Here is a 174,917-nt window from a genome sequence, read left to right as displayed (position 1 = left end):
CTTTAACCGTCGATTTGACTTGGCGGCTATGCTGCCGCGTTTGCTGCGCGCCGCCTGTCTCACCCAGCCGCAGCCTTTGAAGTTTCTTCGTTGGTCTGAGGCAGGTAGCTAATCAGGCAAAACTGATTAAATTTATAGTGGTGAATTTTTAATAATAAACACTATTGTCACTTTGACGATTGTGTGTGAAACTGCGGTTCCAGCCACACACAAAGAGACAAAAAATGGACACCGCAACCCTTGATCCCCAGCCTCAGACTGCCACCGACCCGGTCGCCTTGGCCCGCCATCTGGCCCCGCTGTTGGCGGCCCACGCCGAGCAGGCCGAGCGCGACAACCGGGCCAGCGAAGCGGCGATGGCGGCCATCCGCGAAGCAGGTTTGTTCCAGATGATGTTTCCCCGGCGGGCGGGCGGGGTAGGGCGCAAGCTCATCACCCACGTAGAAACCGTGGCGGCTTTGGCCCAGGGCTGCGCGGGCACGGCCTGGGCGTTTGGCCTGTTGTCGGGTGTGACGGCATCGGTGGCGTCCATGCAGCCGCAGGTGATCGAGCAGGTCTTCCGCACCGGCAACGAACTGTTTTGCAGTGTGGCGGGCCCCACCGGCACGGCGCAGGAAACCGAGGCCGGCTACCGGGTGAGCGGCAGCTGGGGCTATGCCTCGGGCTGCCTGCATGCCGATTGGGCCCTGAACGGCGTGCGGATTCTGGACGCCGACGGCCAAGTGGTGGATGCCGGTTTTGCCATCCTGCCCCTGCGTGGCGATGCGGTGAGCATCCGCGACACCTGGAACATGGCGGGCCTGTCGGCCTCTGGCAGCAACACCGTGGTGGCCGACCAGGCGCTGGTGCCTAAGGAACTGGTACTGCGTTTCTCGCAAATGCGCCGGGGCAGCGCCAGTGCGTCGTCGGCAAACCTGGAGCCGCGCGACCGCTGGCCGATGGAGCCCTTGTTTCCCCTGGGTGTGCTGTCGCCCATGCTGGGCGCGGCCACGGCCCTGCTGGATGCCGTGCGTGCGGGTTTGTCGGCCCGCCCGGTGATCGGCTGGAAATACCCGGTGCAGGCGGATTCGCAGGCTTTTGTGGGCCAACTGGGCGAGGCGGCGCTGGAGATCGATTCGGCCTGGCTGCATGTACGCCGTGCGGTGGCGCAGATCGACGAAACCGCCCAAACCCGTTTGCTGACCGGCTTTGAGAAGGCCCGCATCCAGGCCGATTGCGGCTATGCCATGCGCCAGTTACGGCGTGCGGGCGAACGCCTGATGGATGTCGCCGGGCCGGGCGCTTTTGCCGCCAGCAGCCCCTTGCAGCGGCATTGGCGCGACCTGAGCCTGGGTTCGCGGCACACGGCGCTGAACACCATTTTGTCCAACGAACTCTATGGCCGCGCCCTGGTGGGGCAGGACTCCAACCTGAACCTGTTGGCGCGCATAGACGCCGCCTGATTGCCATGTCCACATCACTCTCAACTTCTACCGATGCAGCAGCGCAGCCGCCTGTGGATGCCTCCGCCGACTTCCGCTCCCGCGTGGGTGCCGAAAAGCGGGGCCGCATGCGCGAGCGCCTGCTGGCCGCCACCTTCGATGCCTACGCCGGTAGCGCCCCCGGCACCCGCCCGGTGATCGACGACGTGGTCCGCGTGGCCGGTGTGTCGCGTGGCACCTTCTACAAATACTTCGAGTCGCTGGATGAAATCCTGCCCGAACTGGGCCAGCGTATGGCCGAGGAAATGGTCGCCACTTACAGCCAATTGTTCGGCAGTGTGGCCGATGTAGCGGTCCGTGCCGCCGGTGGCCCTTTGCTCACGCTGAGCCGGGCCGCGATGGAACCAGCCCGGGTGGCGTTTACCTCCAAGGTGGATTTTGTGGCGTACTTTGACCGTGACGACCTGCACGGCATGGCCGTAACCGCCTGCCTGCAGGAGGCCCGTGCAGCGGGGCTGATGACTTTTGACTCGCTGGATGCCGCGCTGGACTTCACCATCGGCGCCACCCAGGCCGGTGCGCAGCGCATCGTGCATGCGCCCAGGCTAGACCCGGCGTATGCGCAGCAACTCACGGCCATGGTGCTACACGGCCTGGGCATGCCCCTAGCCGACGCGCAGCAGGCGGTCGCGACAGCCTGGCAGGTGCTGATGGCGCACAGTGCAGAGCTACCCTGGTGGAAGCCCGCCAAGCTGCTGGCCGCCCAGGAGGCAGTATGAGCGCGGTCGATCCCCGGTTGCTGCGGCGTGCCTTTGGCAGCTTTGCCACGGGCGTGACCATCGTCACCACCACCGATGCCGACGGCCAGCCGGTAGGGCTGACGGCCAACTCGTTTACCTCGGTTTCGCTGGACCCGCCGCTGGTGCTGTTTTGCCTGGACAAACGCTCGTCCAACCTGGAGAACTTCCAAAGCGCAGCCGTCTTCGGCATCAACGTACTGGGCTGCGACCAGCAGGATGTGTCCACCCGCTTTGTGCAGCACGGTGAAGACCGTTTCAAGGGCCTGGACTGGGCGCTGCGCGAGCCCGGCGTGCCGGTGATCGACGGTGCCACCGCCACCTTTGAATGCGAAACCTACACCACGCTGGACGCGGGCGACCACCTGGTGTTTGTGGGGCGGGTCAAGCGCTTCGATTTTGAGCCGCAGCGCGATCCGCTGTTGTACTTCCAGGGCCGCTACCGGCATATCGCGCAAGCGCCAGTGTGAACGCTTCATCTATGTACAAAGGTGCTTTGGCGATAGTGGCCGCAGCCTGTTTTTCCACCCCCAAACCTATGATGGAAATTGACAAAACAACCTACGAGAACGGGCGTGGATATGAAGAATGCAGCCGATTACGGTGAAGCGGGCGAGGCCAAATTGCGGGCTTTTGTGGAGCAAGCCACCGGTGGCGAAATCAAGAGCATGGTGCGCCAGGTGCGCTGGCGGCCCGCCTGGTTTGTGGATGTGGAGCGCGACGGCGTGCTGCAGCACCTGCACCTGCGCGGCGACCGCGAGGGCGATGTGGCTATCTTCCCCGAGCTGAGCCGCGAGTCGGATGTGATCAGTGTGCTGGAAGAACACGGCATTGCCGTGCCGCGCATCTATGGTTTCTGCGAAGACCCGCCGTGCATTCTGATGGATGCGATTCCGGGCAGCCGCAATATGGCCGAGGCCGCCAGCGACGCCGAGCGCAGCGCCATCGCCCGCCAGTACATGGCCGAGGTGGCCAAGATGCACAAGGTGCCGGTGGCACCGTTTGTGGCCAAGGGCCTGCATTTGCCGCAAGGGGCCGAGGCGATTGCCCTGGTGGGGCTGGATGCCTACATGCCGCTGTACCTGCGCACCAAGAGCCGACCCGAGCCGATGCTGGAGTTTGTGATTGGCTGGATCCGGCGCAACGTGCCCAAGCACCGCAACCAGGCGGCCTTCATCCAGTTCGATTCAGGGCAGTTCCATTTCAAGGATGGCCAGCTCACCGCCCTGTACGACTTTGAGTTCAGCATGATTGGCGACCCCATGGTCGACATTGCCACCATGCGCATGCGTAACTCCATCGAGCCGCTGGGCGACGACCTGCGCGTACTGTGCCGCCACTACGAAGAGTTTTCGGGCGAGAAGATCGACCACAAGGTAGTCGATTTCCACACCCTGCTGTTCGCCACGCTGGGAGCCATGCAGTTCACCGGCACTGTGGGCGTGCCGCAGCCGGGCGACGCGCATTCGGTGTACATGGAGTTTGACCTGGCCCTGCGCCAGGTGATCTTGCTCTCCCAAGCGTCTCTGATGGGCGAAACCATCACGCCGGAGCCTGCGCCCACACCGCGCCTCGGCGATAACGCGGCTACCCTGGCCAAGCTGGCCGACACGGTAGCCCGCATCGACACCACGGTGCCGCTGGAGGTGTCGCGCAGGGACTCGGCCGCGCAGATCATCGAGTGGCTGGTGCGGGGCGATGCCATGGGCGAGGAAATGAAGCAGCGCGATCTGGCTGACGTGTCCGCGCTGCTGGGGCAAAAGTTTACCGAATGGCCGCTGGCCGAAGCCGCGCTGGAAGCCTATGTGCTGCGCGCCGGGCCCGAGGACGATGCTCAACTGTTCAAGCTGTTTGCCGCCATCGAAGGGCGCAAGCTGCTGCTGTACGGCCCCACCCGTATCGGGCATTCGGCCACCCACGTGGTGCTCACCCCGACGCATTGATTTTTGTAAGTGACCAAGGAAAAAGATGAAAGCAGCCATTATTTTTGAACGTGGAGCCCCGCCGGTGGTGGGCCAGTTCCGCGAACCCGAGCCGCGTGAAGGCGCTGTGCTGATCGACGTGGACACCGCAGGACTGGGCGGCTGGGACGTGCTGGGTGCGTACCGCCTGGGCGTGGAATACCCCTGCGTGATCCGTGGCGAGGGCGTAGGCCGCAACCCGGACGGGCAGCGGGTGTACTTTGGCGAGCGCTCGGTGCTGCCCTTTGGCGCCTGGGCCGAACGCACTTTGGTGCCTGCCGAAGAAGTCTGGGCCGTGCCCGACAACGTGGACGACAAAACCGCCATCAGCATGGGCATTGCAGCTACCGGGGCCATCGTGCCGCTGGAGCAGGCCAAGATCCAGAAGGGCGAAAACGTGTTGGTGCTGGGTGCCACCGGCACGCTGGGCCAGATCGCCCTGCAACTGGCCCGCCACCTGGGTGCCGGGTGCGTGGTGGCCGCCGCCCGCTCTGAAGAAGCCTTGCAGTCGCTGAAAGCGCGGGGCATTGCCGACGAGGTGGTGCGCATGGGCGGCAGCGACGACGTGGCCGCGCTCAAGGACGCATCGAATGGCGGCTTTGACGTGGTGCTGGACCTGGTGTGCGGCCAGCCGCTGCTGACCTCGCTGAAAGCCACGCGTTGGGGTGCCCGCATCATGACCATCGGCACCGGTGCCGGTCGGCAGATCCAGCTGGACATGGGCGACCTGCTGTTTCGCACGCTGTCCACCATCGGCACCGGCCAGCGCCCGCCTGCCGACCGCCGTGCCATCTGGGAGCGCCTGCTGGTGATTGCCCGCGAGCAGAAGATCATCGTCGACTATGTGGACTTTGCCTTCGACCAGGCTGCCGAGGCCTGGGCTGCCCAGGTGAGCGGCCCGCACGCCAAGGTTACGGCGCGCATCCGCTAAACCGATAAACCGTTGGCTCCAGGAGCCAACGGTTCAACTCTTGGCCGGATAGCGCCCCAGGGTCAGCAGCAGCAGCGGCCCGACCACGCAGCACGCGGCGCACACCACCAGCATCGCCGCATATCCGCCCGTACTGCGCAGCAAGCCTGCAAACACAAACGGAGCCACGGTGGAGCCCAGCGTCACCACACACAGGTGCAGGCCAAACAGCCGACCGTAGTCGCGCAGGCCAAAGTAGCGCGACACCAGGTAGGCGGCAATATCGAATTCCGCCCCCGAACCCACACCCACCAGCGCCGTGGCCACCAACAACAGGGCCACGGGGGTGCTGGCATCGGCTGCGAGGAACAGCAGGCAGCCCACCGCTGGCAAGGCCAGCGCAATCGCGGCCACACCCGGAGCCCACAGGCGGTCGATCAACGTGCCCACCCCGATGCGGCCCACGATCAACGCCACGCCAAAGACACCGAACACGCCACCGGCTTCGGCTGCCGTTAGCCCGATGTCGCGCAGCAGCGGCACGGTATTGGTGGCCATGCCGTAGATGGCAGACACCACCAGCCCCAGGCCGATATTGCAGACCCAGAAGCGGCGGTCCCGCAGGGCTTGCGCAAACGGCATGCCGGTGCTGGCAGCCGCAGCCAAAGGCGTGGGCAGACCCGTAGCCACCGTGCGCGCAGGCAAGCGCCGCCAGGCCATCGACAACCACAGCAGCAAGGGCAGGGCCGCCAGCGTGAGGTAGCCCGCCTGCCAGCCCCAGCGCGCCATGGCCCAGGCCATGGCGGACGGCAGCAAGGCGGCAGTAAAGCCGGTGCCGCACAGCACGATGGACAGAGCCAATCCCCGGTGTTTTTGGAAGTGCAGGGCGACGATGTGCGTCCAGGTCACCGGCGTGGTGCCCAGGCCGATGAAGGGCAACACAAAGTAGCCCAGGTACATCCAGCCAATGGAGCCCTGCATTTGCGTCAGCGAGGCAAACGCCAGAACCACGGCCAGCATGGACACGCCGGAGACGAAGCGCATGCCAAAGCGCTGGTTCAGCCAGCCGACCAGGTTCACCGAAATCGCCCCGCCTGCGGCCAGAAAGCTCACCGCAATCTGCAGGTCGGCACGGCTCCAGTGCAGGGCCTGCTCCAGCGGCACCACCAGGGTGCCCAGGCTGTAGATCAGCAGTGCGCTGACGCTGGTGGCCACACCCACCATGGCCAGCAGCAGAGTGGGCCAGCCGGTGCGGAATTCACCCGCCGGGGCAGCCGTCATTTGGCGAGGAAGCGTTTGACCCGGTTGGCCGCGATACGCCCGGGCAGGCCGTTCACACCACCGCCGGGGTGGATGCCCGCGCCGCCCAGGTAAAAGCCTGCCACCGGCAACGTCTCTACGCCTGCGCCGTAGGCCGGGCGCATCAGGCCCGAGCGCAGGGTGGAGGTGTCCACATGCACTACGCAGCCGTTGTGCACGTTCAGGCGCTTGGCCAGGTCGGGCGAGGCTTCGACGCGGCGGCCAATTTCAAATTCTTTCAGTCCATGCATGTAGTCGCTGGCCTGGTCGATCACCTGCTGGCCCACGCTGTCGCGGATGGCATCCCAGCCTTCGCGCGGGTTCACCGGCATGGCCACGGGATACAGGTAGGCGACATCCTGGCCGGGAGGCGCCTGGGTGGGATCGACCCCGCTGGGCGCGGTGATCCACATATAGGGCAGTTTGGGTACTTCGCCATGGGCGGAGGTGCTGAAGTTCTCCAGCACCGCCTCGACCGTGCCGATCAGCATCACGCATTTGCGCAGGTCCAGGCCGTCGGTGCGCATGGCGGCGTGGCGCGGGAAGGACACCTGGCCGTTCAGCGCCATGTCCACCTTCAGGGGCGAGGCCCCGTGGGCATTGGCCGGGGCCAGGGCCACACGGGTCATCAGACGGTGTTCGATGGCACCGGCGGTGACCATTTCGAACGCCATCTTGGGGTGGATGGTGGCCACTACGGCCTTGGCTTCGACCATGCGGCCATCGCGCAGCTTCACGCCCTGGGCCTTGCCGTTTTTTGCCACGATCTCGTCCACCGGGGCCGACAGCAGAATCTCGCCGCCCAGCTCTTTCAGGCGCGCGGCCATGGCGTTGGTGAGTTGCTGCATGCCGCCCACCACCCGGCCTACGCCGAAGCGGTGCAAAAAGCCCAGCAGAATGAAGTAGATGCCGGTGCCGTCGCTGGTGATGGGGCCGGCGGCACCCACCAGGCAGCACATGGCCGAGATGGTCACCGGGTGCTCGAAGCGCTCCATGGTGGCCTGGTAGACCGAGCCGGTCATCAGCGCCATGATCTCGGGCTTGAGCTTCTTGTTGCGCAGCACGGCCCGCAAGGCCTCGAACTTAGCACCGAAGTTGAAGTGCGCGGGATCCACCCGCATCATGGGAATCGCCATGTCCATGAAAGCGTCCAGCACCTTCATCAGGTCCAGAAAGGCCTCGGCATCCTTGGCCGAGAAGCGGCGGATTTCGGCAGCGGTTTTTTGCCGGTCGCGCCAGAACACCAGCGAGTTGCCATCGGGGTGCAGATACACATAGCCCGGGGTCATTTCCACCTGGCGGAAGCCATGCGCCTCCAGGCCCAGCTCCAGCGGCATCATGGGGTGCACGCGCAGCGACATCAGATCGAGTGCGCAGGTGTGCACCACGTGCTGGGGCGCAGCCGGGATCACATGGCCCGAGGTGGCCATGCCGCCGACTTTGTCCAGCGCTTCGATCACCACGACTTTTTTGCCCGCCAGGGCCAGGTAGCAGGCTGCAGAAAGGCCGTTGTGGCCGCCACCGACGATGGCTACGTCGTATTCAGAATGTGTCATGTGTGTCCTTGTTATCTCTTTCGTGTCCATCGGGTTCGGCAGCCGTTCCCGCAACCGAATAGTTGAACATATGTTGCTTATGTGTGTAATTTAACTTGTTGTACCCCTGGTGAAACGAAGCTGCCCGCAAACCGCGGGAAAACACCGATGGATGGAGCGTGCCGGCCCGGGGGTTTGCGTTTGGGCGATAGCAAAGCGCCGTTCGGCAAGGTCTGCCAGGCTTGCCCAGGGGCCTGGGCGCACAGAAGATGCAGCATCTTTTCAACACCGAGCATTTACACACTATGTCTACCCCCACTGCATCTGACTCCGCATTCCTCGAACGCTATGGCCCCTGGGCGCTGGTGGCGGGAGCCTCGGAGGGCACCGGTGCCGAGTTTTCGCTGCAATTGGCCGCCAAGGGGCTGAACGTGATTTTGGTGGCCCGCCGCCCGGACAAGCTGGAGGAACTGGCTGCCCAGATCCGCAGCACCCATGGCGTGGAGGTGGTGACCTGCCCGCTGGATTTGTCGGCAACGGACGCGGCCAGCACGCTGCAGACGCTGGCGGCGGGCCGCGACCTGGGGCTGGTGGTGTTCAACGCAGGCGGCGACAGCGTGGGCGGCAAGTTCCTGGACAGCAGCTACCAGGCCTGGCGCACCCTGACCCAGCGCAATATCGACTTTCTGACCGAGGCCTGCCACGGCTTTGCCACCCGGTTTGTGCAGCGGGGCCGGGGCGGGCTGGTGCTGGTGGGTTCGGAGGCGGCTTTGGGCGGCTGCGGGCGGCTGGCGTTGTACACGGCCACCAAGGCCTTTGCCATGAACTTTGGCGAAAGCCTGTGGAAAGAGCTGAAGCCCCATGGCGTGGACGTGGTCAACCTGCTGATCGGTGCCACCGACACCCCCAAGCTGCGCACCGTGTTTGCCAAGTTCAAGCTCTCGCCCGATGCCGTGGCGCTGACCTCGTCGCAGGAGGTCGCCCGCATCGGCCTGGCCAGCGTGGGCCAGGGCCCGACCCTGGTGCTCAGCGCCGCCGAAGATTCAGACAACCCGATGGTTTCTGCCACGCTGCGGCGTGAGCGGGTGGAGACACAGAGCAGCTTTTTGAACAACTTTTACGGTCCTGCCTGACCCGCAGGGGCACGGGGCAAAGGTACGAGGGATAACCAGTATTTGAACAGAACTGTATTTAGTGTCTCATATGGGGCTGCTGTGCACCCCAAGGAGACACTACTATGCAAACGGCCGAACTCAAGCCGCTGATGAACACATTGGCACCCATCAAGGTGATTGGCGCGCACCTCAAGGAAGCCTCTTACGAGGTGTCGGTGCAAGAAATTTACTGGGCCGAGCCCGGCGCGATCAACGTGCTGTCGGGCAAGCACTGCCTGATCGAATTGGCCGAAGCCCCCGCACTGGGCCGGGCCCGCTACACCGTGCAAACCGCCTGCGGGCAAGAGCGCCCGGTGGGCATGCTCAACTTCATGCCGCCCGAGTCCGAGCGCGCTATCCGCTGGAACGAAGGCCGCCGCCACGCGGTGGTCTGCGTGCTGGACCCCAAGCAACTGGGGTTGCTGGGCTCGGTGGACTGGCACTGGGGCAATGTCGATCAAATCAGCACCCTGGACGTGCAAAACGACAAGCTACGCACCGCCATGCAGTGGCTGGCCGAAGAAACCGCATCGCCTTCGTTTGCCAGCGGGCTGCACATCAGCTGCATCCTGACCATGATGGCCATCGAGCTGCACCGCCACTGCGCGGGCGGCAAGGAAGCCGAATCTGCCGCCCCGCATGGCCACCTGAGCACCCGCCAACTGGGCCTTCTCAAGGAACTGGTGGAAAGCTCGAACGACCCCAGCGGCCTGTCGCTGGCCGACATGTCTGCCGCCTGCCACCTGCCCGCGCGCGAGCTGTCCACCATGTTCAAACGCACCACCGGCCAGACCCTGCGCAGCTACGTGGCCGCCACCCACATCGCCCGCGCCAAGCTGCTGCTGGACGATGGCGACCTGCTGATCAAGCAAGTGGCCTACGGCAGCGGTTTTCGCAGTGCGGCGGCGTTTGGCGATGCGTTTCGACGCGCCACCGGTTTGACCCCATTGCAGTACCGGCAGAGTCTGGGTGTGTTGGGTATGGATGCGTCGCCCACCCGGCACTGAGCGACTGCTGTGCATAAATTGCACTTATAAACTGCAGTCTGCATAGAATTTGATAGCTTGTTGCGCTTATTCAATAAGCGCTAGCTGCCAATAATCTTTGCAAAAGAGTTGGTCTATATATTCTATAAATGCACAATGGTTTAGCTGTGTGCCGACTCCAGCGGCGGCTGGCGGCCCAGGGTGAGCAGCAGCAGGGGGCCTACCACGCAGCAGCCCACGCAGTAGGCCAGCATCGCGCCGTAGCCGCCGGTCATTTTGTACATGGCGGCAAACATCAGCGGGGCCAGCATGCTGCCACCAGTGATCAGGCCCAGGTGGATGCCAAACAGGCGGCCATAGTCCTTCAGCCCAAAGTAGCGCGCAATCAGGTAGGCCGACAGGTCGAACTCGGCCCCCGCGCCAATGCCCACCAGGGCCACGGCGGCGGTCAGCACGATGGCCGAGGAGTTGGCATCCGCCGTCCACAGCAGCAGGCAGCCGATGCTGGGCATCAGCAGCGCCACGGCGGCCACACCGGGGGCCCACAGACGGTCGATCAGCCAACCCGCCAGCAAGCGGCCCGAAATCAGGGCAATACCAAAGCTGCCAAACACGCTGCTGGCCTGGGTGGCGGTGAGGCCGATGTCGCGCAGCAGCGGCACGGTGTTGGTGACCATGCCGACCACGGCCGACACCACCAGCGTCAGCGACACGTTCAGCACCCAGAACTTGCGTGAGCGCACGGTGAGCTTGAAGCTGGCGTTGTCCACGACCGGCTTGGCGGTCCCGGCTGCCGGTGTCGCCTTGGCAGCGTTCGGGCTGGGCACCAGAAAGCGCCAGGCCAGCGGCAGTGCCAACAAGGTGGGCAGCAGGCCCATCAGCCAGAAGCCCGCGCGCCAGTCCCAGCGGGCCATGGCCCAGGTCAGCGCGGTGGGCAAAATGGCCGCGGTGATGCCCGAGCCGCACAAGACCACGGCCAGGGCCAGCCCGCGCTTGCGGTCAAACCAGGCGCTGACCAGCTGGGTCCAGGTCACAAAAGTGATCCCGGCCCCCACTATCGGTACCAAAAAGTAGCCCAGGTACAGCCAGCCAATGGAGCCGTTGACCAGGGTCAGTCCGAAAAAGGAAAACGGCAGCGCCACCAGCGACACCAGCGTCACGCGCCGTATGCCCCAGCGCAGGTTCAGCCAGCCCGCCAACTGGCTGGCCACCACCACGCCGCCCGACATGCAGCTGATGGCAATTTGCAGATCGCCCCGGTTCCAGCCAAAAGCCTGCTGCAGCGGCAGCACCAGGGTGCCAAAGCTGTACAGCAGAGTTACGCTGACAGTGGTGGCGGCACCGGCCAGGGCCAGCAGCACGATGCGCCAGCCGCGTTGGAATTCACCCAGCGGGGTGGAGGCACTTGCCGCGATGGACGCGGAGGGGGCGGTAGATAGCATGGGTTCAGGCGCCTTGGTCTGCAAGGTCGATCAGGTCGGCCATGGCCGGGTTGTGGGCCAGCATGCCGCCATCGGCAATATAGGTTTGCCCGTTGATGTAGCGGGCTTCGCTGGATGCCAGAAAGCACACCAGCGCGGCCAGGTCTTCGGGCTCGCCGATCTCGGGTGTCAGCAGATGGCGCTGCATCACCTTGATCACGTTTGGCACCGCCGCCAGCGAACCGGCGGACAGCACCAGGCCGGGGGCCACCGCGTTGCAGCGTATGCCCTGGCGGCCATGGTGGGTGGCGATCTGGCGGGTCAGGCCAATGATGGCGGCCTTGGACACGGTGTAGGCCATGCGCGTGATGTCGCCCGAGAAAGCGCCAGTGGACGCGGTGTTGATGATGGCACCGCTGCCCTGCGCAACCATGGTGGGCAGTGCGTACTTGCAGCCCGCCAGGTAGCCGCGCAGGTTCACACCCATCACGTTGTCCCAGGTCTCGAAGCTGATGTCGATGGCGTTGGTGTCCTGCGCGTGCAGGGCCGGGGAGGTGAGGGCGGCGTTGTTGTGCAGCACGTCCAGGCGGCCAAAGCGTTTGACCGTGCCCAGCACCAGCCGTTCGATCGAAGTGACATCGGCGGCATCAAACTGCTGCGCGATGGCGTTCGGGCCCAGTGCATCGGCCAGCGAGGCCGCCCGGTCGCCGTTCACATCGGCCACCACCACGGTGGCACCTTCGGCCACCAGCCGTCGGCAGGTGGCTTCGCCAATGCCGGAGGCACCGCCGGTGACGATGGCGACCTGGCCCTTGAAGCGGTCCAGGTGCGGGCCGGGGCGGGCGGGTGGTGTGCCAGAGTTCAGGGGGGCCGCCATATCAGAGCTCGGTACCCAGCACATTGCGCGCGGTGCCGTTGCGACGGTCGGTTTCGCCCCAGGCAAACCAGCGGTCGGGCACGCGGGTGTCACCCACCCGGCGCCAGCGGCCTTCCTGCTGCGAGGTGGGTGGAAATCCACCCAGGAAGTCCACCATTTCACCTTTGGGGTCGGGCAGGAATTCCCATTCCTCGTGGCCTTCGATGGTGATGCGGGCGGTGTCAACAAAGTAGCTGCCCTCCTTGTGCTTCACTTTGGCTTCGATGTCGGTGGTGGTGCGGACTTCGCCTTTTTCGTTGGTCAGAAAAGCGAAACCGAGGTTCTCGTGGCCCACCAGGAAGGTGCCTGCGTCAATGCTGCCATCGGCATAGACATTGGCAAAGGCGCACCACACCACGTGCTTTTTGTTGTTCACGATCAGGCATTTTTTGGAGTGCACCGCACCGCCTTCGGCCATGTAGGACTGTTCCACCGCCATGATGCCCTTGACCTTGCGGCCTTCGCAGGTGCCGCTCACGTCATACAGCTGCGAGATGTAGAAAGTGCCCCAGTCCACGCCGGGCAGCAGCCACTGCATACCGGGGCCGATGATGCGGCCCTGCACATCCAGCAAGCCTTCTTCCACCCAGTGCATGTGCTCGCCAGACGCATCCAGCTTCCAGGCGTTGCCGGGTTCATCGGGCAGGCTGGTCCATTTGGCGGTGTCGCCTTCCAGGGCGCGGGTGGGCATCAGCGTCTGGGCCTGTGCAGCCATGCGGGGCTTGTCCATGCGCAGGGTTTTGCCATCCACGCGGGTGGTCTGGTAGACAAACTTGGTGGCGTTGGGCGTGCCGGTGGGCGAGTTGACCGAGCGCACCATGGAGTACATGGCCCCTTCGTCATCGCGCAGGCAGCCAAACGGCATGGTTTTGCTCAGGTGCAGGCCGTAGAAACCGCGCAGGTCGTACATGGCAGCACCGTTGCTGCGGTAGGGGGCAACCAGCATCTGGAAGGCAAAGTCGCCACGCTCGGGAATGCGGGGGTAGGTTTTCATCGGTGTCTTTCTAGAAACAGGAGAGCAGCGCTGGGGCGCAGTGGTGTTCTGCCGATGATCGTGGCTTCTGCGGGTTTGCGGGCCGTGGGCTATCTCGCCGAAATGGCGCACCGTGTCGATGAGTTACAGCCGGGTTTTTACGGCTTGCCTTCGCCTCAGAATTGAAACACTATTGCGAATATTGTCTAATCATGAATGAAGCTTGCCACTCTGCCAACCCCCGGCTCGCCAGCGACCTGGACGTGACGCACGTGCGCGCTATCTCGGCGCGGCGGGTAGACCCGGCTTTTGAGGTGCGGGTGCAGGATGTGCACTGGGCCGCCAGCGGCCAGTCCACGGTACAGACCGGCGATCGCTGCACCTTTGAGCTGTTGCTGCGCGATGGGTCTGACCACCACGAGACCCAGTACACCGTCAGCGGTGCCCACGGCGCGCGCAACCCGGTGGGACGGCTCAATTTTCTGGCCCCCGAGCACACGCTGGACCTGCATTGGTCGCCCGGGCATTCCCGCTCCATCTTGTGCATGTTCGACCCCATCCGCCTGGGCCTGCTGGACCGGCAATTTGGCGACTGGGACGACGTGGACCCGGTGGCGGCGCTGGATATCCGCAATGACCGGCTGGAGACCACGATGGGCTGGCTGCTGGACGAGCTGCAGAACCCGTCATTTGCCAGCGAGTTGCAGATTACCTCCATGCTCACGCTGCTGGCTTTGGAGGCACAGCGGCATTTTGGTGCCCAACCGCCCGACCGGGCCACCGCTGCCAGCAAGCTCAGCCCGCGCCAGGTGTCTGCCGTGAAAGAGCGGATAGAACTGGCCGTGCCTGAGGGCGTGCCTCTGCAGGCGCTGGCCGCCGCCTGCGGCTTGTCGAGCCGGGAGCTGCCGGTGATGTTCAAGAACACCGTGGGCATCACCCTGCGCAGCTTTGTGGCGGCGTCGCACATTGCCAAAGCCAAGTTGCTGCTGTCGGACCCGCACCTGCTGGTCAAGCAGGTCGCAGGGCGCAGCGGCTTCGAGAGCGCCTCGGCCTTTACCGCAGCCTTTCGCAAGGCCACCGGCATGCGACCGCAGCAGTACCGCGAAGCCTGCGGCGTGCGGTTGCAGAGCGCCTTAGACGCTGAATGAGCCGCGCAGTTCCTCCAGGGTCATGCCATGCTGTGCGGCCACGGCCGACGGGTCCAGGTACTCGCGCCACACGGTAATCTGCCCGGCAGCGTTCAGCTCAAACACCGCCACCAGCGGGATGGACACCCAGCGGCCTTTGCTGAAAGACCAGTCCACCCGCTCGGTAAACACGGTGTTGCCACTGGCGGCAACGGTTTTCATGTCGTGGCGCTGTTCGACCACCCGCTTTTGCATGTGCACCAGTTCGGCCTTGATCGCCGCCCGGCCCTGGATGGGTGCAATCGACGGCACGATGATCTGGTAGGTGGCATCCTCGGCCAGTGGGGCCAGCGCGGCATCCAGGTCGCGCGGCCAGGTCTCGCGAAAGGCGCTGATAAAGTTGCGGACGATGTCTTCATTGGTCATGGTTTTTTTCCGGTTGGGTTGGATGGGGCGGTCCAAATGCCGCGCTGGCGGCCGCGGTATCGAAGTACTCGCGGCCACTGGCGATGTGTCCATCGCGCACGATGAAAAGGTAGTGGTAGGTGTTGGCGTAAACGAGTCCGGGGCGTTCAAAGTGGCCTTCGGCTTCCACCGCCACACGCTCGCCCTCGGCGGTGATGCCGGTGACGGTGATGCGGCGGGTGGAAAAGGCCGCCATGGTGCGGGCCAGGGCGGAGAGCAGCGCCGCACGGCTGCGTTCTCCCCAGCCAGCCACCCACCAATGGAAGTCGGGGGCGAGGAGGGCTTCCAGGGCCGCTCCATCGCCGTCTTCAATGGCCCGCAGGAAGGCGCTAGCCACCTGCTTATGGGCATCTTCCAAGGCGGCCATGCGCTCAGCGCACGCTCTCGCGCACCATGGTCGCGTCGGCACCCATGTCACGCTCTGGCAAAGCCGGTGTCACCACCTTGTAGCCACCCACGCTGACATCGGCTACGGTGAGGTAAATGCTCTTGCTGAAGTCGTAGATGATGCTGGAGCCCGCGTAGACGAAGCCTGCGTCGTAGAAGGGTACGTTCAGGTTGAACATCGCCCGGTACAGGGTGCCTTCATGGTCAAACGCATCGAACATGCCTGCGCCGTAGCCGTCTTCATCGATGTAGTACACCCGCTTGGAGTAGGCGTGGCGCTGGCCGGGCTTGAGCGTGGCCTCGACCACCCAGACGCGGTGCAGTTCCCAGCGCTCGCAGGACGGGTCTACATGCTTGGCCATCAGCTTGGCCTCGTGCTTGCAGCCGAAGTAGTACTTGAAGCTGTTGTAGGGCAGGAGCATTTCCTTTTTGCCCACCAGCTTGAAGTCGAACCGGTCCATCTTGCCGGAGAACATCCACAGTTCGTCAAATAGGGTGGCACCGCCCAGCGAGGCCACCGGGGTGTCGTAGGCGAATTCGGGCGCCAGGCGTACCCGGCGCTGGCCGGGGGTGTAGCTCCAGGCGCGGCGGGGTTTGGTGTCCATGTCCAGATAGTCCACGATACCGCTGCCTACCCCCGCCAGGCGCGAGGGTGCGCGCGTGATCGAATAGGTGCGCATCAGCATTTGCGGGTCACGGTCGGCCTGGTCGAGCTGGTAGTAAGGTTTTTCCTGCATGGCGTACTGCTCGGAGGTCATGGTGACGCGGCCTCCCGAGTCCACCAGCCAAGCACGTTGCGAGGGCGCTACCAGTACGCCTTCACCCTGCCAGCGCAGCAGCATGTTCCACATCACCTCATAGCCCGTTTTGGGAATCGGGTAGGGCAGGCCGCCTCGGCAACTGGCATCCACAGCGAAATAGTCTTTCACCGGTTTGCAGGCGGTGGCGTTGCGCTCGGTGGCCTTGAGCACTTTGTCGGGATACACCTCGGTGCGGTGGGTGGGGAAAACATCGATGTAGTAGGTGGCCGGGTTCTTTTTCAGCAGGAACTTCTGGCCTTCGGTCAGCTTGTCGGCGTACTGGTCCAGGTTTTTGGCAGTGACGCGGTACAGCGGCTTTTCATCGCGCAGCGGGTCGGTGTAGATGCCGCTGCCGGGCTGGTAGTCGGCGGGGGCCTTGATCTGCTGGCCGGTGTACTCGGGAATGCTGCCGTCTTTGTTGCCCGCCTTGATGGCACCAAAGCGCGTCAGGCTGGTGCCCAGTTGCTGGGCTTCTTCTGCGGGAACCGCCGCAAAGGCGGAACTGAGCAGGCCGGTCAGCAGGGCTGCGGCGAAATAGGAATATTGCATTGCATTGTCTCCAGTGGATGGGGTGTTGGACCGGGTTTTAGAAACCGGTTTTGTAGGTAAAGGCCAGCCAGCCACGGTCGGTATTGCCCACGCCGCCGTTGCCGCCCAGCAGCGCTGTACCGGCTGCGTTGTATTTGGGCCGGGCGAAGCTGTCGGCATAGCGCAGGGTGAATTCATGGCGCTGGCCATAGGTCAGCTTGGCACCTATGGCCCAGGTCGCCGCCCCTTGGCTGCCACCGCCTGCGCTGGCGGCATTGCCCTTGATGCCGTAGTTAAGCGACATTGGCAGGTCCAGATCCCAGGAGGGGGCGACTTGCAGCCATTGCGGCGTGAAGTTCACCGCCAGCGCCGCGTAGTGGCGGCTGGAGCAACCGTCGTCCTTGGTGCCGGATCCCACCACACCCGGTGTTTCCACCGCCCGGCAGGCACCGTAGCCCACGCCTTTGAACAGCTCGGGGTGTGCGGTGACCTGCAGCAACTGGCTGTAGGCCACTTCAGCGGCCAGGCTGGCGGTGTCGAAGAGGCTGGTTTTGGGAAACAGCATGACGCCGTTGACGATGGCATGCAGGGTGTCGCCGCGCGGGCCTTCGTTGTCCACGGCGCTGATGCCCGTGGCATTGAGTGCGCCGTTCTTGCGGGTAGACAGCTCGGTGCCTACACTGACCGACCCCATCACGCGTGCCACGCTGACACCGATCAGAGACACATCCTTGGGGTAGGCCAGGCGGAATGCACTTTGCGCGCCCAGGGTCTGCGGGGACAGCCAAGGCTGGTAGTCGTCAAAGCGCCGGTAGTACAGGCCGATGGTGGATTCGATAGCCTCGGCGTTGTACTTGGCGGTAATGCCCCAGTTGCCGGATTGCTTGGGTTTGACCGACGGCTGCCGCGCGAACGCCAGGCCATTGGCGGCGACCGGCAACTTGTCTGGCCCCTCAAACAGCATGTCGGCGGGCGCAAAGTAAGTGCCGCCATAGGGCAGGCGAGTGTTCTTCCATTCGTAGAAATACTGGGCGGCAACGGTCAGGTTGTCGGTCAGCTGGGCGCGGCCGGAGATCTGGCCCAGTGGTAAAAACACCTCCTTGGTCTCGATGCCCGGACTGGTGGAGGCCTTTACGCCGTCTGCCGGTGCCTGGGAATAGGAAATGGCATGCGCGCCGATCAGCAGGCCCTCGCCCCAGTAGTTGGTATGGCGGCCCACTTTGACGTTGATGGGCGTGTCGCCGATACGAAAGTTGCTCCAGACGAACGCGTCCAGTATTTCACCCGACGGCCCACGTACATAGCGCTTGACGCTGTTGTTGTACTGGTTGCCGTTGTAGCTGGAGGAAAAGCCGGGCACGGTGGTGCGCACACTGGTGTCGTGGTAGGCCTGGTCGTTCCAGGCGGCAGCACTGACCCGGGCACCGAATTGCTTCTTATAGGTGAGGTCGAACTCACCCAGCAAATCCAACCGGTTGGTGACGATATCGCCACGACCGAACTTGCCGTCGGACTCGTCGTAGGTGGAATTGTTCAGGATGCGGGAGTCTTGCTTGTCGGTGCGTACACCCAGGTTGTAGCGGACGGTGGTGTCGGCGCGCAGGCTGAGATCGGGATTGCCGGTGTCGATCTCGATGGCAGGGGCACCGCCGGACCAGGCCAGCAGGGCTACAGAGATCGCGGTCAAGGCTGGCGAGCGGCCAGAACAAACGCGAAAAGGGGTATGCATGGAAATGTCTCCTTGTTGTAGTTCTTAAAGAGGCCTGCGCTGCGGTGGCACAGGCTATTTGCCGTGTTGTCTGGCTTAGATGGAGGCCGCGTGGAAGTAGCGGATTTGCACGTCGTCACCGTCAAACTTGTAGAGCTCGATGCTGGGCCGTGGGGGTGTGCCTGCGCCGACGCTGGTGTTGTGGTGGTAGCAGGCCGCCTCATTGCCGGTCACCATGACTTCTTTCACATCGATATGCACCTTGCCTGCAAAGCGCTGCCACATGTCTTCCAGCGCGGCCCAGCCTTCCAGCACGGGAATGCCCACGTATTCAATGCTCATCTTGCCGGGCACCATGGCGTGGTACAGGGCAAACATCTCTTCCTTTTGGCCGGCGTTCCACATCTCCACCTGCTGGTGCAGGAAAGAGCGAATCTCTTGGGGCGTACGTGTCTTCATCATCCATCCTTGTGTAAGTAATGCACCGCAGCGGCGGGTGCTGGATGATTGTTGCGGCGCACAGCCGCGTCTGGCGCACAAGCGCTATCGCTGAAATGCCGAAAGCATTTCCGAGTTAACAAGCCGCACAGGGCTGTACTCCAAAGCTAGTGAACCGCATTTGGGCGATGCCTTGAAACCCACCTCCGAAGGCAGTGCTGCCTAGACTGGTAGCTCTCTTTTTATACCGAGACCGGCATGACCACCACGACCCCAGATTCCACCGTCCACCGCCGTACCTGCCCGCTGTGCGAGGGTATGTGCGGCCTCAAAGTCACCGTGGAGGATGCGAAAGTTATCAGCATCCGACCTGACCACGACAACGCCTTCAGCAAAGGCCACATCTGCCCCAAAGGGACGACCCTGGGGTCTTTGCACCACGATCCGGACCGCGTGCGCCAGCCCATGGTGCGCGATGGCGACACCTGGCGAGAAACCACCTGGGAAGGCGCGTTTGCGCGCATCGAAGAACTGGTAGCCGGTGTGCGTGCGCGCCACGGCCAAGAGGCTTTTGCCTTCTACAGCGGCAATATGAGCAAGGGCGGTTTCGACGGTAGCCGCTACACCGCGTTGCTGGTGCGCCAGGGGCGGTTTGCACAGCGCTATTCGTCTAGCAGCGTGGACCAGTTGCCCAAGAATGTGACCAACTTCCTGATGTACGGCGACATGTGGAAGATGCCGATTCCCGACGTGGACCGCACCGATCTGTTTGTCATCTTTGGTGGCAATCCTGCGGCATCCAAGGGCAGTATTTTTTCGCATCCAGATGCCATGGGCGCCATCAAGGCCCTGCGGGCACGCGGCGGCAGGGTGATTGTGGTGGACCCGGTTCGCACCGGTACCGCGCAGGTGGCCGACCAGTGGGTGTCGATTCGCCCCGGCGGCGATGCGGCCTTGCTGCTGGCCATCGTGCATGTGCTGTTTGCCGAAGGCCGGGTACGGCTGAAGCATCTGGAGGGCCGGGTGAACGGCCTGGAAACCTTGCGCGCGGCAGCACAGGACTATGCACCTGAGCGAGCGTCGGCATTTTGCGGCGTACCTGCAGAGGTGATCGTGCAGCTGGCCCGCGAGATTTCCGATGCGCCCCGCGCTGCCGTGTATGGGCGTATCGGCACCTGTACCCAGGAATTCGGCACGCTGGCCTCGTGGCTGGTGGATGTGGTGGGGGCCTTGACGGGCAATCTGGATGCCGTGGGCGGCACGCTGTGGAGCACGCAGGTCGCACCGCACCTGGCTTTAAACCCTGCTTTGCCTTCCGATACGCCGCTATACGGCAAGCCTATCCGTGTGCGGGGCGTGCCGGGGGTTTTGGGCCAGTACCCGGCCTCTTGCCTGGCCGAGGAAATCGACACCCCCGGGCCGGGGCAGATCCGCAGCCTGGTCACCATGGGTTGCAACCCCGTGTTGTCGGCACCCGGCTCGGCGCGGCTGGATGCCGCCTTGCCCCAACTGGAGTGCATGGTCAGCATCGACCTGTACCGCAACGAGACCACCCGCCATGCGCATGTGATTCTGCCCGCGCTGACACCGCTGGAGCAGCCGCACTGGGACGTATGGGCCTGGCCGTTTTCATTGACCACCGGCGGCCACTATTCGCCCACTCTGTTTGAGCCGGTAGACCGCCCGCCAGAGTGGCGTGTGCTGGCGCGCCTGGGAGCCATCATGGGCGGCAATCCGCAGGCCGATCTGGATGCATTGGATGATGCGTACTTTGCAGGCATGTGCGACCTGAAAGGCATTTCCCACGACTTGGCCTTCAGCACCTTGCCGGAGCGTGGCGGAGCCCGCATTCTGGATTTGTGCATACGCACCGGGCCGTTTGGCGACCGGTTTGGCGAGAACCCCGATGGCATGAACTTGCAGACCTTCATTGATGCGCCCGACGGCATCATGCTGGGTGCTGCCGGGCCGCAGGGCGATGCAGGCGTGACAACCCCATCGGGCCGCATCGAGCTGGCACCATTGCATGTGCTGGCCGATCTACCCCGGCTGGAGCGGGCCATGGCCTTGCCACCCCCTGGTTTGGTGCTGGTGAGCCGCCGCCATCTGCGCTCCATGAATTCGTGGATGCACAACGTGGACACCTTGGTACGCGGAAAAGATCGCTGCACCTTGCACCTGCACACGCAAGACGCGCACACGCTGGGAATTGCTGCGGGGGATACCGTGGAGGTGCGCAGCGAGAGCGGGTCGGTGCAGGTGGCGGTGGAGATCACTGACGACATCCGCCCCGGCGTGGTATCGCTGCCGCACGGCTGGGGCCATGGTGCCCAGGGCACCCAAACGCAGGTGGCGGCCCAGCACGCGGGCATCAACATCAACCTGCTGAGTCCGGGGCCTTTTGTGGATGCTGCCTCGGGTAATGCGGTGCTGAACGGCATTCCGGTGCAGATCCTGCGGATCGGCGATGCTTCCAGCGCTTTATCGACATCGTTGACCGCGCTTGCCTGATATTGCCCCGCTTAGAGTGGGTGGGATGAACGCTAACCCCGCCGACTCTGTTCACGAAGCCAAATCTTTTTGCCGTATGTGCATTGCGGCCTGCGGGGTGGTGCTGACCATTGAGCAAGGCCGCATCACCGGTATCCGGGGGGACCGCGAGCACCCTATCAGCAAGGGCTACGCGTGTTTCAAGGGCCTGCAGGCAGTAGATGCGCACCACGGTGCGGCCCGCCAGTTGCATACTTTGCAGCGCACCGAGGGCGGCAGCTTCCAGCGCGTGGGCACAGAACAGGCCCTGGATGCCATTGCGCAGCGGCTGGCGGCCATCGTGGCGCGCGATGGGCCGAACGCGGTGGCGCTGTTTCGCGGCACGGCGGGATTTCATACGTCCACGGCGTTTCGCATGCACGGGGAGTTTTTGCGTGCGCTGGGTTCCACCTCGTTGTACACCACGCTGACCATCGACCAGTCTGCAAAATACATAGCAGCGGGTCGGCTTGGAACCTGGCACGCAGGCCAAATCCATATCGACGATGTCGAAGTGCTGCTGGTGTTCGGCTGCAATCCCCTGGTGTCCCATTCTGCCGGTGGCATGCTGGTCAGCGACCCGGTCAAACGGCTCAAATTGGCACGCGCCCGGGGCATGAAGCTGATCGTCGTAGACCCGCGCGAGAGCGAAACCGCACGCCATGCCGACATCTTTTTGCAGCCCATTCCCGGCACCGACCCGATTGTGGCTGCCGGTCTGTTGCGTCAGATCCTGGGCAATGGGCTGCACGATGCCAATTTTTGTGCAGAGCATGTGCAGGACCTGGATGCGTTACGCCGCACGGTGGAGCCGTTCACGCCAGAAGTGGTGGCCCAGCGAGCTGGCATTGGCGCAGAGGACTTGCGGGCTGCGGCGGTGCTGTTTGCACAGCCTTCACGGCGCGGCGCGGTAATTACCGGCACGGGCACCAATATGGCACCGCACTCCAATCTGGCGGAGCACCTCATCCAGTGCCTGGACGTGGTGTGCGGGCACTTCAAGCGGGCCGGAGAGCGCATGCCCCATTTCGATCCCTTGCAGCCGCCCGTCCACTGGTATGCCGATGTGGTACCACCCACACGGCCCTGGGATGCTTTGCCTGCCAGCCGTATCCGTGGCGTAGGGCATTTGTATGGCGAGAAACTCACGGCTACGCTGGCCGACGAAATACTCACACCGGGGCCGGGCCAGATCAAGGCGCTGGTGATCGACGGTGCCAACATCGCCAATTCGGTGCCGGACAAAGCCCGCATGCTGCAGGCCTTGCGCTCGCTGGAGCTGTTGGTGGTGATAGACCCGCACATCACCCCCACGGCCGAGCAAGCGCATTACGTTTTCTCGCCCAAGTTGCAGTACGAGCGCGACGACCTGCCGCTGACGCTGGGGCGGCCACTGTATGCCGATGCCTGGACGCAGTACGCGCCCGCCGCCATTGCGCCGCCTCCTGGCAGCGACGTGGTGGACGACTGGTACGTGTTTTTTGCGCTAGCACGGCGGATGGGTTTGCCCCTGCAGTACGGCGGGCAAGCCATGGCGATGGACCGCGTACCGACTTCCGAGGAACTGCTGTCTTTGGGCTTGCACCGGGCTACGGTGACACTGGCCGAGATGCAGCACAGTGCCGATGGCATCTGGGACCGGCGCAGCGAACCCAACCCGGTTTTGCCCGCACGCCCTGGGGCAGGGCGCTTTGCGGTGGCCCCACAGGATGTGGTGGACGAACTCCATGCCATTGCGGCGGAGCCACCGGCTGAAGCGCTGGAGGGCAACGCATTCCATCTGATTTCCCGCCGCATGCGGGATGTGAACGGCTCGCTGGGCATGCACACCGCCAGCATCCGCCAGCGCAACCCCTACAACCCGCTGCACATGCATGGCGATGACCTGGCACGCTTGCAGCTCACCTCTGGGCAGCGGGTGTACATCCGTGCGCAGCATGGCGCCATTGTGGGCATTGTCAAACCCGACAACACCTTGCGCCGCGGCGTGGTCTCCATGAGCCACAACTGGGGCCGCGCCGACAACGACCCCGCCAGCTTTGAGGCGCATGGCGCATCGACCAACCTGTTGATCTCGGCTGACCGCGCGTACGAAGCTATTAACGCCATGCCGCATATGTCGGCGATTCCCGTTTCGATTGAAGCTTATAAAGAGAGGACCTAGAACTATGGACAGACTGAAAGACAAGGTGGCCTGCATTACCGGTGCAGGCAGTGGGATTGGGCGGGCCACCGCCCTGCGCTTTGCCAGCGAAGGCGCGTGCGTACTGGTGAGCGACCTGCGCGGGGAGGCCGCCGACGGCGTGGTGCAAGAAATAGTAGCCGCTGGCGGCCAGGCGCTGGCCATGGCGGTGGACGTTGGGCAAGAAGACCAGTTGGCAGCCATGGTGGAACGCACGGTGTCGCATTTCGGCCGCATCGACATCCTCTACAACAACGCCGTCAATACCTCTGGCAAGGGCAAGGCCGACAAGGACTTTCTGGCCTTTGACAGCGCACGCTTCTTCGATGTGGTGCGCGTCAACGTGCTGGGTGGTGTGCTGGCCAGCCGCATGGCGATTCCCCACATGCTGCGCCAGGGCGGTGGCTCGATTCTGTTCACTTCGTCCACCAGCTCGCTGGGTGGCGATGTGGCGCAGTTCAGCTACGGTGGCTCCAAGGCCATGGTGAACTGGTACGTACAGACGATTGCCGCCACCTTTGGCAAGCAGGGCATACGCTGCAATGCCATTTTGCCGGGCGTGATCCAGACGCCCGCCCAGCAGGCCTGGGCCAACCCGGCCATGGATGCCGCGTTTTTGGAGCTGCACAACGTGCCCCGCCTGGGTACGCCAGACGACATTGCGTCGCTGGCGCTGTTCCTGGCATCCGACGAGTCCGCCTATATCAACGGCACGCTGATGCGTTCGGACGGCGGCATGAGCTGCACCGTGCCGTACGTGCAAGTGGTTCGCAATTTACTCACAACAGGAGCTTGAAAAATGGGACAAAAGCAGGAAGCTATCGTGCGGGAATTTTTGGCGGCATGGGGAGACGGCGAACGCGTGACCGATGTGGACAAGATTACCTCCATGTTCGCCCCCAATGGCCACTGGGCGCTGTATATACCGGGCGGGCCGGTCATTACCGGGCGCGATGCCATCCGTACCGAGATCCACCGGCAACTGGGCTATGTGTCGTTTCCCAGTTGCGGCATCGTCAAGATGCTGTCCACCGATACCTTGGTAGCCACTGAGCGCTTGGACCACTTCATCCGCAATGGCAAAACCGTGGACCACGCCCTGATGGCCATGTTCGAGCTGGATGCCGATGGGCTCATTACGTCCTGGCGCGAATATTTCGATACCTACGACCTGTCGCGCCAAACCGGTGCCGATCCCGCCCGGCTGTCGGGCCTGGAGGGCCAGCCAGGCTCCCACTGAACGATATTTCGGCGGCCATTCGGTCCGCTTTCTGCACCGGCCCCTCTCTGAACATGTTTTTGCAGGGGCCGCCGCTGCCACTTTACAACCCCGTTCTGCCGGTAAATGTTGCTTTTAAAGCAGCCTAAGTAGAAACGAGAGTAACAACTTTTTATTTTTAATACAGAATTCAATTCGCTTTACAGAATTTGTAGGGCAAAAAGAAGCAAGAATTTGATGTCGGACGGCAAGGAGCAAACTCAGCTCCATGCCTGGTAGACCGGTAACCCACCACCAGGACGGAGATAAGACGATGACCAGGAAAAAAGCCAGCGCGCAAGCGCAATTTCGCCAAGGCGCGCTGTTTGCCGCAGTGGCCGCTGTCTGCAGTTCTGGGGCCATGGCCTTCGAGGTGGACTCTGGCAACCCCGATGTCACTATCCGTTGGGATAACACGGTGCGCTACAACCTCGGCACGCGCATGGAAGCCCAGGACTCGCGCATCCTCAACTCGGTTTCCTACGACGAGTCCGATGCCAAGTTCGCAAAGCATGACATCGTGACCAACCGGCTTGACCTGCTGAGCGAAGTGGACGTCAACTACAAGAGCTTGTTTGGTGCCCGCTTGAGCGGATCGGCCTGGTACGACAAAGCCTATGACAACCACAGTGTGACAAGCCCGGCCGCCGGTGGTGTCATTCCTACCAGCTACTTCAACAACCAGTACAACAATACGGTTTCACGCTATGTGAACGGACCATCCGCCGAGTTTCTCGATGCGTTTGTCTGGAGTAATTTCAACCTGGGCGTGGTGCCGGTGAATGTCAAGCTGGGTCGCCACTCCATCGTCTGGGGCGAGGGCTTGCTGCTGGGCGCACATGCGGTTTCTTACTCGCAGGCACCCGTGGATGGCCAAAAAGCCGTTAGCAGCCCTGGCATCGAAACCAAGGAAGTGTTCTTGCCTGTCAACCAGTTGTCGTTCAAGGCGCAGGTCACCAGCGACATCACCATTGCCGGCCAGTACGCACTGGATTGGAAACCTCTGCGTGCGCCCAACGGCGGCACTTACCTGATGGGCGCCGACACCGCACCCAATGTGGACCGTTTGGGCGTGGCTCCTGGCACGGCGTTCAACAAGGCCAGGCCGATGGAGCCGTCCAAGCGTGGCAACTGGGGTCTGAGCGCTCGGATGAATGTGGAGCAGATCAACTCGACCTTTGGCGTGTACTACCGCCAGTTCAACGACTATGCCCCCGAGACCGGCATCCAGTTCAATGCCCCTGGACAGTTTCGCTTTGTATACCCGCAAGATGTCAAGCTGCTGGGCGTGAGCTTTGCCCGCGCCATCGGCCCGGTGAGCTTTGGCTCTGAGCTGTCGTACCGCCAGAACGGACACCTCAACTCCAAAGCCTCATTTTCCAACTACGCCGGCATGAACCAGCAAGACACCGGCGCACGCGGCGACACGCTGCATGCGGTGGTGAACGGTGTTTATCTGCTGCCCAAGACCCCCATGTGGGATACCGGCAGCCTGGTGGCTGAACTGGCTTACAGCAGGCTGCACAAGGTGACGGCCAACGAAGCCCTGTACCGCGGCGAAGGCAACCTGGTTCGTGACCCGAGCGGCGCGCTGGCTTGCACCAAGGTGGGGGCTGCCGCCAATACCCCGGGTGACAAGTCCGACTACTGCTCAACCCGCGATTTCCTGCAGATGGCGGTCAATTTCACGCCACAGTATTTGGGCATCCTCCCATCCTGGGATCTGGACCTGCCCATGACCGTCAACTACGGCATCAAAGGTGTCGCGCCTTCCGGCAGCGGCGGTGCAGAGGGCGTGCTGGGCTGGTCGGTAGGGGCAAAAATGACTTACCAGAGCAAACACGAATTCTCGCTGCGCTACTCGGACAGCCGTGCGCCAAGCAAGTACAACGCAGCTGGAACCCAGCTGGCTGGTGGCGGTGCCGCTGGCAGCGCCATTGGCGCAACAGACCGCGGCTGGCTTGTCTTCACCTACAAGACCTCGTTCTAAAAACCCCACATAACAGAGACTCACCATGACACTGAAAACAACACTCTGTGCAACGGCACTCGTCGCCTTGGCAGCCCCTGCGTTCGCAGCGGTCTCTGCCGAAGAGGCCAAGAAGCTCGGCACCACACTGACGGAGTTCGGCGGCATCAAAGCAGGTAATGCGGACGGATCGATCCCGGCCTATACCGGCGGTGCAACCGCGCCTGCAGACTTCAAGCCCGGTAGCGGCGCGTGGGCCGACCCGTACAAGGCCGACAAGCCCTTGTTCCGTATTGACTCCAAGAACATGCAGCAATACGCCAGCAAGCTCAGCGAAGGGCAGATGCAGGTGATGAAGCTAAACCCCACCTACTATCTGGACATTTATCCCAGCCGCCGCTCTGCGTCGTACCCCGACAAAGTGCTCAAAGCCACCGTACGCAACGCGACCACCTGCAACCTGACCAAGGATGGTCTGGCAGTGGATACGGCCTGCCGTGGCGGTTTGCCATTCCCCATTCCTAAAAATGGCCAGGAAGTGATGTGGAACCAGTCCCTGCGCTACCAGGGTGACACCGCCATCACCACCAGTTCCTCGCGTTCCTGGGTGATCGACTCTGCGGGTAAGCCCACCATGACCGCACAGCAGCAAACCCTGACCGACGGCGTGTGGTACCAGACCGATCTGGACGACCGCGATCCGACCATGGCCTGGCGCGTGTATTCCGTGACCCAGGCTCCCGCCCGCAAGGCCGGTGAAGCCACGGGCCTGGTGGATTACGTGGATCCGGTGGACAAGCCACGCCGTGCCTGGAGCTACACCCCCGGACAGCGCCGCGTGAAGCAGTCGCCTGAGTTCGCCTATGACACACCGGTGGCCAGCATGGGCGGCGTGACCTTGTTCGACGAGTTGTTTGTGTTCTCGGGCAAGATGGACCGCTTCGACTTCAAGCTGACCGGCATGAAGGAGATGTACCTGCCCTACAACTCGTACAAGAACGTGTTCGAGTGCCCGGCCCCCGAAATGGCCTTGCTGCCCAAGTTTGCCAATCCGGCCTGCGAGCGCTGGGAACTGCACCGCGTGTGGGTGATTGAAGCCACCCTGAAAGCCGGTATGCGCCATGCCTACTCCAAGCGCATCTACTACTTTGACGAAGACATGACCGGCGCTGCCAACTACGACGCTTATGACCAGAATGGCGCGCTGTACCGCACCATGTTCAACGGCATGATCAACCTGTATGACAAGAAATTGCCATGGGCTGTGCGCCAGGTCATCTATGACTTCAACAAGGGCCAATACGCCTACACCAATGACGTGACGGTCGGCGGCTACCAGATTCCCGCCAAGGCAAAAACCGAGCGCGAGTTGAATCCTGAAGCAATCGTGGCGCGCGAGACAGCACGGTGACCCGGTCCTCCGTCACCAAGAACCCTGTGGCGATGCGGTCCCGCGCGCTGCTGGCCAGCCTGCTGTTGGCAGGTGTGGCCATCACGTTCGGAGCCGTGTCGGCGGTCCAGCGGCTCGGCCTGCCCGATCTGCTGGATACGCCGACGCAGCCCTCAGCGTTTGCGCTCAAGGGCATCGTCAGCGGTGTTGCCCGCCATGGCGACCACCTGATTGCCGTGGGTCCGCGGGGCTTGATTCTGGTGTCGGTGGATGGTGCCGCCACCTGGAAGCAGGTGGCCACCCCTTCCAGTACCGACCTGGTTTCGGTCAAGTTCACGGACGCGACCAACGCCTGGGCGGTGGGGCACGATGCCGTGGCATTGCGCACCAGCGATGGCGGTGCCACCTGGCAAAAAGTATTGGATGGCCGCTCGGTGCTGGCGCTGTTGCGTGAAACCTATGCCTCCCGCGCCAAGGCGGGCGACGAGACAGCGGTGGCCATGTCTGCCGAGGTAGAGCGTTCGGTCGCCCAGTCCGCCACACCCGACGCGCTGCCTTCGCCGTTTCTGGATGTGTGGTTTGCCAACGCCAACGAAGGCTACCTGGTCGGAGCTTTCGGCCTGATTTTGCGCACCACCGACGGTGGCAAGCAGTGGAAACCCTGGATCGAGCGACTCGACAACGAGCGCCGCTTCCACCTGTATGCGGTCACTGGCGACGAGACACAACGCTATATCGCAGGTGAGCAGGGCCTCCTGCTCCGCCTGGACACCACCGCCAACCGGTTTGTGAAAGTTGAAACCCCTTACACCGGCACCTATTTTGGCCTGGATGTGCAAGGCCAGCGCCTGGTGGCTTTTGGGCTGCGTGGCAATGCCTACGCCCAAACCGAGCCCAGCGCAGCCTGGACCAAGATTGAAACCGGTGTAGATGACAACCTGGTGGCCGCAGTCTCCATGCCCGACAAGCAACTGATGCTGGTGTCGCAGGCAGGGCATGTGCTGGCTGTGTCGGCAGACCTGCGTACCAGTACGGCTGTCAAAACATCGGTCGCTGGTGAAGTGTTGGGCGCGGTGTCGAATGGCGCGCGCGGTATTTTGTTGGCCCAAATGGGAGGTGTGAAGTCGGTAAACATTGAAGCAAATACCCCTCTTGCGCCCATCGCACCTGCAGATGCCACTATGAAAGATATAGCAAAATGAGCGGCCACATCGGTAACCCCGCCATGCCGGTGATCAAGGACCTGCGCGATTTCGATCGCCGGTCCGGAAACCTGCTGGAACGTTTTATTTTCAACAACCGTGTGCCCATGCTGCTGTTGTGCCTGATCGCTACGGTGGTTCTGGGCTACTTTGCCTCGCGCCTGCAAGTCAACGCCAGCTTTGAGCGGATGATTCCATCGTCCAGCCCCTACATCCGCAACTACCTGGACAACAAGGCAGAGCTGCCAGGCCTGGGTAACACCATCCGTATCGTTGTCGAAAACAAGACCGGCGACATCTACGACAAAGACTACCTGGAGACCTTGCGCAAGCTCAACGATGCCTTGTACCTGATCCCCGGTGTAGACCGCTCCTGGATGAAGTCGCTGTGGATGCCCATCGTGCGCTGGCGCCAGGTTACGGAGGAGGGCATCATGGGCGGGCCTGTGATGCCGTCCGACTACAGCGGTACACCCGCGTCCATCGACAAGCTGCGCGGCAACATCTCCAAGGCCGGCATTGTGGGCAGCCTGGTGGCCAACGATCTCAAGTCCACCATGATTGTCACGCCGCTGCTGGAAATCAATCCGCAGACCGGCCAGCCACTCAATTACGGTGAATTCTCCAAAGCCCTGGAGGAAAAGATCCGCTCCTTCGAGAGCGACAAAGTCGGGGTGCATATTGTCGGCTTCGGCAAGATCGTGGGCGACCTGATCGCGGGCATGCACAAGGTCATGCTGTTCTTCGGCGTGTCGGTGGCGGTAGCGGCTGTATTTGTGTACTTCTATACCCGCTGCTTGCGCAGCACCATCCTGTTGGTCACGGTTGCAGTGGCGGGTGTGGTGTGGCTACTGGGGCTGATGCACCTGCTGGGCTACGAGCTCGACCCGTATTCCATCCTGGTTCCGTTCCTGATTTTCGCCATAGGCTTGTCGCACGGTGCGCAGAAGATGAACGGCATCTTGCAAGATGTCGGGCGCGGCACGCACAAGTACATTGCGGCCCGCTATACCTTCCGGCGCTTGTTCATGGCGGGTTTGACGGCGCTGCTGACCAATATTGTGGGTTTTGCCGTGCTGATCATCATCGATATTCCGGTGATACGCGACCTGGCCATCACCACCAGCATCGGTGTCACCGTGTTGATCTTTACCAAGCTGGTGCTCATCCCTGTCACCCTGTCGTACATCGGCGTGGACCCTGCGGCGGCGCGGCGCGCTTTGGTGGAAGACCGCGATACCGAGCAGGGCCACGGCCTGCTGGCACGTATCTGGAACGGCCTGGACCTGCTCACGGAACGCAAGGGCGCGATTGCCGCCATTTCGGTGGCCGCAGTGCTCACGCTGGTCAGCGTGTGGGTGATGCGCGACCTGCGCATTGGCGACCTGGACCCTGGCGCGCCTGAGCTGCGTGCAGAGTCGCGTTACAACCGCGACAACGCCTACATCACGCAGCACTACGGTTTGTCGAGCGACCAGTTCGTGGTCATCATGAAAACCGATGAAGACGGCTGCCGCTACTACGACTCGCTGCAGTTGATGGACCAGTTGGCGCTGGCCTTGCGCCAGACCCCGGGCGTGCAGGCCACCAACTCGATGGCCGACATGACACGCTTCATCACCGCAGGCTTGTCAGAAGGCAGCGGCAAGTGGCTCACCATCAGCCGCGACCAGGCAATTACCAATGCGGCGGTATCGGCAGCGATGATTTCATCGCCCGACATCACCAACCAGAAGTGCTCGGTGTCGCCCCTGATTGCCTACCTCAGCGACCACAAGGCCGACACGCTCTCCAGCGTGCTCAAAGTCAGCGAAGACTTTGCCAACCGCTACAACTCGCCCGAAGGCGCAGAGCGGCCCACACGTTTCTTGCTGGCTGCAGGCAGTGCGGGCATTGAGGCCGCCACCAATATCGAAGTGGAGCGCGGTGTCATCAAGATGTACCTGGCGGTGTATGGCGCAACAGCCTTGCTGTGTTTGCTGACCTTCCGCAGCCTGCGCGCCACCATCGTGGCCATGATTCCCCTCATCATCACCACCATTTTGTGCAAGGCCTTGATGGTGTGGCTGGGCATTGGCCTGAAAGTCGCCACACTGCCGGTGATTGCCGTGGGTGTGGGCGTGGGGGTGGATTACGCGCTGTACCTGCTGAGTGTGCAACTGGCCATGCAGCAGCGCGGCGCATCGCTGACCGAAGCGTATCGGCGCTCACTGGACTTCACCGGCCGCGTGGTGGCATTGGTGGGGCTGACGATGGCTGCGGGTGTGATCACCTGGGCCTGGTCGCCCATCAAGTTCCAGGCCGACATGGGCATTTTGCTGAGCTTCATGTTCCTGTGGAACATGGTCGGTGCCCTGGTACTGATCCCGGCGCTGTCGTACTTTTTGCTGAATCCCAAAGCCAAGCCTGCGGCTGCCGCGCTGTAAGCCGCACCGCAACCAAGCCATAAACCTTATTTGAATGACTGGAGAAATCAATTGTTTGATTTGCTATTAAGTGCCGACATGATGGTGTCCGATCCGGACGGCATGACCGAACTGCTGGTGTCCAAGCTGGGCATCCATAGCCACCCCCGCTGGCGCCAGGCCTTTGAAGACCATCCCTATATTGCGCACTTCTTGCGGGTGCACAAGTCTCTGGCGATTTCACCGACCCGGGTAGAGCCCCAGTGGCACCTCGACAAGCCCAACCACGGCGACCCGATGTTCCACGACTTTTTGGAGAGCCTGAAGACCTACCAGGGCGAGCACCGCCCGATGCTCACGCACTCCATCGTGCTGACCCTGCCCAGTGACCGGTTTTCGGCCCTGGTGGACAAGCTGGTGCGCCGCAAGCTGCGCTTTCGATTGGCCCAGCGCACGCCCGACATGCCTTTTGACCGCCTGTGGCTGGGTGTGACACCGGAAGACCCACGCTACGAGCCCTCTGTAGACGGTGGCCTGTGCATCGAGGTGATGTGCAACGAGCCTTTGCAGCTGCCTGCCGATACCTTCTCGGTTCCCGCCCCCCAGGTACCCAACCCCGAGCCGGGCCAGATGATCCGTGTTTCGGCGCGTGGTTATATCGTGCGGGATCTGGACGAAACCTTGCGCCGCGTGTCTGCCCATCTGGACTGGGAACCCAGTGGCCCGGTGCAGGCCCTGGCGCAAGAAGGCTACCGCAAGGCCACGATGAAGTTTGGCCTGGCCAACAGTGCGTCGCTGGAAGTGATTGAAGCCACCCGCTGGAACAGCGATGCTGGCATCTACCTGCATTCCTGGGGCCCTGGCCCGTACTACATCCGCATCGCGGTGCATGGTTTGGCGGCCAAGGCCGAAGACCTGCGCTCACGCGGCACCCGCTTCACCTGGATCGAGTCCTCCGAAGCCGTTGGTGGCAAGTCCTTGATCCGTATTGACCCCACCGAAGTGCGTGGCCAGTTGTTTGAGTTTCACGAGCTCTAAATTCCATGGAAACCATGACCATGAAAACAGCAGTAGCCTCTTTCGCGGTGGACTGTGCGGAGCCGGCGGTGCGTGTGGAGCGCGAAGGGGCCATCGGTTGGGTCATCCTGAACCGCCCCCGGCAAATCAACGCCATCAACGACGACATCCGCACCGGTGTGCCCAAAGCACTGGCCGAGCTGGATGCCGACCCCGCCATTTGCGTGATCGTGATCCGGGGCGAGGGCGAGCGCGGCTTCTGCGCCGGGGCCGACATCAAGGAACGCCGGGGTGAAGAAACCTCGCTCCAGGTGCGCCGCCGCATGGAAAAAGCGCGCTGGATTGAAGCGCTGGACAGTATCGAGAAGCCGGTGATTGCTGCGCTCCATGGCTTTTGCATGGGTGGCGGTGTAGAGCTGGCACTGGCTTGCGATATCCGTTTCGCATCGCCGGAAGCGGTGTTTTCGCTGCCCGAAACCGGCTTGGGCCTGATTCCTGGTGGCGGTGGCACCCAGCGGCTGCCGCGTTTGATCGGCGCAGGCCGTGCCATGGACATTTTGCTTACCGGTGAACGCATGACTGCCCAGGAGGCGTTGGCTATCGGTCTGCTAAGTCGCATTTCCAGCACCGGTGAGGCTTTGGTGGATGAGGTGCGGGCGCTGGCATTGCGTATTGCCGCCAAGCCACCGATGGCCACCCTATTCGTCAAGCAGGCGGCCCGGGCTGCCAGCAAAGTGGACCTGAAAAGCGGCCTGGACCTGGAGCTGGAGCTGTTTTCGCTGCTGGTGCCCATGCGCGATGTCAAAGAAGCTGCCCTCGCATTTGGCGAGAAGCGGGCTCCCCAGTTTGTGGGGCTCTGAGATGGCCCAAGAAATGAATCCCCACAAGCTGGCAGGCAAGGTCGCCATCGTCACCGGTGCAGGCAACGGCCTGGGTGCCGAATGCGCCAAGGTTTTGGCCGCCCAGGGTGCCAAAGTGGCCGTGACCGACATCCACCTGGCTGCCGCCCAAGCGGTGGTTGCCGCGATTGAGCAGCTAGGTGGCCAGGCCATGGCGGTGAAGACCGATGTGGCCTCGGAAGACGATGTAAAAGCCATGGCCGCGGCAGTGGCCGGGCGCTGGGGCCGCATCGACATTCTGCTCAACAACGCTGCTGCGCTCGACACCAAAACCCGCCACGCCGACCGCGATGTCTGCAACGTCGACATCGAGGCCTGGGACCGGTCGATGAACGTGAATGCACGCGGGGCCATGCTGTGCTGCAAGCACGTCATTCCGCACATGCTCCAAACCGGTGGCGGCTCCATCATCCACAACTCTTCGGGTTTTGGCGTGATGGGCGATGCCTCGCTCACGGCCTATGCATGCTCCAAAGCCGCGCTGCTATCGCTGAGCCGCATGGTGGCTGCGCAGTATGGCAAGCAGGGCATACGGTCCAACGCCATCGTGATCGGCTTTGTGCTGAACGACCATGCGCAAAAAGAAGTGCCCGAAGAGATCAAGCAGATCTTGCTCGACCAGCACCTGACCCCGGCCCTGGGCAGCCCACGCCAGATCGCCGATGTGGTGTCTTTCTTGGCCAGCGACGAATCGTCTTTTGTCACGGGGCACACGATGGTGGCCGACGGCGGCTTCACCAGCCACGCGCCATCTTTGGTCCCCATGCGCCAGTTCTTTGAACGCATGGGCAACAACAAACTCTGAGACCTTTATGAGCATTCCCTTGCATTCCATCGTTGTGCGCGACTACGTGCACATGCTGAAAAACATACAGCTGTGGCTGGACAAAGCCCAGGCATTTGCCACGGCCAAGCCGTTTGACAGCGCCAACTATCTGCCCATGCGCCTGGCACCCGACATGCTGCCCTTCACCACCCAGGTGATGGTGGCTTGTGAAGTAGCCAAGATGGGTGTTTCTCGCCTTACCGGCAGCGAGGCCCCCAAGTTGGAGCAGCAGGATGCCAACTTGCAGGACTTGCGCCAGCGGCTGGAGCACACCATTGGCTATCTGGAGTCTTTTACCCCTGAGCAGGTCGATGCCAACCCGCCCGCGGAGGTCGTGGTGCCCCAGCGCGGCAAACCCGCTCTGACCTTTGACGCGCCTGGGTTTGTGCTGCGTTGGTCGCAGCCCAATTTCTTCTTCCATGCCACCACCATCTACGCCTTGTTGCGCCAGGCGGGTGTGGATGTGGGCAAGGCCGACTTCCTGGGCATCCACTGAAGTTAACAAGCAGACATAGAAAAGGGCCTTTCGGCCCTTTTTTTATGCAACAGCGGGAATGGATGCCTCGTAAGCCTTGAGGTTGAAGTCCGGCTCGGATGCCTGCTCCGGGGTCAACGGCAACTTGCGGGCCAGAATTTTGCGGGCTGCCATATGGTCGGCAGGGCGGTTGCAAGACTCTACCGCCACCAAACGGCCCTGGTTGAAGCACAGCACACTGAGCTGGCGGCTCTCGGGCGTGCCCAGCATCACATTGTGGTCGTGGCCATCCGACAAACCGGCGATTTGCAGCTTTAAATCGCCCTGGTCGGTCCAGAACCAGGGCAGTGCGGCATAGGCCACTGGTTTGCCCATCAGCCGTGCGGCCACGTTGCGGGCCTGGTCCACCGCGTTTTGCACCGATTCCAGGCGGATGGGGCTGGCCGTGTGCGGGCTGGGGAAGCTCACCACATCGCCAATGGCCGAGATCGCCTGGTCGCTGGTCAGCAGGTGCGCATCGACGCGGATGCCGTTGTGCACCGCCAGGCCTGCCTGCGCGGCCAGTTCGGCGTTAGGCACCACGCCAATGCCATAGACCACCAGATCGGTCGCAATGTGCTGGCCGCTGCCGGTTGTTACGCCCGTCACCTTGCCGTCGGTGCCAGTGATCTGCGAGATGGTCTGCCCGTAGTCCATCTTCACGCCCCAGCCCAGGTGGGCTTCGTTGAACAGTTGCGACATGTGGGTGGACAGCGCGCGGGCCATGGGGCGGGTGCCCATTTCCACTACGTGCACCGTCACGCCTTTGGCGGCGGCCACGGCGGCAAATTCCAGGCCGATGAACCCTGCGCCTATCACCACCACATGTTTGGCCGTGCCCACCCGCGGAGCCAGTGCCTCGGCATCGGCCAGGGTGCGGATGCCAAACACGCCGTCCAGATCGGCACCGGGGATGGGCGGCACACGGTTGCGCGCGCCGGTGGCCATCACCAGGTGGTCGTAGGCAAGGTGTTCGCCGTTGGCCAGCGTGATCGTTTGGGCGGCGCGGTCGATCTGCGTCACGCTGCTGTGGATGCGGGTGACGGTTTGCTGGTCAAACCACTCTGGTGGCCGAAAGCGCAGCGCGGGTGCACCTACCTTGCCCAGTAGATAGGCTTTGGACAGTGGCGGGCGCTGGTAGGGCACACCGGCCTCGTCGCCCACCAGGGTGATGCTGCCGGTAAAGCCTTCTTGGCGCAGCGACGCAGCGGTCTGGTAACCCGCTTGGCCCGCCCCGATGATGACGACATGGTTCAGTGGCATGGTTGTTCTTTGGTGAGGTTCAGAAGTGAAAATTGGGGGTAGCGCCCCAGCGGCAGCAGCAACAGCGGCGCAATCAAAAAGATAAAACCGCAGATCGTCAGCATGGCGGTGTAGCTACCGGTGGCCGTGTAGAGCTGGCCAAACATCCACGGCGACAGGGCCGATGCCACCGTGATCAGGCTGGCATGCACACCAAACAAGCGGCCATAGGCGCGCATGCCAAAGTAGCGCGAAATCAGGTAGGCGGCGATGTCGAATTCGGCCCCGGTGCCAATGCCGACCAGCACGGTGCCCAGCATCAGCAAACCGGTCTGCTCCACGCTGCTGCCAGACAGCAGCAGGCAACCCAGCGCAGGCATGGTCAGCGCCACAGCAGCCACACCCGGTGCCCACAGGCGGTCAATCAGATAGCCCACCAGTACCCGGCCACCAATCAAAGACAAGCCAAAGCCCGCAAAAATCTGGCTGGCTTCGGCGGCGCTCAAGCCTTTGTCGCGCAGCAACGGCACGGTATTGCTGACCATGGCCACCATGGCACCGACGAAAACCGCCAGCGCGATATTCAGCGTCCAGAATCGGCCCGAACCCATGGCTTCCTTGAATTCCATGCCCGCGACTTCCGGGACCGGCGTGGCCGCCGCTGCAAGCGTGGCGGCTTTTCTGCTCTGCGGCGTTTCCATCCAGCGCAGCGCCAGGGGTAACACAAACACCAGCGGCAGCAAAGCCAGCAGAACAAAAGCCGCCTGCCAGTTCCAACGCTCCACAGCCCAGGTGACGGCACCGGGGATAAAGGTGGCAGAAAGCCCCGTGCCCGACAGCATCAGCGCCAAGGCCAAGCCCCGGTTGCGCTCGTACCAAAGGTTGACCAAATGCGTCCAGGTGATGTGCATCGTGCCCGCACCGGCAATCGGCAGCAGGGCAAACATGGCGTACAGCCACCAGATCGACTGGCCGAGCTGCGTCATCATGGCAAACACCAGCGCCAGTGACAGCAAGGACACCACCGTCACGCGGCGCATGCCGTAGCGGTGGTTCAGCCAGCCTGCCAGTTGGGCGGCGATTACCGCACCGCCAAACAGAAAGCTCACGGCAGTTTGCAAGTCGCCACGGCTCCAGCCAAACTCGGTTTGCAGCGGGATCACCAGCGCGCCAAATGCGTAGAGCATGGACGCATTGGCCGCCACCCCCAGGCCCAGCATGGCCAGCACGACCACCCGCCAACTGCGGCGAAACTCGGTCAGGTCAATCCCCATGGAGGGCGAGGTGTGGGGTGCAGACATCGGCAACTTCCTTGGTGGAATGTGCGTAGGCAAGCGATGTTGCAGGATGCGATGACCATCCGCTTACCCATGCAAATAATTCCACATGTAGAAAATAATTCTACATACAGATTAATTGCAAGCCATCAGTAGTTGCCCTAGGCTGCGCAGAGGTGACCTACTCCTTCACCATCAGCACGCTGCTCCCCAGAGGCCCGCCGCCGGTGGCGGCAATCGCTACCTGGTGCGGTGCCACTTGGCGCGCGCCACCGCGCCCCCACAGCTGGGTGCAGGCCTCGTGGATGTAGCCCAGGCCGTGGGTGCGCCCGCCAGACAGTTGCCCGCCATTGGTATTGATCGGCAACTGGCCGTCGCGCGCAATGCGCTGGCCACCTTCGACAAAGCGGCCACTTTCGCCGCGAGGGCACAGGCCCAGGCCTTCCATCCACAGCATGGGCAGGATGGAGAACCCGTCGTAGAGCTGGGCGCAGCCCACATCCTTGGGTTTGAGGTCGGTGCGCGACCACATCATGCGGCCCACGTCAAAACAGGCCATCTCCGTCAGCGATATCTGGTCCCACGACCAGGGCTGGTGCAACGCCGAACCAATGGCCTCGATGCGGATGGGCGGGTTGGGGCTGTCACGCGCGGCATCCACCCGCGACAAGATGATGGCGGTGGAGCCGTCGCAGTGCACGTCGCAGTCAAACATGCGCAAGGGGCTGGAGATCATGCGCGAGGCCATGTAGTCGTCCATGGACATGGGCGCGCGCATCACCGCCTTGGGGTTCAGCATGGCGTTGGCGCGGCAGGTCATGGCGATCTGGGCCAGTTGCTCGGGCGTGGTGCCGTAGTCGTGGAAGTGGCGCTGCGCGTACAGCGCCATCAGGTTGATGCCCGACATCACGTTGAACGGCGTGTACCACTGCCAAAAGTAGCTGCTGTCGCGGCCCACGGTTTTGTTGGTCAGGGCGCTGGCCGATTTGTTTTTCAGCCGGCCACTGGCCTCGGTGATGGTGCGAAACACCAGCACGTGCTTGCACATGCCCGACGCAATCGCCATGGCACCGTTGATCAGCCCCGCCAGGGGCCCTGGGCCCTCGTAGCCCGCACCGTACCAGTTCACCTTCAGGCCCAGCACGCTCATCAGCGCGTTCGGGCCGACCGGCGAGAAAGAGTTGCCGTTGTCGTTGTCGCCGGGCCAGCAGGCAATGCCGTCGATGTCGCTGCGCTGCAGGCCCGCATCGGCAATCGCTTCCAGCGCGGCATCCACGCTCAGCCGCATGGCCGACAGCTTGGACGGGCGGCCCACCTCGGACTGGCCGATCCCGGTGATGGCCACATTCTTTTCAAACAGGCGCTCGTTCATGCCACATCCTTTGCGTTGTCGCGTTCAAACAGCGGTATCCACACATCTTCAATCTGCTCAAAAGTCACCCGCACCGGCATGCCGATCGCCACGTCGTCCACCGAGCCGCCCACGATGTTGCTCACAAAGCGCAGCCCGGCCTGTTCGGCCAGCTCCACGATGGCCACCACATAGGGCACGGGCAGGCCGGGAACCCAGGCCTGGTGGTTCACGGTAAAGCTCACCACCGTGCCTTTGCCCGACACGGGCCGGGGCCCCACCTCGAACGACAAACACTGCGGGCACAGCAGGGCAGGGGGGTGGAAGTAGCGCTGGCAGCCGCTGCAAAAGCAGATGTTCAGTTGGCCGTGTTCCCCGCCTTGCCAGAACGGTGCCGTCTCTTGTGTCAGTAGGGGAAGCTTTCGCGTCATGGGCTGCAATCTGTAAAAACTAGGCGTTTATCGGGTGAATGTTGCCGGGTGGTTTAGTTTAATATATGAACAGAATCATTGAAAGTGTATTAAATTAGAAGATTCGCAGAGCTTCTGGCCACCGCCAGGGCAGTTCCCACACGCAATGGAGACCGACCATGTCGCAAAAATCATCCCTTCCCCTCAGAGTCATTGTTACCGGCGGCCTGGGCGTGCTGGGCCGCAGCGTGGGGGCCGAACTGGCTGCGCGCGGTGCCCGTGTAGCCCTGGTGGACCGGGCGGCGCACGCGGAGGTTGCGGGTGCTGAGCTGGTCGTCGGCAGCGTTGACTTGGGCGAACCCGCCAGTGCGGCAGCGGCTTTTGCGCAAGTTGCACAGGCACTGGGCGGTATCGATGCCATTGTCAACGTGGCGGGCGGCTTCCAATGGGAAACCCTGGAAGGCGGCAGCATAGACACCTGGGACCGCATGTACACCATGAACCTGCGCACGGCGGTCATCGCCTGCCGCGAAGTGCTGCCCTATCTGCTACGTCAGCCCAGCGGGCGCATCGTCAACGTGGGTGCGCTGGCCTCCCAGAAAGCCGGTGCGGGCATGGGCGCCTACGCGGCCTCCAAAGCCGGTGTGGCCCGCCTGACCGAGTCGCTGGCCGAAGAGCTTAAAGACCGGGGCATCAACGTCAACGCGGTGCTGCCCAGCATTCTGGACACCCCCGCCAACCGCGCCGACATGCCCGATGCCGATGTGGCCCGCTGGGTGTCGACCCAGTCGCTCAGCGGCGTCATTGCGTTCTTGCTGTCCGAAGATGCCAATGCCGTCACCGGCGCCTGCCTGCCCGTGGCCGGGAGGGTGTGATGGCCCAGAGCACCCCGCCCGTGATGGCCTGGCGCGACAGCTATTTGCTCGGCCTGCCCGCCATGGACAGCACCCACCGTGAATTCGTGGACTGCGTCGCCGCCCTGCAATCCGCCGCCGACGCCGATCTGCTGGCGCGCCTGGCCGACTTCGAGCAGCACGCCGTGCGCCATTTTGATGAAGAGCAGCAGTGGATGGACAGCAGCAACTTTCCTGCCGCCCAGTGCCACGCCGACGAACATGCCGCCGTGCTGGCCTCGGTGCGCGAGGTGGATGCCCTGCTGCGCCAAGGCACGCCCACCCAGGTCGCCCGCGATCTGGCCCAGGCGCTGGCCGACTGGTTTCCAGGCCATGCCGACTACATGGATGCATCCCTGTCGCAGTGGATGAACAAGCGCAGCCACGGCGGCACGCCGGTGGTTCTGCGCCGTGGTGCCACCCAGCCCGACACGCCTTTTTCAATTTCCTCGTCTATTTCCTCGAAAGCCCACCCATGAGACTCGTTACGTTCCAAGGCAGCGACGGCATCCAGCGCGCCGGTGCCCTGTTTGAGGCTGACCAGGCCATTCTGGATTTGCGCCATGCTAGCCAGGTGGTACGCGGCGGCGACGGCCTGGCCTTGTTGGGCAGTGTGCAAACCCTGATCGAAGGCGGCGACGATGCCCTGGCCGAGGCCAAAGCCCTGCTGGCCCGCGCCCCCGCCGAGGCCGTGCGTGCCCGCAGTGCCGTCAAGCTGCTAGCTCCTATTCAGCCACCCATCCAGATGCGTGACTGTTCGTGCTTTGAATTGCACCTGCGCCAAAGCTTTGCCGCTGCCCGCAAGACCCGCGCCCTGCGCTCGCCCGACCCCGAGGCCGCGCTCAAAGCCATGAACACCCGCGCCGACGACCGCGTGGTCGACATCTTCAACCGCCAGCCCATCTACTACAAGTGCAACCGCTTTGCCACCATCGGCGTGGACGACGACGTGGTCTGGCCCAGCTACAGCGAAGCGCTGGACTTTGAGCTGGAATTTGGCTGCTACATCGGCAAGCGCAGCAAAGACGTGTCGCGCGACCAGGCCCGTGCCAGCATTTACGGCTACACCATCTTCAACGACATCAGCGCCCGCGACATGCAGGCCATCGAGATGGGCGGCATGCTCGGCCCCGCCAAGGGCAAAGACTTTGACACCGCCAACGTGATGGGCCCCTGCCTGGTCACTGTGGATGAAATCGAAGACCCCTACAACCTGACCATGATCGCCCGCATCAACGGTGAAGAGTGGGGCCGTGGCAACACCAAAGACATGCGCTGGCAGTTCGAAGACGTGATCGCCCACATATCCCGTTCTGAAACCCTGTACCCCGGCGAATTCCTGGGCTCGGGCACCGTGGGCAACGGTTGCGGCCTGGAGCAGATGCGCTTTCTCAAGCCCAACGACGTGGTGGAGCTGGAAGTCGAAGGCATCGGCATATTGCGCAGCCGCATCGTACGGCCTGATACCTCCACCATTACTATGTAATTTATAGCATCTCGTGCTTATGGAATAAGCGCTATCTGCCAATTTAATGCTTAATATTCTTGCAAGAAGTCTGGTGAAGTTACCAGCGCTGCGGGCAGCGGCCACCGTGTTGGCCGTGGCGTTGGGCTGCGCCGCCAGCGCCCAAACTTATCCCACCAAGGCCATCACCTTCGTCGTGCCGTTCACCGCAGGCGCAGGCCCCGACGTGTTTGTGCGCGCTATCGCCCGTGCCATTGCCCAGGAAACCGGTGTCCCTACCGTGGTGGAGAACAAGCCCGGCGCGGGCTCGGTGCTGGCCGCGCAGACGGTGGCCCGCGCGGCTGCCGACGGCCACACGGTTCTTGTCACGGGCAATGTGGCTTTCACCGGCAACCCCTATGTTTTCAAGAAGTTGCCCTACGACCCGGTGGCCGATTTCACCCCTGTGACCACCTTGGCCAAAGGACCGATGTACCTCTACGTCAACGCCCAAAAGCTGCCCGTCCATACCGTGGACGAGCTGCTGCGGTTGCTGCGCAAAGACCCGAATAAATACACCTTCGGCTACACCAGCATCACCGGCCGCCTGCCCGCCGAGGTGCTGCAACAAACCCAAGGGGTCCGGCTGCTGGCCGTGCCCTACCGCAGTGGTGCGGCGGCCACCCCGGACCTGGTGAGTGGCCAGATCGACATGATGTTCACCGACTATGCCGCCTGGACCCATGTGGCCTCGGGCCGCCTGCGCGCCATCGGGGTTACCGATCTGCAGCGCAGTGCGTTTGCGCCCGCCTTGCCCACTTTTGAAGAGGCCGGTGTCAAGGGCATGGACATCGGGTTCTGGCTGGCCGCCTACCTGCCTGCCCGCGCCCCGGCTGCGGTGGTGGCCCAACTGCACCGCCTGCTGACCCAGGCCGTCAAGGCCCCCGATGTGAAAGCCTCTTACCAGGCCTGGGGCACCTCCGAGTACCTGCTGCCCCTGGGCGGGTTGGCGAAATTCCAGGCCCAGGAAAGCGCCGCCTGGGGCCGCATCATCCACGCGGCTGGTATCCAGCCAGAGTAAGGGAAGCTTCCAGTGCCAACTTCCATCGCTGTACCCGGCATCCTCCACGGCCTGCGGGTGATCGATCTAGCTGCGGGTTTGGCGGGCAGTGCTGCGGCGCTGTACCTGTCTGAAGCGGGTGCCGAAGTGTTGAAAGTGATACGGCCAGGCCATGGCGACAGCGAAGTCCTGCTGCGGGTGCTCAACCGGGGCAAACAGCGCGTGGCCCTGGACCTGCAAATCCCCGCAGATTTGGCCGCCCTGCTGGCTACCGCCGACGTGCTGGTGCACGACCTCACGCCCTCGCAAGCCGCCGCATTGGCGCTGGACGACGCTGCCCTCAAGGTCCGCTACCCGGCGCTCACCATCGCCTCCATCGGCGGCTGGCCGCGCCGCCATGCCCGGGCCGATGCGCCGGTGCACGAAACCCTGGTGCTGGCGCGCCTGGGCCTGCTGGACGAGCAGCCCGGCCACCGGCCCGGCCCGGTGTTTATCCGCATGCCATTTGCCAGTTGGATCGCCAGTTGGCTCTGCGCCGTGGGTGTGATGGCCCGGCTGATCGCCCGCGACCGCGATGGTGGCCGCGGCGGGGTCGCCCATACCAGCCTGGCCCAGGCCGGGCTGGTGGCCATGACCATGCACTGGGCGCGTGCCGAGCGGCCCAGCCCCGCGTTTGCCAAGGGCCTGGACAAAACCACCCCCATTCCGCTGCACCAGTGCGCCGATGGCCGCTGGGTGCATGTGCACTATTCACCGGATGCCGCACCGTGGATGGCGCAGGGCCTGCAGGCCATGGGCACCGCCGAAGTCGCCCGTGCCAACGCGCTCTGGCCGCCCAGCCATGTGGCCCCGAACTTCGGGGCCAACAAGGCCATCATGGCCACCCGCCCCGCACAAGACTGGGTCGAACATTTCTGGGCCCACGATGTGTCGGCGCAGATCGCCGCGCCTTTTGGCGAAATCTACGGTGATGCACAGGCGAAATTGAATGGCTACGTGGTGCCGGTAGAAGACGTACTGCTGGGCCGCACCCTGCAACCCGGCCCCGCCTATGTGGTGGACCCGCCCGCCCGTGTGCGCGGTTCCGTGCCAGACGGCGCGACTTGGGCGGGCACTGCACCGGTTACCCCGACGGTTATCGCAGCGGCTTCGAACTTGGCTCCGTTGCAAGGCCTGAAAGTTTTGGACCTGGGTGCCTACCTGGCCGGGCCGTTTGCCTGCATGGTGCTGGCCGACCTGGGCGCCGATGTCATCAAGGTGGAGCCGCCTGCGGGCGATGCCATGCGCAGGCTGGAACGCGTATTCGCTGGTACCCAGCGCGGCAAGCGCGGCCTGGCCTTGAAGCTGGGCACACCCGCAGCCCAGCCCGTGCTGGAAGCCCTGGTGGCCTGGGCCGACGTGGTGCACCACAACGTGCGCATGCCAGCGGCCCGCAAGCTGGGCATTGCGCCCGAGCAGCTCTGTGCGCTCAAACCATCACTGGTGTGTGCCCATGTCAGCTCCTACGGTGCCACCGGGCCCCGCGCCGACTGGCCGGGCTTCGACCAGTTGATGCAGGCCTCGTGCGGCTGGGAGGGGGAGAGTGGTGGCGCGGGCAACCCGCCCATGTGGCTGCGCTTTGGCGTGGGCGATTACCTGGCCGGGCTGTCGTCGGTATTTGCCTTGCTGCTGGCGGTGTACCAGCGCCACCGCACCGGAAAAGGCCAGGCCGTAGCCTCGTCCCTGCTGGGTGCGATGCTGCTGACCGCAAGCGAAACCGTGGTGCTGCCCGACGGCAGCCTGAGCCCGATGGCGCACCTGGATGCCGACCAGCTCGGCGTGTCGCCTACCCACAGTCTGTACCGCGTGGCGGACGGCTGGATTGCCGTGGCCGCAGTTACCCCGGCAGAAATCACCGCCTTCACCGAATTAACCGGCCCCGACCCCGTGGCCTTCCTCGGCGCTCAGGACATCGCTGCCGCGCTGGCCGCGTTGTCGGCGGCGGGCGTACCCAGCGAACCCGCGTTGCAGAACCAAGCCGAGGCCTTCCTCGACAGTGCCGAACACGCCGCCAGCGGCCTGCACACCCACTACCGGCATGCCCAGTACGGTGCGCTGCAACAGGTGGGCGCGCTGTGGGATTTTGACGATCTGCCGCTGGTGCTGCACCGCGCACCTCCCGCCTTGGGCGAACACAGCCGCGAAGTGCTGGCCATGCTGGGGTTTTCCGCATCGGCGGTGGACGCGCTGGCGGCGCAGGGCATCACCAAACTTTGAACACACACAGGGACACACACGCAATGGATGCATTGGATTTTTCCGGCAAGACGGTTCTGGTGGTGGGCGGCTCCAGCGGCATTGGCAACGGCATCGCCCGCGCTTTTCTGGCCCAGGGCGCGGTGGTGCATGTCTGGGGCACCCGGGCCAGCGCAGCCGACTACGCCGATGAGCCCGGCTCCCAACTGGACGGTCTGCACTACGCGCAAGTCGATGTGTCGGATGCCCGCCAGATCGAGCTATGCGCCTTGCCTTTTGAGCGCCTGGACGTGCTGGTACAGGCCCAGGGCATCGTGCTCTACGACAAACAAGAGTTCAAGGCCGCAGGCTTCAAGAAGGTGCTGGACGTCAACCTGACCAGCCTGATGGTCTGTGCCGATAAGTGCTTCGAGGCCTTGAAGGCAGCGCAGGGCAGCATGGTCATCGTCAGCTCGGCGGCGGCTTTCCATTCCACCCGAGGGAACCCGGCCTACAACGCCTCCAAAACCGGGGCTTTCGGCCTGACCCGCACGCTGGGCGAGGCCTGGGCGCGCGACGGCATCCGGGTCAACGGCATTGCGCCCGGCCTGGTCGATACCAAACTGACCCGTATCACCACCGCCCACCCCAAGCGCCTGGAGGGTGCCCTGCGCAACATCCCGCTGGGGCGGCTGGGCACGCCCGAGGACATGGCCGGTGTGGCGCTGTTCCTGGCGTCACCGTTGTCGGCTTACATGCTGGGCCAGACCTTGCTGGTCGACGGCGGCATGTTGCTGGCTTGAAGAAGGAACAACACCATGTCTTGGGACTTTGAAACCGACCCCGCATTCCAGCTGGAGCTGGACTGGATTGCCCAATTTGTGCAAGAAGAAGTGGAGCCGCTGGAATACGTGCTGGGCAGCCCGTGGAACATCCACGACCCGCTGTTTACCCTGCTGGTCAAGCCTTTGCAGCAGCAGGTCAAGGACCGCAAGCTCTGGGCCTGCCATCTAGGCCCCGAACTGGGCGGGCCGGGCTATGGCCAGGTGAAGCTGGCGCTGATCAACGAGATTTTGGGCCGCGCGCTGTTTGCGCCCATCGTGTTTGGCTGCCAGGCACCCGACTCTGGCAATGCCGAAATTCTGGCGCACTACGGCACCCCGGCGCAGAAGCAGCGCTACCTCACCCCGCTGCTGGCGGGCGACATCGTGTCGTGCTTTGCCATGACCGAACCCCAAGGCGGGGCCGACCCCAAGGTGCTCACCACCAAGGCGGTGCAAGACGGCGGCGACTGGGTCATCAGCGGGCAGAAATGGTTTGCCTCGAACGCGCGCTACGCCGACTTTTTCATTGTCATGGCGATTACCGACCCTGCGGTGTCGGTCTACAAGGGCATGTCGATGTTCATCGTGCCCGCAGGCACGCCGGGGCTGGAGATCATCCGCAACGTCGGCATGGCCGATGAGCCTGCCGCCACCCATGCCTATCTGCAGTTGGACCAGGTGCGCGTGCCCGCCGACCACATGCTGGGCGCGTCGGGCGAAGCCTTTTCCGTGGCGCAGGTGCGGCTGGGCGGTGGCCGTGTGCACCACGCCATGCGCACCCTGGGCTTGGCGCAAAAAGCGTTTGATGCCCTGTGCCAGCGGGCCCTATCGCGCACCACCCAGGGTGGCCTGCTGGCCGACAAGCAAATGGTGCAGGAAAAAATTGCCGACTCCTGGGTCGAGCTGGAGCAGTTCCGCCTGCTGGTCATGCGCACCGCCTGGCGTATCGACAAATACCAGGACTACCAAAAAGTGCGTAAAGACATTGCCGCCGTCAAAGCCGCCATGCCCAAGGTGCTGCACGACATCGCCGCGCGTGCGCTGCACATCCATGGCTCGATCGGTGCCTCGTCTGAAATGCCGTTTGCGGGCATGGTGTCGCGTGCCTTCCAGATGGGGCTGGCCGACGGCCCTACCGAGGTGCACAAGATCACCGTGGCCAAGCAGCACCTGCACGAATACACCGCCTGCGAAGAGCTGTTCCCGGCCTACCACCGGCCTACCGCCGCCGCATTGGCGCAGCAGAAGTACCAAGCCCAGTTGCAGGCGGTGGCCGAATGACCAATCTGGCATGGCAGGTCGCCGTGGATCTGGACCGATTGACCGCATGGATGGACGCGCAGTCTTTGGAGACGGGTGGCCGCATTACCGATGCGGTGCCTCTGGTGGGCGGCACGCAAAACATCTTGCTGCGCTTCCAGCGCGGTGCGCAGGTGTATGTGCTGCGCCGCTCTGCGCTCCATGCCAAGCCGGAAGTGTGGGCCACCATTGCCCGCGAGGCACGGGTGCTAGGTGCGCTGGCGAACACGCCCGTGCCGCACCCCCGGCTGCTGGCCACCTGCCTGGACGAGAAAGTGCTGGGCGCGCCGTTTTACCTGATGTCGCAAGTGGATGGCTTCAACGCCTCTGCCAAGCCGCTGCCCGCACTGCACGCCAACACCCCCGCCGTGCAGCGCCGCATGGGCTTTGCGATGGTCGATGTGCTGCTGCAACTGGGTGCTGTAGACCCGCAGGCGGTGGGCTTGGGCGGTTTCGGCAAGCCCGTGGGATTTTTGGAGCGCCAGGTGGCGCGCTGGCAAAAGCAGTTGCACAGTTATCAGGGGCTGGCGGGCTGGCCGGGGCCGTCGTCCCTGCCCGGCGTGGCCGAGGTGGCCACCTGGCTAGAGGCCAACCGCCCAGAGCCGTCCCCCACCGGCATTCTGCACGGCGACTTTCACCTGGCCAACGTGATGTTTCGCCCCGACGCGGGCGAGATTGCCGCTGTGATCGACTGGGAGCTGGCCACCGTGGGCGACCCGCTGCTGGACCTGGGCTGGCTGCTGGCCACCTGGCCCGATGCCAGCGGGCAGGGCGCGGGCACCATCCGCGTCACCCCCTGGCGCAACTTTCCCATGGCCGACGAACTACTGGCCTATTACGCCGCTCGCAGCAGCCGCGACCTGTCGGCGATGGACTGGTACGTGGTGCTGGCGCGCTTCAAGCTGGGCATCTTGCTGGAAGGCAGCTACGCCCGCTCGTGCGCAGGCCAGTCGCCCCCCGAACTGGGCCGCCAGCACCATGCCTCGGCGCTGCGGCTTTTCAGCCAGGCCAAGACCCTGATTGCCCAGCTTGCCTGAGGGCAGGGCGGCACTTTCCCATGGATTTACAAGGAGATACGGATGGACATCCAAGCTAAGCGGATCATCGTGACCGGTTCGGCCAGCGGCATCGGGGCCAGCGCCGTCAAGGCATTTGTGGCCGCAGGTGCCCAGGTGGTGGGGCTGGATGTGGCCGATGCCGCCGGCCACAGCCTGGCCCAGGCGGCCACCCAGGCCGGGCCGGGCCAGGCGCACTACCTGCACTGCGATGTCAGCGACCGCCAGCAGGTTGAAGCGGTGTTTGCCGCCGCCGTGGACTTGCTGGGTGGGCTGGACGCACTGGTGAACATTGCCGGTGTGGAACGCAAGGCGCCCGCCGAAAGCATCTCCCAGGAGGACTGGGACCTGATGTTCAACGTCAACGCCCGCGGCACACTGAACACCAACCAGGCCGCTTTCACCCACCTGCGGGAGCGCGGAGGCCGCATCATCAATTTCGCCTCGGCCGCCGGGGTGATGGGCGTGCCGGGCCTGGCGCACTACTCGGCCTCCAAGGCGGCGGTACTGGGCTGGACGCGCACCGCCGCCAAGGAATGGGGCAAGTACGGCATTACCGTCAACGCCGTGGCCCCGGCGATGTGGACCCCCATGTACGAGAGCTTTCGCGCCCGCCTGGACGAGGCCCAGCTCAAGGCCCACGACGACATGATGGCCGGGCTGATCCCCCTGGGCGGCTGCCTGGGCGACCCCGACCACGACATGGCCCCGGTGCTGGTCTTTCTGGTCAGCGACGGTGCCCACTTCATCACCGGCCAGACGCTCGCCGTCGATGGCGGTTTGATGATCCCCTGATACCCCCCCCAAAAAAAACTCTGAGGAGACCCCCATGCTGATTGACGTACACGCCCACCTGTTCACCCCCGGCATGATGCGCCGCGACCCGTTCTGGGGGCCTTTCATGAAACCCCAGGGCTTGACTGTCGGCCACTTTTCGCTGGGCACCATGCAGCCCTCCAAGGCCAAAACCGACGAAGAGGCCGAGGCCAACCTGATGGTCCGCATGACCCACAGCGCCCGCCGTGCGCTGATGGCCGAGCGCGGGGTCGACAAGCTGGTGCTGTCCACCCCGTCGCACGCCTTCATGTACTGGGCGGGCGAGTTTGGCGACACCTACGCCCGCATCTGCAACGATGAACTGTCGGCCTTCTGCGCCCAGGACCCGGAGCATTTCGCTTTTTGGGCCCACGCCAACCTGGCCAACCCGGTAGAGGCCGCGCGCGAGATCGAGCGTGCCGTGACCCAGCTGGGGGCCAAGGGTGTGTGCGTAGGCGGGGCCAATTTCAACGGCCTGGAAGCCCACAGCGAAGCGCTGTACCCGGTGTGGGAAAAGATCACCCAGCTCGACGTGCCCATCATGGTGCACGGCTTCAACCAGTCGATTTACTGGGGAGAGAAGCACACCGACGACAAGTTTGAAACCACCTCTATCGTGGGCGACTGTGTGGATGAAACCCTGTTCTTCTGGTATTTGATCAACGGCGGCGTGCTCGACACCTTTCCCACGCTCAAGACCTACATCACCCATGCGGGGGGTATGGCCGTGTTCCAGCTGGGCCGTCTGAACGACCTGAACCGCGTGATGGCCCCCGATTCGCGCAACCAAAAGCCGCTGATCGACTATCTGCCAAATTTCTATTTCGACCTGGATGTGCACGCCCCCGGCCTGCGCCGCGGCGTGGCCGAGGTGGTGGGGGTGGACAACCTGCTCTACGGCACCAACTTTGGCGGTGCCTACGACCATGGCGACCTGAGCGCGGGGCTGGGCCTGTCGGATGCCGACCGCGAGAAGATCCGCAGCACCAATGCCATCAAGCTGTTGCGTCTGGACGTGCACCAGCCGGTAGCGGTATGAGCCCTGGCATCTGGTGGGCCGCCGCGCTCTCCGAATCCGTCAACGGCAGCAAGCCGCTGGCCGTGGTGTGCAATGCTGAAGCTATGGTGCTTTTTCGCAACGCGGCGGGAGTAGTGTGTGCGTTGGAAGACCGTTGCCCACACCGCCGGGTCCCGTTGTCGCTGGGCACCGTAACCCCCCGCGGCCTGCAGTGCGGCTACCACGGCTGGACCTTTGATGGCAGCAGCGGGGCCTGCCACACCATTCCCAACCTGCGAGCCGACGAGCGCGTGCCACCCCGCTACGCGGCCCGCGCCTACCCGGTGGCCGAAGCGCAGGGCTTTGTGCATGTCTGGCTGGGGGAGGGCGTGCCCAGCCCCGTGCTGCCCAGCCCCGCCTACCAGCCGCAGGGCCTGGAATTCACCGGCAGCACCACCGTCAACATGGCCCACCACGAGTACCTGCGCGCCATGCTGGACGGCCCCGACTGCCTGTTGGCGTTTGACAGTGTGCGCATGACCGACTTCTTTCTGGGCGACCCGCGCCAGGAGGGCGACTGGCTGGTGCTGGACCGCGGCGCGGTGTGGCAAAACCGCCGCCTGCCGTCCAACTTCGTGGTCGATTACCCGCTGATCGTGCGCACCGCCGTGGCCCTGCGCGGCGGTGCCATCCGCGTAGATCTGCTGGACCCGGACGAAGCTGCGATTGCCACCGTGTGGATTGGCGCCAGCGCCAACCTGCGCGGCACCACCAGCCTGTGCTGGCGAGGCTGCGCCATTCCACGGTCAATAGCGGGTGCACCCTGGCGCTGGCGCAGCGCGCGAATGCTGCACAAACCCTGTTTCGAGGTGTTCGGCGCGGTAGACGGCGCGGCCATTGCCGCCCTGCTGGTAGCGCCGTCGCGCGATCTGGACCTTGCCCTTGCCAACCTGCAAACCCTGGAGGTGCTCCATGCACACCTTAGCTTCGCCTGAAATGGCCCCGGCTACCAAACCCCGCCGCAGCGACTGGACCCCGGTCAACTACGACCTGCGCGATACCTGGTTTCCGGTGTCACACAGCCGCGACGTGACCGAGCGACCCATCCGCCGCATCATCCACGCCCAAGCCTACTTTTTGTGGCGCGACAACGGGCGGCCGTGTGCGGCAGAATTCCGCCCCGACCAGTTAGCCGCCCGAAAGCATCAGGTCAGCGCCTTCACCGGTGGCTCAGGTCTCTACCCGGTGGTGGAACGCTATGGCTACATCTGGGCCTGGTACGGCAACCCCGACAACGCAGATGTGGCCCTGCTGCCGCATATTCCGTTCTTGCCGCTGGACGGCAGCCTGCCGGGCTATACCCAGCGCACCGTGCGCTTTGACGCAACATCAGCCCTGTCGGTCGAGAACCTGATCGACCTCACCCATGCCGACTTTTTGCACGCCAATACCATTGGCGACGGCATATCGGATAGCGACGAGGTGGCGGTGGAGTGGACCTCCGAGACCATCACCCGTACCCGCACAGTGACGCAGAAGTCGGTGGCCCCCATCATGCGCTGGGTGGGCGGCGTGCGGGCCAGGTTCCAGGACTTCCGCGCCGTGCTGCACGTGCATTTGCGCAGCAATGTCTGCGTGTCGTATCCGCGCTTTCGACCTGGGTACGACGTGCCTAACCTGCAGCCGTTCTTGCCGGTAGGACGGCACCGCTCGCGTGGCGATGTGACCTTCAACACCACGGCCGCCCCCGCACCGTTTCGCTATGTGATGCCGCGCATTGCCTTCATCATCCAGCCGCAAGACAACTCGGTGGTGCGGCCGCAAAACCCCTGCTACTTTGAGCCGGGCGACCGACCCGACCTGCATTCGCGCTTCGACACGCCCGGCACCCGCTACCGTTTTCAAATGGAGCAGCTGGCCGCCCGCCAGCGCAAAAACGACTTCGCTTATGGCGGCGATGCCGACCCGGGCCGGGATATCACTACGCTACTCGGTATGGACGGTTAGCTCCGCAGCGCCGTTAGTTGCGGCGTGGTGGGCAGGTGCGCGAAATAGCCGCCGTCCACCGACCAGGTTTGCCCGGTCACCCAGCTGGCGCGGTCCGAGGCCAGAAAGCTCACCGCTTCGGCAATGTCTTGCGGCAGGCCGAGACGGCCCGACAGCTTGTGCGCGGTGATCACCTCGCGCAGCGGCTCGGGCAGCGCTTTTTGCATGGCGGGCGTAACGACGGAGCCCACCAACAACGCATTGCAGCGCACGCCCTGCGCGCCGTACTGGGTGGCCACGTAGCGGGTGAGGGTGTTGATAGCGCCTTTGGACACCGCGTAGGCGGTTTGCACCATATCGCCCGCCAGCGAGGTGCCAGAGCTGATGTTGACAATCGAGCCGCCGCCGCTGGCGATCAGTGCGGGCAGGGCGTATTTGCACATCAGCATGGTGCCACGCACATTGGTGGCCATCATGCTGTCCCACAGGGCCGATTCCATGCTCAGCACATCGCGGTCTTCGCGCAGGCCTTTCATGGCGGCGTTGTTGTCCAGAATGTCCAGCCGTCCAAAGGTCTGCGCAGTAAAGGCCATCAGCGCCTGGATGCTGGCCTCATCGCCGATATCCACCGTGTGCGCTACCACCTGCAGCCCTTCGCCGCGCAGAGTTTCGGCCACGTGCTCGGCCTGGGCCTTTGGCAGATCGGCAATCACCACCCGCGCGCCGCAACCGGCCAGCTTGCGGGCGGTTGCGGTTCCGATGGCACCGGCACCGCCGCTGATGATGGCGACTTTTCCCTGGAGGTCTTCTGAGGCTTGGGGCATGGTTTTTTCCGTTCAAGGGCAAAAGCGATTTACGAGGAGATGGGAGCCGTCGGCAAAGTCAGGTCGTGGTGCGCCTCGATCTGCACCGTGATGCGGTGCGTGAGCCACAGCACCACCAGACTGGTGGCAGCCGAGGCCAGCAGGGCCGTGGATACCGACGAATGGGTCGCCACCTGGCCCCAAAGTGCCGCCCCGGCGGCGCTGCCGCCCATGATGGCCATTTGGTAGATGGCCATGCCCCGGGCGCGCAGGCTGTTGGGCAAGACCAGTTGGGCCGACATGGTGATGGTGTTGACCACACTCAGCCACACGCCGCCCGACACCGCCAGCGCGATGCCAATCAGCCAGAAAGACGAGGTCAGCGCCACCGTGGCGGTGGCAGCCGCATACAGCACCACGCCGATTGCCACGATGCGGTCCGGCTTGGCGGCGTTGCTGATGTGCGGCATGGTCAGCCCGGTCACAATCGCGCCGATTCCCATGGAGGCCAGCAGCATGGTGTAGGTAGTTGCGTCGGCGTGCAAGGCCTTGGCGACCAGGGGCAGCAGCGCAATCAGGCCAATGGAGTGCACAAAAAACACAAAAATGCGCAATAAGATTTTCTGCATGGGCTTGGATTCGCGTACAAAAATCAGCCCACCGCGCATGGTGGCAAAGAAACCCTGGCCCCGGGTGGCGGCTTCTTCAGTCTGCGGACCGCACTTCAAAATCAACACGCAAGACACCAGCGAGAGTGCGGCATTCAGGGTAAACACCGCGCCCATGCCCATCGACGCGATCACCACCCCGGCCAGCAAAGGCCCGGCGATGCGCGACACATTGATGGCCAAAGCGTTCAGGGTCAGCGCCGAAATCAACTGCTCGCGCGGCACCAGCGTGGGCATGATGGCGGCAAACACCGGAAAGCGTATGGCCAGCCCGATGCCGTTGGCAAAGCACAGAAACAGCAGCCAATGGGCGGTCATCCAGCCGCCCGCGGCCAGTACGGCCAGGGCGATGGACACCAGCGCAATCCAGAACTGGGCAAACGCATACAGCCGCTTGCGGTTCACCAGATCGGCCAGCGCGCCGCTGGGCAGGCCCAGCAAGAACAGCGGCAGGCTGGCCGATGCCTGCACCAGGGCCACCATCATCGGCCCCTCGGTCAGCTCGGCCATCAGCCAGGCCGCGCTCACATCGTTCATCCACATCGTCATATTGCCCGCCAGCCAGGCGAGCCACAGCATGCGGAAGATGGGATTGCGCAGCGGCAGCGCCAGGGGCGACGAGGGCATGTTGGTCATTAAAATATACAAATTCTTAATAAGTGTTTATTTTAAGTGCCAATAGGCTAAGTGTGCTTGGGGTAAGCGCTACACGGTGCGCTGGCAGAAGGGTATGTTTGCTCCTTTTTTTGATACTAAAAATGAGAGCTTGTTGCGCTTGTTAAATAAGCGCTATCCGCTCATTTAATACCTAAAAAATGGCCTGAATTTTCAAAATTGCTGTTGTGAATTCGGGATCGGTTGGCATCGTTTGCAAAATGCCGCTGTCTACATTGCACTTTTACCGTGAAGGGCCTAGGGGCAATACCTGATGTACACAAACTTGAAAAGTGTTTATATTGGCGAACCTACAAAGGAGATCCACATGCTGACACAGACCAGTCCCACTCTGGCCGATGGCACCAAGGTTGCCGACCTGGTGAACGTAAAAACCCGCGAAGTGCAGATGCGAGCGCTGTCGGACCCCGAACTCTACGAGCTGGAGATGGAGCGCATCTTCGGCAAAACCTGGGTTTTGCTGGGCCACGACTCAGAAATCCCCGCCTCGGGCGACTTCATGGTGCGCGACCTGGGCTCAGACTCGGTCATCGTCTCGCGCGACAAGGCGGGCGAAGTCCATGTGCTGCTCAACGTGTGCTCACACCGCGGCATGCGCGTGTCCACGCTGGATGCGGGCAACACCCAGATCCACACCTGCATCTACCACGGCTGGGCTTTCCGCCCGAACGGTGCCTTTCTGGGCGCGCCGGTCGAAAAAGAGTGCATGCACGGCAAGATCATGACCAAGGACGAGCTGGGCTTGAAGAAAGCCCGCGTCACGCTGTACGGCGGCCTGATTTTTGCCACCTGGAACATCGATGGCCCATCGTTCGACGAGTTCCTGGGCGATGCCAAGTGGTATTACGACATCCTTTTCAAGCGCACCGACAAAGGCATGGAGGTGCTTGGCCCACCGCAGCGCTTTACTGTGCGGGCCAACTGGAAGGCTGCGGGCGAGCAATCGGCGGCCGACGGCTACCACACTCTCACGCTGCACCGCTGGCTAGGCGAAGTCGGCAACTACTCGAAGAAGGGCGACGGGGAGGGCGGTGGTGGCGACCTGAGCCCGGAAATGTACGGCGTGGAAATCAGCTCGCCGCACGGCCATGCGCTGCGCTGTATCGACCTGGGCCGCAAGATCCGCCGCATGACGGGCCTGGACCCGGATGTCCTGAGTGTCGATGAAAAGCTCAATGCGCTACCGCCCGCTGGTATGACCAAAGACATGGTTGAGCAGCTCAAGCGCAATCTCAGCCCTGAACAGCTGCAAGTGCAGACCTCGATGCCGCCGCAGGTAGGGGGCATGTTCCCCAACGTGCTGTTCGGTTTTGTCTACATCCCCCAGGCCGACGGCACCGTGGTGGGCTCCATGACCTTGCACGCCTACGTGCCCAAGGGACCAGACCGGCTTGAATTCGTCAACTGGATCTTTGCCGAAAAAGACGCACCGCCCGCGCTGCGCGAAAAGATGCTGAAGCAGACCGTGCAGTTGTTTGGCACCTCCGGCATGGTCGAGCAGGACGACTCTGACACCTGGCCGCATATGACCCTGGCCGCCAAGGGTGCCATGGGCAAGAAATCAACGCTCAAGTACCAGGCGGTATACGAAAAAGGCGCGCCCGCAGGTTGGCCCGGCCCCGGCATCGTCAACGAGGGCTTCACCAAAGACGACACGCAGTGGCACTGGTGGCTGCATTGGCGCGAACTGATGTCCGCCCCTGTCTGACCCCAACGCTACAACTTAGGAGACACCATGAGTGCAGTACAAGAACAGGCTCCAGTGGCCACTGAAGTCCCCACGCAACGCGTACCCATAGGCTCGCCCGTCTACAACCAGATTCTGGAATTCCTGTACGACGAAGCCTGCATGCTCGACGAGATCCGGCTGAAAGACTGGGTGGCCACCCTGGCCGAAGACCTGGTCTACACCGCGCCGCTGCGCCAGACCCGGCCCCTGGCCAACCAGGCCGCCAGCATCATCCGCACGGTACAGCATTACCACGACGATTACCGCTCGATCATGGGCCGCGCCATGCGGCTCACCGGCACCAAGAGTGCCTGGGCCGAAGACCCACCGTCGCGTACGCGCCGCATGGTCACCAACGTGCTGGTGCGCACCGGCGCAGCCCCGGATGAGTACCAAGTGCAAAGCAATCTGCTGATCACCCGCAGCCGCTTCAACTTCGACGAGTTCGACCTGATCAGCGGCGTGCGCCAGGACGTGCTGCGCGTCAGCGGCAATAGCTTCAAGTTGGCCCGCCGCGAAATCCTGCTGGACCAGGCTGTGCTGGGCACGCCGAACCTGGCGATCTTCTTGTAGGTTCAAACTTGGCAGAAATAAAGAGCGCTCCCGATGGGAGCGTTTTTTTGGATGGGACGGGGTGGGACGGGCGCTGGGTACCAGAGCAGTGGTTTTCTGCACCACTCTACTATCTAGGCAAGTTAACATAATATACATCGTATAAAGTAATAATAGCTCTGTAACCGCCAAGTTTCCGGCCTCATTTCCCTTGCCCGCGCAAGGTGTGTCGCGAACAAAATGCTCGTGAATGCTATCTAAAAAATAGCTGCTTGTGCTTTGATCACGAGCACAGGAGGCAGTTTTTATATGTTTTTCGGACGAATGCTGGGTGGTGGTGTCTGTAACTTGGGATTGCACTTGTGTCAGATGTCCCTATATCCCATTGTCTAACGGGATGTCCGCTACGGCCCGTGGGCTGCGCTATAGGCCTTATAGTCGGGCTAAAACTACAAATTGACACACTCAGAGTCGCAATGAGCCTGCCCCCACGATGACGACCCAGTCTTCCCGAAGCCGTCCTGGCGCTGTCCATGCATGGGTGGTGGCGGGCCTGGTTTTTGTGGTCACCGCCTGTGGGGCGGCGCTATTGGTGTGGAACATGGAACAACGCCGTCTGCAAAGCGAGCGTGCCCGAGTGGACAGTATCGTGGCGGACCGGGCCCACGCAATCCAAAGCATGGTGGAGCGGGCGCTGTCCAGCACCTACGCGCTGTCGGCCATGGTGCACCAGGCGGGAGGGCAATTCTCGAATTTCGAAGGTGTTGCCAGCGAAATGCTGCCTCTGTATCCCGGGGTGACTACCTTGGGCCTGTCGCCGGGCGGCATCGTCCGCCAGGTGGTGCCGCTGGCCGGTAACGAGGCCAGCATAGGCTTCAACCAGCTCAAGGACCCGGTCCAGGGCAAGGAGGCCAACCGCGCCGTGGAAACCGGTAAGCTGACGTTGGCGGGGCCGCTGAACCTGGTGCAGGGCGGTCTGGGCGTGGTGGGCCGTTTGCCCGTGTATCTACCGAATTTTCCGCAAGCAGATGCCAGCCCCTTGGCCGCGAATTTCTGGGGCTTTGTGTATGTGGTGATTCGGCTGCCGGAGGCACTGGCGAGCAGCGGTGTGGCGCAACTGACGGACCAGGGAGTCGCTTATGAGCTGTGGCGCCTACAGCCTGACAGCCAGCGGCGGCAAACCATCGCTATGTCGGGCACCCAGCCACTGGACAACACCGTGGACCGGGAGGTACTGGTGCCCAACGGGCGCTGGGTGCTGAGTGCCGCGCCCATCCAGGGCTGGGGCGATCCGGCCGGGTTGGCGTTCAAGGCGGCCTTGGGTCTGCTCTTCAGCACCCTGTTGGGCTGGGCGGCCCATCTGCTGATGCAGCTCAAGCGCCAGGAACAGAATCTGGAAGCCCAGGTTGCCGAGCGCACCTACGAAATCTCATCCACCCAAAACAAGCTGCAGGCTACGCTGGATGCCATACCTGACCTGATGTTCGAGCTTGGCCTGGATGGCACGGTGTACGACTGCCGCAGGCCCCCTGCCCTGCTGCTGGACATTCGGCCCGAACACTACCTGGGGCGCAAAGCCGCAGAGTTGCTGCCCCCGGATGCCGCCCGCACGGTGGAAGCTGCCTTGACAGAGGCGCAACAGACGGGACGATCGGAAGGCGGCCAGGTCGAGCTGCCGTTTGTCCAGGGGCTGCAGTGGTTTGAAATTTCGGTGGCCCGCAAAACCCCTTTGGACCGGCCCGACCAGGATGACCCGCGTTTCATTCTGCTGGCCCGCAACATCACACAGCGGGTGCAGACGGATCTGGACCTGCGCATCGCCGCCACGGCGTTCAACGCTCAGAGCGGCATGGCGGTGACCGACGCGCAGCGCCGCATCCTGCGCTGTAATTCAGCATTTACCCAGATCACGGGTTACGCCGAGGCCGACGTGCAGGGGCAAAGTCTGAACATTCTCAACTCGGGCCGCCATCCACGCGAGTTTTACCAGGCCATGTGGGACAGCGTGGACGGCACCGGCACCTGGCGTGGTGAAGTGTGGAACCGGCGGAAAAACGGCGACATCTACCCCGACTCGCGCAGCACCACCGCCGTCAGGGACCACCACGGCAAGATCACGCACTACGTCAACACATTCAATGACATTACCCAGCGCAAGGCTGCCGAGGAGGAAATCAACCAACTGGCTTTCTACGACCCGTTGACCCATTTGCCGAACCGCCGCCTGCTGGTGGACCGGCTACGCCAAGCCCTGGCACTGGGCGTGCGCAGCCACCACTTTGGCGCGCTGCAGTTCATTGACCTCGACAACTTCAAAGCCCTGAACGACAGTCTGGGCCATGACATGGGGGACTTGCTGCTGCAGCAGGTGGCCACCCGCCTGGCCGAATGCGTGCGCGCCACCGATACCGTGGCACGCCTGGGCGGAGACGAGTTCGTGGTGCTGCTGACGCAGCTCAGCGCCGACCGCGATGAGGCCGCTGCCCAGGCCGAGGTGGTGGGTGAAAAGATGCGCGATGCCATCACCCGACCCTATCTGTTGGAAACCCATGAACACCAGTTGTCGGCCAGCCTGGGCATCGCCCTGTTCCAGGGCACGGGTGCCAGCATTGACGAATTGCTCAAACAGGCCGACCTGGCCATGTACCAGGCCAAGGCGGCCGGGCGTAACACGCTGCGCTTTTACGACCCCCAGATGCAGGCGGTGGTGAACACCCGCGTGGCGCTGGAGGCCGACATACGCCGCGCGCTGCTGCTGCAGCAGTTCCAGCTGTACTACCAGTTGCAGGTGGACGGCCTGGGAATGTCGGTGGGGGCCGAAGCGCTGTTGCGCTGGCCCCACCCGGTGCGCGGCATGGTGCCACCCAACGAATTCATCCCCCTGGCCGAGGACACCGGCCTGATCCTTCCGCTAGGCCACTGGGTACTGCGGCAAGCGTGCAGCCAGCTCCATCTCTGGAGCCTGCAGCCCCACACCCGGCACCTTACGCTGGCGGTGAACGTCAGCGCCCGGCAGTTCCGCCAGCCCGACTTTGTGGCATCGGTGCTGGAGGTGCTGGAATCCACCGGGGCCCCGGCGCGCTTGCTGAAGCTGGAGCTGACCGAGAGCCTGCTGGTCAATGATGTCGAGGAAACCATCGCTAAAATGCGCTCGCTCAAGGCCCAGGGTGTAGGCTTCTCGCTGGACGACTTTGGCACCGGCTACTCGTCCCTGTCCTACCTGAAACGCCTGCCGCTGGAGCAGCTAAAAATCGACCAATCTTTTGTGCGCGACCTTCTGACCGACCCCAACGATGCGGCCATTGCCCGCACCGTCATTGCCCTGGGCCACAGTCTGGGGCTGGCGGTGATCGCCGAAGGCGTGGAAACCGAGGCACAGCGCGGCTTCCTTGCGGCCCAGGGCTGTGATGCCTACCAGGGCTATCTGTTCAGCCGCCCGCTGCCGGTGGCTGCCTTCGAGGAATGGTTTCATCGCCAGGAGCAGGTGCCATCGGCAGAGTTGGCGTACTTTCCCGTCATCTGACCTCCCATGCCCAAGACACTCAAGCTGATCCTGCTGTCCCTGCGCGACCTGGTGGTTTCTGCCGGACCGGTGGTCTTCATCGTGATCGGTGCGCTGGCCGCCGCCTACTGGTACCTGGACCCCCAACCACCCAAAACCGTCACCCTGGCCACCGGCCCGGACGGAAGCGCGTACGCCGAGTTCGGCCAACGTTACGCCAGTGCGCTCAAAGCCAATGGCATTGACGTGATCCTCAAATCCACCGATGGCGCAGCAGACAACCTGCAAATGCTGCGCAGCGGCGAAGCCGACCTGGGCTTTGTGCGCGGCGGCAGCGCCGACCCGGTGGCCGACGACGAAGCGGGCCTGATGTCTTTGGGCAGCCTTTTCTACGAACCTCTCTGGCTGTTCTACCGTGGCGACGCAGCCCGCAAGATCGACCCCGCCACTGGCACGCTGACCGCCCTGCCCCAGTTGAAAACGCTGCGCATCAATATCGACAAGCAAGGCAGCGGCGTACCCGACATCGTGGAAAAGATGTTCAAGGCCAACCACATCGAGGCCCGCACCCTGCGGCTGTCGAACCTGGAGCCGGGGCCCGCCGTGGCGGCGCTGCTGGCGGGAAAATTGGACGTGGTGGTGCTGGCATCGGCCCCCCAGTCGCCGCTGGTGCAGCGCCTGTTGCGTGCCCGCGGTATCCAGCTGATGGACTTCGGCCAAAGCGATGCCTATGCCCGGCGTTTTGCCTTTCTCTCGGCCGTGACGCTGCCGCGCGGCGTGGTCGATCTGGCGGCCGACATGCCACCAAGCGACGTGTCGATGTTGGCCGCCACCACTTCGCTGATCTCCAGTGACCGTACCCACCCGGCCCTGCGCCAGCTCTTCGCCCAGAGTGCGCAAACCGTGCACAGCGGCGCGGGCTGGTTCAACCGCGCGCGCGACTTCCCCAACACCCGCACCAGCGAGCTGCCGGTCAGCCCCGAGGGTGACCGCGCCATCAACGGCACGCCGCCGTTCTGGCAGCGTTACCTGCCCTTCTGGGCCAGCAACCTGATCGAGCGCATGTGGCTGGTGCTGGGTGGCTTGCTGGTGCTGATGTTGCCTTTGAGCAAGATCGTGCCGCCGCTGTACCAGTTCCGGGTGCGCAGCCGGGTGTTTCGCTGGTACGCCCGCCTGCGCGAGATCGAAACCAAGGTTGATGCCCGCAGCGGCGACCGTGATGCTCTGTTGGACGAACTGGACGAACTCGACCGCGTCACCCACCGCATCACCGTGCCCCTGTCGTACACCGACGAGCTCTACGCCCTGCGCAACAACATTGAAGCGGTGCGCAGGCGGCTGCTGGCGAGCTGGCCGAAGGAACCATCCCCTTAAAAAAAACGGCCCGTGGATACGGGCCGTTTTTGATTACTTCAGCGCCTTGTAGCGCATGCGTTTGGGCTTGGCCCCCTCTTCGCCCAGGCGCTTCTTCTTGTCGGCTTCGTACTCTTGGTAGTTGCCGTCGAAGAAGGTCCACTGGCTGTCGCCCTCGGCGGCCAGGATGTGGGTGGCGATACGGTCCAGGAACCAGCGGTCATGGCTGATGACCAGCATGGTGCCCGCGAATTCCAGCAGCGCGTCTTCCAGGGCGCGCAGGGTTTCCACGTCCAAGTCATTCGATGGCTCATCCAGCATCAGCACGTTGCCGCCCGCAATCAGGGTCTTGGCCAGGTGCAAGCGGCCGCGTTCACCACCGGAGAGCATGCCTACCTTCTTTTGCTGGTCGGCACCGTTGAAGTTGAAACGGCCACAGTAGGCGCGGCTGGCCATCTGGAACTTGCCCACGTTCAAAATATCGAGGCCGCCCGACACGTCTTCCCAGACGGTTTTGTCGTTCGCCAGGTCGTCGCGGTGCTGGTCCACAAAGGCCATCTTGACGGTCTGGCCGATCTTCACTTCGCCCGAATCGGCCTTTTCCTTGCCCGCGATCAGCTTGAACAGCGTGGATTTACCCGCACCGTTGGGGCCGATGATGCCGACGATGGCACCGGCAGGGATCTTGAAGCTCAGGTTGTCGATCAGCACGCGGTCGCCAAAGGACTTGGTGACGTTGGTGAACTCGATCACTTCATGGCCCAGGCGGTCGGCCACGGGGATGAAGATTTCGTTGGTTTCGTTGCGCTTCTGGTATTCGAAGTCGCTCAGTTCCTCGAAGCGGGCCAGACGGGCCTTGCTCTTGGCCTGGCGGGCCTTGGGGTTCTGGCGCGACCATTCCAGTTCCTTCTTCAAGGCCTTGGCACGGGCTTCTTCGCCCTTTTGCTCGGCTTCCAGGCGTGCGCCCTTTTGCGTCAGCCAATCCGAGTAATTGCCTTTGTACGGAATGCCGGAGCCCCGGTCCAGTTCCAGAATCCACTCGGCCGCGTTGTCCAGGAAGTAGCGGTCATGGGTGATGGCCACCACGGTGCCGGAATAGCGCTGCAGAAATTGCTCCAGCCAGTCCACCGATTCGGCATCCAAGTGATTGGTTGGCTCATCCAGCAGCAGCATGTCGGGCTTGCTCAGCAGCAGGCGGCACAGCGCCACGCGGCGCTTTTCACCACCGGACAGCACACCCACCACGGCATCCCATGGTGGCAGACGCAGCGCGTCGGCGGCGATTTCCAGCTGGTGCTCGGAGTCGGTACCGGCGGTGGCGATGATGGCTTCCAGCTCGGCCTGTTCGGCGGCCAGGGCATCAAAGTCGGCGTCTTCTTCGCCGTAGGCGGTGTAGACCTCTTCCAGGCGGGCCTTGGCCGAGAACACCTTGCCCATGGCGGCTTCCACGCTTTCGCGCACCGTCTGAGTCGGGTCCAGCTGGGGTTCCTGGGGCAGGTAGCCAATGTTCAGGCCGGCCATGGGCTGGGCTTCGCCTTCGATTTCCTTGTCCAACCCGGCCATGATCTTGAGCAAGGTGGACTTGCCCGAGCCGTTGGTACCCAGCACGCCGATCTTGGCGCCAGGGAAGAAGCTGAGCGAAATGTCTTTGAGAATGTGGCGCTTGGGCGGCACGATCTTGCCGACGCGGTTCATGGTAAATACGTACTGGGCCATCTTTTGGGGTGTGAAGTTGCTGAAAAAATCTGCCGAAACGGGTCGGGCGAACGCCGATTATCCCAGCATGCGACAATCCACAGGTTGCGGCATTCCAATTGGCTGCAACGCCAGCACTTCGCTGGGGGCCAAAACCAAGATAAACCCTCTTGTTTTGCGTCCATTTTTAAAAAAATGTCTGCCTTTGATTGGTGCCCGTTTTCACAACGCGGGCGATAGGCCAGGCTTCCAAGCGCCCAGGACGGGCGCACAAAAATGAACTTTGAAGAACTGAATCTGGCCCCGGCCATTCTGAAGGCCGTGCAAGAGCAAGGCTATACCGAGCCCACCCCCATCCAAGCCCAGGCCATTCCGGTCGTGCTGGCCGGGCACGATCTGCTCGGCGGTGCGCAAACCGGCACCGGCAAAACGGCAGCGTTCACCCTGCCCCTGCTGCAGCGCCTGACCGAGAGCGCTCCGGCAACCAACAAATTTGGTGGCAAGGGCATCCGTGCCCTGGTGCTCACCCCCACCCGCGAACTCGCCGCCCAGGTAGAAGAGTCGGTGCAAACCTACGGTAAATACCTGGAGCTGAGCTCCACCGTGATCTTTGGTGGCGTGGGCATGAACCCGCAAATCACCAAGGTCAAAAAAGGCGTGGACATTCTGGTGGCCACCCCCGGTCGCCTGCTGGACTTGATGCAGCAGGGCGTACTGGACCTGGGCCAGGTGCAGATCCTGGTGCTGGACGAAGCCGACCGCATGCTCGACATGGGCTTCATCCATGACGTGAAAAAAGTGCTGGCCGCCGTGCCCCGCGACAAGCAAAGCCTGCTGTTCTCGGCCACCTTCAGCGATGAAATCCGCGATCTGGCCGCCACCCTGCTGAAGAACCCGCAAAGCGTGCAGGTCACACCCCGCAACACCACCGTGCAGCGCATCACCCAGGTGATCCACCCGGTTGGCCGCGGCAAGAAAAAGGCCTTGCTGGCCCACATCATCCAGGAGCACAACTGGAGCCAGGTGCTGGTGTTCACCCGCACCAAGTTCGGTGCCAACAACGTGGCCGAATTCCTGGAAAAGAACGGCATCACCGCGATGGCGCTGCACGGCAACAAGAGCCAGTCCGCCCGCACCCAGGCCCTGCAAGGCTTCAAGAGCGGCGATGTGCGCGCCCTGGTGGCCACCGACATCGCGGCCCGCGGTATCGACATCGACGACCTGCCGCACGTGGTCAACTACGAAATTCCCAACGTCTGCGAAGACTATGTGCACCGCATTGGCCGTACCGGTCGCGCCGGTGCCGAAGGCGCTGCCGTCAATCTGGTGTGCCTGGACGAAGAAGGCTTCATGCAGGACATCGAACGCTTCACCAAGCAAGAAATTGCCGTTCAAGTCATCGAAGGGTTCATGCCCGAGCCCAATGAGCGTGCCGAACCCATTGCCATGGGTCGCCAGACGATCTGGGGCGGTGCCGGCAAGCCACCAAGCCGCGACGTGATGCAGGCGGCTGCCAAAGCCGCCCGTACCGAAATGCTGCAGCGCGTGCGCGACAGCAAGGGTGCCAACGGCGGCGACGGCGCTGGCCGTGGCAACGGTGGCGGTTCGCGCGGCAATGCGCCACGCAGTGCTCCACGTCCCCCACAGGGCGACGGCATGGCGCCCCGCCCCCAAGGTGCGCGCCCCCCCCAGGGTGGCCGTGGTGGCCGTCCTGGCGGCCCCGGCGGCGCACGCACCGGTGGCGGCGGCTATGGCGGTGGGAATGGTGGCGGATACGGTGGCGGCAACAGCTACGGTGGTAACGGAAATGGCAATGGCGGCGGCTACGGCGGCGGTGCCCAGCCCGACCACACCCGCTCCGCCTCCATGGGCGGCCAGGGCCCTGCGCCCCGCCCGGCCCAAGGCGGCCAGCCTGACCCGATGCGCACCAGCGTAGACAGCATGCTCGACCGCGGTCGCCGTGGCGGCTTCGGCGGCGGCAACCGCAATGGCGGTGGTGGCGGCGGTTACGGTGGTGGCAATGGCGGCGGGAACGGTGGCGGCGGCTTCGGCGGTGGCCGCAGCGGTGGCGGCGGTTCTCGCGGCCCCGGCGGCCCACGCGGTTCGTTCGGCCGTTGATTTAAGCGTTTTAGGCCGCTTGCGCTTATTCCATAAGCGTGAGCAGCTATCAAATCAGGAGTTAGTCAATCTCCTACCCTGGCGCATGGCATTCGGCATGCGCCTTTTTTGTGGGCGTTTATTTTTACAATCCACGCTCTTCCCCACCCCTTGCAAAAGAACACCATGCGACTCCTCCACACCATGCTGCGCGTTGGCAACCTGCAGCGCTCCATCGACTTCTACACCCAGGTTCTGGGCATGCAGCTGTTGCGCATGTCGGAAAACACCGAATATAAATACACCCTGGCCTTCGTCGGCTATGGCAGCAACCCCGACCATGCCGAGCTGGAGCTGACCTACAACCACGGCGTGGACAGCTATGAGCTCGGCACCGCTTACGGCCACATCGCCCTGGCCGTGCCCGATGCCTATGCCGCCTGCGAAAAAATCAAGGCAGCCGGTGGCCAGGTCACCCGCGAAGCCGGTCCGGTCAAGGGCGGCACCACGGTGATTGCCTTTGTGACGGATCCCGACGGCTACAAGATCGAGCTGATCCAGCGCGCCGAACACGCGGGCGGCTCCGGCATCTAAAGCGTCCCCTATTTGGAGGACGAAGCACCCACCCGGTGTCTTGACACTCCCCAAGCGCCGGGCGGACCATGGTTTCTTTTTGAGGAGACACCATGGCTACCAAAAAAGCTGTTCCCATCGCCACCAAATCCAAGGCCTTGTCGCTGCACCTGGGGCTGAACGCCGTCAGCGCAGCGGCCTACTCGGGCTGGACCGGGCCGCTGGCGGCCTGCGAATTCGATGCCAACGACATGGCCGCCCTGGCCAAGGCGCAGAGCATGCGGCCCACGGTGCTGCTCACCAAACAGGCCACCCGCGCCAAGTTTTTAACCGCCTTGCGCAGCGCCGCCAAAGCCCTGGTGGCGGGCGATTTGTTCTTCCTGACCTACTCGGGCCACGGCGGGCAGGTGACCGACATCAATGCCGATGAACCCGACGGCAAGGACGAAACCTGGTGCCTGTTTGACGGCCAGATCATCGACGACGAGCTGTACTTCGAATACAGCAAGTTTGCCGCCGGGGTGCGCATCCTGGTGCTGTCCGACAGCTGCCACAGCGGTACGGCAGTCAAGGCTACGCCCTTTGAGCCCGGCTCGCGGGCCATGCCGCTGGGGGTAGCTTTGCGCGTTGACCGCGACCACCAGGCGTTTTACAAAAAACTGCAGGAAGACGTGGCCAAGGCCGCAGCCGGCCAGATCGCCGACCCCGACGCCGCCCTGTCGCAGGTGACCGTCAGCAACCGCCTGACCGGCGTGGTGAGTCAGTTCAAACCGTCATTGGTGCTGGTGTCGGGCTGCCAGGACAACCAGACCTCGATGGACGGCGCGAACAACGGCGCGTTCACCGAGCAGGTGCTCAGGGTGTGGGCCAACGGCACATTCAAGGGCACCTACCGCCAGTTCCACACCAAGGTGCGCGCAGGCCTGCCGCCCACCCAGTCGCCCAACCTGTTCACTCTGGGCAAGGCGGGTAAGTTCTTGGCGCAGAAACCGTTTACGGTGTGAAAAAAAAGCGCCTCATAAGGCGCTTTTTCTTTTAGGCCTTTTTCTTCAAGGCCGCTGTGTCCAGACAGAGCTGGGTAATCCGCCCCCAGTCGCCTGCCAACATGGCATCGGTGGGCACGATCCACGAGCCGCCGACGCACACCACGTTGGGCAGCGCCAAAAATTCAGGCGCATTTTGCAGCGTCACGCCGCCGGTGGGGCAAAACTTCACGTCGAAGAACGGGCCGCTCCAGGCTTTGAGCATGGCAGGTCCTCCGGCTTGCATGGCGGGGAAGAACTTCAGCTCGGTGAAGCCATCTTCCTGGGCCATCATGATTTCGCTACCGGTGGCCACGCCGGGCAACAGGGCCAGGCCCGCATCGCGGCAGGCCATACCCACGGTGCGGGTGTAGCCGGGGCTCACGCCAAACAGCGCGCCCGCCTTGGCGGCGGCTTGCGCGTCGGCGGCGCTGCGGATGGTGCCTGCGCCGATGACGGCATCGGGCACTTCCTTGGCGATGCGCTCAATGCACTCCAGTGCCTGCGGGGTGCGCAGCGTGACTTCCAGCATGCGGATGCCGCCAGCGACCAGGGCGCGCGCCAAAGGCACGGCGTGGGCCACATCGTTGAGCACGATGACCGGAATCACCGGTGCGTCTTGCATGACTTGCAGGGCCGTCCAACGGCCAGTGTGGTTGCTTAGACCCATGTGAGAGCTCCTTGTTCAGCAGTGAGGGCATTGCGGCGCATGCCGGAGAAAAGTTCGCGGCCCATACCGAAGGCGTTCGAGGCGCGCAGGGCTGCGGGCATGGTGGCCAGCGGGCGGGCGGCCCACTCGGCATCCGGCACCAGGGCCTGCAGCGTACCGGCCACGGCATCCAGGCGCACCACGTCGCCGTCCAGCAGCTTGGCCAGCGGGCCACCGGCCAGGGCTTCGGGGGACACATGGATGGCGGCAGGCACCTTGCCGGATGCTCCGCTCATGCGGCCATCGGTGACCAGGGCCACGCGGTAGCCTTTGCCTTGCAATACGGCCAGCGGTGGGGTGAGTTTGTGCAGCTCGGGCATGCCGTTGGCTTGCGGGCCTTGCCAGCGCACCACGCAGACCACGTCGCGGTTGAGCTCGCCCGCGTTGAAGGCCAGGTGCAGGGCTTCTTGCGAGTCGAACAGGCGGATGGGCGCTTCGATGATGTGGCGGTCGTCCGGCACGGCGGACGCCTTGATCACGCTACGGCCCAGGTTGCCCTGCAGCAGTTTCAGGCCGCCGGTGGGGCTGAACGGGTTGGCTGCGGGGCGCACGATGGTGTCGTCTTTCGACTCGCCTACGGTGGTCCAGGTGAGTGCATCGCCTGCCATCGAGGGCACACCGGTGAATTCGCGCAGGCCGCCTGGGCGCACGGTGAGCACGTCGGCGTGCATGAAGCCTGCGTCCAGCAGCTCGCGGATCACGAAGCCCGGGCCGCCAGCGGCCTGGAATTCGTTCACGTCGGCCTTGCCGTTGGGGTACACGTGCGACAGCGTGGGCACTACGTCCGACAAAGCGCTGAAGTCGTCCCAGTCGATGACGATGCCCGCCGCCGCGGCCACGGCCACCCAGTGGATCAGGTGATTGGTGGAGCCGCCGGTGGCCAGCAAGGCGACCATGGCGTTGACGATACAGCGCTCGTCCACCACCTGGCCGATGGGGGCAAAGCGCCGGGCTTTCACGTCGGCCAGCACGGTGCGGGTGGCTTCGCGGGTGAGTTCGTCGCGCAGCGCGCCGCCGGGGGCCACAAAGGCGGTGCCGGGCACATGCAGGCCCATGGCTTCGAGCAGCATCTGGTTGCTGTTGGCGGTGCCGTAGAAGGTGCAGGTGCCGGGGGCGTGGTAGGCGGCGGATTCGGCCTTGAGCAGCTCGTCACGGCCCACCAGGCCCTGGGCGGCCTGTTCGCGCACTTTGGATTTGGCGCTGTTCGACAGGCCCGACGGCATGGGGCCCGCAGGCACAAACACGGTGGGCAAATGGCCGAACTGCAGCGCGCCGATCAACAGGCCGGGCACGATCTTGTCGCACACGCCCAGCATCAAGGCGGCATCGAACATGTCGTGGCTCAAGGACACGGCGGTGGCCATGGCGATCACGTCGCGGCTGAACAGGCTGAGCTCCATGCCCGGCGTGCCCTGGGTTACGCCGTCGCACATGGCCGGTACGCCACCGGCCACCTGGGCCGTGGCACCGTGCAGGCGGGCTTCGGCCTTGACGATGTCGGGGTAGGTTTGCAGCGGCGCGTGGGCCGACAGCATGTCGTTGTAGGCGGTGACGATGCCGATGTTCAGGGCCTTCTCGGTGACCACCTTGAACTTGTCGTTGTTCGGCATACCGGCAAACGCGTGGGCCACGTTGGCGCATCCCATGCGCTCTGCCCCCGGTTTGCGCTGGGCCGCAGCGTCCAGGCGTTCTAGATAAGCGCTGCGGCTGGGGCCGCTACGCGCACGAATGCGGTCTGTGACCGCCGCTACCGTGGGGTGGAGTGTCATGGTCTTTTGGTAACTAAATTACAGCCGCCATGGTACTCCGTAACCGCGTGGCTGGGCTGCCTGGGAGTTACCAGTAGGGTACGAAAGACCCTCGGGAAAACGCTAGGTTGCTATGTTTTTTGGATATAAAAACCATAGCTTCTCACGCTTATTCAATAAGCGGTAGCCGTGGTTTACAGGCCTGAAAAATGGCCTGAAATTGAGATATCAGTCGCTCCAGCAAAACCGGTTGCGTCCCCGCTGCTTGGCCAGGTACAACTGCTGGTCGCTTTGTTCCAGCAATCCGTCCGGCACCACACCGCTGGCGGGCAATTTCACCGAGGTGCCGCCCAGGCTGATGGACAGATGCGGGCCGACCAGCGATTTCTCATGCGGAATGTGCAGGCTCTCCACCGCCTTGCGGGCCATCTCGGCGCAGACCTGGCCGCCCTTGGCATCGGTATGCGGCAGGAACATCACGAACTCCTCGCCGCCGTAGCGGGCCATCAGGTCGGTTTCGCGCTTCAAGGTCTTGTGCACCGCACCGGCCACCTGGCGCAGCACCCGGTCGCCGCCGCTGTGGCCGTAGTGGTCGTTGTAGAGCTTGAAGTGGTCCACGTCCAGCAGGATCACCGACACATACTGTCCCGGTGGCCAGCGCAGTTGCAGGGCCTGCTCCAGGCGGCGGCGATTCGGCACTTCGGTCAGGCCATCCACCAGGGCCAGGCGCTCCAGCAGGCGGCGGTGCGATACGGCTTCGGCGTGGTTGCGCACCCGCGCCCGCACGATGGGCGCATGGAAGGGCTTGGTGATGTAGTCCACCGCACCCAGCAGCAGGCCTTTTTCCTCGTCGGCCATGCTGTCCAGGGCCGAGATGAAGATCACCGGAATGTGGCGGGTCTCGTCCTGGCTTTTCAGGGTGCGCAGCACCTGGTAGCCGTCCATGCCGGGCATCACCACGTCGAGCAGCACGATGTCGGGCTTGTGGCGGGCGGCCAGCGACAGGGCCATTTCACCGCTTTTGGCCAGCACCACGGTGTAGTCGTCCTTCAGCACCTCGGCCAGCAGGCCCCGGTTGCTGGGCTCGTCGTCCACCACCAGGATTTTGGGGCGCTCGGTGGTCATGGTGCCACGCCTTCGGTCAACAATTTTTGCAGCAGGAACTGCGCCCGCACGATGGCCGGGCCGTATTCCACCTCTTCCACCAGGCGCACCAGTTCTGCCACGGCCACGGCATGCGCGCTGGCCTGGGTGCCCCGCTGCAAGGCGTGCACCTGCTCCAGGCTCAGGGCATCGTCTTGCCGCAGGCTCATCAGCAGGTGCTGGACCGCCTGGATGGTGTCAAAAGGCTGGGTGGGTGGTGCGGGGGCCGGTTCCTCTGTGGCCACGCCATTCAAGGCCGCCAGCACCGCGTCCAGCGCCAGCAGAAAAGGCGTGACTTCGGCCGGGCCGGGCAGATGCACGCGGGCGGCCACCTCCACCGCGCGGGCGGCATCGGCCAAGGCCTGCGCACCAATGCCCAGGGCATTGGCCTTGAGGGTGTGGGCCAGGCGGTAGATGTCTTCGCGCTTGCCTGCGGCCAGCCACTCCTGCACCAGCAGCGCCGCGCCGCCGTATTCGCTGGCGAAGCCGCGCAGCACGCTCAGGTAGAAAGGCTTGCGTCGCATGTGGTGGGCCAGACCCTTGTCGGTGTCGATGCCGCAGGCCTGCAGGCGGGCGAAGAGGTCGTTCACGCTGGGCGGCTCCAGGGGCATGGGTTGGGTCATGGACGGGGCCACGGACGGCACGAAGTCTTCTGCGGCGCTGCCTGGCGGGTGTGGCAGCCAGCGCACCAGCAGGGCAAACAGTTGCTCGGGATCAATCGGCTTGGTCAGGTGGTCGTTCATGCCGGACTGCAGGCTGAGCTCGCGGTCGCCACTCATGGCGTGGGCGGTCATGGCAATGATGGGCAACTGGGCATACCGGGGATCGGCGCGCAGTTGCCGGGTGGCGCTGATGCCGTCGAGTTCGGGCATCTGGATGTCCATTAGCACCAGGTCGTAGGGCTTGGCCTGCACCATGGCCACGGCTTCGACCCCGTTGGCCGCCACATCGGCCCGGATGCCCACCTCGGCCAGAAACTCCAGTGCCACCTGGCGGTTCAGCGGGCTGTCCTCGGCCAGCAGGATGCGGGCAGCGCGCTGGCGTAGCAGCTCCACCGGTTTGACCAGGTCTTTCACCCGCTCCTGCCTGCGCTGGCGCATGGTGTTGCTGCCCATCAGCGATTCGACGATGGCATCGTGCAGTGTGGATTCGCTGACGGGCTTGGTCAGCACCTGGTCGATGCCCACAGCGGCAGCCTCGGAGCCCAGGCTGTCGTGGCTGTAGGCGGTGACCATCAAGATCGCCATCGGGGCATCGGTCTGGGTGTCGCGGCCAATGTGGCGGGCGGTTTCCACCCCGTCCATGTCCGGCATATTGCTGTCCAGCAGCAGCAGCGCGTAGGGATCGACACCGTCCTGGGCGTTGCGGATCATGGCCAGGCCCTGTTCGCCGGAAGCCGCGCTGTCCGGGCGCATACCCATCTGGGCCAGCATGCTGGTGAGCACCTCGCGGGCCAGGGCGTTGTCATCCACCACCAGGGCGCGGGCCTGGTGCAGGCCGTCCACCACCGGGCAGCTTTGGCCATCGCCTTCGATGCGGGTGTCCAGGCCCAGCGGCAGGGTGAAGCTGAAGGTACTGCCCTGCCCCAGCACGCTGTCGACCTGCATGGTGCCGCCCATCAGCTCCACCAGCTCCTTGCAAATCACCAGGCCCAGGCCGGTACCGCCGTATTTGCGCGAGATGGAGTCGTCTTCCTGGGTAAATGGCTCAAACAGCTTGCCCAGGCGCTCGGGGGCGATGCCTACCCCGCTGTCTATCACGCTGAAGCACATGCGTGCCTGGTGCGGGGTGCGGCTTTCGCAGTGCACCCGCAGCACCACCTCGCCGCGCTCGGTGAACTTCACCGCGTTGGTGGCGAGGTTGATGATGACCTGGCCCAGGCGCAGCGCATCGCCCACCAGGTGGCGGGGCACGTCGGGGGCCACCTCGTACAGCAGTTCCAGTCCTTTGGACTGGGCGCGCAGCGACACCACGCTGGAAACACTCTTGAACACGTCGGGCAGGCGGAACGGAATGTGCTCCAGCGCCATGCGGCCGGCTTCGATCTTGGAGAAGTCCAGCACGTCGTTGATGATGTCCAGCAGCGACTCGGCCGAGGTGAGGATCTTCTCCAGGTAGTCGCGCTGCTTGGGGTTGAGATCGGTTTTCAGGGCCAGGCGGCTCATGCCCATGACGGCATTCATGGGGGTGCGGATTTCATGGCTCATGCGGGCCAGAAAGCTCGATTTGGCGGCATGGGCCTTGCGGCTGTCTTCGATGGCCTGCGCCAGTTGCTGGGTGCGGGCTTCGACCTTGCGCTCCAGGGTGTCGCTGTTTTCGTCCACCTGGCGGGCCATGGTGCGAAAGGTGTGTGCCAGCATGCCGATTTCGTCGCGCCGCCCGGTGGGCAGGTCCACCGCACCGCTGGCCACCGCGTGGTAGTCGCCCGCTGCCACCCGGCGCGAGGCCTGCTCAAAGTCCTGCAGGGGTTGCACCACCTTGCGCCGCAGCACCAGGTACAAGGCCAGTAATTCCAGCACCAGCGCCACCACGCTCAAGCCCAGGATGAACACCGCCGTCTCCCGCGCGGTGGTGGTCAGCAGCGACTTGGGGTAGACGGTGACAAACCACCAGTTCGGCCCCTCCAGCCGCTCCACCGCCAGAAACGCGTCGTTGGCGGTATCGTCCAGCAGCGCGCCATTCGGGCCACCGGGGGGCAAAGCGGCCTGCAGCTGCGCGTACATGCTGGACAGCACCGGGTCGCCCAGCTTCTGCACCTCCAGCACACCCTTGGCTGCATCCATTTCCTGGATCTTGTCGGGGTGGGCCACCAGGCGACCGTCCGGGCGGATGATGAAGTTCTTGGCCCCGGTGAGGTGGTCGTCAAACACCCGTTTGAACACCGCGTTGAGCAAGATGTCCTGCCCCAGGGTGGCCAGGTGGCGGCCTTCCAGGTCCACCGGGGCCTCGGCCGATACCATCCACTCGTTGGCCGTGGGGTCAAAGTACATGCCGGTCCACACGGTAGCGCGGCTGGGGTTGCTGGCGGGGGTGGCAATCTGCATCCACTCCTCTTGCGCCATGTCCAGCCCGGCTTCGGCGTTCAGGCCCCAGGGCAGGCCCGGCCAGTAGACGATGTTGAAGTTTTCCGGCGAATGCACATACACATTGGCAAAGCGGTTCACCCAGGCCGGGCCAAACCGGTCCAACAGCCTCCAGGACAGTACCAGCCGTTTGCGCAGGTCGGCATCCAGCAGCTCCACCGGGATGCCCGCAAATCCGCTGATGTTGCGGCTCAGGGTGCCGTCTACCCGCGCCAGGCCCTCGAACGCGGCGCGGCGCAACCGGGTGGAGCCGTCGGGCACGGTCTCGTACAGCTTGTCAAAGTCGGCATCCGACACCGGCCCCATGCTGCGGTAATCCTCCAGAAACTGGTGTTTCAGCACGTCCAGGTTGTCCATGGCCAGCTTGAAGACCGCACCTTCCTTGGCGCCGCGCTCGGCAATGTATTTGCGCAGCTTGTCCTGCGTCTCTTGTGTGAGGGTGTGGACGATATGGAAGTACGACAGCAAGGTGACGGCCACCACCACCGCCGTGATGCGCAGCGACATCTGCAGCAGCGTGCGCATGGTGAGGGAATCGCGCAGACGGATAGGCGCATCCTGCTGGCGGTCCAGGTGTGAATCCTGTGGGGCGGATGCAGGGTTCATGGGTTTCCAGCCATCGGGGCATTCCAGTCGCGGAGTGAATGCAACTGTGTTAATTGCAACAATAGGTTAACGGAGGTTGTCCCGCTTCGTCAATGTGCCGCGGCACCAGTAGGGCTTTGTTCAGCGGCACAATCGCACCATGAGCCTATCCAATACCGCACTTGCCGACCTGCGCAAAAGCTATGAACGCGCCGAACTCAACGAAGAAGCCTCGCACAGCGACCCACTGCAGCAATTCAGCCAGTGGCTGGAAGAAGCCATCAGTGCCCAGGTGCCTGAGCCCAACGCCATGACCCTGGCCACCGTAGGCCACGACCTGCGCCCTTCCACCCGTATCGTGCTGGTCAAGGGTTTTGATGCACGCGGCATCACCTGGTACACCAACTACGACAGCCGCAAAGGCCAGGAGCTGGCGGGCAATCCGTTTGCGGCCCTGCAGTTCCACTGGGTGGAACTGGAGCGCGTGGTGCGCATCGAAGGCCGGGTGAGCAAGCTGAGCGACGAAGAAAGCGATGCCTACTTCCACAGCCGCCCGCTGGATTCGCGCATTGGGGCCTGGGCCTCGCCGCAGTCGCAGGTGATCTCGGGGCGCGGGGTGCTGGTGGCCAACGCGGCCAAGTTCGGAGCCAAATTTATGCTCAACCCGCCGCGCCCGCCGCACTGGGGTGGCTACCGGCTGGAGCCGGACAACTGGCAATTCTGGCAGGGCCGCAAAAGCCGCCTGCACGACCGGCTTCGCTACACATTAAATAGCGGCTCATGCTGGCTGCGTGAGCGCTTGGCTCCATAAACGCACATAAAATCGCAGCATGTCTTCTGTCCGGCCCCTGTCTCCTAAGCCCGTTCCGTGGCTGGTTCCGGGAGAGGCGTTTCCGCCGGTCAGCCAGGCCTGGGGGGCGGCAGACCCGGCCCCGGGCCTGCTGGCCGCGGGCGGCGCGCTGGATGTGGACAGCCTGCTGCTGGCCTACCGGCACGGCATTTTCCCGTGGTTCAGTACCGGCCAGCCGATTCTGTGGTGGAGCACCGACCCGCGCATGGTGCTCAAGGTGGATGCCTTTCGCCTGCACCGGTCTTTACGCAAAACCATAGCTAACTTCGCAAGAGGGACAAGCACAGAGGTGCGATTTGACACGCAATTCTCCGAGGTGATCCGGGCCTGCTCGGGCAGCCCGCGTCCCGGCCAGTCGGGCACCTGGATCGTGGCCGACATGGTGCGGGCCTACGAGGCGCTGCACCAGGCGGGTTATGCGCACAGCGTAGAAACCTGGGTCGACGGGCAACTGGTGGGCGGGCTGTACTGCGTGGCCATAGGCACCGCGGTGTTTGGCGAGTCGATGTTCACCCGGGTGCCCGATGCCTCGAAGATCGCACTGGCAGCGTTGGTGTGTTTTTGCCGCGTCCACGGCATTCCCCAGGTAGATTGCCAGCAAAATACGGCCCACCTGGCATCGCTGGGCGCGCGCGAAATACCCCGGTCGGTGTTTTGCGCGCAGGTCGATATCCAGGCCGCGCTACCAGGCCCGGTATGGCAGTTCGACCCCCGCTACTGGACCGCTCTGCAACCCCAACCGCTGGCTACCCCGTGACCCATCTCACCGACCTGCCCCTGCAAACCCTGCAGTTTTACGCTACAGCGCCCTACCCTTGCAGCTACCTGCCCGAGCGGCAGGCCCGCTCCCAAGTGGCCACGCCCAGCCATTTAATCCAGACCGACACCTATTCCGAGCTGGTGCGCGGCGGTTTCCGGCGCAGCGGCCTGTTTACCTACCGCCCCTACTGCGACGGCTGCCAGGCCTGCATGCCCTTGCGGGTGCAGGCCGCCCGCTTCAAGCCCGACCGCAGCCAGCGGCGCGCCAAGGCACAGCACAGCAGCTTGCAAGCCCGTGTGCTGCACCTGGGATTCATGCCGGAGCACTACCAGCTCTATCTGCGCTACCAGAATGGCCGCCACGCGGGCGGCGGCATGGACCAGGACAGCGTGGACCAGTACACCCAGTTTCTGCTGCAAAGCCGGGTCGATTCGCGGCTGGTGGAGTTTCGCGAAACCCTGGAAGACGGCACGCCCGGCGCGCTCAAGATGGTCTCCATTCTGGATGTGCTGGACGACGGCCTGTCTGCCGTCTACACCTTTTACGAGCCCGATGAGCGTGCCAGCTACGGCACCTACAACGTGCTGTGGCAGATCGAGCAGGCCCAGCATTTGGGTCTGCCTTACGTCTACCTGGGCTACTGGATCGCCCAAAGCCCGAAGATGCTGTACAAGGCCCGCTTCACGCCCCACGAGGTCCTGCGTGATGGCATCTGGACCTCCGCTTGAGCCTGTCGATTTCACATCATGCAATTCGGCATTTCACAAGGTAAGATGCGGCACATCTTTTGAGAAATGCCCATGAAAGCGACCGACCCCAGTATTCCCGCCACACCGACCGTCCAGGTGATTGAGCGCATGTTCGCCCTGATCGACGTGCTGGCCTCGCGCGAAGAGGCCATGTCGCTGAAAGAAATCAGCGAAAAAACCGGTCTGCACCCGTCCACCACCCACCGCATCCTGAACGACCTCGCCACCGGCCGCTTTGTGGACCGGCCCGAGCCCGGCAGCTACCGGTTGGGCATGCGTTTGCTGGAGCTGGGCAACCTGGTCAAAGGCCGACTGAGCGTGCGCGATGCCGCCCTGACACCCATGCGCGAGCTGCACCGCCTGACGCAGCAGCCGGTGAACCTGAGCCTGCGGCAGGGTGACGAAATTGTGTATGTGGAGCGGGCTTTCAGCGAGCGCTCGGGCATGCAGGTGGTGCGGGCCATTGGGGGCCGTGCGCCCTTGCACCTCACGTCGGTGGGCAAACTGTTTTTGGCCCATGACGATCCACAGCGCGTGCGGGCTTACGCCACGCGCACCGGCCTGAGCGGTCAGACTAAGAATAGCCTGACCGACCTGGGCCAGTTGGAACGCGAGTTGTCGCGGGTGCGCCAGTACGGCATCGCCCGGGACAACGAAGAACTGGAATTGGGGGTGCGCTGCATGGCCGTGGGTTTGTACGACGACCAGAACCGGCTGGTGGCCGGGCTGTCCATCTCCGCCCCGGCGGACCGGCTGGACGAAAACTGGTTGCCCAAGCTGCAGACCACGGCCAACGCCATTTCATCGGCCCTGGGCTACAAAGTGGCCCCAGGCAGCCGGTAGCTGCTGGGGAAGCGGGACAGGATCAGCCCGCGATCTTCACCACGGTGCGCGCGGTCATCATGTGGTTGGCCTCCACCCAGTGGCGCACGCGTTCGGCATCGCCAATGCGGCTGAGCTTGCCCGCTGAGTCCAGAAACACCATGATCAGCTTGCGCCCCGCCACCTTGGCTTGCAGCACCAGGCACTGGCCCGCTTCGCTGATGAAACCGGTCTTTTGCAGGCCGATATCCCAGTCGGGATTTTTCACCAGGCGGTTGGTATTGTTGAACTGCATCATGCGGCTGCCGACTTCGACCTGGTAGCCCTGGGACGTGGTGAGTTCCCGCAAAGTGGGCTCGTTGTAGGCCGCGCTCACCAAGGTAGCCAGATCCCGTGCGCTGGACTGGTTGTCGCTGGATAAACCGGTGGGTTCTACATAGCGCGTGTCTTTCATGCCCAGACCTTTGGCCTTGGCGTTCATCATGGCCACAAAGGTGGCCAAGCCGCCAGGATAGGTGCGGCCCAGGGCATGGGCGGCGCGGTTTTCGCTGGACATCAGCGCCAGGTGCAGCAACTCGCCCCGACTCAGGCTGGAGCCCACGGTCAGCCGCGAACGGCTGCGCTTTTCGGTGTCTACATCGTCCTGGGTGATGGTGATTTCTTCGTCCATCGGCAAACGGGCTTCGTTGATCACCACGCCGGTCATCAGCTTGGTGATGGATGCAATCGGCAATACCGCCTGGTCGTTCTTGCTGAACAGCACTTCACGGGTGTCCTGGTCGATCACCAGGGCCACGCTGGACTTGAGCGCGAGCGCGTCGGGCGCGCCATGCAAACCAGCCAGTTCACCAAACGAAGGCCGGGCAGGAATGACGACGGCCACCGGGCGCATGGCGGCACGGGATTTGGCGGTCATTTTTACATTGGATGTCCGCGACACGGCGAGCACCTTGGATGTCTTTGACACCGCAAGAACCTTGGACACCCGGGATGCCTTGGACACCGCCACCACCTTGGATGTCTTCGACACGCGGGCCACCCGCACTGTTTTTGCACCGCTGCGCTTAGATGCCGCCACGCTGCTTTGGGTTTTCTGGATCTCGACCTTCTTGCGTTGCGCCGCTTGCGCAGGTGCCGCCAGCAAAGTCACGGAGCAAGTAAAAATGGCAACAATTTGTAGCAAGCGGTTCAAAACAAGGCTTTCAGAGGAGGACATGGAATGATCTCCGGAGATAAAGGTGTGTGACCAAGTGTATCTAAATCAAAAACTTCACACAAGATCAAAGACTTAGATACGCTTTTTAAAGTGCTATTATTTTAGAGCCCATTCTGCGCGGAAAGTGGGCGCAGTGGGCTGAATCAGCACCAATCCTTGAGCCTTTACATGCGGGAAACCTGTCGGCCTGGCCGCGGGCTGGTTTCGTTGTGCATGGTTCTTGCTTATTTATGGTCAACCACGGATCGGCAGAAGCCGACCCCGTAGAATCTGCGGCGCGGCTTACCCTCGTAAGCCCATGCCAAACAATCCAGGGAAACCCATGAGTTCAATCAATTTCATTGGCGGCGAAAAGGGCGGCGTAGGCAAGTCCGTTACCGCCCGCGTACTGGCTCAGTACTTTTTGGACACCGGCAAGGCTTTTACCGGCTTTGACACCGACCGTTCGCACAACTCCTTCACCCGCTTCTACCCCGACTTTGCGTCCCCGGTGGTGGTAGACAGCTTTGAAGGGCTGGACGTGATTGCCGAGGCCTTCGAGGCCAACCCCGAGCAAAACGTCATCGTGGACCTGGCCGCACAAACCGCCGCGCCGCTGGCCCGCTGGATCCACGACTCCGACCTGTTCGAAGTGCTGGGCGACTTGCATGTGGCAGTGAACTTTTGGCATGTGGTGGACGAAGGCAAGGATTCGGTCAATCTGCTGGCCGACCTGATGGCCAGCGTGGGCAATACGCCCAACTACATCATCGTGCTCAACCATGGCCGGGGCTCCGACTTCTCGTTGCTGCAGTCCTCTGCCGCCATGCAGCAGGCCCTGGCCTATGGCGCACGGGTGATCGAACTGCCGCAGTTGCAGGATGCCGCCATGCGCAAGATCGACCGCCAAAGCGCCAGCTTCTGGAGCGCGGTGCACGAGCGCGCTGAAACCGACGGCTTGGGCATGCTGGAGCGCCAGCGCGTCAAGACCTGGCTGCGCAAGGCTTATGCAGGTTTTGACACCTTACCGCTCTAGCCTGCTCATTAGTTTGCTATAAAAAAAGGGGCAGTACCGGTGTGGTACTGCCCCTTTTTTGTGGGGAGGCAGGTGAGGGTTTAGCCCGCAGTGGCTTCTTCCGACTCGGGCTTGGCCCGGCCTTCGCGCTTGGGCAGTGGCTGGATGTCGAGCTCGACTTCGCCGGTTTCCACGCCTTTTTCGTCGGTGGTGATTTTCATGTCCACCGTCAGGCGGCCACCGTCGATCAGGCGACCGAACAGCAGTTCGTCGGCCAGGGCGCGGCGAATGGTGTCCTGGATCAGGCGCTGCATCGGGCGGGCGCCCATCAACGGGTCGAAGCCCTTCTTGCCCAGGTACTTGCGCAAAACGTCGGTAAACGTGACGTCCACCTTCTTCTCGGCCAGTTGGGTCTCCAGTTGCAGCAGGAACTTGTCCACCACCCGCAGGATGATGGTTTCGTCCAGCGCCTTGAAGCTCACCGTCGCGTCCAGGCGGTTGCGGAACTCGGGGGTGAACAGGCGTTTGATGTCCGCCATCTCATCCCCCGCCTGGCGTGGATTGGTAAAACCAATCGTTGCCTTGTTCATGGTCTCGGCACCCGCATTGGTCGTCATGATGATGATGACGTTGCGGAAGTCGGCCTTGCGCCCGTTGTTGTCGGTCAGCGTGCCGTGGTCCATCACCTGCAGCAGCACATTGAAAATGTCCGGATGGGCTTTTTCAATTTCGTCCAGCAGCAAGACGCAGTGCGGCTTCTTGGTGACGGCCTCGGTCAGCAGGCCGCCCTGGTCAAAGCCCACGTAGCCTGGGGGCGCACCGATCAAACGGCTCACCGCATGGCGCTCCATGTACTCCGACATGTCAAAGCGGATCAACTCGATGCCCATGATGTAGGCCAGCTGCTTGGCGGCTTCGGTCTTGCCAACGCCCGTGGGGCCGCTGAACAGGAAGGAGCCAATCGGCTTGTCGCCCTTGCCCAGGCCCGAGCGCGCCATCTTCACGGCAGAAGCCAGTACGTCCAGCGCTTTATCTTGGCCGAACACCACGCTCTTCAGGTCGCGTTCCAGCGTCTTGAGTTTGCCGCGGTCGTCGTTGGATACGTTGGCGGGCGGGATGCGGGCAATCTTGGCCACGATCTCTTCCACCTCGGTTTTGGTGATGGTTTTCTTGCGCTTGCTGGGCGACAGAATCCGCTGGGCGGCACCGGCTTCGTCGATCACGTCGATGGCCTTGTCGGGCAAATGGCGGTCGTTGATGTACTTGGCGCTGAGTTCGGCGGCGGCCTGCAGCGCGGCTAGGGCGTATTTCACGCCATGGTGCTCTTCGAAGCGCGACTTCAAACCCTTGAGGATTTCCACGGTTTCCGACACGGTGGGCTCGACCACATCCACCTTCTGGAAGCGGCGCGACAGGGCTGCGTCTTTTTCGAAGATGCCGCGGTATTCGGTGAACGTAGTGGCACCGATGCACTTCAACTGGCCGCTGGACAGCGCCGGTTTGAGCAGGTTGGACGCATCCAGGGTGCCGCCCGAGGCCGCGCCCGCACCGATCAAGGTGTGGATTTCGTCGATGAACAAAATCGCGTTGGGCCGGTCTTTCAGCGACTTGAGCACACCTTTGAGGCGCTGCTCGAAGTCGCCACGGTACTTGGTGCCCGCCAGCAGCGCACCCATGTCCAATGAATACACCACGGCTTCGGCCAGGATTTCGGGCACTTCTTTTTGGGTAATGCGCCAGGCCAGGCCCTCGGCGATGGCGGTTTTGCCCACGCCGGCCTCACCCACCAGCAGCGGGTTGTTCTTGCGGCGGCGGCACAAAATCTGGATGGTGCGCTCGACTTCGTACTCGCGGCCGATCAGCGGATCGATCTTGCCTTCCTTGGCCATCTGGTTCAGGTTCTGGGTGAACTGCTCCAGGGGCGAGGCTTTCTCGTTCTTCTCGCCGCCGCCCTCTTCGCCTTCGGCCTGGTTTTCAGCGGCTTTGACGGGCTCGGGCGGATCGCTCTTCTTGATGCCGTGGGCGATGAAATTGACCACGTCCAGGCGCGTCACGCCCTGCTGGTGCAGGTAGTACACGGCGTGCGAGTCTTTTTCGCCAAAAATGGCCACCAGCACATTTGCGCCGGTAACTTCTTTCTTGCCGCTGCCGGTGGACTGCACGTGCATGATGGCGCGCTGGATCACCCGCTGGAAACCCAGCGTGGGTTGGGTATCGACATCGTCGGTACCCGCGACCTGGGGCGTGTTGTCTTTGATGAAATTGCTCAAGGATTTGCGCAAATCGTCAATATTGGCCGAGCAGGCGCGCAGCACTTCGGCGGCGCTGGGGTTGTCCAGCAGCGCCAGCAGCAGGTGCTCGACAGTAATAAATTCGTGGCGTTGCTGGCGCGCTTCCACAAATGCCATGTGCAGACTGACTTCCAATTCTTGGGCAATCATGTGAATTCCTTTTTTGCCTGACTCATTTCGACACCTAACAACTCTATGTGACTCTTTGACTACGCACTCTACATGGGTTGCGCTTTGGCTTATTCAAGCCTGCTTAATCAACCCACTGGTTCGCTGACGCATTGCAGGGGATGGCCGTTTTGTTTGGCGGCTTCCAGCACCTGGTCCACCTTGGTGGCGGCCACGTCTTTGGAGTACACGCCGCACACGGCTTTGCCGTCCAAATGGATCTTGAGCATGATCTGGGTGGCGGTTTCGCGGTCTTTGCTGAAAAACTCCTGGATCACCACCACCACGAATTCCATCGGGGTGTAGTCGTCATTGAGCATCAGCACCTGGTGCATCTGCGGGGGCTTGATCTTTTCGGTGCGCCGCTCCAGCACGACCGAACCGCCGTCATCCGGTATGGATGTCGGGGTTACGGGCTGCGGTGGCTTTTTGGGGGTTTTGGTGGCCATGAGGCCATTTTATAGAGCAGTTTGTGGCCCTGCCGAGGGCCCGTGCATTCCAACTCTTACGCCGGTGTTGCGCTGGCAGCTTCCCGGATGCACAAACCCGCGCCCTGCACCTTGGCATCGTGTTTGGCCAGGGCGGCGGCGTTCGCCACTTCCTCCGCGTGCCCGTACTGGCCCCGCTGGATGCGCACCGCACCAATCGACAGGGTGGTGAAGGGGAAAAATCGCGGCACGCCCTGCCGGTCTTCGGCATGGATGCCGCCTTCGAGCCGCGCAGGCGCATCGAACAGGGCCAGGGCCCGCTCGGCAAACTCCTGCACGATGGCTTCACAGCGCTGCACCCAATCGCTGCTTTGGAACAGAAAAATGAAGTCGTCGCCGCCCACGTGGCCTACAAAGTCCCGCTTGGCATCGCAATGGGCCAGGGCCAGCTTGGCCACCAGGCGGATCATTTCATCCCCCCGCCAGTAGCCGTAATGGTCGTTGAACGGTTTGAAGTGGTTCAGGTCGGCGTAGCAGGCCACAAAGTCGGCCCCGGCATCCATCAGGCGCTCAATATGCTGGCTGATGGGTATGTTGCCCGGCAAAAAGGTCAGTGGATTGGCGTGGCGGGCCGCCTCCAGCCGCACCTCGGTCACCGAGCGCACCAGCTGGTCGCCAGTGCCCAGGCCGATGTAGCGCCCGTTCTCGGTCACGATGAAGCCTTCGGTCAGGTAGCGCTGGTCTTGCGAAGTCAGGATGCCCACCAGCTCGTCGACGTTGTGGTCGCGTTCCACCAGGCGCGGCGCGTGGTTGGCGTTGGCCAGGCAGGGCTTGCGGCCATGCACCTCGCGGTAGTACGGGGTGGCGTAGTGGGTCATGAACTGGTGCCGGTTCACCAACGCCAAGGGGCGGCCGTTGTCCACGATGGCAATGGCGTGCAAGTCCTCGTGCTGCAAAAACAGGGCCGACAACTGGTCGTTGGTGGTGTGCGGGTCGGCGCAGGGTGCTTGCTGCACCGCCAGGCCGCGCAACACACCCGAGCGCGACACCCGCCCCGACGCAGGAAATATCGACACCATGGTGTCGTTCAAAACCTCCATGGCGGCTGCATGCACTTTGACCCGGGGAAGCGGTTCGGGCCGGCCCAGCAAATAGCCTTGCCCATAGGCCAGATCCAGGTCGCGCAGCACCCGCAGGTCGTCCGGAGTTTCAATGCCTTCGGCCACCAGCTGGGTGCCAAAAATGGTGGCAATTTGCTTCAGCGCCTGCAGGGTTTGCAGGTTGTCGGCGTGGTGGGCGATGTCTTTGGTGAAGTATTTGTCGATCTTGACAATCTCGGGCTTCACCTGGGACCACAGCCGCAGGCTGGAGCGGCCATCGCCAAAGTCGTCCAGGGCCAGCGACAGGCCCGCGGCGCGCAACTCGCGGGCCACCTCGATCAACTGGTCCATATTGTTCACGCGCTCGTGCTCGGTCAGCTCCAGCACCAGCATGCGCGGCAAGACTCCGAAGCTGCGCACCCACTGCACCAGCATGGCGCAACCCTGGCACTGCACCACGTCCACCAGGGCATCGGCGCTGATGTTGACAAACAACCGTCCGGGTTCTTTCAGCCGGCCCCAGCCGTCCAGTGCCACGCCCACGCAGTACAGCTCAAATTCAAACACCAGCCGTTCGCTGCGGGCGGCGCTGAACAAGGCATCGGCCCCGAACAAAGCCGTGCCCTCGACACCGCGGATCAAAGCTTCGTGCGCATAGACACCGCCATTGCGCAAATCCACGATGGGTTGGAATACCGAATTCAGTGCGTTCTTGCGCATCAGGTCGGCCAACGGCCCAACCCCGTGGCGTACCTTGCCCGGAAAGTAGTCGCGCGCCAGGCTCGGCATATCCACAGCAAAAGAATCCAAGGCATCACTCCATCTGAACGGCAAAGCCTGGACCCTAAGGGTTGCCGATGACAGCATGGTGAAAGCTGCCGGGATACGCGCTATCTATTTTGATGATTGGCAAAAAACCGTATAAACTATATAAACCGTTTTATTGGAGTTTTATAGATGACCACTGCTGCAAAAGTTGCCGCCACCACCCCCGCCGCTACCTCCGCCCACACCGCTGCCGCGCCTGCTGCCGCACCAGCGCCTACCGCCGCGCCGAACAAGCCCGTGGCGGCGAAAAAAGCCCCAGCGCGCGCCAAAGTGGCCAAAGTAACCAAGCTCGCCAAGCCAGTCGCCGTTAAAACCAAGCCACCCGTGGTCAAGGCCAAGCCGGTCGTCGCAGCCAAACCTGCCAAGGTGAAAAAGCCCAAGCTGGTGCGCGACAGCTTCACCATCCCCAAGGCCGAATACACCGTGCTGGACGACCTGAAGCTGCGCGCCATCGCCCTGGCACAGCCCGCCAAGAAGAGCGAGCTGCTGCGCGCCGGTATCAAGGCCCTGGCCGCCATGTCCGATGCGGCTTTGCAGGCCGCCTTGCAGGCCGTACCGACCATCAAGACCGGCCGCCCGGCAGCCGCCGTTGCGCCCAAGCCCGCCGCTAAAAAAGCCGTCAAGAAGCTGGTGAAAAAAGACTAAAGCAGCTCCGGAGCCTGCACGGACACCAGCACCGTCTGCCCCACGCCATCGCGCTCGCGGTGGCGCAGCCACCACACGGCCCCTTTGCGGACCGAGAACTCGGGCTCGGCCATGCCCAGCAATTGGGCGATGGCCTCCCCCAGCACCGGCTGGTGCCCCACCAGCAGCACATGCGCCTTGCTGTCGGGCCACTGGGCGACAGCCAATAGCTGGGCCGGAGTGCAGCCGGGCGCTAGTTCGGGACGCAACTTGAACTTGCGGCCCAGGGCTTGCACGGTTTGCTCGGTACGCCGCGCCGGGCTGGCCAGCACCCGGGTGCTGTCCGGCAGGTGCCGGTCCAGCCACTGGGCCATGCGCTGGGCCTGTTTGACTCCGCGCGGGGTCAGACTGCGGTCCAGATCGGCCAGGGCATCACTGCCCTCCTCTGCCTCCGCATGGCGCCACAGAATCAAGTCCATATCAGCCCTCTTGCCTGCGGCGGTGCTGGCTGTAGCGGTTCATCAGAGCCGCCTGCGCGCTGTGGCCATCGGTCTGGGTGCGGGTGTAGCGGCCATCCGCGCCCAGGTCCCAGGCATCGCGGCCATCCAGCAGGTAGGGCACCAGGCATTCGTCGATGACGCGCTGGCGCAGCACCGGGTCGGTCACCGGCCAGGCCAGCTCGATGCGGCGCAGCATATTGCGGTTCATCCAGTCGGCACTCGACAGGTACAGCTCTTCCTGCTCGCCGCTGCCAAAGTAGAAGATGCGCGAATGCTCCAGAAACCGCCCCACCACCGAGCGCACCCGGATGTTGTCGGTCCATCCCGGCACCTGGGCGGGCAGCATGCAGGCTCCGCGCACCACCAGGTCGATGCGCACGCCCTGCTGGCCGGCGCGCACCAGGGCTTCGATCAGGGCCTCGTCGGTCAAGGCGTTCATCTTGGCCACGATGCGCCCCGGGGTGCCCTGGGCGGCAGCCTTGCCCACAGCGGTGATCTTGGCAATCATCTTGCGGTGCAAATGGAACGGTGCCAGCAGCAGGCTGCGCAGGCGCGGCAACTTGCTTTGCCCGGCGATGTGCAGGAACACCTGGTCCATGTCGCTGGTCAGCGCCGCGTCGGCGGTGAGGTAGCTGATGTCTGTGTACAGGCGGGCGGTACGTGGGTTGTAGTTGCCGGTGGACAAGTGGCCGTAGCGGCGCAGTTGCTTGCCCTCGCGGCGCGTCACCAGCAGCATCTTGGCGTGGGTTTTCAGGCCCACCACGCCGTAGACCACCTGCGCGCCTATGGATTCCAGCATCTCGGCCCAGTTGATGTTGGCCTCTTCGTCGAAGCGGGCTTTCAACTCCACCACCACGGTCACCTCTTTGCCGCGGCGCACGGCTTCGCGCAGCAAGGCCATGAGCTCGGAGTCGGGCCCGGTGCGGTAAATGGTTTGCTTGATGGCCAGCACCGCCGGGTCGTGCACCGCCTCGCGCAGAAAGGCCAGCACCGCGTCGAAGCTTTCAAACGGTTGGTGCGCCAGCACATCGCCTTGCTTGAGCCGTTCAAAAAACGACTGGCCCTGCGTCAGCTGCTTGGGCCAACTGGCCTGGAAGCTTGGAAACAGCAGCGCCGGGCGGTCCACCAGGTCGATCAGCTGCGTCAGCCGCGCCAGGTTCACCGGGCCTTGTACCCGGTACAGCGCCTGCTCGGGCAGGTTGAACTCCTTGAGCAAAAATTTGGACAAATGCTCGGAGCAGTCGGCAGACACCTCCAGGCGCACCGCCTGGCCGTAGTGGCGCACTTCCAGCCCCTGGCGCAGGGCGGTGCGCAGGTTGCGCACATCGTCTTCATCCACCGCCAGATCAGAGTGGCGGGTGACCCGAAACTGCGAAAACTGCCCCACCTGGCGGCCTGCAAACATTTCTTGCAAATGGGCCCGGACCACGCTGGACAGCGACACAAACAGCATGCGGTCCCCGGCCACGGCAGCGGGCAGGCGGATGAAGCGCGGCAGCACCCGCGGCACCTTGACGATGGTGATGTCGTTCTCGCGGCCAAACGCGTCCTGCCCACTCAGGCGCACGATGAAGTTCAGCGACTTGTTGGCCACCTGGGGAAACGGATGCGACGGGTCCAGGCCTACCGGCACCAACAGAGGCCGTACTTCGCGCTCGAAGTAGCTTTTCACCCAGCGCCGCTGCACTGCATTGCGCTCGCCGTGCGAGATGATCTGAAAGCCCTGCTCGGCAAACGCGGGCTGCAACCGGTCGTTGTATAGCGCGTACTGGCGGGCCACCAGCGCGTGGGCAGCGGTGGCCAGCGCCTTGAAGGAGTCCACGGTGTAGACCCCGCGGTAGTCGTTGGTGTGGGCGGCAATCAGGTGCGGCGCACCGCGCACTTCAAAGAACTCGTCCAGATTGGCCGAGACGATGCACAGGTAGCGCAGCCGCTCCAGCAGCGGCACGTCATCGCGCACTGCCCAGTCCAGCACCCGCTCGTTGAAGGCCAGGATGCTGTGGTCGCGGTCGAGCAGCGCTACGGCGGGGGAGGAAGCAGTGGATGTGCGGTGGGTATCAGAATGGGGCATCAGGTGGGTACAGGCAAACGGGCGCGAAGGGTAACAGCCAGTGTGCGTTGTTTTGATGTCAAATTGGTGACAGCCACGTGACGGTTTGCGGACACGAAAAAGGGGCCTAAAAATATATGCTTTTTAGGCCCCTTGTGCTTATCCTATCGGCGTGAGCAGCTACTTATTTAGTAGCACAGTGCTTCAGGTACGGTGGATCAGCAAGGTCTCGTAGACAAAGTTTTGCAGGATCACCTGGTCGGCCGCATCGATGTCGTGGAAGTTGATGCCGTGCGAATACACCGTGTGGAAAGTGGCCCCGTCGGCCGTGCTGCCCGCCGACTGCTGCACGCTGCGGATGGAGGCCGTGGTGTTGATGGTGACATCCCGGTCCGAGGCCTGGTCGCGCAAGGTGAATTCGATGTCGATCAGGTCACCCGAGGTGCCTAGCGGCCGGGCGGTGGATACCAGCGCACCGCTCAGGCTGATGTCTGACAGCGTGGCCATCTTGAAGTTCTTGGGGTCGGAGCCGCTCTTGATCTTGACCGGCAGATTGGCCTTGACCCGCACCGCCTTGCGCAAACCCACCTTCTGGATGGCGCTGGGGAACTCCAGCAGCAGGAAGGCACGGGGCGCGGTGACCACCGACTCGATCTTGCTACTGAAGGTAAAGACCGAAACACCCGAGAAGACCCGGATGATCACGCCTTCGCCCTCGGCCATGGCGCCGGTTTCCTGCGGTATTTTCAGCAACAGGTACTCGCCCGGCACAAATCCGATCAGTGTGGTGTAGTGCACCGTGGGGTTGGCCGACTGGCTGGACATGATCTGCAGGCGTACACCTACCTGCAGGTTCATGTCTTCAAATTCGATACTGGATTTTTTGGTCATGGCTATGGAAGAGCAAGATTATTCGTTGGATGCGTGGAAACAGACTTGGTTTCTATCGTTGTATGCAAATTCTAGCCCCCTGGCGCGGCCCTGGGGGCCGGCTAGACGGTTGCACCATAAAACGAAGGGGCATGCTGCGAAAAACTGAAGTGCACCGTCGGGCCGCTGATGTCGTTGAACGGCATGCCCAGCGCGATTTCCCCGGTGCCGTGCAACTGGCAGTCGTCGCGGCGCAAGGGCACATCGGTGTCGCTGCCGGTAAACCGCACCCAGGTGCCAAAGCTGCTCAGGTCGGTGATGAAAAATGCGTTGTTGCGCCACTCGATGCGGGCATGCAGGCGCGAAACGCGGGGGTCGTTGATGGAAAACTCGGCCTGGTCGGCACGCCCCAGGTGCACCGGCATCTCATGCGACGAAAAACTGCGGCTGAGGTCCAGGTAGGCCAGATGGATGCGGCCCTCGTGCGGCGCACCCCGCCCCTCGATGTCGGCCAGGTTGGCCTGCATGGTGACGAATTCGGTGCGCGCATCTTCCTGCCATTCAATCTTGTACAGCGGCACGGCCTCCTGGCGGCCCCGCAGATTCACCGGCCCCAGGCGCAAAAACCGCAGGCCCAGGGCATCGTCCACCTGGGCCACCACCGACTCGGTCGCCCAGATCTGGTTGGCACCCGACAGATCGCTCAGGCGCGAGGCCACGTTCACCGCGTCTCCATAGCAGTCGCCATCGACCTCCACCACCTCGCCGCGGGCGATACCGGCCTTGATTTCCATGCGGATGGCATCGGGCCACTTCTGCAGACGCTGCTGGTGGCCGCGCTGGATAGCGATCACCGCGTTGGCGGCATCGCCTGCATCGGCAAACACGGCCAGCACGCCATCGCCCAGCTTTTTCACCACCCGCCCCCGGTGGGCCTCACAGACTTCGCCGATCCACTGGGTGATACGGGTCACCGCCCGGGTGGCTTTTTCATTGCCCAGAGCTACGTAGAAGGCGGTGCTCCCGGTGAGATCGGCAAATACAACGGTGGCCTGTACGCCCATGCTGGAAACTTCGTTAGTGGTCAGAAAAATGGTAGTTGCAGTTTAGTGCAGCAGGCGAAAAGCTATCGGATTGTGTACGCTTTACAAGACAAATTATGGAATGGATCCGCCCCCACTGCTACTGCCACCGTGTACCGGGTATCGATGGGGCCCCTCAATCTGTTTTCTGACCGCGCATCCAGTGCAACGTCTTACATGCCGTTACTAAAAGAGCCTATTCGTACAATTTCGGCAACGAAGCTGTGCTACTGTAATGTGTAATTTGTCACACATTTGTTATTTAATACATTTTTCTCCATAACCCGTACCCCCCTGCAATTTCTTATGGCTTGGGATTCCACTTCCATCAAAAACAGTTTCTACAGCATCCTTGGTGTGGATATGGGGCGGGCGGATGCCGGGCGGGTGCAGCAGCTGGAGCAGGTGCGCACCGCGATGCTGGAGTGTTTGGTCGATGTCGAAGGTTTCGACGGCCCGATTTTGCGGCGGCGTGTGGCCTATGCCAAGGACGTGCAAACCCTGTGGTTTCTGCGCGCCGACCTGATGGGCGTGCTGGCCAGCCGGGCGGGCGAAGGCGCCGCCCGGGCCCAGATGGACAAGATGGCCCCGCTGTTCCAGGGCCTGCTACCCAAGGGCCTGGTGTCGCGCTCCAACCGTTTGCGCTGACTTCAGTGGTGGTGGTGCCCGCTGTGGTCGTGGTGGCCATGGTCGTGGTGCTGGTGCTCCGCACCGCCGTGCCCCACATGGCCCCAGACCACCATGGCCTCGCGGCCCTGTAGCGCCATTTCCACCGCCGCACCTACTGGCAGCAACACCTTGGTCTGCACATGGCCAAACGGCAAGTTGGTCAGCACCGGCACCTTGAGCTGGCTGCGCAGCCAGGCGACCACGGTGGCCAGGCGGAAAGTGCCGTCGTGCGGCACCTTGGTGAACTCCGTGAACTGGCCCAGCACCACGGCCTTTTGCCGCGCCAGCACGCCGCTGTACAGCAACTGGGTCAGCATGCGCTCGATGCGGTAGGGGTGCTCGCCCACGTCTTCCAGAAACAGGATGCCGCCGCTGATCTGCGGAAAGTACGGCGTGCCGATCTGCGATACCAGCACCGACAGGTTGCCGCCCCACAGAACTGCATCTTTCAAGTAAAAATCGCCCTCAGCGCTTATTCCATAAGCACGAGAAGCTACTGAATCCATAGCAAGCTGGGCATCTTCTCGGCCTAGCCGCCAGCCCGTGCCCTCGCCCTGCCCGGCCACCAGGTCGTCAAAGCAGGCTTCCATGATGTCGTCGGGCGTGCCGTCCACGCCAAAACCTTCGCCCAGCGCCGGGCCGGCCCAGGTGATAGCGCCGGTTTGCGCCAACAAGGCGTTTTGCAGGGCGGTGAAGTCGCTGTAGCCGACAAACTGGGTGCCGTGCTCGATCGCCTTGGTCACCGCCCGGTAGTCGATGCTGCCCAGGATGCGCGTCAGGCCGTAGCCGCCGCGCGTGGTGAGGGCAATGTCGGCACCGCTGGCGGCGGCGCGGTGGATGGCGGCCACGCGGGTGGCATCGTCACCGGCAAAGCGCATATGGCTTTTAAGGGCATCGGGGTCGATTTCGACCGCATAGCCCAGGGTTTTGAGCCGGGCCACGCCGCGCTTGAAGGCAGCCTTGTCGCGCACCGCGCCGGAGGGGGAGTAGATGTAGATATGTTTCACGGGGCCAAGTATCCCATCGCCTGGGCCGCTTCTGCGCTGGGTGGGCCGGCCAGGCGCAGCGTGGGGCCAGGGAACGTTTCCAGCGGCTCCCAGCCCTTGGCGGCAAAGGCGCGCAGGGCAGCACGGTGGCCGTTGTCGGGGAAGGGGGCGGTATCCAGAGGCGCGGTGTCTGCCCCCAGCCGCACCAGGGCCTGGATGCGCTCTGCGGGCAGCAGCGGCGCGCCTTCGCCTTGCAGTACCAGCACCACCTGGTGGATGCCCAGCCGGTCCAGCCATGCGCACAGCGCTTGGCGGTGCCAGTCCCAGCGGTGGAAAGCCTCTTTCTTGGGTTTGTCGCTACGGCCAAAGCCCACCAGGTCGGGGGCCAGCACGCGGTAGCCCGCAGCGGCCAAGGCCGTGGCCATGGGTTGGAACACCTGGCCGCTGCCGGTGCGGCTGTGCAGGCAGAGTACGGTGCCAGCGGCAGGGCCGGTGTCGAGGTAGTGCATGCGCAAACCGTCCACATCGGTGTAGTGCTGTGCGGCATAGCCAAAGCAGGACTCGGGCGTGCGCAGGGCATCTTCGCGCAGGGGGATATGGGCTTGCCGCTGCTGGCTGCGCCGCTGCTGGAAAAAATCTTGCAGCAGCCCGGCGCATTCGCGGGCCAGCACACCGCCGTGCAACTGCGTCTGGTGGTTGAGTTGCGGTTGGCCAAACACATTGATCACCGACCCCGCCGCGCCGGTTTTGGCGTCCGGCGCGCCAAACACCACCCGCTGCAGCCGCGCATGCAGCATGGCGCCACTGCACATGGTGCAGGGCTCCAGGGTGACGAACAGCGCGCAGCCGTCCAGCCGGTAATTGCCCAGCACCTGGGCCGCCGCGCGCAGGGCCTGAATCTCGGCATGCGCGGTGGGGTCGTGGCCGTCGATGGGGGCGTTGCGGCCCGTGGCGATGACCACGCCGTCTTTCAGCACCACCGCGCCTACCGGCACTTCCCCCGCTGCGGCGGCCAGGCGGGCCTGGGCCAGGGCGAGTTGCATGGCATCTTCGTCGGTCATCGAATATTTACTACTATTTTGATAGCTTGTTACGCCCATGGAATAAGCGCTGGAGGGCTAAAAGGCTTAAGGTTTGTCTTCGGGCACATCGCGCGGCGTTTGCAGCGCGGCATCCAGCGTTTGTTTGACTTGTTGCTGCACCTGCTGGACTGACGCCGGGCCTTGTGGCGTGGCCACAGTGGGCGCAACTTGCTTTTTGACCAGCAGGCTGATGAGCATCACCACAACGAGTAAACCCACCACACTGAAGACGGCGCGCATCACAAACCCCGGTGAAGAACAAGGGCGGATTTTACGGTCTGCACGGCCCATGGCAGGCTGTCGCTATGGATAGCTACAGACCAACCGGGGGCCATCTCCAATACTTCCGGCATGCACTTTCAAGGAGCCACCATGCTGCACGCCACCACCCAAACTGCCACTTTCTGCGCCACCGCCCTGCTCGGCCTGGCCGCCTGCATGCCCCTGTCTGCCACGGCGGCCGACGACGAGCTGGTGTTCTTCTGCCCGCCCACCATCATGGCGGCGGTGGGTCAGCCGCGCACCGGCATCATGTGCGATGCGGAACACTGCTTCAAGGCCGAAGCACCTGAGCTCAGCGCCAAGCAAAAGGCGTTCTTGACCTCGGCCAGCGGGCAGTGCCGCTACTTCACCGCGCAAGAAGTCACGGACTACTGGCCCAAAGACACCACCCAGCAGGCCAGCAAGTAAATCAGGCCGCCCGCAGCGGCAACCACAGCCGGAACTGCGTGCCGCCGGGCACGGCCTCCCAGGCCACCGTGCCGCCAATGGCATGGGCCCGCCGTGCCATGTTGGACAGGCCGTGGCCGGTATGTTCTTTGGCTTGAAAACCCTGCCCGTTGTCCACCAGCAGCACAAATACGCCGCTATCGGCCTCGCCGGTGGCCACCCGCAGCTCGGTGGCGCTGGCATGCTGCAAGGTGTTGGAGATGCCTTCTTGCAGGATGCGCAGCACATGCAAGGCGCTGCGCGGGTCCAGCCAGGTGAGCGCGGGCACGTCCACCACCTCCCAGCGCAGGCGCAGGCCCGAGCCCTCCAGCCGCGGGGCCAGGCGGTAGCGCAACGTGGCCAGCAGCAGCAGCAGGTCGGCCTCTACCGGCTCCAAAGAATCGACGGTGAGCTTCAGGTCTTCGATGCATTCGCGCAGCACCAGGGCCATCTGCGTCTCGCTCAGGCCGCCGGACTCGGCCACCTTTAGCGCGCTCATCAGCTGGGAGCCCATGCCGTCGTGGATGTCCTGCATCAGCCGCTGGCGTTCCTGGCTCAGCACCTGGCGCTGCTGCACGCTGCGCAGCTGCTCGTAGCTGGCCGCCAGCTCGGCCTCGCGCGCGCGCAGGCGCTCGGCCAGGTGCAGGCTGGCCTGCTCGGCGGTGTCGACCGCGCCCACGTAGCGGCTCAGAATGACGTACAAAAACATGCCCAGCCGCAAGGTGGTGGAGAACGGCCAGGCGTAGATGTGCTCGGGGTCCACCAGGTAGCTTTGCAGCATCCAGTCGTGCACGGCCACCGGCATATGCATCAGGCCGATGCTGGCCCCCACCATGCCCTCGCGCCCACCTTTTTCCACCCTATGCCGCCAGGCAGCCCAGGCCATGAGCAGCAAGGCCGGTATGCCCGCCAGGTTGGTCACCAGGTAGGGCAACCAGGCCAGCGCGTTGAGCCAGGCCGTGTCGGACAGCAGCGGCAGCGTCACCAGGCTGGACAGCAGCAGCAAGCCCAGCAGCACCTTGAGCGGCCAGCGCGGCGCGGTGGGCACCAGGGTGCACATGAAGGCGTACCAGGTGACCAGCAGCGCATTGCCCGCGTTGATGGTCATCCAGCCAAACCAGGCGCTGGGCAGGGCCAGCGGCTCCAGCCCCACGTGGAAGCGCTGGCTGCGCAGCACCCACAGCAGGGTGAACAGCGCAAACAGCAAATAAGTGCGCTCCTCGCGCAGCAGCCATACCGCAAAGGCAAACCCGCCCAGGCCCAGAAACGCCATGCCCATTACCTCGGCCAGGCCGGTTTGCAGCATGCGCCGCAGCCGGTAGCGTGGCAGCAGCACCTCGGCCGGGCCGACCCACAGGCTGGACACAGTGCCGCCCGCGCTGCCCAGGCTGTCGATGCGCAAGCGCAGCAGCCGGGGCGTGGCCACGGTGCCGTTGGCATCCAGCGGCACCCACAGCGGGTGGTTGAAACCGTTCCAGACCACGTCGCCCACCGACCTGAACAGCAGCCTGTCGTCGCCATACACCGCGATGCGGCCTATGGTTTGCCAGCGCGGCAGGTACAGCACCAGGCCGCCGGGGCTGGAGGGCATGGCATCCAAACTCACTTGCAACCAGGTGACGCGCGGGGCGGCATTCCGCTCGCCCTGCAAGGGCTGCGCCCAGGTGTAGGGCAGCGCCACGGTCTGCCAGGGGCCGTCTACCGCAGCGCCCTGGGGTGGCAAGGGTGCAAACGAACCACCGGGCCCGGTCATCCACTGCGCCTGTTCAAACTGGCGCGCGCCGGGACGCTCCAACTGGTGCTCCAGCCAGGCTGCCACACCTGCGGCCAGGGTCAGCACCAGGGCGGCCAGGCTAAGGAGCCAGTAGGCCTTGTACCCGGGCTTCATAAATGGCTTCCAGTTGCGAGCGCACCTTGAGCTTGGCGTAGATGCGCCGCACAAAGCTCAGCACGGTGTTGCGCGAGACGCCCATCAGCACGCCAATTTCCTCGTAGCTAAAGCCCTTGGTGATGTAGTCCAGCACCTGGCGTTCGCGCGGCGACAGGCGGGCCTGCTCCTCCTGGGGCATTTGCGCTATTTGCGGCACCGGGCTGGACAGCAGCGGCACGGGCGCGGATTCGCTGGCCATGGCGTGGCGAAACCGGGTCAGCAATTGGCGCGCAATCAGTGGGCTGATGGGGCTGCCCCCGGCAAAGACGTTGCGAATCTCTTCCACCGTCAGCGCGGGCGTGCTGTCTTTGAGCAAATAGCCGCTGGCCCCGGCCTCCAGGCTCTGGATCACATGGGCTTCGTCGCCAAACACGGTGCTCACCATCACCAGGCAGCGCGGCCACTGCTGCTGGGCCGCGCGGATGATGTCCAGGCCCGTCCCGTCCGGCAGGCCCAGGTCCACCAGCAGCACATCGGCGGCTGGCGTGGTCAGCATCTGGCGGGCCTGTTGGCAGTTGGCCGCCGTGCCCTGCAGGTCCATGCCCGGCGCGGCCTGGATGGCATCGGCCAGCGCCTGCGCAAAAAACGCGTCGTCCTCGACCAGGGCAACCTGGATGGTGGAAGGCAGGGCGGTGTCGGGCATGGTGGCCCATTGTCTGCGCGCATGCTGCAGTCTGTGGGCTTGTCACTACAAATAGCGACAAGCTTTCAGGTGATCTGAGCAAGGCATTTATTCACATATGACCGCCAACTTACCTAGGCTTACATCCGGGGCTGGCAGAGAATGGTGTCCCATGAACACACCAATCTGCCGCTGTACCTGGGCCGACAGCAGCCCCTTGATGGCCACCTACCACGACGAAGAATGGGGCGTGCCCGAGCGCGACAGCCGCAAGCTGTGGGAAAAGCTGGTGCTCGACAGCTTCCAGGCGGGGCTGTCGTGGGCCATCATCCTGCGCAAGCGCGAGGGCTTTCGCGCCGCCTTTGCCCAGTTCGACCCCGAGGCGGTGGCCCGCTTCACCCCCGCCGATGTAGACCGGCTAATGCAAGACCCTGGCATCGTGCGCTCCCGCGCCAAGATCGAGGCCACCATCGGCAACGCCCAGGCCTACCTGGCGATGCAGGCCGAGGGCGTGGATTTTTCCACCTGGCTGTGGGGCATGGTGGGCAGTACGCCGATCAAGGGCAACGGCGTGGTGCTGACCCAGTCGCCACTCTCCGCCGACATCTCCAGGGCCCTCAAAAAACGCGGCTTCAAGTTTGTGGGCGCGTTAACCATCTACGCCTGGATGCAGGCCGTGGGCATGGTGGACGACCACAGCGAGCGCTGCTTCCGCTACCAGCCGGGTTGATGCGTGGCCCAACACCCTCTGCGTCAACCTCCGCTCTTTGCCGAGTCGGCTCCCTCCTCCGCGCCCGTCCGTCCACAGCCGCCCGACCCGGCCTGGGCCGCGCTGGCCGAAACCCTGCCACGCCACCTGAGGCTCGGTACCTCGTCATGGACCTATCCTGGCTGGGCTGGCCTGCTGTGGGATGGCGACTACCCTGACACCACGCTGTCCAAACACGGCCTGGCTGCCTATGCCCAGCACCCGCTCTTTCGCACCGTGAGCGTGGACCGCAACTTCTACCGCGCCCTCAGCGCCAGCCAATATGCAGCGTATGCCGCCCAGGTACCTGACGACTTTCGCTTCGTGGTGAAAGCGCCGAGCCTGGTCACCGACGCCCTGGTGCGCGCCGACAACGGCCGTGGCCAACAGACCAACGCCGCTTTTCTGGATGCCGAGCTGGCCGTGCAGGATTTTGTAGTGCCTGCGCTGCAAGGCCTGGGACACAAGGTCGGCGCGCTGGTGTTCCAGCTCAGCCCGCTGCCACCGCAGTTGTTGGCCCGGATGCCGGACGTGCTGGCGCGGCTAGGCCGGATGTTGGCCGCCCTGCCCGCTTTGAAGCCCACCGCACCGGACGGCGTTGTTGCAGTGGAAGTGCGCGACCCAGCTTTTCTCACGCCCGATTTCATCTCCGTGCTGCGCAGCGCCGGTGCCACCTATTGCCTCGGCCTGCACCCCAAGCTGCCGCCCATCAGCGAACAACTCGGCATGCTGCGCGCCCTCTGGCCCGGCCCGCTGGTCTGCCGCTGGAACCTGAACCGCCTGCACGGAGCCTACGGCTACGAAGATGCGCGTGACTTGTACGCCCCGTTCAATGCCATCGTGGACCCCGACCCAGACACCCGCCTCGCCCTGGCCAAAGCCGTGGCGGGCACTATTGGTCGGGGACAGAATGCTTTCGTCACCATCAGCAACAAGGCCGAAGGCTCGGCACCGCTTACCGTGTGGGCACTGGCGCAAGATGTGCGGGCCGCAATGTCGCTACGGATGGGGACAGACCGGTCCCCGTAAAACCCCAAAAATCGCCGCTTGGCCAGGAGCTTTCGGCCATGCTCACCTTTTTACGCCTTTTAGGGCAATCACGCTTATTCCATCGGCGTAAGCAGCTATTTTTTATATAGCATCCACACATGCGCCTGCTCGAGCGGCCGTACCGTGGTGCATCACCCACACGCTGGGCATAGGACTGCTGGTACCCGCCCTGGCGCTGCTGCGGCCCAGCTGGATAAGTTGCGTGTCAACGTGCATAGGACCGCAGACGCAAAATGTAGTCGCGCGGCAGACCATGCAGTTCGGCGGCCTCTACCAGCCGGGCCAAATAGGCTTGATCAGCTGGTTGGTTGCTGCGACTGGGGGGCACGTAACACATGGCCGGTAGCCAACGGCCATCGGCCAGGGTGATCAGCACGGCCTCGGGCAAAAAGCAGCCAACGCCTTGGCTGCCATACATCCGATCGAGCTCGGCATGGCCGATCTGCACCACGATGCCGTAGACACTATGCATGGGGCTGGCAAACACATTGGCGTGGGGGTCCAGGCAGATGTCGTGGCCGTGCGATTGGGCCACCTGGACCGTGTCGGAGGCGAATCCGGCTTGGGCCATGACCTCCGGGCGCATGAAACTACCGTAAAAAAATACGGCAACACGTTTGGACATGGAGACCTCCTTGGGGTGGATATGCCCCCATGCTATGGTGCAGATCGCCCCCCAAACGCCAAATGATGTCGCCGAACAGCCAACCCGAACCCACCTGGCGCACGCTGGCCAAAACCCATCTGCGTGGCCGTGTATTGCAACGCCACCAGCATGCAGACGCACAGTTGCTGTTCGCCGTATCCGGTGTCATGCAGGTGCAGACCGACCAAGGCCAATGGACTGTGCCGCCGCAACGGGCGTTGTGGATACCACCTGGGGTGGCGCACCAGGTCAGCATGCTGTCGGACACCGAAATGCGCACCGTGTATTTCAGTTCGTCTCTCTGCCCTGGGATACCGGGCGTGCAGGCCATGGTGACCAGTACCCTGTTGCGCGAACTGGTACTGGCGCTGTTTGATACCCAGCTCGGACCGGCCATCCACGAACGCGCGGCGGCCTTGTTGCTCAGCCTTGTTCCCGTCGCCCAGGAGCTGCCCAGCTATCTGGCGATGCCCAGCAGCCCGGCGCTGCTGCACGTCGCCCAAACCGTGCTGGCCCATCGCCAATGGAACAAACCCCTGGCCGATATCGCCCGGGCAGTGCACATGACCGAGCGCAGCTTTACCCGCCATTTCGGCGCCGAGGTGGGCATGAGTTTTCGTGCGTGGCGACAGCGTGCGCGGATCATTGCCAGCCTGGACCGCGTGGGCGCAGGAGACTCCACCAAAACGGTGGCTTCGGTGGCGGGCTTTGGCAGCCCATCGGCTTTTGTGGCTGCGTTCAAACAGGTCATGGGTGACACGCCAGCACAGTTTGCTGGCACGCCTCTCCCTAAAACCCGCAGGCAGTGGGCGTCGGTGGTCGCTGGGGCGGCTTGCGGACGATGCCGCACGCCCCCCGATGTCGCTACAGATGGGGACAGACCTGCCCCGGTAAAGCCACAAAAATGGCCGCTCAGCCAGGAGCTATCGGCCATGTTCACCCCACCCCGTCCGCCAGACCCCGCCCATGACAGCTGGCGCTTGCGCGACGGCAGCTTGCTGACTTTGCGCCCCATGCAGTCCCAGGACGGCCCACTGCTCGATGCCCTGCTGGAGCGCCTGTCGCCGCGCGCCCGGCACAACCGCTTCCATGGCGGTGTCAACAGCCGCCCTGCCCTGCTGGAGCCGCCCGAGCGCAGCGGCCAGGTGGCTTTTGTACTGACGGCCCAGCGCTTTGGGCAGATCCAGATCGTGGCCGAAGCACGCTATGCGCTCGACGACAACGCCGAGGACAGCGCCGAGTTCGCCCTGGTGGTAGACGACCGCTGGCAACGCCGGGGCCTGGGCGAACGGGCCATGCGCGCTTTGAGCAACACCGCCGCCCACGCCGGTCTGCACTGGCTGCACGGCGAGGTGCTGGCCGACAACCGGGCCATGCTGGGCCTGATGCAGCGCTGCCACTTCTGCTGCACGCCCGATGCCGAAGATCCACGCCTGGTACATGCCGAATCGGCCCTGCGCCTGCCCCAGCAAGCGGCACATGGCTGGAGCGCCCGGCTGCACCGCATGTCTGGAGCCCACCGTGCATAGCCCCACAGCCACGCCGCCCGAGCCGAAGTTGGCCCTGGTGTTGGGCAGCGGCGGCGTGCGCAGCATTGCCGCATTAGGCATGGCCGAGGTGCTGGCGCGCGAAGGCATACGGCCCGATGTGGTGGTGGGCTGCAGCGCCGGGGCCTTGTTTGGCACGCCCATCGCCCTGGGCATGCCGATGGCCGACGCACTGCGCATCGCCACCACGCTGTGGACGGCCGAAATCACCCAAACCCAGCGCTGGCGCGCGATTCCGCAGATGGTGTGGCCGCGTTGGGGCCGGTTCGATGCCGACTTCAGCCTGCGCGACGACCGGCTCATCCTGTCCCGCATGCAGGCGGCCTTTGGCGACCTGCGGCTGGAGGACTTGCCCGTGCCGCTGCGGGTGAGTGCCACCGATGCCGCCAGCGGCGCAGCCGTGGTCATCCGCCGGGGCCGGGTGGTCGATGCCCTGCGCGCCAGCATGGCCATGCCCTTCATGTTTGCGCCTCAGCACCTGGACGGGCGGCGGCTGGTGGACGGCTTTGTGTCCGACCCGCTGCCGGTCAGCGCTGCCAGCGATGCGCATGCCGTCATTGCCCTGGGCTTTGAAGCCCTGATGCCGCAGCGCGTGAACAAGCCTTCGCGCATGCTGGCCCAGGTGACCTCGGCCATGACCAACAACCTGATGTACGCCCGCCTGGCCAGCGCCGAGGCCGACGGCATGCGCCTGCTGCGCGTGTTTCCGCAACTGGAGCGCCGCGTCAGCCTGTTCGACACCGCCGCCATGCCCTACCTGGTAGAGGCCGGGCGGCGCGCCACCGAGGCGCTGCTGCCCCACATCATCGCCCTGCTGGAGCGCCGACCGCAGCTGATGGCGGTAGCCTAAAGTTTATGCATTAAATAGGCCTCTAGCGCTTATTCCATAAGCACGAGAAGCTACTCATTTTGTAGCATTTAAGGCCATCGACTCAGAAGCCGGTTTTGTAGGTAAACACCACCCAGCCCCGGTCGGTGTTGCCGATGCCGCCGTTGCCGCCCGCCAGCGCCGTGCCTGCGGCGTTGTACTTGGCGGGGCTGACCAGGGTGTCGGCGTAGCGCAGGGTGAACTCGTGGGTTTGGGCGTAGGTGAACTTCACGCCCACGGCCCAGGAGGCGCTTTTCTGGCTGCCGCCCCCGCTGCTGGCGGCATTGCCGTGGATGCCGTAGGTGAGCGACATCGGCAGCTCCATGTCCCACGATGGCTGCACCTGCAGCCACTGGGGCGTGAAGTTCAGCGCCATGCCCAGGTACTGTTTGCTGGAGCAGCCATCGTCTTTGGAGCCCGATGCCGCCACCCCCGGCGTGGCCACTGCCCGGCAACCGGCGTAGCCCACGCCCTTGTACAGCTCGGGGTGCGAGGTGACCCGCGTCAACTGGCTGTAGGCCAGCTCGGCCACCAGGCTGCCGGTGTCCGACAGCGCCGTCTTGGGCAGCAGATAGATGCCGTTGACAACCGTATGGAAAGTGTCGCCGCGCGGGCCTTCGTTGTCGGTGGCGCTGATGCCTGACGCGTTCAGCGCCCCGTCCATGCGGTACGACAGCTCGGAGCCCACGCTGACCGGGCCGATCACCCGGGCCGCGCTCACGCCGAACAGTTGCACGTGTTTGGGGTAGACCAGCCGGTACTGGCCCAGCGCCGCCAGGGTTTGCGGGGCGAACCAGGGCTGGTAGTCGTTGAAGCGGCGGTAGTAGAGGCCGATGTTGGATTCGATCTCTTCGGCGTTGTACTTGGCGCTGATGCCCCAGTTGCCCCGGTTCTTGGGCGTGACCGAATCCACATGGGTGAAGGAGGCCCCGGTGGGCGATACGGGCAGGCGGTCGGGCCCTTCAAACAGCATGTCGGCCGGGGCAAAGTAGGTGCCGCCATAGGGCAGGCGCGTGGGTTTCCACTCAAAGAAATACTGGCCCTGCACGCTGAGCCGGTTGCTCAGTTGCGCCCGGGCAGAAATGTTGCCCAGCGGCAAAAACACCTCTTTGGTCTCGATGCCCGGGCTGGTGACGGCCTTGGCACCGTCGGTGGGGGCCTGCGAATACGAAATGGCGTGCGCGCCGATCAGCAGGCCCTCGCCCCAGTAGTTGGTGTGGCGGCCTACCTTCAGGCTGACCGGCGTGGCACCGATGTTGAAGTTGCCCCACGCAAACGCATCCAGAAATTCGCCTGAGGGGCCATTGACGTAGCGCTGCACCTTGGGGCTGTAGGTGTTGTTGAAGTAGCTGGAGCTGTAGCCGGGCACCGTGGTTTGCACGCTGTGGTCGCTGTAGGCCTTGTCGTACCAGCCGGAGGCGCTGGCGCGCACGCCGAGCTGGTTCTTCCAGTTCAGGTCCACCTCGCCCAGCAGGTCCAGGCGGTTGGTGACCACATCGCCGCGGTTGAACTTGCCGTCGGATTCGTCATAGGTCGGGTTGGCCAGGATGCGGCTGTCTTGCTTGTCGGCGCGCACGCCCAGGTTGTAGCGGATGGTGGTGTCCAGCCGCAGCGTGAGGTCGGGGTTGCCGGTGGCGACCTCAGACGCATGGGCGCTGGGCGCGGCCAGGGAGCCGATAGCCAGGACGATGGCGGTCAGGCTGCGGTGGGGGGTACGGATAGGCATGGGTTGCTCCTTTATTGGTTGTCTTACAGAACCACAGGCTTGAGCGCGTAGCCCGCCAGCCGGGCGTGCAGGGGCTGGGCCATGGCGATCTGGTCTTCGAGTTGCAGGGCAAAGTGGCGCAGCAATGCTTTGTCGTGCTCGGGCCCGGCCTGCTGCACAAACTGCTCGAAGGCGGCGTCGGCCGCGTCCCACGATGCCGGGACCGGGCCGATGAACCGGGCCAGGCTGTCGCGCTCGCGCTGGGCGGCCTGGGGCCCGGCGGCATCCACCAGCGCGGCCCACTGGGCCAGGGTGGCAGCGCTGTTGCGGTGGTGGCGGTCCATGTCGGTGGCATCCGGCCCGCGCGCTACCGTCTGGGCGAGCACGTTGAACAGCAGCGCCTGGCGGCCCGGCTGGGGCGGGAACGGCGGGCTGGGTGCAATCTGCACGTCCATGCACTCGGCCATGGCCCACACCGTGGCGCGCCGGGTCATCAGGTCCCAGACCAGGTATTCCAGCTCGATGCGGTGCGCGCCGGGTTCGCTGAGCGGCCCGGACAAGGCCATCACCGAGGTGAGCGAGAAGCAGGCGGTGTGAAAGCTCAGCGCCCACGGGTCCACGGCCTCGCCGGTGAGCTGCTGGTAGTAACGGATCAGGTGCGATACATCGGCTCCCAGCGGCTCAAAGCCGTCGCGGGTGCGCAGCGATGCCAGATCGGCCAGCGGGTCCCCAATGTGCGAGGCCTCAAAGTCGTACAGGCCGGTGATTTTTCCGTCCACAAACAAGAACTGGCCTACATCGCAGTGGATAAAGCTGCTGCGCGTACGGTTGGTGGGCGCGTTGCGGCGCATCCAGCGCATCGCAAATTCCACAAACGGCTGCGGCTTGCGTTTGCCGCGGGCGTACAGTGGCTGGTTGGCATCCAGATAGGCCAGCACGTTGCTGCGGGCATCCACCGGCAGGCCGATACCGGCGGCCGCAAAGGGGGCGGTGTCCAGCGCATGCATGCGGGCCAGTTGGGCGACGTACTGCTCGGCAATGCTCTGGCGCTGCGCGTCGTCCGCCGCCTGGGCGACATCGCGCACGCCGGGGGTGCGGTCCATCACGATGGCCAGCGGGTCGGGGCATACGCCGTGGATGTGCGGCACCAGAATGCCGTCGGCCTCCAGCTGGCGCAGGATGGCGGCCTCGCGCGCCAGGCCGGGGAAAGGTTCGGCATCGAGCTGCTTGTCGCCACGGATGTACAGCGGCACCAGCGTGCCGTCGCGCTCCAGCTCGGCAAACCAGGCTTTGCGCCAGCGGGTTTGGCGAACCAGGCTGGTCACGCGCCCGCCCATCTGCGATTCGATATAGCGGCTCAATAAGATTTCTTCGGGGGTGTGCATAGGATCTTTGGGCAAAGTTGGGGCCCGGCGGCACGGTGGCCGCCGAGTGAAGGGACAAGAAAAAGATCAGCGCACGGTCATCTTGCTGACGATGGCATCCGGGTTTTGGTCGCGATCGGCCACGGTGCCGGTGGACACTACCAGCCCGCCCTTGGCCAGGTCGCCCACCATGCTGTACATGTTTTTCTGGAAGTCGTAGGTCAGGTTCTTGACCGCGTAGGCGTGGCCCACGTCGTAAAGCTGCACCATCATGTTGAACGAGGTGCGGTACAGCGCGCCCTGCTGGTCGTACGCGTCGAACATGCCGGAGCCGGAGCCGTCTTCGTCCAGGTAGTAGGTGCGTTTGGAGTAGGCGTGGCGCATGCCGGGCTTGAGCGTGGCCTCCACCACCCAGGCGCGGTGCAGTTCAAAGCGTTCGCACGATGGGTTGGCATGCTGGGGCAAGAACTCTTCTTCGGTGGGGCAGTTGAAGTAGTGCTTGTAGTTGTTGTAGGGCAGGATGATTTCTTTCTTGCCCACCAGCTTGAAGTCAAACCGGTCCATGGTGCCGGAGAACAAAAACAGCTCGTCATAGAACTGCACACCGCCAATGGAGGCTACTGGTGTGTCGTACGAGAACTCGGGCGCAAGCCGCACGCGGCGCTGGCCGGGGGCGTAGTTCCAGGCCCGGCGCGGCTTGGTGGTGGGGTCCAGAAAGTCCATCAGGCCACTCACCTCACCCGCCTTGCGCGAGGGGGCCCGGGTGACCGAATAGGTGCGCCAGTACAGGTGCGGGTCGCGGTCGTCCAGATCGACCTGGTAGTACGGCACCTCGGTGCGGCTGAACACCTCGGAGGTGAGCGTGGGGCGACCGGCGGCATCGACGATGTAGGTGCGGCCCGCAGGCGTGATCACGTCGGTATCGCCGATGTAGCGCAGCAACTGGTTCCACATCACCTCGTAGCCGCTGCGCGGAATGGGAAACGGTATGCCGCCCCGGCAGGCGGGATCAACGGCGAGGTTGTCCTTGAGCGTCTGGCAGGTGGTGGCGTTGCGCAGCGTGGCCTTCAGCACTTTGTCGGGGTAGGTGACGGTGCGGTGGCTGGGGTAGAGGTCGATGTAGTAGCTGGACGGGAACTTCTTGATCAGGTTTTGCTGACCCGCGCTGAGCTTGTCGGCGTACTGGGCCAGGTTTTTAGCGTCGATGCGCACCAGCGGTTTGTCGTCCGCATGCGGGTCGGCCCAGGTGCTGCTGCCGGGGGTAAAGCCTGCCGGGGCTTTGCGCAGGCCGCCGGTATAGGGCGGAATAGTGCCCTCTTTGTTGCCCGCCTTGACAGCACCAAACTCGGTCAGGGTCGTGCCGAGCTGTTTCGCGTCTTCGGCAGACACGCCCGCGGCGGCGTGCAGGGCCAGCGCCAGCAGCGCGCTGGCGGTCAGAATCTTGTGGGTCATGGAAATGTCTCTGTAGTTTTAATTTGTGGCTAGGCAACGATCTTGGGGTAGTAGTTTTCGGCCCCGATCTGCTCCACGTCCTTGAGCCAGTTGCTGTCGTAGGCATCGGTATCGTGCTGGGAGCCGGGGTCTTCGATGCTCCAGGCCTGGCGCTTGTAGGTCCAGTTGTCGGGCTGCAGGCGGTGGGCCTGGCGCCAGTGCGGCACGGCGGCGGCTTGGTCGCCCGCAGTGTGCAGGTGCTGGCCCAGCTCGAAATGCGCGGCGGCGCGGGCGTTGTCAGCCGAGCGCGGCTGCGACCGGGCAATGACTTCGTCCGGGGCCAGCACATACCGGCTTTGGCTGCCGTGGGCCACCCAGTCCAGCAGCATCTCCAGGTACAGGTCGGTCTCGTAGCGGATCTTGCGCACGTGGGTGAGCATCTGGCGCTGGTTGGCGTTCATGCCCTCGTCTTTCCACTCGCTGACCTTGGTGTAGCCGGGCCAAGCGGGTTCGGCGGGCCGCACGATCACGCCCTCTTCGTTGATCCACACGCCATTGGGCACGTTGACCACGCCAAACAGCTCGTCCACCAGATGGCCTGCGTCGATCAGCGAGGGATGTTCGGGCTGGGCCGCTTCGATGTACTGGCGGGCGGCTTTGGCACCTTCGGTGTCGAGGGCTACGGTCACGATCTCCAGGCCCTGGGGATACAGCTTTTCGCGCAGCTTTTGCCACAGCGGCAAGTCGGTACGGCAGCCGCACCACGATGCCCAGGTGGTCAGCAACACCTTTTTGCCACGCAGGCTGGACAAGCGGAATGGTTTGCCGTTCACGTCGGGCAGTACCAGTTCGGGGGCGATGGCGGTGGTCAGGGCCCGGCCCGTCACGCCCGACTCTGGGCCCAGCGCCCACAGGCTGCGCCCGGCCTCTTCCAGCAGCGGCATGCCGAGGCGCTCGCTCAACACCCGGGCATCTAGTGTGCCGTCGGCCTGGCGGGCGTTAGCGGGTAGCGGCACGCAGGCCTCGCCTTTGCAGGCCCCTTGCGGTTTGATGGCCCAGCCGGTGCGTTCTGCGAATGCGGCGGGGTCGATGTGCAGGCTGGTCAAGATCATGGGGCGGTCTCCGATAGGCGTTGGTGCAGTTCTTCGGCGGTGGTATCCAGCAGCAGGGCGACATCGCCTGCGTCCCAGTACTCGCGCCAGGCGGTGATGCGGTTTTGCGCGTCCAGTTCAAACACCGCGTTGACGCTGGAAAACATGCTTCGGCCATTGCGCATGGTCACGTGGTCGCGGCGCTCGGTGAACACATGGGTGTCGGACGAGGCCATCGCCAGCACTTCGCAGCGGCACTCGGTGTAGCGGCCAAACTGGCGCATCAGCTCGGACACGATGGCGTTGCGGCCCTGCTTGGGCGTGGCGCGCGGCACCAGCGGCTGGTAGACCGCGTGCTCGGCAAACAGCGGTGCGATCTGGTCCATGTGGGGGATGTCGGTGCTGTGGAATAGCGCCAGACATCGCGTGACGGTGGCTTCCTGTGGTGCGCCCATGGGCTTGTCTCCTGAGGTACGTTGGGTGGGGCCTGTGCGCGCCGTGCGCGGCAACCAGGACCGTCTCGCTGCAAAACTTTCGGTCGTCGGGGACCGTTTCAGCGCCTGTGAATTAAAGCCGCGCAGGCTTTTTAAGTCAATTGCCTTAAGGCGTTTTACTTATAAAAATTTACTGGGATTTACCCGTATCAAAAAGACCGGGTGGCGGTGAAACGCGCAGGCGTAATCCAGCCGTAGCGGCTACAGCGCAGACTGCGTCCGATTACAGAGGAGGTGTGGGTTTGCGCCGCGCCGTTTTGGCGGGCGGTTTGCGCTGCAGCTTGGGCCGCTGCAGGCTGGCGGTGATATCCAGCGCCTCGCGGGCGGCCGGGGCGCTGAGCACGCCTGCTGCGGCCACCAGCATGTCGGTCCAAAACACGGCTTCCGACGGGTACGGTGCGCCGTCGGTCGATTCGCTGAGCCGCTGCCATTCGGCCACGCCGCCCAGCAATACGCCCACGGCCAGGCGCAAACGGGCCTTGAACTGGGCCTCGGTCCGGTCCGGACCGCAGGCATGCAGACCGGCCACGATGCGCTGCGTCATGGGTGATGCCGCAGCCAGGCGCATGATGGACTGGTCGGACCCGTCCGCGTGCAGCAGGCGCAGGTTGAACTGCGAGAACGACTGCAGTTCGCGGTCGTCCAGAATCTCCAGCACCGGCATGAACAGGGCCGCCAGGTAGCTGGCCACCTGGTCGGGGCCGGGCTCGGGCAAGCGCTCCAGCCACAGGGTGCGGGCCTTTTCCAGCTGCGGCACGCGCATGTCGCGCGCGGCTTCCAGCAGCCCTTCCTTGGAACCAAAATAGTGGTGCACCGCCGACTTGTTGGCCTGCCCGGCCGCCTTCAGCAGTTCGCGGATGGTCACCCCCTCCACACCGTGCTGGCCAAACAGGCGCTCGGCCGCAAACAGCAGCTGGCAGGCCCCGTTGGGGTACTGGTCAAAGGGCGGATTCAAGGGGAGACAGCGACGTGGAGCATGGTGGGCATTTTAGGCTGCGGGCCTATGGCGCTGGCAAGCCTAATTTTAAGTATAAAAAGTGCCACTAGCGCCTATCCCATAAGCGTAACATGCTACATATAGTATAGCAATCCTATTCCCACTCGATGGTGGCAGGCGGCTTGCTCGATACGTCGTAGGTCACGCGGTTGATGCCGCGCACTTCGTTGATGATGCGGCCCGACACTTTTTTGAGCAGCGCGTAGGGCAGCTCGGCCCAGTCTGCCGTCATGAAGTCGCTGGTTTGTACAGCGCGCAGAGCCACCACGTAGTCATAGGTGCGGCCATCGCCCATGACGCCCACGCTTTTGACCGGCAAGAATACGGTGAACGCCTGGCTGGTGAGCTGGTACCAGGTCTTTCCGGTGGCCTCATCCTTGAAGTTGTGCAGCTCTTCGATAAAGATCGCATCGGCGCGGCGCAGCAGGTCGGCGTATTCTTTTTTCACTTCGCCCAGGATGCGCACGCCCAGGCCGGGGCCGGGGAACGGGTGGCGGTAGACCATGTTGGCGGGCAGGCCCAGGGCCACGCCGAGTTCGCGCACTTCGTCCTTGAACAGCTCGCGCAGGGGTTCCAGCAGCTTCAGGCCCAGTTGCTCGGGCAGTCCGCCGACGTTGTGGTGGCTCTTGATGGTGACGGCCTTCTTGCTTTTGGCACCGCCGGACTCGATCACGTCGGGGTAAATCGTGCCCTGGGCCAGCCACTTGGCACCCTTGGCACCGTCGCCCTTGAGCTTGGCGGCTTCCTGCTTGAATACGGTGACGAACTCGCCGCCGATGATCTTGCGCTTGGCTTCGGGGTCGCTCACGCCCGCCAGCTTGCCCAGGAACAGGTCGCTGGCATCGGCACGGATCACCTTGGCGTGCAGCTTGCCCACGAACATGTCCATCACCATGTCGCCCTCGTTGAGGCGCAACAGGCCATGGTCCACAAAGACGCAGGTCAATTGGTCGCCAATCGCGCGGTGGATCAGGGCTGCGGCCACGGACGAGTCCACGCCCCCAGATAAGCCCAAAATTACCTCTTCGTCGCCTACTTGGGCGCGGATGTGGGCCACCGCCTCGGCGATGTAGTCGCCCATGATCCAGTCGGGCCGGGTGCCGCAGATGCCCAGCACAAAACGGTTCAGCAGCGCCTGGCCTTGCACCGTGTGGGTGACTTCGGGGTGGAACTGCACGGCGTAGAAGTGGCGGGACTCGTCGGCCATACCGGCGATGGGGCAACTGTCGGTGCTGGCCATCAGCTTGAAACCGGGGGGCAGCTCGGTCACCTTGTCGCCGTGGCTCATCCACACATTCAGCATGCCCTCGCCCTCGGGCGTGGTGAAGTCGGCAATGTCCTTGAGCAGCGCGGCGTGGCCACGGGCGCGCACGCTGGCAAAACCAAATTCACGGGTGTGGCCGGTTTCCACCTTGCCGCCCAGCTGCTGCGCCATGGTTTGCATGCCGTAGCAAATGCCCAGTACCGGCACGCCCAGGTCGAACACGGCCTGGGGCGCGCGGTCGGTGGTGTCCTCGGTCACGCTGGCGTGGCTGCCGGACAGGATGATGCCCTTCAGGTTGCCATCGGCCGCGTAGGCGCGCATCCAATCGTCGGTCACATCGCAGGGATGGACTTCGCAAAACACATGGGCATCGCGCACACGGCGGGCGATGAGCTGGGTCACTTGCGAACCGAAATCGAGGATGAGGATTTTTTGGTGGGTGGACATGGACGTGGGGCTAAAAATGAAAAACGGGCAGCACGTGGCTGCCCGGATCTATCGACAAAAATGCGCTTTAGGCTTGCGCGGGAATCCGCAGAACTTGGCCGGGGTAGATTTTGTCCGGGCTGCTCAGCATGGGCTTGTTGGCTTCAAAAATCTGTGGGTACAGATTGGCGTTGCCATAGGCTTTTTTGGCCACGGCGCTCAGGGTATCGCCGCTGACCACCGTGTGGTAGGTGCACTCTGGCACATCCGGGCAGGTCATTTCATCGGCCACACCCGCGACACCTTGGACGTTACCGCAGCAGACGACGATCTTCTCGCGGGTTTCCATGTCGGCCACGGCACCACCCACGGTGACGATCTGGTCAGCGCCGTTGAAGGCGATGGTCAGGCCGTCGGTGGACAAGCCTTGCGCCTTGATGTAGGTGCCGATGGCATCCGCCGCCGCCGTGTTGGCCGCAGCGGCCTTTTCCTGGTTGCTTGGCTCCGCGACAGCCGCCGCAATTTCTGGCTTGTTGCCAAACAGCTTTTGACCCGCTTCTTTGATAAATGAAATCATGCCCATGGAATTTTTCCTTTAAACGGTATACAACCTAACAGCAAAAATACTGTCGGGGCTATTCTGACCGGTAGTTGGGGGCTTCTTTGGTGATTTGCACGTCGTGTACATGGCTTTCACGGATGCCGGCTGAGGTAATTTCCACAAATTCGGCTTTATTTTTCATATCTTCGATGGTGGCGCAACCGCAGTAGCCCATGCTGGCCCGGATGCCGCCCGCCATTTGGAAAATGATGGAGACCATGGAGCCCTTGTACGGAACCCGGCCTTCGATGCCTTCGGGCACCAATTTGTCGGCATTGGGGTTGCCAGTGTTGACCTCTTGGAAATAGCGGTCGGCACTGCCCTGCTGCATGGCACCAATGCTGCCCATGCCCCGGTAACTCTTGTAACTGCGGCCCTGGAACAGCACCACTTCGCCCGGCGCTTCTTCGGTACCGGCAAACATGCCACCCATCATCACGGTGCTGGCACCGGCGGCGATGGCCTTGGCGATGTCGCCACTGTAGCGGATGCCGCCGTCGGCAATCAAGGGTACGCCGCTGCCTTGCAAGGCGGTGGCCACGTTGTCAATCGCCATGATTTGCGGCACGCCCACGCCTGCCACGATGCGGGTGGTGCAAATGCTGCCAGGGCCGATGCCGACCTTGACCGCGTCCGCACCGGCTTCGGCCAGGGCCAAGGCGGCCGCGCCGGTGGCGATGTTGCCGCCGATCACATCGATATGGGGGTAGTTTTGCTTGATCCAGCGTACGCGCTCGATCACCCCCTTGCTGTGGCCGTGGGCGGTATCGACCACGATGGCATCCACACCGGCACGCACCAGGGCTTCGACACGTTCTTCGGTGCCCTCGCCCACGCCCACCGCTGCGCCTACGCGCAACTGGCCACGGGCATCGCGTGCCGCGTTGGGGAAGCTGGTTTGCTTGGTGATGTCCTTGACGGTGATCAGGCCCTTGAGCTCGAACGCGTCGTTGATGACCAGCAGGCGCTCGAGCTTGGATTTGTTCAGCAGCGCCTTGGCTTCGGCCAGCGACGCGCCTTCCTTGACCGTGACCAGTTTTTCACGCGGGGTCATGATCTGGCTCACGGGCACGTCGTAGCGGGTTTCAAACCGCAAGTCGCGGCTGGTGACGATGCCGACGACCTTGCCACCGTCGCACACCGGAAAGCCGGAGATGCCCAGCTGGGCCGACATATCGATCACCTGGCGCACGGTGTGGCTGGGGGTGATGATGACCGGGTCGCGCAGCACACCGGATTCGTAGCGCTTGACCTTGAGCACCTCGGCAGCTTGCTGCTTGGGTGTGAAGTTCTTGTGCACGATACCCATGCCGCCTTCCTGGGCCATGGCGATGGCCAAGCGGGCTTCGGTAACGGTGTCCATGGCGGCAGACACCAGGGGCAGGTTCAGGGTGATGTTGCGGGAGAGGCGGGTCGCAAGAGACGTGTCCTTGGGCAGGACTTGGGAGAACGCTGGCACTAACAACACATCGTCGAAAGTGAGCGCTTTTCCTAGCAGGCGCATATAGAAAGCTCCAAAAGGCAGATTGTACAAGCCCGCAAGAACCCCTATTTCTGTAACAAGCTTGAAGCAATTGCGTCCATACCCGTCCAAAACGCGTAAAACCACACGGCCCGCCGCTAAACTCCGCACATGAAACTGCACAAATTGCTTGCGTTGGCCCTGGGGTGTGCCGTGTCCTGGGGGGCTGCCGCACAGTGGCAATGGATCGACAAAGACGGCCGCAAAGTGTTCAGCGACCGGGGCCCGCCGCCCGATATTCCAGCCAAAAATATTTGGCGCCAGCCCGGCGGTACGGCCAAAGCCGCACCAGTGGCCGTCGCCGCCGTGCCCGCTGCAGCGGCTTCGGCAGCTTCTGCGCCCAAAATCAGCGGCGTGGACAAGGCTTTGGAAGAGAAGAAAAAGCAGGCCGAAGCCGCCGAAGCCGCCCAGCGCAAGGCCGAAGTAGACAAAAGCGCCGCCGCCCAGGCCGAAAACTGCACCCGGGCCAAGCAGTCCAAGGCCAATTTCGACTCAGGGGTGCGCATTGCCCGCACCAATGACAAGGGCGAGCGTGAAATCCTGGACGATGCCGCCCGTGCCGCCGAATTGAAGCGCCTGCAGGACGTGATCAGCGCCGACTGCAAGTAACTTCAGTACCCGGCCTTCGCCCCGACCCGCTTCTTGGTGAACAGGCCCGCGCGGCCTGCGCCCTGGCGGGTGAAACGGGTGCGGCGGGCGACTTTGGGGTCTACGGTGAGCGGGTGGTACAGCTCCAGCCGGTCGCCCTCTGCCAGCGGCTGGGTAGGTGCTGCCAATGTGCCCCAAACCCCGGTGTCCAGGCCCGGCAGATCCACACCGGCAAACGCGGGCAAGGCGCTGCAGGCACGCAAGGCATCGGCCACACACGCGCCCACCGGCAGATCCAGCGGCACTTCGACCACATTGCCAGGTGCCACGGCACAGACCACGGTGATGTGTAACGCCGTATCAGCCATAAACCTGCTCGGCGCGCTTCACAAAGGCATCGACCAGGCTGCCCGCAATGCGGTCGAACACCGGGCCCACCAGGGCCGACAGGGCGATGTTGTCAAAACCGTAGTTGAGCTGCAGATCGACCCGGCAGGCACGCTGGCTGCCGTCGCCCACGGGGGTGAAGTTCCAGGTGCCGTCCAGGTTGGAAAACGGGCCCTTGATCAGCCGCATGCCCACTTGCCGCCCGGCCACGTGGGTGTTCTGGGTGACAAACTTCTGGTGGATGCCGCCAAACGCAATACCCACTTCGGCCGTCATGCCATCGGCATCCTCCGACAGCACGGCGGCCTGGTCGCACCAGGGTAAAAACTGCGGATACAACGCGACCTGGGTGACCAGGGCGAACATTTCTTCGGCGCTGTACCAGATGAGGACGGACTTGTGGACGTTTTTCATAGAATGGAGGGCTGCGCGGGATTGTAGAACCTGCTCCCGCCCTCCTCCTTCATAGCATTCAATGGCCAAAAAACCCGATCCTACCGCCCGCATTGCCGACAACAAAAAGGCCGCTTTCAATTACTTCTTCGAGGAGCGCATCGAGTGCGGCCTGGTGCTGGAGGGCTGGGAGGTCAAGTCGCTGCGCGAAGGCAAGGTGCAGCTCACCGACGGCTACGTGGTGGTGCGCGCGGGCGAGCTGTTCCTGATTGGCTGCCAGATCCACCCGCTGAATTCGGCCTCTACGCACATCAGCCCCGACAAGGTGCGCACCAAGAAACTGCTGCTGCACAAGGAGCAGATCAAGAAAATGATCGTCAAGGTGGAGCAAAAAGGCTACACCCTGGTGCCGCTGAACCTGCACTGGAAAGCGGGCAAGATCAAGTGCGAAATCGCCCTGGCCAAGGGCAAGGCCGAGCACGATAAGCGCGACACCATCAAGGACCGCGAAGGCAAACGCGAAGTCGAACGCGCCATGAAGTCGCGCAGCCGCTAATATTGGCACTCCATGCGCCGCCTCGTCCTCATCCTCATGCTCGTCCTGCTGCCCTTGCGCGGCTGGGTGGGCGAGGCCATGGCGATGGACATGATGGCCACACAGGCAGGCGCTACACAAACAGTAGCTGCTCACGCCCACGGAATAAGCGCTGAGGCCACTTTTGATGCAGAAACGCAGGCGGATTGCCATGCGGCCGCAGACGCTGAACCCTCCGACTCCACCACCAGCACCCACTGCGGCACCTGCCCGCTGTGCCAGATGTGCAACAGCGTGGCCGCCCCCGCACCGTTCCTAGCCCTCCCCACTCCCTGGCTGCCCCACGCGCAGCCCACCACCGGCCCCGCCCGATTCGCCAGCGTACCCGCTGCGTTTGCGCTGAAACCACCGATTTCCTGAACACCCTAGCCGTAGTCCGTCCGCAATTTGCCTGAACCGGCAGCGTTGCGGGCGCAGCTTGTGTCGTTCAGGAGATTATTTTGAGAACTTTATTTTTAAGCACCAGTGCGCTGCTGTGCGCCGCTGCGTGGGCACAAGGCCCCGCCGATCCAACTGTGCCCGTGCCCGCCGTAGCCTACCGCTCGGTGTTTATCGACACCCCCACCGGGGTGGAAACCCAAACGCTGGACTGGAAGCGCGCCCATGCCGACGTGGCCCAGTTCCCTCGCGGCCATGCCGATGTGCTCAAGTGGGAGCGAGCCCAGCCTGCCCAAAATCCCCAGGTTGCCAAATGAGCCGCCGCTTGAAAGCCACCGGCACGGCCCTGGCCCTGCTGGTCTTGACCGGCTGCGCCACGCTCTCGCCCGACGGCGACCTGGGCGCGGTGCAGCAGCTCACCCAAGGCAAAACCGGCGGTGTCAGGCCGCAGCTAAAACCCGATCCGCAAGCCGTTGCCGACCTGCTGGCCCAGCCGCTCAGCGCCGAGGCTGCCGTGCGCATCGCCCTGCTGAACAGCCCGCAACTGCAGGCAACGCTTGCGACGCTGGGCATCAGCGACGCAGACCGGGTGCAAATGGGCCGCCTGCCCAACCCGCACTTCGCCATCGGCCGCTTCACCGAGGGCGACACCCGCGAGATAGAGCGCATGCTCAGCTTCAACGTGCTCGGGCTGCTGGCCCTGCCCTGGCGCGCCCAGTGGCAAGGCCAGCAGCACGAAACGGCCAAGTTGCAGGCCGCGCAAGACGTGGTGCGGCTGGCCGCAGACACCCGCAAAGCCTGGATCACCGCCGTGTCCGCCCAGCAAAGCGCCCAGTACCTGCGCGAGGTGAAAGAAGCCGCCGAAGCCGGTGCCGAGCTGGCCCGCCGCATGGCCCGCGTGGGCAACTGGAGCCGCCTGGAGCAGGCCCGCGAACAGCTGCTGCTGGCCGAAGCCACTGCGCAACTGGCCCGCGCCCAGCAAACCGCTTTCAGCAGCCGCGAAAAGCTCATCCGCTTGATGGGACTGTGGGGCGCGCAGACCAGCTTTACCTTGCCAGACCGCCTGCCCGACCTGCCCAAGGCAGCTACCGAGATCACCGACATCGAAGCCCGGGCCCTGCGCGAGCGGCTGGACGTGCGCGCCGCCGTGGCACGCACCGGGTATATCGCCCGGCAGGAAGGCTTTGACAAGGTGGTGGGCTATTTCGACGGCCTGGCCCTCAGCTACAGCCGCAACACCACGTTCGACAACGCCCACGGCGGCAAAGACACCCAGCGCGGCTGGGAGCTGGAGCTGCCCCTGCCGCTGTTCGACTGGGGTGGTGCCCGCCATGCCCGGTCCAAGGCGGTCTATCTGCAATCCACGGCCCAGGTGCGTGCCGTGGCCATCCAGGCCCGATCGGAGGCGCGCGAGGCCAGCTTTGCCTACCGCACCGCTTTCAACCTGGCCGTGCACTACCGCGACGAGATCGTGCCGCTGCGCAAGTTCATCGTTGAAGAGCAGGTGCTGCGCTACAACGGCATGCTGGCCAGCGTGTGGGATCTATTGGCCGAGACCCGCCAGCAAAGCCTGGCCGTGAACAGCGCCATCGAAGCCCAGCGCGACTTCTGGCTGGCCGAGGCGGATGTACAGACCGCCCTGACCGGCACCTCGCCTGGCGCGCTGGCATCCCTCTCATCTGGCGCAAGCCCCGAACCCACCCAAGGACATTGACATGGACCGCAGAACATTCTTCGGAGGCGCTGTGCTGGCTGCCAGCGTCAGCAAAGTCGCCCTGGCCGCCCTGCCCGAGCCGGTGATCGCCACCACCGCCGCCACCGCCCCGCCGCTTACCCCGCCCAATGGCCGCCCGTACAACCCGGTGGTCACGCTCAACGGCTGGACCTGCCCCTGGCGCATGAACGCCGGGGTGAAAGAGTTCCACCTGGTGGCCGAGCCAGTGGTGCGCGAAATCGCCCCCGGCATGCAGGCCACGCTGTGGGGTTACAACGGCCAGTCGCCCGGCCCCACCATCGAGGTGGTGGAAGGCGACCGCGTGCGCATCTTCGTCACCAACCGCCTGCCCGAGCACACGACCATCCACTGGCACGGCCAGCGCCTGCCCAACGGCATGGACGGCGTGGGCGGCCTCACCCAGCCGCAGATCCCGGTAGGCAAAACCTTTGTGTATGAATTTGTGGCGCGCCGCCCCGGCACTTTCATGTACCACCCGCACGCCGACGAAATGGTGCAAATGGCCATGGGCATGATGGGCTTTTGGGTGACCCATCCCAAAACCAAAACACCGCACATCGCCGAAGTCCAGCGCGATTTCTGCTTTTTGCTCAACGCCTACGACATCAGCCCCGGCAGCACCACGCCCCGGCCCAACACCATGCTGGACCAGAACCTGTGGACCTGGAACAGCCGGGCCTTCCCCGGCATTGACACGCTCAACGTGCGCCAGGGCGACCAGGTGCGCATCCGCGTGGGCAACCTGACGATGACCAACCACCCCATCCACCTGCACGGCCATGAATTTGTGGTTACCGGCACCGATGGCGGCCCGGTGCCGCCCAGCGCCCGCTGGCCCGAGGTGACCACCGACATCGCCGTGGGCCAGATGCGGCAGATCGAATTTCTGGCCGACGAGCCCGGCGACTGGGCGCTGCACTGCCACAAAAGCCACCACACCATGAACCCCATGGGCCACGGCGTGCCCAACATGATCGGCGTGGACCACCGGGGCCTGGTGCAAAAAATCCAGAAACTGGTGCCCGACTACATGCTGATGGGCGAGCGCGGCATGGCCGACATGGGCGAGATGCAAATGCCCCTGCCCGACCACACCCTGCCCATGATGACCGGCACCGGCCCCTATGGCCCCATCGAGATGGGCGGCATGTTCACCACGCTCAAAGTGCGCAAAGACCAAAAGCCGGGCGACTACAGCGACCCCGGTGCCTACCGGCAGCCGCCGGGCACGCGGGCGTTTGAATGGACTGGTGACTTGGCCGAACCTGCGCGCCCGGCAGCCGTTGCACCTACCGATGCGGTGCAGGTACGCAAGCCCGGTGCGGGCGCGCACAGTGGGCATTGAGGCCTGAACACTATTGATTTGATAGCTGCTCTCGCCCATCGAATAAGCGCTAGAGCCCGATTTTCCTTAAATTAACCGAAAGAATTCCATGACAAACCGCAGAAACGCACTCACGGCCCTTGCACTCTTGGCCGCAGGCCCAGCGCTGGCCGGGCCCGGCCACACCACAGCCCACGGCCCGGTGAAAAAAGAGCAAACCGACTGGGGCATTGCAGGCGATGCCAAAGCGGCCAGGCGCACGGTGCAGATCAGCATGCTCGACAGCATGCGCTTCAGCCCCGACACCATCACCGCCAAGCTGGGGGAAACCATCCGCTTCACCATGAAGAACCCCGGCGCGCTGGGCCACGAGCTGGTGATTGGCACCCAGGCCGCACTAGACGAGCACGCCGCGCTGATGGTGAAGTTCCCCGGCATGGAACACGACGCGCCCTACATGGCCCATGTGGGCGCGGGCCACAAAGGCAGCATCGTCTGGACCTTCAACCGCCCCGGCAGCTTCGCCTTTGCCTGCCTGATCCCCGGGCACTACCAGGCCGGCATGGTCGGCAAGATCACCGTCACCGCCTAACCAACAGGAGCCACCATGAAAATCAGTACCGCCATTCTTGTTGCCAGCTTTTTCAGCACCACCTCTTTCGCTCAGCCCTTGCTGCCCTGGGCCGACGGCGAAGTCCGCAAAGTCGATCTGCAAGCCCAAAAAATCACCCTGCGCCACGGCGAGATCAAGAACCTGGACATGCCGCCCATGAGCATGGTGTTCCAGGTGAAAAGCCCGGCCCTGCTGGAGGGCGTGAAAGCGGGCGACAAGGTGAAATTCACCGCCGAGCAGATCGGGAGCGCGCTGGTCGTTACCGACCTGCAGCCTGCGCCAGCGTCTCAATGATCGGGCACGGCAGCTCTTTGCCCGTGTGTTCGCAGCTGTCGATCAGATGCGACAACGCCTGCTGCATGCGCTGCAGGTCGGCCAGCCGGGTGCGGATCTCGTCCAGCCGCTGGCCCGCGATCTGGCGGATGGCGCGGCGGTCCAGGCCGTCTTCCAGCGACAGCAGCTCGGCCACCTCGTCCAGCGAAAAGCCCAGCTCCTGCGCCCGCTTGATGAAGCGGATGCGCTGGCCCAGCGCCACCGGGTAATAGCGGTAGGCCCCACGCGACTCGGGCACCGGCAACAGACCGCGCTGCTGGTAGTAGCGGATGGTTTCCACCCCGACCCCGGCGGCTTGGGCCAGCTTGCCGATGGTCAGGGTGGCGGTGGGGACGGAATCCATAAAAACCTTTCAAAACCGCTTGACTCTGGGGTTGACTACGGAGTTTATGCTCAGGCCATAGAGTTTGCAAAGGAGCCTCCATGAAAGACCCGGTCTGCGGCATGACAGTGACCGAAAAGTCTGTCCACGCCCATACCCATTCGGGTCATAGCTACTATTTTTGTAGTGCAGGCTGCAAAACCAAGTTTGTAGCCAACCCGCTGAAGTACCTCGCTCCGCCAGAGCCTAGCCCGGCACCCGCAGTGGCCGGGGCCATCTACACCTGCCCCATGCACCCCGAGGTGCGGCAAGACCACCCTGGCAGTTGCCCGCACTGCGGCATGGCGTTGGAGCCGGAAATGCCCAGCCTGGACGAGGCCGAAAACCCCGAGCTGGTGGACTTTCGCCGCCGCTTCTGGTGGACCCTGCCGCTGAGCGTGGTGGTGATGGTGCTGGCCATGCTGGGGCACCGCCTGCAGTGGTTTGACATGCAGGTGCAAAGCTGGATCGAGCTGGCCCTGAGCCTGCCGGTGGTGCTGTGGGCGGGTGCGCCGTTCTTTGTGCGCGGCTGGCAATCTCTGCGCAACCGCAGCCCGAATATGTGGACGCTGATCAGCCTGGGCACGGGCGCGGCCTTTGTCTACAGCCTGGTGGCCACGCTGGCACCGCAGGTGTTTCCGGCATCGTTCATGTCCATGGGCCGGGTGGCGGTGTACTTTGAGGCAGCGGCAACGATTATTTCGCTCACCCTGCTGGGCCAGTTGCTAGAGCTCAAAGCCCGTTCGCAAACCTCGGCGGCCATCAAGTCGCTGCTCGGCCTGGTGCCCAAAACCGCCCGCCGCATCGCCAAAGACGGCAGCGAAGCCGACATCCCGCTCACCCACGTGCACATCGGCGACCGCCTGCGGGTGCGCCCTGGCGAAAAAGTACCGGTGGACGGTGTGGTGCTGGACGGCAGCAGCGCGGTGGACGAGTCCATGCTGACCGGCGAACCCATGCCCGTCACCAAGCGCAGCGGCGACAAGCTGATTGGTGCCACGCTCAACACCACGGGGGCCCTGACCATGCAGGCCGAGCGGGTGGGCTCCGGCACCATGCTGTCGCAAATCGTGCAAATGGTGGTGCAGGCCCAGCGCTCCAAAGCGCCGATGCAGCGCATGGCCGACTCGGTGGCGGGCTATTTTGTGGGTGCGGTGGTGGCCATCGCCGTGCTGACCCTGATCGCCTGGGGCGTTTTCGGCCCCGCGCCCAGCTGGAGCTACGGGCTGATCAACGCGGTGGCCGTGCTCATCATCGCCTGCCCGTGTGCGCTGGGCCTGGCCACGCCCATGTCCATCATGGTGGCCACCGGGCGCGGTGCCACCCAGGGCGTGCTATTCCGCGATGCGGCGGCCATCGAAAACTTTCGCCAGATCGACACCCTGGTCGTTGATAAAACTGGCACGCTGACCGAGGGCAAGCCGGTGTTCCACAGCGCCCTGCCTCTGCCGGGCTTCGATGCCGATGGTTTGCTGCGCCTTGCCGCCAGCCTGGACCAGGGCAGCGAGCACCCGCTGGCCGATGCCATCGTCCGCGCCGCCCGCGACCGTGGCCTGGCCCTGGCGCCGGTAGTGGGATTCACATCGGCCAGCGGCATCGGCGTGCAGGGCCAGGTGGAGGGTCACGCCCTGGCGCTGGGCAACACCGTGCTGATGGAGCAATTGGGCTTGGCAGTCGCCACGCTCAATGTGCCGGCCGAAGCCTTGCGCCGTGGCGGTGCCAGCGTCATCTACCTGGCGGTGGATGGCCAACTGGCCGGGCTGCTGGCCGTGGCCGACCCCATCAAGGCCAGCACCGCCGAAGCGCTTGCGGCCCTGACCGCAGCGGGCATCCGCATCGTGATGGCCACGGGCGACGGTGTGGGTACCGCGCAGGCCGTAGCCCAGCAGTTGGGCATCACCGAGGTGTACGGCGAAGTTAAACCCGCTGACAAACTGGCCCTGGTGTTGCGGCTGCAAAAAGAGGGCCGCAAGGTCGCGATGGCGGGCGACGGCATCAACGATGCCCCGGCGCTGGCCCAGGCCGATGTAGGTATTGCCATGGGCACCGGCACCGACGTGGCGATGAACAGCGCCCAGGTCACCCTGGTCAAAGGCGATTTGCGTGGGATCGCCACCGCGCGGGCCTTGTCCAACGCCACCATGGCCAATATGCGGCAGAACCTGGGTTTTGCCTTTGTCTATAACGCGCTGGGCGTGCCACTGGCCGCGGGCGTGCTGTTCCCCTGGACCGGCTGGCTGTTGTCGCCCATGGTGGCGGCCCTGGCCATGAGCCTGAGCTCGGCCTCGGTCATCACCAACGCCCTGCGCCTGCGCCACGCGAAAATAAATACACACTGATAGGCTATGAAAACCATGACTACTTTTGAAATCACCGGCATGACCTGCGGCGGCTGCGTCAAGCGCGTACAGGCCAAACTGGAAGCCGTCGCCCCCGGCGTGCAAGTACAACTCAAGCCGCCCCAGGCCACGCTACCCGGCCCCATGGATGTGGCCACCCTGCAAGCCGCGCTGGCGGGCAGCCACTACAGCGTGGTGGCACCTGCCGTGGTGGAACCGCCCATTGCCGTCGCCCCCAGCTGGTTCGCCACCTACCGCCCGCTGTTGCTGATCCTGGCCTACATCCTGGGGGCCAGCCTGCTGCTGCAAGGCGCGCAGGTCAGCGCCATGGGCACCATGCATTACTTCATGGCCGGGTTCTTTCTGGTGTTTTCGTTCTTCAAGCTGCTGGACGTGGCCGCGTTCGCCGATGCCTATGCGGGCTACGACCTGCTGGCCCGGCGCTGGCGGCCCTGGGGGTTTATCTACCCGTTTGTGGAACTGGCGCTGGGCGTGGCCTATCTGGCCCACTTCCAGCCGGTGCTGACTAACGTGGTGACGCTGGTGGTGATGGGCTTCTCGGCGATCGGCGTGATCGGCGCGGTGCTGGACAAGCGCAGCATCCGCTGTGCCTGCCTGGGCACGGTGTTCCAGCTGCCCATGTCCACCGTCACCATCATCGAAGACGTGGGCATGGTGGCCATGGCGGCGATGGCGTTGGCGATGTAGTGTGGTGTTGCGTGCTTGATGGAACAAATAAAACCGATGGATTTTTGGCCAGGATTAGGCGCAAACCACAGCCATAGCACCGCTATGGCGCGGATTTGCAACAACATCATGGTCGAAAAGACGCGGTTTTATGTTCCAGATAGCGCGCAACACCACACTAATTACCAGGTGCCTTTGGGCTTGCGGGCCCGCACGGCGGCGGAGACCATCTCCACCGTGGCCGGGCGGTTGGCGATCTGGGCGAAGTCGATGGCGGTCAGGCTTTTCTGGTTCTTCAGCAGCGGGTCGGCGCCTTCGTCCAGCAGCAGCTTGACGGCCTCGTCCGTGCCGTACTGCGCGGCCATCATCAGCGGTGTGCTGCCATTGGGCGAGGCCGCGTCGATGTAGGCATGGTTTTCCAGCAGCAGGCGCATCACGTCCAGGTGGCCGTGGGTGGCGGCGTAGTGCAGCGGGGTCCAGCCGGTCTTGTTGACATCCGCGCCCTTTGCGATCAGCTGGGTGCACAGCGCCAAACGGCCCTGCAGGGCAGCCAGCATCAGCGGGCTTTCGTCCTGGGCAGTGCGGGTCTCGGCTTTGATTTTGGGCCAGGCCAGCAACGCGTTGGCCGCTTGGAGGTTCTCACCCTTGAGCGCCAGGTACAGGCCCGAACGGCCCTGCGCATCGGTGGTGTTGCCGTCGAAGCCGCGCTGCAGCAGCGACTGGATCTCGCCGCCATTGTCGCGCTGCACAGCTGTAAAGAAGTCGTCGAACGAACCAGCCTGTGCGAAACTAAAGCCTATTAAAACAACAAGGTATACGACTTTCTTAAAGTGCTTTATCACGATAAAACTCCGCGAAACAGGCGATCGAAATTGGCGCTGGTGGTGTGCGCCACCTCTTCCACCGACAGCTTCTTGATGTCCGCCACCTGCTGGGCCACGTAGGGCACGTAAGCGGGCGTATTGGTTTTGCCGCGGAACGGCATGGGTGCGAGGTAGGGGCTGTCGGTCTCGATCAGCAGGCGGTCCATGGGCACAAAGGCGGCCACGTCGCGGATGTCCTGGGCGGTCTTGAAGGTCAGAATGCCCGAGAAGGAAATGTAAAACCCCAGGTCCAGCGCGGCGCGGGCCACGGCCTGGGTTTCGGTGAAGCAGTGGAACACGCCGCCCGCGCTGCCCTTTGACCCATCCTCGCCCTCCTCGCGCAGGATGGCGATGGTGTCGTCGGAGGCGCTGCGGGTGTGGATCACCAGCGGCTTGTCCACCTGGCGGGCGGCGCGGATGTGGGTGCGAAAGCGCGCGCGCTGCCACTCCATGTCGGCCACGCTGCGTTCGCCCAGGCGGTAGTAGTCCAGCCCGGTCTCACCAATGCCCACCACGCGGGGCAAGGCCGAGCGTTGCAGCAAATCGTCCAGTGTGGGCTCTAACACGTCGTCGTTGTCGGGGTGCACGCCCACCGTGGCCCAGAAGTTGTCATAGCCGGTGGCCAGGGCGTGCACATCGGCAAACTCTTCGAGCGTGGTGCAGATGCACAGGGCGCGGGTGACCTGGGCCTCGGCCATGGCGGTGCGGATGGCGGGCAGGTTGGCTACCAGGTTCGGGTAGCTGAGATGGCAGTGGGAGTCGGTAAACATGGCGGCGCGCGAAAGCGCGAAGAGAACTAGATGGTTTGCGTGGGGCGGTCGGATGCCAGGTGGGGCCCGAGGATCTCTTCAATCTTGATCTTCAGCACGCGGGCTTTTTCCTCTTTGGGAAACTGGATGCCCACGCCCTGGGTGCGGTTGCCTGCAGCGCGCGCGGGCGTGACCCAGGCCACGCGCCCGGCGATGGGGTAGCGCTGCGGGTCGTCCGGCAGGGACAGCAGCACATACACATCGTCGCCCAGCTGGTAGTCGCGGGAGGTGGCAATGAACAGGCCGCCCTCGGTGAACATCGGGATGTAGGCCGCGTGCAGCGCGCCTTTTTCCTTGATGGCCAGTTGGATGACGCTGGGGCGGGGCGAGGAATGGTTGCTGCTCATGGCCGTGAGTTTAGGACGTTTTGGGCCCGGCCCACCAGCGATTCCAGCAGCAGCCCTGCATTAAACGGGTGCTCGACCACCCGGGCGGTGGCGTTCAGGTCTTTGGACCACTGGGTGAGCGCAGAAACCGGCGGCGCGGCGGGTAGATCGCTGGCCGCAAAAAACCGCGGCGCGGCCCCCACGCGGGCCAGCAGCAGGTCGTGGCAGAGCTTTTGCAACGCGTCCACTACCTGGGCCGGAGCCCAGTCGGCAAACACGGTCAGCACGCCCTGCCCCACGGCACGCGGAATGGCCGACCAGCTGTGCGCGGTGCGCCCGGCGCGGGCCCATTGCAGGGCATCTTCCGGGCGGCTTCCAGCGGCGGCCAGCAGCACCGGGGCATCGGCAGCGGGCACGCCCTGGGCCTGCAGCCAGGCGGTGGATACATCTTTTTCAGGCCAGACCATGTTGTGGCCCATGCAGCGGCTGCGGATGGTGGGCAGCAATTGGTGGGCCGCCCCGGTGGCCAGCACAAACTTCACGTCGCCCGGCGGCTCTTCCAGGGTTTTGAGCAGGGCGTTGGCCGTAATGTGGTTCATGCGCTCGGCCGGGTACACCAGCACCGCCTTGCCCCGGCCCCGGCCGCTGGTGCGCTGCGAGAACTCGACCGCATCGCGCATGGCATCCACGCGGATTTCCTTGCTGGCCTTGCGCTTTTTGTCGTCGATGTCGGACTGGGCCTTTTCGCTCAGCGGCCAGCCAAGCTCGACCATCATGGCCTCGGGCATCAGCAGGCACAGGTCGGCGTGGGCGTGCACCTCAATGGCATGGCAACTGGCGCACTGGCCGCAGGCACCCTGGGCGGTGGGGGCATCGCACAGCCAGGCGCGCACCAGCTCCATCGCCAGCGTGTACTGGCCCAGGCCGCTGGGGCCTTGCAGCAGCCAGGCGTGGCCGCGCTGGGCCAGCAGGCTGTCGCGCTGCTGCGCCACCCAGGGGGGTAAAAGGGGATTGCTCATGCCACCTCCATCCAGCCGCGCTGGACCAACACGGCATGGATTTGCTGCCACACCGCGTCGCGCTCTACGTCGGCAGCAATGCGTGCAAACCGGGCCGGGGCCTGGGCGGCGCGCTGGGCGTAGCCGTCGGCCACGCGGGCGAAAAAGGCGGCGGGTTGGGATTCAAACCGGTCGGGTACGCGGGCACCGGCCAGGCGCTCGGCGGCCACGGTGGGCGGCAGGTCAAACCACAGTGTCAGATCCGGGTTACGAATGAAATTGGCACCTAGCGCCGGTACTGATTGCACAAGCAGCTCTAAATAAGATAGCACACCCAGATCGAAGCCCCGGCCACCGCCCTGGTAGGCAAAGGTGGCATCGGTGAAGCGGTCGCAGACCAGCACCTCGCCGCGCGCCAGGGCGGGCTCGATCACGTGCTGCAGGTGGTCGCGCCGGGCGGCGAAGACCAGCAAGGCTTCGGTCAGCGGGTCCATGGCATCGCCCAGCACCAGGGTGCGCAGCTTTTCGGCCAGCGGCGTGCCGCCGGGCTCGCGGGTCAGCGTCACCACCCTGCCCTGCGCTTCAAAGGCGGCGGCCACGGCGGCAATGTGGCTGGACTTGCCCGCGCCGTCTATGCCTTCAAAGCTGATAAAGATGCCGGGTGGGTTCATTTGTTGCGCTGAAATTTGTTGACGGCGTTGTTGTGCTCGTCGAGGCTGCTGCTGAACTGGCTGGTGCCATCGCCACGCGCCACAAAGTACAGGGCGGTGGTGCTGGCGGGCTGCACCGCGGCCAGCAGCGACTGCGTACCGGGCATGGCAATCGGCGTGGGCGGCAGGCCCCGGCGCAGGTAGGTGTTGTAGGGCGTGTCGGCTTGCAGGTCGCGGCGGCGCAGGTTGCCGTCAAACGCCGCACCCAGGCCGTAGATCACCGTGGGGTCGGTCTGCAGCGGCATGCCGATGCGCAGCCGGTTGTTGAACACGCCCGCCACCAGGGTGCGGTCGCCCGACTGGCCGGTTTCTTTCTCGATGATGCTGGCCAGGATCAGCGCCTGTTCGGGGGTTTTGGCTTCGCTGCTGGGCTGGCGCAGCGCCCAGGCGGCGGCCAGTTTTTTGTCCATGGCGTGCATGGCACGCTTGAGCACCGCAAAGTCGCTGCTGCCCTTGGAGTAGGTATAGGTGTCGGGGAAGAAGCGGCCCTCGGGATGCACACCCGGACGGCCCAGCGCGGCCATGATGGAATCATTGCCCAGCGCTTGGCTGTCGGGCTTGAGCTGCTCTGCTTTGGATAGCGCGGCGCGCACCTGGGTGAAGTTCCAGCCCTCCACCAGCGTGACCGAGCGCAGTGCCTCGTCGCCGCGCACCAGCTTGCCCAGCAGGCTGATGGGCGTGGTGCCGGTGGTGATTTCATAGCTGCCCGCCTTGATCTGGCGGGCATCGCCCGACGCGCGGAACCAGGCATACAGCAGCACTGGCGAGGTCTGCACACCCGCTGCCACCGCCGCCTGCGCCACGCCGCGCGCACCGGTGCCGGGCTCAATCGACAAATCCAGCGACGGCGCGGCCAGGGCCAGCGGCTGGTGTAACCACCACCATGCTGCGCCGCCGCCCACACCCGCTACCAAGAGCAAAACCAAGATCAGACGACGCACAGCCTTACAAGCCTTATTGATAACAAGGGGCGATGATAATTCACCCCATGACCCATCTACCCACCGGCTCCGCCCCCCTCACCCACCTGGGTGTCATCCGCGCCGAAGGTGCCGATGCAGCCAAATTTCTGCACGGCCAGCTCACGCAAGACTTCGCGCTGCTGGGCCAGAGCGAAGCCCGCCTGGCCGCGTTTTGCAACGCCAAGGGCCGCATGCAGGCCAGCTTCATCGGCTTCAAACGCAGCGCCACCGAGATTTTGCTCATCTGCCACCGCGACCTGCTGGCCGCTACGCTCAAACGCCTGAGCATGTTTGTGATGCGCGCCCAGGCCAAGTTGACGGATGCGACGGCGGACTTCGACCTTTACGGTGTGGTCGGCGGCCCGACCCAGCCCACCTGGACCACCGCCACCTTGGACGGCACCACCACCGTCGCCCTCTACCCCGCCGACGGCCAGCCGCGCGCGATGGTCATCACCCCCACCGGCAGCCCCGCGCCCGCAGGCCCGGCGCTGGGCCTGGACCTGTGGCTATGGAGCGAGGTGCGCAGCGGCATCGCTACCGTGTCCACCCCGATTTTTGAGGCTCTGGTGCCGCAGATGCTGAACTACGAGTCGGTCGGCGGTGTGAACTTCAAAAAAGGCTGCTACCCCGGCCAGGAGATCGTGGCCCGCAGCCAGTTCCGCGGCACCCTGAAGCGCCGCGCCGCCATCGTGCATGCGGACGTGGCGATGGCGGCGGGGCAAGAGGTGTTTCACAGCGCCGATGCCGAGCAGCCGTGTGGCATCGTGGTGCAGGCCGTAGCAACCCCCGAAGGCGGGTGGGACGCGATTGTGTCGCTGCAACTTGCGGCGATGCAGGAAGGGACTTTGACAGTGGATGGAGCGGCTTTGACCCTGCTGCCCCTGCCGTACGAGCTACTGGCGGATATCTAAAAACATCTCGATGTGCGGAATCCCCACTTCCGCATACACCTCGCCCCGCGGCGTGAAGCCCAGCCGCTCGTAGAAGCCCTGGGCGCTGGTCTGGGCGTGCAGGCACACCTCCACGTCACCACGCTCCCGCGCGGCCTGCACCAGGGCCTCCAGCACCTGCTGGCCCAGGCCACTGCCGCGCAATCTGGCGAGCACTGCCATGCGCCCGATTCGCCCAACGCCCGGTGCGTGCACCAGCAGCCGCCCGGTGGCTACTGGCTCCCCTTGGGCATCGCAGATGACCGCATGCACAGCAGTCTGGTCGGCCATGTCCCATTCCAGCTCGGCGGGGATGTTTTGCTCGTGTACGAACACGGCAGTGCGGACTTGGGAGGCCTGGGCTCCGAGCTGGCTCCAGGTGCCGAGCCTGGTGGGGTCAGATCCCAATTGCGCGCTCCTTCACTGCCGTAGCAGAGCCGCCATAACCCGCATTTGGGCTCTGACCCCTCCTGGCGGTTCTGCGTGACGGACGGTGCGGGTTTGCACGGTCTTTGGTGCCTGACCGCTTGTTAACTTCAACCCGCCAATAGGGGTCAGAACCCCAATGCGGGTGATGGTCTGACCCCCATTGGCTAACGCCCATGGGGGAAGCCGTAACTCCGATAGTGAAAGTAGTCATAAATCAAATGCCTTACGAAGAGCCTGCGCAGCAGCCTGGTGCGCCAATTTGGCCTCCGGTACCGCCCGCCCCATTTTGATGAATTCGTGGGTCACGCCACGGTAAATCTCCAGATCCACCGGCACCTCGGCCAGGCGCAGTTTGTCGGCGTAGAGCACGCCCTCGTCCACCAACGGATCGCATTCGGCCAGGCCGAACCAGGCGGGGGCCACGCCGTCTACGTCGGGGGCATTCAGCGGGGCGAAGCGCCAATCGGTGTAATTGGCAGCGTGTGGCAGGTAGTGGCTGAAGAAGAAGTGGATTTGCGCCTGGTCCAGCAAGAAACCGCTGCCAAAGCGGCTGTGCGAGGGCGTATCGGCATGGGCTGCGCAGCCGGGGTAGAACAGTAGTTGCAGGGCCAGCGGCAGCTGCGCGTCGCGGGCCTGGATGGCGCACACGGCAGCCAGCGTGCCGCCTGCACTGTCGCCGCCCACAGCCACGGCGGTGCAGTCGGGCTGGGTGGCCAGCCAGGCCAGCGCGTCCCAGGCGTCTTCCACCGCCGTGGGAAAGCGGTGCTCGGGGGACATGCGGTAGCCCAGCGACACCACGGCGCAGCCGCTCAGGCGGCTGAGTTCGCGGCACAGGATGTCGTGGGTGTTGACGCTGCCGATCATGAAGCCGCCACCGTGAAAAAAAAGCAAGGTGGGCAAGGGCTCGAAGGATGGGGCATAGCGCCGGGCCGGTATGGCAAAGCCGTCGCGCGCTGCAATCGTGAAATCGTCTACCCGCGCCAGGGCGGCCTTGGGCACTTCCAGCAGGGCCGCGCCGATTTCATAGGCATCGCGGGCCTGCTGGGGCGTGAGCAGGTGCATGGGCGTGCGGCGCGCGCGGGCCATGCGGTGCAGGACACCGGCCATGGCGGGGGTAAGAGGGGCTGTGTGCATTGGGTGTAATCCTAACGGCCCGGTGTCACGGTTTTGCCACCAAAACCTAGTTCACTACAGGTTTTATTGAAGGCCCCACCCATGCCCACCCAGGAGCGACCGCAAAGCCGGGGCGAAGAAATCGCCAACACCTTGAGCCACGCGGTCGCGCTGCTGGCGGCGCTGGTGGGTGCGCCGTTTCTGGTGCTGGCAGCGGGCCCGCACTGGCTGGGGGCCAGCGTGTTTGCGGCGACCCTGCTGCTGCTGTATGTGTCGTCCACGCTGTACCACGCGCTGCCCGCGGGGCGGGCCAAGCAGCGCTGGCTGCAGGTGGACTACGGAGCGATTTATTTTTTCATCGCGGGCAGTTACACGCCATTTGCCCTGGGGGCGAGGCTGGGTGCCTGGGGCTGGACGCTGTTTGCGCTGGTCTGGTTGGTGGCCATCGCGGGCACTGTACTGAAGGTGCGAGGCCGTTTGTCGCACCCCTGGGTGTCCACGGGGCTGTACCTGGCGATGGGCTGGCTGGTGCTGGTGGCCGCCGTGCCACTGGTGGAGCAGCTCTCGCCCTCGGGACGGGCGTGGCTGCTGGCGGGGGGCATGGCCTACACGGCAGGCGTGGTGTTTTTTGCGCTGGATGGGCGCTGGCGGTATGCGCATGCGGTGTGGCATGGCTTTGTGGTGCTGGGCAGCGCCTGCCATGCGGGTGCGGTAATGTCACATTTCTGAAATCAAACCGTCATGCTGGATGGGCCTGGGTGGGGTTCAATACGGGTATTCCCACATCCATCCCCAGGACCGCCCCATGAACGCCATCAAAGAAGCCCAGAAATTCATCGCCAAGCACCCCGAATCCGAGGCCGCCCGCACGCTGGCCCAACTGGTGCTGACGCTGGAATCCAACGAGCCGTTTCCCCTGGAGAAGCTGTACGCGCTGGACCTGGACCGCTTTGACCTGGCGCTGGACATCCTGAAGGAATGGCGGCTGGACCGCTACATCGCGGGCAAGTCCAAGCTGTACGACCTGTCGCTGCAAATCCAGGAACAAGGCCCGCAAGACCGCACCTCGCACTTCGGCGAACTGAACTGAGGTTTCTACAGCGGCTGCACCAGCCCCATGTCGGGCCGCTGCAGCCACTGGGCAAATTCATCGGCCATTTGCTGGCTGGCAGCGATGGCACCGGTCCAGGCCTTGGCGCGGCTGGGCAGGTCCAGGCCGTAGTGGCTGAAGTCGGCGCGGTCCGGAATCTTGCCGTTGGGCAGGGTCTTTACCCAGTCGGGGTTCGGGGCCAGCACCAGCATGTTGTCCAGGAAGCTGGACGACTTGTGCCGCCAGGTCAGGCGTTTGTCCAGCCAGCCGGGCACCACGGCTTTTTGGAAGTGCGGGTACAGCACAAGCCCGGCGGTAGACACATTTTTTATACCATTTAGGCCATCCGTGCTTATTCCATCAGCGTGAGCAGCTATTTTTTGCATAGCAATCCTGGGCCGCAGGTATTGCAGGTGCAGGTGGTAGTCGGTCAGGCCACCGTCCCAGTAGGCACCGGGCGGCGCGCCGGGGATGTCGTGCACCGCGCGCAGCACAAACGGTATCGAGCAACTGGCCAGCAGCGCGGGCACAAAGTTCTGCGGCGTCAGGTCGAACTGGCGTGTCGGGTAGTCGCGGCTGCGAAACGGCAGGCGCGCGTGCTGGCTGGAGAACACCACCCGCTCCAGCCAGGCCCCCATGGTTTTGCGGCGCAGCGCATTGGCTACATAGGCCCCCGCAAAGCCCAGCGGCGTGCGCAAGCCCTGGTCGCGCGCCAGCAGATGCCGCCCGCGCGAGGTGATGATGTGCAGCTTGTAGCAGGGGTGCTGCAATACCTCGGCTTCGCGCCCTGCGTAAAACGCCTGCAGGTTGCCGCCAAACACCCGGCTGATGGTGTCGGGCGTGGGCATTTTGCGGCCCGGTGGCAGGTCGTAGTGCTGAAAAATGTATTCCTGCTCCAGCCGGTCAAAGCCCTGCAGCGGGTCTTTCAGGCAGGCGGTGGACATGCGCCAGGCACCGATGGACGCGCCCACCAGATGGATGGTGTGGCCGCTGGCACGCAGCCAGTCGCCAAACAGAAAGCGGTCCAGCCGCCCTAGCACCAGGCCCTTGGGTCCGCCCGCTGCTGCCGGGATCACCCGCACATCGCGGGGTTGCAGGCCATGCTGTTGCAGATGTTTGAAGGCCGTAGGGCCGGCGTACAGGCTCAGAGCCCTCAAACAAAGGCCCCCAGGTCCGTCTTGGCCGACCAGTCGATCGGGTCCTGCTGCAACACCATGTCGATGTCCAGGCCCAGCGCCAGGCCCACCTCGCCAGGGTAGCTGCCCGCCAACGCGCTCTCGTCATAGTCCACCTCTTTGGCGCGGGCGCGCCAGGCGGCCAGGTGCACCACGCCCGCCAGGGGCTCGTACACGCCGTCGTCAAACGGGAAGATTTGCGACTGCAGGGCATCGACGATGCGGTCGGGAAACTGCCATTTGCGGGCGAACCCCGCGCCCACGTCGGCGTAGCAAAAGCCCAGGCGCTTGGTTTCCATGCGGGCGCGGCGCAGGTCCAGCGGCAGCACCTGCTGGTTCAGCACGGCCATCTCCTGGGGCATGCCCATGTGCATCACCAATTCGCCCACGGCGTGCACCAGGCCTGCGGTGAAGGCGGTGGCCGGGTTGTGCCGCACCGCGCCTGCTAAAGCGCGCGAGAGCTTGGCCACGTTCAGGCTGTAGCGCCAGAACTGCTGCAGATTCACCCCCGGCACCGCCCGAAAGCTCAGGCCCAGCGCTGCGGCCTGGGCCAGGCTGCGCAGGTGCTCGATGCCCAAAATCGCCAGCGCCTCGGGGATGCTGCTGACTTTGCGCGACAGGTTGAACATGGCCGAGTTGGCCAGCGTCAGCAGCCGGGTGGTCAGGGCCGGGTCGGTGCCGATCAACTGGCCGAGTTTGCGCAGGTCCGGCTCGGGACGCGCCAGCTCGCTGAGCAGCAACGCCACCGCCTTGGGGATGCTGGGCAGGGCCGCTTCGGATGCGAGCAGGTCTTTTAACTCCATGGGTGCGGGTTCCTGGCGTGGGGAATGGTGCATGGTAAAGCAGAAAACCGCCCCCACCCCGACCCTCCCCCGGTGGGGGAGGGAGAAAATGCGTTAGCGGCCACCCTGCAGTTTGGCAAAAGCCGAAGCCATGGCCGACTGGGCGGGCGGGCCGTCATTGCGGCGGGGCTGCTGCTGGCCGCGCGCGACACCTTCAAAGCGGTTGTCACGCGGCCCATCGCGGCGAGCCGGGGCTTCGCCCAGCTTCATGCTCAGGGCGATGCGCTTGCGGGCCACGTCCACCTCGACCACGCGCACCTTGACGATGTCGCCGGTCTTGACGACTTCGCGGGCATCGGTAGTGAACTTGTGGCTGAGCTGGCTCACGTGGACCAGGCCGTCCTGGTGCACGCCCAGGTCGACAAACGCGCCAAACGCGGCCACGTTGCTCACCGTGCCCTCCAGAACCATGCCCTCGACCAGGTCCTTGATGTCTTCCACGCCGTCGTTGAAGCGGGCCACCTTGAAGTCGGGGCGCGGGTCGCGGCCGGGCTTTTCCAGCTCGGCGATGATGTCCTTGACGGTGATCACGCCAAATTTTTCATTGGCAAACAGCTCGGGGCGCAGGGTTTTGAGCATGTCGGCGCGGCCCATCAGCTCGGTCACCGGCTTGGCCGTGACCTTGATGATGTCTTGCACCAGCGGATAGGTTTCGGGGTGCACGCCGGTCATGTCCAGCGGGTTGTCGCCGCCGCGGATACGCAAGAAGCCCGCGCTCTGCTCGAAGGTCTTGGCGCCCAGGCCGCTCACCTCCATGAGCTGCTTGCGGTTTTTGAACGCGCCATTGGCCTCGCGCCAGCGCACCACCGCCTTGGCCACCGTGGCCGACAGGCCCGACACCCGCGTCAGCAAGGGCACGCTGGCGGTATTCAGGTCCACACCCACCGAGTTGACGCAGTCTTCCACCACCGCCTCCAGGCTGCGGGCCAGGTCGTTCTGGCTCACGTCGTGCTGGTATTGGCCCACGCCGATGGACTTGGGGTCGATCTTCACCAGCTCGGCCAGCGGGTCCTGCAGGCGGCGGGCGATGCTGGCGGCACCACGCAGGCTCACGTCCACGTCGGGCATTTCTTGGGAAGCGAATTCGCTGGCGGAGTACACCGACGCGCCCGCCTCGCTGACCACCACGCGCTGCATGGCGGTCTTGGGCGCGCCGCTGGGGTCCACATGCTTTTCCAGCAGCTTCATCAAATCAGCGGCCAGTTTGTCGGTTTCGCGGCTGGCCGTGCCGTTGCCGATGGCGATCAGGTTCACGCCGTGCTTGATGCACAGCTTGGCCAGGGTGTGCAGCGAGCCCTCCCAGTCCTTGCGCGGCTCGTGGGGGAAGACGGTGGCGGTTTCCACCAGCTTGCCCGTCGTATCGACCACGGCCACCTTCACGCCGGTGCGGATGCCTGGGTCCAACCCCAGCACCACGCGCGGCCCGGCGGGTGCGGCCAGCAGCAGGTCGCGCAGGTTATCGGCGAAGACCTTGATAGCCACCTTTTCCGCGTCTTCGCGCAGCTTAGCGAACAAATCCCGCTCGGTGGACAGGCTGAGCTTGACGCGCCAGGTCCAGGCCACGCATTTGCGGATCAGGTCGTCGGCGGGACGATTTTGGTGGCTCCAGCCCAGGTGGATGGCGATACGGCCCTCGGCCAATGAAGGCTTGCCCGGCTCGGGTTCGACCGGCAGCACCAGCTTGGCATCCAGAAACTCCAGCGCCCGCCCCCGGAACACGGCCAGCGCGCGGTGCGAGGGGATGCGGCCCATGGGCTCGTCGTAGTCGAAGTAGTCGCGGAACTTGGCGATGTCGGGGTGGTTTTCGTCCTTGCCTGCGGCCAGTTTGCTGCGCAGCAGGCCTTCATTCCACAGCCAGCCGCGCAGGTTCTGGATGAGGGCGGCATCTTCGGCCCAGCGCTCGCTGAGGATGTCGCGCACGCCGTCCAGCACGGCCTGCACGGTGGTGAAGTCATCGCCGTTCTCCCCTTTTTCGGCCTTCACAAACGGCTGGGCGGCCTCGGCGGGCACCAGCAGCGGGTTGGCAAACAGCTGGTCGGCCAGCGGCTCTATGCCGGACTCGCGGGCGATCTGGCCCTTGGTGCGGCGCTTGGTTTTGAACGGCAGGTACAGGTCTTCCAGCTCCTGCTTGGTGCTGGCCGTGAACAAGGCAGCGCGCAGCGCGTCGGTCATCTTGCCCTGCTCCTCGATGCTTTTCACAATCGCTTCGCGGCGGTCTTCGAGCTCGCGCAGGTAGCCCAGGCGGGTTTCCAGCTCGCGCAGCTGGATGTCGTCCAGCCCGCCGGTGACTTCCTTGCGGTAGCGGGCGATAAACGGCACGGTGGCCCCGCCGTCGAGCAGCTCCACGGCGGCGCGGACTTGCTCCTCGCGGGCTTTGATTTCGAGGCTGAGCTGGCGGATGATTTTCTGCATGAACGGGGTGCTATTGGGTCAACAAGGGCGAGAGTTTGCCACAGCCGTTTAGAGGCCAAATTTAGGCATGAAATTGGCCTCCAGCGCTTATTTCATAAGCGTGACAAGCTACTTATTCAATAGCATTTGCCGCAGTTTGCTTTGCAACGGGGTGTGCGCCACCCCGCCCATCGCCACCCGCGCCTGGCTGCGCGCCGTGGCATCCGCCAGGTCGATCTCTTGCACCACCTGCCCGGCGTCGAACACAAAAGCCACGTCGGCCAGGGCCAGCACGTCGTCCACGTCATGGGTGATCATCAAAGCCGGAATGCCCCACTGGCGGCGCACTTGGGCCAACTCTTCGCGCAGGCTCTGGCGCAATGCCGGGTGCAAGGCCGCAAACGGCTCGTCCAGCAACAGCACCTGGGGCTGGCAGGCCAGGGCCCGGGCCAAGGCCACCCGCTGCTGCTGCCCGCCCGACAGCGTGGCCGGGCGGCTGTGGGCCAGGGCGGACAGGCCAAAGCTGTCTAAAAGGGTCTGGATGTGGGCTTGCTCGGGGGCCGACAGGCTGCGTTTGTGCCAGCTTTTCAAGCCGAAGGCGATGTTCTCTTGCACCGACAAATGCGGAAACAGCGCGTAGTTTTGCGGCAGGTAGCCCACGCGGCGCTCGGGCGTGGGGATGTTGATGCTCTGCGCTGCGTCGAACAGCGTACGCCCGTCCAGCCGGATATGGCCGCTTGTGGGCCGCAGCAGCCCGGCCATGGCCTGCAAGGTCAGGGTTTTGCCCGCGCCCGACGGGCCGTACAGCGCGGCAAACGGCACGTCGCTGGCGAAGCGCACCGCCAGGTCGAAGCGCCTGCGGCCATCGGAGACGCTGAGTTGGATGTCTACATCGATCAAGGTTTGCCGAAGCCGTATTTGTTGAGAACCTGCTGGGCCGCTTCGGTGGACAGGAAGTTGACGAAGTTCTGCGCCACAGCCTTCTGCGGGCTGTCGCTGACCACGGCAATCGGGTACGACACGGGCGTGTGGCCGGGCGGGGTCAGAACGATCTTCACCTTGTCGCCAAACAGCATCGCGTCGGTGCGGTAGACAAATCCGGCCTCCACCTCGCCACGTGACACGTAATCCAGCACCTGGCGCACGTTGTCGGCCTGTACGAATTTGGGCTCCAGTACCGTCCACAGGTTGGCATTGGTGAGGGTTTGCTGGGTGTAGCGGCCTGCGGGCACAGTGGCGGGCTTGCCGATGGCGATTTTGCGCACGGCAGGCCCGGTCAGGTCTTGCAAGGTTTTGAGGCCGGGGCCGTCTTTGCCCGGCTCTACCAGCACCAGGCTGTTGGTGGCGAAGTTTTTGCGGCTCTCAGGACGGACCAGCTTTTGCACTGCCGCGCGGTCCATGGTGTCCTGGTCGGCACTGGCGAACACGTCCACCGGCGCACCCTGGCTGATTTGCTGCAGCAGCACGCCGGACGCGGCAAAGTTGAAGCGCACCGTGGCACCGGGCTGGCTGGCCTCGAACCTGGGGCCGAGTTCCTTGAACGCATCGGTGAGGCTGGCGGCGGTGGATACGGTGATTTGCTGGGCGGATACCGCCAACGGCAAAAACAGGAAAAGACTGGTCAGGCGCATGGGAATTTAACGGAGTGAAAAAAAGCGGTTCGACAGCACCAGCACGGTGATCGACAGCAGCGAGGTGATGGCCACCAGCAGCAGGGCCAGGTCGTCCTGCCCGGCCTGCACGGAGTCGTAAATCGCCATGGACAGGGTTTGGGTCTGCTGCGGAATTGAGCCCGCCACCATCAGCGACGCGCCAAATTCGCCCATGGCGCGGGCAAAGGCCAGCAGCGTGCCCGCCAAAATGCCGGGCCAGGCGAGAGGCAGGGTGACGCGCAAAAACACCGACAACGGGCTTTGGCGCAATGTGCTGGCCGCGGCTTCGAGTGAGCGGTCTACCCCGGCAAACGCCGCGCTGGCCGACTTGAGCACCAGCGGCAAGGCCACGATGCTGGAGGCGACCACCGCGCCGTGCCAGCTGAAAATGATGGTGTAGTCCAGGTGCGTGCGCAGCCAGCCGCCCAGCGGGCTGCGCCTGCCTGCCGCCACCAGAATCGCGTAGCCGATCACCGTGGGCGGCAGCACCAGCGGCAGCATGCACACCGCCTCCAGCACGCCGCTGCCAGGGAACTGTTTGCGGGCGAAGACCCAGCCCAGCGCAATGCCCGCGATGGTGGCCAACAGCGTCGCCACTGCCGCCACTTTGAGTGACAGGATCAGCGGAAACCAGTCCATGGTGGCGAGAAGCGCAGGCATGGCCCGCATTGTATCGGGCCGGATATAGCGCTAAGGTGCCAGCAGTTCCTGCAGTGCCGCAATATCCGCCGCCGCAGCGTTGCGGGCGGCCTCCTCCACCGCGCGGTAATGCTGCACCAGCTTCTCGCCCAGCGGCGACAGCGCCGTGCCCCCGCCCTGCACGCCCCCGGCGACCGTGGTCACGGCGGGTGCAACGAGGGCCTTGTTCATCTCGTCTACCAGCACCCAGGCGCGCCGGTACGACATGCCGAGCTGGCGGGCCGCCGCCGAGATGGAGCCGGTCTGCGCAATGGCTTCCAGCAGATCGACCTTGCCCGGCCCGATGGCAATGCTGGCATCGCGGTAGATGCGCAGGCGGAACTGGGTTTTGCGGGTGGTCACAGCGGCTTCACGAATAAACCGATGGTCAGGCACACGCCGATCGCCACGATGGCGATGCGCAGGTATTTTTCGTTCACCCGGTGCAGCGCCCAGGAGCCGATGAGCCCGCCGACGATGGCGCCCGCGCCCAGCACCAGGGCGGGCTGCCACTGCACCTGCGGCGAGGTGATGAACAAGGCCACGGCAGAGGCGTTCATCACCCCGGCCAGCACGTTCTTGGTGGCCCCGGCGTTGCGGGTGGGCAGCCCGGCCATGGTCAGCGCCGCCATCATCAAGAAGCCGATGCCACCGCCGAAGTAGCCGCCGTAGATGGCGATGAAAAACTGCGCCACCGCCGCGCCCGCCGGGCCGATGCGCACTGCGGCCTCCCCCGGCTTGCGGAAAAAGCTGCCCCAGGCAAACACCACCGTAGCAAACAGCACCAGCCAGGGCACCAGCCGGGTGAAGATGTCCGACGGCGTGTGCAGCAACAGCAGGCCGCCCACCGCCCCACCCAGCACGCTGACCACCAGCAGCGCCCAAAACGGCAACGCGCCTGCACCGGTGACCAACTTGCGCCCCGCAAAGCCGGAGGTGAGCTGGCCTGGAAACAGCGCCACGGTCGAGGTAATGTTGGCCGCCAGCGGCGACATGCCGGTCAACATCAGCGCGGGCAAGGTGACGAAGGAGCCGCCCCCGGCCAGAGAGTTCTGCAAACCCGCCCACAGCCCCGCCACCAGAATCAATGCAAGCACGTGGGCTTTCCTCAAAGAAAAAGATAAAAATAGCCTCTAGCGCTTATTCCATCAGCACGAGAAGCTATTCAATGCATAGCAATCTCAGGCCAGGGCCAGATCCACAATGCCTTGCGCTTCCTCGGCGATGCGGCGCAGATGCTCTTCGCCGTGGAAGCTTTCGCAGTAGATTTTGTAAATATTCTCGGTGCCCGAGGGGCGCGCGGCGAACCAGCCGTTCTCGGTCATCACCTTCAGGCCACCCAGGCTGGCACCGTTGCCGGGGGCCGCGGTCAGCACCTTGGTGATGGGCTCGCCCGCCAGTTCGGAGCTGGTGACCTGCTGCGGGGTGAGCTTGCCGAGCTTCTTTTTCTGCTCGGGCGTGGCGGGTGCGTCGATGCGGTCGTAGGCGGGTGCGCCGAAGGCATCGGTGAGCAGCTTGTAGGCTTCGCCGGGGTCACGGCCCGTGCGGCCAATGATTTCGGCGGACAGCAAGGCAGGCACCAGGCCGTCCTTGTCGGTGGTCCATACGCTGCCGTCGCGCCGCAGAAAGGACGCGCCCGCGCTCTCCTCGCCCACAAAGCCCAGGCTGCCGTCGCACAGGCCGTTGGCAAACCATTTGAAACCCACGGGCACCTCGTACAGATTGCGGCCCAGGCGCGCGGCCACGCGGTCGATCATGTTGCTGCTGACCAGGGTTTTGCCGATGCCTGCGCCTTTATTCCAACCGGGGCGGTTCTGGAACAGGTAGTCGATGCACACGGCCAGGTAGTGGTTGGGCTGCATCAGGCCGACGCTGCGGGTGACGATGCCGTGGCGGTCGTGGTCGGTGTCGCAGGCGAAGGCAATGTCGTATTTGTCTTTGAGGCCGATCAGAGAGGCCATGGCGTTCTTGCTGGACGGGTCCATGCGGATGCGGCCATCCCAGTCCACCGACATGAAGCGGAAGGTGGCATCCACCTGCTCGCTCACCACGCTGAGGTTCAGCGCGTATTTTTCGGCAATGCGGGCCCAGTAGTGCACGCCTGCGCCGCCCAGCGGGTCGGCACCCATGCGCACGCCCGATGCGCGGATTACGTCCATGTCGATCACGTTGGCCAGGTCGGCCACGTAGTGGGTCACGTAGTCGTGGCGGTGGGTGGTGTCGGCGCGCAGGGCCTGGGCGTAGGGCATGCGCTTCACGTCTTTGAGGCCGGTTTCCAGGTGCACGTTGGCGGCTTTTTCGATCCAACCGGTGATGTCGCTGTCGGCCGGGCCGCCGTTGGTAGGGTTGTATTTGTAGCCGCCGTCTTCGGGCGGGTTGTGCGACGGGGTCATCAGGATGCCATCGGCCAGGCCGGTGGTGCGGCCCTTGTTATAGACCAGGATGGCGTGCGACACGGCGGGCGTGGGGGTGTATTCGTCGCCCTCGGCCAGCATCACATGCACGCCGTTGGCGGCCAGCACCTCCAGCGCGGTGGCCCCGGCGGGCTCGGACAGGGCGTGGGTATCGATACCGAGGAACACCGGGCCGGTGATGTTGTTGAGTGCGCGGTACTGGCAGATGGCCTGGGTGATGGCCAGCACATGCTGTTCATTGAAGCTGCTGTTGAAAGCGTTGCCCCGGTGGCCGGAGGTGCCAAACGCCACGCGCTGGGTGCTTTGGCCCGGGTCGGGGCGCAGGCTGTAGTAGGCGGTGACCAGGCGTGGCAAATTGACCAGCATGGAAAGCGGTGCGGTGTGACCGGCTAAGGGGCTGTGGGACATGGAGGGGTCCAATTCTTGTGGTGGGTTTGTCTCGCTGGGGCCTGCGCGGCGGGTGCGCAAGCAGCAACATTGAACCACACCCGCCCCCCACTTTGGGCCTGTTACACGGGCCTTACGCGATTAATCCGGATTAATTTAAAGCGCTTTGGAGGGGTGGCAGCAACTCGGCGGCGCGTTCAAAGTCAAAGTCGCGCAGCGCCCGCTCCAGGGGCTGGACCAGCGGAGCCAGGGTGGTGGTCTTCAGCATGTCCACGCAGTGGCCGCCGACCTCCATGGCCTCGGCATCGTTGTTGTCCACCAGCTGGGCCAGTTGCGCCAGCAGGCCGCGCACCTGGGCCCGGTCGGACTCCGACAAGACGGTGGGTTTCCCCCCCGTCGCCCCCTCCTGCCCGCCGCCCAGGCTGTCTATGCTGGCCAGCACCTGGTCCAGCGCCTGTGTGGTGGCCGCCATCAGGCGGGCCAGTTCCGGAAGATTCTGTGGCGTGGCAGCGCTGGCGGCCTCCAGGCTATCCGCCGCCGCATACAGGCCGTGCGCGCCGATGTTGCCCGCCAGGCCTTTGAGGGTGTGGGCCTGCCGGGCCAGGGTGCTGGCATCGCCCGCCTCCAGCGTGGCCTGGAAGCGCTGGCCAAAATCGCGTTCGCTGAGGGCGAACTTGCGCAGCATGCGCTGGTAGAACGCCACATTGCCCGCCATCACCCGCAAACCCGCGCGTACGTCGATGCCGGGCATGGCTTCCAGATCCACCAGCGGATCGGGAGCGCGCGGCGGGGTGGGCATGGGCAGGGCCGACAGCGGTGCCGGGGCTGAGGCAAGCGCGTCGGACACCACCCATTTGCCGATGGTGGCAAACATGGCCCCGACATCCAGCGGCTTGGTGATGTGGTCGTTCATGCCCACGGCCAGCACCCGTTCGCGGTCGCTGGACAGGGCGTTGGCGGTCATGGCGATGATGGGCAGCGCAGTGAAGCGCGGGTCTTCGCGCAGCAGCAGCGTGGCGCTGTAGCCGTCCATCACCGGCATCTGGCAGTCCATCAGCACCACGTCATAGGGCTGGGCCATCACCTTGTCCACCGCCTCCCGGCCATTGGCCGCCATGTCCACCACCACACCGGCGCTGGTCAGCAGCTCGTAGGCGAGTTCCTGGTTGATTTCGTTGTCTTCCACCAGCAGCAGGCGGATGCCGCGCAGCCTAGCCGAGCTCTCACGGTTGCCTTCGCGCTTGGCCATCTGGCGGGATTTTTCTACGTAGGCCTCGGTGCCAACGGACTTGGTCAGCGTGTCGTACAGGGTGGACGCGGTGACCGGCTTGGTCAGCACGCTGTAGATGCCCACGCCCGACTGCTGCGCCGCCTGCAGCGCATCGACACTGCTGTGGGCCGTGACCATCACCACCTTGGGCAGGATGATGCGCGGCTGGGCCTGCAGGCATTTGAGGGTTTCGATACCGTCTACCTTGGGCATCATCCAGTCCAGCAGGATCAGGTCGTAGGGCGCACCCTTGTTTTGCGCCTTGGCGGTGAGTGCCACCGCGCTCATGCCGTTGTCGGTGGCATCCACCTGCAGGCCAAAGGCGGTGCTGAGCTTGGTGAGGATGTCGCGCGCGCTTTCGTTGTCGTCCACCACCAGCACGCGGGTGCGCTGGAAGTCTTCGCGGCGGGCGCGGCGGCGCTCAAAGTCCTGCTCCGACTGGCGCATCAACTGCACGGTGAAGTGGAAGGTGCTGCCCACGCCCAGCTGGCTTTCCACCCACATCTGGCCGTCCATCAGCTCGGTCAGGGTTTTGGAAATGGTCAGGCCCAGGCCGGTGCCGCCGTATTTGCGCGAGGTGGAGGTGTCGGCCTGGGTGAAGGCATGGAATAGCTTTTGCTGCTGCTCAGGCGTCATGCCGATGCCGGTGTCGCGCACCCAGAAATGCAGGGTGACGTGCTTGGTGTCGGCGGCGTTGGCGGGCGGCTCCACCCGTTCCGCCCCCACCACGATTTCGCCTTGCGATGTGAACTTGAGCGCGTTGCCCGCCAGGTTCAGCAAAATCTGCCCCAGGCGCAAGGGGTCGCCCACCAGGGTCTGGGGAATATCGGCACGGGTATCGAATATAAATTCCACACCCTTGTCTTCGGCCTTGGGGCAAATCAGGTCGGCCAGATGGCCCATGACCTGGTCGAGCTGGAAATGGGTGGTTTCCATATCCAGCTTGCCAGCTTCGATTTTCTAGAAATCCAGAATGTCGTTCAATATGCCCAGCAAATTGACGGCGGACACATTCACCTTCTCGATGTAATTGCGCTGCTTGCGGGTCAGTTCGGTGTTCAAGGCCAAACCGGTCATGCCAATAATCGCGTTCATGGGCGTGCGGATTTCATGGCTCATATTGGCCAGAAAATCCGATTTGGCGCGGTTCGAGTCTTCCGCCGATTGCCGGGCCCGGATGATGGCGATTTCGGCCTCTTTGACATGCGTAATGTCCTGGTTCACGCCTTGCATCTGCACCATGCGCTGCTGGGCATCGCGCTCTACATGGGCCAGGGTGTGCAGCCAAACCACCCGGCCATCGCTGGGCCGCTGGTAGCGGTAGGTGGCATCGAAGGCATCGACACGCCCGGCCACGGCATCCTGGAAGTTTTGCCGCGCCTGGGATGCCAGCACCGGATCGGCCTGCACCATGCGGGCCCACATTTCGCTCTGGGCATCAAATTTCCAGTCGGGCGGGCGCAGTGCTTCGCCGCAGATCAGGGCATTGCGCTCGGATGAAAACAGCACGTCCGGCTGGTCCGCGTTGATGGTCCAGTGGCCCGACTGGGTCAGCTCCAGGGCCTGGTGGGCCAGGTGGTTGACCCGCTGCAGCTCGCTGGCCACCTGGTTCTGCTGGGCTACCATTTTTTGCAGATTGGTTTGCATCACCGCCAGCTGGGCCAGCACGCTATCGGGGTACTGCGGGTGGGCGGCGATGGGCGACTCCAGATCGCCTGCCGAGATGCGCTGGATGCTGCGGTGCACCGTGTCGATGGAGCCGCCCATGGTGCGCTCCAGTTTGTCCACAAAAGTGTTGAACTGGCCCGAGACTTCGTTGAACTCCTGGCTGCTGCTGGCGGGCAGGCGCAGCGCCAGATTGGCATCGCCCGCCGCGATATGGCCCAGGGCGTCGCGCACCCGCCCCAGGCGCCGCAGCACGCCCGCCGTCAGCACCCAGTACAAAGCCGCCACGGTGGCGATATTCAGGCCGATGATCTGGATAACCAGCAGCTTCAAACTCTGGCGCAAATTGGCGTTGATCTCGTGCCGGGTGGCATGGATGGTGACCTGGCCGAAGTTTTCAATGTCTTCGCTGCCCGGCAGTTTGAGCTCGGCGGTTTGCACAATATCGTCGGCAAACCCCCGCTGGTTTTTGACGTCAAATTTTTGCTGGTTGCCATACACCACCTCGATCCGGTTCATGTACGGCGCACGCATTTCCGCGTTGACGATTTTCTCGATCTGGCGGGCGTTGTATTCCCATACCGCGCTGGGCAGGCTGATGGATAAACGCTCCACCGTGCCACGGATATTCTTTTGCAAGGCCTGCTCTTGCAAAGCCTTGTTTTCAAAGTAATTCCAGGCCCCAAACGATCCCAGACTGGTGGAAATAATCAGCACCATCAGAAAAATAAACCGGAATCGAATGGAGTGGGTGTGCTGCATGTGGATGCCAATCAACGTCCGGGCTAGCTTACTACTTCGTTCGTATTTCGTTACGGGTTGGCAAGAAATTTGTAAGCTTTGCCGCCTTGCCCCGACCTATGGATACCGCCCACTTTGTCCAGGAACTTCCATGGCAAACACTATTCAATTTATAGCTGCTACCGCCCTATCCATAAGCACGGGAGCCGTATTTTCTTCTGAAGCCATGTGCACGCATGCATCGGGTAAAAACCGGCTGCCGGTGGTGGAGCTGTACACATCAGAGGGTTGCAGTTCGTGCCCGCCCGCCGACCAGTGGCTCAGCCAGCTCAAGGGGCAGCTTGCGGTGGTGCAGGCCTTCCACGTGGCCTACTGGGACCAGCTGGGCTGGGTAGACCGCTTTGCCACGCCCGCCCACACCGTGCGCCAGCGCCAGGTGGGTGCGTGGAACCAGCAGGCCAATATCTACACGCCACAGGCGGTGCTGAACGGCAAGGAATGGAAGCGCTGGGGCGGTACGGTGGCAGGCATGGCCGCCGAGCCCGCGCTGGCCCAGATCAGCCTGCGCCAACTGGCACCCGACCAGTTCGAGGCCCTGGTCACGCCCGCAGCAGACGCGCCAGGCCGCTGGTCGGCCTACTGGACGGTGACCGAAAACGGCCACAGCTCCAAGGTGCAAGCAGGTGAAAACGCCGGGGAGTTCCTGCAGCACGACTTTGTGGTGCGCCAGTATGTGGCGGCGGGCGTGTACCCGAGCGATTTGCGTGCGCCGCAAAAGCTGAACTTTCGCAGCATTGCCAGCAGCCCGGCCCACCCCCGGCAGGTGAATCTGGTGGTGTTTGACCCGCAGACGGGCAAGACGCTGCAGGCCCTGGCCGCGCCCTGCTGAAACTAAACGGCCCGCAGCACGTAGCCGATGCGCGGAAAGTGCACGTGCACCGTGCCCGCCCGCGCGTCCACCCGGCGCAGCGTGAAGTGCATGCGGGTGGCGGCCACCAGTTCGCCCTGGCTCGCCTCCAGGCCAAAGCTCTCGGCGTGGATGCGTACCTGGCTGCCCAGAGCGATGCCGTGGTCGTCCTGGAACACCTCGTCCGACAAGGCTACCGGGGTAGCGGCTGCGGCCAAGGCAATTGCGTCCGCCGAACTCAGCCGCCCGGCGTCGCCCAGCTCCAAGGCTGCAACGCGGTCCATCCAGGCCTGCACGCCGGGGGTGGCGTCCTGAATGCTGGCGATATCCGGCACGTTTACGCGGGTGAACCACAGCGGCGCGTAGACCGCAAAGTCGGCCAGGCAGGGGGTGTTGCCGACCAAAAACGCCTGGTCCTCCAGCATGCTGGCGATGCGGCGCAGGTAGGATTTGTAAGCGGTAGTGGCATCCCCCAGCCGCAGGCGCGGGACGATGCCGCCCATCTTGGTCCGGTCGTCGGCAAAAGCCTGGGCGAAGCCGGGCGGTGCCTTGCCAAACAGCTGCGCCAGGCCCTGGGGCTGCAGGTTATAGGCCATGGCAGCGGCAAACAGCGAGGTGTCGCCCCACTGCGCCAGCACCCGCGCCAGCCCCTTGTGGCTGGCGGGTGAGAGCGATGGCGTGGGCTGGCGGTGCTCCAGCACGTCGCAAATCAACGCGGTGTCGCAGTAGATGTCGGCCCCGATTTGCAGGATGGGGGTTTTGCGGTAGCCACCGGTGAGCGCCTCTACATCGGGCTTGGGTGCGATGGGCGGTATGTTGACCGACTGCCAGGCCAGCTGCTTGAAAGCCAGCACGCGGCGGATTTTTTCGGCGAAGGGCGAGTTCTTGTAGTGGTGCAGGATCAGATCGGCCATGCAGGTCTCCGGTATAGATTCTTGTCAGGGTTGGTTCGAATTCATCCGCGAACGCAGATACAGCAGCACCGCCCCCAGCGCCGCCGCGATGCCGCCGCCCACCACCAGGGCCAGGCCCAGGTCGTCGTCGGCGCGCTGGGTGAACAGGCCCAGCACCAGCGTCAGCAGCCCGCCGTACAGCAGGATCCAGATGGCGTTGTCGACCCGGCGAATGGTTTTTTCGGTGAACATGGGCGCACTGTAACCTTGTGTGTCACCGTGTGCCAGATTTATGAGAAATAGGCCGCTAGCGCTTATGGAATGGGCGAGAGCAGCTACTATTTTTATAACACCTCGAACACACCCGCCGCGCCCATGCCGCCGCCGATGCACATGGTGACCAGCACCCGCTTGGCACCGCGCCGCTTGCCTTCGATCAGCGCATGGCCGGTGAGGCGCTGGCCGCTCACGCCGTAGGGGTGGCCCACGGCGATCGCGCCGCCGTTCACGTTCAGCAGCTCGGCCGGAATGCCCAGCTTGTCGCGGCAGTAGATCACCTGCACCGCAAAGGCTTCGTTGAGCTCCCACAGGTCGATGTCGCTGACCTTCAGGCCCAGGCGTTTGAGCACCTTGGGGATGGCAAACACCGGGCCGATGCCCATTTCGTCCGGCTCGCAGCCCGCCACCGCAAAGCCCAAAAAACGGCCCAGCGGCTGCAGGCCGCGCTGGCTGGCCAATGTTTCGTTCATCACCACCACCGCACCGCCACCGTCGGAAAACTGGCTGGCGTTACCGGCTGAAATGAGCCCACCCGGAATCGCCGAGCGCAGCCCGGCAATGCCCTCGGCCGTGGTGCCCTCGCGGATGCCTTCGTCCTGGCTCACAGTGACTTCCTTGGTCATCAGGCCGCGCACCTTGTCGGCCACGCCCATGGTGACGGTGATGGGCGCAATCTCGGCGGTAAACAGCCCGGCGGCCAGGGCGGCACTGGCTTTTTGCTGGCTGGCCGCGCCGTATTCGTCCATCTGCGCGCGGCTGATGCCGTAGCGCTGGGCCACCATTTCGGCGGTTTGCAGCATGTTCCAGTAGATTTCGGGCTTGTTTTTGGCCAGCCAGGGGTCGGTGAGCATGTGGGTGTTCATCTCTTGCTGCACACAGGAAATGCTCTCCACCCCGCCCGCCACGTACACATCGCCCTCGTTGGCAATGATGCGCTGCGCAGCCATGGCGATGGTTTGCAGGCCGGACGAGCAAAAGCGGTTCACGGTGACGCCCGATGTCGTCACCGGGCAGCCTGCACGCAAGGCGATCTGGCGGGCGATGTTGGCCCCGGTCGCGCCCTCGGGCGTGGCGCAGCCCATGATCACGTCATCGACTTCGGCGGCCTCGATGCCTGCGCGTTGGATGGCGTGCTGCACCGCGTGGCCGCCCAGGGTGGCCCCGTGGGTCATGTTGAAAGAACCCTTCCAGCTTTTGGCCAGAGGGGTGCGGGCGGTGGAAACGATTACAGCGGCGGTCATGTTCTGTGTTCCTTAGTTGAAGGTTTGGCCATCGGCAGCCAGGCGGGCCAGCAAGGGCGCGGGGGTCCAGAAGGCGGCCTCAATCAGCGGGTTCTGGGCGAAGCGCTGCATGGCCTGCACCACGTTGAACAGCCCGATCTCATTGGCGTAGTGCATGGGGCCACCGCGGTAAATGGGGAAGCCGTAGCCGGTGAGGTACACCATGTCGATGTCGCCGGATTTGGAGGCAATGCCCTCCTCCAGGATGTGCGCGGCCTCGTTCACCATGGCAAACACCAGGCGCTGCACGATCTCTTCATCGCCAATCTTGCGCGCCGTGATACCCAGCGACGCACGGTGGTCGGCCACCATCTTCTCCACCAGGGCGCTAGGAATCGCATCGCGCTTACCCGCCTGGTAGTCGTACCAGCCCGCGCCGGTTTTCTGACCAAAGCGGCCCAGCTCGCACAGCAGATCGGCTGTCTTGCTGTACTTCACGCCGGGTTGTTCCACGTACTTGCGTTTGCGGATGGCCCAGCCGATGTCGTTGCCCGCCAGGTCGCCCATGCGGAACGGCCCCATGGCCATGCCAAACTTCTCCATGGCCTTGTCCACCTGCGCCGGGGTGCAGCCCTCGTCGAGCAAAAAGCCCGCCTGGCGGCCATATTGCTCGATCATGCGGTTGCCGATGAAGCCATCGCACACGCCGGACACCACCGAGGTCTTCTTGATCTTTTTGCCCAGCGCCATCACCGTGGCCAGCACGTCCTTGGCCGTCGCCTTGCCGCGCACCACTTCCAGCAGCTTCATCACATTGGCGGGGCTGAAGAAATGCGTGCCCACCACGTCCTGCGGGCGCTTGGTGAAGCTGGCGATGCGGTCCAGGTCCAAGGTAGACGTGTTGCTGGCCAGGATCGCGCCGGGCTTCATCACGCGGTCCAACTCTTGGAAAACCACTTGTTTCACGCCCATGTCTTCAAACACGGCTTCGATCACCATGTCGGCTTCCCCCAGGTCGTCGTAATTCAGCGTGGTGCTCAGCAGGGCCATGCGCTGCTCAAACTTGTCTTGCTTGAGTTTGCCCTTGGTGACTTGCGCCTCGTAGTTCTTGCGGATGGTGGCCACGCCGCGCTCCAGGGCTTCCGGCTTGGCCTCAAGCATCTTGACCGGAATGCCTGCGTTCAGGAAGTTCATGGCAATGCCGCCGCCCATGGTGCCCGCGCCGATGACCGCTATGCTGTTGATAGCACGCTGTGCTGTATCAGTGGGCACATCGGGTATTTTGGAGGCTGCACGCTCGGACGCAAAAATATGCCGCAGTGCCCGGCTCTCGGGAGTCCACATCAGGTTCAAAAAGGTGCTGAGCTCGAAAGCCATGCCCGCTTCAAACTTCTGCTTCGTCGCAGCTTCTACCGCATCGACGCACTTCAGCGGGGCCGGGTAGTTCTTGGCCATGCCCTTGACCATGTTGCGGGCAAACTGGAAGTAGGCATCGCCCTGCGGGTGCTTGCACTTCAGGTTGCGCACCAGCGGCAGGGGGCGCACGTCGGCAATGGATTGGGCGAAAGCCAGGGCCTCTTCCATCAGCGACTCGGCCGACGCGGCCAGCTTGTCAAACAGCTTTTGGCCCGGCAGCGATGCCAGCAGCTCGCTCTTGACCGGCTCGCCGCTGACGATCATGTTCAGCGCCGCTTCCACGCCCAGCACCCGGGGCAGCCGCTGCGTGCCGCCCGCGCCGGGGATCAGCCCCAACTTGACTTCGGGGAGCGCCACATTGCAGCCGGGCGCGGCAATACGGTAGTGGCAGCCCAGGGCCGTCTCCAGCCCACCGCCCATGCAGACAGAGTGGATGGCAGCGACCACCGGCTTGGCCGAGTGCTCGATGGCCAGAATCATGCTCAGCAGGTTCGGCTCCTGCATCGCCTGCGGCGTGTCAAATTCCTTGATGTCCGCCCCACCCGAAAACGCCTTGCCCGCACCGGTCAGCACAATCGCCACCACCGCCGCATCGGCATTCGCCTGCGCCAGCCCGGCCGTCACCGCACGGCGCGTCGCCAGGCCCAGGCCGTTGACCGGCGGGTTGTTCAGGGTGATCACGGCAACGTTGCCGTGGACTAGGTAATAGGGATTGGGAGCTGTCATGCGTACACCTCGGGGTTGAAATAGAACGATCGTTCGATTTTTATTCTAGAGGCTCACGGCAGGTTCATGTCTGCTGGTTTGTCCCAGTTGGGACAAACCAGCAGATGCTTGTATTTAAGCAATATTAAAGATATGTTTTGATGGATATCCGCCTTGGAGAAAGCAAATGAACCGCGTTACCCCCTCGCATGCAGTACAGCTTTTAAACCAAATCCAGCACCATCTGGCGGGTGTTGACGCACGGCACCAGGAGCGTTTTCGTGCACTTATGACATTGTTGGCGATCAGTGTCGATGGATTGGTAGCCAGATCGGCCATATCTCAAGCCCTGTACCCAGGCTTGACGGCCGACTCCATCAAAAGCGATTTAGCCACTTTCAAAGCCGCCATCAGCCTCGCTGCCAACAAAGCAGGCCTAGGCAAATTGGTACTAGTTACCCCCAAAGGACGAGGCGGGCCTAACCAGCTACTCTGGCTGGAAGTCGAAGCGCATCTGCAACCCGCCGTGCCACCGGGCACGCAACTGGTAACGGACTACATGCTGCAACAAAACAGCGTACCCGCCCATGCGGTGGACTTGAGTCCGCTGCAGGTCGCAGTGTCTTTCGCTGGCGCGGACCAGAAACTAGCCGTTGCATTACTGGACGGCCTAAAAACCGGCCTGCGGGCCAGGTCCGCAAGCCTGGCTGCACGAATCAGCTTCTGGACCTTTCGCAGCACTATTGGCGATGACGGTATCCACGGCGGTCAGAACGACCACCAGACCATGCAAGTAGAGTTTCAACGTGCGATCGCAGGGCTGCTGCTAGTGTCACCATCTGCATGCGGAAGTTCATATATTCAGAAAAGCGAGTGGCCTTTGTTTCGCAACGCGGTGGGCAAACTCTTGAAGCCTTTTATTGCTGTTCAGCTAGCGCCTGTAAAAGAAGGCACCCACAAACTGGGGGTGCTGGACCGCACAAAAAAGGGCGACCGGACGCAGTTACTACACGTCCACCACGACGATCAAAACCATACATGGGACCAATGTCTTAACAACTCCGCGCTCAAGCGGGTGTTTGAAGAAAAGCTGATTGACCAGCTCATCCAACTGGTCGAGACCAGTCTGCCGCCACCTCTGCCCCATAGCAGCAGTCCAGCACCTAAACCGGGTGCAAAAAGACAACCCACTGCGCCATGCGCAACGCGCCACTTCCTAGCCCCCCTTGAGGTCAATGCAGGGGCAAACGTCCCGGGCCTGGGCAGAGACCTGCGCCAGCTAGAGTCCGCTCGCGAACGCAGGCAAGCGAACGACACCCCTGTGCCCACAGAAGTTGCGACGGAAGAAAGCGTGGAAATCGTGCCCGCCATGCTGCGCTGGGCCTGTGACCCCACCGATACCCCATTTGCAGTGCTGCTGGGCGAATACGGCATGGGAAAAACCTGGAACACCCAGTTGCTGGCGCAGGCGCTGCAGCAGCGCATCCAGAGCGCAGAGCCGGGTAGCAGCCCTACCCCCACGCCCATCTACCTGGACCTGCGCCGCGCCATAGAAGACAAGCGCGCCTTGCTGGGCGGAGACTTGCCCAGGCTTGAGTATTTTCTCGACCGCTTGAACGCCCGCAGCACTCCAGCGGGCGAGACGGCACCCACGGGCAAGGACACACTGCAAGCAGCGCAGCAAGAAGGTGCCCTGCTCATTTTTGACGGCCTGGACGAAGTGCTGGCCCATAACCCAGACGAGGCCTGGGGCCAGCAGTTCATCAACCTGCTGTTCTCCGCCCTGCCTTTTTCTCACTGGCCCCGCCACCTAAACCCTGGCACGGGGAGCAAGGCACCGGGAAAGCTGCTGCTGACCTGCCGCACCCACTACTTCAAAAGCACCCACAATCAAAACGAACAAATCCTGGGCTTGGGGCGCGAGCAGCACCGCGCAGCCAAGCCCCGCGCCTGGCAGATGCTGCCCTTCACCCCAACCCAGGTACTGGCCTATCTACAGCAGCACGCCCCAGGGCACGACCCACAAGTGCTGTACGACCTGATTGCCAGTGTGCATAACCTGGTGGAGGTCAGCAGCCGCCCACAAGGCCTGAAGATGGTGTGCGCTCAGATAGATAGCATTGAGCAGGCCAAGCGCGAAGGCACAGTGGTCAACGGTGCCACCCTTTATGCCTGGATGGTGCAAGCGTGGCTAGACCGCGATACTGGCAAGCACCAGTTACTGCCAGAGGACAAGGCCATCTTGATGCAAGACCTGGCCTTATATCTGTGGCAGCGCGGCGCACGGCAAATTAAGTGGAGTCAACTTGCAGAGTGGTTCCGAATTTGGCTGAGGCTGGATCCGGTGCGCAGCGCTACACCACTGTATCAAAAAGCCGCAGAAACCACGTTGCTTACCGACCTACGCAACGCCACCTTTCTGGTGCGACCGGGAGAAGACAGCTTCTCGTTTGCCCATACATCTATCTTGGAATACTTTTTGGCGCTGCGCCTGCACCGTAGCCTGGAACACGACGACATCCAGGTGTGGAACAGCCTTAGTCCTTCGGTAGAAACCTTGGTGTTTTTAGAGCAACACCAAATAACCATAGACAGCTATATCCAGAATCAGGTGCGCAACACACTGAGCAAACACCTTGCCCGTGCGGATACGGCTGACCAGAAGGCTAGGCTGAGTTTGTTGTTTTTGCATGAGCACAACCCATCCCACTGGGGGCTTACTGTGCTGGATATCAGCGATCTACCGCTGGAGCGCCATATATTTTCTGGTCTGCAGTTGGACACCCTGTGCGCCGACCGTGCTTTGCTGGCAGAAAGCCAATGGTCCCACTGCCGCCTGAAAACATCCAGTTGGGCAGATGCAGATTGCCGCCAAGCGCGGTTCGATCATCTCCAAGGCCAGTCTGCAAACTTTGACAATGCCCAGTTGCAAGCCAGCCGCTGGCGTAAGGTAAACATAGACCGAATCAACACCACCGGCGCACACACCCAGGCCTTGCAAGCTGTGGGCTGCAGGACCGGTGGCGACAAGCCTTGGAACTCCGGCTCAGCAATACCAAATCAGGCCTTGCCCAGTGGGTGGTCTTTGAACTGGTCGGGACACACAGCATCGGTTCGTGCATGCGCGCTCAGTGGTGATGGGCAAACCCTTCTTACCGCATCTTGGGACTACACCGCCCGGTTATGGAACCGCCAGGGCGAATGTTTGCAGGTCCTATCCGGTCATAAAGGAGTGCTAACCGCTTGCGCGCTCAGTGCCGATGGCCAAACCCTGGTTACCGCATCCACGGACAACACCGCCCGGCTGTGGAACCGCCAGGGAGATTGTCTGCAGGTCCTCTCAGGTCATAAAGGCGCGCTAAACGCCTGTGCCATCAGCGCCGACGGGCAAACTCTGCTCACCGCGTCCGTGGACGACACCGCCCGGTTATGGAACCGGTGTGGCGAATGCTTGCAGATACTCTCAGGCCATCAAGATGAATTAACTGCCTGCGCGCTTAGCGCCGATGGGCAAACCCTACTTACCGCATCCTGGGACAAGTCTGCCCGGCTGTGGAACCGTCAGGGCGAATGCTTACAGGTCCTATCCGGTCATGAAGTTGTGCTGAGCGCTTGCGCTATAAGCGCCGATGGACAAACCCTGCTTACCGCATCCTGGGACGAAACCGCTCGGCTATGGAACCGCCAGGGCGAATGCTTGCAGGTCTTCTCCGGCCATGAGGAGGCGCTAAGCGACTGCGCGCTCAGCTCGGATGGGCAAACTCTGCTCACCGCGTCCGATGATAAAACTGCCCGACTTTGGAACCGCCAAGGTGAATGCCTTCGGGTCCTCTCTGGCCATGAAGACGAGCTGAGCGCCTGCGCGCTTAGCGCCGATGGGCAAACCCTGCTTACAGCGTCCCATGACAAAAGTGCCCGGCTGTGGAACCGCCAGGGTCAATGCCTGCAAGTCCTCTCCGGCCACAATAGCGCACTGAGCGCCTGCGCGCTTAGCGCCGATGGGCACACCCTGCTTACAGCGTCCCATGACAAAAGTGCCCGGCTGTGGGACCGCCGGGGTAAATGCCTGCAGGTCCTCTCCGGCCATAAAGGCGCAATGGACCTATCCACCGCCCTTAGTGCCAATGGGGAAAGGCTGCTGACCGCGTGCAGGGACAAAACCGCACGCCTGTGGAATCGCCAGGGCGAATGCTTGCAAGTCCTTTACGGCCATGAGGAGACGCTGACCGCCTGCGCCCTCAGTGCCGACGGGCAAACTCTGCTCACCGCGTCAAGGGACAAAACCGCACGCCTGTGGAATCGCCAGGGCGAATGCCTGCAGATACTTTACGGCCATGAGGAGACGCTGACCGCCTGCGCCCTCAGTGCCGACGGGCAAACTCTGCTCACCGCATCCAGGGACAAAACCGCCCGCCTGTGGAACAGCCAGGGTCGATGCATAGAGATACTTTACGGCCATGAGGAGGCGCTGACCGCCTGCGCCCTCAGCGCCGACGGGGAAATTTTATTTACAGGGTCCAGGGACAACACCGCCCGGCTGTGGAACCGCCAGGGCGAATGCCTGCAGGTCCTCGCCGGCCATGAGGCAGCATTGATCTCATGCGCCCTCAGCGCCGATGGGCAAAGGATAGCTACCGCGTCCTGGGACAACACTGTGCGGCTGTGGAGCCGCCAGGGTGAATGCCTACAGATACTCTCCGGCCATGAGGGCGGACTGATAGCCTGCGCCTTCAACGCCGATGGGCAAACCTTGCTTACTGCAAGCGGCACAGAAATCCGTACCTGGAGCTGGATACAAGCGGCTTGGGTTTGCAATCTAGAGCTTCGCCCCGCCACCCAAACCAGAATTTGGTTATCCCAGCAAACCCGAACACTCCAGTTAGACGGTCCGGACTGGCCGGTTTGGCAACTTCAATACCGTGACCCCGCCGAGCCCGCTAACGAGTCCAACCGTCGCTATATGCTGGGCGAAGCTCTCGCAGAATTCGGTCCTATGGCGCATGAAAAGCTGGTTAACGCAGATCGCTGGCGTTTCGTACCTAGGGACGACATCTCCGCCAAATACTGATGTAGGCAACGCGTCTACTTTTACGGGGCTAAACTAGACCTACGGCTTCGATTAAAGCCTGGGATAAGCCCAATTTTTTATATTTCCAGCCACTCACTGCGCACAGTGGTGTCCGCACGCAACTGCGCGGGCGTGGCATCCAGCACCACCTGCCCCCGCCCCATCACCAGCACGCGGTCGGCCACCTCCAGCGCCAGGGCCTGTTTTTGCTCCACCAGCAACACCGCCACGCCCTGGGCTTTGAGCAAGCGCAGGGCAGCAGCCACCTGCGCTACCACCTGCGGGGCCAGGCCTTCGGTGGGTTCGTCGATGAGCAGGAGCTGGGGGTTGCCCATCAGCGCGCGGGCCAGGGCCAGCATTTGCTGTTCGCCGCCTGAGAGCACGCCGCCGGGGGTGTGCTCTCTAGCCTTGAGGTGGGGAAACAGGGTGTAGACGGCCTCGAAGGTCCACGGGCCGCTGCCTTTTTGCCCAAGCAGCAGGTTCTGGTGCACGCTGAGGCGCGGGAAGATGTCGCGGGCCTCGGCCACATAGGCGATGCCTTGCTGGGCGATGGCACAGGGTAGCTGGCCCACCAGTTGCTGGCCGCGCCACAGGATGGAGCCCTCGCAGCGCACCAGGCCCATCAGCGCCTTGGCGGTGGTGGAGCGGCCCGCGCCGTTGCGGCCCAGCAGGGCCACGGTTTCACCGGGCTGGATGGCGAACGACACGCCGTGCAGCACGGGCGTGGGGCCGTAGAAGGCGCGCAGGTTCTGGACTTGCAGCATCAGGCCGCCTGCCCCAGGTAGGCGGCTTGCACCCGCGGGTTGGCGCGCACCGCCTCGGGCGAGTCGAAGGCGATGACTTCGCCCGCTACTAATACAGCGATTTTGGCCGCCACCGCCGATACCACCTGCATATCGTGCTCTATTATCAATAGCGTTTTGCCTTGCGTGATCTCGCGGATGAGTTGCACAAACCCGGCGGCCTCCTGCACGCCCATGCCCGCCGTGGGCTCGTCCAGCAAGATGACGCTGGCGCCGCCTGCGATGGTGATGGCCAGCTCCAGCGCGCGCTGCTCGGCGTAGGTGAGGTGGGCGGCCAGCACGTCGCGTTTGCCGTCTAGCTGCACCTGGGCCATGAGCTGCTCGGCCCGCTCGCGCACGTCCTTCAGGCCACTGAGCAAGCGCCAAAACGTGTAGCCGTAGCCCCGGCTCCACAGCAGGCTGCAGCGCAGGTTCTCGAACACGCTGAGCTGGGCAAAAAGGTTGCTGGTCTGGAAGCTGCGCGCCAGACCTGCGCGGTAGATCTCGAACGGTTTTTTGCCGTGGATGGGCTGACCGTGTAGCAAGATCTGGCCGCTGCTGGGCGCGGTGCGGCCGCTGATGAGGTTGAACAGCGTGGACTTGCCCGCGCCGTTGGGGCCGATCAGCGCCACGCGCTCGCCTGTGGCCACGGTCAAGTTCGCCCCTTGGATGATCTGCGCCGAGCCGAAGTTCTTGCGCAGGGTGATGAGTTGCAGCGCGGGGATCATTTGCGCATCCCCAAAAGTACGCCTGTTGCCAAAGCCGCCGTAGCCGCAGCCCAGCTCACTCCACTGGTCGCGTCCAGGGCCAATCCCAGGAAGCGCAGCTGCGGCCCCAGCGCCGCCTGCAGTTGCAGCTGGTACACCATCTCCACCATCGCCGCCAACCCGGCAAACGCCAGCGCCCAGGCCGCATACCGAGGGGCATCGCTCCAGCGCAGCCGCCCGGCCAGGCTGACCACGCCGCCCGGCACCCACACCACCATGGCGATGAACACCAGGCCCACGTACAGCAGCCAGGCCTTGGTGATGCCGCTGAGCAGCACATTCGCCAGCACCATCAGCACAGCACCCACGACAGGGCCGAAAAAGTGGCCCGAGCCGCCCAGATAAGTAAACAGCAAATACGCACCCGAGCGCTGGCTGCCCAGCACGTCGGCGGTCACGGTTTCGAAGTTCAGCGCGGCCAGCCCACCGCCTATGCCTGCAAAAAAACCGGCGATGACCACGGCCATGAAGCGGATGCGCCGGGCATCAAAACCCACAAACTCCACCCGCTCGGGGTTGTCGCGCACCGCGTTGAGCATGCGGCCCAGCGGGGTGCGGGTGAAGGTGTACATCAACCCGGTACACACCAGGGTGTAGGCCGCCACCAGGTAGTACACCTGCAACTGCGGCCCAAAAGTAATGCCTAAAGGCGACGCGCCGGCCACCCGGTTGCCCGACACGCCCGCCTCGCCGCCGAACACCTGCGGCAGCAGCCAGGCCAGGGCGGCGACCAGCTCGCCCAGGCCCAGCGTGACCATGGCGAAGGTGGTGGCCGATTTTTGCGCCGTCAGCCAGCCCAGCAGCAACGCCACCCCAGCCCCGGCCAGCCCGCCCACCACCGGCACCAGGCTGACCGGCAGCACGGCGGCGTTCAGCACATGGATGGCGGCAAAAGCGCCCAGGCCGGAGTAAATAGCGTGGCCAAAACTCAGCATGCCGCCCTGCCCCAGCAGGATGTTGTAGCTCAGGCAGACGATGGCGGCGATGCCCATCTGCGTGAGCAAATTCAGGCCCAGACTGCTGTTGAAAACCCAGGGCGCAGCCAGCAGCACCAGCGCAAATGCGGTGCCCGCCGCCCTAGTCCGCACGCTGCCCCCACAAACCTTGCGGGCGCAACAGCAGCACCAGAACGAGTAACAGGTATGGCAACAGCGGCGCAAACCGGCTGATGGGGTCCAGCCCCACCGCGAAGGTCTGCAGCACACCGATCAACAGCGACGCGCCCAGCGCCCCGGTCAGCGACCCCATGCCGCCCACCACCACCACCACAAACACCACCGAGCCCACGGTGGCTGCCATGCCCGGCTCAGTGACAAAAGCGTTGCCGCCCACCACGCCCGCCAGCCCGGCCAGCGCCGCGCCGCCGCCAAACACCAGCATGAAGATGCGCGGCACGTTGTGGCCCAGGGCCTGCACGGCATCGGGGTGGGTCAGCGCGGCCTGCACCACCAGGCCGGTGCGGGTGCGGGTGAACAACAGCCACAGCGCCAGCCACATGCCCAACGCCACCAGCACCATGAAGGCCCGGTAGGCGGGGAACGGCGTGCCCCACAGCTTGAACAGCGGCCCGGCCAGCGCCTCGGGGATGCGGTAGTCCACCGTGCCGCGCCCCCACACCAGCTGCACCAGCTCGGCCAGCACGGTGGCCAGGCCAAAGGTGACCAGCATCTCGGCCTTGTGCCGTTGCGCGCCGTGGGCGTGGACGCGGCGCAGCACGTAGCGTTCAAACGCCGCGCCCACCAGCCCCACCAGCAGCGGGGCCAGCAGCAACGCAGGCCAGAAGCCCAGCACCAAAGTCAGGCTGTAGGCCACGTACGCGCCAAGCATGTAGAAGCTGGCGTGGGCCAGGTTCAGCACGCCCAGCAGGCTGAAAATCAGCGTCAGCCCCGCGCTCAGCATGAACAGCACCAGGCCGTAGCTGAGGCCGTTCAAGAGCGAGAGGGTAAAAAACTCCATGGGGTTCCGGTGGACGCGGCCGAGTGTGGCGGCGGGGAAGTGTAGCCAGTGGCACGTCGCCGCCCGATGGTGGAATGCAGCCGCCACTGCTTTGTTAGCATCCAGGCATGCCAAAACGCCCCCAAAACTGGCTGCAGCCCCTTGCCGCAGCGCTTGCCACCCTACTGTGTGGGGTGGCCTTGGGATCCGGTACCCCACGCTTTGAATCCCCCGACGCTGAGAAGTTTGTGAAAGCCATGATGGCCGACGTAGATGCGGGCAAGACTCTGCGGGTCCAGGGCAAAACGCTGATGCAAGCCTACAAAACCGACGAGGCCGCCGCCAACCGCACCTACAAGGGCAAAACCTTGTACGTGGAAACCTCCATCGACCTGGTGTCGCGCGACATCTTTGGTACCTTGGTGGTGTACCTGAAGTCGGGTTCGTTCATGCCCATCGCCGCCCAGATGGACAAGAAGGTGACCGTGGTCGAGGGGCTGGAGGGCGGCACCGGCATGGTCCGGCTCAAGCAGCTGCCCGCCGAGGAAGCCGCCACCCTGCTCAAGCGCGGCCAGCCGCTGCACGTGGTGTGCAAAGGCGCGGGCTACAACCTGGGTTCGCCCGAGCTGGTGCAGTGCAATGTGGTGAGCTTTTAGCCTGGCTATCCGGGCAGCCGGTAGTCTTTCAGCATCTCGCGCAGCCGCATCTTCTGCATCTTGCCGGTGGCGCCCAGCGGGATGGCATCGACAAACACCACGTCGTCGGGCACCTGCCATTTGGCGATCTTGCCGTCGTAAAAGGCCAAAAGCTCCGCCACGCTGACCTCGGCACCGGGCTTCTTCACCACCACCACGATGGGCCGTTCGTCCCACTTGGGGTGGGGCACGCCGATGCAGGCGGCCATGGCCACCGCCGGGTGGGCCACGGCGATGTTTTCTACCGCGATGGAGCTGATCCACTCGCCGCCGGACTTGATCACGTCCTTGCTGCGGTCGGTGATCTGCAGGTAGCCATCGGCATCGATGGTGGCCACGTCGCCGGTGGGAAACCAGCCGTCCACCAGCGGGCTGGGATCGGGGCTGCGGTAGTAGTCAGCCACGATCCACGGGCCTTGCACCAGCAGGTCGCCAGCAGACTTACCATCGTGCGGCAGCGGCTGGCCGTCGTCGCCCAGCACCTTCATATCCACACCGTACACCGCCCGGCCCTGTTTCAGACGCATCGCCAGTTGTTCTTCTTTGGATAGCAATAGGTGCTTGTTCTTCAAGGTGCACAGCGTGCCCAGGGGCGACAGCTCGGTCATGCCCCAGGCGTGGATCACCTCCACGCCGTAGTCGTGCTGGAACGCCTTGACCATGGCCGGTGGGCAGGCCGAGCCGCCAATCACCGTGCGCTGCAGCGTGCCAAAGCGCAGGCCGGCGGGCTGCATGTGGCCCAGCAGCATTTGCCACACGGTGGGCACGCCTGCGGCAAAGGTGACCTTCTCCGACTCGATCAGGTTGTAGACCGAGGGGCCGTCCATCGCCGGGCCGGGGAACACCAGCTTGCAGCCGGTGAGCGCCGCGCTGTACGGAATGCCCCAGGCGTTGACGTGGAACATGGGCACCACCGCCAGCACCGCGTCGCGGGCGCTCAGGTCCATGGCATCGGGCAAGGCCGCGGCGTAGGCGTGCAAGGTGGTGGAGCGGTGGCTGTACAGCACGCCCTTGGGGTCGCCGGTGGTGCCGCTGGTGTAGCACAGGCTGGAGGCGGTGTTTTCGTCGAATGTGGGCCACACGTACTGGCTGGAGGCCGCGGCGATCCAGGCCTCATAACTCACCAAATTGGGGATGCCGGTGTCGGCAGGCAGCTTGTCGGCATCGCACAGCATCACCCAGTGCTGCACCGTGGGGCACTGGGCGTGGATGGCCTGGATCAGCGGCAGGAACGTGGCATCGAAGCACAGCACCCGGTCTTCGGCGTGCTGGGTGATCCAGGCGATTTGGGCGGGGTGCAGGCGCGGGTTGATGGTGTGCAGCACCCGCCCGGAGCCGCTCACACCGAAATACAGCTCCAGGTGCCGGTAGCCGTTCCAGGCCAGGGTGGCCACGCGGTCGCTAAAGGCCAAGCCCCAGCCGTCCAGCGCGTTGGCCACCTGGCGGGCGCGGGCGGCCACCTGCTGGTAATTGGTGCGGTGGATGTCACCCTCGACCCGGCGCGAGACGATCTCGCCGTCGCCATGGTGGCGGTCGGCGAAGGCAATCAGGGTGGAGATCAACAGCGGTTGGTTTTGCATCAGGCCCAGCATCGGCGGTCTCCTAGAAATAGATTCCCAGTATTGCCCGCCGGTGGGCCCCTGCGCCCCGGTGTTGACCCGCAGTGTGTCGCCCATGCAGCATGGCCCTGCGTCCAGTGCGTCCAAAGGATCTGCGTGACAATCCCCGGCTATGACTATTGCCGCAGAGACCGCCACCGAACTCGACCTGGGTCTGACTTGGCGTAACCGTTTTGCCACCCTGGGGACGACTTTCTACACAAACCTGCAGCCCACTCCTCTGCCCGCCCCCTACTGGGTGGGCCACAGCCTGGCGGTGGCGCGTGAGCTGGGACTGGACCCGGCCTGGTTGACCTCCGAGGAAGGCGCGCAGGCCTTCACCGGCAACACCGCCATCCGCGGCACGCAGCCGCTGGCCAGCGTCTATAGCGGCCACCAGTTTGGCCAGTGGGCCGGGCAATTGGGTGACGGGCGGGCGATTTTGCTGGACGAGGTGGTGGCCCCCAATGGCCAGGGGCTGGAGGTGCAATTCAAGGGCGCGGGCCGCACGCCCTACTCGCGCATGGGCGATGGCCGGGCGGTGCTGCGCTCCAGCATCCGCGAATTCTTGTGCAGCGAGGCGATGCATGGCCTGGGCATTCCCACCTCGCGGGCGCTGTGCATCACCGGGTCTGATGCCCCCATCCGCCGCGAAACCATCGAGACCGCAGCCGTGGTGACCCGCGTGGCCCCCAGCTTCATCCGCTTCGGGCATTTCGAGCACTTTGCGGCGCGCAACCAGATCGAGCCGCTGCGCCAACTGGCCGACTTTGTCATCGACAGCTACTACCCCGCCTGCCGCGATGCGACGAACCCTTACGCCGCCCTGCTGCAGGCAGTGACCGAACGCACCGCCGAGCTGATCGCCCAGTGGCAGGCCGTGGGCTTTTGCCACGGGGTGATGAATACCGACAACATGAGCATCCTGGGCCTGACGCTGGACTACGGCCCGTTCCAGTTTCTGGACGGCTATGACCCCGGCCACATTTGCAACCACAGCGACGACCATGGCCGCTACGCCTACGACCAGCAGCCCAACATCGGCAACTGGAACCTGTTCTGCCTGGGCCAGGCCCTGCTGCCGCTGATCGGCGCGCAAGAGCCCGCCCTGGCCGCGCTGGAAACCTACAAGACCGCCTTCCCCGCCGCCCTGGCCCGCCGCATGCGCGCCAAGCTCGGCCTCAACGATGCGCAGCTGGGCGACCAGGCGCTGGCCGACGGCGTTCTGGCCCTGCTGGCCCAGGAGCATGTGGACTTCACTATTTTTTGGCGCACCCTGAGCCACTGGGTTGCCCAGACACCCGGCCAGTCGCCCCACGCGGTGCGCGACCTGTGGGTAGACCGCGATGCCGCCGATGCCTGGTTACTACAATATTCAGAGCGGCTAGCCCAGGTGGACAGAGCGCAGGCGGCCGATTTGATGCTCAAAACCAACCCGAAGTTCGTGCTGCGCAACCATCTGGGCGAAGAAGCCATACGCCGTGCGAACCAAAAGGACTTTGCCGGAGTCCAACAACTGTTGGCGCTGCTGGAAACCCCGTTTGACGAACATCCGGGGTTGGATGCCTACGCCGACTTCCCGCCCGACTGGGCTTCTTCTATTGCGATCAGCTGCTCATCATGACCCACAAAATTGAAAAAACCGACGCCGAATGGAAAGCCCTGCTGGCCGAGAAAGGCGCAGAACCCGTAGCCTTCCAGGTCACCCGCCATGCGGCCACCGAACGCCCCCATACCGGCAAGTACGACCAGAACTGGGCGGCGGGCGAGTACCGCTGCATCTGCTGCGGCAACAAGCTGTTTGACTCGGCCACCAAGTTCGACGCGGGCTGCGGCTGGCCCAGCTTTTCGCAAGAAGCCGCGCCGGGTGCCATCGAAGAGATCACCGACGTCAGCCACGGCATGCGCCGGGTGGAAACCGTGTGTGCCGACTGCGGCGCGCACCTGGGCCATGTGTTTGACGACGGCCCCTCGCCCACCGGGCTGCGATACTGCATGAATTCGGCTTCGCTCGATTTCAAACCCCAATAACCGCCTTTGCCCATGAAGACCCTGCTCGACTTTTTACCTATATTGCTTTTTGTTGCCGCCTACAAATTCAGCACGATCTACGTCGCCACCGGCGTGCTGATGGTGGCCACCGTGCTGCAAATGGTGGTGACCTACGTGATCGACAAAAAGCTCACCACCATGCACAAGATGACCCTGGGCATGGTGCTGGGCTTTGGCGCACTCACGCTCATCTTGCAAGACGAAACCTTCATCAAGTGGAAGCCCACCGTGCTCTACATCGCCATGGCGCTGGCCATGTGCGTGGCCATGTGGGTGATGAAGAAAAACTACCTCAAGCTCATGCTGGGCAGCCAGCTGGACCTGCCCGACCCGGTGTGGATGCGCCTGAACGTGGCCTGGATGCTGTACTGCCTGTTCATGGCCGCCGTCAACGGGTATGTGGCGGCCTATTACACGACAGACCAGTGGGTCAACTTCAAGCTTTGGGGCTATGTGTTTCCGCTGGTGTTCATGGGCGGGCAAGGCTGGTACATCTCGCGCTACCTGGGCTCCGACGAGCCAAGCTCTGAAGCCGCCAAAACCGACAAGTCCGTATGAACATCACCGCCGACCGCCTCGACCAGCGCCTGCGTGAACGGCTGGGCCCCACGCAGCTCGAAGTGCTGGACGAAAGCGCTGCCCACGCCGGGCATGCGGGCTCCAACGGCAGCGCATTTGGCACGCATTTTCGGGTGCGGATTGCTTCACCTTTGTTTACGGGCAAGCCCCGCGTGGCGCGCCATCGCCTTGTGTATGATGCGCTGCAAGAATTCATTGACCAGGGCGTTCACGCCATCGCGATTGAAGTCCTCTAGCCCTCTTTTATTCAGAGCCGACCCCTCCCGGCAGCTCGCAACCCCCTCCTAGGAATCGCATGAAAAAAACACTGTTATCCACCATGGTCGCTGCTGCTTTGCTGGGTAGCCTGGCGCTGTCGGCCTCCGCACAAAACATCGCCATCGTCAACGGCAAGGCCGTGCCCAAGGCGCGCATCGACGCGCTGGTACAGCAGGTCACCGCATCGGGCCGCCCGGTTACGCCGGAAATGGAAGGCCAGATCAAGGAAGAGATCATTGCCCGTGAAATCTTCATGCAAGAAGCCCAAAAGCGCGGCCTGGATGCCAGCGACAGCTACAAGCTGCAAATGGACATGGCCCGCCAGACCCTGCTGATCCGCGAACTGTTTGAAGACTACAAAAAGACCAACCCCGTGACCGATGCCGACATGCAGGCCGAGTACGACAAGTTCGTGGCGGCCAACGGCGGCAAGGAATACAAGGCCAGCCACATCCTGGTGGCCACCGAAGCCGAAGCCAAGGCCATCATTGCCCAGCTCAAAAAGGGCGGCAACTTTGGCTCCATCGCCAAGAAGTCCAGCACCGACAAGGGTTCGGGTGCCAAGGGCGGCGACCTGGATTGGGCCAACCCCAGCAGCTACGTAAAAGAGTTCACCGAAGGCCTGATCAAGCTGAAAAAAGGCCAGACCACCGACACCCCGGTGAAGAGCCAGTTCGGCTACCACATTATCCGCCTGGAAGACGAGCGCCAAGCCCAGTTGCCCAAGTTTGAAGAAGTGAAGCCCGAAATCGCCAAGCAGATGTCGCAGCAAAAGCTGGTGCAGTTCCAGGAGCAACTGCGCGCAGCGGCGAAAGTAGAGTAAGTCTTTGTGACCCTAAAAAAGCGGCCCAGGCCGCTTTTTTTACGTCTTAAATGCGGCGAAGGCGGTCACCAGGCCGATCAGCACCGGCTGGTGCAGCATGTAGTACGGCAGGCTCCAGCGGCCCAGCCAGGCCAGCGGGCGGGGGGCGCTGCCCTGCAGCCACTGCGGGTGGCGTTGCAACAGCCAGAACCCGGCAGCCATGCCCCACCACAGCACACCCAGCCAGGGGAACAGGGGCACGTAGTCTTCGGTGACAGGTTTCTCGGTGATCCAGCCCAGCCAATTGACGGATTTTTGGTTAAAAAATATAGAAAAAGTGGCATTATCGCCCATGGATAGGGCGTAAGCAGCTATAGATTTAGAAGCAATCGCCAGTGCACCCATGGGCCACAGCCACAGGCCGCAGCGGGCGGTGAGCCGGGCTACCAGCAGCATCACCGCGATGCCGTGTAGCACGCCGAAGTAAATCCAGCTGTTCGGAAACATAACCGCCGACCCGGCCGACACCAGTACCGCGCACCCCGCCACCTGCGCCCAGCGCCGCCAAAAACGTGGCCAGCCCACGGCGTGCTGGGCGGCCACCGCCTGGCCCAGTCCGGCGCAGAACAAAAACAGGCTGACGATGGCCACCCGCTGCCAGGTCCAGAACGGATCGGCGTAGAAGTTTTGCGCCCACAGTCCCGCGTGGGCCAGGTCGAAGCTGAAGTGGAAGGCCGTCATCCACACCACGGCCAGGCCCCGCAGGGCATCTATGCGGGTGAATCTGCTGGGGGGCGGGCGTGGGCGTAGATGGCCCCCACCCCGGCCCTCCCCCGGAGGGGGAGGGAGTGGAGCTGGGAGCGGTTTTGCCCCCTCCCCCCCCGGGGGAGGGTTGGGGTGGGGGCCGGATGTCCGACTTTGCCCCATCAACCCTGCGCAGCCACCCGGTCAGCCTTGCTTTGCAGCTTGTTCAGCGCGCTCAGGTAGGCCTTGGCGGAAGCGACCACGATGTCGGGGTCGGAGCCGGTGCCGTTGACCACGCGGCCACTGTTTTGCAGCCGCACCGTGACTTCGCCCTGGCTCTCGGTGGAGCCACTGATGGCGTTGACCGAGTACAGCACCATTTCGGCACCGCTTTGCACATGCATTTCGATAGCTTTGAGGGACGCATCCACCGGGCCGTTGCCGTCGGACTCGCCCTTGACCTCTTTGCCGTTGACGGTAAACACCACGCTGGCCTGCGGGCGCTCGCCGGTTTCACTGTGCTGCGACAGGGACACAAAGCCGTACTGCTCGTTGTCGTGCGCCACGCTCTCGTCGCTGACCAGGGCCAGGATGTCTTCGTCGAAGATCTCGCTCTTGCGGTCGGCCAGCTCCTTGAAGCGGGCGAAGGCGGCGTTGATGTCGGATTCGCTCTCCATGCTCACGCCCAGGTCTTGCAGGCGCTGCTTGAAGGCGTTGCGGCCACTGAGCTTGCCCAGCACGATCTTGTTGTGGCTCCAGCCCACGTCTTCGGCACGCATGATCTCGTAGGTGTCGCGGGCCTTGAGCACGCCGTCCTGGTGGATGCCGGAGGCGTGGGCAAACGCGTTCGCGCCCACCACCGCCTTGTTGGGCTGCACCACAAAGCCGGTGGTCTGGCTGACCATGCGGCTGGTGGCCAGGATGTGCTTGGTGTCGATGCCCAGGTCCAGCCCAAAGTAGTCGCGCCGGGTTTTAACCGCCATGACGATTTCTTCCAGCGAGCAGTTGCCCGCCCGCTCGCCCAGTCCGTTGATGGTGCACTCCACCTGGCGTGCGCCGCCAATCTTCACGCCAGCCAGCGAATTGGCCACCGCCATGCCAAGGTCGTTGTGGCAATGCACCGACCAGATGGCCTTGTCGCTGTTGGGCACGCGCTCGCGCAGGGTCTTGATGAAGTTGCCGTACAGCTCGGGGATGGCGTAGCCCACGGTGTCGGGCACGTTGATGGTGGTGGCACCCTCGGCAATCACGGCCTCAATGACGCGGCACAGAAAGTCCACGTCGCTGCGGTAGCCATCTTCGGGGCTGAACTCCACATCCGCCACCAGGTTGCGCGCAAAGCGCACCGACTGCTTGGCTTGCTCGAACACCTGGTCGGGTGTCATGCGCAGCTTTTTCTCCATGTGCAGTGGCGAGGTGGCGATGAAGGTGTGGATACGGCCATGGGCCGCGTCTTTCAGGGCCTCCGCCGCCCGGGAAATGTCGCGGTCGTTGGCGCGCGACAGGCCGCAGACGGTCGCGTCCTTGATGGCGCGGGCAATCGCCTGCACGCATTCAAAGTCTCCCACCGAGCTGGCCGGAAAACCCGCCTCGATCACGTCCACCTTGAGGCGCTCCAGCTGGCGGGCAATGCGCAGCTTTTCGTCGCGGGTCATGCTGGCGCCGGGCGACTGCTCGCCGTCTCGCAAGGTGGTGTCAAAAATGATGAGTTTGTCGGCCATGGGGTGCTCCTGTGGGATTTATTTTTTAAACGGTGGCCGGTGCGGCACAGCTCGCATTTTCATGCTTTTTGGCGCGCTGCAAGCCGCTGAGGATGGCTTTCAACGAGGCGGACACGATGTTGGCATCCATGCCCACACCAAACACCGTGTGTTGCTCGTCAATGCGCAGTTCCAGGTAGGCCACGGCCTGGGCGTTGGCCCCGGCACCCAGGGCGTGCTCGTGGTAGTCGAGCACGCGGACCTGGGTGGTGCCGGTGGCGTTCAGGTGGTTCACAAACGCATCGATGGGCCCCACGCCCTGCCCGGCTGGGGGTACGGTCGGCGTGGCGATGGTCGCGGTGCCGTATTCGCGCTCGAACAAGGCCCACAAATCCTGCGCGGTGAGCTCCTTGCCCGCGCCGTCCATCACGGTCTGCACGATCTGGCTGAACTCGATCTGCAAGCGGCGCGGCAATTCCAGGCCGTATTCGCTCTCCAGCAAATAGGCGATGCCACCCTTGCCCGACTGGCTATTGACGCGGATCACGGCTTCGTAGCTGCGGCCCAAATCCTTGGGGTCGATAGGCAAATACGGAATGTCCCAAGCCGCGCCCTCCTGCCGGGCCGAGAACGCCTTGCGGATGGCATCCTGGTGCGAACCCGAGAACGAGGTATAGACCAAATCGCCCGCGTAAGGATGCCGCGGGTGCACCGGCAACTGGTTGCAGTGCTCCACGGTGCGGCGGATCTCGTCGATCTGCGAAAAGTCCAGCCCGGGCGACACGCCCTGGGTGTAGAGGTTCAAGGCCACGTTGACCAGGTCCAGGTTGCCGGTGCGCTCGCCATTGCCAAACAAGCAGCCTTCGATGCGGTCGGCCCCGGCCATCAAGGCGAATTCGCCCGCTGCCGTGCCCGTACCCCGGTCGTTGTGCGGGTGCACCGACAACACAATGCTGTCGCGCCGCTCCAGGTGGCGGTGCATCCACTCGATCATGTCGGCAAAGATGTTGGGCGTGGAATGCTCCACCGTAGACGGCAAATTGACAATGCATTTGTGCGCTGGCGTGGGCTGCCACACTTGGGTAACCGCGTCCACCACGCGCTTGGAAAACGCCAGCTCGGTGCCCGAAAACATCTCGGGCGAGTACTGGAAGGTCCAGCGGGTGCCGGGCTGGGTGGCGGCAATGTCGCTAAACATCTGCGCGTGGCGCACCGCCAAATCGACAATGCCGTCTTCGTCCATGCCCAGCACCACGCGGCGCATCACCGGCGCGGTGGCGTTGTACATGTGGACGATGGCCTGGCGGGCACCCACCAGCGACTCGAAGGTGCGGCGGATCAGGGATTCGCGGGCCTGGGTGAGCACCTGGATGGTCACGTCGTCGGGAATGAGGTTTTCGTCGATGAGCTTGCGCACAAAGTCGAACTCGACCTGCGACGCCGACGGAAAACCGACTTCGATTTCCTTGAAGCCAATCGCCACCAGCGTCTCGAACATGCGCAGCTTGCGGGCCATGTCCATGGGCTCGATCAGCGCCTGGTTGCCGTCGCGCAGGTCGGTGCTGAGCCAGATGGGGGCCTGGGCCAGCACGGCATCGGGCCAAGTGCGGTCGGTCAAGCGGATGGGGGCAAACGCGGGGTACTTGCTGGCAGGTTGCTTCAACATGGTCGTTTCTTTCAAGGTTTTCCAAAACCAGCAACCCAACGCAAAACGGCCCGTTGCTGGTGCATACGGGCCGTTGTGAGGGGTGATGACGCTGTAAGTCGCGTGCGCTACCGTCTCCGCCCGAAGGGGATCAGTAGTAGCGCTAGAGAAATAAAGTTCATAAGCGTGGATTCTAGCCTTGTTTTATGACTTACCTCTACACGCAGAACGCATGCTTTCCAGAAACACCGCAGAACTGGCTTTGCCAGGCTGCTGGTGTTGCCCCCTGCAAGGGGGTTGGAGAAAGATGCGAAGCACTGCAGCCTGGGGGTGTTACTTATGCAATCCGCGCTCATCGGGCTCGTCTTTGGAAGTGCTGATCACGCTGGTCTGCACGCCCTTGAACTTGCGCCAGGCGTACACGCCGTAGCCGCTGAAGCCATACACCACAAACGCGCCAAACAGCACGATGGGTGGGTGGATGGTGATCACGGCCAGGCCCAGGGCGATCAGCACAATCACCACAAACGGCACGCTCTTCTTCATCTGCACGTCTTTGAAGCTATAAAACGGCGCATTGGTCACCATGCTCAGGCCCGCGTAAATCGACAGCGCAAACATCACCCACGCCACATCGGTCGGTGCCACGCCCAGGTCGTTCATCAACCAGATGAACCCGGCAATCAGCGCGGCCGCGGCGGGCGATGGCAGGCCCTGGAAGTAGCGCTTGTCCACCACGGTGGTGTTCACGTTGAAGCGCGCCAGCCGCAGGGCCGCGCAGGCGCAGTGCACAAAGGCGGCAATCCAGCCCCAGCGGCCCAGGCCCTTGAGGGTCCACATGTAGGCAATGAGCGCCGGGGCCGCGCCGAACGACACCATGTCGGACAGCGAATCCATCTGCTCGCCGAACGCGCTTTGGGTGTTGGTCATGCGGGCCACGCGGCCATCCAGGCTGTCGAGCACCATGGCGCAGAACACGCCGATGGCGGCCTGGTCGAAGCGCCCGTCCACCGCCATCACGATGGCGTAAAAGCCGCCAAACAGGGCCGCCAGGGTGAACAGATTGGGCAGGATGTAGATGCCCTTGCGGCGCTTGCGCACCAGCACTTCGGGGTTGGGCTTGAGGGGAGTGTTAAGGCTGGGGTCTTTGCCGGGTTGCATGGCGGTGGCCTGTCAAAAATAGAAAGCTGCGCAGTTCGCGCTGGTGTCAAGGAAGTAGCGCACGCTGGCCCACGGGCCTATGGGCGCTGGGCGGAATGCCACCAAGTGTAAGCCAGTCAACCCGCCTTGCCGCCCTGCACAGGCTCGTCGCGCGTGAGGCGAAAGGCGTGCACCATCTGCGTCAGCTTGCCCGCCTGGTCCTGCAGGCTGTCGGCGGCGGCGGCACCCTCTTCCACCAGGGCTGCGTTTTGCTGGGTCGCGGCATCGAGTTGCTCCATCGAGTAACTCACCAGGCCGATGCGCTGGCTTTGCTCGTCAGACGCCGAGGTGATCTCGCCCATGATGTCAGACACCCGCTGCACCGACTGCACCAGCTCCTGGATGGTTTCGCCCGCGTGGCTGGCCAGCCGGTTGCCCACCTGCACCCGCTCCACGCTGCTGCCGATCAAGGCCTTGATCTCGCGTGCCGCCGTGGCCGAGCGCACGGCCAGGGTGCGCACCTCGCTGGCCACCACCGCAAAGCCCCGCCCCTGCTCGCCCGCCCGGGCGGCTTCCACAGCGGCATTCAGCGCCAGGATGTTGGTCTGGAAGGCAATGCCGTCGATCACCCCGATGATGTCGGCGATCTTTTTAGAGCTGGTGCTGATCTCGTCCATGGTGTGCACCACCTGCCGCACCACTTCCCCGCCGCGCTGGGCCACGGCGGAGGCCGATGCGGCCAGGGTGTTGGCCTGGCGGGCCGAAGCGGCGCTCTGGCTGACGGTGCCGGTCAGGTCCGAAAGCGCGGTGGCCGCGCCTTGCAGGTTGGTGGCGGCCTGCTCGGTGCGCTGGCTCAGGTCCAGGTTGCCGGAGGCTACCTCGGCACTGGCGACCTGGATGGACTCTGCCGTCTGGCCGATCTCGCCCACGATGGCGCGCAGCCGGTCCTGCATGGCGGCAATGGCTTCCAGCAGGCGGCCGGTTTCGTCATGGATGCGCACCTCGACCTGCGATGTCAGATCGCCGCGCGCAATCCGCTCGGCCACCACCACCGCGCGGCCCAGGGGCTGGGTGATGCTGGCCGTGGTGCGCCAGGCAATCAGGCCGCCCAGGCCCAGCGCCAGCAGCACCAGCAGGCCGCCGGTGGTGCGCGCGCGGCTCTGGGTCTGCTCGGCCTGGGCGGTGGTGTCCTTGTTCAAGGTGTTTTGCAGCTCGATCAGCGCGGCCAGCTTGGCGCGCCAAAGGGTTTCGCCGGGGGCCACCCGGTTCATCAGGCCGATGGTGGCGGCCACGGTGTCGCCATCGGTGGCGGCCTGGATGGCCTGCTCCAGCTCGGGCCGGGTGCTGCGGCCCACGGCGGTGATGTCTTGCAGCAGCTTGCGTTCGGCGGCGGTGGTGTCGGCAGCGCTGAACAGCGTGGTCAACGCGGCCTCGCGCTCGCCGTACTGGGCCAGGGTCTGCTGCAGCTGCTTGACCAGTTCGGCCGACCTTTGGGTGTCGATTTCATTGAGCATGGCCGCCGACCGGCTTTGGATGCCCAAGGTGCTGACGCTCTCCAGCATGCTGTTGACCAGCCGTGCCTTGGTGGCGTTGGTGCCGGTGATCTGGCGCATCTGGTCCTGCACCGAGGCCGCCGATAGCTGGCCCACAGCGGCCACGGCAATCACCAATACCAGCATGCAGCCAAAACCCAGGCCCAGGCGGCTGGAGATAGACAAAGAAGTGAGACGGGAGTGGGCTTGCATGGTGTGGGCCCAGGGGGGCAATTTGTATCAAAAAGTGTCAAGAAAGGTGGCGAGCATACGGGATAGATGTAAACCCTGATGGCAGAGCGGTGGAAATCCACAGCACACGTCTAAATAAGAATACATCGCATTACGCAGGTGGAATCGCTTGCTTTGCCAGCCAACACCCCACAGGGAGCGCCTGCTGCACGCGGCGCTGGCGGGGGAACGGGTGCGCTAGGGTTTTGTATTTTTAGCCTGTTTTTTAGGCACACAAAAGCCTGCTAGCGCTTATTCAATCAGCACGAGCAGCTCCTGTTTTTTACTATCAAAAGAGAAGCGGATTGTCTCTGCTGCACGGGCGGTAGCCAGTGGGGTCACGATTGCGCGGTGAATTGGCTGTTGTCGGACCGATGCTTGCCCGCATTCGTGCTCCGACCCCTCTGGCGGGTTGGCGTTTGCTGGGTGCCTGCCAGCATCGTCGGCCGGGTGATGCGCCCGGCAGCGCAGTCACTTGTTCTTTTGCGCAAAAGAAAAGTAACCCAAAGAAAGGCGCCTCAACTGTCTGCGCCCTCCGCTGGCGCTACGGGAACCTGCGGTGCGCGCTTTGGGCGGGGTCTGGCTAAACTCGCTGGCGCTCAAACAACGCCAGCCCTGATCCGCCCAAAGCTGTGCTCCTCGGCGCATACAGATGGGGACCCCGAATGCGGGATCGGGGGCGCACAGCGCCCCATCGTGCCTGGGGCACGAGTACCCCCATCCCAGCCTTCCCCCGGTGGGGGAAGGGGTCAGGCAGTGCGCACCTCGGCGCGTGGTGGCGCACATTTGGTATTTTTCCCTCCCCCGCCGGGGGAGGGCCAGGGTGGGGGCACCTCGCGCCCTAGGCGCGATGCCCGGCAAAGTCAGGCCGATCCCGCTCCCCGGGGTCCCCCTCTAGATGCGCCGAGGAGCGCGGCTTCAGGTGGATCAGGGCTGGCGTTGTCTGAGCGCAGCGAGTTTAGCCAGACCCCACCTGAAGCGAGCACCGCAGGTTCCCGTAGCGCAAGCGGAGGGCGCAGGTAGTGGGGGTGGCCGCCTCGATGGTGACTTTCTTTTGGCCACGCAAAAGAAAGTCACTGCCCTGGCGGCATGCACAGCTTCAAAAACGAGAGCAGTCGCAAGTCAAGCTGCAAGGGATTGCCGGGATATAGTGCAACATCCCTTTGCTGCTTTTTCTGGAGTTGTTATGGCCTTCAACCGTTTGTAAAAACCGAGAAAGCGTCAGCGGTTTAGTTCAACCATTCCTTCAAGCGGACCTGCCTGCGGCAGTCCGCCTGAGTCAAACGTTAGCTGTCCAGCGCGGGGAAAGAGATTACATGTCGTTCACACGGATACTGACGAACGTTTGCTCCGATCATCTCAGGGAAAGCAGAGACTTCTATGTCGCACTTCTTGGAAGTGACCTTGCCCCTGGAATCCGCATCCCATAACGGAGCTCATGATCTGGCTTGCCCTGGTTGATTGGCCAGCCAGTCTTCCTCAACCTGCTGCACGCCGCGCTGGCAGGAGAGCGGGCGCGTTAATTTGCTTCCATTTACATAGCTTCTCACGCTTATGGAATAAGCGCTAGAGGCCAAAAAGGTATGTAAGCATATGCCTGCCACCAGCATGCCGGGTGGCTGCTACACTTTTCCCACACACTCCCACCGCCCTGCCCGGCTGCGCGCCCATGATGACTTCCGTTTTCAACTTCACCTTTGTGCCCTGGTTCCGCTCGGTCGCACCGTACATCCACAAGTTCCGCAACCAGACCTTTGTGGTGGGCATTGCGGGCGAGGCGATTGCGGCGGGCAAGCTGCCGCACCTGGCGCAGGACCTGGCCATGATCCAGAGCATGGGCGTGAAGATCGTGCTGGTGCATGGTTTCCGGCCCCAGGTGAACGAGCAGCTCAAGGCCAAGGGCCACCCGCCCAAGTACGCCCACGGCATCCGCATCACCGACGAGGTGGCGCTCGATTGCGCCCAGGAGGCCGCGGGCCAGTTGCGCTACGAGATCGAGGCGGCGTTCAGCCAGGGCCTGCCGAATACGCCCATGGCCGGGGCCACCATCCGGGTGATTTCGGGCAACTTCATCACCGCCCGGCCCGTGGGCATTGTGGACGGCATCGACTTCCAGCATTCGGGCCTGGTGCGCAAGGTGGATACCGGCGGCATCACCCGCGTGCTGGACATGGGGGCCATGCTGCTGCTGTCGCCGTTTGGCTTTTCGCCCACCGGCGAGGCCTTTAATTTGACGATGGAAGAAGTCGCTACCTCGGTGGCCAGCGCGCTGCAGGCCGACAAGCTGATCTTTTTGACCGAGGTGCCCGGCATCCGCATGCACCCCGGCGAGCCCGAGAGCGAAGACAACCCCATCGACACCGAGCTGCCGCTGGCCGTGGCCGAGAAGCTGCTGGCCGACCTGCCCACCGCCAACCTGCCTACCGACACCGCCTTCTACCTGCAGCACTGCGTGAAAGCCTGCAAATCGGGCGTGGAGCGTAGCCACATCATCCCGTTTGCGGTAGATGGTGCGATTTTGCTGGAGGTGTATGTGCACGACGGCATCGGCACCATGGTGGTGGATGAGAAATTAGAGAGCCTGCGCGAGGCGCTGGTGGACGACGTGGGCGGCATCTTGCAACTGATCGAGCCGTTCGAGAAAGACGGCACCCTGGTCAAGCGCAGCCGCACCGAGATCGAGCGCGATGCCGACCTGTACACCGTGGTGGAGCACGACGGCGTGATCTTCGCCTGCGCCGCGCTCTACCCCTACCCCGAGGCCCACACCGGCGAGATGGCGGCGCTGACCGTGTCGCCCCAGGTACAGGGCCAGGGCGATGGCGAAAAGGTGCTCAAGCGCATCGAGCAGCGCGCCCGCGCCGCCGGGCTGCAGAGCATTTTTGTGCTGACCACGCGCACCATGCACTGGTTCATCAAGCGCGGCTTTGTGCAGGTAGACCCCGAGTGGCTGCCCGAGGCCCGCAAACGCAAGTACAACTGGGACCGGAAAAGCCAGGTGCTGGTGAAGAAGCTGGGCTAGAAATGTACTAGTGGGGATGCAGCAGGTCGGGCACGGTGTCCCCGACCTCGTGGTGGGATGCCGGTAAATCCATCTGCTCGGGGCTCAGGAAGCGCTCGGCAAACTGGCGGTACACACCCTGGCGCATGAAGACATCGAACAGGTCGGCATCCACATAGCCGCTTTTGGCAAAACGCACCATCATCTCCAGCGCCTTGGACAACTTCATGCGCGGCCGGTAGGGCCGCCCCGTGCTGGTCAGCGCTTCGAACACATCGGCCAAGGCCAGCATGCGGGACTGCATGGGCACCTGCTGGCGCAGCAGGTCTTGCGAAATGCCGGTGCCTTCGGGGCGCTCGCGGCCTGCAATCACATACTCGGGCACGTTTTTCAGGTGCTTGGGCCAATGCACTTTGGCAAGCATGGCGTTGGTGGCCGCCACGTGGTGGTTGACGATGTCGTGCTCTTGCGCGGTCAAGGTGCCACGCAGGATGGACAGGTTTTCCAGCTCGTCGCTGCTCAGGAAGGGCACCAGCACGCCGTCGGCATTGCGCCAGTGGCGGCGGGTGCCAATGTCGCGCACCTTGCCGAGCTGCGCGTCGGTCATCTCGGTCTGGGCAAGGTTCACCTCGCGCAGAAAGCCCCGGTCGGCATCGATGCGCAGCAGTGCATCTTCAAAACGCTGCTCGGCAGTGGCTTCGGCGGCGGGGTCGGTGCAGGTGCGCAGGGCCAGTTGCTGGCGCAGGGCGGCGATTTCGGCATCGCGCTTGAGCACCTCGAACCGGGTGCTGATGAGCTCGATGCGGTCAAACAGGGTTTGCAGCTTGGTGGCTTTGTCGGCCACGTGCACCGGCGTGGCGATCTTGCCGCAGTCGTGCAGCATGCCCGCGATCTTGAGCTCGTAGCGGTCGCGCTCGGTCAATTGCACGCTGGCGTACGGCCCGTCGGTGGTGGCATCCACGGCAGCGGCCAGCATCATGGTGAGTGCGGGCACGCGGTTGAAGCGGTCGCGGGCGTAGGGCGATTTCTCGTCGATGGCGGTGTTGATGAGCTGCACAAAAGACTCGAACAGGCTCTCCATCTGGCCCACCAGTTGCCGGTTGCTCAGCGCGATGGCGGCCTGTGAGGCCAGCGATTCGACCAGGCGCTGGTCGGCCTCGGAGAAGGTCACCACCCGGCCCAGGCCCGGCTCCAGCGCGTTGATGAGCTGCAGCACGCCAATGACTTCGCCGTCGAAGTTCTTCATCGGCACGGTCAGGAAAGACTGCGAGCGGTAGCCGGTGCGGGCATCGAAAGCCTTGGTGCCTGAGAAGTCGAAACCGGCCTCACCATAGGCATCGGCAATGTTCACGGTGCGGTCGTGGATGGCGGCAAAGGTGGCCACCATGGTGTCGTTGAAAGCGCCCTCGGCGTTGATCAACTGCAGCGGCGCAAAGTCGATGGCCTTGCCGGTGGTGCCGCCCAGAAACAGGTTCAGCGAGTTGGTCCGCATGATCTCGAAACGCAGCGCGCTGCCGTCTTCGGTCATGCGGTACAGGGTGCCGCCATCGGCCTGGGTGATGTTTTTGGCGGCTATCAGAATGCCTTCGAGCAGGCTGTTGAGATCACGCTCTTTGGACAGCGCTGCGCCAATGGTATTGAGCTGATCGAGTCGGCTGAGCAGGTCGCCGACGAGGTCCATCGCCATAGTTGCATCGTCCCGGGTGGTGTGTTTGTAAGTACTTGTGCGGCAAGGAGATTACCATCAAATGCACCCTGGCTGGTGCACCGCAAGTGCACACATTGCTGCCCACCGTAGCGGGTTTATATGCGCTGCCGGTACCATCTGTGGGCTCCCCAAAAAACCGAGACCCCAACCCCATGACCTCCACCCTTGAACTGCGTGCCGGTGAACTCGTCGCCACCCTGGCCCCCACCGTCGGCGGCTCCATCGCCAACTTCTACAGCCAGCGCGGCAGCCAGCGCCAGCACTGGCTGCGCCCCAACGATGCGCCCAACCCCGCCAAGCCCTGGGCCATGGCCAGCTTCCCGCTGGTGCCTTACTCCAACCGCATCCGCGATGGCCGCAGCAGCTTCGGCCCACGCCCCTTGCACCTAGCCGCCAACTACCCCGATTCCAAGCACGCCATCCACGGCACGGCTTGGCAGCAGCCCTGGCAGGTGGTCAACCTGGGTGCCGACCACGCCACCCTGGCGCTGGACAGCCCGGCAGGCGAGTGGCCCTACGCCTTTCGCGCGGTGCAGCAGTTCAGGCTGGATACGCAGACCGGCTTGACGGTGGAGCTGTCCGTCACCAACACCGACACGGTGGACATGCCCGTGGGCGTGGGCCACCACCCTTACCTGCCGCACCGCGCCGGTACCCGCCTGACCACCGAGGTACAAGCCATGTGGGGGGGCGACGCCGAAGTCATGCCCACCACGCTGCAAACCCCGGCGTTTCTGGACACATTGCGCAGCGGCATCACCCTGGACACGCTGGACCTGGACAACAACTTCACCGGCTGGAGCCGCCAGGCCCGCGTGGACTGGCCCGACACCGGCACCGCCCTGCGGATGACCGCGCAGGCCCCGTTCGACTACTTCGTGCTGTACTGCCCGAAGGGTGCCGACATGTTCTGCATCGAACCCGTGAGCAACTGCACCGACTGGATGAACCTGGCGCAAAAAGGCCAGGCCGACGTAGGCGGCCAGCTGCTGTCCCCCGGTGCCACCCTGCACACCACCATGGGCCTGCAACCTATCTGGCCAGATTAATAGGGGTCAGACCCTCATGGCACTAGGATAAGCCCCGCCGCATGCGAATCGCCGCTCTGGCTGCTGTGCGAGGCACGTTCAGCAGCGGCAACGGTTTGAGTCTTCGCTTCTTAGCCCTGGGCTCAA

155 protein-coding genes are annotated in these 174,917 nt (G+C 63.8%); 74 read left to right on the top strand and 81 right to left on the bottom strand.

Annotation, left to right across the window (positions count from 1 at the left end; translation table 11 throughout):
• Positions 1-224: 224 nt before the first annotated feature.
• From AC097O_RS17470 to AC097O_RS17450, 5 genes are all read left to right on the top strand, one after another.
• Positions 225-1,442, top strand: coding sequence for an acyl-CoA dehydrogenase family protein (locus tag AC097O_RS17470; RefSeq protein ID WP_479594174.1), 1,218 nt, complete (start codon positions 225-227; stop codon positions 1,440-1,442).
• 5 nt (positions 1,443-1,447) lie between these two features.
• Positions 1,448-2,200 (top strand): TetR/AcrR family transcriptional regulator, encoded by a 753-nt coding sequence (locus AC097O_RS17465; RefSeq protein ID WP_479594173.1) that lies wholly within the window; start codon positions 1,448-1,450, stop codon positions 2,198-2,200.
• Positions 2,197-2,688 carry a flavin reductase family protein gene (locus AC097O_RS17460; RefSeq protein WP_479594172.1) on the top strand — a complete coding sequence of 164 codons (492 nt, stop codon included), beginning with the start codon at positions 2,197-2,199 and terminating at the stop codon, positions 2,686-2,688. Before AC097O_RS17465 ends, AC097O_RS17460 begins: the two co-directional genes overlap by 4 nt.
• A gap of 111 nt (positions 2,689-2,799) precedes the next feature.
• Positions 2,800-4,161, top strand: coding sequence for a phosphotransferase (locus tag AC097O_RS17455; protein ID WP_479594171.1), 1,362 nt, complete (start codon positions 2,800-2,802; stop codon positions 4,159-4,161).
• 25 nt (positions 4,162-4,186) lie between these two features.
• Positions 4,187-5,110 (top strand): quinone oxidoreductase family protein, encoded by a 924-nt coding sequence (locus AC097O_RS17450; protein WP_479594170.1) that lies wholly within the window; start codon positions 4,187-4,189, stop codon positions 5,108-5,110.
• A 33-nt stretch (positions 5,111-5,143) separates the two neighbouring features.
• On the opposite strand, the gene AC097O_RS17445 is transcribed toward AC097O_RS17450, so the two are convergent.
• On the bottom strand, positions 5,144-6,370 hold the full coding sequence (locus tag AC097O_RS17445; protein WP_479594169.1) for an MFS transporter: 1,227 nt from the start codon (positions 6,368-6,370) through the stop codon (positions 5,144-5,146).
• On the bottom strand, positions 6,367-7,944 hold the full coding sequence (locus AC097O_RS17440; protein WP_479594168.1) for a phytoene desaturase family protein: 1,578 nt from the start codon (positions 7,942-7,944) through the stop codon (positions 6,367-6,369). The genes AC097O_RS17445 and AC097O_RS17440 overlap by 4 nt, the downstream gene beginning before the upstream one ends.
• A gap of 284 nt (positions 7,945-8,228) precedes the next feature.
• On the opposite strand from AC097O_RS17440, the gene AC097O_RS17435 reads away from it, so the two are divergent.
• Positions 8,229-9,056: an SDR family NAD(P)-dependent oxidoreductase gene (locus AC097O_RS17435; protein ID WP_479594167.1), complete on the top strand. Its 828-nt coding sequence runs from the start codon at positions 8,229-8,231 to the stop codon at positions 9,054-9,056.
• Between the two features lie 104 nt (positions 9,057-9,160).
• On the top strand, positions 9,161-10,084 hold the full coding sequence (locus AC097O_RS17430) for a helix-turn-helix domain-containing protein (RefSeq protein WP_315184751.1): 924 nt from the start codon (positions 9,161-9,163) through the stop codon (positions 10,082-10,084).
• Between the two features lie 140 nt (positions 10,085-10,224).
• On the opposite strand, the gene AC097O_RS17425 is transcribed toward AC097O_RS17430, so the two are convergent.
• The 3 genes from AC097O_RS17425 to AC097O_RS17415 are packed head-to-tail and all read right to left on the bottom strand — an operon-like array spanning position 10,225 to position 13,394.
• The gene (locus tag AC097O_RS17425) at positions 10,225-11,505 is read right to left on the bottom strand and encodes an MFS transporter (RefSeq protein WP_479594166.1); all 1,281 of its coding nucleotides are present in this window, start codon (positions 11,503-11,505) and stop codon (positions 10,225-10,227) included.
• A 4-nt stretch (positions 11,506-11,509) separates the two neighbouring features.
• Positions 11,510-12,361, bottom strand: a complete 852-nt coding sequence (locus AC097O_RS17420; RefSeq protein ID WP_479594165.1) for an SDR family NAD(P)-dependent oxidoreductase — start codon at positions 12,359-12,361, stop codon at positions 11,510-11,512.
• Position 12,362: 1 nt separating this feature from the next.
• Positions 12,363-13,394: a hypothetical protein gene (locus AC097O_RS17415; protein ID WP_479594164.1), complete on the bottom strand. Its 1,032-nt coding sequence runs from the start codon at positions 13,392-13,394 to the stop codon at positions 12,363-12,365.
• 191 nt (positions 13,395-13,585) lie between these two features.
• On the opposite strand from AC097O_RS17415, the gene AC097O_RS17410 reads away from it, so the two are divergent.
• On the top strand, positions 13,586-14,521 hold the full coding sequence (locus AC097O_RS17410; protein WP_479594163.1) for a helix-turn-helix transcriptional regulator: 936 nt from the start codon (positions 13,586-13,588) through the stop codon (positions 14,519-14,521).
• On the opposite strand, the gene AC097O_RS17405 is transcribed toward AC097O_RS17410, so the two are convergent.
• From AC097O_RS17405 to AC097O_RS17385, 5 genes are all read right to left on the bottom strand, one after another.
• Positions 14,507-14,926, bottom strand: a complete 420-nt coding sequence (locus tag AC097O_RS17405; RefSeq protein ID WP_479594162.1) for a limonene-1,2-epoxide hydrolase family protein — start codon at positions 14,924-14,926, stop codon at positions 14,507-14,509. The genes AC097O_RS17410 and AC097O_RS17405 overlap by 15 nt on opposite strands.
• Positions 14,916-15,332, bottom strand: coding sequence for a nuclear transport factor 2 family protein (locus tag AC097O_RS17400; protein WP_479594161.1), 417 nt, complete (start codon positions 15,330-15,332; stop codon positions 14,916-14,918). Before AC097O_RS17400 ends, AC097O_RS17405 begins: the two co-directional genes overlap by 11 nt.
• Before the next feature lie 4 nt (positions 15,333-15,336).
• Entirely contained in the window at positions 15,337-16,701 is a 1,365-nt protein-coding gene (locus AC097O_RS17395) for a DUF1329 domain-containing protein (protein WP_479594160.1), read from the bottom strand.
• Positions 16,702-16,738: 37 nt separating this feature from the next.
• The gene (locus AC097O_RS17390) at positions 16,739-18,409 is read right to left on the bottom strand and encodes a DUF1302 domain-containing protein (protein WP_479594159.1); all 1,671 of its coding nucleotides are present in this window, start codon (positions 18,407-18,409) and stop codon (positions 16,739-16,741) included.
• Positions 18,410-18,484: 75 nt separating this feature from the next.
• Positions 18,485-18,847 carry a nuclear transport factor 2 family protein gene (locus tag AC097O_RS17385; RefSeq protein ID WP_315184727.1) on the bottom strand — a complete coding sequence of 121 codons (363 nt, stop codon included), beginning with the start codon at positions 18,845-18,847 and terminating at the stop codon, positions 18,485-18,487.
• 237 nt (positions 18,848-19,084) lie between these two features.
• Here AC097O_RS17385 and AC097O_RS17380 point away from each other — a divergent pair, with 237 nt between their 5' ends.
• The 12 genes from AC097O_RS17380 (at position 19,085) to AC097O_RS17325 (ending at position 34,999) form a co-directional block, all read left to right on the top strand.
• Positions 19,085-21,337 (top strand): molybdopterin-dependent oxidoreductase, encoded by a 2,253-nt coding sequence (locus AC097O_RS17380; protein ID WP_479594158.1) that lies wholly within the window; start codon positions 19,085-19,087, stop codon positions 21,335-21,337.
• 25 nt (positions 21,338-21,362) lie between these two features.
• Positions 21,363-23,519 (top strand): molybdopterin-containing oxidoreductase family protein, encoded by a 2,157-nt coding sequence (locus AC097O_RS17375; protein ID WP_479594157.1) that lies wholly within the window; start codon positions 21,363-21,365, stop codon positions 23,517-23,519.
• Positions 23,520-23,523: 4 nt separating this feature from the next.
• Entirely contained in the window at positions 23,524-24,333 is an 810-nt protein-coding gene (locus AC097O_RS17370) for an SDR family NAD(P)-dependent oxidoreductase (protein WP_479594156.1), read from the top strand.
• 3 nt (positions 24,334-24,336) lie between these two features.
• The gene (locus AC097O_RS17365) at positions 24,337-24,777 is read left to right on the top strand and encodes a nuclear transport factor 2 family protein (protein WP_479594155.1); all 441 of its coding nucleotides are present in this window, start codon (positions 24,337-24,339) and stop codon (positions 24,775-24,777) included.
• A gap of 292 nt (positions 24,778-25,069) precedes the next feature.
• Positions 25,070-26,785 carry a DUF1302 domain-containing protein gene (locus tag AC097O_RS17360; protein ID WP_479594154.1) on the top strand — a complete coding sequence of 572 codons (1,716 nt, stop codon included), beginning with the start codon at positions 25,070-25,072 and terminating at the stop codon, positions 26,783-26,785.
• A 25-nt stretch (positions 26,786-26,810) separates the two neighbouring features.
• Positions 26,811-28,175 carry a DUF1329 domain-containing protein gene (locus AC097O_RS17355; protein WP_479594153.1) on the top strand — a complete coding sequence of 455 codons (1,365 nt, stop codon included), beginning with the start codon at positions 26,811-26,813 and terminating at the stop codon, positions 28,173-28,175.
• Complete coding sequence (locus AC097O_RS17350) at positions 28,172-29,356, top strand: WD40/YVTN/BNR-like repeat-containing protein (protein ID WP_479594152.1); 1,185 nt, start codon at positions 28,172-28,174, stop codon at positions 29,354-29,356. The genes AC097O_RS17355 and AC097O_RS17350 overlap by 4 nt, the downstream gene beginning before the upstream one ends.
• A complete protein-coding gene (locus AC097O_RS17345; protein WP_479594151.1) occupies positions 29,353-31,782 on the top strand; it encodes an efflux RND transporter permease subunit in 2,430 nt (809 codons plus the stop codon). Before AC097O_RS17350 ends, AC097O_RS17345 begins: the two co-directional genes overlap by 4 nt.
• Positions 31,783-31,833: 51 nt before the next feature.
• Positions 31,834-32,799, top strand: coding sequence for a VOC family protein (locus tag AC097O_RS17340; protein WP_479594150.1), 966 nt, complete (start codon positions 31,834-31,836; stop codon positions 32,797-32,799).
• A 20-nt stretch (positions 32,800-32,819) separates the two neighbouring features.
• Positions 32,820-33,638 carry an enoyl-CoA hydratase/isomerase family protein gene (locus AC097O_RS17335; RefSeq protein WP_479594149.1) on the top strand — a complete coding sequence of 273 codons (819 nt, stop codon included), beginning with the start codon at positions 32,820-32,822 and terminating at the stop codon, positions 33,636-33,638.
• 13 nt (positions 33,639-33,651) lie between these two features.
• Positions 33,652-34,482 (top strand): SDR family NAD(P)-dependent oxidoreductase, encoded by an 831-nt coding sequence (locus AC097O_RS17330; RefSeq protein ID WP_479594148.1) that lies wholly within the window; start codon positions 33,652-33,654, stop codon positions 34,480-34,482.
• A 7-nt stretch (positions 34,483-34,489) separates the two neighbouring features.
• Positions 34,490-34,999: a DUF1993 domain-containing protein gene (locus AC097O_RS17325; protein ID WP_479594147.1), complete on the top strand. Its 510-nt coding sequence runs from the start codon at positions 34,490-34,492 to the stop codon at positions 34,997-34,999.
• Between the two features lie 42 nt (positions 35,000-35,041).
• Here AC097O_RS17325 and AC097O_RS17320 read toward each other — a convergent pair whose 3' ends face one another.
• From AC097O_RS17320 to AC097O_RS17305, 4 genes are all read right to left on the bottom strand, one after another.
• Positions 35,042-36,280, bottom strand: coding sequence for an NAD(P)/FAD-dependent oxidoreductase (locus AC097O_RS17320; protein ID WP_479594146.1), 1,239 nt, complete (start codon positions 36,278-36,280; stop codon positions 35,042-35,044).
• Positions 36,271-37,560, bottom strand: coding sequence for an MFS transporter (locus AC097O_RS17315; RefSeq protein WP_479594145.1), 1,290 nt, complete (start codon positions 37,558-37,560; stop codon positions 36,271-36,273). Before AC097O_RS17315 ends, AC097O_RS17320 begins: the two co-directional genes overlap by 10 nt.
• A 157-nt stretch (positions 37,561-37,717) precedes the next feature.
• Positions 37,718-38,908, bottom strand: a complete 1,191-nt coding sequence (locus AC097O_RS17310; protein ID WP_479594144.1) for a thiolase family protein — start codon at positions 38,906-38,908, stop codon at positions 37,718-37,720.
• Entirely contained in the window at positions 38,905-39,318 is a 414-nt protein-coding gene (locus AC097O_RS17305; protein WP_479594143.1) for a Zn-ribbon domain-containing OB-fold protein, read from the bottom strand. The genes AC097O_RS17310 and AC097O_RS17305 overlap by 4 nt, the downstream gene beginning before the upstream one ends.
• Before the next feature lie 158 nt (positions 39,319-39,476).
• Between AC097O_RS17305 and AC097O_RS17300 the strand changes: the two genes are divergently transcribed.
• The 12 genes from AC097O_RS17300 (at position 39,477) to AC097O_RS17245 (ending at position 51,906) form a co-directional block, all read left to right on the top strand.
• Positions 39,477-40,172 (top strand): SDR family NAD(P)-dependent oxidoreductase, encoded by a 696-nt coding sequence (locus AC097O_RS17300; protein ID WP_479594142.1) that lies wholly within the window; start codon positions 39,477-39,479, stop codon positions 40,170-40,172.
• Entirely contained in the window at positions 40,172-40,669 is a 498-nt protein-coding gene (locus AC097O_RS17295) for a bacteriohemerythrin (protein WP_479589618.1), read from the top strand. Before AC097O_RS17300 ends, AC097O_RS17295 begins: the two co-directional genes overlap by 1 nt.
• Positions 40,666-41,676, top strand: coding sequence for a fumarylacetoacetate hydrolase family protein (locus AC097O_RS17290; RefSeq protein ID WP_479594141.1), 1,011 nt, complete (start codon positions 40,666-40,668; stop codon positions 41,674-41,676). Before AC097O_RS17295 ends, AC097O_RS17290 begins: the two co-directional genes overlap by 4 nt.
• Before the next feature lie 73 nt (positions 41,677-41,749).
• On the top strand, positions 41,750-42,715 hold the full coding sequence (locus AC097O_RS17285) for a Bug family tripartite tricarboxylate transporter substrate binding protein (RefSeq protein WP_479594140.1): 966 nt from the start codon (positions 41,750-41,752) through the stop codon (positions 42,713-42,715).
• Positions 42,716-42,727: 12 nt separating this feature from the next.
• Positions 42,728-44,950, top strand: a complete 2,223-nt coding sequence (locus AC097O_RS17280; protein ID WP_479594139.1) for a CoA transferase — start codon at positions 42,728-42,730, stop codon at positions 44,948-44,950.
• 23 nt (positions 44,951-44,973) lie between these two features.
• Positions 44,974-45,711: an SDR family NAD(P)-dependent oxidoreductase gene (locus AC097O_RS17275; RefSeq protein WP_479594138.1), complete on the top strand. Its 738-nt coding sequence runs from the start codon at positions 44,974-44,976 to the stop codon at positions 45,709-45,711.
• A gap of 15 nt (positions 45,712-45,726) precedes the next feature.
• The gene (locus AC097O_RS17270) at positions 45,727-47,013 is read left to right on the top strand and encodes an acyl-CoA dehydrogenase family protein (RefSeq protein ID WP_479594137.1); all 1,287 of its coding nucleotides are present in this window, start codon (positions 45,727-45,729) and stop codon (positions 47,011-47,013) included.
• Entirely contained in the window at positions 47,010-48,068 is a 1,059-nt protein-coding gene (locus tag AC097O_RS17265) for a phosphotransferase family protein (protein ID WP_479589210.1), read from the top strand. The genes AC097O_RS17270 and AC097O_RS17265 overlap by 4 nt, the downstream gene beginning before the upstream one ends.
• Before the next feature lie 42 nt (positions 48,069-48,110).
• Positions 48,111-48,881 carry an SDR family NAD(P)-dependent oxidoreductase gene (locus AC097O_RS17260; RefSeq protein WP_479594136.1) on the top strand — a complete coding sequence of 257 codons (771 nt, stop codon included), beginning with the start codon at positions 48,111-48,113 and terminating at the stop codon, positions 48,879-48,881.
• A 34-nt stretch (positions 48,882-48,915) separates the two neighbouring features.
• The gene (locus tag AC097O_RS17255) at positions 48,916-49,941 is read left to right on the top strand and encodes an amidohydrolase family protein (protein WP_479594135.1); all 1,026 of its coding nucleotides are present in this window, start codon (positions 48,916-48,918) and stop codon (positions 49,939-49,941) included.
• Positions 49,938-50,894 (top strand): Rieske 2Fe-2S domain-containing protein, encoded by a 957-nt coding sequence (locus AC097O_RS17250; protein WP_479594134.1) that lies wholly within the window; start codon positions 49,938-49,940, stop codon positions 50,892-50,894. The genes AC097O_RS17255 and AC097O_RS17250 overlap by 4 nt, the downstream gene beginning before the upstream one ends.
• Positions 50,872-51,906, top strand: a complete 1,035-nt coding sequence (locus tag AC097O_RS17245; protein WP_479594133.1) for an oxygenase — start codon at positions 50,872-50,874, stop codon at positions 51,904-51,906. Before AC097O_RS17250 ends, AC097O_RS17245 begins: the two co-directional genes overlap by 23 nt.
• On the opposite strand, the gene AC097O_RS17240 is transcribed toward AC097O_RS17245, so the two are convergent.
• Together AC097O_RS17240 and AC097O_RS17235 are read right to left on the bottom strand one after the other, a co-directional pair.
• Entirely contained in the window at positions 51,903-52,709 is an 807-nt protein-coding gene (locus tag AC097O_RS17240; RefSeq protein WP_479594132.1) for an SDR family NAD(P)-dependent oxidoreductase, read from the bottom strand. The genes AC097O_RS17245 and AC097O_RS17240 overlap by 4 nt on opposite strands.
• A 29-nt stretch (positions 52,710-52,738) precedes the next feature.
• The gene (locus AC097O_RS17235; RefSeq protein ID WP_479594131.1) at positions 52,739-53,983 is read right to left on the bottom strand and encodes an MFS transporter; all 1,245 of its coding nucleotides are present in this window, start codon (positions 53,981-53,983) and stop codon (positions 52,739-52,741) included.
• Positions 53,984-54,338: 355 nt separating this feature from the next.
• Between AC097O_RS17235 and AC097O_RS17230 the strand changes: the two genes are divergently transcribed.
• From AC097O_RS17230 to AC097O_RS17215, 4 genes are all read left to right on the top strand, one after another.
• On the top strand, positions 54,339-55,739 hold the full coding sequence (locus tag AC097O_RS17230; RefSeq protein WP_479594130.1) for an aromatic ring-hydroxylating dioxygenase subunit alpha: 1,401 nt from the start codon (positions 54,339-54,341) through the stop codon (positions 55,737-55,739).
• Between the two features lie 27 nt (positions 55,740-55,766).
• The gene (locus AC097O_RS17225; RefSeq protein ID WP_315242907.1) at positions 55,767-56,333 is read left to right on the top strand and encodes a 3-phenylpropionate/cinnamic acid dioxygenase subunit beta; all 567 of its coding nucleotides are present in this window, start codon (positions 55,767-55,769) and stop codon (positions 56,331-56,333) included.
• Positions 56,334-56,805: 472 nt separating this feature from the next.
• Positions 56,806-59,835: a bifunctional diguanylate cyclase/phosphodiesterase gene (locus tag AC097O_RS17220; RefSeq protein ID WP_479594129.1), complete on the top strand. Its 3,030-nt coding sequence runs from the start codon at positions 56,806-56,808 to the stop codon at positions 59,833-59,835.
• Between the two features lie 6 nt (positions 59,836-59,841).
• Positions 59,842-61,188: a TAXI family TRAP transporter solute-binding subunit gene (locus tag AC097O_RS17215; protein WP_479594128.1), complete on the top strand. Its 1,347-nt coding sequence runs from the start codon at positions 59,842-59,844 to the stop codon at positions 61,186-61,188.
• 33 nt (positions 61,189-61,221) lie between these two features.
• On the opposite strand, the gene ettA is transcribed toward AC097O_RS17215, so the two are convergent.
• Positions 61,222-62,883 (bottom strand): energy-dependent translational throttle protein EttA, encoded by a 1,662-nt coding sequence (gene ettA, locus AC097O_RS17210; RefSeq protein WP_479594127.1) that lies wholly within the window; start codon positions 62,881-62,883, stop codon positions 61,222-61,224.
• A 255-nt stretch (positions 62,884-63,138) separates the two neighbouring features.
• On the opposite strand from ettA, the gene AC097O_RS17205 reads away from it, so the two are divergent.
• From AC097O_RS17205 to AC097O_RS17195, 3 genes are all read left to right on the top strand, one after another.
• Entirely contained in the window at positions 63,139-64,980 is a 1,842-nt protein-coding gene (locus AC097O_RS17205) for a DEAD/DEAH box helicase (protein WP_479594126.1), read from the top strand.
• Positions 64,981-65,145: 165 nt separating this feature from the next.
• Entirely contained in the window at positions 65,146-65,553 is a 408-nt protein-coding gene (gloA, locus tag AC097O_RS17200; RefSeq protein ID WP_479594125.1) for a lactoylglutathione lyase, read from the top strand.
• A 92-nt stretch (positions 65,554-65,645) separates the two neighbouring features.
• Positions 65,646-66,536 (top strand): caspase family protein, encoded by an 891-nt coding sequence (locus tag AC097O_RS17195; RefSeq protein WP_479594124.1) that lies wholly within the window; start codon positions 65,646-65,648, stop codon positions 66,534-66,536.
• 31 nt (positions 66,537-66,567) lie between these two features.
• Here AC097O_RS17195 and eda read toward each other — a convergent pair whose 3' ends face one another.
• The 4 genes from eda to AC097O_RS17175 all read right to left on the bottom strand — a co-directional run bounded on the left by eda (position 66,568) and on the right by AC097O_RS17175 (position 73,843).
• Complete coding sequence (eda, locus tag AC097O_RS17190) at positions 66,568-67,224, bottom strand: bifunctional 4-hydroxy-2-oxoglutarate aldolase/2-dehydro-3-deoxy-phosphogluconate aldolase (RefSeq protein ID WP_315184622.1); 657 nt, start codon at positions 67,222-67,224, stop codon at positions 66,568-66,570.
• On the bottom strand, positions 67,215-69,032 hold the full coding sequence (edd, locus tag AC097O_RS17185) for a phosphogluconate dehydratase (RefSeq protein ID WP_479594123.1): 1,818 nt from the start codon (positions 69,030-69,032) through the stop codon (positions 67,215-67,217). Before edd ends, eda begins: the two co-directional genes overlap by 10 nt.
• A 207-nt stretch (positions 69,033-69,239) precedes the next feature.
• Complete coding sequence (locus tag AC097O_RS17180) at positions 69,240-70,136, bottom strand: diguanylate cyclase domain-containing protein (protein ID WP_479594122.1); 897 nt, start codon at positions 70,134-70,136, stop codon at positions 69,240-69,242.
• Entirely contained in the window at positions 70,133-73,843 is a 3,711-nt protein-coding gene (locus AC097O_RS17175; protein ID WP_479594121.1) for a response regulator, read from the bottom strand. Before AC097O_RS17175 ends, AC097O_RS17180 begins: the two co-directional genes overlap by 4 nt.
• A gap of 139 nt (positions 73,844-73,982) precedes the next feature.
• On the opposite strand from AC097O_RS17175, the gene pdxH reads away from it, so the two are divergent.
• The 4 genes from pdxH to AC097O_RS17155 all read left to right on the top strand — a co-directional run bounded on the left by pdxH (position 73,983) and on the right by AC097O_RS17155 (position 77,024).
• On the top strand, positions 73,983-74,633 hold the full coding sequence (gene pdxH, locus AC097O_RS17170; protein WP_479594120.1) for a pyridoxamine 5'-phosphate oxidase: 651 nt from the start codon (positions 73,983-73,985) through the stop codon (positions 74,631-74,633).
• 19 nt (positions 74,634-74,652) lie between these two features.
• A complete protein-coding gene (gene aat, locus AC097O_RS17165; RefSeq protein ID WP_479594119.1) occupies positions 74,653-75,429 on the top strand; it encodes a leucyl/phenylalanyl-tRNA--protein transferase in 777 nt (258 codons plus the stop codon).
• On the top strand, positions 75,426-76,160 hold the full coding sequence (locus AC097O_RS17160; protein ID WP_479594118.1) for an arginyltransferase: 735 nt from the start codon (positions 75,426-75,428) through the stop codon (positions 76,158-76,160). The genes aat and AC097O_RS17160 overlap by 4 nt, the downstream gene beginning before the upstream one ends.
• 72 nt (positions 76,161-76,232) lie before the next feature.
• Positions 76,233-77,024 carry an IclR family transcriptional regulator gene (locus AC097O_RS17155; RefSeq protein WP_479594117.1) on the top strand — a complete coding sequence of 264 codons (792 nt, stop codon included), beginning with the start codon at positions 76,233-76,235 and terminating at the stop codon, positions 77,022-77,024.
• A gap of 22 nt (positions 77,025-77,046) precedes the next feature.
• On the opposite strand, the gene AC097O_RS17150 is transcribed toward AC097O_RS17155, so the two are convergent.
• Positions 77,047-78,219, bottom strand: coding sequence for a serine hydrolase (locus AC097O_RS17150; protein ID WP_479594116.1), 1,173 nt, complete (start codon positions 78,217-78,219; stop codon positions 77,047-77,049).
• A gap of 322 nt (positions 78,220-78,541) precedes the next feature.
• Between AC097O_RS17150 and AC097O_RS17145 the strand changes: the two genes are divergently transcribed.
• Positions 78,542-79,234 carry a nucleotide-binding protein gene (locus AC097O_RS17145; protein ID WP_315184595.1) on the top strand — a complete coding sequence of 231 codons (693 nt, stop codon included), beginning with the start codon at positions 78,542-78,544 and terminating at the stop codon, positions 79,232-79,234.
• An 80-nt stretch (positions 79,235-79,314) separates the two neighbouring features.
• Here the strand turns inward: AC097O_RS17145 and clpA are convergent, their stop codons facing one another.
• The 3 genes from clpA to AC097O_RS17130 form a co-directional block, all read right to left on the bottom strand.
• Positions 79,315-81,654, bottom strand: a complete 2,340-nt coding sequence (clpA, locus tag AC097O_RS17140; protein ID WP_479594115.1) for an ATP-dependent Clp protease ATP-binding subunit ClpA — start codon at positions 81,652-81,654, stop codon at positions 79,315-79,317.
• A 107-nt stretch (positions 81,655-81,761) separates the two neighbouring features.
• Positions 81,762-82,121 (bottom strand): ATP-dependent Clp protease adapter ClpS, encoded by a 360-nt coding sequence (gene clpS, locus AC097O_RS17135; RefSeq protein ID WP_479594114.1) that lies wholly within the window; start codon positions 82,119-82,121, stop codon positions 81,762-81,764.
• 56 nt (positions 82,122-82,177) lie between these two features.
• Positions 82,178-83,989: a GGDEF domain-containing protein gene (locus AC097O_RS17130; RefSeq protein ID WP_479594177.1), complete on the bottom strand. Its 1,812-nt coding sequence runs from the start codon at positions 83,987-83,989 to the stop codon at positions 82,178-82,180.
• 168 nt (positions 83,990-84,157) lie between these two features.
• On the opposite strand from AC097O_RS17130, the gene AC097O_RS17125 reads away from it, so the two are divergent.
• The gene (locus tag AC097O_RS17125; RefSeq protein ID WP_479594113.1) at positions 84,158-84,673 is read left to right on the top strand and encodes a hypothetical protein; all 516 of its coding nucleotides are present in this window, start codon (positions 84,158-84,160) and stop codon (positions 84,671-84,673) included.
• Here AC097O_RS17125 and sixA read toward each other — a convergent pair.
• From sixA to AC097O_RS17105, 4 genes are all read right to left on the bottom strand, one after another.
• Positions 84,670-85,131, bottom strand: a complete 462-nt coding sequence (sixA, locus tag AC097O_RS17120; protein ID WP_479594112.1) for a phosphohistidine phosphatase SixA — start codon at positions 85,129-85,131, stop codon at positions 84,670-84,672. The genes AC097O_RS17125 and sixA overlap by 4 nt on opposite strands.
• Position 85,132: 1 nt before the next feature.
• Positions 85,133-87,223 carry a polyphosphate kinase 1 gene (gene ppk1, locus AC097O_RS17115; RefSeq protein WP_479594111.1) on the bottom strand — a complete coding sequence of 697 codons (2,091 nt, stop codon included), beginning with the start codon at positions 87,221-87,223 and terminating at the stop codon, positions 85,133-85,135.
• Positions 87,224-87,406: 183 nt separating this feature from the next.
• Positions 87,407-88,093, bottom strand: a complete 687-nt coding sequence (locus tag AC097O_RS17110) for a flagellar brake protein (RefSeq protein WP_479594110.1) — start codon at positions 88,091-88,093, stop codon at positions 87,407-87,409.
• Positions 88,094-88,194: 101 nt separating this feature from the next.
• Positions 88,195-89,136: an FHA domain-containing protein gene (locus AC097O_RS17105; protein WP_479594109.1), complete on the bottom strand. Its 942-nt coding sequence runs from the start codon at positions 89,134-89,136 to the stop codon at positions 88,195-88,197.
• A gap of 324 nt (positions 89,137-89,460) precedes the next feature.
• Between AC097O_RS17105 and AC097O_RS17100 the strand changes: the two genes are divergently transcribed.
• Complete coding sequence (locus AC097O_RS17100; protein ID WP_479594108.1) at positions 89,461-89,802, top strand: hypothetical protein; 342 nt, start codon at positions 89,461-89,463, stop codon at positions 89,800-89,802.
• 2 nt (positions 89,803-89,804) lie between these two features.
• Here AC097O_RS17100 and AC097O_RS17095 read toward each other — a convergent pair whose 3' ends face one another.
• From AC097O_RS17095 to AC097O_RS17085, 3 genes are all read right to left on the bottom strand, one after another.
• Positions 89,805-90,830 (bottom strand): LD-carboxypeptidase, encoded by a 1,026-nt coding sequence (locus tag AC097O_RS17095; RefSeq protein WP_479594107.1) that lies wholly within the window; start codon positions 90,828-90,830, stop codon positions 89,805-89,807.
• Positions 90,827-91,870, bottom strand: coding sequence for a tRNA adenosine(34) deaminase TadA (gene tadA / locus AC097O_RS17090; RefSeq protein ID WP_479594106.1), 1,044 nt, complete (start codon positions 91,868-91,870; stop codon positions 90,827-90,829). Before tadA ends, AC097O_RS17095 begins: the two co-directional genes overlap by 4 nt.
• Positions 91,871-91,936: 66 nt before the next feature.
• Positions 91,937-92,131, bottom strand: a complete 195-nt coding sequence (locus AC097O_RS17085) for a hypothetical protein (RefSeq protein ID WP_479594105.1) — start codon at positions 92,129-92,131, stop codon at positions 91,937-91,939.
• A gap of 132 nt (positions 92,132-92,263) precedes the next feature.
• Between AC097O_RS17085 and AC097O_RS17080 the strand changes: the two genes are divergently transcribed.
• Entirely contained in the window at positions 92,264-92,581 is a 318-nt protein-coding gene (locus AC097O_RS17080; protein WP_479594104.1) for a hypothetical protein, read from the top strand.
• Between the two features lies 1 nt (position 92,582).
• Here the strand turns inward: AC097O_RS17080 and AC097O_RS17075 are convergent, their stop codons facing one another.
• On the bottom strand, positions 92,583-94,487 hold the full coding sequence (locus tag AC097O_RS17075; RefSeq protein ID WP_479594103.1) for a sensor histidine kinase: 1,905 nt from the start codon (positions 94,485-94,487) through the stop codon (positions 92,583-92,585).
• Positions 94,453-95,172: a response regulator gene (locus tag AC097O_RS17070; protein ID WP_479594102.1), complete on the bottom strand. Its 720-nt coding sequence runs from the start codon at positions 95,170-95,172 to the stop codon at positions 94,453-94,455. The genes AC097O_RS17075 and AC097O_RS17070 overlap by 35 nt, the downstream gene beginning before the upstream one ends.
• A 151-nt stretch (positions 95,173-95,323) precedes the next feature.
• On the opposite strand from AC097O_RS17070, the gene AC097O_RS17065 reads away from it, so the two are divergent.
• Both AC097O_RS17065 and AC097O_RS17060 read left to right on the top strand, forming a co-directional pair.
• The gene (locus tag AC097O_RS17065; RefSeq protein WP_479594101.1) at positions 95,324-95,881 is read left to right on the top strand and encodes a DNA-3-methyladenine glycosylase I; all 558 of its coding nucleotides are present in this window, start codon (positions 95,324-95,326) and stop codon (positions 95,879-95,881) included.
• 3 nt (positions 95,882-95,884) lie between these two features.
• A complete protein-coding gene (locus AC097O_RS17060) occupies positions 95,885-96,928 on the top strand; it encodes a DUF72 domain-containing protein (protein WP_479594100.1) in 1,044 nt (347 codons plus the stop codon).
• 226 nt (positions 96,929-97,154) lie between these two features.
• On the opposite strand, the gene AC097O_RS17055 is transcribed toward AC097O_RS17060, so the two are convergent.
• Positions 97,155-97,574 carry a gamma-glutamylcyclotransferase gene (locus AC097O_RS17055; RefSeq protein ID WP_479594099.1) on the bottom strand — a complete coding sequence of 140 codons (420 nt, stop codon included), beginning with the start codon at positions 97,572-97,574 and terminating at the stop codon, positions 97,155-97,157.
• 65 nt (positions 97,575-97,639) lie between these two features.
• Between AC097O_RS17055 and AC097O_RS17050 the strand changes: the two genes are divergently transcribed.
• Complete coding sequence (locus AC097O_RS17050; protein WP_479594098.1) at positions 97,640-99,124, top strand: GNAT family N-acetyltransferase; 1,485 nt, start codon at positions 97,640-97,642, stop codon at positions 99,122-99,124.
• On the top strand, positions 99,117-99,992 hold the full coding sequence (locus tag AC097O_RS17045) for a patatin-like phospholipase family protein (RefSeq protein WP_479594097.1): 876 nt from the start codon (positions 99,117-99,119) through the stop codon (positions 99,990-99,992). Before AC097O_RS17050 ends, AC097O_RS17045 begins: the two co-directional genes overlap by 8 nt.
• A gap of 82 nt (positions 99,993-100,074) precedes the next feature.
• On the opposite strand, the gene AC097O_RS17040 is transcribed toward AC097O_RS17045, so the two are convergent.
• From AC097O_RS17040 to guaB, 9 genes are all read right to left on the bottom strand, one after another.
• Positions 100,075-101,736, bottom strand: a complete 1,662-nt coding sequence (locus AC097O_RS17040) for a DUF1302 domain-containing protein (protein ID WP_479594096.1) — start codon at positions 101,734-101,736, stop codon at positions 100,075-100,077.
• A 23-nt stretch (positions 101,737-101,759) separates the two neighbouring features.
• Positions 101,760-103,100: a phosphotransferase gene (locus AC097O_RS17035; protein ID WP_479594095.1), complete on the bottom strand. Its 1,341-nt coding sequence runs from the start codon at positions 103,098-103,100 to the stop codon at positions 101,760-101,762.
• 66 nt (positions 103,101-103,166) lie between these two features.
• Positions 103,167-104,531 (bottom strand): DUF1329 domain-containing protein, encoded by a 1,365-nt coding sequence (locus tag AC097O_RS17030; RefSeq protein WP_479594094.1) that lies wholly within the window; start codon positions 104,529-104,531, stop codon positions 103,167-103,169.
• Positions 104,532-104,560: 29 nt separating this feature from the next.
• Positions 104,561-105,622 carry a ResA-like WAxxUGC motif-containing protein gene (locus AC097O_RS17025; protein WP_479594093.1) on the bottom strand — a complete coding sequence of 354 codons (1,062 nt, stop codon included), beginning with the start codon at positions 105,620-105,622 and terminating at the stop codon, positions 104,561-104,563.
• Entirely contained in the window at positions 105,619-106,056 is a 438-nt protein-coding gene (locus tag AC097O_RS17020) for a nuclear transport factor 2 family protein (protein ID WP_479594092.1), read from the bottom strand. Before AC097O_RS17020 ends, AC097O_RS17025 begins: the two co-directional genes overlap by 4 nt.
• A gap of 262 nt (positions 106,057-106,318) precedes the next feature.
• Entirely contained in the window at positions 106,319-107,050 is a 732-nt protein-coding gene (locus tag AC097O_RS17015; RefSeq protein WP_479594091.1) for a TetR/AcrR family transcriptional regulator, read from the bottom strand.
• 136 nt (positions 107,051-107,186) lie between these two features.
• Entirely contained in the window at positions 107,187-108,803 is a 1,617-nt protein-coding gene (guaA, locus tag AC097O_RS17010) for a glutamine-hydrolyzing GMP synthase (protein ID WP_479594090.1), read from the bottom strand.
• Between the two features lie 67 nt (positions 108,804-108,870).
• Positions 108,871-109,365, bottom strand: a complete 495-nt coding sequence (gene lysM / locus AC097O_RS17005; protein ID WP_479594089.1) for a peptidoglycan-binding protein LysM — start codon at positions 109,363-109,365, stop codon at positions 108,871-108,873.
• A gap of 52 nt (positions 109,366-109,417) precedes the next feature.
• Complete coding sequence (gene guaB, locus AC097O_RS17000) at positions 109,418-110,887, bottom strand: IMP dehydrogenase (RefSeq protein WP_479594088.1); 1,470 nt, start codon at positions 110,885-110,887, stop codon at positions 109,418-109,420.
• Positions 110,888-111,016: 129 nt separating this feature from the next.
• On the opposite strand from guaB, the gene AC097O_RS16995 reads away from it, so the two are divergent.
• Positions 111,017-111,514: a DUF4124 domain-containing protein gene (locus AC097O_RS16995; protein ID WP_479594087.1), complete on the top strand. Its 498-nt coding sequence runs from the start codon at positions 111,017-111,019 to the stop codon at positions 111,512-111,514.
• Positions 111,515-111,516: 2 nt separating this feature from the next.
• Here the strand turns inward: AC097O_RS16995 and AC097O_RS16990 are convergent, their stop codons facing one another.
• Positions 111,517-111,861 carry an RnfH family protein gene (locus tag AC097O_RS16990; RefSeq protein ID WP_479594086.1) on the bottom strand — a complete coding sequence of 115 codons (345 nt, stop codon included), beginning with the start codon at positions 111,859-111,861 and terminating at the stop codon, positions 111,517-111,519.
• Entirely contained in the window at positions 111,854-112,294 is a 441-nt protein-coding gene (locus tag AC097O_RS16985; protein ID WP_479594085.1) for a type II toxin-antitoxin system RatA family toxin, read from the bottom strand. Before AC097O_RS16985 ends, AC097O_RS16990 begins: the two co-directional genes overlap by 8 nt.
• Before the next feature lie 61 nt (positions 112,295-112,355).
• Between AC097O_RS16985 and smpB the strand changes: the two genes are divergently transcribed.
• The 7 genes from smpB to AC097O_RS16950 all read left to right on the top strand — a co-directional run bounded on the left by smpB (position 112,356) and on the right by AC097O_RS16950 (position 117,212).
• Positions 112,356-112,829: an SsrA-binding protein SmpB gene (gene smpB / locus AC097O_RS16980; RefSeq protein WP_315184498.1), complete on the top strand. Its 474-nt coding sequence runs from the start codon at positions 112,356-112,358 to the stop codon at positions 112,827-112,829.
• 12 nt (positions 112,830-112,841) lie between these two features.
• The gene (locus AC097O_RS16975) at positions 112,842-113,228 is read left to right on the top strand and encodes a hypothetical protein (protein WP_479594084.1); all 387 of its coding nucleotides are present in this window, start codon (positions 112,842-112,844) and stop codon (positions 113,226-113,228) included.
• 80 nt (positions 113,229-113,308) lie between these two features.
• Positions 113,309-113,563, top strand: coding sequence for a hypothetical protein (locus AC097O_RS16970; RefSeq protein ID WP_479594083.1), 255 nt, complete (start codon positions 113,309-113,311; stop codon positions 113,561-113,563).
• Positions 113,560-114,960 carry a TolC family protein gene (locus tag AC097O_RS16965; RefSeq protein ID WP_479594082.1) on the top strand — a complete coding sequence of 467 codons (1,401 nt, stop codon included), beginning with the start codon at positions 113,560-113,562 and terminating at the stop codon, positions 114,958-114,960. The genes AC097O_RS16970 and AC097O_RS16965 overlap by 4 nt, the downstream gene beginning before the upstream one ends.
• A gap of 1 nt (position 114,961) precedes the next feature.
• Positions 114,962-116,326: a multicopper oxidase family protein gene (locus AC097O_RS16960; protein ID WP_479594081.1), complete on the top strand. Its 1,365-nt coding sequence runs from the start codon at positions 114,962-114,964 to the stop codon at positions 116,324-116,326.
• An 88-nt stretch (positions 116,327-116,414) separates the two neighbouring features.
• Positions 116,415-116,897, top strand: coding sequence for a cupredoxin domain-containing protein (locus AC097O_RS16955; RefSeq protein WP_479594080.1), 483 nt, complete (start codon positions 116,415-116,417; stop codon positions 116,895-116,897).
• A 15-nt stretch (positions 116,898-116,912) separates the two neighbouring features.
• The gene (locus AC097O_RS16950) at positions 116,913-117,212 is read left to right on the top strand and encodes a copper-binding protein (protein WP_479594079.1); all 300 of its coding nucleotides are present in this window, start codon (positions 116,913-116,915) and stop codon (positions 117,210-117,212) included.
• On the opposite strand, the gene AC097O_RS16945 is transcribed toward AC097O_RS16950, so the two are convergent.
• A complete protein-coding gene (locus AC097O_RS16945) occupies positions 117,178-117,594 on the bottom strand; it encodes a MerR family transcriptional regulator (RefSeq protein ID WP_479594078.1) in 417 nt (138 codons plus the stop codon). The genes AC097O_RS16950 and AC097O_RS16945 overlap by 35 nt on opposite strands.
• A gap of 80 nt (positions 117,595-117,674) precedes the next feature.
• On the opposite strand from AC097O_RS16945, the gene AC097O_RS16940 reads away from it, so the two are divergent.
• The gene (locus AC097O_RS16940) at positions 117,675-119,951 is read left to right on the top strand and encodes a heavy metal translocating P-type ATPase (RefSeq protein WP_479594077.1); all 2,277 of its coding nucleotides are present in this window, start codon (positions 117,675-117,677) and stop codon (positions 119,949-119,951) included.
• Between the two features lie 15 nt (positions 119,952-119,966).
• On the top strand, positions 119,967-120,659 hold the full coding sequence (locus AC097O_RS16935; RefSeq protein WP_479594076.1) for a heavy-metal-associated domain-containing protein: 693 nt from the start codon (positions 119,967-119,969) through the stop codon (positions 120,657-120,659).
• Positions 120,660-120,820: 161 nt separating this feature from the next.
• Here the strand turns inward: AC097O_RS16935 and AC097O_RS16930 are convergent, their stop codons facing one another.
• The 6 genes from AC097O_RS16930 to mltG form a co-directional block, all read right to left on the bottom strand.
• Entirely contained in the window at positions 120,821-121,387 is a 567-nt protein-coding gene (locus tag AC097O_RS16930) for an ankyrin repeat domain-containing protein (protein ID WP_479594075.1), read from the bottom strand.
• An 89-nt stretch (positions 121,388-121,476) separates the two neighbouring features.
• Entirely contained in the window at positions 121,477-122,271 is a 795-nt protein-coding gene (locus AC097O_RS16925; RefSeq protein ID WP_479594074.1) for a TatD family hydrolase, read from the bottom strand.
• A 26-nt stretch (positions 122,272-122,297) separates the two neighbouring features.
• Complete coding sequence (locus tag AC097O_RS16920; protein ID WP_315184470.1) at positions 122,298-122,657, bottom strand: PilZ domain-containing protein; 360 nt, start codon at positions 122,655-122,657, stop codon at positions 122,298-122,300.
• Positions 122,654-123,655, bottom strand: coding sequence for a DNA polymerase III subunit delta' (locus AC097O_RS16915; protein ID WP_479594073.1), 1,002 nt, complete (start codon positions 123,653-123,655; stop codon positions 122,654-122,656). Before AC097O_RS16915 ends, AC097O_RS16920 begins: the two co-directional genes overlap by 4 nt.
• Complete coding sequence (gene tmk / locus AC097O_RS16910; RefSeq protein WP_479594072.1) at positions 123,652-124,305, bottom strand: dTMP kinase; 654 nt, start codon at positions 124,303-124,305, stop codon at positions 123,652-123,654. Before tmk ends, AC097O_RS16915 begins: the two co-directional genes overlap by 4 nt.
• Entirely contained in the window at positions 124,302-125,285 is a 984-nt protein-coding gene (gene mltG, locus AC097O_RS16905; RefSeq protein ID WP_479594071.1) for an endolytic transglycosylase MltG, read from the bottom strand. The genes tmk and mltG overlap by 4 nt, the downstream gene beginning before the upstream one ends.
• Positions 125,286-125,332: 47 nt before the next feature.
• On the opposite strand from mltG, the gene ygfZ reads away from it, so the two are divergent.
• On the top strand, positions 125,333-126,220 hold the full coding sequence (gene ygfZ, locus AC097O_RS16900; RefSeq protein WP_479594070.1) for a CAF17-like 4Fe-4S cluster assembly/insertion protein YgfZ: 888 nt from the start codon (positions 125,333-125,335) through the stop codon (positions 126,218-126,220).
• On the opposite strand, the gene AC097O_RS16895 is transcribed toward ygfZ, so the two are convergent.
• Positions 126,203-126,646: a GNAT family N-acetyltransferase gene (locus tag AC097O_RS16895; RefSeq protein ID WP_479594069.1), complete on the bottom strand. Its 444-nt coding sequence runs from the start codon at positions 126,644-126,646 to the stop codon at positions 126,203-126,205. The genes ygfZ and AC097O_RS16895 overlap by 18 nt on opposite strands.
• 228 nt (positions 126,647-126,874) lie before the next feature.
• Complete coding sequence (locus AC097O_RS16890; RefSeq protein WP_479594068.1) at positions 126,875-127,801, bottom strand: alpha/beta hydrolase; 927 nt, start codon at positions 127,799-127,801, stop codon at positions 126,875-126,877.
• Positions 127,802-127,882: 81 nt separating this feature from the next.
• On the opposite strand from AC097O_RS16890, the gene trhA reads away from it, so the two are divergent.
• Together trhA and AC097O_RS16880 are read left to right on the top strand one after the other, a co-directional pair.
• Entirely contained in the window at positions 127,883-128,509 is a 627-nt protein-coding gene (gene trhA / locus AC097O_RS16885; protein ID WP_479594067.1) for a PAQR family membrane homeostasis protein TrhA, read from the top strand.
• 76 nt (positions 128,510-128,585) lie between these two features.
• Complete coding sequence (locus AC097O_RS16880) at positions 128,586-128,870, top strand: hypothetical protein (RefSeq protein WP_315184450.1); 285 nt, start codon at positions 128,586-128,588, stop codon at positions 128,868-128,870.
• Positions 128,871-128,875: 5 nt separating this feature from the next.
• Here AC097O_RS16880 and AC097O_RS16875 read toward each other — a convergent pair whose 3' ends face one another.
• The 11 genes from AC097O_RS16875 to AC097O_RS16825 all read right to left on the bottom strand — a co-directional run bounded on the left by AC097O_RS16875 (position 128,876) and on the right by AC097O_RS16825 (position 142,106).
• Positions 128,876-130,027: a patatin-like phospholipase family protein gene (locus AC097O_RS16875; protein WP_479594066.1), complete on the bottom strand. Its 1,152-nt coding sequence runs from the start codon at positions 130,025-130,027 to the stop codon at positions 128,876-128,878.
• Positions 130,024-130,848 (bottom strand): HDOD domain-containing protein, encoded by an 825-nt coding sequence (locus AC097O_RS16870; protein ID WP_479594065.1) that lies wholly within the window; start codon positions 130,846-130,848, stop codon positions 130,024-130,026. The genes AC097O_RS16875 and AC097O_RS16870 overlap by 4 nt, the downstream gene beginning before the upstream one ends.
• A 93-nt stretch (positions 130,849-130,941) precedes the next feature.
• Positions 130,942-133,299, bottom strand: coding sequence for a Tex family protein (locus tag AC097O_RS16865; RefSeq protein ID WP_479594064.1), 2,358 nt, complete (start codon positions 133,297-133,299; stop codon positions 130,942-130,944).
• Between the two features lie 108 nt (positions 133,300-133,407).
• Positions 133,408-134,178: an ABC transporter ATP-binding protein gene (locus AC097O_RS16860; RefSeq protein ID WP_479594063.1), complete on the bottom strand. Its 771-nt coding sequence runs from the start codon at positions 134,176-134,178 to the stop codon at positions 133,408-133,410.
• Positions 134,175-134,909 (bottom strand): molybdate ABC transporter substrate-binding protein, encoded by a 735-nt coding sequence (gene modA, locus AC097O_RS16855; protein ID WP_479594062.1) that lies wholly within the window; start codon positions 134,907-134,909, stop codon positions 134,175-134,177. Before modA ends, AC097O_RS16860 begins: the two co-directional genes overlap by 4 nt.
• A gap of 6 nt (positions 134,910-134,915) precedes the next feature.
• Positions 134,916-135,590 (bottom strand): molybdate ABC transporter permease subunit, encoded by a 675-nt coding sequence (modB, locus tag AC097O_RS16850; RefSeq protein WP_479594061.1) that lies wholly within the window; start codon positions 135,588-135,590, stop codon positions 134,916-134,918.
• Positions 135,591-135,620: 30 nt separating this feature from the next.
• Positions 135,621-135,971, bottom strand: a complete 351-nt coding sequence (locus AC097O_RS16845; RefSeq protein WP_479594060.1) for a winged helix-turn-helix domain-containing protein — start codon at positions 135,969-135,971, stop codon at positions 135,621-135,623.
• Positions 135,968-136,705 (bottom strand): sulfite exporter TauE/SafE family protein, encoded by a 738-nt coding sequence (locus AC097O_RS16840; protein WP_479594059.1) that lies wholly within the window; start codon positions 136,703-136,705, stop codon positions 135,968-135,970. Before AC097O_RS16840 ends, AC097O_RS16845 begins: the two co-directional genes overlap by 4 nt.
• An 84-nt stretch (positions 136,706-136,789) precedes the next feature.
• Entirely contained in the window at positions 136,790-138,430 is a 1,641-nt protein-coding gene (gene pgm, locus AC097O_RS16835; RefSeq protein ID WP_479594058.1) for a phosphoglucomutase (alpha-D-glucose-1,6-bisphosphate-dependent), read from the bottom strand.
• Between the two features lie 130 nt (positions 138,431-138,560).
• Positions 138,561-140,615 (bottom strand): hybrid sensor histidine kinase/response regulator, encoded by a 2,055-nt coding sequence (locus AC097O_RS16830; RefSeq protein WP_479594057.1) that lies wholly within the window; start codon positions 140,613-140,615, stop codon positions 138,561-138,563.
• Between the two features lie 24 nt (positions 140,616-140,639).
• Entirely contained in the window at positions 140,640-142,106 is a 1,467-nt protein-coding gene (locus AC097O_RS16825; protein WP_479594056.1) for a sensor histidine kinase, read from the bottom strand.
• A 130-nt stretch (positions 142,107-142,236) separates the two neighbouring features.
• On the opposite strand from AC097O_RS16825, the gene AC097O_RS16820 reads away from it, so the two are divergent.
• On the top strand, positions 142,237-142,974 hold the full coding sequence (locus AC097O_RS16820; RefSeq protein WP_479594055.1) for a DUF1223 domain-containing protein: 738 nt from the start codon (positions 142,237-142,239) through the stop codon (positions 142,972-142,974).
• A 2-nt stretch (positions 142,975-142,976) separates the two neighbouring features.
• Here the strand turns inward: AC097O_RS16820 and AC097O_RS16815 are convergent, their stop codons facing one another.
• The 4 genes from AC097O_RS16815 to AC097O_RS16800 form a co-directional block, all read right to left on the bottom strand.
• Positions 142,977-143,906 (bottom strand): glutathione S-transferase family protein, encoded by a 930-nt coding sequence (locus tag AC097O_RS16815; RefSeq protein ID WP_479594054.1) that lies wholly within the window; start codon positions 143,904-143,906, stop codon positions 142,977-142,979.
• A gap of 24 nt (positions 143,907-143,930) precedes the next feature.
• Positions 143,931-144,137, bottom strand: a complete 207-nt coding sequence (locus AC097O_RS16810; protein ID WP_479594053.1) for a hypothetical protein — start codon at positions 144,135-144,137, stop codon at positions 143,931-143,933.
• Between the two features lie 92 nt (positions 144,138-144,229).
• Positions 144,230-145,405, bottom strand: a complete 1,176-nt coding sequence (locus tag AC097O_RS16805; protein ID WP_479594052.1) for an acetyl-CoA C-acyltransferase — start codon at positions 145,403-145,405, stop codon at positions 144,230-144,232.
• Positions 145,406-145,417: 12 nt separating this feature from the next.
• On the bottom strand, positions 145,418-147,526 hold the full coding sequence (locus tag AC097O_RS16800; protein ID WP_479594051.1) for a 3-hydroxyacyl-CoA dehydrogenase NAD-binding domain-containing protein: 2,109 nt from the start codon (positions 147,524-147,526) through the stop codon (positions 145,418-145,420).
• A gap of 166 nt (positions 147,527-147,692) precedes the next feature.
• Here AC097O_RS16800 and AC097O_RS16795 point away from each other — a divergent pair, with 166 nt between their 5' ends.
• Positions 147,693-152,573, top strand: coding sequence for an NACHT and WD40 repeat domain-containing protein (locus AC097O_RS16795; RefSeq protein WP_479594050.1), 4,881 nt, complete (start codon positions 147,693-147,695; stop codon positions 152,571-152,573).
• Positions 152,574-152,650: 77 nt separating this feature from the next.
• On the opposite strand, the gene AC097O_RS16790 is transcribed toward AC097O_RS16795, so the two are convergent.
• The 4 genes from AC097O_RS16790 to AC097O_RS16775 are packed head-to-tail and all read right to left on the bottom strand — an operon-like array spanning position 152,651 to position 156,078.
• Positions 152,651-153,337: an ABC transporter ATP-binding protein gene (locus AC097O_RS16790; RefSeq protein WP_479594049.1), complete on the bottom strand. Its 687-nt coding sequence runs from the start codon at positions 153,335-153,337 to the stop codon at positions 152,651-152,653.
• Positions 153,337-154,083, bottom strand: coding sequence for an ABC transporter ATP-binding protein (locus AC097O_RS16785; RefSeq protein ID WP_479589245.1), 747 nt, complete (start codon positions 154,081-154,083; stop codon positions 153,337-153,339). Before AC097O_RS16785 ends, AC097O_RS16790 begins: the two co-directional genes overlap by 1 nt.
• Complete coding sequence (locus tag AC097O_RS16780; RefSeq protein WP_479594048.1) at positions 154,080-155,210, bottom strand: branched-chain amino acid ABC transporter permease; 1,131 nt, start codon at positions 155,208-155,210, stop codon at positions 154,080-154,082. The genes AC097O_RS16785 and AC097O_RS16780 overlap by 4 nt, the downstream gene beginning before the upstream one ends.
• A complete protein-coding gene (locus AC097O_RS16775) occupies positions 155,200-156,078 on the bottom strand; it encodes a branched-chain amino acid ABC transporter permease (RefSeq protein ID WP_479594047.1) in 879 nt (292 codons plus the stop codon). Before AC097O_RS16775 ends, AC097O_RS16780 begins: the two co-directional genes overlap by 11 nt.
• A 179-nt stretch (positions 156,079-156,257) precedes the next feature.
• Between AC097O_RS16775 and AC097O_RS16770 the strand changes: the two genes are divergently transcribed.
• Entirely contained in the window at positions 156,258-156,713 is a 456-nt protein-coding gene (locus AC097O_RS16770; RefSeq protein ID WP_479594046.1) for an OB-fold protein, read from the top strand.
• A gap of 5 nt (positions 156,714-156,718) precedes the next feature.
• Here the strand turns inward: AC097O_RS16770 and AC097O_RS16765 are convergent, their stop codons facing one another.
• The gene (locus AC097O_RS16765) at positions 156,719-158,344 is read right to left on the bottom strand and encodes a 3-(methylthio)propionyl-CoA ligase (RefSeq protein ID WP_479594176.1); all 1,626 of its coding nucleotides are present in this window, start codon (positions 158,342-158,344) and stop codon (positions 156,719-156,721) included.
• 139 nt (positions 158,345-158,483) lie between these two features.
• Between AC097O_RS16765 and AC097O_RS16760 the strand changes: the two genes are divergently transcribed.
• From AC097O_RS16760 to AC097O_RS16740, 5 genes are read left to right on the top strand one after another with little or no spacing between them, the layout of a single operon-like run.
• Complete coding sequence (locus tag AC097O_RS16760; RefSeq protein WP_479594045.1) at positions 158,484-159,974, top strand: protein adenylyltransferase SelO; 1,491 nt, start codon at positions 158,484-158,486, stop codon at positions 159,972-159,974.
• Positions 159,971-160,381, top strand: a complete 411-nt coding sequence (msrB, locus tag AC097O_RS16755) for a peptide-methionine (R)-S-oxide reductase MsrB (protein WP_315184374.1) — start codon at positions 159,971-159,973, stop codon at positions 160,379-160,381. The genes AC097O_RS16760 and msrB overlap by 4 nt, the downstream gene beginning before the upstream one ends.
• Before the next feature lie 12 nt (positions 160,382-160,393).
• Positions 160,394-160,960, top strand: coding sequence for a septation protein A (locus tag AC097O_RS16750; protein ID WP_479594044.1), 567 nt, complete (start codon positions 160,394-160,396; stop codon positions 160,958-160,960).
• Complete coding sequence (locus AC097O_RS16745; RefSeq protein ID WP_315184370.1) at positions 160,957-161,217, top strand: BolA/IbaG family iron-sulfur metabolism protein; 261 nt, start codon at positions 160,957-160,959, stop codon at positions 161,215-161,217. Before AC097O_RS16750 ends, AC097O_RS16745 begins: the two co-directional genes overlap by 4 nt.
• 59 nt (positions 161,218-161,276) lie before the next feature.
• Positions 161,277-162,062: a peptidylprolyl isomerase gene (locus AC097O_RS16740; protein WP_479594043.1), complete on the top strand. Its 786-nt coding sequence runs from the start codon at positions 161,277-161,279 to the stop codon at positions 162,060-162,062.
• Between the two features lie 39 nt (positions 162,063-162,101).
• On the opposite strand, the gene AC097O_RS16735 is transcribed toward AC097O_RS16740, so the two are convergent.
• From AC097O_RS16735 to AC097O_RS16715, 5 genes are all read right to left on the bottom strand, one after another.
• Positions 162,102-162,968 carry a heparan-alpha-glucosaminide N-acetyltransferase gene (locus AC097O_RS16735; protein WP_479594042.1) on the bottom strand — a complete coding sequence of 289 codons (867 nt, stop codon included), beginning with the start codon at positions 162,966-162,968 and terminating at the stop codon, positions 162,102-162,104.
• Complete coding sequence (locus AC097O_RS16730) at positions 162,968-164,506, bottom strand: 2-isopropylmalate synthase (protein WP_479594041.1); 1,539 nt, start codon at positions 164,504-164,506, stop codon at positions 162,968-162,970. The genes AC097O_RS16735 and AC097O_RS16730 overlap by 1 nt, the downstream gene beginning before the upstream one ends.
• Before the next feature lie 25 nt (positions 164,507-164,531).
• Positions 164,532-166,151: a 2-isopropylmalate synthase gene (locus AC097O_RS16725; protein ID WP_479594040.1), complete on the bottom strand. Its 1,620-nt coding sequence runs from the start codon at positions 166,149-166,151 to the stop codon at positions 164,532-164,534.
• A gap of 312 nt (positions 166,152-166,463) precedes the next feature.
• Entirely contained in the window at positions 166,464-167,291 is an 828-nt protein-coding gene (gene pssA, locus AC097O_RS16720; protein ID WP_479594039.1) for a CDP-diacylglycerol--serine O-phosphatidyltransferase, read from the bottom strand.
• 116 nt (positions 167,292-167,407) lie between these two features.
• The gene (locus tag AC097O_RS16715) at positions 167,408-169,015 is read right to left on the bottom strand and encodes a methyl-accepting chemotaxis protein (protein ID WP_479594038.1); all 1,608 of its coding nucleotides are present in this window, start codon (positions 169,013-169,015) and stop codon (positions 167,408-167,410) included.
• 1,690 nt (positions 169,016-170,705) lie between these two features.
• Here AC097O_RS16715 and argA point away from each other — a divergent pair.
• Positions 170,706-172,055, top strand: a complete 1,350-nt coding sequence (gene argA, locus AC097O_RS16710) for an amino-acid N-acetyltransferase (protein ID WP_479594175.1) — start codon at positions 170,706-170,708, stop codon at positions 172,053-172,055.
• A gap of 7 nt (positions 172,056-172,062) precedes the next feature.
• Here argA and AC097O_RS16705 read toward each other — a convergent pair whose 3' ends face one another.
• Positions 172,063-173,721 (bottom strand): HD-GYP domain-containing protein, encoded by a 1,659-nt coding sequence (locus AC097O_RS16705; protein WP_479594037.1) that lies wholly within the window; start codon positions 173,719-173,721, stop codon positions 172,063-172,065.
• Positions 173,722-173,894: 173 nt separating this feature from the next.
• Between AC097O_RS16705 and AC097O_RS16700 the strand changes: the two genes are divergently transcribed.
• Entirely contained in the window at positions 173,895-174,791 is an 897-nt protein-coding gene (locus tag AC097O_RS16700; protein ID WP_479594036.1) for an aldose 1-epimerase, read from the top strand.
• Positions 174,792-174,917: the final 126 nt, after the last annotated feature.

The organism is Rhodoferax sp. LS1P39, assembly GCF_056521425.1.
Note: the sequence above shows the minus strand (reverse complement) of the source record. Positions and strands in the feature narration are given on the sequence as shown.

What these genes read in the sequence shown, in the direction of transcription:
- AC097O_RS17470 (WP_479594174.1), top strand. Translation starts at nt 225, where the DNA reads ATGGACACCGCAACCCTTGATCCCCAGCCTCAGACTGCCACCGACCCG.
- AC097O_RS17465 (WP_479594173.1), top strand. Translation starts at nt 1,448, where the DNA reads ATGTCCACATCACTCTCAACTTCTACCGATGCAGCAGCGCAGCCGCCT.
- AC097O_RS17460 (WP_479594172.1), top strand. Translation starts at nt 2,197, where the DNA reads ATGAGCGCGGTCGATCCCCGGTTGCTGCGGCGTGCCTTTGGCAGCTTT.
- AC097O_RS17455 (WP_479594171.1), top strand. Translation starts at nt 2,800, where the DNA reads ATGAAGAATGCAGCCGATTACGGTGAAGCGGGCGAGGCCAAATTGCGG.
- AC097O_RS17450 (WP_479594170.1), top strand. Translation starts at nt 4,187, where the DNA reads ATGAAAGCAGCCATTATTTTTGAACGTGGAGCCCCGCCGGTGGTGGGC.
- AC097O_RS17445 (WP_479594169.1), bottom strand. Translation starts at nt 6,370, where the DNA reads ATGACGGCTGCCCCGGCGGGTGAATTCCGCACCGGCTGGCCCACTCTG.
- AC097O_RS17440 (WP_479594168.1), bottom strand. Translation starts at nt 7,944, where the DNA reads ATGACACATTCTGAATACGACGTAGCCATCGTCGGTGGCGGCCACAAC.
- AC097O_RS17435 (WP_479594167.1), top strand. Translation starts at nt 8,229, where the DNA reads ATGTCTACCCCCACTGCATCTGACTCCGCATTCCTCGAACGCTATGGC.
- AC097O_RS17430 (WP_315184751.1), top strand. Translation starts at nt 9,161, where the DNA reads ATGCAAACGGCCGAACTCAAGCCGCTGATGAACACATTGGCACCCATC.
- AC097O_RS17425 (WP_479594166.1), bottom strand. Translation starts at nt 11,505, where the DNA reads ATGCTATCTACCGCCCCCTCCGCGTCCATCGCGGCAAGTGCCTCCACC.
- AC097O_RS17420 (WP_479594165.1), bottom strand. Translation starts at nt 12,361, where the DNA reads ATGGCGGCCCCCCTGAACTCTGGCACACCACCCGCCCGCCCCGGCCCG.
- AC097O_RS17415 (WP_479594164.1), bottom strand. Translation starts at nt 13,394, where the DNA reads ATGAAAACCTACCCCCGCATTCCCGAGCGTGGCGACTTTGCCTTCCAG.
- AC097O_RS17410 (WP_479594163.1), top strand. Translation starts at nt 13,586, where the DNA reads ATGAATGAAGCTTGCCACTCTGCCAACCCCCGGCTCGCCAGCGACCTG.
- AC097O_RS17405 (WP_479594162.1), bottom strand. Translation starts at nt 14,926, where the DNA reads ATGACCAATGAAGACATCGTCCGCAACTTTATCAGCGCCTTTCGCGAG.
- AC097O_RS17400 (WP_479594161.1), bottom strand. Translation starts at nt 15,332, where the DNA reads ATGGCCGCCTTGGAAGATGCCCATAAGCAGGTGGCTAGCGCCTTCCTG.
- AC097O_RS17395 (WP_479594160.1), bottom strand. Translation starts at nt 16,701, where the DNA reads ATGCAATATTCCTATTTCGCCGCAGCCCTGCTGACCGGCCTGCTCAGT.
- AC097O_RS17390 (WP_479594159.1), bottom strand. Translation starts at nt 18,409, where the DNA reads ATGCATACCCCTTTTCGCGTTTGTTCTGGCCGCTCGCCAGCCTTGACC.
- AC097O_RS17385 (WP_315184727.1), bottom strand. Translation starts at nt 18,847, where the DNA reads ATGAAGACACGTACGCCCCAAGAGATTCGCTCTTTCCTGCACCAGCAG.
- AC097O_RS17380 (WP_479594158.1), top strand. Translation starts at nt 19,085, where the DNA reads ATGACCACCACGACCCCAGATTCCACCGTCCACCGCCGTACCTGCCCG.
- AC097O_RS17375 (WP_479594157.1), top strand. Translation starts at nt 21,363, where the DNA reads ATGAACGCTAACCCCGCCGACTCTGTTCACGAAGCCAAATCTTTTTGC.
- AC097O_RS17370 (WP_479594156.1), top strand. Translation starts at nt 23,524, where the DNA reads ATGGACAGACTGAAAGACAAGGTGGCCTGCATTACCGGTGCAGGCAGT.
- AC097O_RS17365 (WP_479594155.1), top strand. Translation starts at nt 24,337, where the DNA reads ATGGGACAAAAGCAGGAAGCTATCGTGCGGGAATTTTTGGCGGCATGG.
- AC097O_RS17360 (WP_479594154.1), top strand. Translation starts at nt 25,070, where the DNA reads ATGACCAGGAAAAAAGCCAGCGCGCAAGCGCAATTTCGCCAAGGCGCG.
- AC097O_RS17355 (WP_479594153.1), top strand. Translation starts at nt 26,811, where the DNA reads ATGACACTGAAAACAACACTCTGTGCAACGGCACTCGTCGCCTTGGCA.
- AC097O_RS17345 (WP_479594151.1), top strand. Translation starts at nt 29,353, where the DNA reads ATGAGCGGCCACATCGGTAACCCCGCCATGCCGGTGATCAAGGACCTG.
- AC097O_RS17335 (WP_479594149.1), top strand. Translation starts at nt 32,820, where the DNA reads ATGAAAACAGCAGTAGCCTCTTTCGCGGTGGACTGTGCGGAGCCGGCG.
- AC097O_RS17330 (WP_479594148.1), top strand. Translation starts at nt 33,652, where the DNA reads ATGAATCCCCACAAGCTGGCAGGCAAGGTCGCCATCGTCACCGGTGCA.
- AC097O_RS17325 (WP_479594147.1), top strand. Translation starts at nt 34,490, where the DNA reads ATGAGCATTCCCTTGCATTCCATCGTTGTGCGCGACTACGTGCACATG.
- AC097O_RS17320 (WP_479594146.1), bottom strand. Translation starts at nt 36,280, where the DNA reads ATGCCACTGAACCATGTCGTCATCATCGGGGCGGGCCAAGCGGGTTAC.
- AC097O_RS17315 (WP_479594145.1), bottom strand. Translation starts at nt 37,560, where the DNA reads ATGTCTGCACCCCACACCTCGCCCTCCATGGGGATTGACCTGACCGAG.
- AC097O_RS17310 (WP_479594144.1), bottom strand. Translation starts at nt 38,908, where the DNA reads ATGAACGAGCGCCTGTTTGAAAAGAATGTGGCCATCACCGGGATCGGC.
- AC097O_RS17305 (WP_479594143.1), bottom strand. Translation starts at nt 39,318, where the DNA reads ATGACGCGAAAGCTTCCCCTACTGACACAAGAGACGGCACCGTTCTGG.
- AC097O_RS17300 (WP_479594142.1), top strand. Translation starts at nt 39,477, where the DNA reads ATGTCGCAAAAATCATCCCTTCCCCTCAGAGTCATTGTTACCGGCGGC.
- AC097O_RS17295 (WP_479589618.1), top strand. Translation starts at nt 40,172, where the DNA reads ATGGCCCAGAGCACCCCGCCCGTGATGGCCTGGCGCGACAGCTATTTG.
- AC097O_RS17290 (WP_479594141.1), top strand. Translation starts at nt 40,666, where the DNA reads ATGAGACTCGTTACGTTCCAAGGCAGCGACGGCATCCAGCGCGCCGGT.
- AC097O_RS17275 (WP_479594138.1), top strand. Translation starts at nt 44,974, where the DNA reads ATGGATGCATTGGATTTTTCCGGCAAGACGGTTCTGGTGGTGGGCGGC.
- AC097O_RS17270 (WP_479594137.1), top strand. Translation starts at nt 45,727, where the DNA reads ATGTCTTGGGACTTTGAAACCGACCCCGCATTCCAGCTGGAGCTGGAC.
- AC097O_RS17265 (WP_479589210.1), top strand. Translation starts at nt 47,010, where the DNA reads ATGACCAATCTGGCATGGCAGGTCGCCGTGGATCTGGACCGATTGACC.
- AC097O_RS17260 (WP_479594136.1), top strand. Translation starts at nt 48,111, where the DNA reads ATGGACATCCAAGCTAAGCGGATCATCGTGACCGGTTCGGCCAGCGGC.
- AC097O_RS17255 (WP_479594135.1), top strand. Translation starts at nt 48,916, where the DNA reads ATGCTGATTGACGTACACGCCCACCTGTTCACCCCCGGCATGATGCGC.
- AC097O_RS17250 (WP_479594134.1), top strand. Translation starts at nt 49,938, where the DNA reads ATGAGCCCTGGCATCTGGTGGGCCGCCGCGCTCTCCGAATCCGTCAAC.
- AC097O_RS17245 (WP_479594133.1), top strand. Translation starts at nt 50,872, where the DNA reads ATGCACACCTTAGCTTCGCCTGAAATGGCCCCGGCTACCAAACCCCGC.
- AC097O_RS17240 (WP_479594132.1), bottom strand. Translation starts at nt 52,709, where the DNA reads ATGCCCCAAGCCTCAGAAGACCTCCAGGGAAAAGTCGCCATCATCAGC.
- AC097O_RS17235 (WP_479594131.1), bottom strand. Translation starts at nt 53,983, where the DNA reads ATGCCCTCGTCGCCCCTGGCGCTGCCGCTGCGCAATCCCATCTTCCGC.
- AC097O_RS17230 (WP_479594130.1), top strand. Translation starts at nt 54,339, where the DNA reads ATGCTGACACAGACCAGTCCCACTCTGGCCGATGGCACCAAGGTTGCC.
- AC097O_RS17225 (WP_315242907.1), top strand. Translation starts at nt 55,767, where the DNA reads ATGAGTGCAGTACAAGAACAGGCTCCAGTGGCCACTGAAGTCCCCACG.
- AC097O_RS17220 (WP_479594129.1), top strand. Translation starts at nt 56,806, where the DNA reads ATGACGACCCAGTCTTCCCGAAGCCGTCCTGGCGCTGTCCATGCATGG.
- AC097O_RS17215 (WP_479594128.1), top strand. Translation starts at nt 59,842, where the DNA reads ATGCCCAAGACACTCAAGCTGATCCTGCTGTCCCTGCGCGACCTGGTG.
- ettA (WP_479594127.1), bottom strand. Translation starts at nt 62,883, where the DNA reads ATGGCCCAGTACGTATTTACCATGAACCGCGTCGGCAAGATCGTGCCG.
- AC097O_RS17205 (WP_479594126.1), top strand. Translation starts at nt 63,139, where the DNA reads ATGAACTTTGAAGAACTGAATCTGGCCCCGGCCATTCTGAAGGCCGTG.
- gloA (WP_479594125.1), top strand. Translation starts at nt 65,146, where the DNA reads ATGCGACTCCTCCACACCATGCTGCGCGTTGGCAACCTGCAGCGCTCC.
- AC097O_RS17195 (WP_479594124.1), top strand. Translation starts at nt 65,646, where the DNA reads ATGGCTACCAAAAAAGCTGTTCCCATCGCCACCAAATCCAAGGCCTTG.
- eda (WP_315184622.1), bottom strand. Translation starts at nt 67,224, where the DNA reads ATGGGTCTAAGCAACCACACTGGCCGTTGGACGGCCCTGCAAGTCATG.
- edd (WP_479594123.1), bottom strand. Translation starts at nt 69,032, where the DNA reads ATGACACTCCACCCCACGGTAGCGGCGGTCACAGACCGCATTCGTGCG.
- AC097O_RS17180 (WP_479594122.1), bottom strand. Translation starts at nt 70,136, where the DNA reads ATGACCACCGAGCGCCCCAAAATCCTGGTGGTGGACGACGAGCCCAGC.
- AC097O_RS17175 (WP_479594121.1), bottom strand. Translation starts at nt 73,843, where the DNA reads ATGAACCCTGCATCCGCCCCACAGGATTCACACCTGGACCGCCAGCAG.
- pdxH (WP_479594120.1), top strand. Translation starts at nt 73,983, where the DNA reads ATGAGCCTATCCAATACCGCACTTGCCGACCTGCGCAAAAGCTATGAA.
- aat (WP_479594119.1), top strand. Translation starts at nt 74,653, where the DNA reads ATGTCTTCTGTCCGGCCCCTGTCTCCTAAGCCCGTTCCGTGGCTGGTT.
- AC097O_RS17155 (WP_479594117.1), top strand. Translation starts at nt 76,233, where the DNA reads ATGAAAGCGACCGACCCCAGTATTCCCGCCACACCGACCGTCCAGGTG.
- AC097O_RS17150 (WP_479594116.1), bottom strand. Translation starts at nt 78,219, where the DNA reads ATGTCCTCCTCTGAAAGCCTTGTTTTGAACCGCTTGCTACAAATTGTT.
- AC097O_RS17145 (WP_315184595.1), top strand. Translation starts at nt 78,542, where the DNA reads ATGAGTTCAATCAATTTCATTGGCGGCGAAAAGGGCGGCGTAGGCAAG.
- clpA (WP_479594115.1), bottom strand. Translation starts at nt 81,654, where the DNA reads ATGATTGCCCAAGAATTGGAAGTCAGTCTGCACATGGCATTTGTGGAA.
- clpS (WP_479594114.1), bottom strand. Translation starts at nt 82,121, where the DNA reads ATGGCCACCAAAACCCCCAAAAAGCCACCGCAGCCCGTAACCCCGACA.
- AC097O_RS17130 (WP_479594177.1), bottom strand. Translation starts at nt 83,989, where the DNA reads ATGCCGAGCCTGGCGCGCGACTACTTTCCGGGCAAGGTACGCCACGGG.
- AC097O_RS17125 (WP_479594113.1), top strand. Translation starts at nt 84,158, where the DNA reads ATGACCACTGCTGCAAAAGTTGCCGCCACCACCCCCGCCGCTACCTCC.
- sixA (WP_479594112.1), bottom strand. Translation starts at nt 85,131, where the DNA reads ATGGACTTGATTCTGTGGCGCCATGCGGAGGCAGAGGAGGGCAGTGAT.
- ppk1 (WP_479594111.1), bottom strand. Translation starts at nt 87,223, where the DNA reads ATGCCCCATTCTGATACCCACCGCACATCCACTGCTTCCTCCCCCGCC.
- AC097O_RS17110 (WP_479594110.1), bottom strand. Translation starts at nt 88,093, where the DNA reads ATGACCAAAAAATCCAGTATCGAATTTGAAGACATGAACCTGCAGGTA.
- AC097O_RS17105 (WP_479594109.1), bottom strand. Translation starts at nt 89,136, where the DNA reads ATGGGCGTACAGGCCACCGTTGTATTTGCCGATCTCACCGGGAGCACC.
- AC097O_RS17100 (WP_479594108.1), top strand. Translation starts at nt 89,461, where the DNA reads ATGGCTTGGGATTCCACTTCCATCAAAAACAGTTTCTACAGCATCCTT.
- tadA (WP_479594106.1), bottom strand. Translation starts at nt 91,870, where the DNA reads ATGACCGACGAAGATGCCATGCAACTCGCCCTGGCCCAGGCCCGCCTG.
- AC097O_RS17085 (WP_479594105.1), bottom strand. Translation starts at nt 92,131, where the DNA reads ATGCGCGCCGTCTTCAGTGTGGTGGGTTTACTCGTTGTGGTGATGCTC.
- AC097O_RS17080 (WP_479594104.1), top strand. Translation starts at nt 92,264, where the DNA reads ATGCTGCACGCCACCACCCAAACTGCCACTTTCTGCGCCACCGCCCTG.
- AC097O_RS17075 (WP_479594103.1), bottom strand. Translation starts at nt 94,487, where the DNA reads ATGAAGCCCGGGTACAAGGCCTACTGGCTCCTTAGCCTGGCCGCCCTG.
- AC097O_RS17070 (WP_479594102.1), bottom strand. Translation starts at nt 95,172, where the DNA reads ATGCCCGACACCGCCCTGCCTTCCACCATCCAGGTTGCCCTGGTCGAG.
- AC097O_RS17065 (WP_479594101.1), top strand. Translation starts at nt 95,324, where the DNA reads ATGAACACACCAATCTGCCGCTGTACCTGGGCCGACAGCAGCCCCTTG.
- AC097O_RS17055 (WP_479594099.1), bottom strand. Translation starts at nt 97,574, where the DNA reads ATGTCCAAACGTGTTGCCGTATTTTTTTACGGTAGTTTCATGCGCCCG.
- AC097O_RS17050 (WP_479594098.1), top strand. Translation starts at nt 97,640, where the DNA reads ATGTCGCCGAACAGCCAACCCGAACCCACCTGGCGCACGCTGGCCAAA.
- AC097O_RS17040 (WP_479594096.1), bottom strand. Translation starts at nt 101,736, where the DNA reads ATGCCTATCCGTACCCCCCACCGCAGCCTGACCGCCATCGTCCTGGCT.
- AC097O_RS17035 (WP_479594095.1), bottom strand. Translation starts at nt 103,100, where the DNA reads ATGCACACCCCCGAAGAAATCTTATTGAGCCGCTATATCGAATCGCAG.
- AC097O_RS17030 (WP_479594094.1), bottom strand. Translation starts at nt 104,531, where the DNA reads ATGACCCACAAGATTCTGACCGCCAGCGCGCTGCTGGCGCTGGCCCTG.
- AC097O_RS17025 (WP_479594093.1), bottom strand. Translation starts at nt 105,622, where the DNA reads ATGATCTTGACCAGCCTGCACATCGACCCCGCCGCATTCGCAGAACGC.
- AC097O_RS17020 (WP_479594092.1), bottom strand. Translation starts at nt 106,056, where the DNA reads ATGGGCGCACCACAGGAAGCCACCGTCACGCGATGTCTGGCGCTATTC.
- guaA (WP_479594090.1), bottom strand. Translation starts at nt 108,803, where the DNA reads ATGTCCACCCACCAAAAAATCCTCATCCTCGATTTCGGTTCGCAAGTG.
- lysM (WP_479594089.1), bottom strand. Translation starts at nt 109,365, where the DNA reads ATGGGCATGATTTCATTTATCAAAGAAGCGGGTCAAAAGCTGTTTGGC.
- guaB (WP_479594088.1), bottom strand. Translation starts at nt 110,887, where the DNA reads ATGCGCCTGCTAGGAAAAGCGCTCACTTTCGACGATGTGTTGTTAGTG.
- AC097O_RS16995 (WP_479594087.1), top strand. Translation starts at nt 111,017, where the DNA reads ATGAAACTGCACAAATTGCTTGCGTTGGCCCTGGGGTGTGCCGTGTCC.
- AC097O_RS16990 (WP_479594086.1), bottom strand. Translation starts at nt 111,861, where the DNA reads ATGGCTGATACGGCGTTACACATCACCGTGGTCTGTGCCGTGGCACCT.
- AC097O_RS16985 (WP_479594085.1), bottom strand. Translation starts at nt 112,294, where the DNA reads ATGAAAAACGTCCACAAGTCCGTCCTCATCTGGTACAGCGCCGAAGAA.
- smpB (WP_315184498.1), top strand. Translation starts at nt 112,356, where the DNA reads ATGGCCAAAAAACCCGATCCTACCGCCCGCATTGCCGACAACAAAAAG.
- AC097O_RS16975 (WP_479594084.1), top strand. Translation starts at nt 112,842, where the DNA reads ATGCGCCGCCTCGTCCTCATCCTCATGCTCGTCCTGCTGCCCTTGCGC.
- AC097O_RS16965 (WP_479594082.1), top strand. Translation starts at nt 113,560, where the DNA reads ATGAGCCGCCGCTTGAAAGCCACCGGCACGGCCCTGGCCCTGCTGGTC.
- AC097O_RS16960 (WP_479594081.1), top strand. Translation starts at nt 114,962, where the DNA reads ATGGACCGCAGAACATTCTTCGGAGGCGCTGTGCTGGCTGCCAGCGTC.
- AC097O_RS16955 (WP_479594080.1), top strand. Translation starts at nt 116,415, where the DNA reads ATGACAAACCGCAGAAACGCACTCACGGCCCTTGCACTCTTGGCCGCA.
- AC097O_RS16950 (WP_479594079.1), top strand. Translation starts at nt 116,913, where the DNA reads ATGAAAATCAGTACCGCCATTCTTGTTGCCAGCTTTTTCAGCACCACC.
- AC097O_RS16945 (WP_479594078.1), bottom strand. Translation starts at nt 117,594, where the DNA reads ATGGATTCCGTCCCCACCGCCACCCTGACCATCGGCAAGCTGGCCCAA.
- AC097O_RS16940 (WP_479594077.1), top strand. Translation starts at nt 117,675, where the DNA reads ATGAAAGACCCGGTCTGCGGCATGACAGTGACCGAAAAGTCTGTCCAC.
- AC097O_RS16935 (WP_479594076.1), top strand. Translation starts at nt 119,967, where the DNA reads ATGACTACTTTTGAAATCACCGGCATGACCTGCGGCGGCTGCGTCAAG.
- AC097O_RS16925 (WP_479594074.1), bottom strand. Translation starts at nt 122,271, where the DNA reads ATGTTTACCGACTCCCACTGCCATCTCAGCTACCCGAACCTGGTAGCC.
- AC097O_RS16920 (WP_315184470.1), bottom strand. Translation starts at nt 122,657, where the DNA reads ATGAGCAGCAACCATTCCTCGCCCCGCCCCAGCGTCATCCAACTGGCC.
- AC097O_RS16915 (WP_479594073.1), bottom strand. Translation starts at nt 123,655, where the DNA reads ATGAGCAATCCCCTTTTACCCCCCTGGGTGGCGCAGCAGCGCGACAGC.
- tmk (WP_479594072.1), bottom strand. Translation starts at nt 124,305, where the DNA reads ATGAACCCACCCGGCATCTTTATCAGCTTTGAAGGCATAGACGGCGCG.
- ygfZ (WP_479594070.1), top strand. Translation starts at nt 125,333, where the DNA reads ATGACCCATCTACCCACCGGCTCCGCCCCCCTCACCCACCTGGGTGTC.
- AC097O_RS16890 (WP_479594068.1), bottom strand. Translation starts at nt 127,801, where the DNA reads ATGCACACAGCCCCTCTTACCCCCGCCATGGCCGGTGTCCTGCACCGC.
- trhA (WP_479594067.1), top strand. Translation starts at nt 127,883, where the DNA reads ATGCCCACCCAGGAGCGACCGCAAAGCCGGGGCGAAGAAATCGCCAAC.
- AC097O_RS16880 (WP_315184450.1), top strand. Translation starts at nt 128,586, where the DNA reads ATGAACGCCATCAAAGAAGCCCAGAAATTCATCGCCAAGCACCCCGAA.
- AC097O_RS16870 (WP_479594065.1), bottom strand. Translation starts at nt 130,848, where the DNA reads ATGGAGTTAAAAGACCTGCTCGCATCCGAAGCGGCCCTGCCCAGCATC.
- AC097O_RS16865 (WP_479594064.1), bottom strand. Translation starts at nt 133,299, where the DNA reads ATGCAGAAAATCATCCGCCAGCTCAGCCTCGAAATCAAAGCCCGCGAG.
- modA (WP_479594062.1), bottom strand. Translation starts at nt 134,909, where the DNA reads ATGCGCCTGACCAGTCTTTTCCTGTTTTTGCCGTTGGCGGTATCCGCC.
- modB (WP_479594061.1), bottom strand. Translation starts at nt 135,590, where the DNA reads ATGCCTGCGCTTCTCGCCACCATGGACTGGTTTCCGCTGATCCTGTCA.
- pgm (WP_479594058.1), bottom strand. Translation starts at nt 138,430, where the DNA reads ATGTCCCACAGCCCCTTAGCCGGTCACACCGCACCGCTTTCCATGCTG.
- AC097O_RS16830 (WP_479594057.1), bottom strand. Translation starts at nt 140,615, where the DNA reads ATGGAAACCACCCATTTCCAGCTCGACCAGGTCATGGGCCATCTGGCC.
- AC097O_RS16825 (WP_479594056.1), bottom strand. Translation starts at nt 142,106, where the DNA reads ATGCAGCACACCCACTCCATTCGATTCCGGTTTATTTTTCTGATGGTG.
- AC097O_RS16820 (WP_479594055.1), top strand. Translation starts at nt 142,237, where the DNA reads ATGGCAAACACTATTCAATTTATAGCTGCTACCGCCCTATCCATAAGC.
- AC097O_RS16815 (WP_479594054.1), bottom strand. Translation starts at nt 143,906, where the DNA reads ATGGCCGATCTGATCCTGCACCACTACAAGAACTCGCCCTTCGCCGAA.
- AC097O_RS16810 (WP_479594053.1), bottom strand. Translation starts at nt 144,137, where the DNA reads ATGTTCACCGAAAAAACCATTCGCCGGGTCGACAACGCCATCTGGATC.
- AC097O_RS16805 (WP_479594052.1), bottom strand. Translation starts at nt 145,405, where the DNA reads ATGACCGCCGCTGTAATCGTTTCCACCGCCCGCACCCCTCTGGCCAAA.
- AC097O_RS16800 (WP_479594051.1), bottom strand. Translation starts at nt 147,526, where the DNA reads ATGACAGCTCCCAATCCCTATTACCTAGTCCACGGCAACGTTGCCGTG.
- AC097O_RS16795 (WP_479594050.1), top strand. Translation starts at nt 147,693, where the DNA reads ATGAACCGCGTTACCCCCTCGCATGCAGTACAGCTTTTAAACCAAATC.
- AC097O_RS16790 (WP_479594049.1), bottom strand. Translation starts at nt 153,337, where the DNA reads ATGCTGCAAGTCCAGAACCTGCGCGCCTTCTACGGCCCCACGCCCGTG.
- AC097O_RS16785 (WP_479589245.1), bottom strand. Translation starts at nt 154,083, where the DNA reads ATGATCCCCGCGCTGCAACTCATCACCCTGCGCAAGAACTTCGGCTCG.
- AC097O_RS16775 (WP_479594047.1), bottom strand. Translation starts at nt 156,078, where the DNA reads ATGGAGTTTTTTACCCTCTCGCTCTTGAACGGCCTCAGCTACGGCCTG.
- AC097O_RS16765 (WP_479594176.1), bottom strand. Translation starts at nt 158,344, where the DNA reads ATGCTGGGCCTGATGCAAAACCAACCGCTGTTGATCTCCACCCTGATT.
- AC097O_RS16760 (WP_479594045.1), top strand. Translation starts at nt 158,484, where the DNA reads ATGACTATTGCCGCAGAGACCGCCACCGAACTCGACCTGGGTCTGACT.
- msrB (WP_315184374.1), top strand. Translation starts at nt 159,971, where the DNA reads ATGACCCACAAAATTGAAAAAACCGACGCCGAATGGAAAGCCCTGCTG.
- AC097O_RS16750 (WP_479594044.1), top strand. Translation starts at nt 160,394, where the DNA reads ATGAAGACCCTGCTCGACTTTTTACCTATATTGCTTTTTGTTGCCGCC.
- AC097O_RS16745 (WP_315184370.1), top strand. Translation starts at nt 160,957, where the DNA reads ATGAACATCACCGCCGACCGCCTCGACCAGCGCCTGCGTGAACGGCTG.
- AC097O_RS16740 (WP_479594043.1), top strand. Translation starts at nt 161,277, where the DNA reads ATGAAAAAAACACTGTTATCCACCATGGTCGCTGCTGCTTTGCTGGGT.
- AC097O_RS16735 (WP_479594042.1), bottom strand. Translation starts at nt 162,968, where the DNA reads ATGGGGCAAAGTCGGACATCCGGCCCCCACCCCAACCCTCCCCCGGGG.
- AC097O_RS16730 (WP_479594041.1), bottom strand. Translation starts at nt 164,506, where the DNA reads ATGGCCGACAAACTCATCATTTTTGACACCACCTTGCGAGACGGCGAG.
- AC097O_RS16725 (WP_479594040.1), bottom strand. Translation starts at nt 166,151, where the DNA reads ATGTTGAAGCAACCTGCCAGCAAGTACCCCGCGTTTGCCCCCATCCGC.
- pssA (WP_479594039.1), bottom strand. Translation starts at nt 167,291, where the DNA reads ATGCAACCCGGCAAAGACCCCAGCCTTAACACTCCCCTCAAGCCCAAC.
- AC097O_RS16715 (WP_479594038.1), bottom strand. Translation starts at nt 169,015, where the DNA reads ATGCAAGCCCACTCCCGTCTCACTTCTTTGTCTATCTCCAGCCGCCTG.
- argA (WP_479594175.1), top strand. Translation starts at nt 170,706, where the DNA reads ATGACTTCCGTTTTCAACTTCACCTTTGTGCCCTGGTTCCGCTCGGTC.
- AC097O_RS16705 (WP_479594037.1), bottom strand. Translation starts at nt 173,721, where the DNA reads ATGGCGATGGACCTCGTCGGCGACCTGCTCAGCCGACTCGATCAGCTC.
- AC097O_RS16700 (WP_479594036.1), top strand. Translation starts at nt 173,895, where the DNA reads ATGACCTCCACCCTTGAACTGCGTGCCGGTGAACTCGTCGCCACCCTG.